General features: G+C 66.4%; 224 protein-coding genes, 6 tRNA genes and 2 pseudogenes (2 of these 232 cut by a window edge). 97 read left to right on the forward strand and 135 right to left on the reverse strand.

Annotation, left to right across the window (positions count from 1 at the left end):
- On the forward strand, positions 1–834 hold the 3' portion of the coding sequence (gene panC / locus NWE53_RS07410; RefSeq protein WP_265053706.1) for a pantoate--beta-alanine ligase. Its footprint begins 15 nt before the window's first position; 834 of the gene's 849 nt are visible here — the last part of the coding sequence; its start codon lies beyond the left edge, outside the window; its stop codon occupies positions 832–834.
- A gap of 102 nt (positions 835–936) precedes the next feature.
- Here the strand turns inward: panC and NWE53_RS07415 are convergent, their stop codons facing one another.
- Together NWE53_RS07415 and NWE53_RS07420 are read right to left on the reverse strand one after the other, a co-directional pair.
- Entirely contained in the window at positions 937–1,374 is a 438-nt protein-coding gene (locus NWE53_RS07415) for a DUF1489 family protein (RefSeq protein WP_265053707.1), read from the reverse strand.
- 66 nt (positions 1,375–1,440) lie between these two features.
- The gene (locus tag NWE53_RS07420) at positions 1,441–1,797 is read right to left on the reverse strand and encodes a VOC family protein (RefSeq protein WP_265053708.1); all 357 of its coding nucleotides are present in this window, start codon (positions 1,795–1,797) and stop codon (positions 1,441–1,443) included.
- 33 nt (positions 1,798–1,830) lie between these two features.
- Here NWE53_RS07420 and NWE53_RS07425 point away from each other — a divergent pair, with 33 nt between their 5' ends.
- Complete coding sequence (locus tag NWE53_RS07425; protein WP_265053709.1) at positions 1,831–2,598, forward strand: SDR family NAD(P)-dependent oxidoreductase; 768 nt, start codon at positions 1,831–1,833, stop codon at positions 2,596–2,598.
- Positions 2,595–3,434 carry an aminoglycoside phosphotransferase family protein gene (locus NWE53_RS07430; RefSeq protein WP_265053710.1) on the forward strand — a complete coding sequence of 280 codons (840 nt, stop codon included), beginning with the start codon at positions 2,595–2,597 and terminating at the stop codon, positions 3,432–3,434. The genes NWE53_RS07425 and NWE53_RS07430 overlap by 4 nt, the downstream gene beginning before the upstream one ends.
- A 233-nt stretch (positions 3,435–3,667) precedes the next feature.
- Here the strand turns inward: NWE53_RS07430 and NWE53_RS07435 are convergent, their stop codons facing one another.
- From NWE53_RS07435 to NWE53_RS07445, 3 genes are all read right to left on the reverse strand, one after another.
- Complete coding sequence (locus tag NWE53_RS07435) at positions 3,668–5,653, reverse strand: acetyl/propionyl/methylcrotonyl-CoA carboxylase subunit alpha (protein ID WP_265053711.1); 1,986 nt, start codon at positions 5,651–5,653, stop codon at positions 3,668–3,670.
- Positions 5,654–5,684: 31 nt separating this feature from the next.
- Complete coding sequence (locus tag NWE53_RS07440) at positions 5,685–6,356, reverse strand: cation efflux transmembrane domain-containing protein (RefSeq protein WP_265053712.1); 672 nt, start codon at positions 6,354–6,356, stop codon at positions 5,685–5,687.
- 161 nt (positions 6,357–6,517) lie between these two features.
- On the reverse strand, positions 6,518–7,279 hold the full coding sequence (locus NWE53_RS07445) for an SDR family oxidoreductase (RefSeq protein WP_265053713.1): 762 nt from the start codon (positions 7,277–7,279) through the stop codon (positions 6,518–6,520).
- A gap of 153 nt (positions 7,280–7,432) precedes the next feature.
- Here NWE53_RS07445 and NWE53_RS07450 point away from each other — a divergent pair, with 153 nt between their 5' ends.
- On the forward strand, positions 7,433–8,518 hold the full coding sequence (locus NWE53_RS07450) for a Kelch repeat-containing protein (protein WP_265053714.1): 1,086 nt from the start codon (positions 7,433–7,435) through the stop codon (positions 8,516–8,518).
- 27 nt (positions 8,519–8,545) lie between these two features.
- Here the strand turns inward: NWE53_RS07450 and NWE53_RS07455 are convergent, their stop codons facing one another.
- Both NWE53_RS07455 and NWE53_RS07460 read right to left on the reverse strand, forming a co-directional pair.
- Positions 8,546–9,445 (reverse strand): dihydrodipicolinate synthase family protein, encoded by a 900-nt coding sequence (locus tag NWE53_RS07455; RefSeq protein ID WP_265053715.1) that lies wholly within the window; start codon positions 9,443–9,445, stop codon positions 8,546–8,548.
- A gap of 68 nt (positions 9,446–9,513) precedes the next feature.
- The gene (locus NWE53_RS07460) at positions 9,514–10,140 is read right to left on the reverse strand and encodes a LysE/ArgO family amino acid transporter (protein ID WP_265053716.1); all 627 of its coding nucleotides are present in this window, start codon (positions 10,138–10,140) and stop codon (positions 9,514–9,516) included.
- 68 nt (positions 10,141–10,208) lie between these two features.
- On the opposite strand from NWE53_RS07460, the gene NWE53_RS07465 reads away from it, so the two are divergent.
- The gene (locus NWE53_RS07465; RefSeq protein WP_265053717.1) at positions 10,209–11,114 is read left to right on the forward strand and encodes a LysR family transcriptional regulator ArgP; all 906 of its coding nucleotides are present in this window, start codon (positions 10,209–10,211) and stop codon (positions 11,112–11,114) included.
- A gap of 120 nt (positions 11,115–11,234) precedes the next feature.
- On the forward strand, positions 11,235–11,699 hold the full coding sequence (locus tag NWE53_RS07470) for a hypothetical protein (RefSeq protein WP_265053718.1): 465 nt from the start codon (positions 11,235–11,237) through the stop codon (positions 11,697–11,699).
- Between the two features lie 56 nt (positions 11,700–11,755).
- Here NWE53_RS07470 and NWE53_RS07475 read toward each other — a convergent pair whose 3' ends face one another.
- The 3 genes from NWE53_RS07475 to lipB form a co-directional block, all read right to left on the reverse strand.
- Positions 11,756–13,363, reverse strand: a complete 1,608-nt coding sequence (locus NWE53_RS07475) for a carboxyl transferase domain-containing protein (protein ID WP_265053719.1) — start codon at positions 13,361–13,363, stop codon at positions 11,756–11,758.
- A gap of 112 nt (positions 13,364–13,475) precedes the next feature.
- Positions 13,476–13,676 carry a hypothetical protein gene (locus tag NWE53_RS07480; protein ID WP_265053720.1) on the reverse strand — a complete coding sequence of 67 codons (201 nt, stop codon included), beginning with the start codon at positions 13,674–13,676 and terminating at the stop codon, positions 13,476–13,478.
- A 68-nt stretch (positions 13,677–13,744) separates the two neighbouring features.
- Complete coding sequence (lipB, locus tag NWE53_RS07485) at positions 13,745–14,449, reverse strand: lipoyl(octanoyl) transferase LipB (protein ID WP_265053721.1); 705 nt, start codon at positions 14,447–14,449, stop codon at positions 13,745–13,747.
- A 136-nt stretch (positions 14,450–14,585) separates the two neighbouring features.
- Between lipB and NWE53_RS07490 the strand changes: the two genes are divergently transcribed.
- From NWE53_RS07490 to NWE53_RS07520, 6 genes and pseudogenes are all read left to right on the forward strand, one after another.
- Positions 14,586–14,855: a FliM/FliN family flagellar motor switch protein gene (locus tag NWE53_RS07490; protein WP_265053722.1), complete on the forward strand. Its 270-nt coding sequence runs from the start codon at positions 14,586–14,588 to the stop codon at positions 14,853–14,855.
- A gap of 124 nt (positions 14,856–14,979) precedes the next feature.
- A tRNA-Leu gene (locus NWE53_RS07495) sits at positions 14,980–15,064 on the forward strand.
- Between the two features lie 219 nt (positions 15,065–15,283).
- Positions 15,284–16,057: pseudogene (locus NWE53_RS07500) on the forward strand (glycoside hydrolase family 25 protein); the annotation flags it as partial.
- 333 nt (positions 16,058–16,390) lie between these two features.
- Positions 16,391–17,356, forward strand: a complete 966-nt coding sequence (locus tag NWE53_RS07505; protein WP_265053723.1) for a GH25 family lysozyme — start codon at positions 16,391–16,393, stop codon at positions 17,354–17,356.
- A gap of 92 nt (positions 17,357–17,448) precedes the next feature.
- A pseudogene (locus tag NWE53_RS29990) lies at positions 17,449–18,099 on the forward strand (CorA family divalent cation transporter); the annotation flags it as partial.
- 67 nt (positions 18,100–18,166) lie between these two features.
- Entirely contained in the window at positions 18,167–18,442 is a 276-nt protein-coding gene (locus tag NWE53_RS07520; protein WP_265053726.1) for a CorA family divalent cation transporter, read from the forward strand.
- Between the two features lie 10 nt (positions 18,443–18,452).
- On the opposite strand, the gene dmeF is transcribed toward NWE53_RS07520, so the two are convergent.
- Positions 18,453–19,445 (reverse strand): CDF family Co(II)/Ni(II) efflux transporter DmeF, encoded by a 993-nt coding sequence (dmeF, locus tag NWE53_RS07525; RefSeq protein ID WP_265053727.1) that lies wholly within the window; start codon positions 19,443–19,445, stop codon positions 18,453–18,455.
- Between the two features lie 19 nt (positions 19,446–19,464).
- Complete coding sequence (locus NWE53_RS07530; protein WP_265053728.1) at positions 19,465–19,731, reverse strand: metal-sensing transcriptional repressor; 267 nt, start codon at positions 19,729–19,731, stop codon at positions 19,465–19,467.
- A 205-nt stretch (positions 19,732–19,936) separates the two neighbouring features.
- Here NWE53_RS07530 and NWE53_RS07535 point away from each other — a divergent pair, with 205 nt between their 5' ends.
- From NWE53_RS07535 to dhaK, 14 genes are all read left to right on the forward strand, one after another.
- Positions 19,937–21,109, forward strand: a complete 1,173-nt coding sequence (locus NWE53_RS07535; RefSeq protein WP_265053729.1) for an isovaleryl-CoA dehydrogenase — start codon at positions 19,937–19,939, stop codon at positions 21,107–21,109.
- Between the two features lie 170 nt (positions 21,110–21,279).
- On the forward strand, positions 21,280–21,711 hold the full coding sequence (locus NWE53_RS07540) for a gamma-glutamylcyclotransferase family protein (RefSeq protein ID WP_265053730.1): 432 nt from the start codon (positions 21,280–21,282) through the stop codon (positions 21,709–21,711).
- A 690-nt stretch (positions 21,712–22,401) separates the two neighbouring features.
- On the forward strand, positions 22,402–23,709 hold the full coding sequence (locus tag NWE53_RS07545) for an ABC transporter substrate-binding protein (protein ID WP_442865020.1): 1,308 nt from the start codon (positions 22,402–22,404) through the stop codon (positions 23,707–23,709).
- 136 nt (positions 23,710–23,845) lie between these two features.
- Positions 23,846–24,766: a carbohydrate ABC transporter permease gene (locus NWE53_RS07550; RefSeq protein WP_265054839.1), complete on the forward strand. Its 921-nt coding sequence runs from the start codon at positions 23,846–23,848 to the stop codon at positions 24,764–24,766.
- The gene (locus tag NWE53_RS07555; RefSeq protein WP_113511717.1) at positions 24,763–25,731 is read left to right on the forward strand and encodes a carbohydrate ABC transporter permease; all 969 of its coding nucleotides are present in this window, start codon (positions 24,763–24,765) and stop codon (positions 25,729–25,731) included. The genes NWE53_RS07550 and NWE53_RS07555 overlap by 4 nt, the downstream gene beginning before the upstream one ends.
- Positions 25,728–25,952 (forward strand): hypothetical protein, encoded by a 225-nt coding sequence (locus tag NWE53_RS07560; protein WP_265053732.1) that lies wholly within the window; start codon positions 25,728–25,730, stop codon positions 25,950–25,952. The genes NWE53_RS07555 and NWE53_RS07560 overlap by 4 nt, the downstream gene beginning before the upstream one ends.
- A 3-nt stretch (positions 25,953–25,955) precedes the next feature.
- Complete coding sequence (locus NWE53_RS07565; RefSeq protein ID WP_265053733.1) at positions 25,956–27,077, forward strand: ABC transporter ATP-binding protein; 1,122 nt, start codon at positions 25,956–25,958, stop codon at positions 27,075–27,077.
- Complete coding sequence (locus NWE53_RS07570) at positions 27,070–28,083, forward strand: ABC transporter ATP-binding protein (protein WP_265053734.1); 1,014 nt, start codon at positions 27,070–27,072, stop codon at positions 28,081–28,083. The genes NWE53_RS07565 and NWE53_RS07570 overlap by 8 nt, the downstream gene beginning before the upstream one ends.
- Before the next feature lie 3 nt (positions 28,084–28,086).
- Positions 28,087–28,689, forward strand: coding sequence for a dihydroxyacetone kinase subunit DhaL (gene dhaL, locus NWE53_RS07575; RefSeq protein ID WP_265053735.1), 603 nt, complete (start codon positions 28,087–28,089; stop codon positions 28,687–28,689).
- Positions 28,690–28,692: 3 nt separating this feature from the next.
- Positions 28,693–29,091 (forward strand): dihydroxyacetone kinase phosphoryl donor subunit DhaM, encoded by a 399-nt coding sequence (dhaM, locus tag NWE53_RS07580; RefSeq protein WP_265053736.1) that lies wholly within the window; start codon positions 28,693–28,695, stop codon positions 29,089–29,091.
- Positions 29,092–29,129: 38 nt separating this feature from the next.
- Positions 29,130–29,408 (forward strand): HPr family phosphocarrier protein, encoded by a 279-nt coding sequence (locus NWE53_RS07585; RefSeq protein ID WP_265053737.1) that lies wholly within the window; start codon positions 29,130–29,132, stop codon positions 29,406–29,408.
- A gap of 6 nt (positions 29,409–29,414) precedes the next feature.
- A complete protein-coding gene (gene ptsP / locus NWE53_RS07590; RefSeq protein ID WP_265053738.1) occupies positions 29,415–31,019 on the forward strand; it encodes a phosphoenolpyruvate--protein phosphotransferase in 1,605 nt (534 codons plus the stop codon).
- A complete protein-coding gene (locus tag NWE53_RS07595; RefSeq protein WP_265053739.1) occupies positions 31,016–31,471 on the forward strand; it encodes a hypothetical protein in 456 nt (151 codons plus the stop codon). Before ptsP ends, NWE53_RS07595 begins: the two co-directional genes overlap by 4 nt.
- Complete coding sequence (gene dhaK, locus NWE53_RS07600; RefSeq protein ID WP_265053740.1) at positions 31,468–32,454, forward strand: dihydroxyacetone kinase subunit DhaK; 987 nt, start codon at positions 31,468–31,470, stop codon at positions 32,452–32,454. Before NWE53_RS07595 ends, dhaK begins: the two co-directional genes overlap by 4 nt.
- A gap of 218 nt (positions 32,455–32,672) precedes the next feature.
- Here dhaK and NWE53_RS07605 read toward each other — a convergent pair whose 3' ends face one another.
- The 6 genes from NWE53_RS07605 to NWE53_RS07630 all read right to left on the reverse strand — a co-directional run bounded on the left by NWE53_RS07605 (position 32,673) and on the right by NWE53_RS07630 (position 38,762).
- Positions 32,673–34,412 carry an ABC transporter substrate-binding protein gene (locus NWE53_RS07605; protein ID WP_265053741.1) on the reverse strand — a complete coding sequence of 580 codons (1,740 nt, stop codon included), beginning with the start codon at positions 34,410–34,412 and terminating at the stop codon, positions 32,673–32,675.
- Positions 34,413–34,503: 91 nt separating this feature from the next.
- The gene (locus tag NWE53_RS07610; protein WP_265053742.1) at positions 34,504–34,785 is read right to left on the reverse strand and encodes a DUF2160 domain-containing protein; all 282 of its coding nucleotides are present in this window, start codon (positions 34,783–34,785) and stop codon (positions 34,504–34,506) included.
- Complete coding sequence (locus tag NWE53_RS07615) at positions 34,785–35,660, reverse strand: carbohydrate ABC transporter permease (RefSeq protein WP_265053743.1); 876 nt, start codon at positions 35,658–35,660, stop codon at positions 34,785–34,787. Before NWE53_RS07615 ends, NWE53_RS07610 begins: the two co-directional genes overlap by 1 nt.
- On the reverse strand, positions 35,657–36,571 hold the full coding sequence (locus tag NWE53_RS07620; protein WP_265053744.1) for a carbohydrate ABC transporter permease: 915 nt from the start codon (positions 36,569–36,571) through the stop codon (positions 35,657–35,659). Before NWE53_RS07620 ends, NWE53_RS07615 begins: the two co-directional genes overlap by 4 nt.
- Positions 36,571–37,650, reverse strand: a complete 1,080-nt coding sequence (locus NWE53_RS07625; protein ID WP_265053745.1) for an ABC transporter ATP-binding protein — start codon at positions 37,648–37,650, stop codon at positions 36,571–36,573. Before NWE53_RS07625 ends, NWE53_RS07620 begins: the two co-directional genes overlap by 1 nt.
- 11 nt (positions 37,651–37,661) lie before the next feature.
- A complete protein-coding gene (locus NWE53_RS07630; protein ID WP_265053746.1) occupies positions 37,662–38,762 on the reverse strand; it encodes an ABC transporter ATP-binding protein in 1,101 nt (366 codons plus the stop codon).
- Positions 38,763–39,996: 1,234 nt separating this feature from the next.
- Between NWE53_RS07630 and NWE53_RS07635 the strand changes: the two genes are divergently transcribed.
- The 3 genes from NWE53_RS07635 (at position 39,997) to NWE53_RS07645 (ending at position 42,818) form a co-directional block, all read left to right on the forward strand.
- The gene (locus NWE53_RS07635) at positions 39,997–41,487 is read left to right on the forward strand and encodes an ABC transporter substrate-binding protein (RefSeq protein WP_265053747.1); all 1,491 of its coding nucleotides are present in this window, start codon (positions 39,997–39,999) and stop codon (positions 41,485–41,487) included.
- Positions 41,488–41,649: 162 nt separating this feature from the next.
- Positions 41,650–42,411, forward strand: a complete 762-nt coding sequence (locus tag NWE53_RS07640; RefSeq protein ID WP_265053748.1) for a class I SAM-dependent methyltransferase — start codon at positions 41,650–41,652, stop codon at positions 42,409–42,411.
- A gap of 227 nt (positions 42,412–42,638) precedes the next feature.
- On the forward strand, positions 42,639–42,818 hold the full coding sequence (locus tag NWE53_RS07645) for a Myb-like DNA-binding domain-containing protein (protein ID WP_038362276.1): 180 nt from the start codon (positions 42,639–42,641) through the stop codon (positions 42,816–42,818).
- 525 nt (positions 42,819–43,343) lie between these two features.
- Here NWE53_RS07645 and NWE53_RS07650 read toward each other — a convergent pair.
- The 3 genes from NWE53_RS07650 to NWE53_RS07660 all read right to left on the reverse strand — a co-directional run bounded on the left by NWE53_RS07650 (position 43,344) and on the right by NWE53_RS07660 (position 46,051).
- Entirely contained in the window at positions 43,344–45,137 is a 1,794-nt protein-coding gene (locus NWE53_RS07650; RefSeq protein WP_265054840.1) for an ABC transporter ATP-binding protein, read from the reverse strand.
- Positions 45,138–45,457: 320 nt separating this feature from the next.
- The gene (locus tag NWE53_RS07655) at positions 45,458–45,631 is read right to left on the reverse strand and encodes a hypothetical protein (protein ID WP_265053749.1); all 174 of its coding nucleotides are present in this window, start codon (positions 45,629–45,631) and stop codon (positions 45,458–45,460) included.
- Between the two features lie 9 nt (positions 45,632–45,640).
- Positions 45,641–46,051 (reverse strand): rhodanese-like domain-containing protein, encoded by a 411-nt coding sequence (locus NWE53_RS07660; RefSeq protein WP_265053750.1) that lies wholly within the window; start codon positions 46,049–46,051, stop codon positions 45,641–45,643.
- 131 nt (positions 46,052–46,182) lie between these two features.
- Here NWE53_RS07660 and NWE53_RS07665 point away from each other — a divergent pair, with 131 nt between their 5' ends.
- Positions 46,183–46,875, forward strand: coding sequence for a DUF599 domain-containing protein (locus NWE53_RS07665; RefSeq protein ID WP_265053751.1), 693 nt, complete (start codon positions 46,183–46,185; stop codon positions 46,873–46,875).
- A complete protein-coding gene (locus NWE53_RS07670) occupies positions 46,872–47,141 on the forward strand; it encodes a DUF3253 domain-containing protein (protein WP_265053752.1) in 270 nt (89 codons plus the stop codon). The genes NWE53_RS07665 and NWE53_RS07670 overlap by 4 nt, the downstream gene beginning before the upstream one ends.
- Positions 47,142–47,143: 2 nt before the next feature.
- On the opposite strand, the gene NWE53_RS07675 is transcribed toward NWE53_RS07670, so the two are convergent.
- From NWE53_RS07675 to crcB, 9 genes are all read right to left on the reverse strand, one after another.
- Positions 47,144–47,932 (reverse strand): YdcF family protein, encoded by a 789-nt coding sequence (locus tag NWE53_RS07675; RefSeq protein ID WP_265053753.1) that lies wholly within the window; start codon positions 47,930–47,932, stop codon positions 47,144–47,146.
- Positions 47,933–48,221: 289 nt separating this feature from the next.
- The gene (locus NWE53_RS07680) at positions 48,222–48,725 is read right to left on the reverse strand and encodes a lysozyme inhibitor LprI family protein (RefSeq protein WP_265053754.1); all 504 of its coding nucleotides are present in this window, start codon (positions 48,723–48,725) and stop codon (positions 48,222–48,224) included.
- Positions 48,726–48,775: 50 nt separating this feature from the next.
- The gene (locus tag NWE53_RS07685; RefSeq protein WP_265053755.1) at positions 48,776–49,396 is read right to left on the reverse strand and encodes a glutathione S-transferase family protein; all 621 of its coding nucleotides are present in this window, start codon (positions 49,394–49,396) and stop codon (positions 48,776–48,778) included.
- A gap of 19 nt (positions 49,397–49,415) precedes the next feature.
- Positions 49,416–51,416 carry an acetyl-CoA carboxylase biotin carboxylase subunit gene (locus NWE53_RS07690; RefSeq protein ID WP_265053756.1) on the reverse strand — a complete coding sequence of 667 codons (2,001 nt, stop codon included), beginning with the start codon at positions 51,414–51,416 and terminating at the stop codon, positions 49,416–49,418.
- Positions 51,417–51,672: 256 nt separating this feature from the next.
- The gene (locus tag NWE53_RS07695; protein WP_265053757.1) at positions 51,673–52,122 is read right to left on the reverse strand and encodes a hypothetical protein; all 450 of its coding nucleotides are present in this window, start codon (positions 52,120–52,122) and stop codon (positions 51,673–51,675) included.
- 529 nt (positions 52,123–52,651) lie between these two features.
- Entirely contained in the window at positions 52,652–53,329 is a 678-nt protein-coding gene (locus tag NWE53_RS07700) for an HAD-IA family hydrolase (protein WP_265053758.1), read from the reverse strand.
- A gap of 91 nt (positions 53,330–53,420) precedes the next feature.
- Positions 53,421–53,921, reverse strand: a complete 501-nt coding sequence (locus NWE53_RS07705) for a hypothetical protein (protein WP_265053759.1) — start codon at positions 53,919–53,921, stop codon at positions 53,421–53,423.
- 93 nt (positions 53,922–54,014) lie between these two features.
- Positions 54,015–55,283 (reverse strand): RluA family pseudouridine synthase, encoded by a 1,269-nt coding sequence (locus tag NWE53_RS07710; RefSeq protein ID WP_265053760.1) that lies wholly within the window; start codon positions 55,281–55,283, stop codon positions 54,015–54,017.
- On the reverse strand, positions 55,280–55,663 hold the full coding sequence (gene crcB, locus NWE53_RS07715; protein WP_265053761.1) for a fluoride efflux transporter CrcB: 384 nt from the start codon (positions 55,661–55,663) through the stop codon (positions 55,280–55,282). The genes NWE53_RS07710 and crcB overlap by 4 nt, the downstream gene beginning before the upstream one ends.
- A gap of 164 nt (positions 55,664–55,827) precedes the next feature.
- Here crcB and NWE53_RS07720 point away from each other — a divergent pair, with 164 nt between their 5' ends.
- Entirely contained in the window at positions 55,828–56,142 is a 315-nt protein-coding gene (locus NWE53_RS07720) for a hypothetical protein (RefSeq protein ID WP_265053762.1), read from the forward strand.
- 102 nt (positions 56,143–56,244) lie between these two features.
- Here the strand turns inward: NWE53_RS07720 and NWE53_RS07725 are convergent, their stop codons facing one another.
- Positions 56,245–57,555: a replication-associated recombination protein A gene (locus NWE53_RS07725; protein ID WP_265053763.1), complete on the reverse strand. Its 1,311-nt coding sequence runs from the start codon at positions 57,553–57,555 to the stop codon at positions 56,245–56,247.
- A 183-nt stretch (positions 57,556–57,738) separates the two neighbouring features.
- On the reverse strand, positions 57,739–59,175 hold the full coding sequence (locus NWE53_RS07730; RefSeq protein WP_265053764.1) for a DegQ family serine endoprotease: 1,437 nt from the start codon (positions 59,173–59,175) through the stop codon (positions 57,739–57,741).
- Positions 59,176–59,327: 152 nt separating this feature from the next.
- Here NWE53_RS07730 and NWE53_RS07735 point away from each other — a divergent pair, with 152 nt between their 5' ends.
- Positions 59,328–59,747 carry a BLUF domain-containing protein gene (locus tag NWE53_RS07735; protein WP_265053765.1) on the forward strand — a complete coding sequence of 140 codons (420 nt, stop codon included), beginning with the start codon at positions 59,328–59,330 and terminating at the stop codon, positions 59,745–59,747.
- Positions 59,748–59,834: 87 nt separating this feature from the next.
- Here NWE53_RS07735 and rplQ read toward each other — a convergent pair whose 3' ends face one another.
- From rplQ to NWE53_RS07985, 50 genes are all read right to left on the reverse strand, one after another.
- Complete coding sequence (gene rplQ / locus NWE53_RS07740; RefSeq protein ID WP_265053766.1) at positions 59,835–60,251, reverse strand: 50S ribosomal protein L17; 417 nt, start codon at positions 60,249–60,251, stop codon at positions 59,835–59,837.
- 114 nt (positions 60,252–60,365) lie between these two features.
- A complete protein-coding gene (locus NWE53_RS07745; protein WP_265053767.1) occupies positions 60,366–61,382 on the reverse strand; it encodes a DNA-directed RNA polymerase subunit alpha in 1,017 nt (338 codons plus the stop codon).
- A gap of 91 nt (positions 61,383–61,473) precedes the next feature.
- Positions 61,474–61,863, reverse strand: coding sequence for a 30S ribosomal protein S11 (gene rpsK, locus NWE53_RS07750; RefSeq protein ID WP_043237079.1), 390 nt, complete (start codon positions 61,861–61,863; stop codon positions 61,474–61,476).
- A 115-nt stretch (positions 61,864–61,978) separates the two neighbouring features.
- On the reverse strand, positions 61,979–62,347 hold the full coding sequence (gene rpsM / locus NWE53_RS07755) for a 30S ribosomal protein S13 (protein WP_265053768.1): 369 nt from the start codon (positions 62,345–62,347) through the stop codon (positions 61,979–61,981).
- Between the two features lie 414 nt (positions 62,348–62,761).
- Entirely contained in the window at positions 62,762–63,964 is a 1,203-nt protein-coding gene (locus NWE53_RS07760) for an ABC transporter substrate-binding protein (RefSeq protein ID WP_265053769.1), read from the reverse strand.
- A gap of 244 nt (positions 63,965–64,208) precedes the next feature.
- On the reverse strand, positions 64,209–64,802 hold the full coding sequence (locus tag NWE53_RS07765) for an adenylate kinase (RefSeq protein WP_265053770.1): 594 nt from the start codon (positions 64,800–64,802) through the stop codon (positions 64,209–64,211).
- Positions 64,803–66,140 carry a preprotein translocase subunit SecY gene (secY, locus tag NWE53_RS07770; protein WP_265053771.1) on the reverse strand — a complete coding sequence of 446 codons (1,338 nt, stop codon included), beginning with the start codon at positions 66,138–66,140 and terminating at the stop codon, positions 64,803–64,805. It abuts the gene before it with no gap.
- Between the two features lie 154 nt (positions 66,141–66,294).
- Positions 66,295–66,771 carry a 50S ribosomal protein L15 gene (rplO, locus tag NWE53_RS07775; RefSeq protein ID WP_265053772.1) on the reverse strand — a complete coding sequence of 159 codons (477 nt, stop codon included), beginning with the start codon at positions 66,769–66,771 and terminating at the stop codon, positions 66,295–66,297.
- Between the two features lie 12 nt (positions 66,772–66,783).
- Positions 66,784–66,978, reverse strand: coding sequence for a 50S ribosomal protein L30 (rpmD, locus tag NWE53_RS07780; RefSeq protein ID WP_265053773.1), 195 nt, complete (start codon positions 66,976–66,978; stop codon positions 66,784–66,786).
- Positions 66,979–66,988: 10 nt separating this feature from the next.
- The gene (rpsE, locus tag NWE53_RS07785; RefSeq protein WP_038365418.1) at positions 66,989–67,546 is read right to left on the reverse strand and encodes a 30S ribosomal protein S5; all 558 of its coding nucleotides are present in this window, start codon (positions 67,544–67,546) and stop codon (positions 66,989–66,991) included.
- 147 nt (positions 67,547–67,693) lie between these two features.
- On the reverse strand, positions 67,694–68,056 hold the full coding sequence (rplR, locus tag NWE53_RS07790; RefSeq protein WP_265053774.1) for a 50S ribosomal protein L18: 363 nt from the start codon (positions 68,054–68,056) through the stop codon (positions 67,694–67,696).
- An 11-nt stretch (positions 68,057–68,067) separates the two neighbouring features.
- On the reverse strand, positions 68,068–68,601 hold the full coding sequence (gene rplF / locus NWE53_RS07795) for a 50S ribosomal protein L6 (protein ID WP_265053775.1): 534 nt from the start codon (positions 68,599–68,601) through the stop codon (positions 68,068–68,070).
- A gap of 37 nt (positions 68,602–68,638) precedes the next feature.
- Positions 68,639–69,037 (reverse strand): 30S ribosomal protein S8, encoded by a 399-nt coding sequence (rpsH, locus tag NWE53_RS07800; RefSeq protein ID WP_047582049.1) that lies wholly within the window; start codon positions 69,035–69,037, stop codon positions 68,639–68,641.
- 13 nt (positions 69,038–69,050) lie between these two features.
- Entirely contained in the window at positions 69,051–69,356 is a 306-nt protein-coding gene (gene rpsN, locus NWE53_RS07805) for a 30S ribosomal protein S14 (RefSeq protein WP_199085556.1), read from the reverse strand.
- Positions 69,357–69,392: 36 nt separating this feature from the next.
- Positions 69,393–69,959, reverse strand: a complete 567-nt coding sequence (gene rplE, locus NWE53_RS07810; RefSeq protein ID WP_265053776.1) for a 50S ribosomal protein L5 — start codon at positions 69,957–69,959, stop codon at positions 69,393–69,395.
- Complete coding sequence (gene rplX, locus NWE53_RS07815; RefSeq protein WP_149128657.1) at positions 69,952–70,269, reverse strand: 50S ribosomal protein L24; 318 nt, start codon at positions 70,267–70,269, stop codon at positions 69,952–69,954. The genes rplE and rplX overlap by 8 nt, the downstream gene beginning before the upstream one ends.
- The gene (gene rplN, locus NWE53_RS07820) at positions 70,269–70,637 is read right to left on the reverse strand and encodes a 50S ribosomal protein L14 (protein ID WP_055730187.1); all 369 of its coding nucleotides are present in this window, start codon (positions 70,635–70,637) and stop codon (positions 70,269–70,271) included. Before rplN ends, rplX begins: the two co-directional genes overlap by 1 nt.
- Positions 70,638–70,847: 210 nt before the next feature.
- Positions 70,848–71,090, reverse strand: a complete 243-nt coding sequence (gene rpsQ, locus NWE53_RS07825; protein WP_265053777.1) for a 30S ribosomal protein S17 — start codon at positions 71,088–71,090, stop codon at positions 70,848–70,850.
- Between the two features lie 10 nt (positions 71,091–71,100).
- Positions 71,101–71,313 carry a 50S ribosomal protein L29 gene (gene rpmC / locus NWE53_RS07830; protein ID WP_265053778.1) on the reverse strand — a complete coding sequence of 71 codons (213 nt, stop codon included), beginning with the start codon at positions 71,311–71,313 and terminating at the stop codon, positions 71,101–71,103.
- Positions 71,314–71,324: 11 nt separating this feature from the next.
- Positions 71,325–71,738, reverse strand: coding sequence for a 50S ribosomal protein L16 (rplP, locus tag NWE53_RS07835; protein WP_089175048.1), 414 nt, complete (start codon positions 71,736–71,738; stop codon positions 71,325–71,327).
- A gap of 18 nt (positions 71,739–71,756) precedes the next feature.
- Entirely contained in the window at positions 71,757–72,488 is a 732-nt protein-coding gene (rpsC, locus tag NWE53_RS07840; RefSeq protein WP_265053779.1) for a 30S ribosomal protein S3, read from the reverse strand.
- A 10-nt stretch (positions 72,489–72,498) separates the two neighbouring features.
- Complete coding sequence (rplV, locus tag NWE53_RS07845; RefSeq protein ID WP_265053780.1) at positions 72,499–72,879, reverse strand: 50S ribosomal protein L22; 381 nt, start codon at positions 72,877–72,879, stop codon at positions 72,499–72,501.
- Positions 72,880–72,882: 3 nt separating this feature from the next.
- Entirely contained in the window at positions 72,883–73,161 is a 279-nt protein-coding gene (gene rpsS / locus NWE53_RS07850) for a 30S ribosomal protein S19 (RefSeq protein WP_055730182.1), read from the reverse strand.
- 8 nt (positions 73,162–73,169) lie between these two features.
- Positions 73,170–74,012 carry a 50S ribosomal protein L2 gene (gene rplB, locus NWE53_RS07855; protein ID WP_265053781.1) on the reverse strand — a complete coding sequence of 281 codons (843 nt, stop codon included), beginning with the start codon at positions 74,010–74,012 and terminating at the stop codon, positions 73,170–73,172.
- Between the two features lie 16 nt (positions 74,013–74,028).
- A complete protein-coding gene (locus tag NWE53_RS07860; RefSeq protein ID WP_265053782.1) occupies positions 74,029–74,337 on the reverse strand; it encodes a 50S ribosomal protein L23 in 309 nt (102 codons plus the stop codon).
- Positions 74,334–74,954, reverse strand: a complete 621-nt coding sequence (gene rplD / locus NWE53_RS07865) for a 50S ribosomal protein L4 (protein WP_265053783.1) — start codon at positions 74,952–74,954, stop codon at positions 74,334–74,336. Before rplD ends, NWE53_RS07860 begins: the two co-directional genes overlap by 4 nt.
- Entirely contained in the window at positions 74,954–75,682 is a 729-nt protein-coding gene (gene rplC, locus NWE53_RS07870) for a 50S ribosomal protein L3 (RefSeq protein ID WP_265053784.1), read from the reverse strand. Before rplC ends, rplD begins: the two co-directional genes overlap by 1 nt.
- 70 nt (positions 75,683–75,752) lie before the next feature.
- Positions 75,753–76,061, reverse strand: coding sequence for a 30S ribosomal protein S10 (gene rpsJ, locus NWE53_RS07875; protein ID WP_043237115.1), 309 nt, complete (start codon positions 76,059–76,061; stop codon positions 75,753–75,755).
- A 67-nt stretch (positions 76,062–76,128) separates the two neighbouring features.
- Positions 76,129–77,319 (reverse strand): elongation factor Tu, encoded by a 1,191-nt coding sequence (gene tuf, locus NWE53_RS07880; protein ID WP_265053785.1) that lies wholly within the window; start codon positions 77,317–77,319, stop codon positions 76,129–76,131.
- A gap of 50 nt (positions 77,320–77,369) precedes the next feature.
- Positions 77,370–79,445 (reverse strand): elongation factor G, encoded by a 2,076-nt coding sequence (gene fusA / locus NWE53_RS07885; RefSeq protein ID WP_265053786.1) that lies wholly within the window; start codon positions 79,443–79,445, stop codon positions 77,370–77,372.
- A gap of 33 nt (positions 79,446–79,478) precedes the next feature.
- Positions 79,479–79,949 (reverse strand): 30S ribosomal protein S7, encoded by a 471-nt coding sequence (gene rpsG, locus NWE53_RS07890; protein WP_061966717.1) that lies wholly within the window; start codon positions 79,947–79,949, stop codon positions 79,479–79,481.
- Between the two features lie 72 nt (positions 79,950–80,021).
- Positions 80,022–80,393: a 30S ribosomal protein S12 gene (gene rpsL / locus NWE53_RS07895; protein WP_038358286.1), complete on the reverse strand. Its 372-nt coding sequence runs from the start codon at positions 80,391–80,393 to the stop codon at positions 80,022–80,024.
- 434 nt (positions 80,394–80,827) lie between these two features.
- A complete protein-coding gene (rpoC, locus tag NWE53_RS07900) occupies positions 80,828–85,012 on the reverse strand; it encodes a DNA-directed RNA polymerase subunit beta' (RefSeq protein WP_265053787.1) in 4,185 nt (1,394 codons plus the stop codon).
- A gap of 108 nt (positions 85,013–85,120) precedes the next feature.
- Positions 85,121–89,242, reverse strand: coding sequence for a DNA-directed RNA polymerase subunit beta (gene rpoB, locus NWE53_RS07905; RefSeq protein ID WP_265053788.1), 4,122 nt, complete (start codon positions 89,240–89,242; stop codon positions 85,121–85,123).
- 253 nt (positions 89,243–89,495) lie between these two features.
- Positions 89,496–89,876, reverse strand: a complete 381-nt coding sequence (gene rplL / locus NWE53_RS07910) for a 50S ribosomal protein L7/L12 (protein ID WP_265053789.1) — start codon at positions 89,874–89,876, stop codon at positions 89,496–89,498.
- A 52-nt stretch (positions 89,877–89,928) separates the two neighbouring features.
- Complete coding sequence (gene rplJ, locus NWE53_RS07915; protein ID WP_265053790.1) at positions 89,929–90,444, reverse strand: 50S ribosomal protein L10; 516 nt, start codon at positions 90,442–90,444, stop codon at positions 89,929–89,931.
- Between the two features lie 515 nt (positions 90,445–90,959).
- A complete protein-coding gene (gene rplA, locus NWE53_RS07920) occupies positions 90,960–91,658 on the reverse strand; it encodes a 50S ribosomal protein L1 (protein WP_265053791.1) in 699 nt (232 codons plus the stop codon).
- Positions 91,659–91,668: 10 nt separating this feature from the next.
- Complete coding sequence (rplK, locus tag NWE53_RS07925) at positions 91,669–92,100, reverse strand: 50S ribosomal protein L11 (protein WP_265053792.1); 432 nt, start codon at positions 92,098–92,100, stop codon at positions 91,669–91,671.
- A 157-nt stretch (positions 92,101–92,257) separates the two neighbouring features.
- Positions 92,258–92,857 (reverse strand): cytochrome b/b6 domain-containing protein, encoded by a 600-nt coding sequence (locus NWE53_RS07930; protein ID WP_265053793.1) that lies wholly within the window; start codon positions 92,855–92,857, stop codon positions 92,258–92,260.
- Positions 92,854–94,467: a methyl-accepting chemotaxis protein gene (locus NWE53_RS07935; RefSeq protein WP_265053794.1), complete on the reverse strand. Its 1,614-nt coding sequence runs from the start codon at positions 94,465–94,467 to the stop codon at positions 92,854–92,856. The genes NWE53_RS07930 and NWE53_RS07935 overlap by 4 nt, the downstream gene beginning before the upstream one ends.
- A 106-nt stretch (positions 94,468–94,573) precedes the next feature.
- Positions 94,574–95,107 carry a transcription termination/antitermination protein NusG gene (nusG, locus tag NWE53_RS07940; RefSeq protein WP_047577926.1) on the reverse strand — a complete coding sequence of 178 codons (534 nt, stop codon included), beginning with the start codon at positions 95,105–95,107 and terminating at the stop codon, positions 94,574–94,576.
- Between the two features lie 14 nt (positions 95,108–95,121).
- Positions 95,122–95,316 carry a preprotein translocase subunit SecE gene (gene secE / locus NWE53_RS07945; RefSeq protein WP_265053795.1) on the reverse strand — a complete coding sequence of 65 codons (195 nt, stop codon included), beginning with the start codon at positions 95,314–95,316 and terminating at the stop codon, positions 95,122–95,124.
- A 163-nt stretch (positions 95,317–95,479) separates the two neighbouring features.
- Complete coding sequence (locus NWE53_RS07950) at positions 95,480–96,211, reverse strand: class I SAM-dependent methyltransferase (protein WP_265053796.1); 732 nt, start codon at positions 96,209–96,211, stop codon at positions 95,480–95,482.
- Positions 96,212–96,263: 52 nt separating this feature from the next.
- Positions 96,264–96,339 (reverse strand) — tRNA-Trp (locus NWE53_RS07955).
- Between the two features lie 61 nt (positions 96,340–96,400).
- Positions 96,401–97,300 (reverse strand): dihydrodipicolinate synthase family protein, encoded by a 900-nt coding sequence (locus NWE53_RS07960; protein ID WP_265053797.1) that lies wholly within the window; start codon positions 97,298–97,300, stop codon positions 96,401–96,403.
- Between the two features lie 188 nt (positions 97,301–97,488).
- The gene (gene tuf, locus NWE53_RS07965) at positions 97,489–98,679 is read right to left on the reverse strand and encodes an elongation factor Tu (RefSeq protein ID WP_265053785.1); all 1,191 of its coding nucleotides are present in this window, start codon (positions 98,677–98,679) and stop codon (positions 97,489–97,491) included.
- Between the two features lie 228 nt (positions 98,680–98,907).
- On the reverse strand, positions 98,908–99,579 hold the full coding sequence (locus NWE53_RS07970; RefSeq protein ID WP_265053798.1) for a hypothetical protein: 672 nt from the start codon (positions 99,577–99,579) through the stop codon (positions 98,908–98,910).
- A 316-nt stretch (positions 99,580–99,895) separates the two neighbouring features.
- Entirely contained in the window at positions 99,896–100,804 is a 909-nt protein-coding gene (locus NWE53_RS07975; RefSeq protein WP_265053799.1) for a DUF1444 domain-containing protein, read from the reverse strand.
- 75 nt (positions 100,805–100,879) lie between these two features.
- On the reverse strand, positions 100,880–102,154 hold the full coding sequence (gene pncB, locus NWE53_RS07980; RefSeq protein WP_265053800.1) for a nicotinate phosphoribosyltransferase: 1,275 nt from the start codon (positions 102,152–102,154) through the stop codon (positions 100,880–100,882).
- Between the two features lie 76 nt (positions 102,155–102,230).
- Positions 102,231–104,081, reverse strand: coding sequence for a TRAP transporter large permease (locus NWE53_RS07985; protein ID WP_265053801.1), 1,851 nt, complete (start codon positions 104,079–104,081; stop codon positions 102,231–102,233).
- A gap of 180 nt (positions 104,082–104,261) precedes the next feature.
- Here NWE53_RS07985 and glpD point away from each other — a divergent pair, with 180 nt between their 5' ends.
- Positions 104,262–105,812: a glycerol-3-phosphate dehydrogenase gene (gene glpD / locus NWE53_RS07990; protein WP_265053802.1), complete on the forward strand. Its 1,551-nt coding sequence runs from the start codon at positions 104,262–104,264 to the stop codon at positions 105,810–105,812.
- 307 nt (positions 105,813–106,119) lie between these two features.
- Here glpD and NWE53_RS07995 read toward each other — a convergent pair whose 3' ends face one another.
- From NWE53_RS07995 to NWE53_RS08040, 10 genes are all read right to left on the reverse strand, one after another.
- Entirely contained in the window at positions 106,120–106,893 is a 774-nt protein-coding gene (locus NWE53_RS07995) for a hypothetical protein (RefSeq protein ID WP_265053803.1), read from the reverse strand.
- A 47-nt stretch (positions 106,894–106,940) separates the two neighbouring features.
- A complete protein-coding gene (tssH, locus tag NWE53_RS08000; protein WP_265053804.1) occupies positions 106,941–109,673 on the reverse strand; it encodes a type VI secretion system ATPase TssH in 2,733 nt (910 codons plus the stop codon).
- A gap of 11 nt (positions 109,674–109,684) precedes the next feature.
- Positions 109,685–110,749: a type VI secretion system baseplate subunit TssG gene (tssG, locus tag NWE53_RS08005; RefSeq protein ID WP_442864990.1), complete on the reverse strand. Its 1,065-nt coding sequence runs from the start codon at positions 110,747–110,749 to the stop codon at positions 109,685–109,687.
- Positions 110,746–112,707, reverse strand: a complete 1,962-nt coding sequence (tssF, locus tag NWE53_RS08010; RefSeq protein ID WP_265053805.1) for a type VI secretion system baseplate subunit TssF — start codon at positions 112,705–112,707, stop codon at positions 110,746–110,748. The genes tssG and tssF overlap by 4 nt, the downstream gene beginning before the upstream one ends.
- Before the next feature lie 4 nt (positions 112,708–112,711).
- Positions 112,712–113,260, reverse strand: a complete 549-nt coding sequence (locus NWE53_RS08015) for a type VI secretion system baseplate subunit TssE (protein ID WP_265053806.1) — start codon at positions 113,258–113,260, stop codon at positions 112,712–112,714.
- A 58-nt stretch (positions 113,261–113,318) separates the two neighbouring features.
- Positions 113,319–113,801: an Hcp family type VI secretion system effector gene (locus NWE53_RS08020; protein WP_265053807.1), complete on the reverse strand. Its 483-nt coding sequence runs from the start codon at positions 113,799–113,801 to the stop codon at positions 113,319–113,321.
- Positions 113,802–113,937: 136 nt separating this feature from the next.
- The gene (tssC, locus tag NWE53_RS08025) at positions 113,938–115,443 is read right to left on the reverse strand and encodes a type VI secretion system contractile sheath large subunit (protein WP_265053808.1); all 1,506 of its coding nucleotides are present in this window, start codon (positions 115,441–115,443) and stop codon (positions 113,938–113,940) included.
- A 58-nt stretch (positions 115,444–115,501) separates the two neighbouring features.
- The gene (gene tssB, locus NWE53_RS08030; RefSeq protein ID WP_265053809.1) at positions 115,502–116,032 is read right to left on the reverse strand and encodes a type VI secretion system contractile sheath small subunit; all 531 of its coding nucleotides are present in this window, start codon (positions 116,030–116,032) and stop codon (positions 115,502–115,504) included.
- Positions 116,033–116,154: 122 nt separating this feature from the next.
- Positions 116,155–117,600 (reverse strand): type VI secretion system protein TssA, encoded by a 1,446-nt coding sequence (locus NWE53_RS08035; protein WP_265053810.1) that lies wholly within the window; start codon positions 117,598–117,600, stop codon positions 116,155–116,157.
- Between the two features lie 70 nt (positions 117,601–117,670).
- Positions 117,671–118,228: an OmpA family protein gene (locus NWE53_RS08040; RefSeq protein WP_265053811.1), complete on the reverse strand. Its 558-nt coding sequence runs from the start codon at positions 118,226–118,228 to the stop codon at positions 117,671–117,673.
- A 118-nt stretch (positions 118,229–118,346) separates the two neighbouring features.
- Between NWE53_RS08040 and NWE53_RS08045 the strand changes: the two genes are divergently transcribed.
- The 3 genes from NWE53_RS08045 to tagH all read left to right on the forward strand — a co-directional run bounded on the left by NWE53_RS08045 (position 118,347) and on the right by tagH (position 122,278).
- Positions 118,347–120,206: a type VI secretion system Vgr family protein gene (locus NWE53_RS08045; protein ID WP_265053812.1), complete on the forward strand. Its 1,860-nt coding sequence runs from the start codon at positions 118,347–118,349 to the stop codon at positions 120,204–120,206.
- A 17-nt stretch (positions 120,207–120,223) separates the two neighbouring features.
- Complete coding sequence (locus NWE53_RS08050; protein WP_265053813.1) at positions 120,224–120,772, forward strand: DUF6931 family protein; 549 nt, start codon at positions 120,224–120,226, stop codon at positions 120,770–120,772.
- Between the two features lie 117 nt (positions 120,773–120,889).
- The gene (gene tagH, locus NWE53_RS08055; RefSeq protein ID WP_265053814.1) at positions 120,890–122,278 is read left to right on the forward strand and encodes a type VI secretion system-associated FHA domain protein TagH; all 1,389 of its coding nucleotides are present in this window, start codon (positions 120,890–120,892) and stop codon (positions 122,276–122,278) included.
- Positions 122,279–122,300: 22 nt separating this feature from the next.
- On the opposite strand, the gene NWE53_RS08060 is transcribed toward tagH, so the two are convergent.
- The 4 genes from NWE53_RS08060 to NWE53_RS08075 all read right to left on the reverse strand — a co-directional run bounded on the left by NWE53_RS08060 (position 122,301) and on the right by NWE53_RS08075 (position 125,444).
- Complete coding sequence (locus NWE53_RS08060; RefSeq protein ID WP_265050007.1) at positions 122,301–123,251, reverse strand: IS110 family RNA-guided transposase; 951 nt, start codon at positions 123,249–123,251, stop codon at positions 122,301–122,303.
- 419 nt (positions 123,252–123,670) lie between these two features.
- The gene (locus NWE53_RS08065) at positions 123,671–124,024 is read right to left on the reverse strand and encodes a RidA family protein (RefSeq protein ID WP_265053815.1); all 354 of its coding nucleotides are present in this window, start codon (positions 124,022–124,024) and stop codon (positions 123,671–123,673) included.
- Between the two features lie 62 nt (positions 124,025–124,086).
- Complete coding sequence (locus NWE53_RS08070; RefSeq protein ID WP_265053816.1) at positions 124,087–124,875, reverse strand: hypothetical protein; 789 nt, start codon at positions 124,873–124,875, stop codon at positions 124,087–124,089.
- A gap of 68 nt (positions 124,876–124,943) precedes the next feature.
- Entirely contained in the window at positions 124,944–125,444 is a 501-nt protein-coding gene (locus NWE53_RS08075; protein ID WP_265053817.1) for a PAAR domain-containing protein, read from the reverse strand.
- 177 nt (positions 125,445–125,621) lie between these two features.
- On the opposite strand from NWE53_RS08075, the gene tssK reads away from it, so the two are divergent.
- From tssK to NWE53_RS08105, 6 genes are read left to right on the forward strand one after another with little or no spacing between them, the layout of a single operon-like run.
- On the forward strand, positions 125,622–126,959 hold the full coding sequence (tssK, locus tag NWE53_RS08080; RefSeq protein ID WP_265053818.1) for a type VI secretion system baseplate subunit TssK: 1,338 nt from the start codon (positions 125,622–125,624) through the stop codon (positions 126,957–126,959).
- Positions 126,956–128,395, forward strand: coding sequence for a type VI secretion system protein TssL, long form (gene tssL / locus NWE53_RS08085; RefSeq protein ID WP_265053819.1), 1,440 nt, complete (start codon positions 126,956–126,958; stop codon positions 128,393–128,395). The genes tssK and tssL overlap by 4 nt, the downstream gene beginning before the upstream one ends.
- 9 nt (positions 128,396–128,404) lie before the next feature.
- A complete protein-coding gene (tssM, locus tag NWE53_RS08090; protein ID WP_265053820.1) occupies positions 128,405–132,034 on the forward strand; it encodes a type VI secretion system membrane subunit TssM in 3,630 nt (1,209 codons plus the stop codon).
- 4 nt (positions 132,035–132,038) lie between these two features.
- Positions 132,039–132,743: a type VI secretion system-associated protein TagF gene (tagF, locus tag NWE53_RS08095; RefSeq protein ID WP_265053821.1), complete on the forward strand. Its 705-nt coding sequence runs from the start codon at positions 132,039–132,041 to the stop codon at positions 132,741–132,743.
- Entirely contained in the window at positions 132,712–133,551 is an 840-nt protein-coding gene (locus tag NWE53_RS08100) for a PP2C family protein-serine/threonine phosphatase (protein WP_265053822.1), read from the forward strand. The genes tagF and NWE53_RS08100 overlap by 32 nt, the downstream gene beginning before the upstream one ends.
- The gene (locus tag NWE53_RS08105; protein WP_265053823.1) at positions 133,548–135,599 is read left to right on the forward strand and encodes a serine/threonine protein kinase; all 2,052 of its coding nucleotides are present in this window, start codon (positions 133,548–133,550) and stop codon (positions 135,597–135,599) included. The genes NWE53_RS08100 and NWE53_RS08105 overlap by 4 nt, the downstream gene beginning before the upstream one ends.
- Positions 135,600–135,710: 111 nt before the next feature.
- On the opposite strand, the gene NWE53_RS08110 is transcribed toward NWE53_RS08105, so the two are convergent.
- The 3 genes from NWE53_RS08110 to NWE53_RS08120 all read right to left on the reverse strand — a co-directional run bounded on the left by NWE53_RS08110 (position 135,711) and on the right by NWE53_RS08120 (position 139,466).
- The gene (locus NWE53_RS08110; RefSeq protein WP_265053824.1) at positions 135,711–135,989 is read right to left on the reverse strand and encodes a hypothetical protein; all 279 of its coding nucleotides are present in this window, start codon (positions 135,987–135,989) and stop codon (positions 135,711–135,713) included.
- Between the two features lie 73 nt (positions 135,990–136,062).
- On the reverse strand, positions 136,063–137,847 hold the full coding sequence (locus NWE53_RS08115) for a transglycosylase SLT domain-containing protein (RefSeq protein ID WP_265053825.1): 1,785 nt from the start codon (positions 137,845–137,847) through the stop codon (positions 136,063–136,065).
- Between the two features lie 65 nt (positions 137,848–137,912).
- Positions 137,913–139,466 carry a methyltransferase domain-containing protein gene (locus NWE53_RS08120; RefSeq protein WP_265053826.1) on the reverse strand — a complete coding sequence of 518 codons (1,554 nt, stop codon included), beginning with the start codon at positions 139,464–139,466 and terminating at the stop codon, positions 137,913–137,915.
- A gap of 63 nt (positions 139,467–139,529) precedes the next feature.
- Here NWE53_RS08120 and NWE53_RS08125 point away from each other — a divergent pair, with 63 nt between their 5' ends.
- The 11 genes from NWE53_RS08125 to NWE53_RS08180 all read left to right on the forward strand — a co-directional run bounded on the left by NWE53_RS08125 (position 139,530) and on the right by NWE53_RS08180 (position 150,014).
- A complete protein-coding gene (locus tag NWE53_RS08125) occupies positions 139,530–139,691 on the forward strand; it encodes a hypothetical protein (RefSeq protein ID WP_265053827.1) in 162 nt (53 codons plus the stop codon).
- A gap of 54 nt (positions 139,692–139,745) precedes the next feature.
- Positions 139,746–140,774, forward strand: a complete 1,029-nt coding sequence (locus NWE53_RS08130; RefSeq protein ID WP_265053828.1) for a trans-3-hydroxy-L-proline dehydratase — start codon at positions 139,746–139,748, stop codon at positions 140,772–140,774.
- Between the two features lie 76 nt (positions 140,775–140,850).
- A tRNA-Gly gene (locus NWE53_RS08135) sits at positions 140,851–140,924 on the forward strand.
- Positions 140,925–141,422: 498 nt separating this feature from the next.
- Positions 141,423–142,190, forward strand: a complete 768-nt coding sequence (locus tag NWE53_RS08140) for a flavin reductase family protein (protein ID WP_265053829.1) — start codon at positions 141,423–141,425, stop codon at positions 142,188–142,190.
- Positions 142,191–142,212: 22 nt separating this feature from the next.
- Positions 142,213–143,217 carry an MsnO8 family LLM class oxidoreductase gene (locus NWE53_RS08145; RefSeq protein WP_265053830.1) on the forward strand — a complete coding sequence of 335 codons (1,005 nt, stop codon included), beginning with the start codon at positions 142,213–142,215 and terminating at the stop codon, positions 143,215–143,217.
- A 26-nt stretch (positions 143,218–143,243) separates the two neighbouring features.
- On the forward strand, positions 143,244–144,587 hold the full coding sequence (locus NWE53_RS08150; RefSeq protein WP_265053831.1) for an LLM class flavin-dependent oxidoreductase: 1,344 nt from the start codon (positions 143,244–143,246) through the stop codon (positions 144,585–144,587).
- A gap of 35 nt (positions 144,588–144,622) precedes the next feature.
- Positions 144,623–145,159 (forward strand): GNAT family N-acetyltransferase, encoded by a 537-nt coding sequence (locus NWE53_RS08155; protein ID WP_265053832.1) that lies wholly within the window; start codon positions 144,623–144,625, stop codon positions 145,157–145,159.
- 37 nt (positions 145,160–145,196) lie between these two features.
- Positions 145,197–146,996 (forward strand): amino acid ABC transporter permease/ATP-binding protein, encoded by a 1,800-nt coding sequence (locus NWE53_RS29835; RefSeq protein ID WP_320109557.1) that lies wholly within the window; start codon positions 145,197–145,199, stop codon positions 146,994–146,996.
- A 32-nt stretch (positions 146,997–147,028) separates the two neighbouring features.
- Positions 147,029–147,961: an ABC transporter substrate-binding protein gene (locus tag NWE53_RS08170; protein WP_265053833.1), complete on the forward strand. Its 933-nt coding sequence runs from the start codon at positions 147,029–147,031 to the stop codon at positions 147,959–147,961.
- Between the two features lie 44 nt (positions 147,962–148,005).
- Positions 148,006–148,941, forward strand: a complete 936-nt coding sequence (locus NWE53_RS08175) for an ABC transporter substrate-binding protein (protein ID WP_265053834.1) — start codon at positions 148,006–148,008, stop codon at positions 148,939–148,941.
- A gap of 35 nt (positions 148,942–148,976) precedes the next feature.
- A complete protein-coding gene (locus NWE53_RS08180; RefSeq protein ID WP_265053835.1) occupies positions 148,977–150,014 on the forward strand; it encodes an LLM class flavin-dependent oxidoreductase in 1,038 nt (345 codons plus the stop codon).
- A 161-nt stretch (positions 150,015–150,175) separates the two neighbouring features.
- Here the strand turns inward: NWE53_RS08180 and NWE53_RS08185 are convergent, their stop codons facing one another.
- Entirely contained in the window at positions 150,176–151,186 is a 1,011-nt protein-coding gene (locus NWE53_RS08185; RefSeq protein WP_265053836.1) for a DUF2891 domain-containing protein, read from the reverse strand.
- Entirely contained in the window at positions 151,183–152,109 is a 927-nt protein-coding gene (locus NWE53_RS08190; RefSeq protein ID WP_265053837.1) for a bile acid:sodium symporter family protein, read from the reverse strand. The genes NWE53_RS08185 and NWE53_RS08190 overlap by 4 nt, the downstream gene beginning before the upstream one ends.
- A 75-nt stretch (positions 152,110–152,184) precedes the next feature.
- On the opposite strand from NWE53_RS08190, the gene NWE53_RS08195 reads away from it, so the two are divergent.
- Entirely contained in the window at positions 152,185–153,114 is a 930-nt protein-coding gene (locus NWE53_RS08195; protein ID WP_265053838.1) for a LysR family transcriptional regulator, read from the forward strand.
- Between the two features lie 20 nt (positions 153,115–153,134).
- On the opposite strand, the gene NWE53_RS08200 is transcribed toward NWE53_RS08195, so the two are convergent.
- Positions 153,135–154,106: a Bug family tripartite tricarboxylate transporter substrate binding protein gene (locus NWE53_RS08200; RefSeq protein WP_265053839.1), complete on the reverse strand. Its 972-nt coding sequence runs from the start codon at positions 154,104–154,106 to the stop codon at positions 153,135–153,137.
- A 203-nt stretch (positions 154,107–154,309) separates the two neighbouring features.
- Between NWE53_RS08200 and NWE53_RS08205 the strand changes: the two genes are divergently transcribed.
- The 4 genes from NWE53_RS08205 to NWE53_RS08220 all read left to right on the forward strand — a co-directional run bounded on the left by NWE53_RS08205 (position 154,310) and on the right by NWE53_RS08220 (position 158,775).
- Positions 154,310–155,011 carry a GntR family transcriptional regulator gene (locus NWE53_RS08205; RefSeq protein ID WP_265053840.1) on the forward strand — a complete coding sequence of 234 codons (702 nt, stop codon included), beginning with the start codon at positions 154,310–154,312 and terminating at the stop codon, positions 155,009–155,011.
- Positions 155,001–155,918 carry a dihydrodipicolinate synthase family protein gene (locus NWE53_RS08210; protein ID WP_265053841.1) on the forward strand — a complete coding sequence of 306 codons (918 nt, stop codon included), beginning with the start codon at positions 155,001–155,003 and terminating at the stop codon, positions 155,916–155,918. Before NWE53_RS08205 ends, NWE53_RS08210 begins: the two co-directional genes overlap by 11 nt.
- 197 nt (positions 155,919–156,115) lie before the next feature.
- A complete protein-coding gene (araD, locus tag NWE53_RS08215; RefSeq protein WP_265053842.1) occupies positions 156,116–157,849 on the forward strand; it encodes an L-arabinonate dehydratase in 1,734 nt (577 codons plus the stop codon).
- 2 nt (positions 157,850–157,851) lie between these two features.
- Positions 157,852–158,775 carry a 3-hydroxyacyl-CoA dehydrogenase NAD-binding domain-containing protein gene (locus tag NWE53_RS08220; RefSeq protein WP_265053843.1) on the forward strand — a complete coding sequence of 308 codons (924 nt, stop codon included), beginning with the start codon at positions 157,852–157,854 and terminating at the stop codon, positions 158,773–158,775.
- Between the two features lie 3 nt (positions 158,776–158,778).
- Here NWE53_RS08220 and NWE53_RS08225 read toward each other — a convergent pair whose 3' ends face one another.
- Together NWE53_RS08225 and NWE53_RS08230 are read right to left on the reverse strand one after the other, a co-directional pair.
- A complete protein-coding gene (locus tag NWE53_RS08225) occupies positions 158,779–160,173 on the reverse strand; it encodes a DUF2793 domain-containing protein (protein WP_265053844.1) in 1,395 nt (464 codons plus the stop codon).
- A gap of 86 nt (positions 160,174–160,259) precedes the next feature.
- The gene (locus NWE53_RS08230; RefSeq protein ID WP_265053845.1) at positions 160,260–160,997 is read right to left on the reverse strand and encodes an aspartate/glutamate racemase family protein; all 738 of its coding nucleotides are present in this window, start codon (positions 160,995–160,997) and stop codon (positions 160,260–160,262) included.
- Between the two features lie 209 nt (positions 160,998–161,206).
- Between NWE53_RS08230 and NWE53_RS08235 the strand changes: the two genes are divergently transcribed.
- Together NWE53_RS08235 and NWE53_RS08240 are read left to right on the forward strand one after the other, a co-directional pair.
- Complete coding sequence (locus NWE53_RS08235; RefSeq protein WP_265053846.1) at positions 161,207–161,581, forward strand: VanZ family protein; 375 nt, start codon at positions 161,207–161,209, stop codon at positions 161,579–161,581.
- Between the two features lie 145 nt (positions 161,582–161,726).
- A complete protein-coding gene (locus tag NWE53_RS08240) occupies positions 161,727–163,169 on the forward strand; it encodes an undecaprenyl-phosphate glucose phosphotransferase (RefSeq protein WP_265053847.1) in 1,443 nt (480 codons plus the stop codon).
- A gap of 43 nt (positions 163,170–163,212) precedes the next feature.
- On the opposite strand, the gene NWE53_RS08245 is transcribed toward NWE53_RS08240, so the two are convergent.
- From NWE53_RS08245 to NWE53_RS08260, 4 genes are all read right to left on the reverse strand, one after another.
- The gene (locus NWE53_RS08245) at positions 163,213–163,434 is read right to left on the reverse strand and encodes a hypothetical protein (RefSeq protein ID WP_265053848.1); all 222 of its coding nucleotides are present in this window, start codon (positions 163,432–163,434) and stop codon (positions 163,213–163,215) included.
- Positions 163,435–163,611: 177 nt separating this feature from the next.
- Entirely contained in the window at positions 163,612–165,162 is a 1,551-nt protein-coding gene (locus tag NWE53_RS08250; RefSeq protein ID WP_265053849.1) for a DHA2 family efflux MFS transporter permease subunit, read from the reverse strand.
- A complete protein-coding gene (locus NWE53_RS08255; RefSeq protein ID WP_265053850.1) occupies positions 165,155–166,405 on the reverse strand; it encodes an HlyD family secretion protein in 1,251 nt (416 codons plus the stop codon). The genes NWE53_RS08250 and NWE53_RS08255 overlap by 8 nt, the downstream gene beginning before the upstream one ends.
- Positions 166,398–166,883, reverse strand: coding sequence for a MarR family winged helix-turn-helix transcriptional regulator (locus NWE53_RS08260; RefSeq protein WP_265053851.1), 486 nt, complete (start codon positions 166,881–166,883; stop codon positions 166,398–166,400). The genes NWE53_RS08255 and NWE53_RS08260 overlap by 8 nt, the downstream gene beginning before the upstream one ends.
- A 159-nt stretch (positions 166,884–167,042) precedes the next feature.
- Between NWE53_RS08260 and NWE53_RS08265 the strand changes: the two genes are divergently transcribed.
- The 4 genes from NWE53_RS08265 to NWE53_RS08280 all read left to right on the forward strand — a co-directional run bounded on the left by NWE53_RS08265 (position 167,043) and on the right by NWE53_RS08280 (position 171,200).
- On the forward strand, positions 167,043–168,746 hold the full coding sequence (locus NWE53_RS08265) for an alpha/beta hydrolase (protein ID WP_265053852.1): 1,704 nt from the start codon (positions 167,043–167,045) through the stop codon (positions 168,744–168,746).
- 303 nt (positions 168,747–169,049) lie between these two features.
- Positions 169,050–169,484 (forward strand): hypothetical protein, encoded by a 435-nt coding sequence (locus NWE53_RS08270; RefSeq protein WP_265053853.1) that lies wholly within the window; start codon positions 169,050–169,052, stop codon positions 169,482–169,484.
- A 16-nt stretch (positions 169,485–169,500) separates the two neighbouring features.
- Positions 169,501–170,127 carry a L,D-transpeptidase gene (locus NWE53_RS08275; RefSeq protein ID WP_265053854.1) on the forward strand — a complete coding sequence of 209 codons (627 nt, stop codon included), beginning with the start codon at positions 169,501–169,503 and terminating at the stop codon, positions 170,125–170,127.
- A gap of 41 nt (positions 170,128–170,168) precedes the next feature.
- Positions 170,169–171,200: an amino acid ABC transporter substrate-binding protein gene (locus NWE53_RS08280; RefSeq protein ID WP_265053855.1), complete on the forward strand. Its 1,032-nt coding sequence runs from the start codon at positions 170,169–170,171 to the stop codon at positions 171,198–171,200.
- 104 nt (positions 171,201–171,304) lie between these two features.
- Here the strand turns inward: NWE53_RS08280 and NWE53_RS08285 are convergent.
- Together NWE53_RS08285 and NWE53_RS08290 are read right to left on the reverse strand one after the other, a co-directional pair.
- A tRNA-Tyr gene (locus tag NWE53_RS08285) sits at positions 171,305–171,389 on the reverse strand.
- Between the two features lie 164 nt (positions 171,390–171,553).
- On the reverse strand, positions 171,554–172,108 hold the full coding sequence (locus tag NWE53_RS08290) for an AAA family ATPase (protein WP_265053856.1): 555 nt from the start codon (positions 172,106–172,108) through the stop codon (positions 171,554–171,556).
- 114 nt (positions 172,109–172,222) lie between these two features.
- Here NWE53_RS08290 and rlmB point away from each other — a divergent pair, with 114 nt between their 5' ends.
- A complete protein-coding gene (gene rlmB / locus NWE53_RS08295; protein ID WP_265053857.1) occupies positions 172,223–173,026 on the forward strand; it encodes a 23S rRNA (guanosine(2251)-2'-O)-methyltransferase RlmB in 804 nt (267 codons plus the stop codon).
- A gap of 6 nt (positions 173,027–173,032) precedes the next feature.
- Here the strand turns inward: rlmB and NWE53_RS08300 are convergent, their stop codons facing one another.
- On the reverse strand, positions 173,033–173,554 hold the full coding sequence (locus NWE53_RS08300; protein WP_265053858.1) for a hypothetical protein: 522 nt from the start codon (positions 173,552–173,554) through the stop codon (positions 173,033–173,035).
- Positions 173,555–173,871: 317 nt separating this feature from the next.
- Here NWE53_RS08300 and NWE53_RS08305 point away from each other — a divergent pair, with 317 nt between their 5' ends.
- The 9 genes from NWE53_RS08305 to NWE53_RS08345 all read left to right on the forward strand — a co-directional run bounded on the left by NWE53_RS08305 (position 173,872) and on the right by NWE53_RS08345 (position 180,692).
- The gene (locus NWE53_RS08305; RefSeq protein ID WP_265053859.1) at positions 173,872–175,530 is read left to right on the forward strand and encodes an MFS transporter; all 1,659 of its coding nucleotides are present in this window, start codon (positions 173,872–173,874) and stop codon (positions 175,528–175,530) included.
- Positions 175,531–175,718: 188 nt separating this feature from the next.
- Positions 175,719–175,793, forward strand: a tRNA-Thr gene (locus NWE53_RS08310).
- A gap of 44 nt (positions 175,794–175,837) precedes the next feature.
- Positions 175,838–176,119 carry a hypothetical protein gene (locus NWE53_RS08315; RefSeq protein ID WP_265053860.1) on the forward strand — a complete coding sequence of 94 codons (282 nt, stop codon included), beginning with the start codon at positions 175,838–175,840 and terminating at the stop codon, positions 176,117–176,119.
- A 392-nt stretch (positions 176,120–176,511) separates the two neighbouring features.
- On the forward strand, positions 176,512–176,907 hold the full coding sequence (locus NWE53_RS08320) for a hypothetical protein (RefSeq protein ID WP_265053861.1): 396 nt from the start codon (positions 176,512–176,514) through the stop codon (positions 176,905–176,907).
- 70 nt (positions 176,908–176,977) lie between these two features.
- Positions 176,978–177,265, forward strand: coding sequence for a hypothetical protein (locus tag NWE53_RS08325; protein WP_265053862.1), 288 nt, complete (start codon positions 176,978–176,980; stop codon positions 177,263–177,265).
- A gap of 80 nt (positions 177,266–177,345) precedes the next feature.
- Positions 177,346–177,900: a hypothetical protein gene (locus tag NWE53_RS08330; protein ID WP_265053863.1), complete on the forward strand. Its 555-nt coding sequence runs from the start codon at positions 177,346–177,348 to the stop codon at positions 177,898–177,900.
- A gap of 136 nt (positions 177,901–178,036) precedes the next feature.
- The gene (locus NWE53_RS08335) at positions 178,037–178,501 is read left to right on the forward strand and encodes a hypothetical protein (RefSeq protein WP_265053864.1); all 465 of its coding nucleotides are present in this window, start codon (positions 178,037–178,039) and stop codon (positions 178,499–178,501) included.
- 188 nt (positions 178,502–178,689) lie between these two features.
- Positions 178,690–179,559 (forward strand): MBL fold metallo-hydrolase, encoded by an 870-nt coding sequence (locus NWE53_RS08340; RefSeq protein WP_265053865.1) that lies wholly within the window; start codon positions 178,690–178,692, stop codon positions 179,557–179,559.
- Positions 179,560–179,918: 359 nt separating this feature from the next.
- Positions 179,919–180,692 (forward strand): NAD kinase, encoded by a 774-nt coding sequence (locus NWE53_RS08345; RefSeq protein ID WP_265053866.1) that lies wholly within the window; start codon positions 179,919–179,921, stop codon positions 180,690–180,692.
- Positions 180,693–180,704: 12 nt separating this feature from the next.
- Here NWE53_RS08345 and NWE53_RS08350 read toward each other — a convergent pair whose 3' ends face one another.
- Both NWE53_RS08350 and NWE53_RS08355 read right to left on the reverse strand, forming a co-directional pair.
- Positions 180,705–181,919, reverse strand: a complete 1,215-nt coding sequence (locus tag NWE53_RS08350) for a DUF2336 domain-containing protein (protein ID WP_265053867.1) — start codon at positions 181,917–181,919, stop codon at positions 180,705–180,707.
- Positions 181,916–183,013, reverse strand: coding sequence for a lytic transglycosylase domain-containing protein (locus NWE53_RS08355; protein WP_265053868.1), 1,098 nt, complete (start codon positions 183,011–183,013; stop codon positions 181,916–181,918). Before NWE53_RS08355 ends, NWE53_RS08350 begins: the two co-directional genes overlap by 4 nt.
- Positions 183,014–183,189: 176 nt before the next feature.
- Between NWE53_RS08355 and NWE53_RS08360 the strand changes: the two genes are divergently transcribed.
- Genes NWE53_RS08360 through NWE53_RS08370 form a run of 3 tightly spaced genes read left to right on the forward strand, consistent with a single transcriptional unit; the run spans position 183,190 to position 184,806 of the window.
- Positions 183,190–183,687: a MaoC family dehydratase gene (locus NWE53_RS08360; RefSeq protein ID WP_265053869.1), complete on the forward strand. Its 498-nt coding sequence runs from the start codon at positions 183,190–183,192 to the stop codon at positions 183,685–183,687.
- Between the two features lie 5 nt (positions 183,688–183,692).
- On the forward strand, positions 183,693–184,571 hold the full coding sequence (locus tag NWE53_RS08365) for an HpcH/HpaI aldolase/citrate lyase family protein (RefSeq protein WP_265053870.1): 879 nt from the start codon (positions 183,693–183,695) through the stop codon (positions 184,569–184,571).
- A gap of 19 nt (positions 184,572–184,590) precedes the next feature.
- Positions 184,591–184,806: a heavy-metal-associated domain-containing protein gene (locus NWE53_RS08370; RefSeq protein ID WP_265053871.1), complete on the forward strand. Its 216-nt coding sequence runs from the start codon at positions 184,591–184,593 to the stop codon at positions 184,804–184,806.
- A gap of 139 nt (positions 184,807–184,945) precedes the next feature.
- On the opposite strand, the gene NWE53_RS08375 is transcribed toward NWE53_RS08370, so the two are convergent.
- Both NWE53_RS08375 and NWE53_RS08380 read right to left on the reverse strand, forming a co-directional pair.
- Positions 184,946–185,554, reverse strand: a complete 609-nt coding sequence (locus tag NWE53_RS08375; protein WP_265053872.1) for a flavin reductase family protein — start codon at positions 185,552–185,554, stop codon at positions 184,946–184,948.
- Between the two features lies 1 nt (position 185,555).
- Positions 185,556–186,125 (reverse strand): nitroreductase family protein, encoded by a 570-nt coding sequence (locus NWE53_RS08380; protein ID WP_265053873.1) that lies wholly within the window; start codon positions 186,123–186,125, stop codon positions 185,556–185,558.
- Between the two features lie 103 nt (positions 186,126–186,228).
- Between NWE53_RS08380 and NWE53_RS08385 the strand changes: the two genes are divergently transcribed.
- Entirely contained in the window at positions 186,229–187,137 is a 909-nt protein-coding gene (locus NWE53_RS08385; RefSeq protein ID WP_265053874.1) for a hypothetical protein, read from the forward strand.
- A 107-nt stretch (positions 187,138–187,244) separates the two neighbouring features.
- Here NWE53_RS08385 and NWE53_RS08390 read toward each other — a convergent pair whose 3' ends face one another.
- From NWE53_RS08390 to yidD, 6 genes are all read right to left on the reverse strand, one after another.
- Positions 187,245–187,970 (reverse strand): SGNH/GDSL hydrolase family protein, encoded by a 726-nt coding sequence (locus NWE53_RS08390; RefSeq protein WP_265053875.1) that lies wholly within the window; start codon positions 187,968–187,970, stop codon positions 187,245–187,247.
- Between the two features lie 23 nt (positions 187,971–187,993).
- Complete coding sequence (locus NWE53_RS08395; protein WP_265053876.1) at positions 187,994–189,220, reverse strand: OpgC family protein; 1,227 nt, start codon at positions 189,218–189,220, stop codon at positions 187,994–187,996.
- A gap of 421 nt (positions 189,221–189,641) precedes the next feature.
- Positions 189,642–190,262, reverse strand: coding sequence for a GDYXXLXY domain-containing protein (locus tag NWE53_RS08400; RefSeq protein WP_265053877.1), 621 nt, complete (start codon positions 190,260–190,262; stop codon positions 189,642–189,644).
- The gene (locus NWE53_RS08405; RefSeq protein WP_265053878.1) at positions 190,259–191,551 is read right to left on the reverse strand and encodes a DUF2157 domain-containing protein; all 1,293 of its coding nucleotides are present in this window, start codon (positions 191,549–191,551) and stop codon (positions 190,259–190,261) included. Before NWE53_RS08405 ends, NWE53_RS08400 begins: the two co-directional genes overlap by 4 nt.
- Positions 191,552–191,780: 229 nt before the next feature.
- Complete coding sequence (thrS, locus tag NWE53_RS08410; RefSeq protein ID WP_265053879.1) at positions 191,781–193,778, reverse strand: threonine--tRNA ligase; 1,998 nt, start codon at positions 193,776–193,778, stop codon at positions 191,781–191,783.
- 52 nt (positions 193,779–193,830) lie between these two features.
- Positions 193,831–194,193: a membrane protein insertion efficiency factor YidD gene (gene yidD / locus NWE53_RS08415; protein ID WP_265054843.1), complete on the reverse strand. Its 363-nt coding sequence runs from the start codon at positions 194,191–194,193 to the stop codon at positions 193,831–193,833.
- Positions 194,194–194,298: 105 nt separating this feature from the next.
- Here yidD and NWE53_RS08420 point away from each other — a divergent pair, with 105 nt between their 5' ends.
- Positions 194,299–195,072: a phosphatase PAP2 family protein gene (locus tag NWE53_RS08420; protein ID WP_265053880.1), complete on the forward strand. Its 774-nt coding sequence runs from the start codon at positions 194,299–194,301 to the stop codon at positions 195,070–195,072.
- Here NWE53_RS08420 and NWE53_RS08425 read toward each other — a convergent pair whose 3' ends face one another.
- Positions 195,073–195,519, reverse strand: coding sequence for an iron-sulfur cluster assembly scaffold protein (locus tag NWE53_RS08425; RefSeq protein ID WP_265053881.1), 447 nt, complete (start codon positions 195,517–195,519; stop codon positions 195,073–195,075).
- Positions 195,520–195,813: 294 nt separating this feature from the next.
- On the opposite strand from NWE53_RS08425, the gene folE reads away from it, so the two are divergent.
- The 3 genes from folE (at position 195,814) to NWE53_RS08440 (ending at position 198,114) form a co-directional block, all read left to right on the forward strand.
- Entirely contained in the window at positions 195,814–196,458 is a 645-nt protein-coding gene (gene folE, locus NWE53_RS08430) for a GTP cyclohydrolase I FolE (protein ID WP_265053882.1), read from the forward strand.
- A gap of 76 nt (positions 196,459–196,534) precedes the next feature.
- A complete protein-coding gene (gene hisI, locus NWE53_RS08435) occupies positions 196,535–196,942 on the forward strand; it encodes a phosphoribosyl-AMP cyclohydrolase (protein WP_265054844.1) in 408 nt (135 codons plus the stop codon).
- 194 nt (positions 196,943–197,136) lie between these two features.
- Positions 197,137–198,114: a patatin-like phospholipase family protein gene (locus NWE53_RS08440; RefSeq protein ID WP_265053883.1), complete on the forward strand. Its 978-nt coding sequence runs from the start codon at positions 197,137–197,139 to the stop codon at positions 198,112–198,114.
- Positions 198,115–198,134: 20 nt separating this feature from the next.
- Here NWE53_RS08440 and NWE53_RS08445 read toward each other — a convergent pair whose 3' ends face one another.
- Both NWE53_RS08445 and NWE53_RS08450 read right to left on the reverse strand, forming a co-directional pair.
- Positions 198,135–198,566 (reverse strand): CBS domain-containing protein, encoded by a 432-nt coding sequence (locus NWE53_RS08445; protein ID WP_265053884.1) that lies wholly within the window; start codon positions 198,564–198,566, stop codon positions 198,135–198,137.
- A 197-nt stretch (positions 198,567–198,763) separates the two neighbouring features.
- Positions 198,764–199,576 carry a rhomboid family intramembrane serine protease gene (locus tag NWE53_RS08450; protein ID WP_265053885.1) on the reverse strand — a complete coding sequence of 271 codons (813 nt, stop codon included), beginning with the start codon at positions 199,574–199,576 and terminating at the stop codon, positions 198,764–198,766.
- Positions 199,577–199,980: 404 nt separating this feature from the next.
- On the opposite strand from NWE53_RS08450, the gene NWE53_RS08455 reads away from it, so the two are divergent.
- The 3 genes from NWE53_RS08455 to NWE53_RS08465 all read left to right on the forward strand — a co-directional run bounded on the left by NWE53_RS08455 (position 199,981) and on the right by NWE53_RS08465 (position 202,412).
- Positions 199,981–200,550: a PAS domain-containing protein gene (locus NWE53_RS08455; RefSeq protein WP_265053886.1), complete on the forward strand. Its 570-nt coding sequence runs from the start codon at positions 199,981–199,983 to the stop codon at positions 200,548–200,550.
- A 60-nt stretch (positions 200,551–200,610) separates the two neighbouring features.
- Entirely contained in the window at positions 200,611–201,225 is a 615-nt protein-coding gene (locus tag NWE53_RS08460) for a PilZ domain-containing protein (protein ID WP_265053887.1), read from the forward strand.
- A 551-nt stretch (positions 201,226–201,776) separates the two neighbouring features.
- Positions 201,777–202,412, forward strand: coding sequence for a transglutaminase-like cysteine peptidase (locus NWE53_RS08465; RefSeq protein WP_265053888.1), 636 nt, complete (start codon positions 201,777–201,779; stop codon positions 202,410–202,412).
- Positions 202,413–202,554: 142 nt separating this feature from the next.
- On the opposite strand, the gene NWE53_RS08470 is transcribed toward NWE53_RS08465, so the two are convergent.
- Both NWE53_RS08470 and NWE53_RS08475 read right to left on the reverse strand, forming a co-directional pair.
- Positions 202,555–203,085, reverse strand: coding sequence for a gamma carbonic anhydrase family protein (locus NWE53_RS08470; protein WP_265053889.1), 531 nt, complete (start codon positions 203,083–203,085; stop codon positions 202,555–202,557).
- 57 nt (positions 203,086–203,142) lie between these two features.
- Positions 203,143–203,469, reverse strand: a complete 327-nt coding sequence (locus NWE53_RS08475; protein WP_265053890.1) for a DUF6949 family protein — start codon at positions 203,467–203,469, stop codon at positions 203,143–203,145.
- 163 nt (positions 203,470–203,632) lie between these two features.
- On the opposite strand from NWE53_RS08475, the gene NWE53_RS08480 reads away from it, so the two are divergent.
- Entirely contained in the window at positions 203,633–204,352 is a 720-nt protein-coding gene (locus NWE53_RS08480; RefSeq protein WP_265053891.1) for a hypothetical protein, read from the forward strand.
- A gap of 162 nt (positions 204,353–204,514) precedes the next feature.
- Here NWE53_RS08480 and NWE53_RS08485 read toward each other — a convergent pair whose 3' ends face one another.
- Complete coding sequence (locus NWE53_RS08485) at positions 204,515–204,727, reverse strand: DUF3126 family protein (protein WP_265053892.1); 213 nt, start codon at positions 204,725–204,727, stop codon at positions 204,515–204,517.
- 164 nt (positions 204,728–204,891) lie between these two features.
- Between NWE53_RS08485 and NWE53_RS08490 the strand changes: the two genes are divergently transcribed.
- A complete protein-coding gene (locus tag NWE53_RS08490; protein ID WP_265053893.1) occupies positions 204,892–206,271 on the forward strand; it encodes a serine hydrolase domain-containing protein in 1,380 nt (459 codons plus the stop codon).
- Between the two features lie 86 nt (positions 206,272–206,357).
- Positions 206,358–206,699, forward strand: coding sequence for a hypothetical protein (locus NWE53_RS08495; protein WP_265053894.1), 342 nt, complete (start codon positions 206,358–206,360; stop codon positions 206,697–206,699).
- Positions 206,700–206,727: 28 nt separating this feature from the next.
- Here the strand turns inward: NWE53_RS08495 and NWE53_RS08500 are convergent, their stop codons facing one another.
- Entirely contained in the window at positions 206,728–208,050 is a 1,323-nt protein-coding gene (locus tag NWE53_RS08500; RefSeq protein WP_265053895.1) for a serine hydroxymethyltransferase, read from the reverse strand.
- A gap of 121 nt (positions 208,051–208,171) precedes the next feature.
- Here NWE53_RS08500 and NWE53_RS08505 point away from each other — a divergent pair, with 121 nt between their 5' ends.
- On the forward strand, positions 208,172–209,074 hold the full coding sequence (locus NWE53_RS08505; protein WP_265053896.1) for a LysR family transcriptional regulator: 903 nt from the start codon (positions 208,172–208,174) through the stop codon (positions 209,072–209,074).
- On the opposite strand, the gene cysE is transcribed toward NWE53_RS08505, so the two are convergent.
- Together cysE and NWE53_RS08515 are read right to left on the reverse strand one after the other, a co-directional pair.
- Positions 209,065–209,913 (reverse strand): serine O-acetyltransferase, encoded by an 849-nt coding sequence (gene cysE / locus NWE53_RS08510; protein ID WP_265053897.1) that lies wholly within the window; start codon positions 209,911–209,913, stop codon positions 209,065–209,067. The genes NWE53_RS08505 and cysE overlap by 10 nt on opposite strands.
- Before the next feature lie 187 nt (positions 209,914–210,100).
- Positions 210,101–210,868, reverse strand: coding sequence for an alpha/beta fold hydrolase (locus tag NWE53_RS08515; RefSeq protein ID WP_265054845.1), 768 nt, complete (start codon positions 210,866–210,868; stop codon positions 210,101–210,103).
- Between the two features lie 102 nt (positions 210,869–210,970).
- Here NWE53_RS08515 and NWE53_RS08520 point away from each other — a divergent pair, with 102 nt between their 5' ends.
- From NWE53_RS08520 to NWE53_RS08535, 4 genes are all read left to right on the forward strand, one after another.
- Entirely contained in the window at positions 210,971–211,951 is a 981-nt protein-coding gene (locus NWE53_RS08520; RefSeq protein WP_265053898.1) for a heparan-alpha-glucosaminide N-acetyltransferase, read from the forward strand.
- 78 nt (positions 211,952–212,029) lie between these two features.
- Complete coding sequence (locus NWE53_RS08525; protein ID WP_265053899.1) at positions 212,030–212,281, forward strand: zinc-finger domain-containing protein; 252 nt, start codon at positions 212,030–212,032, stop codon at positions 212,279–212,281.
- Between the two features lie 84 nt (positions 212,282–212,365).
- The gene (locus tag NWE53_RS08530) at positions 212,366–213,547 is read left to right on the forward strand and encodes an FAD-dependent monooxygenase (protein ID WP_265053900.1); all 1,182 of its coding nucleotides are present in this window, start codon (positions 212,366–212,368) and stop codon (positions 213,545–213,547) included.
- Between the two features lie 57 nt (positions 213,548–213,604).
- Complete coding sequence (locus tag NWE53_RS08535) at positions 213,605–213,919, forward strand: hypothetical protein (RefSeq protein WP_265053901.1); 315 nt, start codon at positions 213,605–213,607, stop codon at positions 213,917–213,919.
- A 3-nt stretch (positions 213,920–213,922) separates the two neighbouring features.
- Here NWE53_RS08535 and NWE53_RS08540 read toward each other — a convergent pair whose 3' ends face one another.
- Positions 213,923–215,188 carry a hemolysin family protein gene (locus NWE53_RS08540; protein WP_320109580.1) on the reverse strand — a complete coding sequence of 422 codons (1,266 nt, stop codon included), beginning with the start codon at positions 215,186–215,188 and terminating at the stop codon, positions 213,923–213,925.
- A gap of 126 nt (positions 215,189–215,314) precedes the next feature.
- Here NWE53_RS08540 and NWE53_RS08545 point away from each other — a divergent pair, with 126 nt between their 5' ends.
- Positions 215,315–215,962: a class I SAM-dependent methyltransferase gene (locus NWE53_RS08545; protein ID WP_265053902.1), complete on the forward strand. Its 648-nt coding sequence runs from the start codon at positions 215,315–215,317 to the stop codon at positions 215,960–215,962.
- A 115-nt stretch (positions 215,963–216,077) separates the two neighbouring features.
- Here the strand turns inward: NWE53_RS08545 and NWE53_RS08550 are convergent.
- The 4 genes from NWE53_RS08550 to NWE53_RS08565 form a co-directional block, all read right to left on the reverse strand.
- Positions 216,078–216,164, reverse strand: a tRNA-Leu gene (locus tag NWE53_RS08550).
- Between the two features lie 67 nt (positions 216,165–216,231).
- The gene (locus NWE53_RS08555) at positions 216,232–216,888 is read right to left on the reverse strand and encodes a DUF1190 domain-containing protein (protein ID WP_265053903.1); all 657 of its coding nucleotides are present in this window, start codon (positions 216,886–216,888) and stop codon (positions 216,232–216,234) included.
- Between the two features lie 28 nt (positions 216,889–216,916).
- Positions 216,917–218,482, reverse strand: coding sequence for an AMP-binding protein (locus NWE53_RS08560; RefSeq protein ID WP_265053904.1), 1,566 nt, complete (start codon positions 218,480–218,482; stop codon positions 216,917–216,919).
- Between the two features lie 140 nt (positions 218,483–218,622).
- Positions 218,623–221,436 (reverse strand): phosphoenolpyruvate carboxylase, encoded by a 2,814-nt coding sequence (locus NWE53_RS08565; protein WP_265053905.1) that lies wholly within the window; start codon positions 221,434–221,436, stop codon positions 218,623–218,625.
- A gap of 193 nt (positions 221,437–221,629) precedes the next feature.
- Here NWE53_RS08565 and NWE53_RS08570 point away from each other — a divergent pair, with 193 nt between their 5' ends.
- Both NWE53_RS08570 and NWE53_RS08575 read left to right on the forward strand, forming a co-directional pair.
- Positions 221,630–222,223, forward strand: a complete 594-nt coding sequence (locus tag NWE53_RS08570) for a DUF2239 family protein (RefSeq protein ID WP_265053906.1) — start codon at positions 221,630–221,632, stop codon at positions 222,221–222,223.
- A 130-nt stretch (positions 222,224–222,353) separates the two neighbouring features.
- Positions 222,354–222,841 carry the 5' portion of a DMT family transporter gene (locus NWE53_RS08575; protein ID WP_265053907.1) on the forward strand. 406 nt of this gene lie beyond the right edge of the window, so 488 of the gene's 894 nt are visible here — the first part of the coding sequence; it begins with the start codon at positions 222,354–222,356; the stop codon falls past the right edge of the window.

Genomic DNA, 222,841 nt, shown 5'->3' on the forward strand with positions numbered 1-222,841 from the left:
ATTTTCGAGACGGTCGCCGCAATGCGCGAAGCCGTCGCCGGCTGGCATGCAGCCGGCGAGAGGGTCGCACTGGTGCCGACCATGGGCGCGCTCCACGAGGGCCACATCGCCCTGGTCACTGAGGGCCAGCGCCATGCGCGGCGCGTCATCGTCTCGATCTTCGTCAACCCGACGCAGTTCGCGCCGCATGAGGACTTCAAGAAATATCCGCGCACCTTCGACGACGACTGCGCCAAGCTCGTCGCGGCCGGTGCGGATGCGGTGTTCTTCCCCTCGGTCGAGGAGATGTACCCGGCCGGCTTTGCCACCCGCGTGCTGCTGCTCGGCCCGGCTGCCGTCGGTTTGGAGGATCGCTTCCGCCCGACGCATTTCGAGGGCGTGGCGACGGTCTGCTGCAAGCTCTTCACGCAATCGCGCGCCGATTTCGCGATCTTCGGCGAGAAGGACTACCAGCAGCTCAAGGTCGTCACCCGCATGGCTGGTGATCTCGACCTCGGCATCACCGTCGTTCCGCTCGCAACGATCCGCGAGGCGGACGGTCTCGCCATGTCCTCGCGCAATCGCTACCTCTCGGCGGAACACCGGGCGCTGGCGCCTGCGCTTCACCGCGTGATGCAGGACCTCGCCGCGCGCATCCGCAACCGCGACAACCTGTTCAAGGCGGTCGCCGATGCACAAAACGCGATCATCACCGCCGGATTCGAGCTCGACTATCTGGAAGCGCGCCACGCCGAGACGCTGGCACCGCTCACCTCGCTGGCCGATGGCCCGGTGCGCCTGATCCTCGCGGCCCGCATCGGCAGCACACGGCTGATCGACAATATCGCGGTGTGAGCTGGCGTCATTCTCGGCGCAGCGAAGCGAAGACCCGAGAATCTCCCGACTAATAACGCTGGTTTCCGAAATGGTCGGGTCAATCCCGACCATGACCTGCAACTACAGCAGCCCGAGCCCCGCCAGCTCCCGCCTCAACGCCTCCGGCATCTCGCCGACATCGCCGCCATGCTCGGCCAGATCGCGCGGCGCGTCCTTCGCCTGCAGATAGCGCCAGCCCTGAAAGGGGCGGAACGGCCGCGGCTCGACCGGGATCACCACCGGCTCCATCACCAGATGGCAGCGGCCGATGCCGTCCGTATCGGTGAAGGGGCGGATATCGGTCAGGCGCTGGCGGGCCGAAACCTGCCCCTTGATCACCCAGTAAAGCGAGCCGCCATCGAGGATCTCCTCGATCCTCTTCGGCACCATGCGCGTGGTATGCGTCTGCTCTTGCGGCCGTCCAAGGCGACGCTCCAGCGCCATGCGCTCCTCGATCCATTCCTCGAGATCGACGATCGATTCCGCGCCGACGCAGAGCTTGAGAATATGAAGCGACATGGCGGGTAAAATAGGCTCGGCCAGACCAGTCGGCCAGCCTTTCGGAGGTTTCTCCACAGAGCTGGTTCAGGCGCGGTGCGCCAGCACGTTGACAAGCCGCCCGAACGGGTCGCGCAGGAAGAAGCGCCTGACGCCCCAGGGCTCGTCAACCGGCCCGTATTCGATCGCGAGGCCCGCCGCCTCGGCCTTGCGCAGCACGGCGTCGAGATCGTCGACCTCGATCGACAGATCGGGCACCGGCGCGCCCGAGCCGCCCTCGCTGGCGAAGCTGAGTTGCGGCCCGGCCCGCTCGCCATCCGCGGCGAGAGTTTGGATCCAGCCGTGGTCCATGACGGGGTGCATGTCAAAAATGCCGCCGTAGAATGCGCGTGCCAGCCCCGGTTCCCCGGTTGCCATGTTGGCCACGATGCGCTTCACAGTCATCCCGACCTCCCGATTGAGACACGGACGCTCCCCATGCGCGGACTAGCAGGCAAGGTCATTCTCGTCACCGGCTCCTCGACCGGCATCGGCCATGCGATGGCCGAGCGGCTGATCGCCGAGGGTGCGAAAGTGCTGATCCATGGTCGTGATCCCACGGAGGTCGATGCCGCCGTCGCCCGCCTCGGCTCCTCCACGAAGGGGACAACCGGCGATCTCGCCGATCCCGCGACGGCACAGGCCATCGTCGACGCCACGGTTTCCGCCTTCGGCCGCATCGACGGCCTCGTCAACAATGCCGGGATCTATCCGCGCGGCATCCTGGCTGAGACCACCGCCGCCTTCTTCGACCATATGTTCGCGATCAACACCCGCGCGCCGCTGCTCTGCGCCGAGGCCGCGATCCGCGCTTTCCGCGCCCAGAAATCGGGCGGCGCCATCGTCACCGTCGGCTCGATCAATGCCTATTGCGGGCTCTCCAACCTCACCGTCTATTCGATGTCGAAGGGCGCGCTGATGACGATGACGCGCAACCTCGCCAATACGTTGGGCCCCGAGCGCATCCGCGCCAACCAGCTCAATGTCGGCTGGACCTGGACCGCCAACGAAGACGCGACGCAGCAGCGCGAGGGCCAGCCGCCGGGCTGGCAGAACCATGTGCCGCTCCGCCACGCCCCGACCGGGCGCATCATGCAGCCGGAGGAGATCGCCGCCCACACGGCCTTCTGGCTCTCGGACGACAGCGCGCCCGTCTCCGGCCAGATCTACGAGGCCGAGCAGTTCCCCATCATCGGCCGCGGATGAGCGGTCTTTCCCGGGCCGACTTCGAGCCCTGGCTGTCGCGCTGGCATTTGGTTCCCGACGGCGAGACCATCAGGACGCATGCCAGCCGCTTGCTGCCAGTCAGGCAAGATGGCGCCCCCGCCATGCTGAAGCTGCCCGAGGTCGAGGACGAACGCCTCGGCTATCGGCTGCTGGAATATTGGAGCGGCGACGGCGCCGCGCGCCTGCTGGCGCAAGGCGACGAGGGCAGCGCGATGCTGATCGAGCGCGCCACGGGCCGCCGGTCGCTCGCCGCGATGGCCCGAAACGGCGCCGACGACGAGGCGACCGCGATTCTCTGCAACGCCATCGCCGCCTTGCAGAAGCCGCGCGGCCCGTCCCCGGCCGGGCTGATCCCGCTCGAGGCCTGGTTCAAGGATCTCTTCCCGATGGCGGCGGAGCACGGCGGATTGCTGGCGCGCTCGGCAGCGGTAGCCAGCGAATTGCTGGTGGCGCAGCGGGAGATCCTGCCGCTCCATGCCGATTGCCACCACGACAACGTGCTCGATTTCGAGGAGCGCGGCTGGCTCGCCATCGACCCGAAAGGCGTCATCGGCGATCGCGCCTTCGAATATACCATCCTGTTCTGCGACCCCGACCTCGCCGACCCCCAACCGCCCGTGGCGATCTTGCCGGGCACCTTCGAGCGCCGGCTGGAGATCGTGCTGACGAAATCGGGGCTGGAGCGCCGCCGCCTGCTGCGCTGGATCATCGCCTCGTGCGGCCTCTCGGCCGCCTGGTTCCTTGGCGACGACGACTCGCTGGCGGAGGTCAACCTGACGATTTTGGAGAAGGCGATCGCGGCGCTCGATGCCTGAATATTTCTGCGGAGAGGAGGTCGCTTTCATGCTCGCGACCACGCCCTCATCCCGGACAAGCGGCAAAGCCGCGCCGGTCCGGGATCCATCGTAAGACTCCGGAGTTCTACGATGGGTCCCGGAACTCCGCTTCGCTTCGTCCGGGATGACGGTGCGGTTCAGATGAGCTGCTTACTGCCCGAAGGTTGAATCCGAATCTCAATCATCGCCCGCAAGCAATTCCACCGATTCACCTATTCGCCGAGCACCACGACCTTCGCGCCTTCGGCGACCTGCGCTCCCGGCTCGCCCACGACCTCGCTCACCGTGCCGTCACGCGGGGCGGTCAGCACATGCTCCATCTTCATCGCCTCGACGATGGCGAGCCTCTGGCCCTTGAGCACCGTCTCGCCCGGCGCGACGAAGACCGCGACGAGCTTGCCGTGCATCGGCGCCTTGATCACCCCGCCGGAGCCCGCGGCCGCATCGAGATCGACCGAGAAGGGGTCGAACAGCGACACGGCCGTCTGCCGGCCGCGATGCAGCGCGAACCAGATGCCGCCCTCACCCTCGGCCAGAGCGATCTCATGCTCGCCCTCGCCGATCTCGTGGCCGGGCAGGCTGACGCGCGCATCCTCGCGATGCCATTCGATCCGCGCCTCCACGCGCTCGCCATCGACCGTGAGCGGCAGGCCGAGCGGCTGGCGCGGCATCAGCGAGAACGCGTCGGGATCGAGCCAAGGTGAGCGCGCTTCGCCTTCCGCCCGGCCCGCAGCCGCGATCATTCCGGCCGCCTGCCGCTCCTCTTCGAGCTGCAGGGCCGCCGCCGCCACGGCTGCTGCGTCGAGCGGCTGTGGCTCGGCGCCGAGCGCGCTGATGTTGCGATCGATGAAACCGGTGTCGAACGGCCCCTTTCGGAAGCCCTCCGCCTCGGTCAATTTCTTCAGGAAGGCAAGATTGGTGCGGGGGCCGGCGACGATGGTCTCGCCCAGCGCCGCGCCCAGCCGGTCGAGCGCCTCGTCGCGCGTCGCGCCATGGGCGATCACCTTGGCGATCATCGGGTCGTAGAACGGCGTCACCGTGTCGCCGGCCTCGACGCCGGTATCGATGCGGATGCCCTCGCCCTCCGGGAATTGCAGCGCCCAGAGCTTGCCGGTCGAAGGCAGGAAGCCCTTCTCCGGGTCCTCGGCATAGAGCCGCGCCTCGACCGCATGGCCGTTTGCCTTCACCTCGGCCTGCGTGAATCCGAGCGGCTCGCCGGCCGCGACCTGCAATTGCAATTCGACGAGATCGAGCCCGGTGATCGCCTCCGTCACCGGATGCTCGACCTGGAGCCGCGTATTCATCTCCATGAAGTAGAAGCGGTCGGCCCGCAGACCGTCGCGCCCATCGGCGATGAACTCGACCGTGCCGGCCCCGACATAGCCGACCGCCTTCGCGGCTTCGGTCGCAGCCTTGCCCATGGCGGCGCGGACTTCCGCGCTCATGCCCGGTGCCGGCGCCTCCTCGATAACCTTCTGGTGGCGCCGCTGCAGCGAGCAGTCGCGCTCGTAGAGATGGACGACATTGCCGTGGCTGTCGCCGAAGACCTGGATTTCGACATGGCGGGGCGAGAGCACGTATTTCTCGACGAGGACGCGGGCGTCACCGAAGGCATTCTGCCCCTCGCGCTGGGCGCTGGTCAGGGCGTCCGCGAACTCCTCGGGCCGCTCGACCTTCTTCATGCCCTTGCCGCCGCCGCCGGCGACCGCCTTGATCAGCACGGGATAGCCGATGCGCTCGGCCTCCCGGCTCAGGAAATCGACGCCCTGCTCGGCGCCGTGATAACCCGGCACCACCGGCACATCAGCCTTCTCGACCAGCGCCTTGGCGGCATCCTTCAAACCCATCGCCCGAATCGCCGAGGCGGGCGGGCCGACGAAGACGACCCCGGCCTTGGCGCAGGCATCGGCGAAGTCGGCATTCTCGGAGAGAAAGCCGTAGCCCGGATGGATGCAGGCGGCCCCCGCCTCCTTGGCGACGGCCAGGATCTTGCCGGCATCGAGATAGCTCTCGCGGGCCGGGGCGGGCCCGATATGGTAGGCATCGTCGGCCATCTGCACGAACAGCGCCTCCGCGTCGGCATCCGAATAGACCGCTATGGTGCGCAGCCCGAGCCGCTTGGCGGTACGGATCACGCGGCAGGCGATCTCGCCGCGATTGGCGATCAGGATGGAAGGCAGCTTGGCGGCGATCGTCATGGCGGCGGCGTCCTCGAAAGGGTTGCCGCCTTTATAGCCCGCCCGCCGCGTCTGTCTGCGCCTTGTTGCGCAAACCCGGCTGGGTCGCTTCCGAATCCGCGCCCTGCCGCAGCGAGCGCCAGATCGCCCATGTCGCCTGGAAGCAGATCCCGGCGACGATGAGGTCGAACAGGTATTCCGGCCAGCGCACCGGCGCGACACGCGCGGCGAGCCCGACCAGCGCGAAGCCGGTCGTCGAGATCGCGTCGTTGCGGCTCGACAGCCAGGTCGCCTTGATCACCGGATTGTCCTCGCGTCGGAAGCGCCAGAGCACGCCGATGACGATGAGCGCGATGACGATGGCGCTCGCGGCCGCGAAACCGAGCGTCCAGACCTCGATCGGCCGCGGCCGGACGATCTTGTCCCAGAGATCGTAGAGTGAATGCAGGCCGGCGACGGCCATCACCGCGCCGATCGCGACCGCCGCCAGCCGCTCGGCCCGCGCATCGCGGCCGAAGACGATGGCGGCGATGCCGTAGAGCGCGACGTCGTAGACCCAGTCCACGCCGTCCTTGAAGAGCTGGGCGTTGCCGATGGCGAGCGCCCAGACGACGGTCGCCGCCGCCTGGACGAGGATGCCGAGCGCGATGCCCCAGATCGTCAGCGTATAGGCGCGGGCGATGGAGGGGTAGGTCTTCACCTCGGTCTGGCTGGCCTCCGTCATCCCCGTCCTCGCCGCGTCATCCCGGACAAGCGGCTCAGCCGCGCCGATCCGGGATCCATGCCGGAGCGCAAACCGGCGCGGCTCAGGCATGGATCCCGGGTCTACGCTTCGCTCCGCCCGGGATGACAGGCAAGCGGGAACGTAAAGGGAGAGAAAAATCCCTACCCGCGCCCGACGAGCGGGGCCTTGGTCGCCATCACCGTGACGAAGAGGATGTTGGCCTCCAGCGGCAGCCCGGCCATGTGCAGCACCGTGCTCGCGACGTGGTCGACATCCATCACCGGCTCGACCTTCACCGAACCGTCCGCCTGCGGCACGCCGGTCGTCATCTTCTTGGCCATGTCGGTGAGCGCGTTGCCGATATCGACCTGGCCGACGGCGATGTCGTATTTGCGCCCGTCCAGCGAGGCGGTCTTGGTCAGGCCGGAGATGGCGTGCTTGGTCGCGGTGTAGGCGGCGGAGTTCGGCCGCGGCGCCTGCGCCGAGATCGAGCCGTTGTTGATGATGCGCCCGCCGCGCGGCTCCTGCGCCTTCATCGCCTTGAAGGCGGCCTGGGTGCAGAGGAACGGGCCGGTCAGGTTGGTGTCGACGACCTTCTGCCAGTCCTGCAGCGAGAGGTCCTCCAGCAGCACGCCGCCCGGTGCGTTGACGCCGGCATTGTTGAAGAGAACGTCGACCCGGCCGAAGGCTTCATTCGTCTTCGCGAACAGCGCCTCGACCGAGGCCTTGTCGGTGACATCCGTCGAGACCGCGAGAGCCCGACCCTTGTCGGCGCCGGAGAGAGCGATCGTCTCCTCCAGTGCATCGGCCCGGCGACCGGCCAGCACGGTGCGGTAGCCGTCCTTCAGGAAGGCGATGGCGACCGACCGGCCCACGCCCGAACCGGCACCGGTGATGATCGCGACCTTGTTATGCCCAGACATGCGTTTCCCCGTGTTTCCTGCAGCCTAAATCGTTTGAGATGGCAACCGACCATAGCGGGCGAGAACGCGCGGGGAAACAGCGCAACCATCGGCAATTCATGCGCTTGCCGCCCGGCGCCTCTGCCTTATCGTTGTAGTCGGGAGGACGACGCGATGACCAGCCTGAACCGCCGCCACCTGCTCGCTGCCGGCGCCGCCGCACTCGCCGGCCCGGCGCTCGCCCAGCAGCCGGGGCACGAGCATCACGGCCCGCAATATGAGCGGCTCACCCAGCCGGGGCGGATCGGCAAGCCCGAGCTGGCGGCTACGCAGAACGTCTTCGATTCGCCGGCGCCGAAGGCAGCCTCGCCCGGCCGCTGGAGCGCGAAGGCGCCCCTGCCGCTGCCGCGCTCGGAGATGGCCTGGGCGACGGCTTTCGAAGACAGGATGCATGTCGTCGGCGGCTATGGCGAGCAGCGCACCGACCGGGCCTATCACCATGTCTACGATCCCAAGGCCGACAAATGGGATGATGGCGCGCCGCTGCCCCAGGGCGCCAACCATGTCGGCGTCGCCTTCCTCGACGGCAGGCTCTTCGCCATCGGCGGCTTCCTCGAGCAGAACCGCAAGCCGCATCCGCGCTGCTTCGTCTATGATCCCAAGGCCGATCGCTGGGCCGAGATCGCCGCCCTGCCCCGCCCGGCCGGCTCGACCGCCGTGGTCGGGCTAGGGGGCGTGCTGCATGTCATCGGCGGCGCGATCGGCGAGACCACCGAGAGCAAGCGCTCGGTCGACTGGCATCTGGTCTACGACCCCAAGACCGATCGCTGGAGCGAACGCTCACCCCTCCCGACCGCGCGCGACCACACCGGCACGCTCGCTATCGGCCCGCTGATCCACGTCATCGGCGGCCGGGTCGATTCCTTCCACACCAACTCGAACCTGCACCATTCCTACGACCCGGCAGCGGACAAGTGGACGATGCGCGCGCCGGCTCCGACGGGCCGCTCCGGCCACGGCGCCGTGCTCTATCGCGGCAAGGTCTTCGTGATGGGCGGGGAAGGCACCAACCGCGTCTTCGGCCAGATGGAGGCCTACGACCCGGCGGCCGATGGCTGGGAGCAATATGCGCCGATGGTCACACCCCGCCACGGCCTCGGCGCCGCGCTCGTCGGTGACGCGATCCACGTCGCAGGTGGCGGTCCGATCATGGGCGGCGGCGTCCAGAGCGCGGTGCACGAGGCGTTCACGCTGGCGTAAGAACCCTCGGGGCTTCTGCAAGGGCGCTTACTGCCTGACGGCCTCCAGTGCTTCGGCGACGGCGTGTTCGACGGAGGCATCGAGCGGCTGGATGGGCAGCGGCGGCAAGCCCGGCCGTAGGCCAAGGCGCGTTGCGATCAGATACATCACGCGCAGGCTTCCATGCGCCCGGAACAGCGACCACAGAGGTTCCAAGGCGGCATCGGCAGCCAGCGCCGCGTCGCGATCGCCGGCCCTCGCCGCGCGCGTCAGGCGCAGTGCAGCCGCCGGCAACAGACCGGCGACGACGCTGTACCAGGCGTCGGCGCCCGCGAGAAGCGCCGCAGCCGCTCCCCAGTCGCCGCTATAGCCGACCGTGAATCCTTCACGGCAGGCCGGGCGCAATCGGCCGATCTCGCCTGCAAAGTCGCCGCTGCCGGGCAGCGGCATTTTGACGGCCGCGATGTTCCGGATCTGCGAGAGCCGAGCGATCAGTTCCGCCGAGAACGTAAAATGGGTCGTGCTGGGATTGTTGTAGATGCACAGCGGCAAGCCTGATGAGCTCGCGACGGCTTGGAAGTGCGCGAACACTTCTGCCTCGGTTAGCGGCGTGTATGAGACCGGTGCCAGAAGCAGCGCATCGGCCCCGGCCCGCTCGGCATCTCTGGCAAGCTCGGTCGACCACGAGGTCCTCAGGGACCCGACTCCCGCGATCAGCGGAACGCGACCGGCAATCGTTTCCACGGCGGCGCACAGCGCACGCGCCCGCTCGGTGCGTTCCAGATAGGCATAGGTGCCGGTGCTTCCGAGCACGGCGATGGAATCGACCCCGGCCGCGACGAGCCGATCGAGCATCACGGCAAAGGCTTCGGTATCGACCACTCCATCCGCATCGGCGGGGGTCAGCGGAAATGCGGACAACCCGCTGAAGATCGAACCAGCAGTCATGAAAATCTCCGTTCGCGATGGACGATCAAGCAGCCGATTCTTTTACGTCGCACCCTGAAGCGCGACGATCAATCGATCAGCGCGCCGTGGAGAAGGCTCACGGCAAGCGCCAGCATCATGAGGCCGATGCCGAGGTCGAGGATGCGCCAGGCCACCGGGCGCGTAAAAATCGGAGCAAGGAACCGAGCGCCAAAGCCGAGCGAGGCGAACCAGGCAAAGCTCGCGCTCGCCGCCCCCGCCATGAAGAGAGGCCGTTCCACAGGCGGAAGGCTCGCCCCGACCGCCCCCATGAGCATCACCGTGTCGATGTAGACGTGAGGGTTGAGGAAGGTGAAGGCGGCGGTTCCTGCCAGCGCGGCCCCGAGCGTCATGCTGGCCTGATGGTCCAAGATGAGCGCCGACGGATTGGCGGCCCGCCGCAAGGCGAGAGCGCCGTACCAGCTGAGGAAGGCCGCACCACCCAGGCCGAGAAGGAGCGACAGCCCCGGGACGAGAGCGAGCATGCCACCCAGGCCGCTGACCCCGGCAATGATGAGCGCCGCATCCGCCGCAGCGCAAAACAGGACGACTGGCCAGACATGCTCGCGTTTGAGGCCCTGCCGGAGGACGAACATATTCTGCGCGCCGATGGCGACGATGAGGCCGGCGGAAAGCGCAAAGCCCTTGGCGAAGGCAGGAAGAAGGGTGCTGGTCATGGGGCCTTGATGGCGGGCGCGATGAATGTAGTCTAACTAAACCTGCTTACCCTGAATTAGATTGGCTAATGCTCGACTATCTATCTTTGGCGGCCGTGGCCGCGGTCGCCCGCGGGGGCAGTTTCGAGAAGGCGGCGGCAAGCTTGGGCGTCACGCCCTCGGCCGTGTCCCAGCGCGTGAAGGGGCTCGAGGAACGGCTTGGCGCAATTCTGCTCACCAGAGGCGCACCCTGCCGGCCGACGGAGGTCGGCGCCAAGCTCTGTGCCCATGTCGAGCAGGTCCGCCTGCTCGAAAGCGAAGTCGTCGATAATCTGCCAGGCCTGGCGGGGCAGGAGCCCGGCTTATCCTCGCTCCGGATTGCCGTGAACGCCGATAGCGTCAGCACCTGGTTTCCACAGGCAGCGGCGCAATTCGCGGCCGAAACGGGCGCGATGCTCGATCTCGTCCTCGAAGACGAAGCCCACACCGCGCAGCGGCTTCGCAGCGGAGAGGTCCTCGCCGCCGTGACGGCTGATCCTGCCACGGTCGTCGGGTGCAGGATCTATCCCCTCGGAGCCATCGAGTATCTGGCCGTGGCCAATCCCGACTTCATGAGCCGCCGCTTTTACGCCGGCGTCGATGCGGCAAGCCTTCAAAGGGTGCCTATGCTGCGCTTCGACCGCCGCGACGAGCTTCAGGCGCGATGGGCTCAGGCCGCGTGGGGAACATCCATCTCGCCCCCAACCCATTGGACGCCGTCGACTCAAGGCATGCTGGACATGACCCTCGCCGGGCTGGGCTGGTCGATGGCGCCCCTGTCGCTCGCCGCGCCACATCTGGAGGCCGGCCGACTGGTCGAGCTGCCGCCGCACACGCGGATCGCCGTCACGCTCTTCTGGCAGCGCACCAGATTGGCCGCTCGGTTGCTCGACCGTCTGACCGAGGCCGTGCGAACGGCGGCTGCCGCGAAACTGTCCTCTGCCCCATCCGCCTAGGCCGAAAACAGACAACTTCGGAGCCCGGTCAGGTCTCAGGCCCCCGCGCTTTGAACCGCCCTGCTTCAAACCGGGCAGACGAAGCAGGCGCATCATCCAAGCCACCGGAGAAACGGCGACATGCTATCGTCGGACATCCAACGGAGATCATCGCCTTGCTGCCTGCGCGCGCAGGAGCACGCGATCGAGATCGTCGGTATCGGAGCCAATACGATCCGGCTCTCGTCGCAATCCCTGTCGAGCCTGCCCGTCGCCGAGCGCGACGTGACCTTCGAGACCTCGAAGGGGCCGGCAACGCGCCACTACAAGGGTGTCCTGTTCTGGGATGTCCTGCAGGCGCACAAGGCCCTCGACGGCCTCAAGCCCGGTGACCAGCTCAGGAAGACGTTCATCGCGAGCGCGAAGGACGGCTATCAGATCGCCTTCTCGATCGGAGAAATCCATCCCGACTTCGGCAACATGCCCCTCATCCTCGTCGCCGAAGTCGATGGCAAGCCGCTGGATGGCGGCTGGCGCCTTGTCGCGCCCGGCGACAAGCGCGGCGCGCGCGCCGTCTACGAAGTCACGAGAATCGAGCTGCGGTAGGACTTGCCGTCATGATCGAGCTTGACCCGAGCATGACGGAGGCTGCGCCCCGCTCCTCACATCCGGAACACGCCGAACTTCGTCTCGGGAATCTCCGCGTTGAGCGTGGCGGAGAAGGCCAGCGCCAGCACGCGGCGGGTCTCGGAGGGCAGGATGATGCCGTCGTCCCAGAGCCGTGCCGTGGCGAAATAGGGCGAGCCTTCTTCCTCGTACCGGCTGCGGATCGGCGCCTTGAAGGCCTCCTCGTCGGCCGCCGGCCAGCTCTTGCCCTCGGCCTCGATGTTGTCGCGGCGCACGGTGGCGAGCACGCTCGCCGCCTGCTCGCCGCCCATCACCGATATCCGCGAGTTCGGCCAGGTGAACAGGAAGCGGGGGCCGTAGGCTCGCCCGCACATGCCGTAATTTCCGGCGCCGAAGGAGCCGCCGACGAGCACCGTGATCTTCGGCACCCGCGCCGAGGCGACGGCGGTGACGAGCTTGGCGCCGTCCTTGGCGATGCCGCGCGTCTCGAAATCGCGGCCGACCATGAAGCCGGTGATATTCTGCAGGAAGAGCAGCGGAATGCGCCGCTGGCAGCACAGTTCGATGAAATGCGCGCCCTTGAGCGCGCTTTCCGAGAACAGGATGCCGTTATTGGCGATGATGCCGACCGGGATGCCGTGGATGCGGGCGAAGCCGGTCACCAGCGTGGTGCCATAGAGCTTCTTGAACTCGTCGAACTCCGAGCCGTCGACCAGCCGCGCAATCACCTCGCGGATGTCGTACTGCTTCTTGAGGTCCGTCGGCACCACGGCTTCGAGCTCGGCCGGGTCGTAGAGCGGCTCGACCGGCTCGGCGATGTCGATATCCGGGCGCTTGACCCTGTTGAGATTGCCCGCAATGCGCCGGGCGATGGCGAGCGCATGCGTGTCGTCGCCGGCATAGTGATCCGCGACGCCCGAGAGCCGCGCATGGACGTCGGCGCCGCCCAGGTCCTCGGCCGAGACGACCTCGCCGGTCGCGGCCTTCACCAGCGGCGGGCCGCCCAGGAAGATGGTGCCCTGTTTCCTGACGATGATCGTCTCGTCCGACATCGCGGGCACATAGGCGCCACCGGCGGTGCAGGAGCCCATCACCACCGCGACCTGCGGAATGCCCTCGGCCGAGAGCGTCGCCTGATTGTAGAAGATGCGGCCGAAATGCTCGCGGTCGGGGAAGACCTCGGTCTGGTGCGGCAGGTTCGCGCCACCTGAATCGACGAGGTAGATGCAAGGCAGACGGTTCTCGCGGGCGATCTCCTGCGCACGCAGATGCTTCTTCACCGTCATCGGGTAGTAGGTGCCGCCTTTGATCGTCGCATCGTTGCAAACGATCATGCACTCGCGGCCGGCGACGCGGCCGATGCCGGCGATCATGCCGGCGCCATGGACATCGCCCTCATACATGCCGAAGGCGGCGAGAGAGCCGATTTCGAGGAAGGCCGAGCCCGGATCGAGCAGGCGCAGAACGCGCTCCCGAGGCAGCAGCTTGCCGCGAGCCGTATGGCGTTCGCGGGATTTGGCGTTGCCGCCGAGCGCGGCGGTCGCGCGTTGCTGCTGAAGTTCGTCGCGCAAGCCGGCCCAGGCGTCGGCATTGGCGCGCGTCTCGGCCGAATTCAGATCGACCTTGCTTTCGATGACCGGCACGGCGCGCTCCCTCGGCGGAATCCTCGGCCGAGGTTATGGCGCGCCGTATCGAAAACGCCAACCGGCACGGACGCACGGATGCGGCCGGGCAAATCCGCGCCGGCGGAAGATGCTACTCGCGCGCTTTGTTGATCGACCCGGTCACGGACGGCGCCGCGACGGCCCCGATCGCACCGCCAGCAACCGCGCCGATCGGTCCGCCGACGAGGGCGCCCGCCCCCGCTCCGGCGGCTGCGCCGGCAATGCGCTGGTCGGTGGTGTTGCAGGCGGCCAGCAGCACAGCGAGGCCGCCGGCGAGAAGAAAAGCGCGCATCTGTCATTCCCATGTCTGGCTCGAAACAGGCCGAAAGCATGGGTGCGGCATGACTAACGAAAGGTAAATCAGGCTGGGACGGTTGGGCCGAACACCCGCTCGAAAGCCTCGCGCAGCACCGAATCGACTTCCGGCATCGTCACCGGCAGGCCGAGATCGACGAGCGAAGTCACGCCATGCTGGCTGACGCCGCAAGGCACGATACCGTCGAAATGCGAGAGTTCCGGCTCGACATTCAGCGAGACGCCGTGGAACGAGACCCAGCGGCGCACCCGGATGCCGATCGCGGCGATCTTGTCCTCGACATCCGCCCCCTTGTCGGGCCGGCGGACCCAGACGCCGACGCGGTCCTCGCGCCGCTCGCCGCGGATGTTGAAATCGTCGAGCGCGCCGATCAGCCAGCCTTCGAGCGCCGCGACGAAGCGGCGCAGATCCGGCTGGCGCCGCTTCAGGTCGAGCATGACATAGGCCACGCGCTGGCCGGGGCCGTGATAGGTGAACTGCCCGCCCCGCCCCGAGCGGAAGACCGGGAATCGCTCGGGCGCGATCAGGTCCTCGTCCCGCGCCGAGGTGCCGGCGGTGTAGAGCGGCGGGTGCTCGACCAGCCAGACGCGCTCGCGCGCCTCTCCGTCGGCGATCAGCCCGGCGCGCATCTCCATCTCGGCGACGGCCTCGTCATAGCCGATCAGCCCCTCGGCCACGACCCATTCGACCGGCTCGCCGACCGCTTCCGAAAGGAAGGACACGGCGAGTTCCTCACGCATCTTCACCATGGCTTAACCATGTTCCGTCCAAGCTTTCCGTACCGGAGACATCCGGCGCGACCACGGCCAAGCCTCTTGCGCCCAAAACCGGCGGGCAGGCAAGTTTCGCTGGTCCAATTCTGAAGTAGGGTTCCGGAGGCAGGACTTGAAGGCCGATCTCGATCTCGTTCCTGTCGAACTCACCGTTGTGCTCGGCCAGACCGAGATGCCGATCTACAAGCTGCTGCGCCTCGGCCGCGGCGCGATCATCGAGCTCAACACCAGCGAGACCGACGAAGTCCAGATTCTCGCGAACAACCACCCCTTCGCCAAGGGAATCGTCGTGGTCAGCGGCGCCAAGATTTCCGTCGAGATCACCCAGATGCTGAAGCGCCCGACGATCTACACATTGCAGAGCGTGGCCGAGGCCGCCTGAGCAGCCAATCTGGGGAAAACCCGGGATCGCTCGTTTTTCCGTGCGGATGCACTTGTGGCAACGGATTCGATTTGCTAGATCGGCGCCGCTCACCGGATGCACCGCCTGCAACCGGAACCGAGCTGCGGTCGTGGCGGAACTGGTAGACGCACTACCTTGAGGTGGTAGCGGGGAGACCCGTGGAGGTTCGAGTCCTCTCGACCGCACCAAATTCGGACGGTAAGTCCAGCGAAAGGCGACCTTCGGGTCGCCTTTCGCGTTTCTGGCTTGTTTGGAAGGCTTTGACGCGAAAGCCTCACCCTTTGCGCGAAAGCGAATCGGTACTGAGGAACAGGAAAGTCGAGCCAGCGCCTCAGATTCGGCTGACAGGCGGCAGAACTTTGGTAACGTAAACCCGCCGTCAAGCATTCTCCGCAATTCTCGGCGAGATGAACGCCCGCCGCATGTCACGTTTCCGCTTCCCGCCCTTTCTGGCTGCTGCCGCTTTCGCGGCCCTCGGCGGCTGCGTGGCGCTCGACAACTATCCGTCGAAGGGCGACGCCCGCCCCCACCCCGGCGTCGCGGCGGCTCACAACTATCCGATCCACGGCATCGACATCTCGCGCTGGCAGGGCGAGATCGACTGGGCCTCGGTCAAGGCCGCCGGCACGCGCTTCGTCTACATGAAGGCGACCGAGGGCGGCGACCATGTCGACCCTGCCTTCCAGCGCAACTGGGAAGGCGCGCGCCGCGCCGGCATTCCGCGCGGCGCCTACCATTTCGTCTACTGGTGCCGCCCGGCACATGAGCAGGCGGTCTGGTTCAAGCAGCAGATTCCGAACGACCCCGATGCGCTGCCGCCGGTGCTGGACGTCGAATGGAACGGCCACTCCCGCACCTGCCCGCAGAAGATCGCGCCGGACCTCGCCCGCGAGAAGATCCAGCTCATGCTGAACGAGCTTGAGCTCCTCACCGGCAAGAAGCCGGTGATCTACACGGACATAACCTTCCACCGCGAGGTGCTCGAAGGCCAGTTCAACAGCTACCCCTATTGGATCCGCTCGACCGCTGCCCTGCCCGAGGTGCGCTACAACAATCGTACCTGGGCCTTCTGGCAGTTCACCACCACCGGCCGCGTGCCCGGCATCAAGGGCGATGTCGACCGCAACGCTTTCTTCGGCACCGAAGCGCAATACGCCGGCTGGGTGCGCGGCGAATTCGACATCGGCACGCGTCGCTGGGACAAGGCCGACAAGGTTCCGCCGCAGCCTGATCCGGGGCCCGAGCGTCCGGCGATGCCGGGGCCGGCACCGACGCCGGCGCCGATCCCGGAGAACATGCCTGTCGCACGTATCCCCGGCGCCGCTCCCCCCGTCGCCTCGGCGTTCCAGCCGAGCCGCGTGGCAGCGACAGCCGTGCAGGACACGGACCTCGACGACTGAGCGGCCCGGCCCCGCGGTTAACCAAGGCTGAAACTCTTGGTTAGACAGCGCGGCAATTCTAACCGCCGCTTAACCACGCTCCCGCCATCTGGACCTGTGATGCGGGAGAGACACATGCCAGCGGGCAAGCTGACCAGCGGACGGACCGGCCTTGGAGCCTTTGCTTTCGCGGCGATTCTGATCAGTTTTCTGGAGCCGGCACAGGCGTTCTATCCCAAGAAGGGCGACAGCGCCCCGCATCACGGCGTCCGCGATGCGCGGCGCAAGGTCATTCAGGGCATCGACATCTCGCGCTGGCAGGGCGAGATCGACTGGGCCAAGGTCAAGGATGCCGGCACCCGCTTCGCCTTCATCAAGGCGACGGAAGGCGGCGACCATCTCGACCCCAATTTCAAGCGGAACTGGGCCGAGGCGAAGAAGCACGGGATTCCACGCGGCGCCTATCACTTCGTCTGGTGGTGCCGCTCGGCCAAGGATCAGGTGCGCTGGATCAAGAAGCATATTCCGCGCGATGCGGATGCGCTGCCGCCCGTCCTCGACGTCGAATGGCAGAACGACTCGCAGTGCACCCGCAAGATCTCGCGGGAGCTGGCCCTCGCCAAGATCAACGAGATGCTGAAGGGCCTGCGCGAGCACACCGGCAAGAAGCCCGTCATCTACACCGACATCAACTTCCACGAGGACGTGCTGGAGGGCGAACTCAACGATCATCCCTTCTGGCTGCGCTCGACCGCCGCGCCGCTGGCCAAGCGCTATGCCCGCGACCGCTGGGAGTTCTGGCAGTTCACCACCACGGGCCGCGTGCCCGGCATCGTCGGCGACGTCGATCGCAACGCTTTCTTCGGCAGCGAGCGTGAGTTCGACGGCTGGCGCCAGGGTCGTTTCGACATCGGCGCACGCAAATGGCAGGGCGGTGAGCCCAAATTCGCCCTGCGCGCGCCTCCGCCGACGCCGGCCGGCCTGCGCGCCCCGGCAGCGGCCGGCGGCACGAAGTTGAAGTTCGCACCGCCCGGCCGCATCCCCGCGCGCACGGCGAACAGCGGCGACGCGGACATGACCGGCACCGTCCGCCGCAACTGAACAGCCGGGCCCGACCGTCACGCCATTGTCACATCCACGGAGCCCTTAGCACCGCGCCGCCGACCAGCCTGCGGCGGCAGCGGAAGCGGACCATGCCCGGCGACCTACAATCCCAGTCCGGTATCATCTGGGCCTATCGCTTCGACGAGGACGGGCGGCCAAGCCGCGTCCCGCGCGAAACCGTGCCCGACCTCTCCCCCACCAAGGGCTTCGTCTGGCTGCATCTCGACCTCGTCCATACGCGGGCGCAGAGCTGGAGCGCAGAGCAGGCCCTGCCGGACACGACGCAGGAAGCCTTCCTGTCGCATGAGCCGCACCAGCGGCTCGATCATTCCGCCAATCTCGCCTGGGGCGTGTCGCACGACCTGATCCGCGACATCGCCGACAAATCCGAGGATGTCGGCGCGCTACGCTGGATCATCGGCGACGACTTCCTGCTGACCGGCCGACGCGAAGCGCTGCACTCGATCCGCATGACCGCCGAAGCGCTCGATCGCGGCGAGCCGGCCTCCAGCCCGGCAGGCCTGTTCGAGCAGATCATCGAATACATCATCGACGACATCACCGACGCCGTCGTGCGCCTCGTCGAAGAAACCGACAGCGTCGAGGATCACATCCTGCTCGACCGCCTGCATGACGGGCCGCAGCGCGTCGGCGCGATCCGCCGCACGGCCGTGCGGCTGCACCGCCAGCTCAGCGGGCTGCACGTCCTGTTCCGCCGGTTCGCCGAGACGCATTCCGGCCGCAGCGCCCCGGACGCGGTAAAGGCTGCGGCCATGCGCCTGCTCCAGCGCATCGACGGCCTCCACCATGACGTCCCAGTCGGTGCAGGATCGGGCGCGGCTGCTGCAGGACGAGATCGCCGCCCGCTCGGCCAGCCGCACCAACCGCCAGCTCTATGTGCTCTCCTTGTTGACGGCGCTCTTCCTGCCCGCGACCTTCATCACCGGTCTGTTCGGCATCAATGTGAAGGGCCTGCCCTGGGTCGAATCGGATCTCGGCGCCGTGTTCGTGGCCATATCCTGCGTCGCCGCCGCGCTGTTCACGCTGATCCTGCTGCGGAAACGCGGCGTGATCGGCGATTGACCGGAGTCATCTAGGCAACGGCCGGGCGGGCGTTCACCTCGACCGTGACATGTGACAGTGTCGGCAGATCGGCCAGCAGCTGCTTGTAGACCGCCGGGGCTTTCGGCTCGCGGGTGACGATCGAGACGATCGCGCTGCGATGCCCCGGCCCGACCTGCCAGAGGTGTAGATCGGCGATCTCGGCGCCCTCGGCGGCGATCCGTTCGCCGATGCGCTTCGCAAGGGTCTCGTCCGGCACGGTGTCGAGCAGGATCGCTCCCGAGCTGCGCAGTAGGCCGACCGACCAGTGGGCGATCACGCAGGCGCCGACGATGCCCATTACCGGGTCGAGCCAGACCCAGCCGTAGAATCGGCCGCCGAGCAGCGCCGCGATCGCCAGGATCGAGGTGAAGGCGTCGGCGACGACATGCGTATAGGCCGCGCGCAGGTTGGTGTCCGCGCCGTGCCCGCCGCCATGGGCATGATGGTGGTGGTCGTGATGGTCAGGGCCGTGATCGTGCGGGCGATGCCCCGAGCCGCCATGGCTGTGGCCGTGATGGTGGTCATGCCCATCCTTCAGCAGCCAGGCGCTCGCCAGATTGACGATGAGACCGAGCACGGCGATCACCGTGGCCTGGGTGAAATCGATTGCGACCGGCGCGCTCAACCGCATCGCTGATTCCCAGCCCACGGCGAGGGCGACAAGCATCAGCAGCAGCGCGCTGGCGAAGGCCGCGAGATCGCCGAGCTTGCCCGTTCCGAAGCTGAAACGGCTGTCACGCGCATGCTGCCGGGCGAAGCGATAGGCGAAGGCAGCGATGCCGAGCGCTGCGGCATGGGTCGACATGTGCCAGCCATCGGCGACGAGCGCCATCGAGCCGAACGCCGTGCCCGCCACGATCTCGGCGACCATGGTGACCGCCGTCAGGCCGACGACGAGCCAGGTGCGCCGCTCGTGGCGATCATGTGCGCTGCCTAGGAAGACGTGCTCGTGGCGGGCTGGAAAGCTGTTCAGGTTCGACATGGCGCTCGCTCCGCGGCCGTCACAGATATTTGGTGAGAGCCTTCAGCTCCTCGATCGACCTGCGGGCCTCGGGCGTCGGTGCCTGGGCGTGGTCGAACAGATGGTGCTCGATATGGTCGAAGATCAGCAGCGACTTGACCTTCTCCAGAGCCTTCTCGACAGCCTGGAGCTGCTGCACGACCTCGGGAACCGCCCGCCCCGCCTCGACCATCCCGACGACGGTGCCGAGGTGCCCCTGTGCGCGGCGCAGGCGATTGATGATGTCGGGGTCCATGGCGTGGCTCATGTCGATATCCTATCCTCCAGGAGGGGATAAACAAGAGTTGGATTGCCCCTGTGCGGACAGGCTTTGGCCTGCCGCCACGGAACGCTGGCCACCGCATCGACGCCCAACCGCGCCGGGCGCGTCTGCACACTGACGCGCCGGCGGGCTCCGGCTATAACGGCGGCAAGGGAGGCTCGCTCCCAATGATCAACCGGGAGGTTCCGCCATGCTCGCCAACGCGCCGCGCCCGTTCAATTTCGACCTCGGCGAGACCGCCGACGCCATCCGCGACACCGTCCACGCCTTCGCGCAGGAGAAGATCGCGCCGCGCGCAGAAGAGATCGACCGCAGCAACCAGTTCCCGCGCGATCTCTGGCCGGAGATGGGCGCGCTCGGCCTGCACGGAATCACGGTGGAGGAGGAGTATGGCGGCACCGGGCTCGGCTATCTCGAGCATTGCATCGCGGTCGAGGAAGTCTCCCGTGCCTCGGCCTCGGTCGGCCTCTCCTACGGCGCCCATTCCAATCTCTGCGTCAACCAGATCCGCCGCAACGGCAGCGAGGCGCAGAAGCGCAAATACCTGCCGGGTCTCATCTCCGGCGAGCATGTCGGCGCGCTCGCCATGTCCGAACCCGGCTCGGGCTCCGACGTGGTCTCGATGCGCACCCGCGCCGACAAGAAGGGCGACCGCTACGTCCTCAACGGCAACAAGATGTGGATCACCAACGGCCCGATCGCCGAGACGCTGGTGGTCTACGCCAAGACCGATCCGGAGGCCGGCTCGCGCGGCATCAGCGCCTTCCTGATCGAGAAGGGCATGAAGGGCTTCTCGACCCACCAGAAGCTCGACAAGCTCGGCATGCGCGGCTCCGATACCTGCGAGCTCGTCTTCCAGGATTGCGAGGTGCCGGAGGAGAACGTGCTGGGTACGGTCGGGCGCGGCGTCAACGTGCTGATGTCGGGCCTCGACTATGAGCGCGTCGTGTTGGCCGCCGGCCCCCTCGGCATCATGCAGGCGGCGCTCGACGTGGTCATGCCCTATGTCCATGAGCGCAAGCAGTTCGGCCAGTCGATCGGCGAATTCCAGCTCGTCCAGGGCAAGGTCGCCGACATGTATGTCGCGATGAACTCCTGCCGCGCTTACGTCTATTCCGTCGCCAAGGCCTGCGACCGTGGCGAGACGACTCGCGAGGACGCAGCCGGCGCGATCCTGATCGCGGCCGAGAAGGCGACGCAGGTCGCGCTCGACGCCATCCAGCTCTTGGGCGGCAACGGCTACATCAACGACTATCCGACAGGCCGCCTGCTGCGCGACGCCAAGCTCTACGAGATCGGCGCCGGGACGAGTGAGATCAGGCGCATGCTGATCGGGCGCGAGCTGTTCAACAAGACGAAGTAGGACGAGAGCAACAACCGCGCCGTCATCCCGGACAAGCGGCGAAGCCGCGCTGATCCGGGATCCATCGGAGGCTACTATGCCCTACGATGGATTCCGGATCTCCGCTTCGCTATGTCCGGAATGACAGCGCGCCCTGACAATGGGACCCCGCAAAAAGGCCGAGCCGGACCATGCCCCTCTACTTCGCCTACGGCCTTAACATGGACCCGGTCGGCATGGCACAGCGCTGCCCGAACTCGCACGCGCTCGGCCCCGCCCGCCTGCCGCGCCATCGTTTCATCGTCACGCGCGACGGCTATGCCTCCGCCATCCGCGATGCGCGCGACGAGGTCCATGGCGTGCTCTGGGACTGCTCGCTCAGTGATATTCGCACGCTCGACAAGTTCGAGGACATCGGCAGCGGGCTCTACGTCAAGATCAACCAGCCGGTGATCGTGCCGGGCGGCGCCAAGCGCGCGCTGATCTATATCGGCCGTTCAGGCGATGCCGGAAAGCCGAAGCCCGGCTATATGGAAACGGTCATCGCCGGAGCGAAACATTGGGCTCTGCCAGAGGCTTACATCGCCGGCTTGAATCGGTTTGACCTGAAACGCGAGGCATAGTGTTGCCGCGATTGTAGGAAAAATTCCGCAATCCGATAAGCGCCGCCCGGCCACCAAGCCGGGCGGCGCTTCGTTTCCAGCAAATCAAGAAGCGTGCCCCTGGAACGGCGGGCTCTCCCTTATTCCTCGGAAAGGCGCCGCGTCAGCGATCTTCCACTTCGGCTTGGAAGCAGTTCAATGCGTCTCGGTCCGCTCATTGACTCGTACCCCGCGAGACCGAGCGGTCATGGCGCGTTGGCGGGGACCGGTCCGGCTCACCTGCCAGCCCGACCGACAGCGTGTTAAGTGCCCCTTGGCCCGTCGCTCTTGAGTTCCCGACGCTCGATCTACCGCTTCGTGGACCTGTCGGGCAAGCCTGCTTGCTTCGCGAAGCAGATGATGGGCCAGGCTGCCCCAACCCACCGATACTCAGGAATTCACTAAACTTGTGCATCGCGGCGCAAAACGCTGCATTGCGGTATGTTATCGGCCGTCTTCATCGCTTGACATGTTTAGCGATTGACTGTTCACTAAACAAATCGCTGAACTTGGACGGTTAGTTCCGGGGCGGCGTGAGGAAACGTCCCGCGTCGGCCGTGCCTTTTCTTCCGGTTGTGCCCGTCGCGGTCACGCAGGTTCACCCGTCACCCCAATGACGGCTGGTGACGGCACGCCAAGGGAGGGAAAACCATGAAAACAATCAGGACATGGATGCTTGCCGCGACCATCGCCGGGAGCGCCGCGCTGGCTGCCACCGCGGCACAGGCGCAGGGCAAGTCTCTGACGCTCTGCTGGGCGGCCTGGGATCCGGCCAATGCGCTAGTCGAGCTCTCCAAGGACTTCACCGCCAAGACCAATATCGCGATGAAGTTCGAGTTCGTGCCTTGGCCGAACTTCGCCGATCGCATGCTCAACGAGCTCAATTCCAAGGGCAAGCTCTGCGACCTGATCATCGGTGACTCGCAGTGGATCGGCGGCTCCGCCGAGAACAAGCATTACGTGAAGCTGAACGATTTCTTCGCCAAGGAAGGAATCAAGATCGACGACTTCATGCCGGCGACCGTCACCGGCTATGCCGAATGGCCGAAAAATACGCCGAACTACTGGGCGCTGCCGGCCATGGGGGACGCGCTCGGCTGGACCTACCGCAAGGACTGGTTCTCCAGACCTGAGCTGCAGGCCGAATTCAAGGCCAAGTACAACCGCGAGCTCGCCGCGCCGAAGTCGCAAACCGAGCTGAAGCAGATCGCCGAGTTCTTCCAGGGCCGCGATATCGACGGCAAGAAGGTCTATGGCGCGGCGATCTTCACCGAGCGTGGCTCGGAAGGCATCACGATGGGCGTCGCCAACGCACTCTATCCTTTCGGCTTCAAATATGAGGACCCGAAGAAGCCCTACGCCATGGCTGGTTTCGTCAACTCCGACGATGCCGTGAAGGGCCTGGAGTTCTACAAGTCCCTGTACAAGTGCTGCACCCCGCCGGGCTACTCCAACGCCTATATGCAAGAGGGCCTGGACGCTTTCAAATCCGGACAGGCGGCCCTGCAGATGAACTGGTTCGCCTTCTTTCCCGGCCTGTACAAGGATCCCAATGTTGGCGGCGACAGGATCGGCTTCTTCGTCAATCCGCCCGAGAAGCAGAAGGGCTCGCAGCTCGGCGGACAGGGCCTCTCGGTCGTCGCCTATTCGCCGAACCAGGCCGAGGCGCTGTCCTACGTCAAATGGTTCGCCTCGCTCGACGTGCAGAAGAAGTGGTGGGAACTCGGCGGCTATACTTGCCACAAGGGCGTGCTGAACGATCCCGGTTTCGCCAAATCCGCGCCCTTCGCGGCCGACTTCCTCGTCGCCATGGGCCAGGTCGTCGATTTCTGGGCCGAGCCGTCCTACGCGCAGCTGATGCAGGCGGAGCAGGCGCGCATCCACGACTATGTCGTGGCGGAGAAGGGCACCGCCAAACAGGCGCTCGACCTGCTGATCCAGGATTGGACCAAGGTCTTCAAGGAAGACGGCAAGTTCTGACGCAAGCGGGCCTTCGCCCCAGCCGAACCGGGGCTGCGCCTCATCGCAGGTGGCGCAGCCAGTCCCCGACCTTGCCTTTGAACGGTGCTGAGTCATGAATGCGAGCGACGTCACCGGCATCAGGAGCGCGGCAGCGATGCGCGCAGCCTATCCCCCAATCGCCCAGCGGGTCCGGGGTCTCAGCGACAAAGCCATCGCCTGGATCTTCATCGCGCCGACGATGATCCTCCTGCTCGCGATCAACCTGTTCCCGCTGATCTGGACGATCCAGCTTTCCTTCACCAATTACCGCGCCAATCGCCCCAATGCACCGCTGCGCAATGTCGGGCTCGATCACTACCAGACGATCCTGTCGGATCCGGAAATCTGGCAGCGCATGCAGGCGACGGCGCATTTCGTGTTCTGGACGATCCTGCTGCAGACCGTCATCGGCTTTGCGCTGGCCTACCTGATCGACCGCAAATTCCGCGGCCATGGCTTCTGGACCACGCTGATCCTGATCCCGATGATGCTGTCGCCGGCCGTGGTCGGCAATTTCTGGACGTTCCTCTACCAGCCGCAGATCGGCCTGTTCAATTACGTCGTCTCGTTCTTCACGGGGCTTGCGCCGTCCTCCTTCCAGATGCTGGGCGACGTCACCTTGAGCCCCTGGGCGATCATCATCGTCGATACCTGGATGTGGACGCCCTATGTGATGCTGATCTGCCTGGCCGGCCTGCGCTCGATCCCGGACTACATCTACGAGGCAGCCGAGGTCGACCGCGCGAGCAACTGGCGGCAATTCATCTCGATCACGCTGCCGATGTGCCTGCCCTTCATCATGCTGGCCGTGCTCTTCCGCGGCATCGAGAACTTCAAGATGTTCGACATGGTCAACCTCCTGACCTCGGGCGGGCCGGGCTCGACGACCGAACTCGCCTCGATCACGCTGAAGCGCGCCGCCTTCGAGGCCTGGCGCACCGGCTATTCCTCCGCCTTCGCGATCATCCTGTTCGTCGCCGTGTTTGGGCTGGCGAACATCTATGTGAAGGCGCTGAACAAGGTGAAGGCACGATGAGCGGCGCGCTCTCCACGGCCCACTCCGTCGTCGCGCCGAGCGGACGCGTCAAGCTGCTGGCCGGTACCATCGTCGTTCTCTACGCGCTGGTGGCCATCGTGCCGCTGCTCTGGATCGGCCTGACCAGCATCAAGACGCCGCCGGACTCGATCTCCTACCCGCCCAAGGTCGTGCCCTTCCTGCATTTCGAGCCTTCGATCGAAGGCTATTGCAACCTGTTCAACACCCGATCGCGCCAGACGGCGGATTATCTCGCCTCGCTCCCGCCTGCGAATTCCGCCTGCGAAGAGATCACGCGCTCGCGCAGCATGGTGGTCGTCGGCCCGTCGAATTATGTGCCGCGCTTCGTCAATTCGCTGATCATCGCATTCGGCTCGACGCTGCTCTCGGTGGGGCTGGGCACCTGCGCGGCCTATGCCTTCTCGCGCTTCAAGGTGCCGCTGAAGGACGACCTGCTGTTCTTCATCCTGTCGACACGGATGATGCCGCCGATCGCCGTCGCGATCCCGATCTTCCTGATGTATCGCGAGCTCGGCCTCTCCGACACGCGGCTCGGCATGATCCTGCTCTACACCTCGGTCAACGTCTCGCTGGCTGTCTGGCTGCTCAAGGGCTTCATCGACGAGATCCCACGCGAATACGAGGAGGCGGCGATGATCGACGGCTACACACGGCTGCAGGCCTTCCGCAAGGTCGTGCTGCCGCAGGCCACGACCGGAATCGTCGCGACCGCGATCTTCTGCCTTATCTTCGCCTGGAACGAATATGCCTTCGCCGTGCTGCTCACCTCGGGCACGGCGCAGACCGCGCCGCCCTTCATCCCGATCATCATCGGCGAGGGCGGGCAGGATTGGCCGGCGGTTGCGGCCGGAACGACGCTGTTCCTGATCCCGATCCTGGTTTTCACCGTGCTGCTGCGCAAGCACCTCCTGCGCGGTATCACCTTCGGGGCGGTGCGCAAATGAACCTGCATGCCAGCCATTCCCGGCAACCGGGCGGCACGCCTCGATCGCGCTGGCCCAGGGCGCTGCGGCGCGGACCGATGGAGATGCTGGCGACGGTGCTGATCGCGGCCGGCGTGCTCATGCTGCTGCAGCCCTTCTCGCTGACGCTCTACGGCTATTCCTTCGTAACGACGCTGATCGGCGTCATCATGTTCACCTTCGTCACCAAATTCCCGGAGTGAGCCATGGCCGAGATCCGGGTCGATAATCTGGTGAAACGGTTCGGCGCCTTCATGGCGGTGCGCGATACCAGTTTCACGGTCGAGGACGGCGATTTCTTCTGCCTGCTGGGCCCCTCCGGCTGCGGCAAGACGACGACATTGCGGATGGTTGCGGGGCTGGAGCTGCCATCCTCCGGCAGTATCCAGCTCGATGGTGAGGACGTCACCTTCAAGCGGGCGCGCGAACGCGACATCGCCATGGTGTTCCAGCTCTTTGCGCTCTACCCGCATATGAACGTGCGCAAGAACATCAGCTTTCCCTTGGTCTCGATGGGGGTGCCCAGGGACGAGACGAGACGGCGCGTCGAGGAAGCGGCACGCGTGCTGCGCATCGAGCATCTGCTCGACAAATCGATCTCCGGTCTTTCCGGCGGCGACCGGCAGCGGGTCGCACTCGGACGCGCCATCGTGCGCGAACCGAAGGCCTTCATGATGGACGAGCCGCTGGGCGCGCTTGACGCCGAGTTCCGCCATCTGATGTGCGGCGAGCTGCGCGCGCTGCACGATCGGCTGAAGGCGACGACGGTCTATGTCACCCATGACCAGCTCGAAGCGATGTCGATGGCCGACAAGATCGCGGTGATGAATGACGGCGTGATCGAGCAACTCGGCTCGCCGCAGGAGATCTATGACCGCCCGAATTCGATGTTCGTCGGGGATTTCATCGGTTCGCCCGCGATGAATTTCATCCGTTTCGACGGCACGGCCATTGCGGGCTCGACCTCGGTCAGCATCGATGCCGCCTGCGTGACCCTGCCGGAACTGCGCGAGAGCCACGCACCCGGACCGCTGGCGCTTGGGGTGCGGCCCGAGCAGATCGTCATCGGCGATCCCGGCCGGCAGGGCAGCGCCCTTCCGGGCGAGATTTTTGGCACCGAATATCTCGGCACGACCCAGATCGTGACGGTCGCCACCCCGCGCGGCAAGCTCAAGGCGCGCTTGCCTGCCCATCTGCCGGTGGCGGCCGGCGACCGCGTCAGTCTGTCGTTCAGGCCTGAGCGGCTATCGCTGTTCGATGCGGCGACGGGAAAGGCGATCCGCTCCGCCTTGCATGAGGCCAGCACGACGAGGCGCACCCATGGCTGAGGTCACGCTGACGCAAGTCTCGAAGCGGTTCGGTGCGGTGCAGGCCGCGAGCGATCTGTCGCTCACCATCGCCGATGGCGAGTTCGTCGTGCTGCTGGGGCCGACGGGCGCGGGCAAGACAACAGCCTTGCGCCTCATTGCCGGGCTGGAGACCCCGGATGAAGGCCGCATCTTCATCGGCGGCGTCGATGTCACGGCGCTGCCGCCGGCGGCGCGCGACGTCGCCTTCGTGTTCCAGCAATACTCGCTCTATCCGCATCTGAGCGTATTCGACAATCTCGCCTTCCCCTTGCGGTCGCCGACACGGCGTACGCCCGAGGACGAGATCCGGCGCGCGGTCGGCCATGTCGCAAAGCTCCTCAAGATCGAGGACAAGCTGCAGAACCGCGCGACGCAGCTCTCCGGCGGCCAGATGCAGCGCGTCGCGATCGGCCGTGCCTTGGTGCGCAGCCCGTCGATCTACCTGATGGATGAGCCGCTCTCCTCGCTCGATGCCAAGCTGCGCGCGGAACTGCGCATCGAGCTGAAGCATATCCAGCAGGATCTGGGCGCGACCGTCCTCTACGTCACACATGACCAGACCGAAGCGATGACGCTGGCCTCTCGCATCGGCGTGATCAACCAGGGCCGCCTCGTGCAGATCGGAACGCCGCGCAGCATCTATGAGGACCCGACCGACATCTATGTCGCCACCCGCCTCGGCAGCCCCGGCATCAACCTGCTGCCGCGCGCCCTCTTCCCCGGTCTGGGGGCGCCGGCCAGCACGACCACGATCGGCGTGCGCACCGAGCATCTCGCCATCGCCAAGGCGGGGAATGGCGCGGTGACGGGCAAGGTCAACTGGATCGAGCGGCTCGGCGATCAGAACCACCTGCATATCGCAGTGAACCAGCATCAGATCGTCAGCCTGGTCGATCCGGATGAAGGCCTGGATGTCAGCGACGAGGTGAGCGTGAGCCTGCTCAAGCCGCTGTTCTTCGACGCCGACGGCCAGCGGGTGAGGTGAACCATGGACGGCGCGTTGAAGAAGAAGCTGATCCAAGCCATGGCCGCGGCAATCTTGACCCATGCCGGTGAATTGACGGCGCTCGACCAGGCCATTGGCGACGGCGATCACGGCCTGAACATGAAGCGCGGGTTCGAGGCCGTGCTGGCGGACATGGATCCGATCACGGCAAAGCCCTTGCCCGACGCCCTGAAGGCAATCGGCACGACATTGGTGATGAAAGTCGGCGGCGCCTCAGGGCCGCTCTACGGCACGCTATTCATGACGCTGGGTAAGGAACTGCCGCCGGAGCCGACGATTACGGAGATGGCGCAGGCACTGGCCGCGGCGATCGAGGCCGTGAAGGCGCGAGGCAAGTCCGATCTCGGCCAGAAGACCATGCTCGACGTGCTGGCGCCGCTCCAGGCCGCACTCGCTCATGGCGGCGCCGACCTCACGAAGCGCCTTCCCGAGGTCGCCAGGATCGCGGCTGAGGCAACGGTGCCGCTCAAGGCCATTCGCGGACGCGCCTCGTTTCTGGGAGAGCGTTCGATCGGCCATATGGATCCCGGGGCACGCTCATCGGCGCTGCTCGCCACCGCAATCTGCCACGCCATCGGAGCCTGAAGCATGCCAGCCAGCAAGAATGTCGGCATCGTCATCGTGTCGCACTCGGCCAAGGTCGCCGAGGGCGCCGTCGACATGGTTCGCCAGATGGTCGGCGACAATGTCCCACTTGCCGCGGCCGGGGGCAATGCCGAAGGCGGCCTGGGCACCGATGTCGCCGCCATCATGGCGGCGATCGACAAGGCGTGGTCGGAAGCGGGCGTCGCCATCCTGGTCGATCTCGGCGGGGCCGAGACCAATAGCGAGATGGCGGTGGAAATGATGCCGGAGGAGCGGCGCGGGCGCATCGTCATCTGTAATGCACCGATTGTGGAAGGCGCCGTGATGGCCGCCACCGAAGCGTCCGGCGGCTCGCCGCTGGCCGTCGTGCAGGCGACCGCCGAGGAACTCATGTCGGCATGAATGACATGTCGGCAAAAGGTAGCGAGAGGAATGCAAGGATGCAGGAGGTGACGGCCAGCGCCCTGCTCACCAACAAGATCGGGCTTCATGCCCGGCCCTCGGTGAAGCTTACCCAGACCGCCAAGCGCTTCGGCTCCCGTATAGAGGTCGCGACCAGCGCGGCCGGCCCGTGGACCGATGCCAAGAGCCCGGTGAAGATCATGCGCGTCAAGGCGGCCCAGGGCGAAGTGCTGCATTTCAAGGCCAGCGGCGAAGATGCTTCCGCCGCGCTCGCTGCGCTCGTCGATATCGTCGCACGCAAGTTCGATGAGGAGTGAGGCGTGATGGAACGCCGCCTTTCCGGCCTCGCCGCATCGACCGGGCTCGCCTTCGGCCCGGTGGTGGCATTTCGCGCAGTCGGCGAGATGCGGCGCGTGAAGGGCCCGGTTGCAAGTGAGCGACAGGCTCTGGCGGACGCCGTTGCCGCTTCCCTCCAGGCCGTCACGGCATTGGCGGCCAGTCTTCACGGCGAGGCTGCCGATATCGTGGGCTTTCAGGTGGCGCTGCTCGAAGACGACGCCTTGACCGAGGGCGCCTATGCAGCAATCGAGCGCGGCGTGCCTGCCGACACGGCCTGGCGACAGGCGCTGGCGGAGGAGATCGCGGGATATGAGGCGTCCGACGACGCCTATTTCCGCGCCCGCGCCACAGATTTGTCTGATATCCGGGACCGGGTTCTGCGCCAGCTTTTCGGCTTGCCCGAATTGACGAATGCGCCGCCCGGCGCCGTCATCGTGGCGCAGGATCTGCCGCCCTCCGCCTTCCTTGGCATCGATTGGTCGCAAGGCGGCGGCATCGTGCTCGGGGCCGGCAGCCCGACCAGCCATGTCGCCATGCTGGCGCGCGGGCGTGGCGTGCCGATGGTGGTCGGCATCGGCTCCGATTGGGAGGCGGTCTCCGGCACGGTCGTCGTCGATGGCATGGCAGGCCTCGTCCTGACCGGCCCGTCGCGCGCGAGCATCGACGAGGCGCGACGGCGGGCAGACGAACTCGGCCACGGGCGGAGCGAGGCGGAAACCCGCAAGCGCGAGCCTGCGCTGACCCGCGACGGGACCCCGATTGCCGTGATGGTCAATATCGCGGGGAGCGCCGATGTCGCCGGCTTCCCGGCCGAGGCCTGCGACGGCATCGGCCTGACCCGCACGGAGTTCCTCGTCGAGCAGGCCTTGCAGGATGAGGCGCGCCAGTTCGAGGCCTATGCCGCGTTGCTGCACTGGGCTGGCGGTCGGCCGGTAACGATCCGCACGCTCGATGCCGGCGGAGACAAGCCCATCGCCGGCTACACGATCGATGGCGAGACCAATCCCTTTCTTGGCCTGCGTGGCATCAGGCTGTCCCTGCGCCATGCCGACGTCTTCCGCGTCCAATTGCGGGCGTTGGCCCGGGCGGCGAGCCTGGGCCCGCTCAAGGTCATGCTGCCTATGGTCACCGCAGCGCAGGAACTGGAACAAACGAGAGTGCTGCTGGACGGCGTTCTGGCGGAACTCGCGGCGGAAGGATTGCCGCATGCAGCGCCTGCGCTCGGCATCATGGTCGAGGTTCCGGCCGCCGCCATGGCGGTCGCGAGCTTCGACGCCGCCTTTTTCTCGATCGGCTCCAACGATCTGACGCAATACGCGACCGCCGCCGCGCGCGATGGATCGGAGGTCGCGGCCTATGCCGACGTCCTGCATCCCGGCGTGCTCGCCATGATAGCCCATGTCGCGCGCCATGGCGCCGACCTTGGTCGAGAAGTCAGTCTCTGCGGCGATGCGGGAGGCGATCCGCGCGCCATCGCCGCATTGCTGCGGGCCGGCGTCCGGGCCGTGTCGGTCTCTCCCGGGCTGTTGGCGATGGCGAAGGAAGCGATCCGGGCGGTCGATCTCTCGCAGCCAGTGACGGACGCATGACCAGCCCCGAAACCCTCCCGACCGACCCTTCGCCATTGGCCGCGTACAAGGCGATCCTGCGCGCGATCATCGAGAACCGCCCCTCCGGCACCCGGCAGCGGCTGGCGGAAGCCATCGGCAAGAACCGCAGCTTCATTTCGCAGATCATCAGCCCCGCCTATGCCACGCCAGTGCCGGTGCAGCATCTGGAGACGATCTTCCATGTCTGCCATTTCGCGCCGCGGGAGCGGCAGGCCTTCCTGAACGCCTATCGCGCCGCGCATCCGGGGCGCCTGGAGGTGGTCGATGCCGGGCGGCCGATGCGCCGGCTGGTGGTCGAGTTGCCGGATTTCGGCAGCGCCGACCTGAATGCCCGGGTCGACCATATCGTGCTGGGGGTCGCGCGCGGCCTGGTGTCCCTGATCCCGGCCGCCGCCGACGAAGAAGCCGATGCGCAGGGGGAGAGCCTATGAAGAAACTGATCAACGCGGTCGACAGCATTCTGTCGGAGAGCCTCCAGGGACTCGCCGCCATTCATGGCGATATCCTCATGCTCGGCGAAGAGGAAAAGTTCGTTCGACGCAAGGTGCTGAAGCCCGGCAAGGTCGCGCTGATCTCGGGTGGGGGCTCTGGCCATGAACCCTTGCATGCCGGCTTCGTCGGCACCGGCATGCTCGATGCCGCCTGTCCGGGGCAGGTCTTCACCTCGCCGACGCCGGACCAGATGCTGGCGGCGGTGAACGCCGTCGGCACGGCGGCGGGCTCGCTCTTCATCGTCAAGAACTATGAAGGCGACGTGATGAATTTCGAGATGGCGGCCGAGATGGCCGAGAGCCCAGTCGCGACCGTCATCACCGACGACGACGTCGCGGTCCCGGCCTCGACCTGGTCCACCGGCCGGCGTGGCGTCGCAGGCACGCTGATCGTCGAGAAGATGGTCGGCGCCGCCGCCGAGCAGGGCCGCGAGCTCGATGCGCTGAAGTCCCTCGGCGAGGAGGTCAACCGGCGCACCCGCTCGATGGGCGTGGCCCTCACTTCCTGCACCGTGCCCGCAGCCGGCAAGCCGACCTTCACCCTCAGTGAGGACGAGATAGAGATGGGCGTCGGCATCCACGGGGAACCGGGCCGGCGGCGCGTGAAGCTGACAACTGCGGACGCTATCGCCGACGAGATGATGGGCGCGATCCTCGACGATCTTTCCCTGAAGAGCGGCGCGCCCTGCCTGCTGCTCGTCAACGGCTTCGGCGGGACGCCCGCCATGGAGCTCTATCTGATGGCCAATGCTGCAAGGCGCGTCCTGGCGGGACGCGGTCTCGCCATCGCACGTGGGCTGGTTGGGTCTTACGTCACCTCTCTGGACATGGCTGGTTGTTCGCTAACCGTGACGGCGCTGGACGACAGCATGATCCAACTCTGGGACGCGCCGGTCCATACGGCTGCGCTACGTTGGGGGTAAGCACCGCAAGCGTTGGGGCGGATCTTGCCTGGAATTTGCCTTCGCCGTTGAGCCGGCGATGCCGCGCTCACCACTGTGTGGGGGCAACGATCCCTCGGGCTGCGCATGAGATAAAGCCAATAAAGGCCGCTGCTCGTGGTAGGCGCGCCGTTCCTTGCGACTGCCGAATGGGGTGCGGGCGGCTCGCACTGCCCGCCCGCACCCCCGGAGCGTTTGTCTCAGTTCTTCTTGGGCGGAGTCGCCGGCCAGGACTTGATCAGCGTGTCGTAGTCGATCGTCTCGCCCTTCGGCTTCTCATTGGCGAGCTTGGGCTGTGGCGCGATGTTGCCGTCCGCCTTGGACTTGGCGAACCAGGCATCCGCCGTCTGCTTCGGGTTCAGCTTCGGGCCGCAATCGCCCTGGACGCCGGAGCGTTCGAGCCGCTCCAACACCGAGTCCTGCGCCGCCGCGAGTGAATCCATCGCCGCCTGCGCGGTCTTGGCGCCCGAGGAGGCATCGCCGATGTTCTGCCACCAGAGCTGTGCGAGACGCGGGTAGTCGGGAACGTTGTTGCCGGTCGGCGTCCACTGCACGCGCGCCGGCGAGCGGTAGAACTCGATCAGCCCGCCGAGCTTCGGCGCCCGCTCGGTGAAGCTCTTGTCCCAGATGTCGCTCTCGCGGATGAAAGTCAGGCCGACATGGCTCTTCTTCAGGCTGACCGATTTGGAGACGATGAACTGGAGGTAGAGCCAGGCCGCCTTGCGCTTCTCCAGCGGGGTCGATTCAAGCAGGGTCAATGAGCCCGCATCCTGGTAGCCAAGCTTCATGCCTTCCTTCCAGTAGGAGCCCTTGGGCGAGGGGGCCATGCGCCATTTCGGAGTGCCGTCGGCATTCACTACCGGCAGGCCGGGCTTGACCATGTCGGCCGTGAAGGCGGTGTACCAAAAGATCTGCTGGGCGATGGTGCCCTGTGCCGGCACCGGCCCGGACTCGGAGAAGGTCATGCCACGCGCCTGAGGCGGCGCGTATTTGTTGAGCCAGTCGACATATTTCTGGACGGCATAGACCGAAGCCGGGCCGTTGGTGTCGCCGCCGCGATCCACCGAGGAGCCGACCGGGCGGCAGCCCTCCATGCGGATGCCCCATTCGTCGACCGGCTTGCCGTTCGGGATGCCCTTGTCGCCATTGCCGGCCATCGAGAGCCAGGCATCGGTGAAGCGCCAGCCGAGCGAGGGGTCCTTCTTGCCGTAGTCCATATGGCCAAAGACCCGGACGCCGTCGACCTCCTTGATGTCGTTCGAGAAGAACTCGGCAATGTCTTCATAGGCCGACCAGTTGACGGGTACGCCGAGCTCGTAGCCGTACTTGGTCTTGAATTTCTCCTTGAAGTCCGGGCGGGTGAACCAGTCGTAGCGGAACCAGTAAAGGTTCGCGAATTGCTGGTCGGGCAGTTGGTAGAGCTTTCCGTCGGGTGCGGTGCCGAAGGATTTACCGATGAAGTCGTCGACGTCGAGCATCGGGTTGGTGACGTCCTTGCCCGGCCCCGCCATCCAGTCCGTCAGGTTCGTGGTCTGCTTGTAGCGAAAATGCGTGCCGATCAGGTCGGAGTCGTTGATCCAGCCGTCATAGACGTTCCGGCCGGACTGCATCTGTGTCTGCAGCTTCTCGACCACGTCGCCTTCCTGGATCAGGTCGTGCTTCAGCTTGATGCCGGTGATCTCGCTGAAGGCCCTGGCCAGCGTACGGGCTTCGTATTCATGGGTGGTGATGGTCTCGGAGACGATATTGACCTCCATGCCGGCGAAGGGTTTCGCGGCATTGACGAACCACTCCATTTCCTTGAGCTGCGCATCCTTGGCCAGTGTGGAAGGCTGGAATTCGCTGTCGACCCAGCGTCGCGCCGCATCCATGTCGGCGAGGGCGGGCACGGCGCTGAGCAAGGAGCTGAGCGCGGTAGCGGCTAGCATCTGCTTTCTCATCGTTTCCTCCACTAGTTGATTGTTCTTGCGAGCCTTGTTGGCTCCCTTTGCGCAGGCAATGTTCGTGCGAGAGCAGCCTCCGTGGTTAGGGTTAGACGAAGCGAAAAACCGTGGTGGCGTAGAGAAACGAAAGGCCGGTCGCCCACCAGAGATCGGCGGCGGTGAGGCCGAGCCAGGCGAGGTGGATGAAGGCCGATCCAAGCAGGCTCAGGAAGAGTCGGTCGCCGCGTGTCGTCGGGATGCCGAGCACGCCGACGCGCTCGAGTTCGGGCCGCCAGATCGCCAGCGCCGTCATCACGCCGAGCAGGCCGAAGAGACCGGCAAAGAACAGCCCGGTCTGCGGTGTCCACGCCATCCATGCCAGATCGGGCATCAGACCCTCCCCAGGGCAAAGCCCTTGGCGATGTAGTTTCGGACGAACCAGATCACGAGCGCACCGGGGATCAACGTCAGCACGCCGGCGGCCGCGAGCAGTCCCCAGTCCATGCCTGCGGCCGAGACCGTGCGCGTCATCGTGGCGGCGATCGGCTTGGCGTTGACCGTCGTCAGGGTCCGCGCCAGCAAGAGCTCGACCCAGGAGAACATGAAACAGAAGAAGGCGGTGACGCCGATGCCGTTGGCGATGATCGGGGTGAAGATCTTCACGAAGAAGCGCGGGAAGGAATAGCCGTCGAGATAGGCTGTCTCGTCGATTTCGCGCGGCACGCCGGACATGAAGCCTTCGAGGATCCAGACCGCGAGCGGCACATTGAACAGGCAATGAGCCAGCGCCACCGCGAGCGGCGTGTCGAAGAGCCCGATCGCCGAATAGAGGTTGAAGAAGGGCAGTGCGAAGATCGCGGGGGGCGCCATCCGGTTCGAGAGGAGCCAGAAGAACAGGTGCTTGTCGCCGAGGAAGCGGTAGCGCGAGAAGGCATAGGCGGCTGGAAGCGCCAGCGTGATCGAGATCACCGTATTCATGACCACATAGGTCAGCGAGTTGATGTAGCCGGAGTACCAGGACGGGTCGGTGAAGATCGTCCGGTAGTTCTCGAATGTGATCTCGCGCGGCCAGAGCGTCATGCCGGAATTGATCTCGGCATTGGTCTTCAGGCTCATCACGACGAGCCAGTAGATCGGCAGGATCAGGAAAATCAGATAGAGGCCGAGCGTCAGCGCGCTGCCGTTGAAGCGAAGGGCGGAGCGCGCCTTCGGTGCCGCTTCGGCTGCGGAAAGTGCCGCGGTCGAGCTGAGGCTGCCCGTCGTCATCGGCCGCCCTCAGCATCCGCCGGCGGGCGCCGACGCTCGACATCGAGATTGGTCATCACCGTGTAGAAGACCCAGCACACGGCGAGGATGATCAGGTTGTAGACGATCGACATCGCCGCGGCCTTGCCGAGATCGAACTGGCCGAGCGCGAGCTTCACCAGCTCGATCGAGAGGAAGGTCGTCGAATTGCCTGGTCCGCCGCCGGTGACGACGAAGGGCTCGGTATAGATCATGAACGAATCCATGAAGCGCAGCAGAACGGCTATGATCAGCACGCGCCGCATCTTCGGCAGCTGGATGAAACGGAACACCGCCCAGCGGCTGGCGCCGTCGATACGTGCGGCCTGGTAAAAGGCGTCCGGGATCGATTTCAAGCCGGCATAGCAGAGCAGCGCCACCAGCGAGGTCCAGTGCCAGACATCCATCACGATGATGGTGATCCAGGCCGCAAGCGGGTCGGCGACGTAGTTGTAGTCGATGCCGAGCCGGTTGACCGTGTAGCCGAGCAGCCCGATATCGCCGCGCGCGAAGACCTGCCAGATCGTGCCGACTACGTTCCAAGGCACTAGCAGCGGCATCGCCATCAGCACCAGCGTCGCCGCCACCTTCCAGCCCTCGCGCGGCATGGCGAGCGCGACCGCGATGCCGAGCGGCACCTGGATCGTCAGGATGATCGCGGAGAACAGGAGGTTGCGCCAAAACGAGTCGCGCACGCGGCCGCCCAGGTCGCTCGACGGGTCGAGCAGTTCCTTGAACCAGCCGGTGCCGTTCCAGAAGAACTGGTTGTTGCCGAACGTATCCTGCACCGAATAGTTCACCACCGTCATCAGCGGGATCACCGCCGAGAAGGCAACGATGGCGAGGACCGGCAGAACAAGGAACCAGGCGCGGTTGTCATAGGGCTTGTCCATCACGCTCTGCCCTCCAGCCGTTCGCCGTCGGCATAGACATGGATGTGATCGGGCTGAAGGATGAGCCCCGCGCTCTCGCCGATGCCGCTGAGCCCGTCGGGCACACCGGCGGCAACCGCGTGTTCTCGCAGGCGCAGGCGCGCAAGCCGGGAGCGGCCGAGATCGTCGATGCGCTCGACCGTGACGGGCACCCCCTCGCCGGGGCGGGCAAGCGTCGCGAATTCGGGCCTGATCCCGATCTCGATCCGTTTGCCGTACGGAATGTCGTAGCTCCGTGGCAACTCGATCGTCGCTCCCGCGACATGGGCGCAGTTGCCCGCGACAGAGGCCGGAATCACGTTCATGCCCGGGGAGCCGATAAAATAGCCGACGAAGGTATGGGCCGGCTTCTCGAACAATTCGTCCGGCCGCCCGGCCTGCACGACCCTACCGTCGTGCATCACGACCACGGTGTCGGCGAAGGTCAGCGCCTCGGTCTGGTCATGCGTCACATAGATCATGGTGACATCGAGCGCTCTGTGAAGCGCCTTGAGCTTGGAGCGCAACTCCCACTTCAGTTGTGGGTCGATGACGGTCAATGGCTCGTCGAAGAGGATGGCTGCAACATCAGGGCGGACGAGGCCGCGACCGAGCGAGATTTTCTGCTTGGCGTCGGCCGTGAGTCCTCTCGCCTTGCGGTTGAGCTCGCCGGTCAGTTCCAGAAGCGTCGCGATCTCGCGCACACGGCCATCGACGGCTCTGGCCTCCATGCCGCGATTGCGCAGCGGGAAGGCGAGATTCTCGTAGACGGTCATCGTGTCGTAGACGACCGGGAATTGAAACACCTGGGCGATGTTGCGCTCTTCCGTCGGTAGGTGCGCGACATCTCGACCGTCGAACAGCACGCGGCCATGTGATGGGATGACAAGACCCGAGATGATGTTGAGCAACGTCGTCTTGCCGCAGCCGGAGGGGCCGAGCAAGGCGTAGGCGCCTCCCTGGCGCCAGGTCAGCGTCATCGGCTTCAGAGCGAAATCGCCCGGTGCCGAAGCGCCTCGCTTATAGGAATGCGCGAGATCGGAAAGCTCGATGCGCGCCATTGAGCGTCTCCTCAAGCAGCCGAGAGGAAGGCTGGCGCGTGAGCGAGCCGCCCGTTGGAATCAAAGACAAAGACAGTCGTCGGGTCGACATGCACCGAGATGGTGGCGCCGGGCTCCAAATCGTGCACGCCCGGCGCAAGCGCCACCCAGCGCACACCCGCGCATTCGACATGGACGAAACTTTCGGAACCGGCGATCTCAGCCACGATCACCCTGCCGTCGAAGCGCAGGCTAGGCCCGGCGGGAACTCGTAAATGAAGATGATGCGCCCGGAATCCGACCTGATAATCCCCGTCGGCTAGCCCGGTGAGCGCTCCAGTCGCGGGAGCGCTCACACCGTCGGGGAGGACGATTTCCGCGCCATTTTTGGTAACAGGCAAAATGTTGAGCGGCGGATCGGAGAAAATGCGTGCCGTGATCAGATCCTGCGGCCGGCGATAGACCGCCGCGCTCGGCCCATGTTGGGTCACCCGGCCCTGCCAGAGCGTGGCGGTGTGGTCGCCCAGCAGCAGCGCTTCCTGCGGTTCGGTCGTGGCGTAGACGACCGTCGCATTCGACATGCGAACGATCTTGGGAAGTTCCTCGCGCAGTTCCTCGCGCAACTTGTAATCAAGGTTGGCCAATGGCTCGTCGAGCAGGACGAGATCGGCGCCCTTGATCAGCGCGCGAGCCATGGCGGTACGCTGCTGCTGCCCGCCGGAGAGGTTGAGCGGCATCCGCTCAAGGAAGGGGTCGAGTTGCATCAGGCGAGCCATTGCTCGCACCTTGCTCTCGATTTCCGCCTTGGGCAGCCCTTTGACCCTGAGGGGCGAGGCGATGTTCTCGAAGACGTTGAGGTTGGGGTAGTTGATGAATTGCTGGTAGACCATCGCGACCGAGCGCTCGCGTACGGCTAGGCCGGTTACATCCCTCTCTCGGCCGCCCTCATCGACCAGGATGCGCCCCGATGTCGGCCTGTCGAGGCCGGCCATCAGCCGCATCAGCGAGGTCTTTCCCGCCAGCGTCGCGCCGAGCAACACGGTCATCGTTCCCGGTGGAAGCCGCAGCGTCGTCTCGTGAATGTGCGTCAGCGCTCCGACGTCGCGACGCACCTTGTCGAGAACAAGACCCACTCCAGCCTCCTTCAAGCCCTCCGGGTTACCGGAGTGTGAACGATCTCATTCATCGGTGCGTCGAGCATTTCCCGCGGTTCGTCCGACCGGCCCATATCCGAATTCGTCCAGCGCTCGTGGTCCACCCGCTGCCCCATTTGCCGGGAGGTGCCTAGCTCGGGTGCACGGAGCCGGTGCCGAACGCTGGCCCGGATTCGATTTTCTCTCGACACCAGCCAGCATGTCAGGAGCCCTCGTATCACAGGTGCGCAGTAGTCAGATGGCGGTTGCGCAAGCCAAGAATAGCGCCAATTGGTCCTGTTCACGAGGGCTTCGAGGTCGGTTGCCGCAAAAACATCCTGACATAATTCCGATCGAGGGAGCGAAGGGCGCGTCGAGGTCCGTTATGCCGACCCTTCAGGATCGTATCCCCCTGCGTCCGACCTGATCGGTGCTGATCGGTGCTGATCAGTGGAAGACGCTAGCGAGTGAGGCCGTTCACAACTGAAATGTGTCAGTTCAGCCTCGGCAGAAGGGTCCGCCCGCAGCCTCTTGTACTCTGAGGGCGATCCCCCCTTCCGCAGGAAATGATGCAGAACCACTACAGCCGCTTCCTTCCGCAGGATAAGGCGCCGCTGGCAGCGAAGATCCTGATCAGGTTTGGGAAGCGGCGGGAGATCGGGCCATCCGGTTGGCATGATAAAAAGCCGAGTCCGCTTACGGGGCATCCACGGAATGTCCGGAAGTGGCGCGACGCGGCCTCAAGTCTCACTTCCCCGAACACGGGGGTCGTTGATCGCCGGCTGCGTCGTCTTCCGAAAGGCAGACCACGCCTCATTACCAAGTCACTCACGCCGCCGGAAGTGGCCCATTCTCGCTCCAGTCGGATACGCCGCGAGCGAGTTAGGGGTTTCACCTTGATCGCTGTGCCGAGCGCTATTCCGCCTGCGATTGTCCCGATTGTCTATAACACCAGCAACCTGCTGGTCGGCAGCATCGGGGAGCGCCTGGCACCGTTGAATATTCAAGGTGGACCGCTCATCGAACGACCGATCACAGGGCTTGGCCTGGAAGACGAATTCTCTCTTCTGAGATTTCAAAAGAGAATTGAGAGATGTCAGGTATGGCCTAACATGCGGCCATGTTTAACTGGATGCTTTGGCGGCAGGGATCTGCGAGCGCGACGCTGGCTCTGCTGAGCGGCTGGCGCCAAGACTAATGGCGCCTTTCCCGGCCGCGGAATGAGAGAAACGTGATGCACAAGTCGTTCGCCTGGTTCGTCGCCGCCACTCTCGCCCTGGCGACGCCCGCCATTGCCGGCGCAGACCGTTTCGTCGTCGATCTCGCGGCCGAGCCCTCAACGCTCGACCCCCAGCTCCAATGGAATCCCGACAGCTATTACGTTTACCGCAACATCTTCGACAATCTCGTCACGCGCGACGACAAAGGCGAGATTGCTCCGCAGATCGCCACGGCGTGGCGCAACGTGTCCGACACCGAGGTCATCTTCACGCTCCGGCCGGACGTGACGTTCCATGACGGCTCGAGGCTCACGGCCGAGGATGTAGCCTTCAGCATCGAGCGAGTCACCGACAAGAGCTTCGCCAGCCCTCAGCGTGGTCAATTCAACAAGATCGTGCAGGCGGCGCCGCTTTCCCCGACAGAAATCAAGCTCGTCACAGACGGGCCCTATCCCGCGCTGCTTGCTCAGCTCGTCAAGCTCTCCATCGTGCCCAAGAAGGTCGTCGGGGCGATGGGCAAGGATGCCTTCAACCTGAAGCCAGTCGGGAGCGGGCCGTATAAGTTCGAAGCTTGGCAGCGCGGGGTCGCCGTGACCCTGAGCCGCAATGATGCTTATTGGGGAACGAAAGGGCCGTTTCCGGTCGCGCTTTTCCGTGCGGTTCCGGATAGTGCCACGCGTCTCGCCAACCTGCAGGCCGGTGCCTCCGATCTTGTGGTCGGACTCGACAGTGACCAGCTCGCCCAGCTCAAGGGCTCACAGCGCGCCAAGCCTTTGACCACTCTGACGGAGCGCCTCGCCTATCTACGTCTGAATCCTAATCGCCCGCCTTTCGACGATCCCAAGATCCGTGAGGCGATTGCGCGAGCCGTCGACAAGCAGGGGATCATCGACGGCATTCTGGGCGGACAGGAGAAGCCGATCGCACAGATGCTCACGCCCGCACATTTCGGCTGGGCAGATGGCATCGGGGGGCTGGCCTACGATCCCGCCCGCGCGAAGGCCCTGGTTGCCGAGGCGGGTGCGGCCGGAAAAATTCCGATTCCGCTCACGACCGCGCCATTCTTCGACCAGCGCGTCGTTCAGGCGATCCAACAGCAACTGCGCGATGCCGGGCTCGACGTGTCGATCGAGCTGATCGATACGCCCAGCTTCCTGCAGCGCACCCAGCGCGGCCCCGTCGAAGCGCCCGTGCTGGCCATCAGCCGTTCGTCCTGCGCCTGTCAGGATGCGGACGGTGCGCTGTACGAGCTCTTCCACGCCGGCAGCGGTTGGACGATCGTCGAGAATAAGGAGGTCGACGGTCTTCTCGATCGCGCTCGCTCTGCCCTCGACCCGGCCGCGCGGCTGGCCGACTATCGCAAAGTTCACGAGATCATCGCTGCCTCGCTTCCAGTCGTCCCGCTCTACCAAACAGTCGCCGGATATGGCGCAGCCAAGCCTGTGCAGTTCACGCCGACACCGAACGAGAGCTTGTTCCTGAACCGGATCCGCTGGACTGACTGAACGCGTCGCGATGCAAACCCGGCGTAGCCAGCAGTCGGCTGAGTCATCGGCCGAGCAAGGTGTGAAACGGCCCGCCGTCGCTATAGAGCCACGAATGTCCGCTTCCGCGTATAGGCTCAATGTCTGGTTGTGGCGCCGAATGGTATGCGGATGAGGATTTCGATGACCGCCGATCCTAGTCCGGCCCATCCCGCCGTCTCGGCTTATCTCGAGGACGGATACGACCGAGTTCCCGGCATGTCCTCGCGCTTCGCCGCTGCGATATGTGCCCGGCTGCTGCGGCTTCAGACCGAACAGGGCGTGAGCGGACCGATCGCAGAGATCGGCGCCTTCGAGGGCCGCTTCCTGATCGCGCTCGCTCATGCGCTGGAACCAGGCGAGGTCGCACTGGCGGTCGATCTTTTCGAGTGGCCGGATGCCGGCGTGCAAGAGCGATTTGAGGCGAACGCGGCCCGCCATGGTATCGGACCCGAGCGCCGCGTCAGCGTGAAAGCCGACAGCGGCACGATGACGCCGGCGGATCTCATCGCGCACGCGCGGGGCGAGCGCCTGCGGCTCATCCATATCGATGGCGAACACTCGCGCGCTGCCCTGGCGAAGGATCTCGCGCTCGCCACCGCCTGCCTGGTCGAGGGCGGACTGATCGTGCTCGACGACATGCTGCACCCTGGCTACCCGACACTCATGGTCGCCGTGCAGCATTTTCTCGACGCCCATCCCGACATCGTGCCGCTATGCCTCATCGATCGCGAAAGCGTCGTGGCCGCGACCAAGTTCGTGCTGTGCCAGCGCCAATGGTTCGAGCGCTACCAGGCGCCGATGCTGACGATCTTCGAAAGCTGGATCTGGCCGATGGGCGCCAATTTCGAGCCGCACTGGTGCCTGGTGCTATCGCAGGACACCCGGCTCGCAGAGATCCGGTGACGCCCGCAACGGAGCCTGAACGCCCGCTCTACGGCACGCCGCTCGATCCAGGGCGTCCCTTCGCCTAGGTTGAAGAGTGTCCGCTGTCGGGCAAAGCGTCAACTTCCGCTTATGGCGCGAGCAGCGGATGGACTCGGCACGCATCCATACGTGTGGCCAAATTCGGCGCGGGGACTGCTATAGATGGCGCGATTGCCGGACATGTCCCGGCAGAGCAGGAGTAGATTGTGACCGAGCGATTTGAACGGCATCGCCAACCCTGGACACATGAGGAACTCGAGAAGCTAAAGTTGCTCGCCAAGAAGGGCATGGCACTGAAGGCGATTTCGAAAGCGATGACCCGCAGCGAAGAATCCATCAAAGATCGCGCGAAACTCGATGGTATCGGGATCGCCAAGCTCCGTTAGGCCGTGCTCAGACTGCGGCTTGCGACGCAAAGCGACGTCCGCTGCGGGACGATGGCGCAACGTCCTTTCTTGGCGATTCTCATGCGTTGTCGAGTTGGAGTACAAATCCGTTCCTCACCTCGGCCAGCACGCCTAAGAAGTCGCGGACAAGCTGCGGTCGCGGGCGCCCTGGCGGAAAGACAAGGTGTTTGCGAAAATGCAAGGCCGGCTCGAAGCGCAACACCTTGAACCCTGACCGGTCGAGCCCGGTGATTGCTGTCGGATTGACCAAGCCGACGCTGGATCTGAAGCCATTGAATCAGGATGCGAGCGAGCCGCTTCCGCCCGGCCCGTGAAGGGCGTGCGACCTCGGTCGCTGGCACCGAAGTGAGCCTTTCCTTCTCCCATCGGGGGAGAAGGTGGCACGGCGGAGCCGTGACGGATGAGGGCAGAACCTCGTTCCAAACAAGAAAAGGGCCGCCTAAGCGGCCCTTCCCTCATCCGTCTGCTCCGCGGACACCTTCTCCCCCAGAGGGAAGAAGGTGACTACGCCGCCAACCCCTTTGCCATTTCGCTGACCTGCTTCTCGAACAGCGCGCGATAGGCGCCGCCCTCGCGGGTCAGCAGGGCGTCGTGCGGGCCTTCCTCGACCACGCTGCCGCGATCGAAGACCAGGATGCGGTCCATGGCCCGCACCGTGGAGAGACGATGCGCGATCACGACCGTGGTGCGCCCCTCCATCAGGCGCTCGATCGCCTGCTGGATCAGCGCCTCCGATTCCGAATCGAGGCTGGAGGTCGCCTCGTCCAGGATCAGGATCGGCGCATCGGCCAGGAAGCCGCGGGCCAGCGCGACGCGCTGGCGCTCGCCGCCAGAGAGCTTGATGCCGCGCTCGCCGACGAGCGTGCCGTAGCCCTTGGGCAGGCGCATGATGAACTCATGCGCGTTGGCGAACTTCGCCGCCTGCTCGATCTGCGCCTGGCTGGCACCCGGCCGGCCATAGGCGATGTTCTCGGCCAGCGAGCGGTGGAACAGCACCGGCTCCTGCTGCACGATCGCGATCTGCCGGCGCAGGCTCTCCTGCGTGACATCGGCGATATCCTGCCCGTCGATCGCGATCCGGCCCGAGGTGACGTCGTAGAGCCGCTGCACCAGCTTGACGAAGGTCGTCTTGCCGGAGCCGGAGCGGCCGACGAGGCCGACCTTCTCGCCGCCACGGATGGTCAGCGAGAAGTCGCGGTAGAGCGGGTCGACATGGCCGCCGTAATGGAAGGTCACGTCCTCGAAGGCGATCTCGCCCGCCGTCACGCCCATCTCCACGGCGCCCTTCCGGTCCGGCACGCCATAGGGAAGATCGTGCATCCAGACGAGCTCCTCCATGTCGTTGACCGAGCGCTGCAGGTTGTGGACGTGCTGGCCGACATCGCGCAGATAGCCATGCACCACCGCATAGGCCGTCAGCACGAAGGCGACATCGCCCGCGCTCGCCCGTCCTTTCAGCCAGAGCCAGATGACGAGGCCGATCACCGCGGCGCGCAGCAGCAGCAGCACCATCAGCTGGCCGGTGCCCGACCAGGTGCCACGCAGCCAGGCGCGCCGCGTCCTGAGGCTCCACTTCGCCATCACGGTCGCGAGGCGCAGATCCTCGCGCGCCTCCGCGCCATAGGCCTTCACCACGGGGTTGCAGGTGATGGCGTCCGCCAGCGAGCCGCCGAGGCGGGTATCCCAGGCATTGCCCAGCCGCGCCGCCGGCGCGACGAAGCGCAGCGAAAGCACAAGCGTCAGCCCGATATAGGCCAGTGCTCCCACCGCCACCACGAGCCCCATCACCGGCCAGTGCCAGGCGAGCAGCGCCGTCATGCCCAGCAGGATGACGAGCGAGGGCAGCAGCGCGATCAGGATCGTGTCGGTCAGCAGGTCGAGCGCCCACATGCCGCGCGTAATCTTGCGCACCGTCGAGCCGGCGAAGTTGTTGGCGTGCCAGTCGGTCGAGAAGCGTTGCAGGCGCGCGAACGCCTCCTGCGCCACATCGCTCATCGTGCGCAGCGTCATGGTCGTCAGCCCGATGAAGGCGAAGTGCCGCCCCAGCACGGTGACGACGGCGAGCGCCATCATTCCACTGAGCGCCCACAGCGCCGCATCGGCACCGCCGACCCCGGTCGCGACCGCATCGACGAGGCGGCCGGCATAGACCGGCGTGAACAGCTCGGCCAGGGTCGCGACGGCAGTGACGCCGGCAACCCAGGCGACCTGCCTGGGCTGGCGCGCCCAGTGTCTGAAAGTAAAGCCGAGGACGGCTCGAAACGGCTCGCGCCGCCCGGTTTGAGTATCGAGAGACAGAGCGTCATTCGGCGCCGAAACGGCAGCCGACTCCGGATCAGGCGGAGGCGACGACACAGCGCCGACTCCAGCAATGGACAATAATCGTTTGGAAAAGGCTCAGGAGACCGCCGGCAGGCGGGCCTCGTGCGAGACCGACCTAGTGCCGGTGTGGTCGCATGGGAGTGACAGCGGTGGTGACGATTACCATTCAGCCCTCCCTTTCTTGAGTTGGAGCCAGATTGCGGAAGATGCCTGATTGTTAGGCAGAGCGCAACCCTGCCCGCCATGCGACCGCTGCACGGGGCGCCTTCGCTGGTTTCAGGACGAAGCCGGCAGGATCACCAGAACAGCGCGACGAGCCGGGCCGCGATCACCAGCGCGAAAGCGGCGATGATCGTGGCCAGAACCTGTTGGCGCTTGGCGCGGTTGGGGAATTGCCTGGACAGCAGCTTGCCCAGAGGCTTGCGGAAGATGAAGGCCGCGACAAGGAGAACGATGACGATATGAGACAAGGCTCGGCCTCAGCCCTTCTTGTCTGTGGCAGCGGGCTCGACCGGCGCGCCGGCCTTCTTCCAGGCGCCGAAGCCGCCGGCGACATGGGCGACGGGTTTCAGCCCCATCTCCTGCGCCGTCTGCGCCGCGAGCGCGAGCGCCAGCCGCCACCGCAGAAGAACACGAAGCGCTTGTCCTCGGCGAAAACCGGCTTGGTAGGGGCTTTCCGGGTCGATCCAGAATTCGAGCATCCCGCGCGGGCAATGGAAGGCGCCGGGCATGCGCCCTTCCCGCTCCAGCTCGCGCGGATCGCGCAGGTCGACGAAGACGACGTCGTCGCGGCCATGGAGCGCCCGCGCTTCCTCGACCGACAGCGTCTCGATCCGGCTCTCGGCTTCCGCGACCAGGGCCTTGTAGCCCTTCGTGATGGTTTGCGGCACGGTCGCCCTCCCGAATCCGCGCGCACCGTGGCGGCTCGCCGCCGCAGCGTCAATGCCATGGCGCTTGCCGCTGGCGCGGCCTCGGCACAAGCTGCTTGCTTCTCCGGCGGGTGAAGTGGCACAGCGACGGCATGCTCGGTTTCAGTAATCTGGACGTGATCGCCCTGGCGTTCTTCGCCGCCTCCTGGATCGGCTATCACTATGCCGTCGAACTCGGCCCTCATGCGGCCAAGACGCTCAACATGCGGATGAACCTGCGCCGCGCCAGCTGGATCAACGAATCGATGAAGCGGGAGAACCGCATCGTCGACACCCAGGTGATGAACGGCCTGCAGAACGGCACCGCCTTCTTTGCTTCGACCTCGCTGATCGCCATCGGCGGCACGCTCGCCCTGCTGCAATCGACCGACCGCGTCGTCGCCATCTTCTCCGACCTGCCCTTCGTCCCGGTGACGCAGCGCGCGGTCTGGGAAATGAAGGTGATCGGCCTCGCCGGTGTCTTCGGCTATGCCTTCTTCAAATTCGCCTGGAGTTACCGCCTGTTCAATTATTGCGTCATCCTGCTCGGCGCCCTGCCGCCTGCATCGGGGCGCAACGAGATCGCGGCGGCCCATGCCGTGCATGAGACGATCGAGATGAACATCGCCGCCGGCCGCCACTTCAATCGTGGCCAGCGCGCCTTCTTCTTCGCGCTCGCCTATCTCGGCTGGTTCCTCGGGCCGGTCACCTTCCTGGCCTTCACCGGCGCGGTGCTGGTCGCGATGTATCGGCGCCAGTTCGCCTCAGACGCCGCACGCGTCTTCAACTATCCGGGCCAGTCATGAGCATCGACCCCGAAGCGATCGAGAGCACGATCCTCGCACTGCTGGAGCAACAGGGTCCGGGCCGCACTGTGGCGCCGATGGATGTCGCCCGCACGCTCGGCAGCGATCATCCCGACGACTGGGGCCCGCTGATGCAGCCGGTTCGTCGCGCGGCGGTGAAGCTGATGAAGGAAGGCCGGCTGCAGATCACCCGCAAGGGCCGGCCGGTCGATCCCGACGATTTTCGCGGCGTCTACAGGCTGTCCCTGCCTGCTGACGCCGCCTGACGTCACGGCCCCGGGAAGAGCTCGTCACTATAGCCCGCCAAACGATAGGCGAGCAGCCCGACCCATTCCTTGAAGCCGTTATCGGCGATCTCGAGCGCCCTGTGCGCCCGGCTATAGGGCCGAATGAAATCGTCGGGCTCGCCTTTGGACCAGTAGTCGACGGGAAAGGCCTCGACCGGAAACCCCGCCTTCCGGAACACGCCGATCGAGCGCGGCATATGCCAGGCCGAAGTCACCAGAAGCCAGCGCTCGCCCGGCTTCGGATCGACGAGGCGGCGGGTGAAGGTCGCGTTCTCGCGCGTGTTGCGTGACTTGTCTTCGAGAACCAGCCGCTTGGGATCGAGCCCGAGCCCTTCGAACAGCAGCTTGGCGCCGTCGGCCTCGGTCTCCGTCGCCTCCGAGATCAGATTGGCGGCTCCGCCCGTGAAGACCAGCTTCGCTTCGGGATGCAGCCGCGCGAGCTCCACCGCCTTGGTCATGCGCGATGCCGCTGAGTTCAGCACGACATCGCCTCGCGCGACGCCGACCGCTCCGCCCAGCACGACAATACCCGTGACCGGCCCCTTCGCCGCATCCTGCTGCGGGAAGCGATCCTCCAGCGGCCGGATGACCGCGCGTGGCAGCGGGCTGAACGCCATCAACCCGAGCGCAAGCACCGACAGCAGGCCGAGCCAGCGCGCGGCACGGGCAAAGCGCGTGAAGGCAAGCAGCGCGGACAGCCCCGCGAGGAGGATGACGAAGTTGACCGGCGAGAACACGAACCAGACTAGCTTGGACAGGACGAAGAACATCAGGGGCTCGCAGGACCGGGGATTGACGGGCCATCACCGCCCTCGCCCGTATAGCCGCAGGCTGAAGCGGCGCTCCAGCATTTTCCGAGCCAGGCCATCGGCCCCGCGCTCACGAAAGCGCCAGGCGCATCCCTCGATCGCTGCGGTTTCGTGGAAAAGGCGTGTCATCCCGGACGGAGCAAAGCGCAGATCCGGGACCCATGCCGGACGTTCCCTCGGACCCCGCTCTGGCATGGATCCCGGGTCACGCCCGGGATGACGGCGTGGTTCCGTGCAGAATCGGCACGCCCTAACGGATGATTTGCGGTGGCGATTGCGGCCGGCGCGCCGTCTGAGGGAGCGCTTTGGCGAGCTCGATGGCGCGCTCGGCGGCCTCGCGAAGCTCGCAGCCGGCCTGGCGTCCAGCCTGCAGGGTTGCGCTCTGCGTAGCACCGTAGAAGGCGCATTTCTGCGCGACATAGCTTTCCCAGGCCAGTTGCACGGCAGCCAGCCGGCTACGCTGGCTGGCATCGAGCGAGCGTCCAGTCGCCTGCAGGGCAAGCGTGAGACGCTCACGCCAGGCGGCCTCCTCGCGCCGGGCGCAGCCCGCCTCCGCGCCGCGCGGATCGCTGCTGGCCGCACGGACACAGGAGACGGCCACCGTGCCGATACAGGCAGAAGGCGAGGCGCCATTGTCGCGCAGGCAACCCGCGAGCGAAGACAAGTCGGTGCGCAGGGTCGGCGCGTCCTGGGCCGCCACGGAAGTGGCGGCAGCGAGAGAGCACAGGAGCAGGACCGCGCGGAAAGCGTTCATGCACTCATCATGACAGCGTAACGGCACGGATCAAGCGCCGCGGCGAGACCTCACGTGATCGGCAACGGCAGCGCGGCCTGCGCTGCCGGACGGGCAAACAGCGTTTGGTACCAACGCTGTACCGCCGGCCGCTCGATTCGCTCGACCGGCATGTTGAGCCAGCGATGCGCACCGCAGCCGACCGTGATGTCGGCAACGCCGAAACGCTCGCCGGACAGGAACGGCCGGTCGGCCAGTTGCGCCTCGAGGATTGCCATCAACTCCTCGGCCCGCTCTACGCCCTTCGCGATCACGTCGGGATCGGTATGGCCCGGCACCTTGCGCACCACGCCCCAAAGCACGGGCGCCAGGGCCGGCTGAAGCTCGGACAGCATCCAGTCCATCCAGCGCTCGGCCTCGGCTCGCCGCGCTGGATCTTCCTCCGCGATCGTCGCGGCGCCGTGGCGGGCCGCCAGATAGCGCACGATGGTGTTCGACTCCCACAGCTTGAACGCGCCGTCCTCGATCACCGGAATCTGCCCATTGGGATTCATCGCGCGGAATTCCGGCGTGTCGAGCCCGCCGAACGGCCCGCCGACATCGATGCGCTCGAACGCCTGCCCGACCTCGCCAGCCGCCCATACGACCTTCTGGACATTGACGGAGCTCAGCCGCCCCCAGATTTTCAGCATGACCAGATCCTGCCTTCGCTCACGCGAATTCCATGATGACGGCATCGACGGCGAGCGAATCGCCTTCCTTCGCCAGGATCTTGGCGATGGTGACGTCCTTCTCGGCGCGCAGGACGTTCTCCATCTTCATCGCCTCGACCATGGCCAGCGGCTCGCCCACCTTGACCTCCTGCCCGAGCGTGACCGCGATCGACTTGACCAGCCCCGGCATCGGGCAGAGCAGGAACTTGCCGGTATCGGCCGCGACCTTCTCCGGCATCAACGCCGCCAGCTCGGCCTCGCGCTGCGTGTAGACATTGGCGTTGGCATAGGCGCCGGCATGGCCGAGCGCGACGCCGTTGAGGATCGAGCGCACCTGCGCCGCGACCTTCACCCCGTCGAGCGTGCCGTGCCAGACCGGCTCGCCGGGCACCCAGCCGCTGACGACGCTGACGCTGCGGCCCGGGAAGGCGATGACGACCGCCCCGCCCTGCTCCGTCACCTCGCCCTCGAAGCTTTCAGCCCCGAGCTGGACGATGCGCAGCCGGTCGAAGGAAACCCGGCGCCAGCCCTCCATCTGCTCGGAAACGTTGCGCTTGCGCTGGTTCATACGGTGGTCGCAGGCGATCGCGATCGCCGCCATGCGCAGAGCCGTCTCGGCCCTCGGCGCCGGCAGGGAGAACCCCTCCGGGAACTCCTCGGCGATGAAGCCGGTCGAGAGATTGCCCGCGATCCAGCGCGGGTGCTGCATCAGGGCCGAGACGAAGGGGATGTTGTGGCGGATGCCCTCGATGGCGAAGGCGTCGAGCGCGCGGCCCTGCGCCTTGATCGCCGCCTCGCGCGTCGGCGCATGCGTCACCAGCTTGGCGATCATCGGGTCGTAGTAGATCGAGATCTCGCCGCCCTCGAAGACGCCGGTGTCGTTGCGCACCGTCGCCTCGCCATCCGGCCCCTCCGCCGGCGGCCGATAGGTGACCAGCCGTCCTGTCGAGGGCAGGAAATTGCGCGTCGGATCCTCCGCATAGACGCGGGATTCGACCGCCCAGCCATCGAGCTTCACATCCGCCTGCGAGATCGCGAGCTTCTCGCCATAGGCGACGCGGATCATCTGCTCGACGAGATCGATGCCGGTGACCATCTCCGTCACCGGATGCTCGACCTGCAGCCGCGTGTTCATCTCGAGAAAATAAAAGGACTTGTCCTGCCCGGCGACGAACTCCACCGTGCCGGCGGAGTCGTAGTTCACGGCCTTGGCCAGCGCGACCGCCTGCTCTCCCATCTTGCGGCGCGTCGCCTCGTCGAGCAGCGGCGACGGCGCCTCCTCGACGACCTTCTGGTTGCGGCGCTGGATCGAGCACTCGCGCTCGCCGAGATAGATGACGTTGCCGTGCTTGTCGCCCAGCACCTGGATCTCGATATGGCGGGGGTCGACGATGAACTTCTCGACGAAGACGCGGTCGTCGCCGAAGGAGGATGCGGCTTCGGACTTGGCGCGGGCGAAGCCCTCAGCCACCTCGGCCGAGGAATGGGCGATGCGCATGCCCTTGCCGCCACCGCCGGCCGAGGCCTTGATCATCACGGGATAGCCGATCTCGTCTGCGATCGTGACCGCATGCTCGGGGTTCTCGATGATGCCGAGGAAGCCCGGAACGGTGGAGACATTGGCCGCGGCCGCCGCCTTCTTCGATTCGATCTTGTCGCCCATCGCGGCGATGGCGCCGGGATTGGGGCCGATGAAGACGATGCCGTTATCCTTGAGCGCCCTAGCGAAGGCCTCGCGCTCGGAGAGGAAGCCATAACCCGGATGCACCGCCTCGGCGCCGGTCTGCTTGCAGGCCGCGACGATCTTGTCGATCTGGAGATAGGATTGGGCGGCAGGCGCCTCGCCGATATGGACGGCTTCATCGGCCATCTCGACATGCAGCGCATCGCGATCGGCATCCGAATAGACCGCCACGGTCTTGATGCCCATGCGTCGCGCCGTCTTGATGACCCGGCAGGCGATCTCGCCACGGTTCGCGATCAGAATCTTCGAGAACATCCGCGGCATCTCCCGGCTTCAGACGAACTGCAATAGCCGGGGTCTATGGGATGCCGCAACTGCCGTCCACCAATGCGAAAGTCGGCTACAGGCCAAGCCGTTGTGCAAGGATGCACAGGCCAGGGCGCCGGGCCCTATCAGAGGGAGTGCCTACCCGGCACCGTCATGCCCGGGCCTGACCCGGGCATCTCGCGCAGGAAGGGCCTCCCTCTTCCGGCCGGAGATTCTCGGGGCAAGCCCGAGAATGACGCCCGGCTCAGCTCGCGAGCAGGACCCGCTGCGCGCCGCCGCTGGCGGCCCGCGCCACATCCTTCGCCGCCCCCTTGGCGAAGGCGAAGGCGAGCAGCGCTTCGTCGCAATGCTCGGCTTCACGGGCGATCTCGAAGGCGATGCGTTGCGCCGTCGCGGTCGGCCCTTCGCCGGCCGAGAGCGTCGTCACCAGCCAATGCGCCTTGTCGCGGTCGATCACGCCGGTCGGGCGGTTCTCCCAGACGGCGAAATCGACGACCAGCGCCACCAGGTAATCGGCGTAAGCCTTGCAGCTTTGCGGCACGGCACGATCGAGTGCGATGAGCACATCGATAATGTCCCGTGTGGTGACGATGTCGATCAAGATGTCACGCTGAAGCATCTTGACGTCTTCTTCGTCGATGACGCGACGATCCATCACGCGATCGACGAATTCACGAAGCTCATGATCCATCATGTTCGAACCCCTGTCCGGCGTTGTTTTATGCCGGTACGTTCCTGCTGTGGGAACACCATGCACCTCGCCTCGGCAGCAGGTGGTTAACGCGCAAATCTGAACGGATATTCAGGTTAAACAGAGCTGAGTCGTCTTGGTTGCGAGTATCTTACACACGCCTCGGTGCCACCTCGAAAGCGGGTGCGCATCGCGCGAAACTCGCCTCGCATCGACGCGCGTTTCGTCAGGTCCAAAAGCCATCGTGAAAGTCGCATACGATGCCGCTACGACGCCCTTGAGCATCGCCCCGAGAAGCGGGGAATGCGGTTTTCGGAAAGCCGGCGCTAGATCAAAGCCCTACGGCATCAGCCGCATACGGCATTCGGTTCCCTGCTGCAGAGTCTGCTTGTTTTCGCGGAAATGCGAGCCATCCCCGACCGAGCGAAGCGCGGATCCGAAACCATGCCCGAACCTTGAGCGGATGCGCTCCGCCATGGCTCCCGGGTCAAGCCCGGGATGACGCCATGGTTCCGTGCAAAATCAGCGTGCCCTAGGCCGGCACAGGCTCGGCCAATCCCAGCACGCCCGGCAATTCGCCGAACTCCCGCAGCGCATGGCGGGCGCCGAGTGCGACGAGGCTGTCGACCGGCTGGAAGCCCCAGGACACGGCGACGGGCACCACGCCGGCCGCAACTGCCATCTCGATGTCGAAGGAGCTGTCGCCGACCATCGCCGTGCGCTCCGGCGCAGCCCCCGTCTCGGCCATGGCGCGCTGGATCATACCGGGATGCGGCTTGGACGGCGCATCGTCAGCGGACTGCACGGTGTCGAAAAGATCCTGCCAGCCATGCCGCTCGACGATGAACTCCGCGCCCTTGCGCGACTTGCCGGTGGCGATGCCGAGCTTCAGCCCGCTGTGCCGCTTTAATTGCGCCAAGGTCTCGGCGACGCCGGGAAACAGCGGCTCGTCGAGCGAGGCATCGGTTTGGGCCTGCAGGCGCATCGCGCCGAAGACCTGCCGGTAGGTGTCGGTCAGCAGATCGTCGGGCTCTTCGAGCCCGGCCAGCCGCGCCATCGCGATGTCCAGCGTCAGCCCGACGATGCCGAGCCCGGCCTCGCGCCCCGGATGCGGCCGGCCGCAACGCTTGAAGGTTTCGTACTGCGCGCCGAGGATGATCGCCTCGGAATTGATCAGCGTGCCGTCGAGATCGAAGATGATGAGATCCATGACGGCGCTTTAGCGCAGATAGCCCGCCCAAGCCATTGCAGCCCCGTCATGGCATCGTCCCATCGCCGCGAGGCAGTCCGTCGCCCGGCCGTCAGCCTTTGACCTCGCGGGCGCAAGCGTCCACGGCCTTGCGCAGATCGGCGCCGTCCAGCCCCTTGGCGCGCGCATCCTTGCGACATTCGGAGCGCTGAGCGAGATCGGGGCGCTTGGCGTTGAAGCAGGCCGTCAGGGCCGCAACCCGCTCCGGTCCCTCCAGCTTGCGCGCATCGACTTCATCCTTGCAGGCGGTCCGCGCCGCCACCGCCGTCGGCTTGCCGTCGCGCGTGACGCCGTCCTGCGCATAAAGCCGCACGCCCGGAAACTTCGCCTGCATGCACAGGCGCATGGCGGCGCGCAGATCGTCGCCCGACAGCGCGACATTCTCGGACACGCAATCCTGCCGCGCCTTCGCGCGCTCGGTCCGCGGTATTGGCTCGTCCGAAGTCGCCGCAACGGCCGTGGCCGAGGTGGGTTTCGCCGGCGCGGCGGTCTGCGCCTGTGCGGTCGCGGCAAAACCGAGAAGGAAAGCGGAAACGATCAACACCGAACGCATGGTCAGCCCCCTGAGATGACGAGAACATAGTTAGAACAGAAAGCGTTTTGTTCCGCAACTGTTCTCTTACGTTTCGTCAGCTCGGTCCGCGGATCATTCGTCCGGGGCGTTCACGATCGGGTCGTAATGCTCGTCCTCGAAGCCGAGCAGGTTCCAGCTCTGGCGCATATGCGGCGGCAGCGGCGCGCTGACGTCGATCGTGCCCTTGCCGCGCGGATGCGGCAGCACGATCCGCCGCGCCAGCAGGTGCAGCTTGTTCTGGATGCCGCCGGGCAGTTCCCAGTTCTGGATGTTGAAGTATTTGGGGTCGCCGACGATCGGGTGGCCGATATGGGTGGTGTGCGCGCGCAGCTGGTGCGTGCGCCCCGTCACCGGCTTCAGCGACAGCCAGGCGAGTTTCTGCGCCGCAGTCTCGACCACGGCGTAGTAGGTCACGGCATGCATAGCGCCGTCCTCGCCATGCTGGGCGACGGCCATGCGCTGGTCGCCGTCATAGGCCTCCTCGCGCGCGAGATAGGTCGAGATTCGGCCCTGCTTCACGCGCGGCACGCCGACGACCAGCGCCCAGTAGACCTTGCGGGCCGAGCGCGAGCGGAAGGTCTTGGCGAGCGTCGCCGCCGCGAAGCGCGACTTGGCGATGACGAGGCAGCCGGCCGTGTCCTTGTCGAGCCGGTGGACGAGGCGCGGCTTCTGCCCGTCCTTAGCCGTCAGCGCTTCGAGCATCTGATCGACATGGCGCGTCGTGCCCGAGCCGCCCTGCACAGCGAGCCCGGCCGGCTTGTTGAGGACCATAACGTCGTCGTCTTCATAGAGCGTGATCGAGCGCAGGAAGCCGATCGTATCGGCGTCGCCCTTGGCCGAGCGCGGGCGCTCCGACTGCTGCTCCAGCTTCAGCGGCGGGATGCGGATGGTCTGCCCCTCGCTGAGCCGGTCCTTGCTGTCGGCGCGCTTGCCGTCGACGCGCAGCTCGCCCTTCCGGACGATACGCTGGATATGGCTGAACGAAAGCTGCGGGAAGCGCGACTCGAGGAAGCGGTCGATCCGCATCTCGTTCTCGTCCGCCGTCACCACCAGCTGCTGCACGCCGGTGGAGAGCACCTGCGCCGTTTCGGCCTTGACCTGCGCCCGTGTCGGCTTGGGGGGCTCCTCCGTGCGCCGCACGCTTGGTGCCCGCTGCGCACGCTCCTCGCCCGCCGCCGGTCGTGCCGCCGCCCGCCGCCGCGCATCATGGCTCGGCCGCTTGCCGCGGGGCGCGCCCGCGGATGGCGGCTTGCCCCCGCGCGCGGAGCCTCCGGTGCCCTTGCTGCCCGGGCCTTTGCCGCCCGGGCCTTTGCCGCCCGTGCCTTTGCCGCCAGCCCTCATGACAGCCCCCGCACGACAGCCAACCCGCCGGCCAGCGCCGCTAGCGACACCACGACCGAACCGATCACATAGATGGCCGCCAGCATCGCGTCGCCGCGCTCCCAGAGCAGCACGGCATCGAGCGAGAACGCCGAGAAGGTTGTGAAGCCGCCCAGGATGCCGGTGGCGAGGAACAGGCGCAGATCCTGCGGCGCGCCCTCCCCGGCCCTGAAGGCGAACCAGCCGGCGACCAGCCCCATCAGGCCGGAGCCGAGGATGTTGATGGCCATGGTGCCATAGGGAAAGCCCATGCCGAGCCAGCGCGGTGTAAAGACGTTGACGCCGTGGCGCAGCACGCCGCCGATGCCGGCGCCCAGAAAAACGAGTGAAGTGGAAATCATCCTTGTGGAATAGAGCGGGCTGCCGCCACGCACAAACGAAATCCGCCGCAATTGGCTGCACTTCTCCGCCGGCCTTGCATCGATACGGCGGGGCGGCAGAGGCGGCGGATATGGATGTACGGAGTTTTGCGATCACCGGCGCGTCCCGGCGGCTTCTGCGAGGGATGGCTCTTCTGGCCTTCTGCGTCTCCGGCAGCGCAGTCGCGATAGCCCAACAGGGTAGCGCCTCGGACTGGCCGACCGAGAAATGCAACCGCTACAAAAAGGCTTACGAGCAGTCCTTGAATCGGCAAGGCAAGCAGGGCCTGAGCCCCGACTTCCTGGCCAGCCACGAGGCCTTCCTCGCCTCGAACTGCCAGGCCCGCGCCGAGGTCTGCGCCCGCAGCAAGGAAGAACTCGACCTCGCCAACAGGCTCGTGCTGATGGCGATGAACAGCGGCATGTCCGGCACCTTCCTGCCGTTCAACTGCCGGAAGTGAGGTCCAGGCGGCGTCAACGCCGCCGTTCCCGGTCGAAGCTCGGCGGAGAAACGGGAATCCCGGAATGAGGAATGGTCGGAACAGGCCCGGCCATGACGAGCGTTACCCCTCGCCACGCTCCTGGCGCAGCCGCTCCCAATATTCCAGCCGCTTGCGGATCTCGCGCTCGTAGCCGCGCTCCGGCGGATCGTAGAAGCGCTGCCGGCCCAGCGCGTCCGGCCAGTAGTTCTGCCCGGAAAAGGCGTCCGGCTGGTCGTGGTCATAAGCGTAGTCGGCCCCATAGCCCTCCTCGCGCATCAGCTTCGTCGGCGCGTTGAGGATGGTCTTGGGCGGCATGAGCGAACCGCGGTCCTTCGCGATCCGCACTGCCGCCTTGTAGGCGGAATAAGCAGCGTTCGATTTCGGCGCCGTCGCCAGATAGATCACGCAATTGGCCAAAGCGAGCTCGCCCTCCGGCGTGCCGAGCTGCTCATAGGTCTGTGCGGCCGCCCGCGCATGCATCAGGGCCTGGGGATCGGCGAGCCCGATATCCTCCACCGCCATCCGGACCAGCCGCCGCGCCAGGAAACGCGGGTCTTCGCCGGCATCGAGCATGCGCGCGAAATAATAGAGCGCGGCATCGGGATCGGAGCCGCGGATCGTCTTGTGCAGGGCCGAGATCAGATTGTAGTGGCCGTCCTGCGCCTTGTCGTAGATCGGCGCCCGGCGCTGTATAACCTCCGACAAGCCGGCTTCGTCGAGGATCTCGCCGGGCTTGGCCGCACGCCAGATCTCCTCTGCCAGCGTCAGCACCGCGCGCCCGTCGCCATCGGCGAAGCGCGCGAGCGCCAGCCGCGCTTCCGGCGTCAGCGGCAGCTCCCTGTTCTCCAGCACCTCCGCGCGGCCGAGCAGAAAGAGCAGCGAGCCCTCGTCCAGCGATTTGAAGGTCAGGACGCGCGCCCGCGACAGCAGCGCCGCATTGAGCGCGAAGGACGGGTTCTCAGTCGTCGCGCCAATCAGCGTGATCGTGCCGTCCTCCATGACGGGCAGGAAGGCGTCGAGCTGAGCCCGGTTGAAGCGATGGATCTCGTCGACGAAGAGCAGCGTGCCCTTGCCGCCCAGCCGGCGCCCACGCGCCGCTTCGAACACCCGCTTGAGATCGGCGACGCCGGAGAAGATCGCGCTGATCTGCTCGAAGCCGAGATCGACGAGGCCGGCGAGAAGTCGCGCCACCGTGGTCTTGCCGGTGCCGGGCGGGCCCCAGAAGATCAGGCTGCCGACAGAGCCGGAGGCGACGAGCCGCGTCAGCGCGCCGTCCGGCCCGGTCAGATGCTCCTGCCCGGCGACCTCGGCGAGCGTCGTTGGCCGTAGGCGGTCGGCAAGCGGGCGGGGACCCGACTTGTCGAGCCCCGAGGCGGAGAAGAGATCGCTCATGGCTGGGAACCACAACCGTCATTCCGGGGCGCTGCGGAGCAGCGAGCCCGGAACCCATGAACACGGCTCTTGTTCATCGAAGTCCCCACCGTCCCGCCATTTCCACAATCGTCCGGTGTTCATGGATTCCGGGCTCCTCGCTCCGCGAGGCCCCGGAATGACGGCATGGATCAACCGCGAATCTCACCCCGGGAAGACCGAGGTGATGGTCTGGCCGTTGCGGGAGATGGTCACCTCCCAGGCTCGCTTGCGATCCTTCAGGGCGGTCTCGACCTCGCGCGAATTGGCCATCCGCTCGCCGTTGAGCGCCATGATCAGGTCCCCCTTCTGGAAGCCTATATTGGCGCCGGTGCTGCCGTCCTCGATCTCGCTGACGACGACACCTTCATTGCCGGTGTCGATCGAAAGCTCCTCGGCCAGCGCCGGCGAGAGATTCGCCACCGTCAGGCCCGCGAGCGGGGAACGGCTGGTCAGTTTCACCGCGTCGCGCGGCCGCGTCTCGGGCGCGGCGACGAGCTTGATCGCAATGTCGATCTTCTTGCCGCCGCGCAGCACGGTGAGCGCGGTCGTGCCGCCGATCGGCCTTGTGGCGAAGCGATAGCCGAAAGCTTCCGGATCATCGACCGCGGCGCCGTCGACCGAAAGGACCACGTCGGACCGGCGCAGGCCTGCCTGATCGGCCGGCCCCTTCTCGACGACGCTGGCGACGACCGATCCGGCCGGCCGGTCGAGCCCGAGTCCGTCCGCGACATCGGCGGTCAGGCTCTGCAGACGCGCGCCGAGCCACGGCCGCCGCACGGTCTTGACGCCGGCCTTGGCGCTGTCGACGACAAGACGCACCATCGCCGAGGGAATCGCGAAGCCGATGCCTACGCTGCCGCCCGAGCGCGAATAGATTGCGGTGTTGATGCCGACGACACGCCCCTTCATGTCGACCAGCGCGCCGCCCGAATTGCCGGGATTGATCGCCGCATCGGTCTGGATGAAGGACTGCGCATCGCCCACGCCGATCTGCGTGCGGGCGAGCGCCGATACGATGCCCTGCGTCACCGTCTGGCCGACGCCGAAGGGATTGCCCATGGCGAGCACGATGTCGCCGACCTGGAGTTCGTCGGTATCGGCGAGCTCGATCGCGGACAGGTTCTTGGTGTCGGCGAGCTTCAGCACGGCGAGATCGGTGCGCGGGTCGCGCAGCAGGATCGTGGCCTCGACCTCGCGCTTGTCGGCGAAGGCGACCTTCACCTCGCTCATGTTCTCGATGACGTGGTTGTTGGTCACCACGAGGCCCGCGCCCGCGTCGACCACCACGCCGGAGCCCAGCGAGCGCTGCACCCGCTCGCGCGGCACGCCGAAGCCGCCATCTCCGAAGAAGCGCCGGAAGAAGGGATCGTCCATGAACGGGTTCTGCGGCCGCTTCTCGACGCGCGCCCCGTAGACGTTCACCACCGAGGAAGCCGTGCGCTTCACCAGCGGCGCGAAGGACAGCGTCACCTGCTCGCGCGTCTCGGGGACCTGCCGGGCCTGACCGAGCGCCGGCCAGGGGGCGACTGCCGCCCCCAGCGCGCATGCGAACGCGGCGGCGGCCAGCTTCCTGCGGTTTCCTGCGAAGCGTTCGGTCATGCTGTCCTCATCGTGAAACAAAAAGCCGCCGGCACACGTTGGAAATGAACCGACGTGCAGCGTCCTTCATATACCCATCTCGACGCGCCGCGGTTCCGAACCGACATGTCGTGCAACTCCGCGGGCTTCGCAAGCCGCCAGGGACATATCTCATGAGCCTGACCCGGCTTGTCTACGCCAGCCACAGCCTCCTCGACGACTCCGGCCGACGCGCGGAACTCGACAGAATGCTGGCGAGCGCCCGTCGCTCCAACCAGGAAAACCGGGTCACCGGGTTCCTGCTCGTCACGCGAAATGCGTTTGCGCAGGTGCTGGAGGGCGAGATTTCCCATGTGCGGGAAACCTACGGCCGCATCATGGCGGATCCGCGCCATACCGATCTGCGCATATTGGAAGAAAGGCCGATTGTGGAGCGGCTCTTCTCGGGCTGGGCGATGGGCGTCGCCGAGCATGACGAGACCACGCATTTCATCTTCGGGCTCTACGGCGTGACACCCGACAACGACCTTCCGACGCAGCCCGTCGATGCGCTCCTCGACCTCGCCGGAGAACTCGCCCGCCGGCCTGCCTGAGAGATTTCACGCCGACGCGCCACACAGCCAAAAAGAAAGGGCGGCCCGAAGACCGCCCTTTCCGAAATCGAACCGAACAGAGGCCGATCAGGCCGCTTCGTCTTCCGCCGTGAACACCGGACCGGAGTCCTTGCCCTTGGCGTCGACGTCGCGGTCGACGAACTCGATGATCGCCATCGGAGCGTTGTCGCCGAAGCGGAAGCCCGCCTTCATGATGCGGAGATAGCCGCCGTTGCGCTCCTTGTAGCGCGGCCCGAGCACGGCGAAGAGCTTGGCGACGAGGGCGACATCCTTGATCTGCGAGATCGCCTGGCGGCGGGCGTGCAGGTCGCCGCGCTTGCCGAGCGTGATGAGCTTCTCGACGACCGGACGCAGGTCCTTCGCCTTCGGCAGCGTGGTGGTGATCTGCTCGTGCTTGATCAGGGCCTGGGCCATGTTCGCGAACATCGCCTGGCGATGCTCGGCCGTGCGGTTGAAACGGCGGCCGCGGAATCCGTGACGCATTGTTTGGCTCCTTCGTTGCTTACGGCCGCCGTGCCACGGAACGGCCGTTCCTTATGCTCCGGCTCGCATGAGCCGGGCGGGATGGCGCGGGATGCCTCCCGCGCCGGTTGAGGCTCAGTAGTGCTCCTCGAAGCGCTTGGCGAGCTCTTCGATGTTCTCCGGCGGCCAGCCCTGGACGTCCATGCCCAGATGCAGGCCCATGGTCGCCAGCACTTCCTTGATCTCGTTCAGCGACTTGCGGCCGAAGTTCGGGGTGCGCAGCATCTCGCCCTCGGACTTCTGGATGAGGTCGCCGATATAGACGATGTTGTCGTTCTTCAGGCAGTTCGCCGAACGCACAGAGAGCTCGAGTTCGTCGACCTTCTTGAGCAGCGCCGGGTTGAAAGGCAGCTGCGGCGCGGTCGAGACGGCCTCTTCCTTGCGCGGCTCCTCGAAGGTGATGAAGACGGCGAGCTGGTCCTGCAGGATGCGGGCGGCGAGCGCCAGCGCGTCCTCGGGGGTGACCGAGCCGTTGGTCTCGATCTGGAGGGTCAACGAATCCTTGTCGAGGTTCTGGCCCTCGCGGGTGTTCTCGACGCGGTAGGAAACCTTCTTGACCGGCGAGTACAGGCTGTCGACCGGGATCAGGCCGATCGGCGCGTCCTCGGGACGGTTCTGCTCGGCCGGGACGTAGCCCTTGCCGGTGTTGACCGTAAACTCCATCCGGATCTCGGCCCCATCGTCCAGCGTGCAGAGCACGAGGTCGGGGTTGAGGATCGAGACGTCGCCGATGGTGTTGATGTCGCCGGCGGTGACGGTGCCCGGGCCCGACTTGCGCAGGGTCATGCGCTTCGGTCCCTCGCCCTGCATCTTGACCGCGACGGCCTTGATGTTGAGGACGATGTCGGTGACGTCCTCGCGGACACCCGGAATCGAGGAGAACTCGTGCAGCACGCCGTCGATCTGGACGGCGGTGACGGCCGCGCCCTGGAGCGAGGACAGCAGCACGCGACGGAGCGCATTGCCGAGCGTCATGCCGAAGCCGCGCTCGAGCGGACGCGCGATCACGGTGGCCTGACGTTTCGGGTCGTCTCCGACCTTGACTTCGAGCTTGTTCGGCTTGGAAAGATCCTGCCAGTTCTTGCTGATCACGACCGCACTCCTGGTGCTGAATTCATCTGGCGGCCACCGCCGCCCCGGACAGGCGCCCGCCCCTGCGGGCGCCTCGTGCAATGGTCAGACGTCAGACGCGACGGCGCTTGCGCGGACGGCAACCATTGTGCGGGATCGGCGTGACGTCGCGGATCGAGGTCACGGTGAAACCCGCGGCCTGCAGTGCGCGCAGCGCCGATTCGCGGCCCGAACCCGGACCCGTCACCTCGACCTCGAGGGTGCGCATGCCGTGCTCGGCAGCCTTGCGGGCGGCGTCTTCGGCGGCGACCTGCGCGGCATAAGGGGTCGACTTGCGCGAACCCTTGAAGCCCATCGTGCCGGCCGAGGACCACGAGATCGTGTTGCCCTGCGCGTCGGTGATGGTGATCATGGTGTTGTTGAACGAGGCGTTCACATGCGCGACGCCGGAGACGATGTTCTTGCGTTCGCGACGACGGACGCGCTGGGCTTCCTTAGCCATATCTCTTCTTCCATCCTTCAGGCGCGCCCGTCATGCCAGGCGCTGGGGATGCCGGCCGCCCGATACGGGTCAGCCGGCGTAAATACAGCGGGCCGGTTAGCCGGCCCGCCGAAACTCACTTCTTCTTGCCGGCGATCGGCTTCGCCTTACCCTTGCGGGTGCGGGCGTTGGTGTGCGTGCGCTGGCCGCGGACCGGCAGCGAGCGGCGATGGCGCAGGCCGCGATAGCAGCCAAGGTCCATCAGGCGCTTGATGTTCATCGAGACTTCACGGCGCAGATCGCCCTCGACGAGATAGTCGCGGTCGATCGCCTCACGGATCTGAAGCACTTCGGCGTCGGTCAGCTGGTTGACGCGGCGCTCGGCGGCGATGCCGACCTTCTCGCAGATCTCCTGAGCCTTGGCCGAACCAATGCCGTGGATGTACTGAAGGCCGATGACGACGCGCTTGCCGGTCGGAATGTTAACGCCCGCGATACGAGCCATGGTCTCATCTCCATGTCGGCCGGCATGCCCGATGGCACTCCGGCGGTGGGAAAAAATCCTGCGTCCGGTGGAGGCCGGCTCATGCAGGACGTTGAACGGCTCCACGCAGTAACGCGACGTCGCCCCCTCTCGCGAGGGTAACGGCATCGCTCCCATTGGAACCGGATGGCGGGTCGTTAACCGGTCGGGCGACACGAGTCAACCCTCGCACCCAAGAAACATGCCAAGGCCGGCAAAGCGGCCGAAGCACTGTCAGGTCAAGGCCGTAGCCAACGCTGCCATACGGGGCTCCGTCATTCCGGACAAGCGGCGAAGCCGCGCCGATCCGGAATCCATCGAAGAGTACCGTGCTTTACGATGGATTCCGGGTCTCCGCTTTGCTCCGCCCGGAATGACGCGCCTGAGTGCGACCGCTTACTTCTTCACCAAGCTGCACTTGCTCTCCGAAAGCGGCGCGATGATCTCGGATGCCGGGATCCTGCGGACGACCTTGAAGTAGTCCCATGGAGCCTTCGAGGCCGCCGGCGCCTTAACCTCGACCAGCAGCATGTCGTTCATCAGCCGCCCGTCTTCGCGGACCTTGGCACCGGGCGCATAGAAATCCTCGACCGGCATCTCCCGCATCTTTGCGGCAACCGCAGGACCCGCGGCAGTGCCCGCCGCCTTCACCGCCTTGAGATAGTGCAGCACCGAGGAATAGACGCTGGCCTGGATCATGCCCGGCATCTTCTTCGTTCGCGCCATATAGCGGTCCGCCCAGTCGCGGCTCGGCTTGTCGGCATCGTGATAATAAGCGGTGGTGGTGATCAGCCCCTTGGCCTTGTCGAGGCCGAGGCCGTGCACGTCGCTCAGCACCACGACCATCGCGGCGAGCTTCTGCCCGCCATCGACGAGGCCGAACTCGCCGGCTTGCTTGACCGAGTTGATCGTGTCTGTGCCGGCATTGGCGAAGGCGACGATCTTCGCCTTCGAGGCCTGCGCCTGCAGCAGGAAGGAGGAGAAGTCCGGCGTGGAGAGCGGCGCCCGCACCGTGCCGAGCGTCTTGCCGCCATTGGCCGCGACGATGGCCTCGATATCCGCGGTAAGCTGATGGCCGAAGGCATAGTCGGCGGCAATGATGTACCAGCTGTCGCCGCCCTCGCGCAGCACCGACAGCGCCGTGCCCTTGGCCGAGGTCGCGGTGTCGAAGGTCCACATGAAGCCGGTCGCCGAGCAATCCTCGTTGAACAGCCGGGTCGTCGCCGGCCCATTGTAGAGCGCGACCTTCTGGCGTTCCTTGGCGATCCCGCCTACGGCCAGCGCGACCGCCGAGTTCGTTAGGTCGGCGATGGCGGTGACGCCGTCGACATCGTACCAGCGCCGCGCCAGTCCGGCGGCGACGTCGGGCTTGTTCTGGTGGTCGGCCGCGACGATCTCGATTGGCTTGCCAAGCACCGAACCGCCGAAATCCTCGATCGCCAGCTTCGCCGCCTCGACCGAGCCAAGCCCGCCGAATTCGGCATAGTTGCCCGACTGGTCGTTGAGGATGCCGATCTTGACCGCATCCTGCGCCCGCGCCGCAGCCGGCATCAGCGCCAGCGTGCTGGCGACCAGCAATGCACCCCATCTCGTCGTCATGCGCCTGCTCCCTGTCCTGCGCCGGACCGGAAAACCGCTTCGCTCCCGGTCGACGGGCGCTTCACACCGCTTTTCGCGGCTTGCAGTCAGCACATCCGGCGGGCCTGTGCCTGTCAACGCACGGGCAGGCCGAGAAAAGACAAAGGCCGGCACGCAAAAGCGCACCGCCGAACGAAAAAACCCGGAGAGGCCGTTCGGCCTGTCCGGGTTCGGTATCTGCTTCGAGTTTGTGGCCGCCGGCGGATCAGCCCTGCGCCGCCACGGACAATGCGTTCGCGATCACTTCGGAGACGCTGTCGATCGGCTGCATGCCGTCGATCGGGGTCAGCTGACCGCGCTTCTCATAATAGGGCGCAACCACCGCCGTATCGCGGTTATAGGCCTCGAGCCGGGTCTTGAAGACTTCCGGATCATCATCCTTGCGCACCGGCTGGCCGGCGGCTTTCGCCTCTTCGGCGCGGCGGACGATACGGTCGACGAGCTTGCTCTGGTCGACCTTGAGTTCCAGCACGGCGTCGAGCTTCACGCCCTTGCTCTCCAGCATCCGGTCGAGCGCCTCGGCCTGCGCCAGCGTCCGCGGGAAGCCGTCGAGGATGAAGCCCTTCTTGGCATCCGCCTCTTCGATGCGGTCGGCGACGATGCCGATGACGATCTCGTCGGAGACGAGCCCGCCCGCATCCATCACGGCCTTGGCCTTCTGGCCGATCGGCGTGCCGGCGCTGACAGCCGCGCGCAGCATGTCACCGGTCGAGAGTTGCGGAATGCCATGCTTCGCGACGATGCGCGCCGCCTGAGTGCCTTTGCCCGCCCCCGGCGGCCCCAGGAAAATCAACCGCATTTAGCGCCTCGCTCCTCGCAATTTGGCCTTCTTGACCAGCCCTTCGTACTGATGGGCCAGCAGATGTCCGTGAACTTGAGCCACGGTGTCCATCGTCGTCGTCACCACGATGAGCAGCGAAGTGCCGCCCAGCAGGATGATCGGGATCTGAGCATAGGTGATCATGAACTCGGGGATAAGGCAGACGATCGTCAGATAGCCGGCGCCGAGCACGGTGATGCGGGTGAGGATACGGTCGATATGCTCGGCCGTGCGCTCGCCGGGGCGGATGCCCGGCATGAAGCCGCCATGCTTCTTGAGGTTGTCCGCCGTCTCGACCGGGTTGAACACGATCGCGGTGTAGAAGAAGCAGAAGAAGATGATCAGCGCCGCGTAGAGGATCATGAACAGCGGCCGGCCATGCGCGAGATAGGTCGCGATGATGGAGAGGAAGCCCGTCCCGCCCGAAGCCTGCGAGAAGCTCGCGATCGTCGTCGGCAGGAGCAGCAGCGACGAGGCGAAGATCGGCGGGATGACGCCGGAGGTGTTGAGCTTCAGCGGCAGGAACGAGGTCTGGCCCTCATACATGCGGTTGCCGACCTGGCGCTTCGGGTAGTTGATCAGCAGGCGGCGCTGAGCACGCTCCATGAACACGCAGAAGGCGATGACGCAGACCGCCATGACCAGCACGCCGAGCAGCAGCCCGGTCGAGATCGCGCCCTGCCGGCCGAGTTCGAGGGTCTGGGCGAGCTGCGACGGGAATTCGGCGATGATGCCCGCGAAGATGATCATCGAGGTGCCGTTGCCGATGCCGCGGCTGGTGATCTGTTCGCCGAGCCAGAGCAGGAACATCGTGCCGCCGACGAGCGTGAGCGTCGTCGAGAGCAGGAAGAACGGCCCCGGCTCCAGCACCAGATTGCCCGAGCCCTGCAGGCCGACGCCGATCGCATAGGCCTGGAATACGGCCAGCACCAGCGTCAGGTAGCGCGTGTACTGGTTGAGGGTCTTGCGGCCCTGCTCGCCTTCCTTCTTCAGCGCCTCGAAGGTCGGGATGACGCTGGACAGCAGCTGGACGATGATCGAGGCCGAGATGTACGGCATGATAGCCAGCGCGAAGATGGCGAGACGGCCGACGGCGCCGCCCGAGAACATGTTGAACATGCCGAGCACGCCGCTCTGCGACTGGCGGAACAGGTCCGCCACCGCGTCGGGGTTCATGCCGGGCAGCGGTATATAGGTGCCGAGCCGGTAGACGACGAGCGCCCCCAGCGTGAACCAGATCCGCTTCTTCAGTTCGTCCGCCTTGGCGAAGGCCCCGAAGTTGAGGTTTGCCGCAAGCTGTTCAGCCGCCGATGCCATGCGTCCGGTCCTTGGGTCTCAAGTCAGTCATTGAAGCACATCCCCCGCCGCGCTCGCGGTGCGTTTTCGGGTCGCGTGCCTTGCGTCAAACAGTCGAACGGCGGCCTGGGCGCTGGCCCGGCCGCCGTTCGCAAACGTCATGTAGGCGTTAGGATCACGCCTGTGAAGCGGCAGCCAGAATCTTGACCGTGCCGCCCGCCTTCTCGATCGCCGCGACGGCCGACTTGGACGCGCCGGCCACCTCGAAAGCGAGCTTGGTCTTGAGCTCGCCGACGCCGAGGATCTTGACGCCATCCTTGGCCTGACGGGTGATGACACCGGCGGCGACGAGCGCCTCGATGGTGACAGCACCCTTGGCATCGAGCTTACCGGCTTCGACGGCCTGCTGGATGCGGCCGAGGTTCACCTCGTTCAGATCCTTGCTGAACAGGTTGTTGAAGCCGCGCTTGGGCAGGCGACGATACAGCGGCATCTGGCCGCCTTCGAAGCCCTTGATGGCGACACCGGCGCGCGAGGTCTGACCCTTCACGCCGCGGCCACCGGTCTTGCCCTTGCCCGAGCCGATACCACGGCCGACGCGGATGCGCTCCTTGAGAGCGCCTTCGTTGTCACGAATCTCGTTGAGTTTCATGTGTCGCCCTCCTCAATTCGCGTCGACGACGCGCACGAGGTGCTTGACCTTCTCGACCATGCCACGCACCGCGGGGGTGTCCTGGAGGGTCGAGCGGCGGCGGATCTTGTTCAGGCCGAGACCGATCAGGGTCTGGCGCTGGGTGGCGTCGCGGCGGATCGGGGAGCCGATCTGCTCGACGGTCAGGGTCTTCTCAGCCTTTGCCATGAATCCCTCCTCACGCTTCCGCAGCCGCATCCGTGCCGGCATCGCGGCGACGGGTCTGCAGGGCCGAAACCTTGAGCGAGCGACGGGCCGCGACGGAGCGCGGGCTGTCCTCGTTCTTCAGCGCGTCGAAAGTGGCGCGCACGAGGTTGTAGGGGTTCGAGGAGCCGAGCGACTTGGACACGACGTCCTGCATGCCGACCGCCTCGAAGACGGCGCGCATCGGGCCGCCGGCGATGATGCCGGTACCGGCCGGAGCCGCGCGCAGCACGACCTTGCCGGCGCCATGGCGGCCCTGCACGTCGTGATGGAGGGTGCGGCCCTCGCGCAGCGGGATGCGGACGAGGCCGCGCTTGGCGGCTTCCGTCGCCTTGCGGATCGCCTCGGGAACTTCACGGGCCTTGCCGTGGCCGAAGCCGACGCGGCCCTTCTGGTCGCCGACGACGACGAGCGCGGCGAAGCCGAAGCGACGACCACCCTTCACCACCTTGGCGACACGGTTGATGTGGACGAGCTTATCCACGAATTCGGAATCTTCGCTATCCCGACGCTCACGCGGCTCTCTAGCCATCTCTGTCCTCTTACTTGCGCGACGAGAGCCTGAGGCTCCGCCGCTCGCTCGAGCAAATCCCCTTCGGCCTCATTGCCTGGGGGAAGCCTGAAAACGGATGCCGCCCGGCCGGCGCGCGAACGCCGGGCCGGGCGAAACCCGGTAGCCTCAGAAGCTCAGGCCGCCCTCGCGGGCTGCCTCGGCCAGCGCCTTGACGCGGCCGTGGTACATGTACGGGCCACGGTCGAAGACCACGTCCGTCACGCCGGCCTTGACCGCGCGCTCGGCGACGATCTTGCCGATGATGGCGGCCGACTCGACGTTGGCGCCGGACTTGATATCGCCGCGCAGATCCTTGTCGAGCGACGAGGCCGAGGCCAGGGTGACCCCCTTCACGTCGTCGATGACCTGCGCATAGATCTGCTTGCCGGTGCGGTGCACCGAAAGGCGCGGGCGGCCGTTGGCAACCGCCTTGATCGCGCGGCGGACGCGGGCCTTGCGGCGCGCAGTCACATCGTTCTGCTTGCTCATGGCTGGCGTCCTTACTTCTTCTTGCCTTCCTTGCGGAAGATGAACTCGCCGGCGTACTTGACGCCCTTGCCCTTGTAGGGCTCGGGGCCACGATAGTCGCGGATCTCCGCGGCGGTCTGGCCGACGACCTGCTTGTCGATGCCGACGACGACGATCTCCGTCGGCTTCGGCGTCGTGATCGCGACACCGGCCGGGATCTCATAGTCGATATCGTGGCTGTAGCCGAGCGACAGCTTCAGCACCTTGCCAGCGACGGCGGCCTTGTAGCCGACGCCGTTGATCTCGAGGCGCTTCTCGAAGCCGGCGGTGGTGCCGACAACGAGGTTGTTGATGCGGGCACGCGAGGTGCCCCAGAGCGCACGGGCGCGCTTCGACTGCGAACGCGGCTGAACCGCGATCGCACCGTCCTCCATGGCGACCGAGACGTCCTCGGGCACCTCGAAGGAGAGCTCGCCCTTCGAGCCCTTGACCTTGACCAGCTGGCCGGTGACCGTGGCGGTGACGCCTGCGGGAACCGAGACCGGCTTCTTACCGATACGAGACATTGGATCTCTCCTGAAGATGAGCGGGGCGCCTGAAAGGTCAGAAGACCTTGCAGAGCACTTCGCCGCCCACGTTCTGCTCGCGGGCCACATGATCGGCCATAACGCCACGCGGGGTCGAGACGATCGTCACGCCGAGGCCATCGGCCACGCGCGGCATTGTCTCGACCGACGAGTAAACGCGACGGCCGGGCTTCGAAACACGCGAGATCGACCGGATGACCGGCTGGCCCTCGTGATACTTCAGCTCGATGTCGAACTCCGTCCGGCCGTTGCCGAACTCGGTCTGGCTGTAGCCGCGGATATAGCCCTCGGACTGCAGCACGTCGAGCACGCGGGCGCGCAGCTTCGAGCCAGGGGTGGAAACGCGGGACTTGCGACGCATCTGCGCATTGCGGATGCGGGTCAGCATATCGCCGAGCGGATCAATGATTGCCATTGTCCAGTACTCCTCACCAGCTCGATTTCACGAGGCCGGGAACCAGCCCCTTGTTACCGAGCTCACGCAGCGCGACACGCGACATCTTGAGCTTGCGATAAAAAGCGCGCGGACGACCCGTCACCTCGCAACGATTGCGGATGCGGATCTTGGCCGAGTTGCGCGGCAGTTCAGCCAGCTTGAGGCGAGCGAGGAAGCGCTCGTCCATGGGCTGGTTGTCGTCATTGGCAATTGCGAGCAAACGGGCCCGGCGGCCGGCGAATTTCTTCACCAGCTTCCTGCGGCGCTCGTTGTTCTCGACGGAGCTTTTCTTAGCCATCGATCTCTCCTGGTTTCCGCGTATGAACGCTTAGGTTCACTGCCGGAACGGGAAGTTGAAGTGCTTGAGCAAGGCGCGCGCCTCGTCGTCCGACTTCGCAGTCGTGCAGACGATCACGTCCATGCCCCAGACCTGGTCGACCTTGTCGTAGTTGATCTCCGGAAACACGATGTGCTCCTTGATCCCGAGCGCGAAGTTGCCGCGCCCGTCGAACGACTTCGGGTTCAGGCCCCGGAAGTCGCGCACGCGCGGCAAGGCGATGGTGACGAGCCGGTCGACGAACTCGAACATCTTGGTCTTGCGCAGCGTGACCTTGCAGCCCACCGCCATGTTCTCGCGCAGCTTGAAGCCGGCGATGGCGAGGCGGGACTTCGTGATGACCGGCCTCTGGCCGGCAATCATGGCGAGATCGCCGGCGGCGTTGTCGACCTTCTTGCGGTCGGCCGTCGCTTCGCCAACGCCCATGTTGATGACGATCTTCTCGATCGTCGGCACTTCCATGACGTTCTTGTAGCCGAATTCGGCGATCATCGCGGGACGAACGACGTCCTCGTAATGCTTCTTCATGCGCGGCGAGAGAGCCGCCTGCTGAGCCTCAGCCATCGATCAGATCCCCCGAACGCTTGGCGAAACGAACCTTGCGGCCGTCATCGAGCACCTTGAAACCAACGCGGGTCGGCTTGCCGTCCTTCGGATCGGCCACGGCGATGTTCGACAGGTCGATGGTGGCCTCTTTCGAGATGATGCCACCCTCGGACGTCTGCGACTGCTTGGTGTGGCGCTTGACGAGGTTGACACCACGCACGACGGCGCGGGCATCCTTCGGCAGGACCTGCAGCACTTCGCCCGACTTGCCCTTGTCGCGGCCTGCGAGCACGACGACCTTGTCGCCCTTCTTGATCTTCGCAGCCATCACAGCACCTCCGGCGCCAGCGAGATGATCTTCATGTGGTTCTTGGCGCGCAGCTCGCGCGGAACCGGTCCGAAGATACGCGTGCCGACCGGCTCCTTCTGGTTGTTGATCAGCACCGCCGCATTGCGGTCGAAGCGGATCACCGAACCGTCTGCGCGCTTGACGTCCTTGGCGGTGCGAACGACGACCGCCTTCATGACGTCGCCCTTCTTCACGCGACCGCGCGGAATGGCTTCCTTGATCGAAACGACGATGATGTCGCCGACACCGGCGTACTTGCGCTTCGATCCGCCCAGAACCTTGATGCACATCACACGACGCGCGCCGGAATTGTCGGCGACGTCGAGATTCGTCTGCACCTGGATCATGGCCTTGATCCTTCCAATCTGTGTATCAGGCGGTTTCCCGGACCGCCTCAGCGCTGCCCGGGACTACGACTGACGGGGGTCGATCGCCCCCTGGCCTCAAAACAAAACGTGATCCGCAAAAGTGGTTTCCACCTTTGCGGAGAAACATGTCCGGCTTCCTACGGGCGCCCTGCCCGCCCCTGATTCGGGGCCGGGCAAAGCGGTCTCGCCTCACGCCTTGGGGGCGCTGTCGAGCACAACCCAGCTTTTCAGCTTGGAAATCGGCTTGGACTCCTCGATCCACACCGTGTCGCCGATCTTGAACGAACCCGCCTCGTTGTGGGCGTGATAGTTCTTCGTGCGGCGAACCGTCTTCTTGAGGAGCGGGTGCGTATAACGCCGCTCGACCTTCACGACAACAGTTTTGTTCTGCTTGTCGCTGACGACGACGCCCTGCAGTACGCGCTTAGGCATTATTCTCTCCTCACGCGCTGGCCGCAACGGCCTTCGACCGTTGCAGCGTCTTGATGCGGGCGATGTCCTTGCGCAGCTCGGTGACGCGCGCGGAGTTCTCGAGCTGGCCCGTAGCCTTCTGGAAGCGCAGGTTGAACTGCTCCTTCTTCAGCTTGAGCAGCTCGTCATGGAGCTGATCCGTGCTCATCGACTTCAGGTCGGAAAGACGCTGTGTGCTTTTCATGTCGCCCTCCCTTACTCGGCGATGCGCTGGATGAAGCGGGTCTTGATCGGCAGCTTGGCGGCGCCGAGACGGAGCGCCTCGCGGGCGATCTCCTCGGACACGCCGTCGAGCTCGAACATGATCCGGCCCGGCTTGACCTTGGCCGCCCAGAACTCGGGCGAACCCTTGCCCTTACCCATGCGGACTTCGGTCGGCTTCTTGGAAACCGGCACGTCCGGGAAGACGCGGATCCAGACACGGCCGACGCGCTTCATGGCACGGGTGATCGCGCGGCGGGCCGCCTCGATCTGCCGGGCGGTGACGCGCTCGGGCTCCTGGGCCTTCAGGCCGAACTGGCCGAAGTTGAGGTCCGTGCCGCCCTTGGCGACGCCGTGGATGCGTCCCTTGAACTGCTTGCGGAACTTGGTGCGTTTTGGTTGCAGCATGGCTCTTCTCGATCAGCCTTACGCAGCCTGCTCGCGACGATCGCGATCGCGGTGATCGCGGTCACGGCCGCCGGAACGGCCGCCCTCGTCGGAGAGGCGCTTGTCCTGGGCCATCGGGTCGTGTTCCAGGATCTCGCCCTTGAAGATCCAGACCTTGATGCCGCACGTCCCGTAGGTCGTGAAAGCGGTGGCGACGCCGTAGTCGACGTCGGCGCGCAGCGTATGCAGCGGCACGCGGCCCTCACGGTACCATTCGAGGCGGGCGATCTCGGCGCCGCCGAGACGGCCCGAGCAGTTGATGCGGATGCCCTCGGCGCCCAGACGCATCGCCGACTGCACGGCGCGCTTCATGGCGCGACGGAAGGCGACGCGGCGCTCGAGCTGCTGCGCGATCGAGTCGGCAACCAGCGTGGCGTCGATCTCGGGCTTGCGCACCTCGACGATGTTGATCGTGACATCGGCCTTGGTGAGCTTCGAGACTTCCTTGCGGAGCTTCTCGATGTCTGCACCCTTCTTGCCGATCACCACGCCCGGACGCGCCGAGTGGATGGTGACGCGGCACTTCTTGTGCGGACGCTCGATGATGATCTTCGAGACGGCGGCCTGCTTCAGCAGCTTCATGAGGGCGGCGCGGATGGCCATGTCCTCATGCAGCAGCTTGCCGTACTCGCCCTTGCTCGCGAACCAGCGCGAATCCCAGGTGCGATTGATGCCGAGGCGAAGGCCGATCGGATTGATTTTCTGACCCATCGTTCTCTCCTCAGGCCTGCGCAGCCTGCTCGCGCACCACGATCGTGATGTTCGAGAACGGCTTCATGATACGGGCGCCACGGCCGCGGGCGCGGGCGTGGAAGCGCTTCATCACGAGCGCCTTGCCGACGAAGGCCTGGGCAACGACGAGATCGTCGACGTCGAGATCATGATTGTTCTCGGCGTTGGCGATCGCGCTCTGCAGGCACTTGCGAACGTCGTTCGCGATGCGCTTGCGCGAGAACTCGAGATCGGCGAGAGCCGTCGCGACCTTCTTGCCACGGATCAGCTGAGCGACGAGGTTCAGCTTCTGCGGCGAGACGCGAAGGTTGCGGGCAATCGCAATCGCTTCGTTGTCCGGCAGCGCACGGGGGGCTGATGCTTTACCCATGGCTTACTTCCTCTTCGCCTTCTTGTCGGCAGCGTGGCCGTGGAAGGTGCGCGTCGGCGAGAACTCGCCGAACTTGTGGCCCACCATCTCCTCGGACACGGACACCGGCACATGCTTCTGGCCGTTGTAAACGCCGAACGTCAGACCGACGAACTGCGGCAGGATCGTGGAGCGTCGGCTCCAGATCTTGATAACTTCATTGCGGCCCGAGGTCCTGGCGACCTCGGCCTTCTTCAGGAGGTATCCGTCGACAAACGGACCTTTCCAAAGCGAACGCGCCATGACGGACCTCAGTTCTTCTTCTTGCGGGCGTGACGGCTCGACACGATGAACGTATCGGTCCGCTTGTTCGAGCGGGTCTTCTTGCCCTTGGTCGGCAGACCCCAGGGCGTAACCGGGTGACGGCCGCCCGAGGTCCGGCCTTCACCACCGCCGTGCGGATGGTCGACCGGGTTCATCGAGACGCCGCGGTTATGCGGACGGCGGCCGAGCCAGCGAGAGCGACCGGCCTTGCCGTCGTTCCGGTTCATGTGATCCGGGTTCGAGACGGCGCCGACCGTGGCGTAGCACTGGCCCGAGATCAGGCGCTGCTCGCCGGAGTTCAGGCGAACGATGACGTAGCCCTGGTCGCGACCGACGATCTGAGCGTAGTTGCCGGCCGAACGGGCCAAAGCGCCGCCCTTGCCGATCTTGAGCTCGACGTTGTGGACGATCGTGCCGATCGGCAGCGAGCCCATCGGAGCCGCGTTGCCGGGCTTCACGTCGACCGACTCACCCGAGATGACCGTGTCGCCGACAGCCAGGCGCTGCGGCGCCAGGATGTAGGCCTGTTCGCCGTCCTGATACTTGATCAGGGCGATGAAGGCCGTGCGGTTCGGATCGTACTCGAGCCGCTCGACGGTCGCCGGGATGCCGTCCTTGCCGCGACGCTTGAAGTCGACGAGGCGAAGCGTGCGCTTGTGGCCACCGCCGCGGAAGCGGACGGTGATGCGGCCGAGGTTGTTACGGCCGCCCGAGGAGCTCTTGCCCTCGGTCAGCACCTTGACCGGCTTGCCCTTGTAGAGCTCGCTGCGGTCGACGATCACGAGCTGGCGAAGGCTCGGCGTGATCGGCTTGAAGTGTTTCAAAGCCATGATGGCGATCCTTCCCTCAGAGGCCCGTGGTCACGTCGATCGAGTGGCCCTCTTCGAGGGTCACAACGGCCTTCTTGACGTCCGAGCGCTGGCCGAGGCGGCCACGGAAGACCTTGACCTTGCCTTCGGTGACGATCGTGTTGACGCTCTTGACCTTGACGTCGAAGAGCTTCTCGATCGCCGCCTTGATCTGCGGCTTGGTCGCGGTGCGCGCAACCTTGAAGACGACCTTGTTGTGCTCGGAGAGCATCGTCGCCTTCTCGGTGATGACCGGCGCCACGATCACATCGTAGTGGCGCGGGTCCAGATTCTTGGACTGGCTCATTTGAAGCGCGCCTCCAGCGCATCGACAGCCGCGCGCGTCAGGACGAGCTTGTCGCGACGCAGGATGTCATAGACGTTGATGCCCTGGACCGGCAGCACGTCGACATTCGGGATCGAGCGGGCAGCCAGGCCGAAGTTGGTATCGATCTCGGCGCCGCCGACGATCAGCGCGCTCGACAGGTCGAGCTTGCCGAAATGGCCGAGTAGCACCTTGGTCTTCGGCTCGTCGAGCTTCACGTCGTCGATGACGATGATGCCGGCGTCCTTGGCCTTGGCCGAGAGCGCATGGCGCAGGGCGAGCGCACGGACCTTCTTGGGAAGATCGTGAGTGTGGTCGCGCAGCACGGGGCCGAAGGCCTTGCCGCCGCCGCGGAACTGCGGAGCCGAAGCCGCGCCGTGGCGAGCGCCGCCGGTGCCCTTCTGCTTGTAGATCTTCTTGCGGGTGCGATCGACTTCCGAGCGGCCCTTGGACTTGTGAGTCCCGGCGCGGCGCTTGGCAAGCTGATAGCGGACCATGCGGGCGAGCAGATCGGCGCGCGGCTCGAGGCCGAACACCTCATCCGACAGCTCGACCGAACCGGCCGACTTGCCCTCGAGAGTGGTGATATCGAACTTCATCACGCGTTCTCCTCAGCCTGGGCCGCAGGAGCCTCGTCCGCCTTGGCCTCGCCGGAAACCTTGAACTTGCCCGGCAGCGGCGCATCCTTCGGCAGGGCGCGCTTGATGGCGTCGCGGACATGGATCCAGCCGCCGGCAACGCCGGGAACGGCGCCCTCGACGAGGATCAGACCACGCTCGGCATCCGTCTGGACGACGCGCAGGTTCTGCGTGGTGACGCGCTCGGCGCCGAGATGGCCCGGCATCTTCTTGTTCTTGAAGGTCTTGCCCGGATCTTGGCGGCCGCCGGTCGAACCGATCGAACGGTGCGAGACCGAGACGCCGTGCGTGGCGCGCAGACCGCCGAAGTTCCAGCGCTTCATACCGCCGGCGAAACCCTTGCCGGTGGTGGTGCCGGAGACGTCGACGAACTGGCCGACGACGAAGTGGTCCGCGGTCAGCTCGGCGCCGACGGGGATCAGGGCGTCATCGCTGACGCGGAACTCGACCACCTTGCGCTTCGGCTCGACCGTGGCGACCGCGAAATGACCGCGCTCCGCCTTCGAGACATTCTTCACCTTCGCCGTGCCGGAGCCCAGCTGCACGGCCACGTAGCCGTTCTTCTCTTTCGTGCGATGCGCGACAACCTGGCAGCTGTCGAGCTTCAGCACGGTGACCGGGATATGTTCGCCGGCATCGGTGAAGATGCGGGTCATCCCGACTTTCTGTGCAATCACACCGGAACGCATCGGTGCATACCTTCCCTTGGGGTCATGTCCATCCGGCGGAACCGGAAACAGAGGACCCGTTCAAATCGGATCAGAGCTTGATTTCGACGTCGACGCCGGCGGCGAGATCGAGCTTCATGAGGGCGTCGACCGTCTGCGGGGTCGGGTCGACGATGTCGAGAACCCGCTTGTGGGTCCGCATCTCAAACTGCTCGCGCGACTTCTTGTCGATGTGCGGCGAGCGGTTGACGGTGAACTTCTCGATGAGCGTGGGCAGCGGAATCGGCCCGCGGACCTGAGCGCCCGTCCGCTTCGCGGTCGACACGATCTCGCGCGTGGACGCGTCGAGGATGCGGTGGTCGAACGCCTTGAGGCGGATCCGAATGTTCTGACCGTTCATGGTCTTATTTCTCCGTGACGTGAAAAGGCGAAAGCCCCTGCAGGGCCTTCGCCCTCACGCAAACGCGTTACGCGATGATGCTGGCGACGACGCCGGCGCCGACGGTACGTCCGCCTTCGCGGATGGCGAAGCGCAGCTTCTCTTCCATCGCGATCGGGGCGATCAGGGTCACCTCCATCGAGATGTTGTCGCCCGGCATCACCATCTCCGTGCCCTCGGGCAGCGTCACCACGCCGGTCACGTCCGTCGTGCGGAAGTAGAACTGCGGGCGGTAGTTGGTGAAGAACGGCGTGTGACGGCCACCCTCTTCCTTCGTCAGGATGTAGGCCTCGGCCTTGAACTTCGTGTGCGGCTTCACCGAGCCCGGCTTGCACAGCACCTGGCCGCGCTCGACGTCCTCGCGCTTCGTGCCGCGCAGCAGCGCGCCGATGTTGTCGCCAGCCTGGCCCTGGTCCAGCAGCTTGCGGAACATCTCGACGCCCGTCACCGTCGTCTTGACCGTGTCCTTCAGACCGACGATCTCGATTTCCTCGCCGACCTTGACGATGCCGCGCTCGACGCGGCCGGTCACCACCGTGCCGCGGCCCGAGATCGAGAACACGTCCTCGACCGGCATCAGGAACGGCTGGTCGATCGGACGCTCAGGCTGCGGGATGTAGTCGTCGACCGTCTTCATCAGCGCCAGCACCGCGTCATGGCCGATCTCCGGCGTGACGTTGTCCAGAGCCGCCTTGGCCGAGCCCTTGGTGATCGGGATGTCGTCGCCCGGGAAGTCGTACTTCGACAGGAGCTCGCGGATCTCCATCTCCACCAGCTCGAGCAGTTCGGCGTCGTCGACCAGGTCGACCTTGTTCATGAACACCACCAGCGCGGGAACGCCGACCTGGCGCGCCAGCAGGATGTGCTCGCGGGTCTGCGGCATCGGGCCGTCGGCCGCCGACACGACCAGGATCGCGCCGTCCATCTGCGCCGCGCCCGTGATCATGTTCTTCACATAGTCGGCGTGGCCGGGGCAGTCGACATGCGCATAGTGGCGAGCCGGGGTCTCGTACTCGACGTGCGCCGTCGAGATCGTGATGCCGCGGGCCTTCTCCTCAGGCGCCTTGTCGATCTGGTCATACGCCGTGAACGACGCACCGCCGGTCTCGGCCAGCACCTTCGTGATCGCAGCCGTCAAAGACGTCTTGCCATGGTCGACGTGACCAATCGTGCCAATGTTGCAGTGCGGCTTCGTACGAGCGAATTTCTCTTTGGCCATCGTAGCCTCCGTCAGATCTTGTTCAAACGTTCAGTCGGTTCGGTGCGGGTTCAGGCGTACTTGGCCTGGACCTCGGCGGCGACTGCCGACGGCACCTGCTCATAATGGTCGAACTGCATCGTGTAGTTCGCGCGACCTTGCGAGAACGAACGCAGCTGGTTGACGTAGCCGAACATGTTCGCCAGCGGCACCATCGCGTTGATCACGACGGCGTTGCCGCGCATGTCCTGGCCCTGGATCTGGCCACGACGCGAGTTCAGGTCGCCGATGACCGAGCCGGTATAGTCTTCCGGGGTCACGACTTCGACCTTCATGATCGGCTCGAGCAGCACGGAGCCGCCCTTCTGCAGACCTTCGCGCAGCGCCGCACGGGATGCGATTTCGAAGGCGAGAGCCGACGAGTCGACCTCGTGGAAGGCGCCGTCGATCAGCGTGACCTTGACGTCCACCACCGGGAAGCCGGCAAGAACGCCCGAGCCGATGACCGAGTTCAGGCCCTTCTCGACGCCGGGGATATACTCCTTCGGCACCGAGCCGCCGACGACCTTCGACTCGAACTCGAAGCCCTTGCCGGTCTCGTTCGGCTCGATGACGAGCTTGACGCGGGCGAACTGGCCCGTGCCGCCGGTCTGCTTCTTGTGGGTGTAGTCGATCTCGGCCTTCTTGGTCAGCGTCTCGCGATAGGCAACCTGCGGCGCGCCGATGTTGGCATCGACCTTGTAGGTGCGCTTCAGGATGTCGACCTTGATGTCGAGATGGAGCTCGCCCATGCCCTTCAGGATGGTCTGGCCGCTCTCCTGGTCGGTCGACACGCGGAAGGACGGATCCTCGTTCGCGAGCTTCGACAGGGCGAGGCCCAGCTTCTCCTGGTCGGCCTTGGACTTCGGCTCGATCGCGATCGTGATGACCGGCTCGGGGAACTCCATGCGCTCCAGGATGACCGCGTGGGCGGGATCGCAGAGCGTGTCGCCGGTGCGGACGTCCTTGAGGCCGGCCAGGGCGACGATGTCGCCGGCATAAGCCTCCTTGATGTCCTCACGGTTGTTCGCATGCATCAGGAGCATGCGACCGACGCGCTCCTTCTTGTCGCGGGTCGAGTTGATGACGCCCTGGCCGGCTTCGACCTTGCCCGAATAGATACGGCAGAAGGTGATCGTGCCGACGAAGGGGTCGTCCATGATCTTGAAGGCGAGCATCGCGAACGGATCTTCGTCCGTCGGATTGCGGGTGGTCGGCTCTTCGGTCTTGAAGTCGATGCCTTCGACCGCGCCGCGATCGACCGGCGACGGCAGGAAGTCGACGACGGCATCGAGCAGGGGCTGCACGCCCTTGTTCTTGAAGGCCGAGCCACAGAGGACAGGGTGGAACGCGCGGCGCTGGACGGCCGTACGCACCAGGCGGCGCAGGGTATCGGCGTCCGGCTCGGTGCCGTCGAGGTAAGCTTCCATCGCGGCGTCGTCCATGTCGACGGCGGCCTCGATGAGCTTGCCACGATACTCAGTGGCCTTGTCGAGCAGATCGGCAGGGATATCCTTCTCTTCGAAGGACGCACCCAGCGCCTCGCCGTTCCAGACGATCGCCTTCATCTTGATGAGGTCGATGACGCCGGCGAAGTTCGACTCCGAACCGATCGGAATCTGCAGGCAGACGGGCTTTCCGGCGACGCGGTCGATGATGTCCTGGACGCAGCGATAGAAATCGGCGCCGATCTTGTCCATCTTGTTGACGAACACGACGCGCGGCACGTCGTACTTGTCGGCCTGACGCCAGACGGTCTCGGTCTGGGGCTCGACGCCCTGGTTGCCGTCGAGAACGCAGACGGCGCCGTCGAGCACACGCAGCGAACGCTCGACTTCGATCGTGAAATCGACGTGGCCGGGGGTGTCGATGATGTTCAGGCGATGGTCGCGCCACAGGCAGGTCGTCGCAGCGGAGGTGATCGTGATGCCACGCTCCTGCTCCTGCGTCATCCAGTCCATGGTCGCAGCGCCGTCATGGACTTCGCCGATCTTATGCGACTTGCCGGTGTAGAAAAGGATACGCTCGGTCGTCGTCGTCTTGCCCGCATCAATGTGGGCCATGATGCCGAAGTTGCGATAACGGTCGATGGGATGGGAACGGGCCATGATCGTGCTCTGTCTCTCAGGAAACCGCGCCGCTTACCAGCGGTAGTGCGAGAAGGCGCGGTTGGCTTCCGCCATCCGGTGCGTGTCTTCGCGCTTCTTGACGGCATTGCCGCGGTTGTTGGCGGCGTCCATCAGCTCGGCCGACAGGCGCTCCACCATGGTCTTATCGTTACGGCCGCGAGCAGCCGTGATCAGCCAGCGGATCGCCAGCGCCTGACGGCGCTCGGTGCGAACCTCGACCGGAACCTGATAGGTCGCGCCGCCGACGCGGCGGGAACGGACCTCGATCGCCGGAGCGACGTTCTCAAGCGCCGACTTGAAGACACCGAGCGGCTCGCTCTTGGTCTTGGCCTCGATGATGTCGAAGGCACCGTAGACGATCCGCTCGGCGGTCGACTTCTTACCTTCGTACATCACGGAGTTCATGAACTTCGTGACGACGATATCACCGAACTTCGGGTCCGGGATAACTTCGCGCTTTTCGGCACTGTGGCGGCGGGACATCGTCTAGTCTCCGGTCAAATCTTCAACGCGGCGGATCGGCCTGGGCTCGTCGCCCGGCCGATCGGGCCGAAATTACTTGGGACGCTTGGCGCCGTACTTCGAACGGCGCTGCTTGCGGTTCTTGACGCCCTGCGTGTCGAGCACGCCGCGCAGGATGTGATAGCGCACGCCGGGAAGGTCCTTCACGCGGCCGCCACGGATCATGACGACAGAGTGCTCCTGAAGGTTGTGGCCTTCACCCGGAATGTAGCCGATCACCTCGAAGCCGTTGGTCAGGCGAACCTTGGCGACCTTGCGGAGCGCCGAGTTCGGCTTCTTCGGGGTCGTCGTATAGACGCGCGTGCAGACGCCGCGCTTCTGCGGGCAAGACTCGAGCGCCGGAGCGGTGTTACGCGCCTTCACGGGCGACCGCGGCTTGCGGATGAGCTGGCTGATTGTCGGCATTCTGGCCTCTCGCCCCACTGAGCGTTTGGAAATTCGATTTTCCCAGACTGAACAAAGCCACGGCATAAACGAAGCCGCGCCATCGGCGCCCTTCTCGGGGCCTCAGGCGCGTTCGCCAGCAGAGGAACACAGGACGGATCCCGCATTCATGCATCTTGCCATGTCGTCATTCGACGCTGGAATTCCGACGGAGTTTCGGTCGCGAAACTCGCTTGCGAACTTCAGCGCAAGCGACAAACGTGTCCGACAGCCGTCGACAGTGGCGCGCTTATGACTCAAGGAAAGATTCGCGTCAACCCCGAAACGGCCGAAAAGGCCGGGCTTTCGTGGGGTTCGGACCAGTTCGGCCCTTGCCTGCCCTTCCACGAAACAAAAAGGCCGCCCGGGAGGGGCGGCCTTTCCGATGATTACCGACGTTCGGTAGCGGCCGGGGCTTACTCTGCCGCCGGAAGCACCGCTGCAGCCTGGGCAGCGGCCTTCGCCGCCGCATCGGCCTTCTGGCCGACGATGAGATCGTCGCGACGCGTGGCCACCTGCTTGATGCGGGCGACCTGGGCGCCGGTGCCGGCCGGGATGAGCGAGCCGACGATGACGTTCTCCTTGAGACCTTCGAGCATGTCGGACTTGCCGTTGACCGCCGCCTCGGTGAGGACGCGGGTGGTCTCCTGGAACGACGCAGCCGAGATGAACGAGCGGGTCTGCAGCGAGGCCTTGGTGATGCCGAGCAGGACCGGCACGCCGGAAGCCGGCTTCTTGCCCTCCTCGCGCAGCTTCGTGTTGACCTCTTCCAGCTCGATACGGTCGATCTGGTCGCCGGTCAGGATATCGCTGTCTCCGGACTCCGTGATCTCGACCTTCTGCAGCATCTGCCGGACGATGACCTCGATGTGCTTGTCGTTGATGCCGACGCCCTGGAGGCGATAGACCTCCTGGATCTCGTTCACCAGATAAGCCGCCAGCTCCTCGACGCCCTTGATCGCCAGGATGTCGTGCGGGGCCGGGTTGCCGTCGAGGATGTAGTCGCCGACCTCCACGACGTCACCGTCCTGGAGATGGATGTGCTTGCCCTTCGGGATCAGGTACTCGACCCCGTCGGAACCGTCATGCGGCGTCAGCGTCACGCGACGCTTGTTCTTGTAGTCCTTGCCGAAGCCGATGACGCCCGACTTCTCCGCGATGATCGCCGCATCCTTCGGACGACGCGCCTCGAAGAGTTCCGCGACGCGCGGCAGACCGCCGGTGATGTCGCGGGTTTTGGCCGAGTCGGTCGAGACACGCGCCAGCACGTCGCCGGCCTTGATCGAGTGGCCCGGCTCCACCGAGATGATGCCGTCGACGGGCAGGATGTAGCGGGCATCGCCACCACGGGCGAGCTTCGCGATCTTGCCGTCCGTGCCCGTGATCGTCATCGCGGGCTTGAGGTCGGCCGTACGGGCCGAGCCGCGCCAGTCGATCACGACGCGCTTCGAGATGCCGGTCGCCTCGTCGGTTGTCTCGGTCATCGACATGCCGTCCACGAGATCCTCGTAGCCGACCTTGCCGTCCACCTCGGCCAGGATCGGGCGGGAATAGGGATCCCACTCGATCAGACGCTGGCCGCGCTTGACCTTGTCGCCCTCGTCGACTCGCAGCTTCGAGCCGAACTGGACGCGGTGCACGGCGCGCTCGGCGCCGTCCGGGCCGACGATCACGATGGCGATGTTGCGCGCCATGGCGATGAGGTCGCCGTCCGAGTTCCGCGCGACGTTGCGGTTGCGCATCTTGACCGTGCCTTCGAAATTCGACTCGACGAAGGACTGGTCTGCGATGGTGGCTGCGCCGCCGATGTGGAAGGTGCGCATGGTGAGCTGCGTACCCGGCTCGCCGATCGACTGCGCCGCGATGACGCCGACGGCCTCGCCCATGTTGACGGGCGTGCCACGGGCCAGATCGCGCCCATAGCAGGTGGCGCAGACGCCGTTCTTGGTCGCGCAGGTGAGAACCGAGCGGATCTTCACCTCCTGGACGCCGGCGGCGTTGATCTTCTCGATATGGCTCTCCTCGATCATCGTGCCCTTCGGCACGAGAACGTTGCCATCGATGTCGGTCACGTCCTCAGCCGCGGAGCGGCCCAGGATGCGCACGCCGAGCGAGGCGACGACCTGGCCGGCATCGACGATGGCGCGCATCTTGATGCCGTTTTCGGAGCCGCAATCGACCTCCGAGATGATCGCGTCCTGCGCCACGTCGACGAGACGGCGGGTCAGATAGCCGGAGTTGGCCGTCTTGAGCGCCGTATCGGCGAGGCCCTTGCGGGCGCCGTGGGTCGAGTTGAAGTACTCGAGAACGTCGAGGCCTTCCTTGAAGTTCGAGATGATCGGCGACTCGATGATCTCGCCCGACGGCTTGGCCATCAGGCCGCGCATGGCGGCGAGCTGGCGCATCTGCGCCGGCGAACCACGGGCGCCCGAGTGCGACATCATGTAGATCGAGTTGATCTGCTTGTCGCGGCCGGTCTCGTCCTTCTGGACGGTCGAGATGCGGGCCATCATCTCCTGGGCGAGCTTGTCGGAGCACTTCGCCCAGGCGTCGACGACCTTGTTGTACTTCTCGCCCTGCGTGATCAGGCCGTCCTGGTACTGCTGCTCGTAGTCCTTGGCGAGCGCGCGGGTCGTGTCGACGATCTGCCACTTGTTCTCCGGCACGACCATGTCGTCCTTGCCGAAGGAGATGCCGGCCTTGAAGGCGTGCTTGAAGCCGAGCCCCATGACGCGGTCGCAGAAGATCACCGATTCCTTCTGACCGCAGCCGCGATAGACGGCGTCGATCATTCCGGAGATCTCCTTCTTCGTCATCAGCTTGTTGACGACGTCGAAGGACACGGCCGGATGATCCGGCAGCGCGGTCGAGAGGATCACGCGGCCCGGCGTGGTCTCGTAGATCTTGGTATACGGCTTGCCGTCCTGGCCGGTGCCGGTCCAGCGGTATCTGATCTTCGAATGCAGCGTCACGACCTTCTCGTGCAGCGCATGCTCGAGCTCGCCCAGATCACCGAAGACCTTGCCCTGGCCGGGCTCGCCGTCCGAGACGATCGAGAGGTAGTAGAGGCCGAGCACGATGTCCTGCGACGGCACGATGATCGGCTGGCCGTTCGCCGGGTGCAGGATGTTGTTGGTCGACATCATCAGCACGCGCGCTTCGAGCTGCGCCTCGAGCGACAGCGGGACGTGCACGGCCATCTGGTCGCCATCGAAGTCCGCGTTGAAGGCGGCGCAGACCAGCGGATGCAGCTGGATCGCCTTGCCCTCGATCAGCACGGGCTCGAAGGCCTGGATGCCCAGGCGGTGCAGTGTCGGCGCGCGGTTCAGCATCACCGGATGCTCGCGGATGACCTCGTCCAGGATATCCCAGACCTCCGGCTTCTCCTTCTCGACGAGCTTCTTGGCCTGCTTGACCGTGGTCGAGTAGCCCTTGGCGTCGAGGCGCGCATAGATGAACGGCTTGAACAGCTCGAGCGCCATCTTCTTCGGCAGGCCGCACTGGTGGAGCTTCATCTCCGGGCCGACGACGATGACCGAGCGGCCGGAATAGTCGACGCGCTTGCCGAGCAGATTCTGGCGGAAGCGGCCCTGCTTGCCCTTCAGCATGTCGGCGAGCGACTTCAGCGGGCGCTTGTTGGCACCCGTGATGACGCGGCCGCGGCGGCCGTTGTCGAACAGGGCGTCGACCGACTCCTGCAGCATCCGCTTCTCGTTGCGGATGATGATGTCCGGCGCGCGCAGCTCGATCAGCCGCTTCAGGCGGTTGTTGCGGTTGATGACGCGGCGATAGAGGTCGTTCAGGTCCGAGGTCGCGAAGCGTCCGCCGTCGAGCGGCACAAGCGGACGCAGATCCGGCGGGATGACCGGAATCACGGTCATCACCATCCATTCCGGCTTGTTGCCCGACTCCTGGAAGGCCTCGATGATCTTGAGGCGCTTCATCAGCTTCTTGGGCTTCAGCTCCGACGTCGTCGTCGCGATCTCATGCTTGAGATCGGCGTTGATCTGGTCGAGGTCGAGCGCGCGCAGCATCTCGCGGATGGCTTCCGCGCCGATCATGGCGGTGAAGGTGTCCGCGCCGTACTCCTCCTGGCAGCGGACGTACTCCTCCTCCGACAGAAGCTGACGGTCCTTGAGCGGGGTCAGGCCCGGCTCGATGACGACGTAGCTTTCGAAGTAGAGGATGCGCTCCAGATCCTTGAGCGGCATATCCATCAGCAGGCCGATGCGCGAGGGCAGCGACTTCAGGAACCAGATATGCGCGACCGGGGCGGCCAGCTCGATATGGCCCATGCGCTCGCGCCGGACGCGGGCGAGCGTGACTTCGACGCCGCACTTCTCGCAGATGACGCCCTTGAACTTCATGCGCTTGTACTTGCCGCACAGGCACTCATAGTCCTTGATCGGCCCGAAGATGCGCGCGCAGAACAGGCCGTCACGCTCAGGCTTGAACGTGCGGTAGTTGATGGTCTCCGGCTTTTTGATCTCGCCATAGGACCAGGACAGGATCTTCTCCGGGCTCGCGATCGAGATCTTGATCGCGTCGAAGGCCTGCTGCACCGGCTGCTGGCCGAAAAGGTTCATGACCTCTTGCTTCATCGCCTGTCTCCTTCCGCCGGCGGGGGCTAAGGCCGCCCTGCCCGGCTGGTAAATTCCGAAGGCCGGCGGCGTGAGTGCCGCCGGCAATGTTCAAGGCTCGGTCGCGGCTTATTCGGCCGCTTCGGCGGGCGGCAACTCGCCCGGCTTCACCTTGTTGTTGATCAGCTCGACGTTGAGGCCGAGCGAACGCATCTCCTTGACGAGCACGTTGAAGCTCTCGGGGATGCCCGCTTCGAAGTTGTCCTCGCCGCGCACGATCGACTCGTAGACCTTGGTGCGGCCCGCGACGTCGTCCGACTTCACCGTCAGCATCTCCTGCAACGTGTAGGCGGCGCCATAGGCCTCGAGCGCCCAGACCTCCATCTCGCCGAAGCGCTGGCCGCCGAACTGCGCCTTGCCGCCCAGCGGCTGCTGGGTGACGAGCGAGTACGGACCGATCGAACGCGCGTGGATCTTGTCGTCCACGAGGTGGTGCAACTTCAGCATGTAGATGTAGCCCATGGTGACCTTGCGGTCGAAGGGCTCACCGGTGCGGCCGTCATAGAGCGTCGACTGCCCCGACGAGTGCAGGCCGGCCTGCTCCAGAAGCCGCTCGATATCGGCTTCCTTCGCACCGTTGAAGACCGGTGTCGCCACCGGCACGCCGCGGCGCAGGTTCTGACCCATCTCGACGAGTTCGTTCTCGTCCATCGAGGCGATGATCTCGTTGTCCTCGTAGACGGCATCGAACGAAGCCTTCAGCGCCTTGAAGTCGTTCGACTTCTTGTAGGCGTCGAGCGCCTTGCCGATCTGCTTGCCGAGGCCGGCAGCGGCCCAGCCCAGATGCGTCTCCAGGATCTGGCCGACGTTCATGCGCGAGGGCACGCCGAGCGGGTTCAGCACGATGTCGGCATGGGTGCCGTCCTCGAGGAACGGCATGTCCTCCACCGGCACGATGCGCGAGACCACGCCCTTGTTGCCGTGACGGCCGGCCATCTTGTCGCCCGGCTGGATCTTGCGCTTCACCGCGACGAAGACCTTGACCATCTTCATCACGCCCGGAGGCAGCTCGTCGCCGCGCTGCAGCTTCTCGACCTTGTCGAGGAAGCGCTGCTCAAGGCGCTTCTTCGACTCGTCGTACTGCTTCCGCATCGCCTCGATCTCGGTCATCAGCGAGTCTTCGGCGGTGGCGAACAGCCACCACTGCGAACGCGGGAACTCGCTCATCACCTCGCGGGTGATGACCGTGTCCTTCTTGAAGCCCTTCGGGCCGGCAAGGCCGGTCTTCCCGGTCAGGATCTCCGCCAGACGCGCGAAGGTGTTGCGGTCCAGGATCGCCTGCTCGTCGTCGCGGTCCTTGGCGAGACGCTCGATTTCCTCGCGCTCGATCGCCTGGGCGCGCTCGTCCTTGTCGACGCCGTGGCGGTTGAACACGCGGACCTCGACGATCGTGCCCTGCACGCCGGGCGGAACCCGCAGCGAGGTGTCGCGGACGTCCGAGGCCTTCTCGCCGAAGATCGCGCGCAGCAGCTTCTCTTCCGGCGTCATCGGGCTCTCGCCCTTGGGCGTGATCTTGCCGACGAGGATGTCGCCAGCCGCCACTTCGGCGCCGATATAGACGATGCCGGCTTCGTCGAGGTTCTTCAGCGCCTCTTCCGAAACGTTCGGAATGTCGCGCGTGATCTCCTCCGGGCCGAGCTTGGTGTCGCGGGCCATGACCTCGAACTCCTCGATATGGATCGAGGTGAAGACGTCCTGGGACACGATGTTCTCGGAGAGAAGGATTGAATCCTCGAAGTTGTAGCCATTCCACGGCATGAACGCGACGAGCACGTTGCGGCCGAGCGCGAGCTCGCCGAACTCGGTCGACGGGCCGTCCGCGACGATGTCACCCTTCTTGATGATGTCGCCGACGCGCACCAGCGGGCGCTGCGTGATGCAGGTCGACTGGTTGGAGCGCTGGAACTTCTGCAGACGGTAGATGTCGACGCCCGGCTTGGTCGGGTCCATCTCGTCGGAAGCGCGGATGACGATACGGGTCGCGTCGACCTGGTCGACGATGCCGCCGCGGCGGGCCGCGATGGCAGCGCCAGAGTCGCGGGCGACGACCGCTTCCATGCCGGTGCCGACGAAGGGCGCGTCGGCGCGAACCAGCGGCACCGCCTGGCGCTGCATGTTCGAGCCCATCAGCGCACGGTTGGCGTCGTCGTTCTCGAGGAACGGGATCAGCGCCGCGGCGACCGAGACAAGCTGCTTCGGCGACACGTCCTGGAAGTCGACCTTGTCGACCGGCGTGACGATGACTTCGCCTGCGCGGCGGCAGACGATCAGGTCGTCGGTCAGGCGGCCTTCAGCGTCGACGGCAGCATTCGCCTGGGCGACGTTGTACTTCGCCTCTTCCATCGCCGAGAGATAGATCACCTCGTCCGTGACCTTGCCGTCGCGGATGCGGCGATACGGGCTCTCGATGAAGCCGTACTTGTTCACCCGCGCGAAGGTGGCGAGCGAGTTGATCAGGCCGATGTTCGGGCCTTCCGGCGTCTCGATCGGGCAGATGCGGCCGTAATGCGTCGGGTGCACGTCGCGCACCTCGAAGCCGGCGCGCTCGCGGGTCAGACCACCCGGGCCAAGCGCCGAAAGGCGACGCTTGTGAGTGACTTCCGAGAGCGGGTTCGTCTGGTCCATGAACTGCGAGAGCTGCGAGGAACCGAAGAACTCGCGCACGGCGGCAGCCGCCGGCTTGGCGTTGATCAGGTCCTGCGGCATCACGGTGTCGATGTCGACCGACGACATGCGCTCCTTGATGGCGCGCTCCATGCGCAGCAGGCCCAGACGGTACTGGTTCTCCATCAGCTCGCCGACCGAGCGGACGCGGCGGTTGCCGAGATGGTCGATGTCGTCGATCTCGCCCTTGCCGTCGCGCAGGTCGACCAGCGCCTTCACGACCGCGAAGATGTCTTCCTTGCGCAGGATGCGCACGGTGTCCTCGGCGTCGAGGTCGAGGCGCATGTTCATCTTCACGCGGCCGACGGCCGAGAGGTCGTAGCGCTCCGGATCGAAGAACAGCGACTGGAACATGTTCTCAGCCGTCTCGAGCGTCGGCGGCTCGCCCGGACGCATCACGCGGTAGATGTCGAACAGGGCTTCCTCGCGGCGCGAGTTCTTGTCGACGTTCAGCGTGTTGCGGATGTAGGGGCCGACCGTGATGTGGTCGATGTCGAGCACCGGGATCTCGTCGAAGCCGTCATCGGTCAGCTGCTTCAGCAGCTTCTCGGTGATCTCCTCGCCGGCCTCGGCATAGACTTCGCCCGACGCCGGATTGACCAGGTCCTCGGCGATGTACTGCGTATAGAGATCCTCGTCCTGCGCGCGCAGGAACTTCAGGCCCTTCTCGGCGAGCTGGCGGGCGGTGCGGGCGACGAGCTTCTTGCCGGCCTCGACCACGACCTCGCCGGTTTCGGCGTCGATCAGGTCCTCATTGGCCTTAAAGCCCTTCATGCGCTCCGCGTCGTAGGGAACGCGCCAGCCCTTGGGGTCCTTGGTGTAGGTGATGTGGTTGTAGAAGCGGTTGAGGATCTCCTCGCCGTCCATGCCGAGCGCGAACAGCAGCGAGGTGACCGGGATCTTACGCTTCCGGTCGATGCGGGCGTAGACGATGTCCTTGGCGTCGAACTCGATGTCGAGCCAGGAACCGCGATACGGGATGATGCGCGCGGCGAAGAGCAGCTTGCCCGAGGAGTGGGTCTTGCCCTTGTCGTGATCAAAGAACACGCCCGGCGAACGATGCATCTGCGAGACGATGACGCGCTCGGTGCCGTTGACGATGAAGGTGCCGTTATCCGTCATGAGCGGCATGTCGCCCATGTAGACATCCTGCTCCTTGATGTCCTTGACGGACTTCGCCTGGGTGTCGGGATCGATATCGAACACGATCAGGCGCAGCGTCACCTTGAGCGGCGCCGAGAAGGTCATGCCGCGCTGGCGGCACTCGTCGACGTCGTATTTCGGCGGCTCGAAGGTGTACTTCACGAACTCCAGCAGCGAAGCGCCGGAAAAATCGCCGATCGGGAAGACCGACTTGAAGACGGACTGCAATCCCTCGTCGGCCCGGCCGCCCTTGGGTTCGTCGACCATCAGGAACTGGTCATAGGACGCCTTCTGAACCTCGATGAGGTTCGGCATCTGCGCCACTTCCTTGAGTTTGCCGAAGAACTTGCGGACGCGCCTGCGACCCTGGAGCGAATTGACCATGTTGTTCCTCGCAATCTCTTCGGACGGCTCACCCGGTGGTCCGTGGCGACAGCCCCAAGGCCGCCGGGTGAGCCGTTCGGCGCTGCATCGCGCCGACCTGCATTTCCATCGGAGCTACGTCGCAAGGTTGCGACAGGCTCCAACAACAACTCCCGCGCACTAGCGCGGAAACGACGCAACAGCCCCGGAGGCGTAGCCCGCCCCGGGACTGTCGATAGTGACTACGGTCGGACCGGCATCAGCCGGCCCTAGCTCACTTGAGCTCGACCTTGGCGCCGACGGCCTCGAGCTGCTTCTTGAGCTTCTCGGCCTCGTCCTTGCCGACCGACTCCTTGACCGGCTTCGGGGCGCCTTCGACCAGATCCTTGGCTTCCTTGAGGCCCAGGCCGGTGATGGCGCGGACTTCCTTGATCACCTCGATCTTCTTGTCGCCGGCCGCGGCCAGGACAACGGTGAACTCGGTCTGCTCTTCGACAGCGGCGGCGGCAGCGCCACCAGCGGCCGGGCCAGCGGCAACCGCGACGGCGGCGGCAGCGGAAACGCCCCACTTCTCTTCGAGGAGCTTCGCGAGCTCGGCGGCCTCGAGAACGGTGAGCGACGACAGCTCGTCGACGAGCTTGGTAAGATCAGCCATTTTGGGTTCCTACGTGTAAGAGGTTCGAACGATATCGGGATCAGCAGGCCGTTCAGGCCGCATCCTTGTCGGCATATGCCTGGAACACCCGCGCGAGCTTCGCAGCCGGCGCAGTCGAGAGCTGCGCAAGCTTCGTGGCCGGGGCCTGGATGAGGCCGACCAACTTGGCGCGCAATTCGTCGAGCGAGGGCATCGTGGCCAGAGCCTTGACACCATCGGGGTTCAGGGCGGTCGTGCCCATCGCGCCGCCCAGGATGACGAGCTTGTCGTTCTCCTTGGCGAAAGCGGTGGCGACCTTCGGCGCCGCGACCGGATCGTTTGAATAAGCGATCAGGGTGGGACCCGTCAGCAGATTGCTAATGGACGCGACGTCGGTGCCTTCAAGAGCGATCTTGGCCAGCCGGTTCTTTGCGACCTTAACAGTGGCGCCATTCGCCTTCATCTCGCGACGAAGCTTCTGGAACTGGGCCACGGTCAAGCCCGCATAGTGGGCCACGACGACGACCGACGTGTTCGCAAACACATCGTTCAGCGACGCGACGGCATCTTTTTTTGCCGTTTTATCCACTGGGCTCTCTCCGGTAGGCGGCAGGCTTTCGAGGGCTTGCCGCCGGTTGCACGTGTCGCTTCCTGGAACCCCGGTTGACACCGGCGTCCCGCGAAGCGACGCTTGGTGCCCTGTCCCCGCTCCCGAACCCGAAAGGGCCGCGATCGGGCGAGATGGTTCGAACCGTCTTCTCCGGATCCTGCGATCCGGGATTAAGCTCTTGCACCGTCTATGCAGGCCTCTTGGCGAAATTATGCCCGGGGCCGAAGCTCCGGAGCACCTGCAGTCTCAGACAGGACTGGGTGATTCCCGCTCGAAAAATCGCTCTTCCGAACCTGAAGCACCCATTTCTTCAGCGGAAAACCGCCGAAAAACGCGAAACGGACCCCTTCGTGCCAAGCACGCCGGAGCCTCGTCACTCATGGAAACAGGCAGCGTCATAGCGCCTTCGCCTGCTTCTGCCAAGTAGGCTCTTGACTTCACGAAATCAAGAGCGGGTGAGCGGCCGGCGATCTGGCCGCTCTTCCCTGCATCGATCAGCCGCCGACGACAGTGTTCGGCTCGACCTTGACGCCCGGGCCCATGGTCGAGGAGATCGCGACGCGCTGGATATAGGTGCCCTTGGCGCCGGCGGGCTTCGCCTTGGCGACCGAGTCGACGAAAGCCTTGATGTTCTCCGAGAGCTTCTCGGCCGAGAACGAGGCCTTGCCGACGGCGGCGTGGATGATGCCGGCCTTCTCGACGCGGAACTCGACCGAACCACCCTTCGAGGCGGCGACGGCGGCGGTGACGTCCATCGTCACGGTGCCGACGCGCGGGTTCGGCATCAGGCCGCGCGGGCCGAGCACCTTGCCGAGACGGCCGACGAGACCCATCATGTCCGGGGTCGCGATGCAGCGATCGAAGTTGATCTCGCCCTTCTGGACGGACTCGACCAGCTCCTCGGCGCCGACGATGTCGGCACCCGCGGCCTTGGCCTCGTCAGCCTTGGCGCCACGAGCGAAGACGGCGACGCGCAGCGTGCGGCCCGAGCCGTTCGGCAGATTGCAGACGCCGCGGACCATCTGGTCGGCGTGACGCGGATCGACGCCGAGATTCATCGCGATCTCGACGGTCTCGTCGAACTTGGCGTTGGCCCGGTCCTTAATGAACGAGACAGCCTGATCGAGCGGGTAGAGCTTGGTGCGGTCAATGCCTTCACGGCCCTTGACGACGCGCTTTCCGGTATGTGCCATGTCAGCCCCCTCAGCCCACGACTTCCAGGCCCATCGAGCGGGCCGAGCCACGGATCATGGCCGAAGCCGATTCGACGGTGTCGCAGTTGAGATCCGCCATCTTCTTCTCGGCGATCTCGCCGATCTGAGCAGCGGTCACCTTGCCGACGTTGCCGCCACGGCCCGGAGTCTTCGAGCCGGAGGTGAGGCCAGCGGCCTTCTTCAGCCAGTAGGACACCGGCGGCTGCTTCATTTCGAAGGTGAAGGAGCGATCCTGATACGCGGTGATGATCACCGGGATCGGCATGCCCTTTTCCATCTGCGCGGTCTTCGCGTTGAAGGCCTTGCAGAATTCCATGATGTTGAGGCCGCGCTGACCCAGCGCCGGACCGATCGGCGGCGACGGATTGGCCGCGCCCGCCGGAACCTGAAGCTTCACGTAGCCCGTGATCTTCTTTGCCATGATGGCTGCTCCTGCCGCCTGCCCGGATGCCTATCCGGAACGACGACGACCCCGCCTGCCGATGCTCTTCATCGGGGCCGGGGTGGTTGCAGTGCGTGGTGCGGCGCCTTTGATCCGGCTGGCGACCGGCACGCCTTCCACGCGGTTGAGGCCGGGCCTATCGCATATCCGGCTGCGGAATGGAAGGGGGCTTCGCGGCCTGAGCCCCCGGCATGTCGGCTTTCGGGACATGCTGGATATAATCGTCGAGGGCAAGGCATATATGAACGGCGACCAGCCCGACGAGTACGAAGGCCAGGATCGCGTGGCCGCGGAACAGCATGTCCGCATGCCCGGCACCCTCAGGCCAGATCGCCGGCAGGGAAACCCCGCCATAGATCTCCCGCGCACCAAAATCCGACACGCCCGCCAGCCCGAGCAGCGGAATCGCGATCAGCAGGCCATAGAGAACCCGGTGCACCGTCCGCCCGCCGGCCGTGCGGGACCAGCGCCCGCGCAGCCGCGCGAAGATGCGGTAGGCCAGCCGAGCCGCCACCAGGGCGAGCAGCAGGAACCCGGCCGTCTTGTGAAAGGTCATAAGTCCGTCCGCCCAGGCGCCGCCTCCGATCTCCTTCATCAGGATCCCGATGCAGAACAGCATCAGGACGAGCGCTGCCGTGCTCCAGTGCAGCACCTTGGCCAGGAGCGGAAACTCATGGGCGCCGATACGCTGCCGGCGGACCGTGGCGGCATTCCGGGAATCGGTGAGCATCGTCATGCGTGCTGCACGCCTTGCCTATCAGTCATGAAGCTGTCGACCGCCTGCCTCAGGGCAGCGGCCTGACCGTCGATGTCGGCGGAAGCCTTGGCCATCCGCTCCGTCATCCGGCGCCAATCCTCGATCATGCCGGCGACCTGCTCGACCTGTTCGGCCATGCCCCGCACGTCGCCCGCGGTTTGCGCAGTGCCGATGTTGATCGAGCGCGAGGTGTCGTCCTGCTTGCGCGCCAGCTCGGCGATCGAATCTGCGGCGGTCTCGACGGCATTGACCGAAGCGACGAGGGAGCCGATGCGCCCGATGATCCGCTCGGCGGCCGTGCCGATGGAATCGAGTCCGTGCCGCACCTGCCCGGTCGCCTCCGCGGTCCGATTGGCGAGCTGCTTCACCTCGGCGGCCACCACCGCGAAACCGCGCCCGCTTTCCCCGGCCCTTGCCGCCTCGATGGTCGCATTGAGCGCAAGGAGATTGGTCTGGTTGGCGACGGTGCTGATCAGCGTCACCACGGCGGAGATCGAGCCCACCGCCTCGCGCAGCAGCACGCTGTCGTCTGTCGCTTCCTCGACCAGGGATTTCGCCGCGTTCGCGATCCCCGAGGTCCGGCGGGCCTCGCCGGCCGTCGTCGCGAGAAGCTCGGCGATTTCATTCAGCGACGAGGACATCTGGCCGACATGGATGGCGGCACGCTGGCTCGACTGCGCCGCCGCACCAGCGTGCTGATCGACGAAGCCGGAGAGCTGCGAGAGTTCGTTCGACGCGTCGGTCATGCTCGCGGCATGGGTTTCGAGCGCCGTGGCGATGCCGGCGATGTTGTCCTGAAAGGCCTGACCGCTGACCCGCAACGCCTGTTGCCGCTCGACCTCTCCGGCCAGCGAGGCGAGCCGCTCCTTTGCCGCCTCCTGCCTTAGCTTCTCATCCGAGAGATGGGCCTGCAGCGCCCGGCCGAGCATGCCGATCTCGTCGCCGCGGCGTGCGAGCTTGCGCACCCAGCCGGCATCCTCTCCCGGCGCACCCAGAGCCGTGGCCATTGTCGAGATCGGACGCACCAGCCAGCGATGTTCGAAGGAAATGATCAGGGCGGCCAGGAAGAGACCGAGCGCCGCCAGCAGCACCGTGTTCTGCCGCGAGCTTTCGACCTGGGCGCCGAGTGCCTCGCTGACACCCACCATCGCCGCGTTCAGCAGCACGCGCAGCTCGTTGCGCTGCCCGGCAACCTTACGTAGCGCCTCGCGCGCGACCGCGGCATCGGCCCCGAGCTTCGACGAAAGCTCCTGCAGCCCCTGGACAGCATCGGCCGCCCGTGCGGCGATCTCGCCCTCGCTGCGTTCGGCCACGGCCTTCGCCGCCGCCGTCATGAGCTCGATGTCATCTGAAAGGCCGCGGCGATCGCCCCCGGAGACGATCGCGACGACGACGTGGCTATAGGCGGCGTCCGTTTCCGAGAGCATCGCCGCAGCGCCGGTATGGGCGGCGATCGCCCTGGCGAAGCCGGCGAGCTTGATGGAGCCGATGGTCTCGGCGGCGCCGAACACGCAAGCGAGGACGCCGAGGATCAACGCCCAGAGCGTGAGCCGCTGGCGAACCGTGGCCTTGAAGAAACTGGGAAACATCGTGCCCTGCGTCGGATTACCGACGCAAAGCGTTGGCGCAGTTGTGTTAAAGGCCGCTTAACCTAACGGAACCGATTGCAGATCCGGCCCAGGAATATCAGCCGGCTCAGAGCTTCTCGACCTGGCTGTATTCCAGCTCGACCGGCGTGGCGCGGCCGAAGATCGAGACCGCGACCTTGAGGCGGGCGCGGGCATGGTCGACATCCTCGACGACGCCGTTGAACGAGGCGAAGGGGCCATCCGCCACCTTGACCTGCTCGCCGACCTCGAAAACGATCGTCGGCTTCGGCCGCTCGATGCCCTCGGCGACCTGTCCCTTGATCCGCATCGCTTCATGCTCGGGGATCGGCATGGGCTTGGCCTTGTCGGCACCGAGGAAGCCGGTGACCTTCGGCGTGTTCTTGATGAGGTGGTAGACCTCGTCGGTCATCTCGCACTTCACCAGCACGTAGCCGGGGAAGAACTTGCGCTCGGTGTCGACCTTGCGGCCGCGACGGACCTCGACGACCTTCTCGGTCGGCACCAGCACCTCGTCGAACTTGTCGGCGAGGTTGCGCTGCGCCGCCTGGTCACGGATCGACTGGGCGACCTTGTTCTCGAAGTTCGAATAGGCGTGGACGATGTACCAGCGGGTGCTCACGTTCGTAATTCCGTTCAACGGGCGCCGAGGATGATGCCGAGCACCCAGCGGATGACGGTGTCGGTGAAGAGGAAGAACAGGCTGGAGGCGACCACCATCGCGAGCACGAGGCCCGTGGTGATCAGCGTCTCCCGGCGCGAAGGCCAGGTGACCTTGGACGCCTCGGAGCGCACGTCCTGCAGGAACTGGAAGGGATTGGATTTCGCCATGAACCACCTCGGGTTCCGAAGCTGCGCCCGGCCTTGCCGCGACGCCGAATCGGCCGTCCTGAAACATTCGCGGCGCGGGACCCGGAGGGGTCGCGCGCCGTCATCGCAAGCCTCTTACATCGCTTGGAGCCGTTAGCCAAGAGCCTTTCGGGCCACGGCATCCTCAGTTCCGGCTTGCAGCCATCAGCAGGAAGAACGGCCGCTCGCGCTCCTTCGCCCAGCCCGGCTCGGCGGCGACTTGTTCCGGGCTCGGAGCCCATTCGACCAGCTTCGTCAGCGAGAAGCCTGCGGCCAGCAGCAGATCGACATAGGTCGCGATGGTGCGGTGGCGCTTGACCACGCCCTCCGCCAGCCAGTTGCTGACCCGCTCGCCCTCGTCGAGGTAGCCATTGACCGGCCAGGTCGCGCGACCATCGGCGTCCGCGAGCCATTCCTGCCGGGCCGGTGCGGTCAGGAGCGGATGCTCGACCGAACAGACCAGGCTTCCGCCGGGCTTCAGCGCCGCATGCACGCGGCCGAACAGCCCGGCGAGATCGGCGAGATAGTGAAAGGCGAGAGAGCTGTAGATGAGATCGAAGGCGGCAGGCTGCGGCACGAAGCTTTCGAGATCGGCGCGTTCGTAGACGACGCCGGCCTCGCGCGTCTCGCGCCGCGCCCGCTCCAGCATCTTCTCGGAGAGGTCGATTCCGAGCACGCTCCGGGCGCCCTCACCTGCAGCGAAGCGGCAGAACCAGCCGAAGCCGCAGCCGAGATCGAGCACGTCCTTGCCGGCGAGTTCCGGCAGCATCGAACGCAGGACCGGCCATTCCGGCGCCCCGTCCAATCCATGGACGGAACGCGGCAATTGGCTATAGCCCGCGAAAAAAGTCTCGTCGTCGTAGATATTCTGGGTCATGGCGCTCAAAAAACCGCGTTGCGGTCCGCGCATCGGTCGCCCGGAGAGCGACTGGCAGGGGCGGTAGGGCTCGAACCTACGACAACCGGTTTTGGAGACCGGTACTCTACCAACTGAGCTACACCCCTGCAGGTGCGCGTCATGTGCCCCAAGGCGCGGCACATTTCAAGTCGAAATCTCGCGGCATCCTCATTTGCGATAGGGGCCGAGTTCCCGGGCATAGCGCTCGACCAGCTTCAAACCGAACTCGGTCGGCCTCAGCGCCGGACCGCGATCATGGATCGGAATGCCGGCGCGTGCGCCGAAGATGCGCTTGCCATAACAGAGCAGCGTCTCGATCGACTGCATGATGAAGGTGATCGCCGGCAGCACCTCGCGATAGGCGGCATCCGCCCCCGCCTCGTCCCCGGCCCTGTAGAGATTGTAGGCCCGCAGCGCGTAGTCGATCGTATCGGGCGCCAGGATCATGCCGATGCAGCCCGCCCGGAAATTGTCGACGAGCTCGAGCCCGCCGCGCCCGTTCAAGATCGGCAGCCGCCCTTCGGTCACAGCGATCAGGCGCTCGATCTCGACGACCGAGCCCTCGCCTTTGATCAGGCTGATGTTCGGATGCCGGCGTGTGAGTTCGCGGATATCCTCCGCCGAAAGACCACGCCCCATATAGGCCGGCGCATTCTGAATCGCGACCGGCAGAGAGGTCGTATCGGCGATGCGACCGAAGAAGCTGATATACTCGGCCGCGCCGAAGCTGCCGACCATCGGCGGCTGCAGAATCACCCAGTCGGCGCCGTTCTTCTCGGCGACCTTCACCAGCTCGGCCTGCTCCGCCACCGAGGAGCCGAAGATGGTGAAGGCGAGCGGCTTCCTGCCCGCCACATCCTCCGCCATCCATTCCATCACGGTGCAGCGCTCGGCGAAGCTCAGCTTCGAGACCTCGGTGGCGAGCCCCAGCGCCGCCATGCCCTGCACGTCGAGATCAACGCTGATCTCAGCCTGCCGGCGCATCGCCGCTCGATCGAGCCGTTCGTTCTCGTCGAACAGGGCGAAGACGATCGAATGGATACCGGGAAACGGCGGCTTGAATGGCATGGGCAGGCTCCTCCGCGACGTGAGCGGCTGATCCGCTCTCTCAAAACGATTGAGAGCATGGAACAGGTCATCCGCACAGAGCACGGGACGAGACTAGCCTTGCATTCAAGGCATGCGCGCAGAGCTGTCGCGTCAAAGAAAAAGGGCGGTGTCGCCACCGCCCTTTCCCAAATCGCTATGCGTGTCGATCAGGCAATGATCGAAGCAACAACACCTGCTCCAACCGTACGTCCGCCTTCGCGGATGGCGAAGCGCAGCTTCTCTTCCATCGCGATCGGGGCGATCAGGGTCACCTCCATCGAGATGTTGTCGCCCGGCATCACCATCTCCGTGCCCTCGGGCAGCGTCACCACGCCGGTCACGTCCGTCGTGCGGAAGTAGAACTGCGGGCGGTAGTTGGTGAAGAACGGCGTGTGACGGCCACCCTCTTCCTTCGTCAGGATGTAGGCCTCGGCCTTGAACTTCGTGTGCGGCTTCACCGAGCCCGGCTTGCACAGCACCTGGCCGCGCTCGACGTCCTCGCGCTTCGTGCCGCGCAGCAGCGCGCCGATGTTGTCGCCAGCCTGGCCCTGGTCCAGCAGCTTGCGGAACATCTCGACGCCCGTCACCGTCGTCTTGACCGTGTCCTTCAGACCGACGATCTCGATTTCCTCGCCGACCTTGACGATGCCGCGCTCGACGCGGCCGGTCACCACCGTGCCGCGGCCCGAGATCGAGAACACGTCCTCGACCGGCATCAGGAACGGCTGGTCGATCGGACGCTCAGGCTGCGGGATGTAGTCGTCGACCGTCTTCATCAGCGCCAGCACCGCGTCATGGCCGATCTCCGGCGTGACGTTGTCCAGAGCCGCCTTGGCCGAGCCCTTGGTGATCGGGATGTCGTCGCCCGGGAAGTCGTACTTCGACAGGAGCTCGCGGATCTCCATCTCCACCAGCTCGAGCAGTTCGGCGTCGTCGACCAGGTCGACCTTGTTCATGAACACCACCAGCGCGGGAACGCCGACCTGGCGCGCCAGCAGGATGTGCTCGCGGGTCTGCGGCATCGGGCCGTCGGCCGCCGACACGACCAGGATCGCGCCGTCCATCTGCGCCGCGCCCGTGATCATGTTCTTCACATAGTCGGCGTGGCCGGGGCAGTCGACATGCGCATAGTGGCGAGCCGGGGTCTCGTACTCGACGTGCGCCGTCGAGATCGTGATGCCGCGGGCCTTCTCCTCAGGCGCCTTGTCGATCTGGTCATACGCCGTGAACGACGCACCGCCGGTCTCGGCCAGCACCTTCGTGATCGCAGCCGTCAAAGACGTCTTGCCATGGTCGACGTGACCAATCGTGCCAATGTTGCAGTGCGGCTTCGTACGAGCGAATTTCTCTTTGGCCATGACACCCTTGTCCTCGAAGGCGGCCCTTCGGGCCTTGAAACGCGGGTCCGATTAGGAGGTTTTGGCGCAGGATGCAAGGTTGCTCGCGGCGCACCTCGCATCAGACAACTCTCATGCCTGCATCCACCACGATGCGATTGGGCAAAGGTCGATATCGCGAGCAGTCGTCGCATTGGTAGGCCGAGAGCCGACCACCCTCGGCGCTCCACAAATCCGGACTTGAGCTCCCTATCGATCTCGCTTGAAAAGCCAGCTCGAAAACTGCGGTTGCAGAGATGCGAGCATGCGGGTCATCGGGTCGGGATCGAAAGCTCCCGGCTTCCCGCCGCCAAAATCGACGATGAACTCGCCACCCGTGCCAGAGTGATGGATGGGCGGAGAAGTCAGCAGGACCTTACCGCTCTTGGCATCGACGATCGTGAAGGTCACGGTGATGCTGTTGCTGTTGCCGGCCTGCCCAGCCGCCAACGTCCTGAAGAAGCGGCTGACTGCCGGCGCGATCTGGACCTGAAGCAAACTTACAACGACACGCACAGGCCGATGGCCGCGCAGTTCTTCGGCCAGCGGCTCGGCAAATACGCGCTTCACGCGCGGTGAGAACTGCGCGGAAAGAAAAGCGCGCAGTTCGACGGGCGACGGCTCCGCTCGCGGCTGCGCCTGTTCTGGCGGAATGGGCTCGTTCCCCTCCGGCGGCAACAGCCCTTTCGACTTCAGGAAGTCGTTCCGCATGTTGAGCCATTCACCGGAGAGCGTTGGAGCCGCCTCGCCCTCCACAGATACGAACTTGAAGCTTTTAACGTCCTCAATGGACAATTCGTGTTTGTTGGCCGACAGGCACCCGGTCAGCACGGTCACGAGAACAATGACGGGGAAGAAGCGGCATAGTGACGGCATAGGCATCTCCGGTCGCGAATCTCCTCGCATTCCGCTCGGAGTCGGCATGGCGTCTATGTCGCGTCGCCCTAAGGCTGCAATCAGCCGTTGGTATCAGCCGGCCCTAACACGCGCCGATAGCGCTGCACCGTCTTCGCTTCGCCAGAGACCTTCTCCGGATCGCCGGAGTTTCACCGCAGAACGCCCGTTCCTTCGCGACCTTGCAGATCGGCGATATCGGGGCGAGCACGCGCGTGTCACCGGACGCACCGCCCACGAGGTTGTTGGCGGGGTCTGCACCGCGGTCGACCGCGAAACGGCGCCAAAATCCGCTCCGTGAACGTCACGGGATCACGACCAGTCCCTGCGGGCCCAGCTTGTAGAGTTGCTTGCTGACGGGAAAGCCTCCGTCGGGCGCTTTCGTCAGCGCCCGCAACGCGGCGACCACCTCGGCGTCGTCGGCGTCTCCAAATGCGAGGAGGTCGCGAGACGGCATGGCGATGGCGACATTGAGCGGCAGATCTGGAATGTACTTCCAGGGATTCTCCAGGAGCAGGATCGAGGCGTTGTAGTCGCCCTCGCCGAAATGGAACTTCCGCAGCTTTCCGAAATCATGGATCTCAAATTTGTCGACGCGCCGGACCCAGTTGTCCAGAGCCGCGCGCAACACGTCCTTGTCGCTCATCCCGTAGAGACCACCTTCTCCAACGGAGACAAAGCGCGTGATTTTCGGAAGATCCAGTCCCGCTGCGACGATGATGTCGCCCTCCAGCGGAACATATAGCAACCGCGCGTTGGGATCGCCCTTTTTGCGAGCCATGGCGGCGAACTGCTCGACATAGGATCGGTGCTTCATGACAGGGATCAGAGCCCCGATGAACCGTGCGCGCTCCGCTTCGGTCTTGACCGATAACTGGCCGGCGACAGCCTCAGTGATGCGCTGCGTGAGCTTGTCGTAGGCAGCCTGCCGGCTCTTTGCGTCCGGCAAGGCGTTGAACTGCGCGCCGAGCGGGGCCAGCCCCATCCTTATATCGCGGCCGCCTGCCCTGAAAACCACATCGCCAGCTTCGACGCGCAGGGCGCTCACGCCCGGGCGCCCCTTGATCATGGTCGTCAGCAGCCCCGCCATCTCGGTCTCGCTGAGAGGCCGAGCTTCGTTCAGCCGCTCACGTCCTATTGTACCGGCAATCGAAGCCGTCGTAGCGGCAATGACGGCGACAGCCGCGAACAGCACAACCAGAAAGCGCAACATATCGAGTCCCCCAACCCACGAGCAGCATCGCGCATTGAGAACATAATGGCAACATATTTTTCTTACGTTGCGTCATCAAACCCCGAACACCCGCCGATAGCGCGCCACCATCTCTGGTTCGCCCGAGACCTTCTCGGGATTGTCGGAGAGCTTCACGGCCGGCCGGCCATTCGCTTTCGTGACCTTGCAGACCAGCGACATCGGATCGAGCGCACGCGAGCCGTCCGGCGAGCAGCCGACGAGGTCGTTGGTGAGGTCGGTGCCCCAGCCGAACGCCATGCGCACCTTGCCGTCGAAATGATGGTAGACGCGCTCGATCGCATCGACATCGAGCCCGTCGGAAAAGACCAGCAGCTTCTCGCGCGGATCGCGCCCATGCTGGCGCCACCATTCCATGATTGTCTCGCCTGCCGGGATCGGCGGCGCGCTGTCCGGCCGGAAGCCGGTCCAGTCCGCCACCCAGTCCGGCGCATGGCGCAGGAAGCTCTGCGTCCCGAAGGCGTCCGGCAACGCGATCAGCAGGTTGCCGCCATAGACCTGCCGCCATTCGTCGAGCACGCGATAAGGTGCGCGCAGCAGCTCCTCGTCGGTATCGGCCAGCGCCGCCAGCACCATCGGCAGCTCATGGGCGTTGGTGCCGATCGCCTCGAGATCGGTGTCCATCGCGAGCAGCACGTTCGAGGTGCCGGTGAAGGCCTTGCCCAGCCCCTCCTTCAGCGCCAGGACGCACCAGCGCTGCCAGAGATGGCCGTGGCGCCGGCGCGTGCCGAAATCGGAGAGTCTGAGATTCGGCAGCTTCTGCAGCCGCTCCACCTTGTTCCACATCTTCGCCTTGGCGCGCGCATAGAGCACGTCGAGCGAGAAGCGCCTCTGGCCGAGCATGACCCGGCGCGCCCTGAGCTCGTTGATGATGGCGAGAGCCGGCACCTCCCACATGGTGCTGTGGGTCCAGGGACCTTCGAAATGCAGCTCGTACTGGCCGTCGACCTTGCGCAGATCGTATTCGGGCAGCTGGAATTCGGCGAGCCAGGCCATGAAGTCCGGCGAGAACATCTGCGTCTTGCCGTAGAAGCTGTTGCCGGTCAGCCAGATCAGCTCCTTCTTGGTGAAGCGCAGCGAGCGCGCATGGTCGAGCTGCGCGCGCAATTCGCCCTCGTCGACGATGTCGGCAAGGCGGATATGCCGCGAGCGGTTGATCAGCGAGAAGGTGACGCGAACCTCCGGGTGGAAAGCCCGGATCATCTGCAGCATCAGCAGCTTGTAGAAATCGGTATCGAGGAGGCTGCGGATGATAGGGTCGAGCCGCCAGCCGTGATTATACGTCCGCGTTGCGATGTCAGTGTAGATCATATCGGCATCAGATCCGGGAGAGCTCGGCGGCGGGACTGCACAGGGCGGCGCGCGGGCGCCGGGCAAACGGGCCTCATCAGAACAGCGCCTTGAGCGCCGGCGCAAGCGTCGGCCACGCAGCCATGCCCAGCGAGAGGACCATGAGCGCCGCCAGCAGGACGCCCAGCAGCGGCAGCACGGCCCGGAAGACGGCGCCCGCCGGCACCCGCATGATGCCGCTGACGACATAGACGAGGATGCCGAGCGGCGGCGTCAGCCCATGGATCATCAGGTTGACCACGAGCACGACGCCGAACTGGATGGGGTCGAGCCCCGCCGCCACGGCCACGGGCAGCAGCAGCGGCGCCAGCAGCAGGATCGCGGCGCCGATGTCGAGAAAGAGGCCGGCGATCAGCAGCACGACATTGGCGAGCAGCATCACTGCATAGGGTCCGGCACCGAAGGCGGTGACGAACCCCGCCATCTGCTCGGAGATGCGATCGACCGCCAGCAGGAAGGCGAAAGGCGCCGAGGCGCCGATCAACAGCCCGATCGCGGCGGCCTCGGCCGCGGATTTGCGCAGCGCCGCCAGCACGCCGCGCCCGTTCAGGCTGCGCAGTATAAGGCAGGCGATGGCGGCATAGGCGACGGCCAGCGCTGAGGCTTCCGTCACGGTCACCACGCCGAAGCGGATGCCGACCACGACGACGATGCCGAGCCCGATCGCGGGAATGGCGCCGATCAGCGCCCTGCCCCGCTCGGCCGCGCTGGCCTTCGGCGCCGCTTCGACGACGCCGCGGACGCTGAGATGGATGCCGATGGCGAGCGCCAGTGCCAGCACGCCGCCCGCGACGAAGCCGCCGACCAGCAGCGAGCCGACCGAGAGATTGGTCGCGCTGGCCAGGATCAGGAAGGCGATCGAAGGCGGGATGATGTTGTCGAGCATCGAGACGCCGGCGACGATCGCCGCCGCATTGGCGGGCGGATACCCCCGTGCCACCAGCGTCGGCGCCATCACCTTGGCGCCGAAGGCAGCATTTGCCACGGAGGAGCCGGACGCACCGGAGAACAACACGCTGGCGACCAGCGCCGTCTGCGCCAACCCCGCGCGCCAATGGCCGACCAGCGTCGCGGCAAAGCGGATCAGCCGCTCGGCCAGTCCGCCCTCGGTCAGGAGTTCGCCAGCCAGCAGGAAGAAGGGGATGGCCAGCAGCAGGAACTTGCCCACGCCACCCACGGTGGTCTGCACGATCGCCGGCTCCGGCAGCAATCCGCCGAAGGGACCCGTCAGGGAGACGCCGGCCAGCAAGGCGAAGGGCAAGGGCGCGCCGAGCAGCAGCCCGGCTCCCGCAACCAGCGCCGCGACGAGGCTCGGGGTCGGGAAGAGATCGAAGGAAAGCTGCGCAAGGCCGTAGAAGCCGAGGCCGAGCGCCAGCGACGCAGCAGCCCCCGCCCAGCCCCGGATGAGTCCGGCGCGCAGAAACAGCGCCAGTATCGTCAGCCCGCCGCCACAGGCGAAGACGGCGAAGCGCAGCGCTTCCGGCAGGCCGAGCACGGTGGACTGCCCGCCGACGAGCATCGCGACGCTCGCCCCTCCCATGGCAAGCACCAAAGCACCGTGAAACGCGATCGCATCGGCGAAGATGTCAGCGAGCCGGCGAAGCGGCGCAGGCAGCAACCGAGCGAGCGCATCGAGCCGCATCGCCAGCGTACCGGTCACCGCAAGCGGTGCGCCGATGGCGATCAGCACCAGATGCAGCCAGATCGCGAGTTCGTCGGACCAGACGAAGCCGCCGCCGAACGCATAGCGCCGCAGCACCGCCGCCATCACGACGAGGAACAGCACAGCCAGCACAGCGGCACCGGCGTGCTCCAGCACCGAGCGGAGAGCCGCCTCGACCCGCGCCGCCAGCCTGTTCCCGTCGCGATCTCGCTCTGTCTCGATCATCCCAGCCGCAGCACTGCGCCCTTCCCCGGCCCCAGTTCCGGCCTCGTGGGCCTCGCGTCAAGCGATCCGAATTGACATCGCCCATGATTTCGCGACAGGAGCGGACTTGTGGCGCCGGCTTGGCCGGGCTTGGATGGCGCCATTGCTGAACCGAGTGCCCAGGCCTTCCAGAAGACGAGCATGGCTTCCGAAACGACTTCGCCCACCGCCGGCTTCGGCACGAACCCCGCCACGGCATACGACCTCGCCGTCATCGGCGGCGGCATCAATGGCTGCGGCATCGCCCGCGATGCGGCCGGGCGCGGCGCGTCGGTGGTGCTGTTCGAGAAGGACGATCTCGCCAGCGCCACCTCGTCGCGCTCGACCAAGCTGATCCATGGCGGCCTGCGCTATCTCGAACATTACGAGTTCCGTCTGGTGCGCGAGGCGCTGATGGAGCGCGAGCGGCTCTGGGCCATCGCGCCGCACATCATCCGCCCGCTGCGCTTCGTGCTGCCGCATCACAAGGGCCTGCGCCCGGCCTGGCTGCTGCGGCTCGGCCTGTTCCTCTACGACCATATCGGCGGCCGCAAGCTCCTGCCGGCGACGCGCACGCTCGACCTCGCGCACGACCCCGCAGGCCAGCCGCTGAAGGACGACAAGGCCAAGGCCTTCGAATATTCCGATTGCTGGGTCGAGGATGCCCGCCTCGTCGTGCTCAACGCGATGGACGCCGCCGTGCGCGGCACGGCGGTTCACACGCACACGAGGGTGGCCTCGGCAAGGCGCGAGGATGGCCTCTGGCAGATCGAGACGGAAGGCGCGGACGGCAGGCAGACGATCTGGGCGAAGGCGCTCGTCAATGCCGCCGGCCCCTGGGTCGGCGACGTGCTGAACGGCGTCGTCCACAGCAACGCCAGGGCCGGCGTCCGCATGGTCCAGGGCAGCCATATCGTCGTGCCCCGGCTCTACGAGCACGACCGCTGCTATATCTTCCAGAACGCGGACGGGCGCATCATCTTCGCGATCCCCTACGAGCAGGATTTCACCCTGATCGGTACCACCGACCGCGACTACAAGGGCGACCCGGCCGAAGTCGCCGCGACGCCCGAGGAGATCGCCTATCTCTGCGCCGCCGCGAGCGAGTATTTCCGCCAGCCGGTGAAGCCCGAATCCGTGGTCTGGACCTATTCCGGCGTGCGCCCGCTCTATGACGACGGTGCCTCGAAGGCACAGGAGGCGACCCGCGACTACGTGCTGACGCTAGACGCTCGGCAGGGTGAGGCGCCTCTGCTCTCCGTCTTCGGTGGCAAGATCACGACCTATCGTCGGCTTGCGGAGGCCGCCATCGCCAAGCTGGCGCCGCATGCGCCCTGGGCGGCCCGCGCCGAATGGACGATGACGGGCGCCCTGCCCGGCGGCGATTTCGCGGTCGGCACCTTCGAGGAGCTAGCCGGCGAGATCGCGGCCGCGCATCCCTGGCTGGAGCGGAGGACGGCGTCGCGCCTCGCCCGCGCCTATGGCACCCGCGCGCGCGACATCCTCGACGGCGCCAAAAGCCTCGCCGATCTCGGCCGCCATTTCGGCGCCGATCTCTACGAGCGCGAGGTCCGCTACCTGATGAAGGCGGAATGGGCGCGCCGCGCCCAGGATGTGCTCTGGCGGCGCAGCAAGCTCGGCCTGCGGCTCTCCGCCGACGAAGCCGGGGCACTTGACGAATTCATGCAGGAAGCCGCACCAAGGACGGCCTAAGGCGGTCCGGACATCTGCAGGGCCGTGCCCGGACAGAGCGACCATTGTCATTCCGGGGCTTCGCGCATCGAAGAACCCGGAACCCACGACTTGAGCCTGCTGGGTTTTTGGTGGAACCACGCCGTCATTCCGGGGCGCTGCGCAGCGGCGAACCCGGAACCCAGAACCGATGCCGTCGAAGGTTTGCCCGAGCCGGCCCAAACAGTCCTCTCGGAAACCGCATCGGTTCTGGGTTCCGGGCTCTTCGCTGACGCGAAGCCCCGGAATGACGGCGTGGTTTCGTCCTAAATCGGCCGGTTCCAGACGCTCACGGAATCCAGGCCGGCGGGCGCACGATGATGACCTTGCCGGTGCTGTCCACCTGGATGTACTTGCCGTTGGCCCCGGTCTTGACCTCATCCCAGCCGAGCCGGCCATGCTTCGGGCCGAAATGGCCGGAGCCGTCATTGGCGCCGTTGGAATGCGCGATCAGCAGCGCGTCCGGAACCACGTTGTTGTAGGACACCAGCGCGATATGGCCGGGCTTGCGCGTCTCGAGAAGCTGGTCTGTCATCCAGACCACCATGTCGCCGGTCCGCACCTCGTCGAAATCCCAGATCAGCGCGCTGGCGAGGCCGGGCGGCTTGCCCTTCTTGGCCGCACCGACGAGGAACGGGCAGCTCGCGCCACCCGAATATTTGTCGAGGCTGATCCGCTCCAGCTCGCTGTAATAGGCGACGACGAAGCCTGTGCAGTCGACGCCGAGGCTCTGGTCTGCCCAGGCCTGGATCGTGTCCTCCGTCGCCTTTCCGGTCTCCCGCGCAAGGTTCAGGATATGCTCGCAATCGTCGGGGCTGACCTTGCCCATGCTGGCGCGGTTGAAGGCCTTCTTGTCGACGTAGAGCTTTTTCCTGGTCGCTTCCTGCATCACGAGGCCGCGCTTTGTCGCGCCCGCATCGGCATTGTGAATCCCGATCATGTACTTGTTGATCGAGACCGTCGTATCGCCGGCCGGCACGTTCCAGTAGCGGTCGACCCAGGCGCCCGGCGAAGGCGAGGCGTTGGCGATATCCGTCGGGTTGCCGGAATCCGGAACAGCCATGGCAAATCTCCTCGGTGGAGTTGAAACCGGGTGCTAACTCGCCTTGCTCACGCCACCTGATAGGCGAAGCTGCCGTTCTCGACGGAGACCTTAGCTTCGGTCAGCGGCTTCTTCTCGAGCTGCAGATTGAGGATCGCCCGCGAGAGCGCCGGCAGCATCGAGTTGGTGATGATGTTGTCGATCATGCGCCCGCCCGAATCCGGGTCGTTGCACTGCGCGACGATGTGCTCGACCACCGCGTCGTCATAGCCGAAGCTCGCCTTGTGGTTCTCCGCCAGCCGCTTGCCGATGCGCCCGAGCTGGAGCCGGACGATGCCGCCCAGCATCTCCGGCGAGAGCGGATAATAGGGGATGGTGACGAGGCGCCCGATCAGCGCCGGCGGAAAGACCTTGAGCAGCGCCGGCCTGAGCGAGACCGCCAGTTCCTCGGGGTCGGGCTTGGCCGCGCCATTCCCGGCCTGGCTCATGATCTCGTCGGTGCCGACATTCGAGGTCAGGATGATCAGCGTATTCTTGAAGTCGATGCGCCGGCCGGTGCCGTCCTCCATCTGGCCCTTGTCGAAGACCTGGAAGAACAGCTCGTGCACGTCGGGATGCGCCTTCTCGACCTCGTCGAGCAGCACCACCGAATAGGGCTTGCGCCGCACCGCCTCGGTCAGCCGCCCGCCCTCGCCATAGCCGACATAGCCAGGAGGCGCGCCTTTCAGCGTCGAGACGGTATGCGCCTCCTGGAACTCGCTCATATTGATGGTGATGACGTTCTGCTCGCCGCCATAGAGCGCTTCGGCCAGGGCCAGCGCCGTCTCGGTCTTGCCGACGCCCGAAGGGCCGCAGAGCATGAAGACGCCGATCGGCTTGTTGGGGTTGTCGAGCTTGGCGCGGTTCGTCTCGATCCGCTTGGCGATCATGCCGATGCCATGGCCCTGGCCGACGACGCGCCGGTTCAGCGTCTCGGCGAGGTTGAGCACCGTCTCGATCTCGTCCTTGACCATCCGCCCGACCCGGATGCCGGTCCAGTCCGACACGACGGAGGCGACCGACTGCTCGTCGACATGGGCATAGATCATCCGGTTGGCCGGATCGATCGCGCCGAGCGAGCTGAACTTCTCCTTCAGGCTGGCGCGCGTCGCCTCGGGATCGACTGGCGCTTCAACCGGCGCCGGCCCGGACTGCGTGTCGTCATTGGCGGCAGCGGCCTCGCCGCCGGCCGGCGGGGTCATGCGACCATCCCCCTTGTCGCTGGTCTCCCCGAGCTTGCCGCGCAGCAGGGTGATCTCCTCGACCAGCGCCAGCTCCGAGGCCCAGTCGGCCTCCAGGGCTTCGAGCTTGGTCTTCAGCTCGGCGCTTTCGTCGTCGATCTTGCCGAGCCGCTCGTCGGTGGCGTCGCCGAGATCCTTGTCGGCGACCAGCGCCGCCCTCTCGTTCTCAAGCGCCGAGATCGCAACGCGCGCATCCTCGATCGCAGCCGGCGTCGCAGTCTGGCTGATGGCGACGCGGGCGCAGGCGGTGTCGAGCAGGCTCACGGCCTTGTCGGGAAGCTGGCGTGCCGGGATGTAGCGCGAGGAAAGCGTCACCGCCGCGACGATCGCAGCGTCGGAGATGCGCACCTTGTGGTGCTTCTCCATCGGCCCGATCAGCCCGCGCAGCATGGTGCAGCAGCGCAGCACGTCCGGCTCGTCGACCTGCACCGGCTGGAAGCGCCGGGTCAGCGCCGGGTCTTTCTCGAAATACTGCCGGTATTCCGACCATGTCGTCGCGGCGATCGTCCTGAGCGTGCCGCGCGCCAAAGCGGGCTTCAGCAGGTTCGCGGCATCGCCCGTGCCGGCCTGCCCGCCGGCGCCGATCAGCGTATGTGCCTCGTCGATGAACAGGATCACGGGGGTCGGCGAGGACTGCACCTCGTCGATCACCGAGCGTAGACGCTGCTCGAACTCGCCCTTCATCGAGGCGCCGGCCTGCATCAGCCCGATATCGAGCGCACAGACCTTCACGCCCCTCAGTGGCGGCGGCACGTCGCCCGAGGCGACGCGCTGGGCGAAGCCCTCGGCGATCGCCGTCTTGCCGACGCCGGCCTCGCCGGTGAGGATCGGGTTGTTCTGGCGCCGGCGCATCAGCACGTCGATGACCTGCCGGATCTCGTCGTCGCGGCCGAGGATCGGGTCCATCGTGCCGGAGCGAGCCTTGACGGTGAGGTCCTGCGAGAAGCGGTCGAGCGCCGTGGTGCCCTTCGGTCCGTCGGCAGCCTCGGCACCGGGCGTCCCGGCGGCGCGCAGGCCGGAGCCGTCCATCGGCCGGAGATTCTCCTCGCCCGAGCTTTCCCAGATCTTGCCGTAGCCCGCCGCAAGCTCCTCGACCGGGATCTTGGCGAACTCCTTGGAGAGGCCGGAGAGCGCCCGGCGCAGATCGTTCGACTTCAACGCCGCCACCAGAAGATGGCCTGTCCTGATCTGCGTCTCGCCGAAGAACAGGGTCGCATAGTGCCAGCCACGGTCGAGGATATCGACGATGTGGTTGGCGATGCCCGGCATCTCCGTCTCATTCTTGCGGAAGCCCTCGACGACACCGCCCAGATCCATCAGCAGCCGGGCGCGATCGAGCTTGTAGTGGTCCGCCGTCAGGGTGAGGTCGTTCGCGCTGCCCTGCAGGATCTGGACGAGCCAATGCGCCAGCTCGACATTGCGGTTGCCCGCTCCCTTGGCCTGCCTGAGAGCCTGAAGGAAGCTGTCGTAGCCGACGCGGTTGAGCTTGCCCGTGACGGATTCGAGGCTGATATCGGCCATGGTCGTCCCCTTCAGTGTCCGGCGGTCGCAGTGCGGCTTCGTTTCAGGCGCAGGCTTTCGGCGGGATGGAAGCGGGCGTCGCGGCGCAACGCGCCGGGCTCGACATCCCAGTTCGGCGCCATCCAGCTCGTCCAGCCGAGATGGCCGGATCGCCCGAGCCGCACCGGTTTCACCTCGCCGACCGGCAAGGCGAGCTCGACATCCCATTCGAACTGCTCGCCGAGATGGAAGAACACCGCATCGGCCAGCGGCTCGCAGCGGTCGCCGTTGGGCAGGAAGCGCTCGAACTGCGCGAGGTCGCCAGCCACGATCTTCACGCGGAACTTGTCCTCGACGCTATAGACGCTGGCCCCAAGCAGCGCGTCGCCTCCCAGCGTGCAATGTGCGCCGCCGAGCCGTGTCCGGTCGGCGGGATCGAAGACGAGCCGCATGCCGACGAACTGTTCGATCTCGACATCCGCCTTGAACAACCCCGCCAGGAAACGCCTGAGCCGCGAGGCCGATTTCGCCTGCGCGCCGATCAGCCCTGCATGGGCGAGCTTCTCGGCATCGGGAACGCTGTCCCGGCCGGCATAGGGCTTCGAGCCCAGCCCGACCGTGCTGCCGATGTAGGCGGCGAAGCGGTCGAGATCGGGCCGGTCATGCTGCGCGATCGGCCGCGAATCCGCCCAGGCTCGATAGAACAGCTGCAGGAAGCGGTGGTTGAAGATGTCGAGGAATCGCGGGAAGGCGTCGTCCCGCGCGATCTGCCAGTGGTAGGTCTCCTCGGTCGTCGCCAGCGGCAGCGCGCCCTGTGGCCCGAGCAGGCCGAGGAACTTGACCAGCAGCCGCAGACGCCCCTGCCCGTCGCGATCGGCCTCGGCGATGCTGGAGGCCGGAAAGTCGAGATAGGCCGGCTCGCCCAGCGCGACATATTCGTCCCGCCGCGCCGCGACGTCGCCGATCTTGCCCCGCTCCGGAAAGCTGCGCTCCAGCCGGCGCATCACCGCATAGAAATCGAAGCGCCAGGGCTCGGCCTCCAGCCGCGCCTGGTAGCTCGGCGCCTTCTCCAGCGGGTTGGCCGGTTCCTCGCTCACAGGATGCGCCTCGAACCGGCCCGCGGCGGAAAGCGCATGACTTCGCCGCGCTCCACCGTACGGATCACCGTCTGGGTGAAATGGTTCATCGCTGCGTATTCGGCGAAGAAGCGGTCGAGCGCCGCGCCCAGCAGGAAGACGCCCGAGCCTTCGAAGGCCTTCTCGTCGAGCAGCACGGTGATCTCGAGCCCGCGCGCCGCGCCCGTCCCCGCCCGCTGCGGAAAGCGCCGCACGACGGCCCGGCTGTCGACGCTCTTGATGCCGCGGATGCGCCGCTCGGTCGCGCTGTCGGCGAGGTCGGCGAAAAGCGAGAGCAGCTCCCGCAACGCCTCGCCGTTCTGGCCCGCACCGCGCTGGACGAGGCCGAGCTGGTTGAGGCTGAGCAGGTTGATCAACCGCCAAGTGACGACACCCGTGCTCGCCGTCTCCGCCCGCAGCTTGAGCTGGGAGACGATCGGCTCGCGCGGCGGCGTCGGCCCGGCAAGGCAGGAGACATCCAGCGAGACATTGTCGATCAGCCGGAAATCGGCCCCGCCGATGCCGGTCGGCAGATGCTCGGTCAGGTGCCGGTTCGAGCAGAGCGCGCGCACGCTGAGCTCGGCGACCGATGCGGTTTCCGAAAGGCTCGCCGGCTCGACCAGCGAGATGAACATCTCCGTACCCGTATAGTCGGAGGCGCGGCCCTGCCGACGCTCGGCGGAGGAGCGCCGGCGCGGCAGCCGGCGCTGCGTGTAGTGCAGGCCATGCACCGGCGAAGCGCCTTCCGGCGATGAATAGAGCGGATGGACCGGCTGCTTCTCGCGCCCGCCGATATAGTGGGCGTGGACCGAGAGAACGCTGTGCGGCTCGTAGTCGAGCGCCCGGCTGCGATCCGGCACGACATGGAACTCGTGCTGGTTCGTCTTCACCGGGATGCGGTCGGCCGTCTTCTCGAAGAGGTTGATCGCGGGCGCTGCGTAAAGCGCGAACATCTCCTTGCGCACGGCGCCCGGCAGCCGCGTATTGACCTCGTCGAAGACGAAGATCAGCTCGACCGTCTTCGCGGTGAGCTTCGGCAGGACCCTGTTCAGCCCCTCCAGCCGGAAGCCGAGGAACTTGCGCGGGAACCAGAAGAGTTCGCGCAGCAGCTCGAAGCCGCGGAAGACTCGCGTATCGGCCGGCAGCAGCGCCTCGTCTTCGTCGAAGCCGATCTGCTCGAGCCGGCAATCCTCGCCCGGCGTCACCACCGGATCGCCGAAGGCGTCGAGATGGCGGAAATGCAAGCCGATGCAGTTCGCGAAGAGCTGCTCGTAGAGCGCGACCGCGTCGCCCTCCCCGCCGAGGAGATGGAAGCTCAATTCGCGGGCGCGGCAGCCGGCAAACCAGCTCGCCGGATTCTTGAGCGCGTCCGCCGCGGAGGGCTCCTGCTCGCGATCGGCCATGACGCGATGGGTCAGCGTCAGGCGCAGGCCCGCCAGAGCGCGCGGACCGACCTTGAGACCGAGCGCCTGCAATGAGCCGGGTGCCGGGATGTACTCCGCCGCCGTAACCTCGAAGGGCCAGAGCATGATATCGGAGCCGAGGCGGTAGCGGCAGGCGACGCGGCGCTCGCGCTCGAGATAGGTCGCATCGACATAGGAGCCGCGCGGAATGCGGACACCCTCGCGAAGGCCGGGATCGGAATAGGGCGGCTCGATGCCCGCCAGCAGCGCCGAAGGCGTCGGTGCCAGGTAGTTCGGCAGCAGCTGCTCAAGCAGGTTGTTGGTGAACTCGGGAAACTCGTGCTTCAGCTTGAGCTGCACGCGGGCGGCGAGGAAGGCCGCGCCCTCCAGCAGGCCCCCGACCATCGGGTCCATGCGCTCGCCGGCGAGCCCGCCGAGCCGCTCGGCAATGCCGGGATACTCCTCGGCGAACTCCTTGCTGTGCTCCATGAAGAGCCGGAGTTCCTGGTTGTAGAGGTCGAGAAACTCCTGGTTCATCGCGTCAGCGTCCCTTGATCGCGATCTTGCCGGTGTCGAGCTCGAGATCGGCGACGAACTGCACGGGCACGTTGAGCGGCTCGCAGTTGAGGTCGGCCCGGACCAGGAAGCGCACCTTGAGTTCCGCCGGATCCACCGTCTGGTCGCGCTCCACGGCGATCGACTTGCGGATCAGGCGCGGCTCGTAGCCGATCAGCACATCCGCCAGATCCTCGCGGATCGCATCGACGCGGTGCTCGTCGATCGACAGCCGCGTCATGTCGGGGAAGCCGTGGTTGAGCACGGACCGGCGGACATGCTCCAGCCCCGAGAGATCGAGCGCGGAAGCCAGGTTGATCGTGTTCACCAGCGCGTCCAGATCGATGCTGATCTCGCGCCTGAGCTTCTGCTCGGTGATCGCCGCGCGCGGCGCGGCGCGGCGGTTCGCGATCACGCGTTCGCCGCCCTCGTCCCGCAGGTCGAGCGCGGTCCTCGCATCCTTTTCCAGATGCGCCTCCCGGAATGCGAACATCAAAGGCGGCCGCAGCCGCTTCTTCGAGATCGGATCGGCCATCATGTCCTGTCCGGCAGTAGTGCGCCGGTTCCGGAGACCCGGAACCGGCGCACTATCCTCACTTCGCGTTGGCCTTGATGTCCCAGGTCATCGTTATCGGCGCATCGAGCGCGCCGTCCTGCTTTTGCGGCTTATATTCGTATTTGATCTTCGCGTAGTTCAGCGAGAACTGGTCGGTCGGGATGCTGGTCCCGCCGGCCGCGTCGCCGGACTGGTAGCTCGACACCAGCAGGTCCTCCAGCGTCACGACATAGTAGTCCTGCTGCGTCTCGCCCTGCTTGCGGACATAGAGCACGGCCTTCTTGATGTGCTTGCCGCTGGCGCAGGACAGCGCCAGGTTCGCCGACGCCTTGCCGACCGACGAGGTGAAGTGAATGTCCTGGAAGCTCGCCTTGCCGGCGCCACCGCCGGCGTTGGATGCATGCGAGCCGGCATTGCTGACGCCCCAGGAGAAGGAATCGACCTCGATCGTGTCCTTGTGGTTCTTGTCCTTGCTTTCGCCCTTGATGCCATCGATCTCGAGCAGGAAGTCGCTAGCCATGTTTACCTCCAAGGTGGAATGTTGTGACGCTCGCTGGTGCGAACGGGTTTGGGGACGCACTTCTCCTGTCGCGCCGCCTCGACCGGCCGGCGCGCCGAAGATTCTCGTTGGCCATCACCTGCTGATCAGGTGAAGGTCACTGCTTGGGAGCTGGCAGTCGCGAGACCAGGCTCAGGCCGATATCCATGCCTTCGAGCTGGAAGTGCGGCCGCAGATAGAACTTGGCCGAGTAGTAGCCAGGGTTCTCCTCGTCCTCGAAGACGTCGATGCGCGCATCGGAGAGCGGGCGCCGCGCCTTCGTCTCTTCGCTGGAATTGACCGGATCGCCGTCGACATAGTCGGTGATCCACTCCTGCAGCCAGCGGCGCAGCGGCTCCTTTTCCTTGTAGGAACCGATCTTGTCGCGAACCATGCACTTCAGGTAGTGCGCGAAGCGCGAGACCGCGAACATGTAGGGCAAGCGCGCCGACAGGTTGTCGGAGGCTGTCGCCGCCACCCCGTCCGGCCCCGAGAAGGCCTTGGGCTTGTAGAGCGACTGCGCACCGATGAAGGCCGCCTTGTCGGTGTTCTTGCGATGGATCAGCGGGATCAGGCCGGATTTGGCCAGCTCCGCCTCGCGCCGGTCGCTGATCGCGATCTCGGTCGGGCATTTCAGGTCGATGCCGCCATCGTCGGTCGGGAATGTGTGGGTCGGCAGGTTGAGCACCTCGCCGCCCGACTGGACGCCGCGGATGCGGGTGCACCAGCCATATTCCTTAAAGGCGCGGTTGATGTTGACGGCCATGGCATAGGCCGCGTTCATCCAGGCGTAATTCTCGCCCTTGTGGCCGTCGGTGTCTTCCTCGAAGGCGAACTCCTCGACCGGCTCGGACTTGGCGCCGTAAGGCACCCGCGAGAGCACCCGCGGCAGGCACAGCCCGACATAGCGGGAGTCGGCCGCGTCGCGCAGGCCCTTCCAGGCCGCGTAGTCCGGCGTGTCGAAGACCTTGCCGAGATCGCGCGGGTTGGAGAGTTCCGTCCAGCTGTCCATGCCCATCAGGGTCGGCTCGGCGCCGGCGAAGAAAGGAGCATGCGCCGCCGCGGCCACCTTCGACAGATCGCGCAGGAGCTGCACGTCGGTCGGTACATGGCTGAAGTGGTAGTCGCCGACCAGGCAGCCGAAGGGCTGGCCGCCGAGCTGACCGAACTCCTGCTCGTAGACCTGCTTGAACAGCGGGCTCTGGTCCCAGCGCGCGCCGGGATAGGTCTTGAGATTGCGCGCCAGCTCGTTCTTCGAGACGTTCATCACCTTGATCTTCAACTGCGCGTCCGTCTCGGAGTTGAAGACGAGGTAGTTGAGGCCGCGCCAGGCGCTCTCGATCTTCTGGTATTCCGGTGCGTGCAGCACCGCGTTCATCTGCTCGGTCAACTTGGCGTCGAGCCGGGCGATCATCTCCTCGATCGTGTCGATGACGTCGCCCTTGATCAGGGTCTGATCCGCCAGCGCCTGGTTGACCAGCGTCGCGACCGCGTTCTCGACCTCGGTCGCCGCCCTTTCGGTCTTCGGTTTGAAACTCTGCTTCAGGACTGCCGAGAAATCATCGATCTCGCGGGTCTCTACAGCCGCGCCACCGGGCTGCTGGGTTTGTGCTTCCGCTGCCATTGCCGCCTCGCTTGCTTAACCGCCTGGCAGACCCGCAGCGGCGGGCCCGCACCCATGATCAATTCTGCTTCTTGTCCTCGGCAGGCTCGCTCTTGCCGAGCCTGTCCTTGAGGGTGGCCATCAGCTGCGGGTCGGCGAGCAGCGCCTTGATCTGGTCGCTCGCGGCCATCTTGCCGTCCATGTAGCGCAGCAGATTGGCGAGTTGCTCGCGCGCCTCCAGCAGCTTCGCCGTCGCCGGGATCTGGCGGGCGACCGCAGCCGGGTTGAAATCCTCGAACTTCGAGAACTTCAGCGCCACCGACAACTTCTCGTTGCTGTCGTCGCCGAGCTTGTTGGCGACGTTGAAGGACACGGCAGGCTCGATCGCGGCCATGCGCTGATCGAAATTGTCCATGTCGAAATCGAGGAACTTGCGCTGGGAGATTTCCGGCTTCTCGATCGCCGAGGCGTTGCCGGAGAGATCGGCCAGCACGCCCATCACGAAGGGCAGCTCGATCTTCTGCTCGGCGTTGTACGGATCCTCATAGGTGATGTGCACCCGAGGCGGCCTGTTGCGGCGGATGAACTTCTGTCCTGAATCCCCGGCCATGTGACGTGCCCCTCTGCATCCGTGCCACGCCGACGTAACGTGACATCCTATCCGTTTTCGTCCGTCATCGATATAGTCGCGCCATCGCGACGGAAGGTTCAAAGCAAAGGCAAAAAACTGACCTAGCTGTCGGTCTCCGGAACCTGAGCGACGTCTGGCAGGATATTGCCCAGAAGAGACATGAAATCATGCTGCGCCAGAGCGCAGGCCTTGTCCATCAAGAGCGGCGTCGGATGCGAGGGCTCGACCCGCCGATAGAAGGCGGCGACCGCCCTCATCGCGTCCACGGCCTCGCTGCGGCTGCCGATCGCGATAGCGGATGCTGCGACAGGCGGCGCGGGAGCGACCTCGATCGCCGCAGGCTCGCCGGCTTCGGCGTCGTCCTCCACCGCTTGTTCGTCATCGCCATCGTTTCCGTAGCCGCTATCCTCGGCCTCGTCGGCCGCTTCGGCGTAGCCCTGATCGGCTTCGCTCTCCGCCTCGTAGCCATTCGGCACCGGCAAGCGTTCGAGCGGCAGCCGAAACCGGCGCAATTCGCCGATCTCGATGACAGCCTTGTCGACATGCTCGGGAAACATGATCTGGATGACCTCGATCAGCGACTTTCCGATCAACTGCTGGGCTTGTCCGATCAGCAGGACCGCCGGGCTGGAAGGCTCGGTTTTGCGAAAGTAGCCGAGGCAGGCCGAGAGCGTATCCTTCACTTGGAGGATGTTCGAAACGCTGCCGGGACCGAAGCTTGCGGCGCTCGCTGCCGGCACCGGCGCGCCGCTCGCCACTGGCGCTGCACCGGCCGATTGATGGCCCGGAACGCGCCGCGCGACTGCAGCGTCCAGAAAGGCAGCGATCTGTTCCAGAAGCGCCGCCAGGCGCGGAAAGCCGAGCGGATGATCGACACCGACCTTCTCGAGCCAGACCATGCGCATGCGGGCGAGCGCATCGCGCGCCGCGCTGACATGGCCGAGAATCGCCGTCAGATCCTCCGGCTCGACATCGCCCAGCGCGGCCTGGATGGCTCCGGCATCGGGATGCTGCTCGCCCTCGACGAGACGGGTCTCGCCGCTGGCGACGAGCTGGCTGCGGAAGGCGAAAGGGCCGATCCGGCGGCTGACGAAGAGCGGCGCATGCTGCAGCGGCAACACCACGGTCGCCAGTTCGTCGAGCCCCTGGAGCGCGACTTCGCGCATGACGAAATCGCCGTCCATTGCCCGCGGATGCACTTCCTCCCAGTAATCGCCGAGGAGGCCCGCCATGGTTGAGAGGCTGGCCGCGAAACCCGGGACGTCGCGGTTGAGGATCGTCAGCTTCGCGCCGAGCACGAGCACGCGCAGGTCGCGCGAGCGCTCCAGCAGCTTGCCGAGATCGGCGAAGGCAGCCGGAAACTCGATGCCGCTGCGATCGAAAGCGACCTGCCGCCCATCATCGTCGCGGCGGAAATACGACGCCGGCAGCGCGACCTCGAGCCGCGCCGTGACATTCATGAAGTCGGTATCGTCCTCGAGATCCGGCCCGCAGGGTTCGTCGGCCGAAACCGGCTTCGTCAGTTCGGCAAAATTCAAGGCCGCCATCGCTCTCCCCGCTTGCAGGATCGGCGGCCCGGGCTGGCCCCGCGCCGCCTCGGCTGTCTGGCCTGGCTGGTTATTCGGTGCGCAGACGGGTCTCGACGCGGCGATTGTCGCCGGACAGCGGATCGGGCGCGATCGGCCGGCTCTGGCCGTATCCCCTGGCGACGAGCTTGGTGGGGCTCACGCCGCGATCCCCGAGATAGCGGACCACGGCCTGCGCGCGGCGCTGCGACAGGCTGAGATTATAGCCGGGCGTGCCGGCCGCATCGGTATGCCCCTCGACCATGAAGCTCTGGGCGGAGAGTTGCGGGGTCTTCAGCGCCTTGGCGAACTCATCGAGATTAAGCTTCGCCTCGGGCTCGAGCACGTCGGAATTGTATTTGAACTTGACGACGAGATCGAAGGCGCTCGGCGGCTTGGCCACCTCGACGACATGGCCAGCCTTGGCGCATTCGGCCTCGGTGCCGACGCACAGGCCGCGCGTCACCGCGGGCTTGGGCACAGCCGCCGGCCCGAAATGCTTGACGATGTCGTCGGCCTTGTAGGTCTGCGCTCCAGCCGTTGCGGCCATGGTGAGAACCCCGAGGCCGGTCAGAGCGACCAATGTGATGAAGCCGGACTGCTTGCGCATGGGAACCCTCCCGATAAGTTGCGCCATTCGGCGTATGAAGACTTTAGGAGTCGACGATGACTCTCCATGTTAGTTACGTCAAGGCAAAAATAGGTTCAATCGGCGAGAGGTTTTGTTGATGACTGCCAATCTAGGGCAAGGTCAAAGAACCGCGTCATTCACGACGCCGTCTGGCCAAGATAAATTTACACTTATCAAGTTCGAAGCCAGCGAAGCTTTGAGCGAGTTATTTACATACAACATCGAAGCGGCGAGCAAGACGGACAACGCCGACCTGCAAAGCATGATGAGCGAGAAATGCTCGATCAAGTTCACGCTGAAGAACAAGAGCGAGCGCGTGCTGAACGGCACGCTGGTCGACGCGCAGTGGCTCGGCCAACAGGACGATCTCTACATCTATCGCTTCACGCTCAGACCCTGGCTCTGGTTGCTCTCGCAGCGGGCCGACTGCCGGATCTTCAAGAACAAGAGCGCGATCGACATCATCAAGGAGATCTTCGGCAAGGAAGGCTCGGCGAGCTTCGATGACCGCACGAGCGAGACGCTGCAGCCGATCGACTACTGCGTGCAGTATCGCGAAACCGATCTGGATTTCGTGCTGCGGCTGATGGAGCAGTACGGCATCTATTATTATTTCAAGCACAGCGACGGCGACCACAAGCTCGTGCTCTGCGATTCCCGCTCCGCTCACGATCAGGTCACGGCCGCAGCCGAGCCGAGCTTCCAGGGCGATGCCTCGGCCTATTCGCTCGTCAAGCAGGGCAACCGCTTCCCGCACTCCCAGGTCGAGCACCTCACCCACTGGTCGACGATGCGCCGCCTGCGCACCGGCAAGTTCGAGCTCAAGGACTACGACTTCGAGAAATCGGAATCGGACCTGACCGCCCGTGCCGAAGAGGGCTTTCCCAAGGCCAAATCCTATGAAGCCTATGACTATCCCGCCGCCTACACCAAGCGCGACCAGGGCGAGCATTTCGCCCGCGTCATGGCCGAGGCCGAGCAGGCCAGGGACGACAGGCGCCATGCCGGTGGCGACGCCGCAAGCCTCTATCCCGGCGCCCTGATGAAGCTCGCGGACCATCCGGCCGGCACCGAGAATGTCGAGTACCTCGTTGTCCGGGCAACCCATGCCTTCGGCATCCAGAGCTATCGTTCCTCCTCCAGGCAGGACGAGGCGCTCTATCACGGCTCCTACGAACTCCAGAAATGCGAGCGGCGCTTCCGCGCGCCCATCGTCACGCCGCGCCCCACCGTCTACGGGCCGCACACCGCCAAGGTGGTCGGTGAGCGTAACCAGGGCGAGGAAGGCGACATCGACGTCGACGAATACGGCCGGATCTGGCTGCGCTTTCATTGGGATCGCGAGGACGGCTCGACCTCCTGCCGCACCCGTGTCGCGCAGATGTGGGCCGGCAAGGGCTGGGGCGGCCAGATCATCCCGCGAATCGGCCAGGAGGTGATCGTCGAGTACCTCGAGGGCAACCCCGACCTGCCGCTCGTAGTCGGCGCGGTCGTCAACGACCAGCACAAGCCGCCCTATGAACTGCCGGCGAACAAGACCCAATCGGGCCTGAAATCGGAATCGACCGATGGAGCCGGCTTCCCCGACACCTACAACGAGATCAAGTTCGAGGACCGCAAGGACCACGAGGTCTTCGAGATGCATGCAGAGAAGGACCACAAGGTGGTGGTCAACAACATCGAGACGCGCGAGATCGGCGAACGCTACCAGGACGGCGGCTATTCGCGAAAGACGACGCTCAAGAAGGGCGACGACAGGCTCGACGTCGAAAACGGCAAGATCGATGTCGAGGCGCTGACCGAGATCAACCTCAAGGTCGGCGAGAGCAAGATCAAGATGACGCCCGGCAGCATCGAGATCACCTCGCCGAGCATCAGGATCAAGAGCGTCGGCATGACCGAGGTGGGCAGCGATGGCACCGTCGTGATCAAGGCCCCCATGATAACGATCAACTGAGAATGGCCGGGGCCTCCATGTCACGCCTGCGCTTCAGCACCGCCCGCGAGGTGTTCGAGACCTTTCCCTCGGCGCACGAGGCCGTCACGATGCCGCCGACCACGGAGCCGCCGCTTGCCTTCCTTGCCCGGCTGATCAGGGGCCCGGCGCCGTCGGAGGCGGTCGGCTTCTGCGCCTTCCTGCTTCCGCGGCGCGAAACCGTCTGGTGGGCGCTGCAGGCCGTGCGTGCGATGCAGCCGCCCGGCACGCAGGATCCCGGCCTCGCCGCCGCCGAAACCTGGGTGCGCGAGCCCGGAGACCGCACCCGCTTCGACGCGCTGAAGCTCGCCCAAACGGGCGACCGCGCCCGGCCGGGCACCTGGGTCGCCTGGGCGGCCGGGTATTCCGGCGGCAGCATGATCGAAAGCCACGGCGTGCCCTGCCCGCCCGACCTCACCGCCAAGATGGCGCGCATCGCCGTGCTCAACGCGATCAATCGCCTGCCCTCACGCGACCGCGAGGGCGCATTGCATCGCTGCGTCGAAGCATGCATTCGTTTGGCTGAAGACGATGCCGGCAAGCGCTAGAGCATCGGCCCGAAAAGTGGGGCCCGGTTTTCGGAGAAAGCCGATGCAAAATCAAAGAGCTACAGCATCGGTCCGAGTACGATATTCGGTTCGATGCTGTAGAAGCGGTTCGCTACCATGGCGCTGACACTGACGATCGAGAACGAGACCTCCCTGCCGGATGGCGGCCCGCTGAGCGTGACCGCCAGCGGCGGGCGCGGCCTCGACATCGGCCGCGACCAGCATCTCGACTGGGCTCTGCCAGATCCCACCCGCGCCATCTCCGGCCGCCACTGCGAAATCCGCTTCCGCGACGGCGCCTGGTGGCTGCGCGACATTTCGACCAATGGCACTTTCGTCAATGGCGGCGATCATCGCGTGCAGTCGCCCTATCGGCTCCAGAACGGCGACCGGCTCGAAATCGGCCACTACGTCATCGCCGTCGTGATCGACGACGATGCCGGTCAGGCTCCGGCCCAATCCCTCGCCCCGCCGCCCTATGTGGCCCAGCCGGAATCGCTCTGGGCGGCGAGCGAGGAAGCTGCGCCGCCGATTTCGCGCCGGGAGCTGATGCCGCCCAGCCACGCTAAACCGGTCCATGCCAGCTTCATCGACTGGGCTACGGACATCCCTGTGCCCGATGCAGGGCCTCCTCCGCCACCGGCCACTCCGGGCTGGCCCGCGCCGGCCGCGCAAGGGGACGACTTTGCCTGGGCGCCGATGCAGCCGTCGCCGGTCGCCCCCGTCGAACCCATCGCGCCGATCCCGACGCCACGCCGCCCGGCCCCGAGCAGCGCGCCTGCCGCAAACCCCTGGGACGAGCCGGGCATCGACCCGGTCCCGGCCGATGCGGCAACCGAACCACAGCTGGCTCCTCCCCGGGCTTTCGCGCCCGAACCTCCCTTCGCAGCCGAAAGCGCCGCGCAGCCCGCAGCCGCAGCGCCGATCTCGATGGGCGAGTTCATGCAGCGCTTCGCCAAGGGCGCCGGCGTCTCGCCGCAGTCGCTGTCGTCGCAGGACCCCGGCGCCTTCGCCGAGCAGCTCGGCGGGCTGATGCGGCTGATCGCGGAGGAGCTCAAGGGCCTGCTCGCCGCCCGCGCCGAGAGCAAGCGCATCGCCCGCAGCACCAACCAGACGATGATCCAGGCGCAGGACAACAACCCGCTGAAGTTCTCGCCGACCGTCGACGATGCCCTGCAATTGATCTTCGGCCAGCCGCGCAGCGGCTATCTCGACGCCAGGCGCGCCTTCGACGAGAGCTTCCGCGACCTCAAGGCCCACCAGATCAAGACCTATTCGGCCATGCAGCATGCGCTGAAGATGCTGGTCGAGGACCTCGACCCCCAGGCGGTCGCCGAGAGCACCGCGCAGGACGGCGGCATCGGCGGCCTGATCGGCTCGCGCAAGCCGAAGATGTGGGACGCCTATGTCGCCCGTTGGGAGGCCAAGACAGCCCCTTACGAAAACGGGCTGGTCGACGCCTTCATGATCTATTTCGCCGAGTGCTACGACCGCGGCGGGAAATGACGGCCGGGTTATGCGGCCGTCATCAACTCAGTTTGTTTTGGTCTCTGACGCGGGCATTTGCGATGACGATGATGCGTCGCATGATTGCGGTGAGAGCGACGATTGGCTTTTTTCCGTTTGCGATGAGGCGTGTGTAGGCGTCGCGCATGGCGGGGTCGTGCCTTGCGGCGGCCATTGCGGGCATGAACAGGGCGGCCTTGATTTCGGCCCTGCCGCCTCTGGTTGGGCGGTAGGCGTCTCGACTGCCGCTCTGGTTTGGATGAGGAGCCAGGCCTGCGAGTGCGGCGGCCTGGCGCCGGCTGATGCGTCCGAGCTCGGGCATGAGTGCGATGAGGGTGGCGGCGGTGGTCGTTCCGATGCCGCGGATGGAGCGCAAGGCCTGCTCGCTTCTGTCGGTGCGGGCGATGGTGCGCAGGGTCTCGGCGATGGTTTGCGCCAGGGCGGCGATCTGGGCTTTGAGGCAGTCGTGCAGGGCCTGGAGCGGGGCTTTGACCGGTTCGATGCCGGGAGCGTTGAGCCGGTTGGTGCAGGCCGTTCTCTGGGCGACGAGATCGGCTCTGGTCCGCACCAGGACCTGGAGGCGCTCGCGTGCCGGGGCGGGCGCCTGCCAGCGGATCAGCCGAGCGTGGCGCTCGGCGCCGTAGCGGGCAAGCGCCCTGGCATCGAGCGCATCGCTCTTCCCGAGCGTCCCATAGGAGCGGATGAAGGCCTTGACCTTGCGGGCATCGGCGCGATGGGCCGGGCAGCCGGCTGAGACGAGCGCCGCCAGCAGGGCGTCCTCATAGCCGCCCGTCGCCTCGCAGACGACGAGGCAGTCCGGGCCGAGCCCGGCTGCGAAGGCTGCCAGGGCCGAAGCCTCGTTAGGGAGACTGCCGAGGGTGTCGCCGCGGCTGTCGAAGACGACGATCCCGGCCTTGCCGACATCACAGCCGAGGAAACGGGAGGGTTCAGGGACCGTGGTGCAAACCGGCATCGGGAGCTATCCTCGAAGGGCTTGTGATTGTCTGCGGGCGTTCGGCTCATGCGAAGAGGCCCTGGCAACTCACCAAGCGTGACAAGGAAGCGACCCGCAACCTCGATGACGACGGGCGAAAGCCCTGGCTCGGGACGGTCGACGAGTCGCGTCTGGTCCGGCCGGCCAGCCGGACCAGACATCCCGCTCACGCGGAACAAAACCTCAATACCCCATCACAAACAGACAATGCTCGGGCTTGACCCCAATCACCTCCACACCGTCATTCCGGGGCGGGCCGCAGGCCTGAGCCCGGAATCCAGAACCGATGCCGCCCATCGGAAGGGCGGCGGCATCCGGTCACTTCCTTGCCGAAGCGCATCGGTTCTGGGTTCCGGGCCCATTGCTTCGCAATGTCCCGGAATGACGAGAGGTATCCGTCAGCGCTTCGCCGCCACCGCTGTAATCTCGATGCCGTAACCGGGCGAGGCGAGCTTCGCCTCGACGGTCGCACGCGCCGGCGCATGGCCTGCCGCCACCCACTTGTCCCAGACAGCGTTCATCTCGCCGATCTTGCCGATATCGGTGAGGAAGATCTGGACGCTGAGGATGCGCTCCTTGCTGCTGCCGGCCTGCGCCAGCGTGTCCTCCAGCAGCGCCAGCACCTCTTCCGTCTGCTCGGTCAGGGAAGCGCCCTCGGTCTTCTCCGGCACATGGCCGGCGAGGAAGACGATGCCGTTGAAGATGGCGGCGTCGCAGTAGCGGGCGGCCAATCCGATGCGTTCGATGGTCATGGGCTTGCGTCCTGTCGCGCGAGAAAATGGAAGCGCCCGCTTGGCCCGCCCGTCCGCGTCGGTCAAGCCGTTGGCAGCGCCAGGATCTCGCGGATCGCCCGGAGCTGAAGCTGGCGCGGCTCCTCGTCCATAGCCGCCTTGTAGTAGCCGAGGATGCTGAGCTGCTCGTAGGTCGCCCAGATCGACTCGTCCTCGAAAGCGGCCACCCGCTCCTCCAGGTTGAGGATCATGCCGTATTCGACGCCGCCGGGCTCGCCATAGACGATCGGCGGCGGCGTCGGCTTGCTGCGCTTCTGGGCTTCTGCCGCGGCGAAGGCCGCGAGCGCACCGGGATGCCAGAACTGCTCGTAAGCGGCGACGATGTCTGTCGCCGCGTCGCCCCTCGTCGCCAGCACGCGCCGGCAGGCCGCTGCGAAGGCGTCGGTCAGGCCGTTCGCCTCGGCGGCCGAATCGGCCTTGTTGTAGTCGGCCCGCAGCGGCTCGACATAGCCGAAGAGGTTTTCGAGCTGCCGCGCCGCCGGCCCCGACAGGAACAGCCAGGGAAAGGCACCATCGATCGAGATCTGCCCCGGCAGCAGATGGGCGGCCTGCTCGCCGTCATCAGCCCGGAAGAACTGGCGCACGGCCGCCGTGCAGCTGACGTTCGGCACCGGCAGCATCGGCCGCTTGCGCCGGGCGGGATCGCGGATCAAGGCCATGAAGCACAAAGTCTCGGCGATGCGGCCGTTGCGGGCCGTGCCGTGGTTCAGCGCCCGACGCTGATCGGAGGAGAGCCGCTGCACGATCTTGTGGCGGAAGCGCTCGCTCTTGGCCTCCTGGCGATCGGGAACGGTCCGGTTATTCTTGCCCATCGCACCCACTGAAGAAGAAAATGCTTGAGGATCAGCCGCTTGCGCCGTTTTCCTGAATCAATTCGCGATCATCCGCCGATGATGACAGTCGGCAACCCTATGACGATCTTGTTGGGCGGGCCGAGCGCCTCGGTGATCGTGTCGCCCACCCGGCAAGCCGGCAGGTTGTTGATCAGCACGGTCTGCGAACCGTCGATGACGACGCCGGGCCCATGCGGCTGCGGCGGCATCAGGGTCAGGCAGTTATGGATGTCGGCGCCGCCCGAAGCGCCGGTGATGGTCGAGCTCATCGCCGAGAGCGCAGCCGTCTTGGCTGCCTCCTCCGCCGCCTTGGCGGCGGGCGCACCCGGTGTTCCGGCCGCCGCCAGCGTCGCGGCGGCAGCAACCTGAAGTGTCGTATCGGACGCCGCCTTGGCGGACTGGATGGCGGCTGCCGCGGCCGCCGGCACGCCGCGCCAGGCCGGCAGGCTGCCGATCAATACGTTGGGGCTGCCCGGCCCCGGCTGCAGGATGCCCGGCAGCGGGTGGATCACGGGGTCGAGGATGCGGGCGGCCGGTCCCTTGGGCATGCGTCGCTGGCTCCCGGGCGGATTCGTTGCTGTCAGCACTGCCGCGAAATTCTCGGCGCCGCATCCTTCAAGTCAATGACGGCGGCCCGCGCGCGAGGGGAATAGGATTCCCTTGGTGACGCTGGGTTACGTCCTCGATAAGCTCACCATGCCTGCCTTCGAGTGAGCGAGACCGGAATGTCGTGGTACAGCAAGGTCGTCTGGTCGGAAGGGCTTTTCCTCAGGCCGCATCACTTCCAGCAGAACGACCGCTATCTCGAAAATTTGCTGGAAAGCCGCGTCAGGACCATCTCGCCCTATCCATGGGGCTTCTCGGTGCTAGAGATCGACCGCGACCTCGCCCAGCAGAGCCGCATCGGCCTGCGCCGCGCCGTCGGCGTGATGCCGGACGGCACCCCCTTCGCGCTGCCCGACAACAGCCCCCTGCCGGCCGCGATCGAGGTGCCGGAGAATGCTGCCGGCCAGATCGTCTGGCTCTCGCTGCCGCTGGCCGCCGCCAATACCCGCGAGGTCGAGGACGCGCTGAACGGCTCGGCCAGCCGCTACGTCCCCGCAAACGAGATGCTGATCGATTCGACCGCCTCCCTGCGCACCGAGGAGGAGATCGACGTCGCCCATCCGCGCCTGACGCTGGAGCTGCGCAAGACCTCGAAGGCCGGCTATGTCGGCCTCGCGCTCGGCCGCATCCTCGAGGTGCGCGACCGCGCCATCCTCTTCGACGAGAAATTCGCCCCGCCGGTGCTGGTCTGCTCGGCCTATCCGGTGATCGAGGGCTGGCTCGACCGGGTCATCGGCTGGATCGACAACAAGCTGGAGGAGCTCGCCCGCTACGCCGCCGATCCGACGGCGGGCGGCGGCCTGCAGAGCGCGGACTACTTCGTGCTTCAGCTTCTCAACCGCAACATCCCCGTGCTGAAGCACATGCGCCGGTCGCGCTTCATCCATCCCGAGCGGCTGTTCACGGTCTTCCTTGCGCTCGCCGGTGAGCTCGCGACCTTCACCACGGCCGAGCGCCGCGCCCGCGACTATCCGGCCTATGACCACGACGATCTGGAGAACTGCTTCGCGCCCGTCGTGCGCGACATCCAGGATTTCCTCTCGGCCAATCTCGGCCGCCGCGCCATACGGCTGGAAATCATCGAACGCGCGCCCAACGCCTTCATGTCGACGATCCGGGATCGCAGCCTCGTCCGCAACGCGACGCTGGTGCTGGAAGTCGCGGCGCGCCGGCCGCTGACCGAGATCCAGGCGCAGTTCCCACAGCTCTTCAAGATCGGCCCCAACACCAAGATGAACGAGATCGTCCATGCCCATCTGCCGGGCATCAGCCTCGTCCATCTGCCGACGCCGCCGCCGCAGATCCGCGCGCTCACGGATCATGTATACTTCTACCTCGACCGCACCTCGCCGCTCTGGCCCGAGTTCAGCACGGCGAGTTCGATCGGCATGCATTTTTCCGGTGACTGGCCCGATCTCGAACTCGAGCTCTGGGCCGTTCTGGAGGGCAGGCGATGAGCGACGACGGTTCGTCCGACCCGTTCGGCCGTTCCGAACGGACCATCATCCGGCCGAACCCCGGCGGGCGCCGCGCGCCCCTGCCACAAGCTCCCGCACCGCCTTCACCCGCCGCGCCGCAAGCGCAGCCCTACGCCCCCCCACAGGTGCCCTCGCCCGGCGTGCCCGGCGGCGGCGACGAATGGATGTCGAACCCGGCGCCGATCCCGCAGCGCCCGCAGGTTCCCCCGCCTCCGGGAGGAGGCCACTCGCTGCCGCGCCGCGACCAGTTGTTGACGCCGAACGCGAACCCGCTGCTGCGCGCCGCCGGTCCGCTCCTGCTGCTGCTCGGGCGGATGCGCGCCAATCTCTCCAACGCGCCCTTCGCCCAGTTGCTGGGCCAGGTCGGCGAAACGATCGAGGCCTTCGATCATGAGGTCCGCGCCGCCGGCGTCTCCGCCGAGACCGCCCGCACCGCGAAATACGTCCTCGCCGCCACCGCCGACGACATCGTCCAGAACACTCCCGGTGACGACCGCCATGTCTGGACGCAGTACAGCATGCTCTCGCGCTTTTTCGGCGAGCGCACCGGCGGCGTGCGCTTCTTCGAGGAGCTGGACAAGGCCAAGGCCGACCCCTCGGTCAATTACGACCTGCTGGAACTGATGCATGCCTGCCTGGCGCTGGGCTTCCAGGGCATCCATCGCACCTCCTCCGGGGGGGCCAACAACCTGCAGATGATCCAGCGCAACCTCTTCGAGACGCTGCGGCGGGTGAAGCAGCCCGACCCCGAACTCTCGCCGCGCTGGCGCGGGCAGGCCATCGCGGCAACGGTCGCAGGCTTCAAGCTGCCGGTCTGGTCGGTGGCGGCGATCGCTGCGGTCGCCCTGCTCGGCATCTATTTCGTGTTCCGCGCCCTGCTCTCGGGCAATGCCGAGGCGGCCTCGACTGCCCTGCTCTCCGTCCACCCCAAGGGCGAGATCGGCATCATGCGCAAGGTCTTCGCGGCCCCGCCGCCGCCTCCCCCGCCTCCGCCTCAGCCGCCCAAGGTCTGCGCCGCCGTGCAGCCGCCGATCGTTTGCCTTGTCACGCCCAACGTCATCATCGTCCGCCTCGTCGGCATCACGCTGTTCGAGCCGGGCCAGGCGGCCGTGCGCGCCGAGTTCCAGCCGCTGATCGAGCGCATCGCCGCCGTGCTGGAGCAGGAGGGCGGCGCGATCAAGGTCATCGGCCATACCGACAACGTGCCGATCCGCACCGCCCGCTTCCCCTCGAACGTCGAGCTCTCGCAGGCGCGCGCCAAGGCGGTCGGCGACGTGCTGAAGACCAAGCTCAGCAAGGCGGATCGCATCAGCTTCGAGGGCAAGGGCGCGGACACGCCGATCGCGCCCAATACCGCCGCCGACGGCCGCGCCCAGAACCGGCGCGTCGAAATCCTGATCCAGCGTCAGGGCTAGGAGGCGCGCATGAACCTCGCCACCTGGCTCCGCATCCTCGCAATCCTCATCGGCGCGCTCGCGCTCGCGGCGCTGGTCTGGTTCGGCGGCCCCTTCCTCGCCTTCGGCGACGTCCGGCCCTTCGAATCCTTCTGGGTGCGCCTGCCCGTCGTCGTGCTGCTGCTGGTCGGGGCGCTCGGCTGGATCGCCTTCGTCGTCATCCGACGCCGCAAGGCGACCGCTGCGCTCTCCGAAGCGCTGGAGAAGGAGGAGACGACTGGCGACGGCGCCGCGATCTCCAATGCGATGCGCGACGCGCTGGCGACGCTCAAGACCGCGCGCGGCAAGGGCGGCGGCGACTATCTCTACGACCTGCCCTGGTACGTCATTATCGGCCCGCCCGGCGCCGGCAAGACGACCGCGCTGGTCAATTCCGGGCTGAAATTCCCGCTCGCGCGCGGCGCAACGCCGGCCGCCGTCGCGGGCTCCGGCGGCACGCGCTATTGCGACTGGTGGTTCGCCGAGGATGCGGTACTGATCGACACCGCCGGCCGCTACACCACGCAGGACACGGACACCAGGGCCGAGAAGACGAGCTGGTTCGCTTTCCTGGACCTGCTCAAGACCAACCGCCCGCGCCAGCCGATCAACGGCGTGCTCGTCGCGATCAGCGTCGAGGATCTGCTGACCTCGACGCCGGAGGAGATCGCCGCCCATGCCGACGCGATCCGCTCGCGCCTGCTCGAATTGCACGAGCGGCTGAAGGTCGATTTCCCGGTCTATGCCGTCTTCACCAAGGCGGACCTCATCGCCGGCTTCAACGAGTATTTCGGCGCGCTGACCGAGCCGCAGCGGCGCATGGTCTGGGGCCACACCTTCCAGACCGCCGACAAGACGCGCAACATGATCGGCGACGTGCCGCCGGAATATGACGCGCTGATCGAGCGGCTGAACGAACGTCTCTCAGACCGGCTGCAGGACGAGCACAACCCGACATCCCGCGCCCAGATCTTCGGCTTCCCGAGCCAGATGGCCACGCTGAAGCGTTCGATCGTCGATTTCCTCACCCGCGTCTTCGAGCCGACGCGCTACCACGCCAACGCCACCCTGCGCGGCTTCTATTTCACCTCGGGCACGCAAGAGGGAACGCCGATCGACCAGCTCATCGGCGCGCTCTCCCGCAATTTCGGCTCGGATCATGCCGGCGCCGCCGCCTTCTCCGGCAAGGGCAAGAGCTATTTCCTCACCGACCTCATCCAGAAGGTGGTGATCGGCGAATCCGGCTGGGTCTCGACCGATCTCGGCGCCGCGCGCCGCTCGACCATGCTGCGCATCGCCGGCTTCGCGACGGTCGCGATCTTGTCGCTCGCCGCGCTCGGCCTGTGGTGGACGAGCTTCTCGCGCAACAGCGACCTCATCACCGCGACCAATTACGGCCTGTCCGACTATCGCAGCGCCGCAGCCCCGGTCCTTCAGGAGACCACCGTCTCCGACCGCAATTTCAGCCGCATCCTGCCGCTGCTGCACAAGCTCCGGAACATGCCGGCGGGCTACGCCACCCAGAACGAGCCGACGCCGACGCTCGCCACCCTGGGCTTGAGCCAGCGCGACCGCCTGCAGAACGCGACCGAGATCACCTATCAGCAGGCGCTGGAGCGGATGCTGCGCCCGCGCATCATCTTCCGGCTGGAGGAGCAGCTCGAGGCCAACGCCAACAATCCCGGCTTCGTCTACGAGGCGTTGAAGGTCTACATGATGATCGGAGGCCAGGCGAAGATGGACCGCGACCTCGTCACCTCCTGGATGCGCCTTGACTGGGCCGAGAACCTCTTCCCCGGCCCCGCCAACGCCAAGGGCCGCGAGGCGCTGGAGGAGCATCTGGCCGCGATGCTCGACCTCGACGAGGGCTCGGCCGAGCCGATGGTCAAGCTCAACCAGTCGCTGATCGAGCAGAGCCAGCGCACCTTGCGCCGCCTCAGCATCGCCGAGCGCGCCTATGAGCTGCTGCGGACGCAGGCGCGCGGCGAGAGCCAGAAGGATTGGGTCGCCTCCCAGCGCGGCGGGTCCGATGTCCGCCTCGTCTTCGAAGGCAGCGGCGGAGAGGACCTCGACCAGATCCGCGTGCCGTATTTCTACACCTATGACGGCTTCCAGACCGCCTTCATCGGCCGGCTCGGCGACATCGGCGACCGAATAGAGAAGGAGCGCTGGGTGCTGGGCGAGAATGTCGACCAGCAGGCGATCACCGCCCAGTACGCGACGCTCTTCCAGGACCTGATGAAGCTCTACGCCCGTGACTATGTCGCCGGCTGGCAGCGCGCGCTGAAGCGGCTGAAGCTGCGCCCGCTCAACGCCGACAAGCCGCGCTATGTCGCGCTCAGCGCGATCTCGGCGCCGACCTCGCCGTTCAAGCAGGTGTTAGAATCCCTGCGCGACGAGACGCAGCTCACCAAGGAGCGCCCGAACGCGAAGAAGGCCGTGGCGCAGGCCGCCGCCGCTGCCGCGGCACAGACGCTTGACCAGCGCGCGAGCCAGGCGCTCGGCCGCCTCGGCAGCAATCTCCCGCTTGCCGCGCCGGGGGTCGATCGCGTGCTTGCCGGCGGCAGGGACCCGGCGCTGGGGGCCGACATCGAGGGCCAGTTCAAGCCCTTCCACGTGCTGGTCGACGGCGATCTCGGCCGCCGGCCGGTCGACCAGCTCCTGCAGACCTTCTCCGAGATCAACCAGAATCTCGCCACCGCCGCGACCAATCCGGCGCAGTCGGCGGCGGCGAATGCCGCGCTCGTGCCGCTGATCGCGACCTTGCGCGCCAACTCCTCGCGCTACCCTGCCCCCTTCGACGGCATGATCATCCAGGCGGTCAACGACTTCGAGGGCGATGCCACCGGCGCGACCGTCGCCCTGCTCCGGCAGGCGCTGGCCGAACAGGTCACGCGCATCTGCACCGAGGTGATGAACAACCGCTACCCCTTCACCAAGGCCAGCACCCGCGACGTGCCGCTCGCCGATTTCGCCCGGCTCTTCGCCCCCGGCCAGATCATGGACAAGTTCTACAAGGACCGGCTGGAGCCCTTCGTCGACACCTCCAAGCCGCAATGGAGCTGGCGCGTCGACAGCCGCGTGGCGCGCGCGCTGTCTCCCACGACCTTGCGTGAATTCCAGCGCGCCAGCGAGATCAAGGACGCCTTCTTCCCGACCGGCGGCAACCTGCCCTCCTTCCAGATGGTGGTGACGCCGACCGCGCTCTCGGCCGATGCCGCCAACGCCAAGCTCGAGATCAACGGCTTTACGGTGACGAGCCAGCAGGGCGTCAACACGCCGACGCCGGTGATGTGGCCGGGCGGGGGCGTCGGCAAGACGGCGATCACGCTGACGCTCGGCGGCGGCAGCGGCAATTCCGGCGGCATGTTCGGTGGCGGCTTCTTCTCCTCGGGCTCGCAGAATGCCGCGCAGGGCGAGGCCAAGCTCTTCGAGAAGGACGGCACCTGGTCCTTCTTCCGCCTGCTCGATGCCGGCTCGGTGCTGAAGCAGGGCGACAATGTCGGCTTCACGCTGAACGGCGGCGGCCGGCAGGTCGGCTATTCCTTCGGCGTCGGCTCGCTCAAGAACCCGCTGATCCTGCCGGCGTTGCGGGAAATCCGCTGCCCCGCGGGGATCTGACGCGGTGCCCTGCGGCCTCTTCGGCAAGCTCCCCGCCAAGCGCGACTTCATCGCGCTCAACGCCCCCGCAGGCTTCCTGGCCGTCTACGAGAAATGGCTGCAGGGCGGGCTGACCGCGAGCCGGCTCGAACTCGGAAGCCGCTGGCAGGAGGCCTATCTCAACGCACCGATCTGGCGCTTCTGGCTGGGCGCCGGCCATGGCGGGCAGACGGTGGCCGGCGCCTTTATGCCCTCGGTCGACGGCATCGGCCGCTATTTCCCGCTGACCGTCTTCGCCGTGGCCGCGCCGGGCGCGGCGATCCCCCCGCCGGAACTCGATCCGCAGGATGGATGGTTCGCGGCGATCGAGGATTTCCTGCTGCAGGCGCTGGAACCCGATGCGAGCTACGAGGCCGTCGCACAGCGCCTCGCCGCGTTGCCCGTGCCCAACGACCATCACCTTGCCGCCCCGCCGCAGGATATGGTGCGGCTCTCGGACGGGACCATCGTCAGCGCGGCCATTGCGTCCGGCTTTCCGGAGCGGCTGGTGGCGCTGCGCGTCGAGGATCATTCGCGGGCCTATGCCCATGCCTCATATCTCTGGACCGTCGGCGGGCCGAATTTCGAGGCGCTGGCGCTGACCGGCCAGGCCCTGCCCGATCCCTATCTCTTCACCGGCCTGCTGACGGGACGCTTCGATGCCCATCTCGCAGCCGAACGCGCCGGATAATGAGGGCGATGCCATGAACGATGCTCCGCGCGCGGCCTCCGATTTCGAGACCGGCTGCATCAGCCATACCGGCAAGGTCCGCAAGGCGAACGAGGACAACTTCCTGCTGCGCCCCGAAGTCGGCCTCTGGGCCGTGGCGGACGGCATGGGCGGGCACGAGAACGGCGCGCTCGCCAGCGCCACCGTCGTTGCCGCGCTGGAAGGCGTCGGCGCGACGAACTCGGCCTCGGAGCTGCTCGCCATGCTGGAGGGCAGCGTGCTCGAAGCCAACCACACCCTGCGCGAGGAAATCCGCCAGCGCGGCGCGACGATGGGTGCGACCCTCGTCGTCCTGCTGATCCACCAGCGTCATTTCGCCTGCCTCTGGTCGGGCGACAGCCGGATCTATCTCGTCCGCGCCGGACGCATCACGCAGATATCACGCGACCATACCGAGGTGCAGGACATGGTAGATCGCGGCCTGCTGACGCCCGACGAAGCGAAGAACTCGCCACGCCGGCACGTCATCACCCACGCGATCGGCGTGCACGAAACGCCGGAACTCGACCTCGAGAACGGCGAGATCGCCGATGGCGACGCCTTCCTGCTCTGCTCGGACGGGCTGACGGAGCACGTCGCCGATGCCGAGATCCTGCAGGCCGTCGAGGCTGGCGGCGCGCAGGCCGCCTGCGACACCCTGCTGGCGCTGACGCTGGAGCGCGGCGCGCGCGACAACGTCACCGTCGTCATCGTCCGCTATCGACAGGGCGCGAGCGAGAGAACACGCTGGATGCCGAACCGGCGCGCACCAGGGAGCTCCACGCCATGAGCGACGACTCCGAGCGCACCGTCTTCGCCCCGCGCGCCAATGCCCGCATCGGCACCAGGCTCAACGGCATCTACGAGATCGAGAGCCTGATCGCGGTCGGCGGCATGGGCGAGGTCTACAAGGGCCGCGCCATCCAGACCGGCGACGCGGTCGCGATCAAGATGATCCGCCCCGACATGGCCCGCGACGAGGCCGTGATCGCGCTGTTCCGGCGCGAAGCGGCAGCGCTGCACAACCTCTATAACGAGGCCATCGTCCGCTACTACGTCTTCGCCATCGATCCGGCGAGCGAGTCGCCCTACCTCGCCATGGAGTTCGTCGACGGCCAGCCGCTCTCCGAGCGCATCAAGCAGCAGCCTTTGACGATCGAGGAAGCCGATGTGCTGCGCCAGCGGGTCGGGCCCGGGCTGCACGCCGCCCATCGCCTCGGCATCGTCCACCGCGACATCTCGCCGGACAACATCATCCTGCCCGGCGGCGATCCCTCCCGCGCCAAGATCATCGATTTCGGCATCGCCCGCTCCAGCCTGCTCGGCGAAGGCACGGTGATCGGCTCCGGCTTCGCCGGCAAATACAACTATGTCTCGCCCGAGCAACTCGGGCTCTATGGCGGCGAGGTCACCGGCCGCTCCGACATGTATTCCTTCGCGCTGGTGCTGGCCGAAGCCGTCGCCGGCCGCGCGCTCGATATGGGCGGCTCGCAGGTCCAGATCCTCGACAAGCGCCGCCGCCTGCCCGATCTCTCCGGCGTCGATGCCCGCCTGCGCCCGCTGCTCGCGCGCATGCTCGCGCCCGACCCCGCAAACCGCCCGGCCGACATGGCCGAGGTCGCCGCCTGGCAATCGCCTGCCGCCGGCAAGAAGGCGGCTGGCCCTGCCGGCCAGAAGAGGCAAGGAAGGTCGCCGATGGCGCTCGTCGCGGGCGTCGCGATCCTCGCGCTGCTGGCAGGAGGCGGCTTCTACGCCTGGAAGAGCCTTCAGCCCGAACAGACGAGCAAGAATGCCCGCCTCCCGAGCGCCGATCCCCCGCCTCTATCCGAGCAGCCTTCCGCAAGCGCCACCGCCAGCAACAACGCGCCAGCCCTGACCGAAGCTCCAGCAGAGAAGCCGGCGCAGGCAGCCGCGCCGAGCACCACAACGCAGACGTCTGCACCGCCGGTCGCTGCCCCGCAGCCCTCGCCGCCACCCTCGGTGCCGAACCCGGCACCTCCCCAGATCGCCACCAACGTCGAGACCGCACCACCGGCGCCGCCTGCGCGCCCGCCCGCAGCCGAGCCTGCCAAGCCTCCGCCGCCCCCCGAGTTAGGGCCTGTTGAGAAGCCGCCGGTCGCCATCGCAAAACCGCCATCCAGCCCGCCCGTGATCCAGCCCTCGACACAGGCGCCGCCGCCCCCGCAGACCGCCGCGCTCGCGCCGGAGCCTGAGCCGCGCACGCCGGCCGAACGGGTCGAGCGCTATGTTCGCGACTACGATGGCGGCTCTTGTTTCTTCCTGTGGCCCCTGGAAATCGGCGACCGCAAGGCGACGCTGGAAGGCTTCGGCAGCGCATCGGGCCCCTTCGTCACCTTCGACAATGCCTTCAAGGCCGCGCAGGGCTTCGAGGCGCAGATCAACCTGCGCCCCGTCACCAGCGCGCAGTGCCCGATGGTCGAGTTCCTGCGCCAGCCGGGCGTCGGCATCGATCGCTCTCCGCGGCTACAGATCGGCGCGTTCAACATGAAGAGCGGCGAAATCCTCAACGGCTCGGTGGAAGCCGGCGGCGGCCAGAGCCTCGATGTCGTGCTGATCGGCGACGACGGACTCGTCTACAACCTCGAAAGCTTCATGAAGCGCGAGGGCGGCAAGGTCACCTTCAACCTCAAGCTCGAATCGACCGGCGGCGCCGCCCGCCCGCAGACTGTGCTCGCCCTCGTCAGCCAGGAACCGTTGCCCGCGCTCGCGGGCCCCAACCCGGCTCCTGCCAGCGAGTTCTTCGCCAATCTCAAGCTCGACCTGGCGCGCCAGCCGGGCAAGCTCGGGCTCGGGATCAAATATTTCCGGATCGAGTGACGGACAGGCGTCGTTCTCGGGCCTGACCCGAGAATCTCAGGACCAGCGGGCTCTTGTTTCCGAGACGCTCGGATCAAGCCCGAGCATGACGGAGCATTCGGCTTCGGCCTCTCACTCCTCCCGGTACAGCACGCCCCATTCGTCCTGCCAGACGCCCGCCGCATCCTCGACGACGATCGGTGCCTGGATTTCGTTGGCGAGGCGGATGGCAGTGCGGAAGGCGTCCTTCGCCGCCAGCTCGTCGCTGACGAAATCATTGACGAGATGCCCGCCGGCCAGTTCGGCCGGGCAGAGCACCCGCCCGAAGGCCTCGCCGCTGCGTTCGCTCAGGCTGAGCGTGATCGCGTCGGGCTGCGGCTCGTCGACCTGCTCGAAACGGTTGGCCGGCATGAGCTTTCTCCTCATCGATGCCCGGGAACCGGGCGTGGCTGGCCGCAGGCGGGATCGCACGCGGCGGAAAACGTCATTTCTTCGGTTGCGGCCGGGCGAGGCCCGGCCCCATCGTCGGCCTGACCGCGCTGTAGCGATCGAGCCTGATCTTGATCATGTCGTTGAATTTCTTGTGGACCTCGGAGACTGACAGCACCTTCGTCTCGCCACCGGCATCGGCGTAGAAGATCGGCCGGTTGGCCTGGGCCGGCTTCGGCAGCAGCTCGGCCGCCTTGACGCCCGGCGTCTCCTCCATCGTCTCGATAAAGGTCTGCGCCGCATCCGGCCCGAGGAAATGGATGAGGTAGATCTCGCCGCCCGTGAGATGGCGCCCCAGCGCACGCTCCAGCCTCAGCGTGTCGCGCTTCAGCATCTCCGCCGCCAGCAGCGCCGAAACATAGGGTTCGCGCCGCATGTCGAGGATGCGCTGGCGCTCATCGCCATTGCCGATCGTGAACTGCCTGCCGGAACGGCCGATCAGCTTGGCGTCCGCGGCAAGTCCGTGCTTGGCGCCGAACTCGTAGATCACGCCGAGCCAGGTCTGCTCGATGAACTGGTAGAGGCCGGTCGCTGACGAGGTCTTCGCCTTCACCGCGGTGGAGAACGAGGATTCCTTGTCCGCCACCGCCATCAGAAGCGTCGGATCGGCGCCCACGACCTTGCTGGCGCGCACGATCGTATCGACCAGATGCCGGCGGATCTTGATCGGCCCGAAGGTCAGGATCTGGTCGGGATCGCCGCTGGAGATCTGCGGCGGCGGCTGCGGCGCTCCGCTGGGTGCGGTCGGCGCCGTCGGCACGCTCTGCATCTTCGGCGGCACCAGCAGGATGTTGGAGGGAAGCTGCAGCTGGTTGACCGGCACCTGCTGCGTCGGCGCATCCTCCTGCGGCTTGATCGCGGCCAGCGAGGGATCGTTGTCGAGGGCGAACTGGGCGGCCTGCCGCGCGCCCTCCAGATCCTGCTCCACCGAGGACAGGATCAGCGAGGGCCGGGCCGGGCCATCCTTCAGCGCGGGCGCCTCGACCGCCGCGACCTCGTCCTCACCAGCCGGCTTGGACCGCTCCGGCCGCTGCAGCCTTGCATAGGCGAGGCCGAGCACGGCCGCCGCCACACAGGCGACGCCCACTCCCACGGCTGCGATCGCCATGCGTCCGGAAAAGCCTTTCCGAGCCGGCGAAACCGGATCGGGCGCTTCGCCCACAGGCATTGCGGACGGCTTATGAGGATACTTCGGAGCGACGTCCAACGATGGCTGAGCGGCGCCCTGCCGAGATGCAGGCGCAGCAGGCGGGCGTCCGGTGTCGGGGGTCTTCGCGGCAGGCGCCGCCCCCGCCCTCTCAGCCGCCTTCGCCGGCTGCGCAGGTCGCTGAGTCTGACCGGAGGCACGCTCCGGCGCAGGAGAGGCGGCACTGTCCGAGACGAGGCGGCGCAGGCCCGCAAGCCAGGCTGCATCGTCGCGCTCGCCTAGCGTCGCAAGCTCGTCGACGAGCCGCTGCGCCGTCATCTGCGGCACGCCCGCGTCCCGCGCGATCATTGCGGCTGCACCCTTGGCGGGATGCTCCGTCACGGTCTTCAGGGCGAAGAACCAGAGCTGGAGCGGCGTGCGCCGGCTTTCCATCGGCGTGCCCGCCGCCGGATGAATCATGTAGTGGCAGTGGTTACAGGCGAAGCCGCGCAGCTTCGGGCGCATCTCGAACGAGGCGGCGCGTCCGCAGGCCGCGCAGGCCATGATCGTGCCGCCATGGCGCAGCCGCATCAGCTCGGCGAGGCAGGCTTCCTCGGGAAACAGCGCCTGGAATTGCCGGAAGCGCTCGCTCATTCTGACGGCCCGCGCCTCATCGCCCCTTCCGCAAGGTTACGCCCCGCTCCGCGGAGCGACAATCGTCATGCGCGCAGCAGGGCGAGACGGGCGACATCCCTGAGATGCATCGCCACCTCGGCTGCCGTCGCCCGCTCCGGTAGGTTCGGCACGGCGACGCCGGCAGCCCGCGTCTCGGCCAGGAAGGCGTTCATCTCGTCGAGCAGCATGCGCTGGTCGCGCGAGCCGTCGAGGAGGCTGACGAATTTCCGCACCACGATGCTGTCGAGCTGAACGGTGCGGTGGCGCAGATCGGTCACTTCGAGGGCGGTCGCGGCCTGCCAGCGTGCGATCTCGCTTGCGGCCGGCTTCTCGCTGATCTCCGTCGTCAGCACCGGCGGTTCCAGCCGGATGTCGAGCAGCCCGGCCTTGAAGATCGCGATCAGCGCCTCCTCCAGCCGCCCGATTTCGTGGGCGCTATCGGGCCCCAGCCCATCGCCGACTTCGTCGCAGCAACGCGCGACCAATTCGTCCCAGGCAATGCTGGCCGGCCAGATCGCGCTCATAATGCCGAGCGCCGCCTTGCACAGAGGCAGATCGACCGAAAGCCGAACCCCCTCGTCGAACTCGAAACGCTCGACGCCGGGCCGCGCCTCTTCCGTCACCTGCTGGGCCAGTCGCGCATTGGCGGCAAGGTAATAGGGCCTCAGCGCATCCGGGCGGATGCCCCTTTGCAGGGGCAGATCGGCCCGGCACAGCAATGTCTCGCGAAACGGACGGCCGATCAGCAGATCGAGCGTCTGCTCGCGCCGCGCCACCTCCTCCACCGGAATCTGCGCCAGCAACTGCTGCGCTGGCCCCTTGGCGGCGCCGTAGAGGTTCGGGAACGAGGCCTCCGCCAGGAATTGCAGCCCGTGACGCTCCGCCGTGGACAAGACCTCGTGCAGAGCGAAGGCGCGCGCTCCGGGGTTCAGGTCATCATGGTAGAAGACGTTGTCCGGAAGCTCGTCGATCTGCTTCAGGCGCTGGCGCAACGCCGCGCCATGGAAGCTGTCGGGATCGCTGGCTTCGGCGACATCCTTGAGCGCCGCACGCGCCACCCGCACCCGCTCGCGCGGCTCGTCGATATCGCGGACCGCATAGAGCATGACGTCCCGTGCCAGATCGCGCAGGCGACAGCCCGGCAGCGCGTTGTAGCTGACATAGGCGACGCCCTGCGGCGCCAGCAATTCGCCGAAGAGCGCGACGATGCGCTCCCTCACCGGATCCGGCACCCAGGAAAACACGCCGTGGACGATGATGTAGTCGAAGCGCCCGAGATCGGCCGTCAGTTCCAGAATATCGCGCTGCTCGAACGCGACATTCGCAAGGCCGAGTTCGCCCGCGCTGGCGTTCGCCTGCCGGATCGAATCCCCGCTGAGGTCGATGCCGAGGAACTGGCTCCGCGGGTATTGCGCGGCCATCGGGATCAGGTTTCCGCCTCGCCCGCAGCCGAGTTCGAGCACGCGCATGGTGGATGGCAGTGCCGGGCTCATCCCATGGAAATGCGCGATGGTCGCCAACCGCGATGGATGAGTCTGGGAGAATGAATGGCCGGGATAGGCCACGGCGTCATAGGGATTGATCGCTGAAGCGCTCATGGCCGCCTGTCCGCCTCGGTTCGGACCATACCATCCCAGCGACCTCTCCGGCGCCTCCTTCATTTGAAGGAGCGGACGCTGCGGCTGGACTACACCCACTACGATCTCGGCAACCAGAACCTGACCTTGCAGGACTATACCGGCCTGGCGCCGGGCCAATATGCGCTCATGCGGGCGCGCACCTCCGGCGATATCGTCAAGGCCGGCTTCAACTTCGGCTTCTGAAGCCGATGAGGACCGGGTAACACTGGTCCGGTCGCACCGAGCCGGGCCTCCCATATGCGCAGCAGCAGGATCATCCATGTCGTCGGCTGCCATGCGGCAGGCGAGGTCGGAGACGTCATCGTCGGTGGCGTGCAGCCGCCGCCGGGCGAGACGATCTGGGAACAGTCACGCTTCATCGCCAACGACGAGACCCTGCGCAACTTCGTCCTCAACGAGCCGCGCGGTGGCGTCTACCGCCACGTCAACCTGCTCGTCCCGCCCAAGGACCCACGTGCCCAGATGGGCTGGATCATCATGGAGCCGGCCGACACGCCGCCGATGTCCGGCTCCAATGCGATCTGCGTCGCGACGGTGCTGCTCGACACCGGCATCCTGCCGATGCAGGAGCCGCGCACCGACCTCGTGCTCGAAGCTCCGGCCGGGTTGATCGAGATCAGCGCCACCTGCCGAAACGGCAAGGCCGAGGCGATCAGCCTGCGCAACGTCCCCTCCTTTGCCGCACGGCTCGGCGCGACGATCGAGGTAGCCGGCCTCGGCACTTTGAGTGTCGACATCTCCTATGGCGGCGACAGCTTCGTCATCGTCGATGCCGCCCGCCTCGGCTTCGCGATCGCGCCCGACGAGGCGCGCGAGATCGCCGAGATCGGCATGAGCATCACCCGCGCCGCGAATGAACAGCTCGGCTTCGCCCATCCCGGCGACACCGCCTGGAACCACATCTCCTTCTGCCAGTTCGCCGCCCCGGTCGAGCGCATCGACGGCGTGCTGACCGGCCGCAATGCGGTGGCGATCCGCCCCGGCAAGATCGACCGCTCGCCGACCGGCACCGGCTGCTCGGCGCGGATGGCCGTGCTGCACGCGCGCGGACAGCTCGGCGTCGGCGAACGCTTCGTCGGCCTGTCGATCATCGGCTCGCGCTTCGACTGCGAGATCGAAAGCCTGACGCGGATCGGCGACACCCCGGCGGTCATCCCGCGAATCACCGGCAGCGCCTGGGTCACCGGCACCTCACAGCTCATGCTCGACCCCGACGACCCGTACCCAGCCGGCTATCGCCTCTCCGATACCTGGCCGAAACTGTGACGCACGGCGTTTCGGCTGTGGAACGGCGCGGCGGCCCTTGACACCTGCCGGTGCGATAGGGAATTTGGCCGCTGATGCGGGTGTAGCTCAATGGTAGAGCAGCAGCCTTCCAAGCTGAATACCCGGGTTCGATTCCCGGTACCCGCTCCAACTTCCTGCATCGTCGCCAATTTTCAGCCGTGAGTACGGTCTGACGGCACTCCGCAATCGATGCAGCGGCCCATCGAGCAGCTCATTTCGGATCAGGCTTTCTGACGCCGCTGCGGCGGACAAACGGAATTCTCCCGGCAGACGGCCCCGCCATGGCGCTTCCACCTACGGCCAGCCCGATCTTTGAAAAGCTGTTTCATTGACCGCAGCCCCCTTCACGGAAACAATCGAAGTATCGAGCGATATTCGTTTCGCTCCTTCGCGGGATTTGCTGGAGCAGCTTGCGCCGCGTCAACAACGCTAAAAGCACCACGATGAAATCGTGGGCTCCGAAGCACGGAGACACGCCGGCGATGCCGATGACATGCACGGTCAATTCTGTCGCGCCACTGCGCAGGCGATGTTCCTGACGGGGTGCCGGCGCCGCTAAGCGCCCGACCACTTCCTTTCCCGGTCTCGTTTTCCCTGCAACGCCGGCCTCCCGGCGAAGGAGGTCTCATGTCCCGAGCCGACACCACCGGCGGCCCCGGAACGCGCCACCCGCCCTCGACCGCCAACAGCGGCGGCCAGATCGTCCAGCTGCCAAGGCGCGGCAGCCATCCGCCGATCCACCGGGCGCCCGCGCCCGGCACCCCCGATCCGCAGTCCCCTTCAGAGGTTTCCATGGCGCTCGTCTCGCTCGCTTCCCAGGCCCCGCATGCTGTCGGCAGGTCGCCGGCGCGCGTCGAGCCGGCCCTCAACGACCTGGGAGGCGAGTTCCGTTCGGCGCTGCGTCATCTAGCGGGCGGCGTCTCCGTCATCACCACGGGGCGCGGGGAGGACCGGACCGGCCTGACCGTGACGTCGCTATCCTCGCTTTCGGCCGAGCCACCGACCGTGATGTTCGGGCTCAACCTGTCGTCCTCCACCTTCCCCGTGCTGAAGCGCCATCGCAGCTTCGGCGTGAACTTCCTGACCGCCGCGCAGAAGGAGGTCGCCGACCGCTTCGCCGGCCGCAACGGCGAGAAGGGCCCCGCCCGCTATGCCGAAGCGCGGTGGAACGAAGGCCGCACCGGAGCGCCGCTGCTCGAAGGCGCATTGGCCGCGCTCGATTGCGAGCTGGAAGAGCTGATCGAGCGGCACTCGCACGCCATCGTCATCGGACGGGTGCGCGAGGTCAGGTTCGGCCGCAACGACGCCGCCCTCCTCTACTGGCGCGGCGACTACGAGCGGCTCGGCTGGATGGCCGAGGAAGCCCGCACCGCGCTCGGCCTCCGCTCCCTCTGACACACTCCCACGGCACCCCGACATGACCTACAGCCTCAGCCTGCTCGACAAGAGCCCGATCCTCGAAGGCGAAACCGCCGTAGCGGCTCTCCAGCGCACCACGACCCTTGTCCAAACGGCCGAAAGGCTCGGCTATCGCCGCTTCTGGCTGGCCGAGCATCATGATTTCCCCGGCCTTGCCAGCTCGGCGCCCGAGGTGCTGGCCGCCTATCTGCTGGCGCGCACCCAGCGCATCCACATCGGCACCGGTGGCGTCCTGCTGCCGCATTACAGCCCGTACAAGGTCGCCGAGATCTTCAACCTGCTGGCTTCGCTGGCGCCGGGTCGCGTCGATCTCGGCATCGGCAAGGCGCCCGGCGGCCTGCCTCTGTCGACCAAGGCCCTTCGCGTCCTGCACGACCCGGCGCGCTCGCCGTCGTTCGAGGCCCTGCTGGATGAGCTCGACGCTTTCCTGGCCCCGCCATCCGAGACACCCGGCCCACAGGAGAAGGCCCGCGCCTTCCCGATGCCGCCCGCGACGCCGGAGCGCTTCCTGCTCGGCGCGAGCCCCGACAGCGGCCGCCAGGCCGGCGAGCGCGGCTGGCAGTTCGTCTTCGCCGGCCACCATAACGGCGACCCGAAGGCGATCGAAGCCAGCCTCGAAGCCTACACCAAGTCCGGCGGCTCATCCGCGCCTCTGCTTGCCGTTGCGGCCTTCGCCGCCCCGACTACCGAGGAGGCGCTGAGCCTCACGGAGAACCATCGCGTCGTCCGGCTCACGCTCGACAACGGCCAGAACCTCAATCTCGGCAGCGAGGAGCAGGCGGCGGAATATGCCCGCCAGGCCGGCGCGGCCTCCTACCGCACCGAGATCCGCACGCCGCACGTTCTCGCCGGCACGCCCGAGCAGGTGCGCCGCGAGCTGGATGCCCTGCACGCCCGCTTCGGCATCGCCGAGTTCATCATTGAAACGCCGGGCGCCCTCACCGCCAAGCGCCTCGCCTCCGTCACGCTGCTCGCCGGCGAGACGCCGGCGCTGGCGGCCTGATCCGCTCTTTTCGAAAGGACGCTCGCATGTCCCGCACCCGCCTCACCTTCGGCCTGATGCTCCAGGGCGCCGGCAGCCACATGAACGCCTGGCGCCACCCGAGCAACCCGCCGGACGCCAGCGTCAATCTCGACTTCTTCATCCGCAATGCCCGCAAGGCCGAGGAGAACGGCATCGCCTTCGCCTTCGTCGCCGACGGGCTCTACATCAACGAGAAGTCGATCCCGCATTTCCTCAACCGCTTCGAGCCGCTGACGATCCTCTCGGCGCTGGCCACGAGCACCAGCAAGCTTGGCCTCGTCGGCACGGTTTCGACCTCCTACAGCGACCCCTTCACGATCGCCCGGCAATTCGCCTCGCTCGACCTGCTCAGCGGTGGGCGCGCAGGCTGGAATGCGGTGACCTCGCCGCTGGAGGGCTCCGGCCGCAACTACAGCCGCCCGCATCCAGAGCACGCGCTACGCTACGAGATCGCACATGAATATCTCGACATCGCCAAGGGTCTCTGGGATTCCTGGGATGACGACGCCTTCCTCCGCGACCGCGAGAGCGGCCGCTTCTTCGACCGCGAGAAGCTGCACGCGCTCAACTACAAGGGCCGCTTCTTCCAGGTCGAAGGGCCGCTCAACATCCAGCGCTCGCCGCAGGGCCAGCCGGTGATCTTCCAGGCCGGCGCCTCCGATGCCGGTATCGGCCTCGCCGGCCGCCATGCCGACGCCGTCTTCGCCAACCACGTCCCGCTCGAGGAGGCGCAGAGCTTCTACCGCAGCATCAAGACGAGCGCGGTCGCCCATGGCCGCTTGGCTGAGGACGTCAAAGTTTTCCCGAGCGCAGGGCCTATCGTCGGGCGCACGCAGGCCGAGGCGGAGGAGAAGTACCGGGCGATCCGCGACCTGATCTCGATCGAGGATGCACTCGCCTATCTCGGCCGCTTCTTCGACCATCACGACTTCAGCGCCTATCCGCTCGACGCGCCCTTCCCGGAGCTCGGCGAGATCGGCAAGAACAGCTTCCGCTCAACCACCGACCGCATCAAGCGCAACGCCGCCCTGAAGGGCCAGACGCTGCGCGAGGCCGCGCTGGAAGCCGCGACGCCGCGAACGGACTTCATCGGCTCGGCCGAGGATGTCGCCGACAGGTTGATCCAGCGTGTCGAGACGCAAGCCGCCGATGGCTTCATCCTCGGCTTCCCGGTGATCGCCCAGGGTCTCGACGATTTCGTCGAGCTTGTCATCCCGGTGCTGGAAGCGCGCGGCGTCTACGACCGCACCTTGCCGGGCGCGACCCTGCGCGACCATCTCGGCTTAGGCCGTCGCGAGAGCCGCTACGCGGTCCCGTCGGATGCGCCCTTCACTCGCCGCGCCGGCTGAGCCGCCCCGCAACGATCTCACGGAAAGGCTCAGCCATGGCCGACGCATTCCTCTACACCACCCCGCTCGATCCGCTCGCCCAGCCGCTGGTCGAGCAGCTCACCTGGGAATACGCCAGCCGCTACGGCGACTATTTCGGCGAGGCGCCCGGTGCCGAGATGAGCCGCTATCCGGCCGAGCTCTTCGCCCCGCCGGACGGCAACTTCGTCCTGCTGCTGCGCGACGGCCGGGCCATCGCCGGCGGCGCCTTCAAGCGCTACGACGAGCGCACCGCCGAAATGAAGCGCATCTGGACCCATAGCGATTTTCGCCGCCAGGGCCTCGCACGTCGCATCGTCATCGAGCTGGAATTGCAGGCCGTGCGGCAGGGCTACGGCAGGATCTTCCTGACCACCGGCTTCCGCCAGCCGGAGGCCAAGGGGCTCTATCTGGAAACGGGCTACACCCCGCTCTTCGACGTCTCGGTCGATCCGGAGACTTACGGCAAGCTGCCTTTTGAGAAGGAGCTCTCCGTCGCGCCGGCTGCGCTGTCGCGACCGCCGGATACTCGCTCGTCGCTCAGCGCTGCCTGACGGCCCGCTCCCTCTCTCACAATAACAAGAGCCAGCCATGACCCTCGCCAGCGACTTCGCGGGCCTGCCCGCGCACGCCCAGACCCCGGCGCCGAACCGCGACTTCAGCCGCTACCGCATCGTTCCGGCTCGTTATCCGGCGCGCATCATCGGCACCATCTTCGCAGGCGTCGTGCTCTTCGCCGTCCTGAACTCGGTGCTTGCGAACCCGCGCTGGGGCTGGGACGTCTTCGCCGAATGGTTCTTCGCCGAGCCGGTGCTGGCCGGGCTCGGCCGCACGCTGCTGCTCACCCTGCTCGGCACGGTCTTCGGCTTCCTGCTGGGCACCGGGCTAGCGCTGGCGCGGGTCTCCGGCTCGCCGCTGCTCGCCTCGCTGTCCTGGGGTTATGTCTGGCTCTTCCGCTCGATCCCCCTGATCGTGCTGCTGCTGATCCTGAACAATCTCGGCTATCTCTACAGCACGGTCTGGCTCGGCATCCCCTTCACCGAGATCACCTTCGCCTCCTGGTCGACGACGCAGCTGATCACGCCCTTCCTCGCCGCCGTGCTGGGGCTGACGCTCAACGCTGCCGCCTTCTCCTCCGAGATCGTCCGCGGCGGCATCCTCTCGGTCGACCAGGGGCAGCTGGAAGCCGCTGCCGCGCTCGGCCTGCCGCGCCGCCGCCAGGTCTCGCGCATCGTGCTGCCGCAGGCGATGCGGTCGATCCTGCCGACCGCCTTCAACGAGGTCATCACCCTCGCGAAAGGCACCAGCCAAGTCTACATCCTCGCGCTGCCGGAGCTGTTCTACACGATCCAGGTCATCTACCGGCGCAATCTGGAGGTGATCCCGCTGCTGATGGTGGCGACGGTCTGGTATCTCGTCATCCTCAGCGTCCTCTCCTTCGTCCAGCATCATATCGAGCGCTATTATTCGCGTGGCGCCCTGCGCAACCCGCCCCCTTCGGTGATCGACAGGGCGCTGCGCTGGCTCGGCCGCAGCCGCGTCCCGGCAGCAGCAGGCAACGGTTTTGCCTCCCCGGCACAGGCGCCGGCCGCGAACGGGGCAACTTCGCTCTCCACGCTCTCCCGGCGCAGCGGCGGCGAGATCCGCATCAGCCACGTCTCGAAGAGCTTCGGATCGCTCAAGGTGCTCGACGATGTCAACCTCGCGCTGCGTCCCGGCAGCGTCACCGCGATCATCGGCCAGTCCGGCTCCGGCAAATCGACCCTGCTGCGCTCGATCAACCATCTGGAGCGGGTGGACGAAGGCTTCATCGCCATCGACGGCGAGCTGATCGGCTACCGGCAGGACGGCGAGACGCTGTACGAGTTGAAAGAGAAGGACATCCTGACCCGGCGCGTCGACGTCGGCATGGTCTTCCAGAACTTCAATCTCTTCCCGCACCTGACCGCGATCGAGAACATCGTCGAGGCGCCGGTGACGGTGCGCGGGCTCTCCCGCGAGCAGGCCCTGGCCGAGGCCCGCGAGCTCCTCGCCCGTGTCGGCCTGGCCGAGAAGGCCGATGCCTATCCGCGCCAGCTCTCCGGCGGCCAGCAGCAACGCGTCGCCATCGCCCGCGCCCTCGCCTTGCGGCCGAAGGTCCTGCTCTTCGACGAGCCAACCTCGGCGCTCGATCCGGAGCTGGTCGGCGAAGTGCTCGACGTCATCAAGGAGCTCGCCCGCTCCGGCACGACCCTCGTCATCGTCACCCACGAGATCGGCTTCGCCCGTGAGGTCGCCGACCAGGTCGTCTTCATGGAAGCCGGGCGCATCCTCGAAACCGGCACTCCCGCCCAGGTCTTCGGCAATCCCCATCACCTCCGCACCCGCGAATTCCTCGCCAAGGTGCTCTGACCTTCCGCCCACGCCAGACAAGGAATCCGACCATGATCACGCGACGCGATTCACTGAGCCTCCTCGCCGGCGCCGCCTCGGCTGCCATCCTCCCCGCCCGCACTTTTGCCCAGCAGGCGATCGACCTCTCGCCCGAGCAGGCGGGACGTCCGCGCGCACAGATCGACGAGGCCGCGATCAAGCTCATCGCCAAGGACGCCAAGTTCGTGAAGGACGGCGTCTTCACGATCGCGAACACCGCGGGGCGCCTGCCCTTCGGCAGCTACGCCAACGACACCCGGACGATCATCGGCTCCGAGCCCGATATCGGCCAGCTCATCGCCGATGCGCTCGGCCGCAAGCTCGAGGTCCTGCCGACCGCCTGGGCCGACTGGCCGCTCGGCGTCACCTCCGGCAAATACGACGCCGTCATCTCCAACGTCACCGTCACCGAGCAGCGCAAGGAGAAGTTCGACTTCTCGACCTATCGCAAGGATTTGCTCGGCTTCTACGTGAAGAAGGACAACGAGATCGTCATCCGCGAGCCGCGCGACGTCGCCGGCCTCAAGATCATCGTCTCGGCCGGCACCAATCAGGAGCAGATCCTGCTGCGCTGGAACGAGGCCAATATCAAGGCGGGGCTCAAGCCGGTCGAGCCGCAGTATTACGACGACGACGTCGTGCTCTATCTCGCGCTCGAATCCGGCCGCGCCGACGCCTATCTCGGCCCCAACGCATTGTTGAGCTTCAAGGCGGCGCAGGAGGGCAAGACCCGGCTCGCCGGCAATTTCTCGGGCGGCTGGCCGGTTCTCGCGGAGATCGCGGTGACGACCCGCAAGGGCGCCGGCCTCGCCGACGCGATTACCCACGCGCTCAACGGCCAGATCAAGAACGGCAACTACGCCAAGGCGCTCGCCCGCTGGAACCTCTCGGCCGAGGCGATCGAGGAATCGCGCGCCAACCCGCCCGGCCTGCCGAAAGCCTGATCGCCCGCGACCGGCCGCACTTTTTTCAAGAACTGGAGATCACCATGGTTCCGCGACGGACTCTCCTTTCGCTTCTCGTCGGTGCGCTCGGCGTGGCGGGTCTCTCGCCCGCCTTCGCCCAGCAGGCGCCTTTCGACCTCGGCCCCGAACAGACCGGCCGCATCCGCGCCGAGAAGGACCCGGCAGTCGTCGCCGCGGTCCCTAAGGGCTTCAAATTCGTCGAGCCCGGCATCTTCACGGTCGGCATCAGCCCGGGCGGGCCGCCGCTTGCGACCTATGCCACGGACGCGAGGACCGTGGTCGGAGCCGACCCGGACTTCGCCCAGCTCATTGCCGACAGCCTCGGCCTGAAGCTCAACCTCGTGCCGCTCGCCTGGGCCGACTGGCCGCTCGGCCTGACCTCCGGCAAATACGACGCCGTCATCTCCAATGTCGGCGTCACCGAACAGCGCAAGGAGAAGTTCGACTTCTCGACCTATCGCCAGGGCTTGCACGGCTTTTTCGTCAGGGCCGACAGCAAGGTCGCCAGCATCAAGGAGCCGAAGGATGCAGCCGGCCTGAGCTTCAGCGTCGGCGGCGGCACCAATCAGGAGCGCATCCTGGTCGAATGGAGCAAGAGCAACGTCGCCGCCGGCCTGAAACCGCTGGAACTGCAGCTCTTCGACGATGAAGCCGCACGCCTCGTCGCGCTGCGCGGCGGCCGGGTCGATGTCATCGTCCAGCCCCATGCCCAGCTCGTCTTCGTCGCCGCCCGCGACAAGGACATCAAGCGCGTCGGGACGCTCAGCGCCGGCTGGCCGCTGAAATCAGACGTCGCGATCACCACGCGCAAGGGCAGCGGCCTCGTCGATGCACTGACGCTCGCCACCAACAACCTCATCGCCAACGGCAAATATCGCCAGCTGCTCGCACGCTGGAGCCTCGAAGAGGAAGCTCTCGAACGCTCCGAGACCAATCCACCCGGCCTGCCCAAGTACTGAGCCTGCGCAAATACTGACATGACGAAACGACTGACATGACGAAACTCTCGATCAGGCAGATCGCCTTCCTGACTCCCGGCAACTACGACGATGTCGATCCGCGCGCCGGGCTCGAAGACACGCTCAGGCTCTTCGAGCACGGCGAGGCGCTCGGCTTCGACAGTGCCTGGGTGCGCCAGCGCCATCTCGAACCTGGCTTGTCCTCGGCGGCGACCTTTCTCGCCGCCGCGACACAGCGCACCAGCCGGATCGGGCTCGGCACCGCCGTCATCCAGATGGGCTACGAGAATCCGTTCCGGCTGGCGGAGGATCTCTCGCTGGTCGATGTCCTCTCCGGCGGCCGGCTGAACGTCGGGCTCAGCGCCGGGCCGCCACCCTTCGGCAAGCTGCTGGGCGATCGCTTCTTCGACGGTGATCCGGCGGCGATCGACTTCTCGCATGCGCGCGTCGCCAGGCTCGCGGCCAATATCGCCGGCGAGTGGCTCGGCGATCCCGAGACGCGCATCACCTCGGCCGCCGGCGAGCATCGGCCCCGGCTGCGACCGCATGCCCCCGGACTGCGCCAGCGGCTCTGGTATGGCGGCGGCTCGCTGCGCTCGGCGCGCTGGGCCGCCGAGACCGGTTTCCAGCTGCGCGTCGGCAACATCAACACCGGCGAGGAAACGAATGACTTCTTCGAGACGCAAAGGCGCCATATCGAAACGTTCCGCGAGCTTTGGCGCGGCGAAGGAACACCGCGCATCGCCGTCGGCCGGGTCATCGTCCCGCTCGACGGTGCCGATGCGTCAACCCGGCAGCGCTATCGCGACTACGCCGCCAGCCGCCATGCCCGCACCCTCGCCCCGCAGGGCGGGCGGCGGACGCTGTTCGCGCCGGATCTGGTCGGCACCGCGGCCGAGCTGATCGAAAAGCTCGCGGCTGACCCGATCCTGCCGCTCGTCGACACGCTGCGGCTGGAGCTGCCGTATAATTTCCGCATCGAGGATTACCGCCAGATCATCGGCGATTTCGCTAGGCTGATCGCTCCGGCGCTCGGCTGGCGCGGAGGAGCGGAGCTGAAGGGCGCCGCCTGACCGGTCTGGAGCGTCCTGACTATTCTCGGAACCGCGGCGTCATCCCGGGCTTGCCCCGGGAGCCGTCGGAGGGCTCCGAAGCCCCACGATGGATCCCGGATCGGCGCTGCTCTGCAGCTCGTCCGGGATGACGCCCGGTTTCCATCAGAACTCGCCCTGCCCTAGCGCTCCTCGATCGCGAGCACGGCGAAGGTGGCAAGCCAGTGCTCGACCATATAATCGCCCGCGATATGAGGCAGCCCCGCATCGAGGTGACGCCGCGCGGCGTCCTTGGTGATGGGGCGTCGCGCATCGTCCGGCGGCAGGGCCGCGGCGAGCGCGCCCCAGCACCAGGCGCGGCTGAGATTGAGGCCGTCGAGATGCGCGATCTTGCCGTCGGTGCGGTCGGTCACGGTCGCCGGCTTGAACAGGATCGCAGGCTCGCTCCGTGCAAGGTGCGGCAGGAAACGCTCGAACCACGGCAGGAACGCTTCCGGCAGCATCAGGCGGCGCATGCACTCCGCCTCGATCAGGGCGGATGACTGGAAGTCGTCGCCGCTCGGCTCGCCCCAGGCCGGGCAATCGACATCCGCCCCATACCAGCGCAGCGCCGTCTCGCGCAGCAGCGTCAGGAACGCGCCGTCATCGGTCGCCGCCGCATAGTCGGCAGCCATGCGCAGGCCGAAGGCCGTGTTGAAATGCGTGCCGACACGCACCGGATAGGTCGCGATCGGCAGGAAGTCACGGAAGCGCTGGGCGAAGACTTCAGCGAGCGGCGCCAGCGCCCTGCCCCAGCGGCCGTCGTCGAGCCCTTTCAGCTCCGCGGCGAGCTTTAGCAGCCAGCCCCAGCCATAGGGCCGCTTGAAGCCGCGCGCGGTCGGCGCGGCGAGATAGGCGCATTCGATCGCCACCTTGTCCACAACGAGCTGCGCGTCGAACAGCGCCCTGATCTCGGCGGCTGCTTCCATCTTAGGATAGCGCCGCAGCAGGCGGGCCAGCATCCAGTAGCTGTGCACGCAGGAGTGCCAGTCATAGCTCCCGTAGAAGACTGGATGGAGCTCGCTCGGCGTGCGCGCATCCTGCGGCCCGGCCAGCGTATGGTCCGGCTTGTTCGGATATTCCCGGCGGACATGGCCGAGCGCGATCCGGGCGAAGCGGACGGCAATCTCTTCGGTCAAGGCGGAAGCGGTCATGGCTTGGCTGTCTCCGGTTCGGCCCGGCGCATCAGGAAGGCGATCAGGCGTGGGGTCATGTAGATCGGAAACTGCGTCGCCGCGAAGAAAAGCGCCATCGTCGGCGAGGTCGCTGCTCCCATCGCGGACCAGACCAGCCCGACATTGCGGTTGCCGAGGGTCAGCCCGACGGTGAGGCGTTCGCCGAGGCTTCCGGGCGTCAGGACAACGCCTAGCGCCTGCAGCGCGAGGTTGCAGGCGAAGGCCAGCGCGACGCAGGACAATGCCAGCGCCGGGTCCGCCTCGATCTGGGCGCGCACCCCGGCCATCGTCGCGACTGCGAAGACCAGCAAGGCTCCGAAAACGGCTGCATCGACCGCCGCGCCGGTCCGGGCCAGCGCCCGCCTGGCGTAGTGGCGCAGCAGCCCTGCGACCGCTGCGGCTCCGGCGGTCAGGATGAATAGGCGCAGCGCCAGCTCATAGGGATCGAAACCGATTCCGCCGAGCCACTGACCGAGAAGCGGAACCGTCAGCGGCGCAAGCGCCATCGACAGCAAGGTCACGGCCAACGGCAGCGTTGGATCGAAGCCGAGCAGGCGCGCCACCGCCGCGGTTCCCCCGGATGGCGGCGCGCAGACGGAAAGCACCATCGCCAGTGCTAGGTCGGGGCTAAGTCCAGCGCCCCTCGCCGCCGACGTCACCAGCAACGGGCAGACCAGCATCACCATCGCCGGCAGGAAGAGCGAAAGGCGCGGCTGCCGCAGCGTGCGCAGAAAGGCGCTGCCGTCGACCCTGAGCAAGGTGCCGAGAACGATCACGAAGATCGCGACAGCCATGGCCGGACGCGCGGTCTCGGCCAGGGCCGGAAGCGCGATGCCGGTGAACACACCGAAGATCAGCAATGTCGGTCCGCGTGGGATGTAACGCGCAAACGGGAAGGACATCGCACCTGCCGGCAGACCGAGAAGCTCGGGGCAGATCTAGAGGCGAATAGAACATCGTTGAAATCGATTGTTTATATGACCATCATTGGCAGCATGAATTTAGCGGCGGTAGATCTCAACCTGCTCGTGGCGTTCGAGGCGCTGATCGAGGAGCGGCACGTCACGCGCGCAGCCAGCCGCATCGGGCTGGCGCAACCCTCGATGAGCAGCGCCTTGCGGCGCTTGCGCGAGCTGTTCGACGACGAGCTGTTCCTGCGCACCGCGACCGGCATGCATCCGACCGAGAAGGCCCTGGCATTGGCACGGCCGATCGGTGCCGCGCTCGAGCATATCCGGGGAGCGCTCGCGCCGCGGCAGGGTTTCGACCCCGCCACGTCGAAGCGGCGTTTCGTCATCGCCGTGACGGACTATGGCGATCTCGTCGTCGTGCCCGCTTTGGTCAAACGGCTGCGGCGGGAAGCTCCGGGCATCGATCTGGCCGTGCGGCCGATCACCGATGCGCGCGATGCCGTGGCAAGGCTGGAGCGGGGAGAGCTCGATGCGCTGGTCGGCGGCCACCTACCGGATTCGGCGACGGGCATGCGCCGGCGCCTGATCGAGGAGCGCTTCGTCTGCATCCGCGACGCTGCCCATGCCGCAGGATCGGCGGCGCTGAGCCTGAGCGACTACGCCGCCCTGCCGCATGCCTTGTTCTCGGCAGTAGGTGGCGACGGCCTACCGAGCGCGATCGATTCCGCGCTCGATGCGGCCGGGCTGAAGCGCCGCGTCGCCATCACCCTGCCCCATGTGGTGGCGGTGCCCTTCGCGGTGGCCGGGACCGATCTGGTGGCGACGATGGCCGAGCGGGTCGCGCGCCGTTTCGCGGCCGGCGCGGGCGTCGCGGTGTCGCCGCTTCCCTGCAAGGTCCCCGCTTTCGACATCGACCTGCTGCACGCGCGGCGCGCGCTATCGGACCCGGCCCTGCGCTGGTTCACGGATGCGATCGCCGCAGCCGCCGCCCCATAGGCGCAGCATCGCGACCAAGCTCACTCGATCTTCACATTCGCCTTCTGCGCCACCTCGGCCCAGCGCTTCGTCTCGGAGGCGATATGCGCGGTAAACTGCTCCTGGCTCGATCCGACCGGGTCGACGCCGAGCTTCCTGAGCTGCTCGATCACCGCCGGCTCCTTCATGATCGCCTGCGTCTCGATCGAGAGCTTGGTGACGATCTCCTTCGGCACGCCCGAGGGCGCGAAGAAGCCGTGCCAGGAGCTGGCGTCGTAGCCCGGAATGAACTCGGCCAGGGCCGGCAGGTCCTTGGCGACCTCCAGTCGCTTCGGCGTCGCCGTCGCGAGCGCCCTGATCTTGCCGTCCTGCACATGCGGCCAGGCGATGGTGATGTTGTCGAAGGTGATCTGGATCTGGCCGGAGAGCAGGTCCTGCGTCACCTGCCCGCTCGAACGGTAGGGCACATGGGCCATGTCGGTGCCGGTCGCGACCTTGAATAGCTCGGCCGCCATATGGGTCGAGGTGCCCGCTCCGGACGAGCCGAAGGAATACTTGCCCGGATTCTTCTTCAGAAGGTCGATCAGCTCCGGCACCGTCTTGGCCGGCAGGTCGATATTGACCATGAGGATGTTCGGCACGCTCGCCACCTGCGAGATCGGCGCGAAATCCTTGATGTGGTCGAAGGGCAGCTTGGCGTAGACGGCCGGGTTGATCGCATGGGTCGAGACCGTGCCCATGGTCAGCGTGTAGCCGTCCGCCGGGGCGCGGGCCACGGCGGCGACGCCGGTGTTGCCGCCTGCTCCGGCGCGGTTCTCGACGATGAATTTGCCGCCGAGGCGCGCGCCGAGCCGGTCGGCCAGGATGCGCCCGAGCAGGTCGGTCGTGCCGCCCGCGGCGAATGGCACGACGATGGTCACGACCTGGCCGCCGGGATAGCCACCCTGCGCGAAGGCAGGGCCTACCGCGGCCAGGCCAGCGGCAACCATCATCGTTCTGCGTGTGATACTCATTGGTTTCGTTCCTCCCGGAGGCGGAAAATGCCGCCTTGCGCCTCATGAGCGGGCGCTTGTCCCGATGGATAGCACAGGATCGCCGGATTGAAATCTGAAATTTCAGATTGCCGTCGAAACCTGATTGTGCTGTTTGATTGCCGACGTTGCTGCGTGGAAGCCGGATCGCGCGGATTTCCGGCCTCGCCATCCTGGAAGGACGAATGCTGCAGGCCGCCATCGAACCCGTCGCGCCCGACCTGCTGCGCTCCCTGCGCGAGCATGTGCATGAGCGCCTTCGCCGCGCCATCGTCGCCGGGCGCTTCCGCGACGGGGAGCGCCTCAACGAGCGCCATCTCGCCGAGATGCTCGGCGTCAGCACCACCCCGGTGAAGGACGCGATCCGCAAGCTCGAGAGCGAAGGGCTGGTCCGAACCGAGGCGCGCAGGGGCGTCTTCGTCGAGTTCTCGGCCCGGCAGGCAATGGAGATGGCGCTCTGCCGCGCCGCACTGGAAAGCGTCATGGCGCATATCGCCGCGAACCGCCTGTCCCAGGGTGGCGAAGCCGAGCTCGCCAGGCTCGTCGCCAAGATGGAGCAGGCGACGGAGCACGGCGCGCTCGAGGATCTGGTCGCGCTCAACGAGGCCTTTCATCGCGCGATCCATCGCATCTCGGGCTGCCCCTATCTGGAGGGCCGCCTCGACGGCCAGCGCATGTATGACCATGCCCAGCGCATCGCGCTGCATTCGCAACCGGCCGAACGCCGCCGGGGCTTCGAGGAACACCGCGCCATCTATGTGGCGCTCGCGGCGCGCGATCCTTCGCGGGCCGAACTCACGATGCGCCGTCACATCGTCCGCTCGGCGAAGGCCCATGTTCGGCTGGTCTTCGGCGCGTATGCGGAAGGACTGGACTATGACGAATGACAAGTTGCGGGCCGCGCTGCGCGGCATTTCCGGCGTTCATGTCACCGCCTGGAAGGCCGATGGGGAGGCCGACTGGGCGCTGACGGGCAGGATCGTCCGGCGCATCGCCGAAGCCGGCATCCACAACATCGTCTCGGCCGGCAATACCGGCGAATTCTACCCGATGACGACGGCCGAGGTGGAGCGCTCACACGCCGTTGCAGCCGAGGCCTCCGCCGGCAAGGCGCTGGTCACGGCGGGCATCGGCCGCTCCCTGCGCGAGGCGGTCGCGACGGGCAGGCTCGCGGCCAGGGCCGGCTGCGACGCGGCGATGGTGCACCATCCGCTCGACCCCTTCGCCGCCCCGCAATCCCAGGCCGATTACATCCTTGCCATCGCCGAGGCGCTGCCGCTCCCGCTCGTCGCCTATATCCGCTCCGACGCGATCGGCGTGAAGGACCTGATCCGCATCGCCACCCATCCGAACGTCGCGGGCGTGAAGTTCGCCTCGACCAACATGATGCTGCTCGCCGACTGCGTGCGCGAGACCGAGGGCACCTCGGCCAACTGGATCTGCGGCCTCGCCGAGGGCTGGGCCGCCCCCTTCTATGCGCTGGGCGCGCGCGGCTTCACCTCGGGATTGATCAATGTCGTGCCCGAACGCTCGCTCGCCGTCTGGCGTGCGCTCGAGGCCGGCGACTACGAGACGGCCCGACGCGAGGTCGATGCCATCGCCGGCTTCGAAAAGCTGCGCACGAAATACGGCAACGGCGCCAATGTGACGGTGGTGAAGGAAGCGCTCGGCCTGCTCGGCACCGATGTCGGCCCGGTCCGCCTGCCGGGCCTGCCGGAGCTCAACGAGGCCGAGCGCGCGGAGCTGCGCGGCATCGTCTCGGGCTGGGGTGCCCGACGCGTCGCAGCTGAGTAGGCTCTCCATCTTTCCGGGGCTTCGCGTAGCGAAGAGCCCGGAACCCATGAACACTGGCGGCGCAGGATTTGCGCTGCCATCGCCGCGCCCGTCCTCATGGCTCCGTGTTCATGGGTTCCGGGCTCGGCCCTGCGGGCCGCCCCGGAATGACCGAGAGGTTCGCGCGCCAACAACACCGAGAATTCGAGGAAACGCCCATGCCGACCCGCCCCCGCAAGACGCCCGAGACCCTGCGCAGCTGGCGCTGGTTCGGGGCGAGCGACCTGCGCTCCTTCGGGCATCGCTCGCGCGCGCTGCAGATGGGGTTCGGCCATGAGGAGTTCGTGGGCAAGCCGGTCATCGGCATCATCAACACCTGGTCGGAGATCAACCCCTGCCACACTCATCTGCGTGACCGCGCCGAGGCGGTGAAGCGCGCGGTCTGGGCCGCCGGCGGTTTCCCGATCGAGATTCCGGTGATGTCCGTTTCCGAGCAATATCAAAAACCTACGACGATGCTCTACCGCAACTTCCTGGCGATGGAGACCGAGGAATCGATCCGCTCGCACCCGCTCGACGGCGCGGTGCTGCTCGGCGGCTGTGACAAGTCCACGCCCGCCCTGATCATGGGCGCCTGCAGCGCCGGCCTGCCCTTCATCTTCGTCCCGGCCGGGCCGATGCTGCGCGGCAACTGGGCCGGCAAGGTGCTCGGCTCCGGCGCCGATGTCTGGAAATACTGGGCCGAGAAGGAGGCCGGCAACATCACCGGCGACCAGTGGAAGGACATGGAGAGCGGCATCGCCCGCTCATACGGCACCTGCATGGTGATGGGCACGGCCGCGACCATGATGAGCCATGCCGAGGTGCTCGGCCTCACCCTGCCCGGCGCCTCCGCCATTCCCGCCGCCGACGCCGCCCATCCGCGCATGGCGGCAGCCGCCGGCAAGCGCATCGTCGAGATGGTCTGGGAAGACCTGACGCCCGACCAGATCCTGACCCGCAAGAGCTTCGAGAACGCGCTGACCGTCCACATGGCCGTCGCCGGCTCCACCAACGCGATCATCCATCTCGTCGCCATGGCCGGCCGTGCCGGCGTGCCGCTGACGCCGGACGATTTCGACGCCTTCTCCCGCACCGTTCCGGTCATCGCGAACCTGCGCCCCTCCGGCGATTTCCTGATGGAGGATTTCTTCTATGCCGGCGGCTTGCCCGCCCTGTTGAAACAGCTGGAGAGCAAGCTCCACACCGATGCGATGACCGTCACCGGCAAGCCGCTGGCCGAGACGATCGCGCTCGCCAATGTCTATGACGACAATGTCATCCGCCCGCTCGACAGACCCGTATCGACCGCCAACGGCCTCGCCGTATTGAAGGGAAACCTCGCCCCCGATGGCTGCGTCATCAAGCCCTCGGCCGCCGAGCCCCGCCTGCTCAAGCATTCCGGCCCGGCGCTCGTCTTCGAGGATTATGACGCGATGATGCGGGCCGTGAACGACGAGAGCCTCGACGTCACCGCCGACCACATCATGGTGCTGAAGAACTGCGGCCCGGTCGGCGGTCCCGGCATGCCGGAATGGGGTATGCTGCCGATCCCGAAGAAGCTGCTGAAGCAGGGCGTGCGCGACATGCTGCGCATTTCCGACGCCCGCATGTCCGGCACCAGCTACGGCGCCTGCATCCTGCATGTCGCGCCGGAAGCCTATATCAAGGGGCCGCTCGCCGCGGTGCGGACGGGTGACATCATCAGCGTCGACGTCGAGGCCCGCAGCATCTCGGTCGCGCTGACGGATGCTGAGATCGCCGCCCGCCTAGCGAACTGGTCTCCGCCCGATCGCGATTATCCGCGCGGTTGGGGCAAGATGTCGGCCGCCCATATCCGCCAGGCCGACAAGGGCTGCGATTTCGACTATCTGGAAGGCACCGCCAAGGTGCCGGAGCCAGAGATCCATTGACGATGCAGGATATTCGCGACATCGGGCGCGTCGCCATCATCGGCGCCGGCCTGATCGGCAGCAGCTGGGCCGCACTCGCCATGGCGCACGGGCTGAACGTTTCCGCCTACGACCCCGCTCCCGGGGCTGGCGAGAAGTTTCGTCAGGCGGTCGAGCGCGCCCGGCTCCAGCTCGCCGAACTCGGCCTTGCCAACACCGGCCAGTACAGCTTCACCCACGATCTCGACGAAGCCCTGCACGAAGCCGATTTCGTCCAGGAGAACGGCCCCGAGAACGAGACGATGAAGCGGGAGCTTCTGGTGCGTCTCGACGCCGCGCTTCCAGCGGGCATCATCATCGCCAGCAGCACCTCGGCGCTGCTGCGCAGCACCATCGTCGCCGACTGTCGTGACAAGCGCCGCGTCATCGTCGCGCATCCGTTCAATCCGCCGCATCTCGTCCCGCTGGTCGAGATCGTCGGCGAGGATGAGGCGGTCGTTGCGCGAGCCGTCGCGTTCTACCGCAGCCTTGACCGGCGCCCGGTCGTTCTCCAGCGCGAGATGCCCGGCCACGTCGCCAATCGCCTGGCCTCGGCGCTCTATCGCGAGGCGGTCTATCTGGTCGAGCAAGGGGTGGCGAGCGTCGCTGAGATCGACGCCGCGCTCTGCAACGGCCCCGGCCTGCGCTGGGCGCTGATGGGGCCGCACATGACTTATCATCTTGGCGGCGGCGAAGGCGGCATCGCCGGCTACCTCGCCCATCTCGGCCCGAGCCAGGAGCGCCGCTGGCAATCTCTCGGGAACCCCTCGCTCGGCCAGGAGGTTCAGCGCCGGATCGTCGACGGCGTCGCCGAGGAAACAGCGGGGCGTTCGATCGCGGAGCTGGAGGAGCGCCGCGACGAAGGGCTGCTCGCCCTGCTGCGCTCCCGCAAGCTCGTCAGCGAGTGAGCGTCACAGCTCGGCGTCGAAGGCGATGGCGTCGAAAGCCGCCCGCACCCGGCCGAGCGCCTGCGCCGTGACATAGGCATAAGCGCGCTCCGGCGATTGCACGAGGACGCCGCGATCGGCGCCCTGCACATTGATCTCCTGCGAGACGGAAAAGCCGACGCTCGGCGTCGTCCGCATCGACACCGGCAATCCGATGCTCTGGCGCGACGCAGCGGCGCCAGCCTGATAGGCATCGATCAGCACCTGCCCGTCGGGGCGCCAATGATAGCGCCGGCACAGCATCTGCTCGACGGTGAGCGGGCGCGCCACCCAACCCGTGGCGATCCGGCCGCGTTCGAGCTTGATCCGCGCGAAGCTGACGGCGCCGGCGCTCGGAGATAGCCGGATCTGGAGCGCTCCCGTATCGCCCACGGCCGGCGTCAGCGTCAGCGACCGGCGGCCGGTATCCGCAGCGATGGTGCCGGTCTGGCTGCCGATCGCGACGGAGAGACTGCCACCGGCCAACTCCTCGACTGACAGCGACAACGGCAGGCCGGCGAAGGACGACAGGCCCCACAACGCCGGCTCGACCGGCTGGACGATGGCTCCGGAGCTCAAGGTGACGGTGAAGCCGCTGAGCGAGAGATTGGCGCCGCCTGTCGCGGCCTTCCAGCGATCGAAGCCATAAGCGCCCGCCGCCAGCACCCCACCGGCGAAGCCACGCTGGTTGATCGCCATGTCGCCATTGACCAGCAGGTTCTGCCCGCCGGCCCAGGGCGAGCCCGGCAATGCGACGCCGCCGGTCGCGCGGTCGATGGCCAGCGCATCGTGCCAGGCCGACCCATCCGCACTGACCTTGACCCGGAAATCGTCGTCGCCGGCAAGGCCGAACTCGGCCCGCCCCGACCAGTCGCTCTGAAACAGCAAGCTGGCCGTATTGCCCGCGCCGGCCTTGTTCAGCTTCAGCCGGTGGTCGCTGCCCGCATGGTTGAACAGGCTCGCGTCAGCGGACACCGCGAGACGATTGGTCGTATCCGCGGTCGCGTTCACGCCCCAGCGCTCGGCGCCGAGACCGCTGAGCGGGCTGGCGCGGCGCCATTCCGTGCCGGCCCAGAGATTGTGCTCTTCCTCGTCGGCCACCCAGGCCTGCCAGCCGCTGCGCGGCGTCAGGAAGGTCCAGCCGCCATCCTCGAAGAGCGCGACCTGATCGGCCCGCCCCGCAAAGGCACCGGTACCGCCGGGCGGCACGATATAGGCGGACAGCTCGGTCGGTGAAGCCGGCGGCGCGGCTTGCGTCCGGCTGTCGACGACGAGATGGATCAGCGCGTCCAGGCGCATCAGCGCGTCGTTATGGGTGACATGCTTCTGCGCCTGGCCGGCGGCGAGCAGCGGCAGCGAAAGTCTGGGCGTGTCGGTCATGGGGCCTCGCGGGAGGGGCGCAGCGCTATGCTGCGGCGAGGCCGGATTATCGGGCGATACGGATCACCGGGGATAAGTCGGCTGCTTCAGCCGAAGCGGCGCGGCCGCAGGCCGGCATGGAACCAGTTGATCAGCGAGTAGATGTCGTAGACCGGCAGCCCCGTCGCCGCCTGCACATCAGCGGCATAGGGCGGCATGTTCGTGCATTCGAGCACGATCGCGCCCACCTCGGGATGCCCCGCCACGAGATCGAGCGCCGCCTGCACCACATCCTGCCGGGCGAGCTCGATATCCATGTCGTCCTTCTCGGCCTTGATCAGCACGCGGAAGAACTCGCGCCCGTTCTCGGTCCCCGCAATCGGCGTGTCGAGCGGCACCGCGGCCGCCTCGAGATGCGCCGGCGTCAGGCTCGCAGCCGAGACGGTGACGACCCCGACGCGCTTGCCCGGCGGCAGCGTCGCCTGCACCCAGGGCACCTGCATCAGCGACGAGGTCGCGACCGGTACGCCGACCGCTGCGGCAAGCTCGCGCTGGAACAGCGAGAGGAAGCCGCAATTGGTGGTGATCGCCTCGGCGCCGAGCCGGACCAGATCGCGCGCGGCCTCGACGAAATCGGGCAATAGCCCAGCCGCTCCCTTCAGCACGACCTTCTCGGGACTGGCCCCGCCGACGACGCGATAAAGCACCGGGAAGGGCCAGGTGGTGCCATTGCCCATATCGCCGGGAATGCGCGGAAACCGCGCCTCCAGCATCAGTATGCCCAGCGGCACGCCGTAGATCGCCTTGCCGCCCCGCGCGATCCGCGCCGCCGAATCACCCACCATGAAACCTCCCCCGCTCCGGCCGGCATGTTATCCTCGCGCCGGCGCGCCAGCCATCAACTCCCGGGCGAAGGCGCCGCCGATCTCGCCTGTGCCATTGCTTCGCCGTTTTCACCCCGCCATAAGGGCGCAGCCGGGCCTCGGCGCGGCACGATTCTTCGAGTGCTGGCCCACATCTTGCTGAACGTCGCGCCAGCCTTCGGAGCTCCGGTTTGAACGCCTCCCTCGACAAGCTACGCCGTTGCGCCATCATCACGGGCTGGATCGCTCTGCTCGTGATCATCGGCTCGACGCTCTCGCCGATCGACGCCCGGCCCCATCTCTCGGAGCTGGGACCGGACGCCGAACGCTTCCTTGCCTATCTTGCCGCCGGTGCCTTGCTGACCTTCGCCTATCCGCGCCAGCGCTGGCTCGTGCTGCCCGGCCTGGTCGCTCTGGCGGCGGGTCTGGAGTGGCTGCAGACCCTGGAAATGTCCCGTCACGGTATGCCCCATGACGCGCTGGTGAAGATCGCGGGCGCTCTTGTCGGCTCGGCAATGGCAAGTTCTTTTGAATATATGGTTCGGCGCTTCCGCAGCGTCGCCTAAGCTTTGACCGCCCCGATGCCCCGATCCGGTTCAAACGCCGGCGGCATACGCTTTGCCACTTAGCCTTCAATACGGATCCGGCGCGATGCCATGTTCCAAAGCGGGACATGCATCGGCCGCGCGGATCGGATCAGAAGGTTGGGATATGAGCGTCAACAATCTGGACGGTGCGCTGCTGGCGACGCCCCAAAACCACCCCCGACTCTGGCGGTATTGGCTCGGCCCCTCCACCGCGGCGAGCGACGCGCTCATCGTCGGCACTCTCGTCTATGCGGCGTCGGTCGTCTATCATCTCGCAGTCCAGAACGAATTCGGAATCGATGGCGCGACGCCGGAACTGGCGGCCATGCTGACGACGATCTTCGTCTTCATCAATCTGATGCAGGGGCGCTACCAGCTCGGCAACTACCTCTCGCCGCGTGGGCAGATCGCATCGGCCTTCGTCGTCTGGAACATCACGATGGTCGCGTTCCTGGCGCTGATCTTCCTCGCCAAGATCGCCGATCACTATTCGCGCACCGTGATCCTCGCGACCTATCTCGCCGGCATTCCCGTCATCGCGCTGTCGCGCTCGCTTCTTGTCCAATGGGTCGCTGCGGGCAGCAAGGCCGGCCGGATCACGGCCGAGCGCGTCTTCCTGATCGGGCGTGAAGAGAACGTCATGTCCTTCGTCGCCCGGCACAAGCCCTGGCATGTCGGCTTCGCGATCGTCGATGTCGCGTTCCTGAGATCGAGCCAGGATGGCAATCCGGCGGACATGGCGGCCGATCTGGCCGCCGCCGCGGCGAATTGCCGGGCCAGGCAGCCCGATGCCGTCTTCATCGTCCTGCCCTGGTCCGAGCAGAAGACGATCGAGGCCTGCGTCGGCGCCTTCACCAATCTCCCGGTCGCCATCCATCTTGCGCCCGAGCCGATCATGGAGCGTTTTGAAACGCCGCATATCGTTCGCACCGGCTCGTTTTCGAGCCTGCGCCTGACACGCCGGCCGCTATCGGGGGCAGAAATCACCGCCAAGCGCGCCTTCGACGTCGTCGCGGCCTCCCTGGGCCTCGTCCTGACCCTGCCGCTCCTCATCATGATCGCAGCCCTGATCCGGCTCGACTCGCCCGGCCCCGTCCTCTTCCGCCAGCGGCGCTATGGCTTCAACCAGCAGGCATTCCGCATCTTCAAGTTCCGGACGATGACCACCACCGACGACGGCCAGGTCGTGGTCCAGGCCAAGCGCAACGATGTCCGCATCACCCGGGTCGGCCATGTGCTGCGGCGCTACAATCTCGACGAGCTGCCGCAACTCCTGAACGTCATTGCCGGCAACATGTCTTTGGTCGGTCCGCGCCCGCACGCGCTTGCCCATGACGTCGAGTTCCAGCGCCGGATCGCCAATTACGCACGCCGCCACAACGTAAAGCCGGGCATCACCGGCTGGGCCCAGGTGAACGGCTTCAGGGGCGAAACCGATACGGACGAGAAGATGGCCAAGCGCGTGGCCTACGATCATTGGTACATTGACAACTGGTCGTTCTGGCTCGACGTCGCGATCCTCTTCCGGACCGTCTTCAGCCGGAAAGCCTTCGCCAACGCGCGCTGAGGCCTTCCGAGCGTCCCGCCCGCTCCTCGAAGAGTCGCTTCTCTCAGGCGAAGAGACGCCAGATCGTGCGCCCGAGCCATGCGACCCAGCCGAGCGTGAGCGCCAGCACCGCGACGATGGTGCCGACGATCAGAGACCGCCCGACGATGAGGCTCGCGATGCTTTCATGAATCTCGGCGCCGTTGTCGTTCGCCGCCTGCGGCGCCCGATCCGGGCCGGAGACCCGAAATGGGACCGGAATTGGCTGCACGCGCTCTGGTCGCATGACACTGGCTCGTAGCGTTAAAATTGCGTTAACTCGATATGGTCGAAGATGACTGAAATCGATCCGCAAAAAAAGCTCAAGGTAAATTTCCGGTCAAGTTTATCGCAACGCGGTTAACGCTGCGGCATGCCGCGCCGGCACGCAAGCGCCGCGCCCAAGACCGCCACGGGCAAAAGCTTACTCCATGACGATTGCATGATCGTCGGCCGGCGCCGCCTGCTGGCGCGGCGTGCGCAGCAGCGCCAGGAATGGCAGCGCGGCAAGGCACAGGATCATCAGCAGCTTGAAGTCGTCGATATAGGAGATGATCGTCGCCTGGCGTGTGACCACCTCGTCGAGCGCGGCGCGGCCGGCGAGCTTGAGCGGGTCCCAGGCCTCCCTGATTGCCGGCATGTCGAAGATGCGGTTGAACGGGGTGACGTAGTTCGCGATTTCCGCGTGGTTCACCTGCACGTTGCGGGTGAGCAGATAGGCCACGAGCGAGATGCCGACGCTGGAGCCGATATTGCGCGACAGGTTGTAGAGGCCGGTGCCGTCGCCACGATATTCCGCCGGCAGCGTTGCGAAGGTGATCGTCGTGAGCGGCACGAACAAAAGCCCGAGCCCCGCCCCCTGCAGGAAGCCGGTCAGCATGATCGTCTGCTGCGAAACGTCCGGCGTCCAGCCGGACATGTCGTACATCGCCCAGGCGCTGACCAGCAGGCCGGAGCCGAGCAGGATGCGCGTATCGACCTTGCCGATCAGCTTCCCCACCAGGAACATGCAGGCCATGGTGCCCAGCCCGCGCGGCCCCATGACGATGCCGGCGGTCACCACCGGATAACCCATCAGCGTCTGCAGATAGGGCGTCATCAGCGCCAGCGACGCCAGATAGCAGATGCCGACGATGAAGATGAAGATCAGCCCGACGCAGAAATTGCGGTCGAGGAAGAGCCGCGGCTTGATGAAGGAATTTTCTGCCGTGAAGGTGTGCACCACCAGGATGTAGAGCGCCGCGACGCAGACCGTCGCCTCGACGATGATCTCGAACGAGTCGAACCAGTCGAGCTGGGCGCCGCGATCGAGGAAGAGCTGCAGCGAACCGATCGCGATGCTGAGCGCGCCGAAGCCGATCCAGTCCAGCTTCGCCGCCGCGCTCGACTTGGTTTCCGAGACGAAGATCGAGACGCCCGCCAGCGCCAGGATGCCGAGCGGCAGGTTGATGTAGAAGACCCAGCGCCAGGAGATGTTCTCGGTCAGCCAGCCGCCGATCACCGGCCCCAGCACCGGCCCGACCATCACCGAGACGCCGAACAGCGCCATCGCCGAGCCGCGCTCCTCGGGCGTGTAGATGTCGAGCAGGATGCTCTGCGACAGCGGCACCAGCGCCGCGCCGAAGAAGCCCTGCATCAAACGGAAACCGACGATCTGCGGCAGCGACTGCGCGGCGCCGCACAGGATCGAGGCGACGACGAAGCCGATGATCGCCACGGACAGCACGCGCTTGCGCCCGAAGCGGGAGGCCAGGAAACCCGAAGGCGGCGTCATGATCGCCGCGGCGACGATGTAGGAGGTCAGGACCCAGTTGATCTGGTCCGCGCTGGCCGAGACGCTGCCCTGGATATAGGGCAACGCGACATTGGCGATCGTCGTGTCCAGCGCCTGCATGATCACCGCGAGGATGACGCAGGCGGTGATGGCGCCGCGGTTGGCGACCGGGGTCACCGCCGCGGCGACGGCGCTAGCCATGGTTGTTCTCGGTCTTCTTGCTCATGCCGAAAGCCGAGCCGATGAAATCCGGCAGGCCGCGCGCATGGCCGGTATCGATGTCGAGCGTCACGCTCATGCCTGCGCGCAGTTGCGGCCGCTCTGGCGGCGTCTCGATCTTCACGCGCATGGCGATGCGCTGGACGACCTTGACCCAGTTGCCGCTGGTGTTCTGCGCCGGCAACAGGGAGAAGCTCGCGGCCGAAGCCGGGCTGATGCTGTCGACCGTGCCGCTCCAGCTCGCGCCCGGATAGCTGTCGACATAGATCTCGGCCTTCTGGCCCGGGCGGACCCAGGTCAGCTCGGTCTCCTTGGGATTCGCCTGGATCCAGACATGGTCGGTGGAAACCAGACTGAAGGCGTTGGTCGCCTCCGCCAGATATTGCCCCTTCTGCAGCGAGGGCACGTTGGTGACGATGCCGTCCATCGGCGCGCGCACCACCGTGTGGTCGAGCTGGCGGGCGGCTTCCGCGCGGGCGGCGACGGAATCTCGGTAGCGCGGGTGTTCCTCTACCTGCGCATCGGGCTTGCCGTTCAAATTGGCGGCGATGCCGGCGAGCTGGTTTTGCAACTGCACCAGCTTCTGCTGCGCGCCGTCGAGGTCGTGCTTGGCCTGGTCGTAGGTCGCCTGCGACGCGACGGACTTCGTGGCGAGGTCCTGCTGGCGCTTGAACGCGGTCTGGTAGAAGGCGATGTCGCTCTCGGCCTGGGCAATCTGGCTCTGCATGCCCTTGTAGCTCGTCTTCAACGCTTCGAGGTCGTTGCGGACCACGCCGATCTGCGCATCCGCCCGTTCGAGTGCGAAGCGGAACGGCTTGTCGTCAAGCCGGAAGAGCGTGTCGCCGGCCTTCACCGGCTGATTGTCACGGACATCGACCTCGCTGACGATCCCGGCGACATCGGTGGAGAGGCCGACGATATCGGCCTGCACATAGGCGTTGTCGGTCGACATCACCTGGCCGCCGCTCACATAGTAATATCCGCCCGCGATCAGTGCGATCGGCAGCAGCGCGAACAGGACCTGGCGCTTGCGATTGCGCGCGGGACGCGCTGCCGTAGGCGCGGACGCGATGACCGGCGCGGCCTCGGACGCCTTCGCGACGGGCGCGGATTGCTGCGCCCCCTTCGCGTCCGCCGCGCGGCGGATCTCGGTCACATTGTCGCGTGGCTCAGGCTCGGGCACGGTTTCCATGCCTGCTTCGGTCTTCCTGACGGCGTCATCCATTGCGGGCCTGCCCTTCGGCCGCCGGCGACTGGCAGGCGGCTGCGAGATTCGTCTTCATGGTTTCGAGGAGGTCGAGAAGCCGCGCCCGCTCCGCTTCCGGAATGGCGCCGAAGGCCTCGGCCCGGGTGATCTCGCCGAGGCCCCGCATCTCGTCGAGCTTCGGCCCCGCCTTTTCCGTCAGATAGAGCTGCCAGACCCGCCGGTCGGTCGGATGGGCCTTTCGCTCGACAAGCCCGCAGCCCTCCAGCTTGTCGACGATCCGGCCGACCGTGATCGGCTCGACATCGATGAGCTCGGCGAGCGCCCCCTGCTGGATGCCGGCATTCCGGTCGAGATAGGCAAGCACCTGCCATTGCGAGCGCGTTAGCCCGGTGTCTCGGGCGTTCTGCTCGAAGCGCTTGCGCAGCAGCCGCGCGACGTCGTGCAGGAGGAAGCCCACGGTCGGCGGCGGCTTGGTAGGCATGCTTGTCATAAGCATGTATATAATATTTTGGTACAGCTACGTGCAACCGCCTAGACCGCAACCCTCCGTCGCTTCACTTGCATTGCCAGCGCAGACATGCGGCGACTACGCTTTGCCGATCGGAACATTGGCGGCGAAGCGCCCGGAATGATCCGAGCGAGGGGATAAGCAGTCGTGACGCGTTGGATTCGCAGGCAGTTGTCGTCGTTGTCGGGCGTAGGATTGGTTCTGGGAACGCTGCTTTTCGCAGCTGCTCTGACGCCGACCCTCGTGCCGCGCAGCTATCTCACGCAGGGCGCGCTCGCCGGCATCTGCTTTGCGATCGGTTATGGCCTCGGCGTGCTGTCGCGACAGCTCTGGCGCTATCTCGAACTGCCCAAGCCGTCCGACCGACTGCGGCGGCCAACCAATGCGGTGGCCCTTCTGCTGTCCCTGCTGATCGCACTGCTCTTCCTGTGGAAGGCGGCGGAATGGCAGAACTCCGTCCGCGCCGTCTTCGACCTGCCTCATCTGCCGAGCTCGCACCCGACCAAGCTCTGCTTCGTGGCATTCGCGACCTTCGCGCTCGCGCTGGTCATCGCGCGCCTGTTCAAGCGGCTGGCCGGCTGGCTGGTTGGCATCATCAGGCGTTTCATACCACCTCGGCTCGCCACAGCGATCGGCATCGGCCTGGCAGCGCTGCTGTTCTGGTCGCTGGCGAGCAACGTGCTGGCGAGCGCGGTCTTCCGCGTGCTGGATTCGTCCTATCGCGAATTGGATGCCCGGCTCGAACCCGAGCGTGCGCAGCCGACCGATCCCAAGAAGACCGGCAGCCCGGCCTCCCTCGTCAGCTGGCGAGAACTCGGCCGCGCCGGCCGCGAGTTCATCGCCGCCGGGCCGAGCGCCGAACGAATCGGAACGCAGACCGGGCATCCTGCCCAGGAACCGATCCGGGTCTATGTCGGATTGCAGGGCGCCGAGACGCCGGAGGCGCGCGCGAAGCTGGCGCTGGAGGAGCTCAAGCGCGTCGGCGGCTTCGCGCGTTCGACGCTCATCGTCGTCACGCCGACCGGCACGGGCTGGGTCGACCCCTCGGCGATGAACGCGCTCGAATATCTTCGCGATGGCGACGTCGCCAGCGTCGCGGTGCAGTACTCCTATCTCAGCAGCCCCCTATCCTTGCTGACCCAGCCCGAATACGGCGCCGAGACCGCCCGCGCGCTCTTCCGCGAGATCTACCGCCACTGGACGGCGCTGCCACACGATGCACGTCCGAAGCTCTACCTGCACGGCCTCAGCCTCGGGGCGATGAACTCCGAGAAATCCGCCGAGCTGTTCGAGATGATCGGGGACCCGATCGACGGCGCGCTCTGGAGCGGCCCACCTTTCGAAACCCCGGGCTGGCGCTCGATCACCGAGGCCCGCAACCCCGGGACGCCGCAATGGCTCCCGGAATTCCGCGACGGGCGCGTGGTCCGCTTCATGAACCAGAACGGCCCGACCGTACCGGCGGATCGCCCGTGGGGGCCGATGCGGCTGGTCTATCTCCAGTATGCGAGCGATCCGATCGTCTTCTTCGACTACCGGGATGCCTATCGGCAGCCGGCCTGGATGCAGTCGCCGCGTGGCCCCGACGTTTCGTCCGAGCTGCGCTGGTACCCGGTCGTCACCATGCTGCAGCTGGCGCTCGACATGGCCGTCGCGACAAGCACCCCCATGGGCTACGGGCATGTCTATGCACCGGAGCACTATGTCGAAGGCTGGACGGCCGTCCTCGGCACCGGGCGCTGGTCGGCGGAGAAACTGGCGGCCCTGAAGCAGCATCTGGCGGCGCAGGCCAGAGCTCCGGCCGGCACGGATGCATCCAAGGACAACGCCTATGACAACAGGGGCGGATAGGGTTGCAGACGAGCACAAGCATAATTGGGGCTTGATCCCGATCGCGTTTGCGGCTGTGCTGTCGAAATCGCTACCGTATCTCTGGCCAGGGGGCCGCCAGGACGCCGATGAACGCCGAGCGATCAGCCGCTGCAAGATCGATCGCCCGGCAATGCTCCTTTAGCCATCGCGCAGCCGCTCGCCTGACACCACGACGCATCGCTTCGACTTTGACTGCACCGTGATGGAGGACCGATGAGACAGATTGGGTTTAGGGCCGGCGGTGCTGGTTTCGGGGTCGCGTCTCTCGGAGGGAGCGTTCTGGTGGCGCTGCTGCTGGCGGGCTGCGGCGGTGGCGAGGGGCTCTCGCCCCTGGCGAGCGCGACGCAAAGCGCCCCTGCGCCGACCAATGTCACCCGTGACGCCCTGATAGGGCGCTGGGGGATCGCCTCCTTCCACACGGAGAAGGACCGCAAGCGCACCGAGTCGGAAGCGCGGGCGCAGTGCAACCAGCCCTACACGATCGCCAAGGGTGCCGGCGACGGGGTGATGATGCATGTCGCCGATGACCCCAAGCCCTATGAGCTCAGGCTCAAGGCCGGGGCTGGCGGCAGGACCTTCCTCGGCTTCGAGGCGCCGGCAGGCGACCCGCAGGACCGCGAGCTGCTCTCGGTCAAGCCGAACGAACTGGTGATGCGCTTCGTCGATCCCGATGCGCACCGGCGTTACGGCACCTTCATCTTCATCCGCTGCCGCTGACCGGAGCTGACGAGACATGATCCTCTCCCGCAAGACCCTTCCCGGTTTCGTCGCGGCCGGATTCGTTGTGACGGCCCTGCTTGGCGGCGCCCTGGCGCAGCCGCGCCCGCCTGGCGCGATGAAGGAGACGATGGAGATCGGCGACGAACCCGGCCGCGTCTCCACCGAGGAGGTCAGCATCACCGATGGGCCCTATGCCCGCCAGATGGTGCTGTTCCGCTCCAGCGAACCGGCGGGCACGGTCGTGATCCATTCGGGCGAGCGCTTCCTCTACATCGTCCAGGGCAATAACCGCGCCCTGCGCTACGGCATCGGCGTCGGCCGCGAGGGCTTCACCTGGTCCGGACAGGTCCAGGTCAGCCGCAAGGCCGAGTGGCCGGACTGGCGCCCGCCGCCGGAGATGCTGCAGCGTCAGCCCTATCTGCCACGTTTCATGGCCGGCGGCCCCGGCAATCCGATGGGCGCGCGCGCCCTCTATCTCGGCTCGACGGTGTTCCGCATCCACGGCACCAACCAGCCCGAGACCATCGGCGAGGCGATCTCGTCCGGCTGCTTCCGGCTCGCCAACGGCGACATCGTCGATCTCTACGAGCGCGTCCCGCTCGGGACCAAAGTAATCATCCGCCACAAGGCCACGCTGTGACAGGCGCCATCGGCAGCCACATCCTAAGGGGGAAGAATGCGATGTCGAAGGCCTCATGGTTTCGCCTGCCCGGCCTTGCTGCCGGCGCTGCGCTCGCAGCCATCCTCGTCGCGCCGGCGATGGCCGGCACGCTCGATACGGTGAAGCAGCGCGGCACGCTTCAATGCGGCGTCAGCGAGGGTGTGCTCGGCTTCTCCGCCAAGGACGCGCAAGGCAACTGGAGCGGCTTCGACGTCGACTTCTGCCGCGCGGTCGCAGCCGCGATCCTCGGTGATCCCGGCAAGGTCGCCTTCACGCCGCTCTCCGCCAGCGAGCGCTTCGACGCGCTGAAGGCCAGCAAGGTCGATCTGCTCGCGCGCAACTCGACCTGGACGCTCGGCCGCGAAGCCGAATTGGGCCTCGCCTTCGCCGGTATCACCTACCATGACGGCCAGGGCTTCCTGGCGAAGCGCTCTTTGAAGGTCGACAGCGCACTATCCCTCGACAAGGCGAAGATCTGCGTCGAGGCCGGGACGACGACGCAGCTCAACCTCGCCGACTTCTTCAAGGCCAATTCCATGACCTATGAGGAGAGGGTGTTTCCGAGCGCAGCAGAGGCCTTTTCAGCCTTCGAGGGCGGCCAATGCGATGTGCTGACCCGCGACCAATCGGCCCTGCACGGCGAGCGCGTCCGGCTGGCAAAGCCCGCCGAGGCGATCGTGCTGCCGGACGTGATCTCGAAGGAGCCGCTCGGACCTGTCGTGCGCTCGGACGACTTCCCCTGGTTCAACGTGGTGAAATGGGTGAACTTCGCCCTGGTCAACGCGGAGGAACTCGGCATCGCCACCGCCAATGTCGACGAGGCCCTGAAGTCGCAGAAGCCCGATGTGCGTCGCTTCACCGGCGCCGAAGGCGGCTTCGGCAAGGCGATGGGGCTTGATGCCGACTGGGCGGTCCGCGCCGTCAAGGCGACCGGCAACTACGCCGAGATCTACGAGCGCAACCTCGGCACCGGCTCGAAGCTCGCCATCCCGCGCGGCCTTAACCAGCTCTGGAGCATGGGCGGCGTGCTCTACGCTCCGCCGCTCCGGTAAACGCCGGGCGTCTCGGATAGCTCGATCGGGCGTCGCCGAATCTGGCGGCGCCGTTCCGGCGCGGGGTCCGAAAGCCTATCGATATCAGATCTTTAGGAGAGAGGTGGTGGGGGAAGCAGGACTCGAACCTGCGAAGGCATAGCCAGCGGATTTACAGTCCGCCCCCTTTGCCGCTCGGGACATTCCCCCGCCTGCGCCCTCGATCGGCTCAGCGAGCCGAGGGCCACCGATATGTCACTTTCGCGACGACCGGCAGGCGCGGCCGGACTTATGGTGACCGGGCCGCGCCCTGTCAACGGCAAAACGACCGGAGGCGCGAATTCGTTGTGAGGCGCCCATGAGCCGGAATTCGCTCAGGCCGCGGCGCCGAGGCGCTTCAGCATGAAATCGATGCGGGCTTCGACGCTGTCACAGGGCAATTCGACGAGATCGTAGCCATAACGCGGATAGGTCCGAGCCATGGCCTCGCAGGTCCGCTCGGCCTCCGTGAAATCCTGCTTCCGCTCCGCATCCTGTCTGAAGATGTCGCGCCAGGGCGGAGCGATGAAGACCGTGCTGCGATAACGGAAGCGCTGCGCCGCCTCCTCGATAGGCTCAGGCACCGGCAGGCCACACAATGCGAGATAGCCCGCGATATCGGGCAGGCCCCGGTCGAAGAACACCAGCCCGCTTTGCCGGCGCGCTTCGTCATGACTGCGCAGATCCGCCGCGAGCATCAGCTCGGCGAATGCAGCACGGTCTTTCCAGGGCAATCCCTCGCCGCCGATCGCCTGCTGCTCGCGGATGATCGCCCGGCCGGCCTCCGGCCGTGTGGCGTGTCCCAGCCCTGCCAGCGCCTCGATCAGCGTCGTCTTTCCCGATCCGGGCCCTCCAGTGATCACGATCAGCCGGTCGGTCTCGCTTGTCATGATCTGTCCTTTCCTCTGCGATCCATCTTGGGAGATCCGCCTTGGCCGGGCGCTTCGCACTGGCCAAGCGCGCCGCGCCATGGCACGGCAATCCGGTGAATTCTGGAGAATGCGATGGCCCCGCCATTTCGCCCGAAACAAGCCCGGCCTGCGGGCGGCAGACCCGGCAACGCCCGCCGCACCGGAGCCCCGCCGCCGCATCGCCCCGGCGACATCGACGAGGCCGTGCTCTATGGCGTCCATCCCGTCGTCGAGGCCCTGCGCAACCCGCAACGCCATCACCGGCGCCTGCTCGCGACCGAGAACGGGCTGCGGCGCCTGGAGGAGCAGGTCGGCACGCTGCCGCTCGAGCCGGAGATCGTGCGCCCCTCCGAGATAGACCGCCTGCTGACGCCCGATTCGGTGCATCAGGGCCTCTATCTCGTCTGCGATCCCCTGCCCTCGCCCGAGCTCGACAGCCTGTCGGACGATGCGGTCGTGCTGGCGCTCGACCAGATCACCGATCCGCATAATGTCGGCGCCATCCTGCGTTCGGCCGCGGCATTCGGCGCGGCAGCCGTCATCGTCACCATCCGCCATTCGCCGGCCGCGACCGGCGTTCTCGCGAAATCGGCCTCCGGAGCCTTGGAGCATGTGCCGCTCATCGCCGTGCGCAATCTCGGCGATGCGCTGGACACACTGGGCGCCCGCGGCTTCCTGCGCATTGGCTTCGATTCGGATGGCGAAGTCGCGTTCGACGATGTCGCGCTGCGGCGGCCCCTCGTCATGGTGATGGGCGCCGAGGGCAAGGGCCTGAGACAGCGCACGCGCGAGCTTTGCGACCATGTCGCGCGGCTCGAAGTGCCCGGCGCGATCACCAGCCTCAACGTCTCCAACGCCACGGCGATCGCGCTCTATGTCGCGAGTCGCCAGCCCTGACAGCCGTCAGCGGCGCGGCACCGTCAGCAGGAGCGCGCCCGTCTCGGCATGCGCGAAACGGCTGCGTGCACCGTCTCGCGCATCGTCGGCACCGGCGATCCGGATGACGCGAGCGGTTGGACGCGAGCGCGGGCCCTCGAGACGATAGATCGTCGGCTCCGGCGTGGGCGAGGGCCGGATGCCGGCTCGCGGCATCAGGTTCTCGAAGGCGTATGGATCGATCGGCTTCGGTGCCTCGGCCTGCCGTTCGATGACGGTGACGCCGCCGGACGCCGTGTCGAAACCGGGCCAGGCCCAGGGATAGTCGAAGCCGCCCCAGCCCAGCTGGCGATGATGCCGGCCATAGGCCCTGCGATCCGCACCACGCCAGGGCCGGACGCCCGGGTGAGGATGGGCGAGGCCCGGCCGCCCGTGGCCAATGCCGACCGGCGCTGCGGGCCCGAAGCTGCGCCCGGCCGCGAACACGCTCGTCGACAGCGTGGCCGCGACGAAAAAACTGCAGGATAGGGTGATGGCAAGCCGCGGCATCGCGCGTCTCCTCGACCGCATCTCGTCAGGCCTCCCGAAGCCGAGTATAGTGGGTTTGCGCGTGCAGGAAAGCCACTGCTTTTCCACAGCTAACCGCCTCTCCCCGCCCCGCCGATAGTCTTAAGACGAACGGTGCAAGACCAAGTGCTTGATTGCCCTGCGACAATCAGGCGCGCAAACCTTCGGTCCAGGCTGGCATGGCAGGATTCGTCCTCCGGCCGGCAGCGCGCTCATCGCCACGTCAGAAACGCGAGACGCGCGGAACGAAGCGGCCGGGACATCCCGGCTTGGAAATTTCACCAGGGGAGACAAGCGCCATGAGCATGGCATCGCAGACATCGGGGTCGGCCGCAGCGCCGCGCCCGATGACCAAGGAAGAAAGGAAGGTCATCATCGCCTCGTCGGCCGGAACGGTCTTCGAGTGGTATGACTTCTACCTGGCAGGCTCGCTCGCCGCCAACATCGCCCAGACCTTCGTGCCCGGCGACAACGACACGGCGAAGTTCATCTTCGTGCTGTTCGGTTTCGCCGCCGGCTTCGCGGTCCGCCCGTTCGGCGCGCTGTTCTTCGGCCGCCTCGGCGACATGATCGGCCGCAAATACACCTTCCTCGTGACGATGACCGTCATGGGCCTCGCGACCTTCGTCGTCGGCCTGCTCCCGAGCTTCGCGACGATCGGCTATCTCGCGCCCACGGCCTTCATCATCTGCCGCCTGCTGCAGGGCCTCGCGCTCGGTGGCGAATACGGCGGTGCCGCGACCTATGTCGCAGAGCACGCCCCGATGGGCCGCCGTGGCTTCTACACCTCCTGGATTCAGACGACCGCGACGGTCGGCCTGTTCCTGTCGCTGATCGTCATCCTCGGCCTGCGCCTCAGCATGTCGCCGGAGGCTTTCGCCGCCTGGGGCTGGCGCATTCCGTTCCTGCTCTCGATCATCCTGCTCGGCTTCTCGATCTGGATCCGTCTCCAGCTCGCCGAATCGCCGGCCTTCGTGAAGATGAAGGAAGAAGGCACGCATTCGAAGGCGCCGCTCCGCGAGGCCTTCGGCAACTGGGAGAATGCCAAGATCGGCCTCATCGCCCTGTTCGGCGGCACCGCCGGCCAGGCCGTCGTCTGGTACACCGGCCAGTTCTACGCGCTGTTCTTCCTGACGCAGACGCTGAAGATCGACGGCACCACCGCCAACCTGCTGATCGCGCTCTCGCTGCTCGCCGGCACGCCGTTCTTCATCCTCTTCGGCTGGCTTTCGGACAAGATCGGCCGCAAGCCCATCCTGCTCGCCGGCTGCCTGATCGCGGCGCTGACCTACTTCCCGCTGTTCACGATGCTCGCGAACACGGCTAACCCGAAGCTGATCGCGGCCACCGACAACGTGAAGCTGGTCCTCACCTCCGATCCGGCGCAGTGCGGCACGCTCTTCGACCCCGTCGGCGTGCGGACCTTCACCAAGCCCTGCGACATCGTCCGCCGCACCCTGGCCACCAACTCGATCCACTACGATCTGGTGCCCGGACCGGCCGGCTCGCCGCTCAAGGCGACCATCAACGGTGCGGACGCGCCGACCGGCGCTGCCGAGCTCGTCGCCGCCGCCCAGACCGCCGGCTATCCGAAGGCGGGTGACGCTACGATCCTGAAGACGCCCTCCATCGGCCAGGTGCTGACCGACGGCCGCGCCATGAAGGCAGTGGGCATCCTCTTCGTGCTCGTCCTCTTCGTGACGATGGTCTACGGCCCGATCGCGGCCCTGCTGGTCGAACTCTTCCCGACCCGCATCCGCTACTCCGGCATGTCGCTGCCCTACCACATCGGCAACGGCTGGTTCGGCGGCTTCCTGCCCCCGACGGCCTTCGCCATCGTGGCGGCCAGCGGCAACATCTTCTCCGGCCTGTGGTATCCGATCATCGTGGCGCTCGGCACCTTCGTGATCGGCCTGCTGTTCCTGCCGGAAACCAAGAACCGCGACATCCTGAAGTGATCATCGCCTGACGGCGATCCTGGCCCCGCCTCGGTTGAGGCGGGGCTTTTTCGTTTTAAGTACCCGGAAAGTCGGGGGGAGGCCGAGCATCGCGCTTGCCCTCGGGGCCATCCGCTGATAACCGCTGCAACGATTGCGAGCGGCATCCGCGAGCGATCCGGTCCAGCCCCGAAACTGGACGCCACGGCGCCGGCGTAGCACAGCGGTAGTGCAGCGGTTTTGTAAACCGAAGGTCGGGAGTTCGATCCTCTCCGCCGGCACCAGCCATTCTTCGGGTAACCGGCAAGCATCGCGTCGAGGAAGCGAAATGGCAAAGCGAACGAAATCCAAAGCGCTCGACACCGAGTTCACCATGTTCGACGTCGTCTATGAGGATGGCTCCCGGACCTCCAACCGGCGGGTGCCAACCGCATTGCTTGGCGGCCTGGATGGGGACGAGCCTGCGCGCGCGACGATCATGGAACAGGACGAGGCGATCTCGGAGAAATCCGGCAAGCCGCCCTTGGCGATCGCGACCATCATGAGGTCGGGCAAGGCGGTGGTCGAGCAGGATAACCGCAAGGACGAGCGCAAGAAGCGCTCGGCGTAAATGCAGGCTCCCTGTCGAGGCGCGATGCGACCAGACAGGTTGGATCATCTGCAGCCTCGGCATCGGGAACCCCGGTTGACCGCCAGTCGGTACGGCCTCTTCCTGGCCAAGCATCAGCTTCCGCGTCACCCGAAGATGGCCTCGCAGCTCTCGCTGTGCGGGCCGTTCGGTCTCGACCAGCTTCCTCGCATAGCCCGACAGGCGCCCACAGGCCCCTGGAAGCGCGTTAGCCAAGTTGCACCTTCGAGAACTCGTCGCGCGTTTTCTCGCGGCCGCGCGAAGATTAGAGCGCATCTCTCCCTTTAAATCGCGCGCGATGATCTGCTCAACGACAGAGCGCCCTTGGTCGGGTCCTGCCCGCCTCGATCGCCCGCCCCCTCACCCCTGCCGAGATGGGTGTCTATCGCGCGCCCTTCCCGACCCGCGAAAGCCGGCTGCCCGTCTGGCGCCTGCCGAATGAACTGCCGATCGAGCGCAAGCCCGCCGATGTCTGGGATCGGCTGAGCAAGGCCCATCGCGCGCTCGCGGCCTCGGCCTATCGCAAGGTGCTTTTCGCGGGCGAGCCCGGAGCGCTGGTTTCGCCGGCTTTCGGTGCCGCCTTCGCCGCAGGCCTGACGAACTGCAAGTTCGTTCTGCTCGGGGCTGGGCGTCACTATCTTCAGGAGGATCACCCCAAGGCCATCGCCGACAAGGTCGCCAGCGAGATCAGGTCGATTACCGCGATCACCGGGCCGCTTGCCGGCGTCGCAGCTCGAGCTGACCGTGTGGGGCACTGCTGGCAGGATTGACATCCATCCTTCTCTGGGAACGTTTTGGCGGGCGGAAGGGTTATCCGCCTCGCCAGGCCCGGAGGCTTCGATGAAGGTCATCGCTCTCACGCTCGTTCTCGTGCTGAATGCGGGGATCGCGACCGCCCAGTCACGCCCCTCGACCGTCTCGCGCCCCTGCGCCGCGAGCCAGAGGGACGTCCAGACCCAAGGCGCCATCGTCCTCGGCACGGGCGGCTTCACCTATGACCGCTTCGTTCGCGACCGCAGCTTCTGCCAGTTCGACGAGGGCCTCGACCCAGCCTGGGTGCCGAGCCGCGACCGCGACGCCTGCTTTGTCGGCTATCGCTGCAAATCGCAGTCGCGCTGGTTCGATTGATCGCTGCGCCGCCGGCGGAACCTGAGCCACCAATCAACGTTCAGTGTTTGGGGTGACTGCTTTTTCGGGGGGAGGTTCGCATGCGCCGTTCTCTGCTCGTCGCCGCTTCCATCGCACCATTGCTGCTCGCCAGCGCCACGGAGACCTTGTCGCAACCTCGTTACGGAGGCGGCGGTTTTCGTGCCGGCGGATTTCATGGTGGCGGGTTTCATGGCGGCGGATTTCGCACCCATGGAATCGGAATGAGAGCCTATGGGGTGCGCCCCGGCTTCCAGGGCTACGGCTCCGGATGGCGCGGCGGATGGGGAGCGCGAGGCGGCTGGTACGGCGCCGGCTTTTATCCGCGCCGCGCTTGGGGCGGGTATTACCCCTACCGGCGCTATTGGGGCGGCGGCTATTATCCTTATTGGGGCGTGGCGTCAGGTCTCGCCACCGCAGCGGTGATCGGGGCCGCGGCCTCCTATCCGGCCTATGGGTATCCTGCCTACCCGGCTTACGAGGTTCTCCCCGCGGCAAGTGGTGGCCAGTGCAGCACGCCGGTGAAGATCTGCACGCTCTATGAGCCTGCTCCGCTCGGCACAGGCTGCTCCTGCAGGGTTCCCGGAGGCCGCGCTCGCGGCAGTGTCGAGCCCTGACCGGTCGGCTCGAACCCGCCTGCAACGCCGGCTGGAACAGATGGCTGGCCGGCACACATCATCCTGGGGTAGATGTCGGGTCGACAGAGCCGCCATCCCGCGGCCTCATCGCTGCTCGATCCCTATGCGAACCGGAATGGACGACCGGACTCATCTCCTGACATTGGCCGCGCGCTGCGAGACCTCCAGCAAGCCCACAAGGGAGCTGGATGCCGATATCTATGAGGCGCTCGGCTACATCGTGCGGCGCAAGCCGACGCGGCTTGCCACGCGCCGCACGCCGGCCGGCGGCATCTATCAGCATGGCTCCTTCTGGAAGACGCTCGGCGCCGTCAGCGCCGATATCGACGTGGCCGTTTCCCTGCTGCGGCAGAAGGCCCCCAGCTGGAGCTGGAGCCTGCAATGCCTCGCCGGCGATGATCCCATGGCTTTCCAGGCGCTGGTCGCCGATTGCTCGGGCCATGGCGTCATGGGTTCTCTCGCTCTGTGTGCGGCCATGCTGCGCGCCCTCGCCCGTCGCGAACCCGTTGCGCGGGCAGAAACGGAAACCGACCAGCTAGCGGCAGCGCCCGCATCGGCTTCCCGCCTCACGGAAACTTGACCCATGGGCAGATCATGGCAGTTGAACAGTGACTTCCCCTCGTTAGTTTGCCTGTGACTTGAGGGGAGAAAACCATGCATGACGTCACTATTTCACGCCGCGCCGCCATCGTCGGCGCGGGCGCTCTCGTTGCCGCTACGACCCTGGACCTTCCCGGGGTTGATCTGGCCCAAGCCCAAGGAGTTCCCGTGAACCAAGCTCCCGGATTCTACCGCTACAAGATCGGCGACATCACGCTGACCGCGATCAATGACGGCTTCGGCAAGCGCCCGCTCGAAGGCTTCGTTCGCAATGCCGAGCTGGCCGACGTCAAGAAGGCCATGGAGCAGGCCTTCCTGCCGCAGGATGCGCTGAACATCACTTTCACAACCCTCGCGATCCAGAGCGGCGGCAAGCTCGCGCTGATCGACACCGGCAACGGCGATTCCGGCGCGCCGACATCCGGCAGCTGGATGACGAACTTCAAGGCCGCCGGCTTCGATCCGAAGGACGTCTCGACCGTCGTGTTCAGCCATTTCCACGGCGACCACATCAACGGCTTCCGGCTGAAGGACGGCAGCGCCGTCTTCCCGAACGCGGAAGTCATGGTGCCGGCCGCCGAATGGGCCTTCTGGATGGACGACGCCAAGATGAGCGCCGCCCCGGAGGCCATGAAGGGCGCCTTCGCCGGCGTACGGCGCGTCTTCGGCCCCGTCACGAAGGATGTGAAGCAGTTCGAGCCGGGCAAGGAAATCCTGCCGGGCCTGACCCCGATCGCGGCGCCCGGCCATACGCCCGGCCACACCGTCTTCGCGCTCACCTCCGGCAACGGCAAGCTGATGATCATGTCGGACACGACCAATCATCCCGCGCTCTTCGTGCGCAATCCCGATTGGTCGGCGGTTTTCGACATGGACGGCCCCCAGGCCGCCGCCACCCGCCGCAAGCTGCTCGACATGGTCTCGGCCGACCGGATGCAGGTCGCCTTCTACCATGCGCCCTTCCCGGCCGTCGGCCATATCGCCAAGGACGGCAAGGGCTTCGAAATGGTGCCGGTGCAGTGGAGCCCCGCGATCTGACGGGCTTCGCCTCAGTCCATTCGGTCGAGGCCGGGCACCCAGCCCGGCCTTGATCGTCCGAGGCTGCCGTCTTGAGACGGAACCACTCCGTCATTCCGGGGCGGTCTGAAAGACCGAGCCCGGAACCCAGAACCGATGCTGCCTATCGCAAGCATGACCATCGCCGCGCCTTCATCACCGAGGACACCGGTTCTGGGTTCCGGGCTCATCGCTGGCGCGATGCCCCGGAACGACGGCGCGGTTCCGTCCATAAACGGCAGGCTCCGGCGGGTTTTATCGTCGGCGGAGTCTCGCGGCCTGCGGCCCGGTCGTGTTAAGCCTGCGCCCATGCCGCAAGGCCTGCCGCTTCAGGACACGCTATGACCGAACGTTTCGGCGCGATCTCCTTCGTCGCCAGCGATACCCCTGAGGCGCGGGCAGCGCTCGACAAGCTGGTCGAGCGCTATGGCAATGCCGCTCCGGCCGAGGCCGACGTCGTCGTCGCGCTCGGCGGCGACGGGCTGATGCTGCAGACGCTCCACCGCTTTCTCGGAACGGGCAAGCCGATCTACGGGATCAATCGCGGCTCCGTCGGCTTCCTGATGAACGAATTCAAGGAGCGCGGGCTGCGCAAGCGGCTTGAAATGGCCGAGCGCAGTGTCGTCCACCCGCTCTCGATGGAAGCGGTCGACCGCAACGGCGTGACGGTGCAGTCCAAGGCGATCAACGAGGTCTCGCTGCTGCGCCGCTCCTACCAGGCCGCAAAACTGCGCATCTCGGTCGACGGGCAGGTGCGGCTTTCGGAGCTGATAGCAGACGGGCTTCTGCTGGCGACACCGGCCGGCTCCACCGCCTACAATCTCTCGGCCAACGGACCGATTCTGCCGCTGGATGCGCCCCTTCTCGCGCTCACGCCGATCTCGGCATTTCGGCCCCGCCGCTGGCGCGGCGCGCTGCTGCCTGACCATGCCAAGGTCTTAATAGAGGTGTTGGAAGCCGACAAGCGACCGGTCAGCGCTGTCGCCGACCACACCCAGATCGACGAGGTCAGCTCCGTCTCGATCGAAATCGACCGCGATGTCGATCTCGTCATGCTGCACGACCCCGGCCACAGCCTGGACGAGCGCATCCTGCGCGAACAATTCGGTTACTGACGCGCTCGCCTCTCAGGCTGCGTCGCGCAGATCGCCCGCTTCGAGCTCGATCAGAAAGGATGGATCGGCCTCGATCAGCAGGGCGAGCGCCGCGTCGTCGGCAAGCGAATCCGCCATGGCCTTCGCCTCCTCGCGGGCAGCCTCCGCATCCATGCGCCGCAGCAGCGCCATCAGCGCATCGGCTTCCGGCCCCGTCATACCCTCGCAAGCGATCAGGACGTCGCGCAGCAATACGCGGTCGATGCCGTGCCGCGTGCTGCCGGCATCGAAGCCACGCGCGTTGAGGGCGAGGATCGCGGCGATGAAAGCCAGTTCGAGCGCAGCCGGCAGCCCGGCCTTGCGGCAGAGCGCCTTGAGCCCGGCGCCACGCCGGTCGCGCAGCAGCGTCGCGACCCGGCCGGCCGGCAGGTCCGACAGCGAAACGAAGGCGGCCTCGGCCAGCGCCGGCTCCCCACTGAGCAGCGAACGCAGCATCAGGCCGGGCGTCAGCCGGCCAGTGGTCCGCAGGACCTCGACGATCGCCGGCGCGTCGGTCGCCTCGCCGCCGGCGGCAAGCGCCACCGCGACTCGCTCGGTCGATTCCCGCGCCAGCCTTGCGCTGCGCTCAGGCGTCAGCCAGCCGCATCCCGCGACGAAGCTCGCCAGCGTCTCGGAAACCCTGGCCGCGATCGCCTGGCGCAAGCCGGCGGGAAGATCGGCCCGCTCCAGCAAGGCCTCGCGCAGGCCGCCGCTGTCGCCGAAGCGTTCGACGATGCGTTCGAAGGAGAAATCCGGGATTTCGGCCGTGCGATTGCCGGCCAGCGTGACCAGAGCCTCCTCGCAGCCGACCTCGGCCAGCGCCGCACAGACGCTCACCGGCAGGCAACGGCGCATCGCGATGGCGCGTTGCGCCAGCGTGTCGCCGACGGCGGCGGCATCCACGAGGTCGGCCTCGGTGAGCACCGGCGAGTGTGCCAGCACCAGCGCCGCGACATCGCCCTGATCGGCGATGAGGCCGAGCGCGAGGTTGCGCGGCGTGCGCATCGACGGCGCCATTTCCTCGGCGATCGCCCGGCGCACCAGCGGCGAAGGATCGTCGATCAAGGCGATCAGCGCGGTTTCGGCTTCGCGGCGATCCTCATCTGACATGCCGGACCGCAGATAGGCTCCAGCCAGCGCGGCGGCGCCCGCAGCGCGCGGCTCGGCTGGGGCCGTGCGAGCCCAGAGCAGGAAACGGCGAACGATCATGCTCCGCCTCGCCGGGTCATGAAGGAGGAGAGATCGAGCGGCGCGCGGCGGGCCTTGCCCACGGGCTGTGGCGCGGCGGTAACCGTGGATGGCGACAGCTCGCTCGGCCGCGAAGGCGGCAGCGGCGCACTGACGACCTTGCCGGCAGCGACGGGCATCGCGCTGGCGGCTGAGGCTGATGCACTCGCATCCGACGCCGCGTTCGCATCGCTCTGACCAGGGCGCGGGAAATAGCGCTCGCCGCCCGCGAGCGACGCCATGCGCGTGCCGCCCTGGATCGGCGTGGTCCAGAGATTGGCGACGGCTTTCGAGACCGGATCGCGCGAACCGCCCGTCGAGAACAGGCCGACGAGCCCCTTTGCCCGGCCCGGCCGCAGCGCGGCAGCGATCTCGACCTCGGGAGTATCGCCCTGCCCCGATTGGGCGCCTTGTGTGGTGGCGGCGGCGACCTGCGTGCTGGCATGGCTTGCGGCCAGCACCCCGTAGACCTCCTGGACGCTGCGCGCCCGGCCCGCCTTGTCGTAGAAGATCGAGCGGTTGGCGGCGGCGGCCTCGGGAAAATCCCTTGCCGCGACCCGGCTCGGATCGCTGGCGGCCGTCCGGATCAGGTCGGAGGCGCCGCGCGCACCCAGCACATGCGCCATATAGAGCTCGCCGCCCTGCGGCGAGCGCCCGAGCGCGCCGGCCAGCTGGTCACGATTCTTTTGCGTCAGGGCCCCGGCCATGACGGCGGCGACCTGGGGATCATTGCGCAGCTGCAGGATCTTCTCCCGCGCCGCCGGATCGGAAACGGTAAGCCGCCCGCCGCTCTCGGAGATGGCGTCGGCATATTGCGAGAGCCCCTGCTTCGGGCCTTCCTGCTTGACCATGGAAAGCCAGGTCTGCTCGATGAATTGGAAGAGCCCCGTGGCGCTCGATGTCTTCGCCTTGGCGTCCGGCTCCAGCGAGGATTCGCGCTGCGCCGTCTTGAGCAGATAGTCGAAGCCCGCACCCGTCTTTTCGGCGCCCTGGCGAATGGCGCTGACGACCGGATTGGCGGGCTGCGCGTCGCGGCTCTGCGGCGTGGTGAAGAGGAACATCGAGACCTTCGGCATGCAGCCGCCGCGCAGCGCGGAAGCGCAGTCCGAAGACTGCTCCATTATGGTAAGCGAACCGTTAAGATGCCCTGCAGGAGCTTAACGCCACGCTTTCCGCTTCCCTCCCGGCGGGCGGCATTCTACGACTTCTCGCGCCGGCTCAGCGGCCGGCCTTTGCGAAGGCGGAGGCGTCTATGGCGGATGTGGTGCGTCACAAGCGTGGCGGGATCTATTTCGAGGATTTCCAGGTCGGCGCGGTCATCGAGCACGGCCTGACGCGCACCGTCACGCAGATGGACAACATGTTGTTCTCCAACATGACCCTCAATCCGCAACCCCTTCATATCGATGCGCATTTCTGCGCGACCGAGACCGAATGGGGCAAGCCGCTGATGAACTCGCTGTTCACGCTTGGGCTGATGATCGGCATATCCGTCAACGACACCACCGTCGGCACCACCATCGGCAATCTCGGCATGACCGATGTCGGCTTCCCCGCCCCGCTGTTCGAGGGCGACACGATCAACTGCACCACCGAGATCGTCGCCAAGCGCGAGTCGCGCTCGCGGCCCGATGCCGGCATCGTCGATTTCCTGCACAAGGCCTACAAGCAGGACGGCACGCTCGTCGCGCAGTGCCGCCGCCAGGCCTTCATGCGCAAGCGGCCGGCACCCGCCACGGTCGCGGTCTGACCCGGATGCGCTCGCTCCTGTTCGTGCCGGGCGACAGCCCCAAGAAGCAGCAGAAGGGCCTGGACAGCGGCGCCGACGCCCTGATCCTCGATCTCGAGGATTCCGTCGCGCTCGACGGCAAGCCGCAGGCGCGCGAGATCACCCGCGCCTTTCTCGATTCGGCACGCGCGCTGCCGAAGCGCCCGCTGCTGATCGTGCGCATCAACGGCCTGACCACCGGAATGAGCGAGGCCGATCTCGACGCCGTCATGCCCGGCGCACCGGACGCGATCATGCTGCCGAAATCGGAAGGCGGGATCGATGTCGGCCATCTCGCCGCCAAGATCGCCGTGCGCGAGGCGGAGTCCGACCTCCCCGACGGCGCGACGCGGATCCTTCCCATCGCGACCGAAAGCGGCAAGGGCATCTTCGGCCTCGGCAGCTACGCCCGCTCCTCGCATCGGCTGATGGCGCTGACCTGGGGAGCCGAGGACCTCTCGGCCGATCTCGGCGCCGAAACCAACCGGCTCGAGGACGGCTCCTATACCGACCCCTACCGCCTTGCCCGCGCGCTCACGCTGTTCGGCGCGAGCGCCGCGCAGGTCGACGCGATCGATACCGTCTTCACCAACTTCCGCGACGATGCTGCCTTCCGGGCCGAATGCCTCGCCTCGCGGCGGGACGGCTTCACCGGCAAGATGGCGATCCATCCGGCGCAAGTCGCGCCCATCAACGAGATCTTCTCGCCCTCGCCCGCTGCGCTCGCCAAGGCCGAGCAGATCATCGCGCTGTTCGAAGCCAATCCCGGCGCCGGCGTGATCGGCCTCGATGGCGAAATGCTGGATCGTCCCCATCTGATCAGGGCGCAGCGGCTCGTCGCGCGCGCTCGGAAACTGGCTGAATAAACAGCCGGAGGCGATTCGAATGACTCAGGTTTTTGAAGTTTCAGGCATGCATTGCGGCGGCTGCGCCTCGCGCGTCCAGCGCGCCGCCACGGCGCTGGCACCGGGCGCGACGGTAACGCTAGACCCGCCGCGCCTGACCCTGCCCGAAGGGACAGCCCTCAACGCAGAAACGATCAACAAGGCGCTGGCGGAACTCGGCGACTATCGCGCCAAGGGTCCGCTGGCGCAGGGCTGAAGCCAGTCGACACAGAGCGTCATGCTCGGGCTTGACCCGAGCATCTCACGCGGAAGGAGGCTCCGGTGCTCTCGCATCCCGAGATTCTCGGGTCTGCGCTTCGCTCCGCCCGAGAATGAACGCCCGCGCGACGGCTGCCCTAGCCGCCCGCCGGCCGCTGGATCGAGAACAGGCTGGTCACCTCGGCATAATCGGCATAGCCGCAGCGCGCGATCGGGTTGGCACCGGCCGTGTCGAAGCGCCCGTCCTTGACGAAGGCGTCGTCGACGAAGGTACCCACGACCTGCCCCAGCACCATCCAGCGCGGCACGGCATTGCCGTCGAGATCCTGCAACTGCTGGATCGAGAGCAGCTTGCATTCGAGCGCAGCCGGCGTGCCGGCGACGCGCGGCGGCTTGACGAAGCGTGACGGCGCCATCTCCAGCCCGGCATGAGGATACTCGCTCTCGCCCCGCGGCAGCGGCGCCGAGGTCAGGTTCATCGGCTGCGCCAACGCCCTGGTCACCAGCGAGCAGGTGAACTCGCCGGTTTCCTCGATGAAGGCGACGGCGTCCTTCTTGTTCTCCGATGAGAACATCACGATGTTCGGCCGCGACGAGATCGCGTTGAAGAAGCTGTAGGGCGAGAGATTGACCTCGCCCTTCGCGCTCAGCGCCGTGATCCAGCCGATCGGCCGCGGCGCCACGATGGCCTTGAACGGGTCGTGGGCGAAGCCGAGATCGTCTTTCGTCGCCGAGTAATAGGTCATGTCAGGCCCCGTAATAGCTGACGATGTCCGACATCACGGGCCGGTCGCGATCGGTGATCGGCGCCGTCGGCGTGCCGATATGGATGAAGCCGGCCATCCGCTCGTCCTCGGCCAGCCCGAACTCGGTCAAAACCACCCGGTCGAACGAGAACCAGTTCGTCAGCCAGGAGCCGGCATAGCCCATCGCATAGGCGGCGACGAGCATGTTCATGCAGACCGCGCCGGCCGAGAGCTCCTGCTCCCAAAGCGGGATCTTGACGTGCTGGCGCGCCCGCGAGACCACGGCGACGATGACGGGCGCGTGCAGCAGGCGTTTGCGCTCGAATTCGACCTGATCGTCATTCGCCTGCGGATTGCGCTCGCGGAAGACGCGGGCGACCACCTCGGCCGCCTCTTCCCGGGCAGCGCCCGTGAAGATGACGAAGCGCCAGGGCGCGAGCTTGCCGTGATCGGGCACGCGGGCGGCGATCGCGAGTAGCTCGTCGAGTTGCGCCCCTTGCGGCCCCGGAGCGGACAGGAACTGCGGCGGCACGGAGCGACGCAGCTTGAGCAGAGAGAGCGTATCGGTCATGAAACATCCTGACGATGGCGATGGAATTGACCTATTCCTTCGCCATGATGAGGACAAGCGAACCTGCTCCACCATCGCCGCAGGGCCGCCGAGGACGAAAAGCATGCTTGAATTGGATGGTTTTGAAGCTGGTCGCCGCTTGGCCGGCGTCGTCTTCGCCGTGGCCGTCCTGTTCTCGCCGGCTTCGGCCCAGACACCGACGCCCGATACCGGTCCGGGTGCCGACGCCCCGGCACCAGCCGCGCCCGGCTCCGCGACCGCCCAGTCACGGCTCGCCGTCACGGCCCAGTTCGCCAGCGATCGCAAGCCGATCCGGTCCGGCTTGAACTGGCGTATCCTCAGCGAGACCGTCGACGGTTCGTCACCCCGGATCGTTGCGCGCTCCACGGAACCCGAACCGAACTTCGCGCTTCCGCCGGGCAACTACATCGTTCACGCCGCCTACGGCTTTGCCAGCGGCACCAAGCGCGTCAGTCTCGGGCCGCAAGGATTGCGCGACCAGGTGCAGATCAGCGCCGGCGCGCTGTCCCTGGCAGGGTCGATCGGCGACGCGCCGATATCCGCCGGGCAGCTCTCCTTCTCCGTTTTCGTGCCGTTGCAGGGCAATTCGGAAGGCCGGCTCGTCACCAGCGGGGCCAAGGCCGGCGAGGTCATCCGCCTGCCCGAGGGCACCTATCACGTCGTCTCCACCTACGGCGATTCTAACGCCATCCAGCGCGCCGACGTGAAGGTGGAGACCGGCAAGGTCACAGAGGCGACGCTCCATCACCGCGCCGCCAAGGTCACCTTGAAGCTCGTCGCCGCCGCTGGCGGCGAAGCCTTCGCCGGCACAGCCTTCAGCGTGCTGACCCCCGGCGGCGACGTCATCCGCGAGGCGATCGGCGCCTTTCCGCAGGTGATCCTGGCCGAGGGCGATTACGTCCTGATCGCCCGGCAGGAGGGGCAGGTCTATTCGCGCGACTTCAAGGTCGAATCCGGCAGCGACCGCGATATCGAGGTGCTTGCGAAATAACCCCCCGTCATGCTCGGGCCTGACCCGAGCATCTCGGAAACCAGCGCCTTCTCCGCGGGAGATTCTCGGATCTGCGTTTGGCTCCGCCCGAGACTGACGCGCCCGGCTCAGTTGGTCGGTTTCACGCCCGGCGCGACCGTCTCGATCCGGACATTGCCGATGCCCGAGACGATGCCGTCGGCGAGGCGCAGGCCCAGGCAGCGATAGCCGGCATCGACCAGATGCAGCCCATCCATGCCGAGGAGCTCCTCCGGCGTGAACTGGCGCGAATTCGACCAGCCCTTCATCAGCGCATAGCGTGGGAAAACCGAGACGCCCTGCTCCTGCGCCGTCTTTGTCAGCACGGCGCGATACTCGTCGTAATGCGGGTAGCGACCCTCGCGCGGCAGCCACGGCAGATCCATCAGGATCATGTCAACCCCCGCCGCGCGCGCCTTGCCGATGCCCTTGCTCAGGATCTTGGCGAGCTTCTCCTCGCCGATGTCGCGGATCGCGTCGTTGATCACGGTCTGCCAGATCACGATGGCCGGCTTCTCGTCGATGACGTCCACCTGCATCCGTAACAGCATGTCGTAAGCCGACTGGCCACCCACACCCTTATTGACGACCTTGACCTCGGCTCCGGGCAGGCGGCGCCGCAGTTCTGCCTGCAGCACGGCCGGATAGCTCTTGTCCTCGGCGCTGGCGCCGGAACCGGCCGTCGCGGAGGAACCGAGCGCCACGACCGTCAGCCGGCCGGTTTCCTGCAGCGCCTTGCGCGCAGCCGGCAGGCTCGGCTGGAAAGCCGGCTTGGCCGCATCGATCCGGCAGCGGGCATCGGCCGGTGCCGGCATCGGCACGCCGGCGGCGAGGGAATTCAGCGCGAGGAGAAGGAAGGCCGCGGCGCCTGCGCGCCACGTGCCGGGGTAGGCTCGGCGCTTGCGCCGCGTTTCGTGATCGAACGGTACCACGACAGGAAAATCCCTAAGCCTGTCAGCACTGTAACGCCGGCGGTGCAGATCAGCAACTGAACGTCCAGAGCGAAGGACGTCTCCGCCAGCACGATCTGGCCGATGATCGACAGCACGATCCCGACACAGAAGACATGGAGGGAGTTCTGCCCGGCGCAAGCCAACGCACGCCCAAGCGCCGATTTCGCCATCGCGCCACCGGCCGGCAGCCAGCGGATCGCGAGCCAGCTCAGCGCCCCGACATGCATCAGCCGGGTCCAGGCGAGGTTCGTCTTGTCCGAGCCGAGCTGGACGGAATCGACCCAGTCGCTCAGCGCGCCGATTCCGGTCGGATTGCCGGCCGACGTCTTCACCACCCAGGCGAAGAGAATGAACGCGACTGCCACGACATCGAGCCAGACCAGCCGGGGCAGGCCGACACCGAGCTGCGCCGCGCGGCCGATGATGATTCCCAGCGTGAAGACGACCTGCCAGGCGAATGGGTTGAAGAACCAGATCCCGGCATTGCCATTCGGCAGGTTGAGCTCGAAGGCGAGCGCCGCCTGCCAGATCGCCAGCGAGACGGCGAGCGTCAGCAGCGGGCTGATCCGCACGGCGTAATAGATCGCCGGAAACAGCGCGAGGAGCACGATATAGAGCGGCAGGATATCGAGATAGGACGGCTGATAGGTCAGCGTCAGCGCGCCGATCAGCGCCTCGACCGTGTCGCGGAAGAAGGGCTGGATGTTGATCGCCTCGATATAGAGCGGGTTCTGCGTCTGCGTCACGGCCGTGGCGACGACGCCGCAGACGATGATGAACACCGCGATATGGGCGATGTAGAGCGTCCAGAGGCGCCCGCCGAGCTTCAGCGCCGCGACCGGGAAGCCGCGCTGCTCGATCAGCCCGCCATAGGCCAGGGTGGCCGAAACGCCGGCCAGCAGCACGAAGATATCGGCCGCGTCCGAGAAGCCGAAATTATGCGGCATATAGGCCGATACGACGTTCCCGGGCATGTGGTTTATGAAGATGATCAGCAGCGCCAGCCCGCGCACCACGTCGATGCGCGCATCGCGGCTGCCCCTCGAACGCGCCGTGCTTTCGGCCGGCTGGCCGAGGAGCAGGAAGCGCCTGAAGGAGGAAATGGACGACACGGACGGCTGTCCTTCAGCAGGCTAGGACGGGCTAGTGCGGAACGCGGCGGCCGATCGCGGGTTCCCCGCCGGCGGCCCCTCAAGATGAACGTTCCCTGTCGAGATCGTTCATCTGCCGTTCATATAACCGAAGGGGAGTCGCGTCACGCGGCGCATTGTCACAAGCGCGTGTGGCGGACCATCAGCGCGCTTTGCGGCAGGGTTGGGACGAAGCGTCGACGACACGGCAATGTGATGCCGGGCCTCAGTCGAAGCCCGTGACGCTCGAAGACAAAATCCCGGGCTTGACCCGGGATCGATGCCGGAGCACGGCCGGCAAAGGTTCAGGAATGGATCCCGGATTTCCGCTTCGCGGCGTCCGGGATGACCCTCGCTTTTACTTGAATGCAGCGCGCTCTGGACGCTGTCGGCCGGCGCGGTCTCAGTATGGCGGCTCGGCGTAGACCGGCTTGCCATCGATCAGCAGGCGCTTGATCGCCGCCTCGCCGGATGCGGAGACGCCAGCGACGACCTCTATACGGGCCTTCTCCGTCGTCTCGATTGCCTTGCCTTCGCCCTGGGGCACGAAATAGCTCTCGAGCCCATAGGCGATACGGAGTCGGTTGCGGTTACCGCTGCAGTCGAAGGCGCCGTCGGCATTGGTGGCGCAACCGCCTGTCGCGGTCACGCGCCCTGCGATCACGACCGCATCGTTGCTGTTCTTCGGCCAGTCGCGCGAAACCCCGGTCGCCCGGGCGAAGCCCTGCTCGTCGCGCCCCAGCGTCACGAAAACGGTCTCCCCGCGCCGATAGGGCTGCGTGCCGTCCTGCCCCGCCTCGACCGTGCTGATCGGGTAGGCGAGCACGACATAGTCGCCGCGGAAGAGATCGCGCGGATCGACCGGAACAGTCTTGAGACGCACCTCCGCGCCGCCACGCAGGATGCGCGCCCGCTGCTCGACGAGCGCGAGCAATGCGAGCCCCAGCAGCAACACAGCCGCAATCGCGCGCCAGAGGAGCGGTATCCTCGTTACGATCGCGTCGGCCGAGAACAGGCGCATCATGCGGCCTCCTTCTCGGCGGGCGGATTCAACCGCGCGAACAGGCGCCGCGCGCCGGAGGCGACCGCAAGCAGAGCCGCGCCCGCGACGAGGAAGAACAGCGACTGGTCCAGCAGCGTGCCGATCGTCTGCCAGAGCAGGATCAGGATCGCGACGCCGAACAGGATCGAGCCCGCCATCACCAGCCGCCTGACGCCTCCGGCCGCACCCGCCACCATCAGCGCGGTCGCCGAAAGCAGGACGAGGCTCGCCACCGTGATCTTGCCGGCCATGCCGATGGCGCTGCCGCTCCAGAACACGGCGGGCACGAGCAGCGCCAGGACGAGCGCCGCCGTCAGCGGCCAGGTGAAGCGCCGGTCGCGCGCCGTCGCAGCTGCCAGGACCGTCAGCGGAACTGCAACGGCATAGGCGTAGAACACGAACAGGAAGGCACGCCCCGCCCGCGCCTCGTCATTGTCGAGAATGCGGACCAGCTCGAAACTCAGGCAGAGCACGAGCCCAAGCAGGCCCCATGGCAGGCAGGCTGTCAGCAGGCTGGGGCCGCCGCGATCGAGCGCGATCGCACCCAGCGCCACATAGAGCGCCGACACCGCCAGACCATAGGCGAGCAGGCCGTAATCGAAGCGATCGAACAGCTCATAACCAGGGACCATGCCGATCCAGAGCGCCCCGGCGAGTACGACGAGATGATGGATCAGCCGGTTGCTGCGCGAGAGGGCCAGCCAGAGCGCCGGCAAATAGAGGATGAAGAAGCCGAAATGGGCACCGCCGCGCGCCTCCTCCCAACGCCCGCCGCTCCAGGCGCAGATCGCCACGAGCGCAATCGCCAGCGCCCCGCTCGACCGCATCAGGAAGGAGGCAGCGAGCCCGCCAAGCGCGATCAGCACCGCGCCGCCCGGCCAATCTGTCGGCAGATGGTACATCTGGCCGACCAGCGCGAGCCCGGCGGCGAAGATCAGCACGCCACAGGTGACGGCCGCATCGCTGCCACGCGGCGAACCGCCCCGCTCAAGCCGGAAAGCAATGGCGAAGCACGCCAAGATGCCCGCCAGGATCGCGCCAAGTTTCGCCAGCCGTGGGATCGCCTCCCAGTTCGCCGCGACGAAAGCCGCTACGCTCGATGCGATCAGCAGGCCGCCGAGCAAGCCGAGCAGTGCCGGCAGGCGGAAGCCGCTGTGCTCGCTGGCGACGGAGCGGCGGATCGCTCCGGCGCTGTCGGCGTTGAGCAGGCCGCCATCGACCCAGCGGATGAGATCGGCCTCGAGCCGCTTGCGATAGGAACCCGTCAGCATCGCCGGCAATCTGGCATGGTCGGAGCGGAATTAGCTAGAGAGGGAATGTCGAGCGAGCGCGCATCACCGCATCCTTCTCCCCTTGCGGGAGAAGGTGCCGGCAGGCGGATGAGGGGTCTCGCGACGCCCGCCGCGAAACGAACACCGAACTTCCAGAACCTGTGCGACCCCTCATCCGGCCCTCCGGGCCACCCTCTCCCGCAAGGGGAGAAGGAAAGGCGCAGAAGCTTCACGCCGCCCTGACTGCCTGCCGGCGCGCCAGATCCGGCGCCAGCGCCTCCCGCGTCAGAGACGCAATCGCCTCGGACAGCGTCATCACGGTCTGCGCCTGGCTGCCGAGGCGGCGGATCGTGACCGTCTTTTCCTCGGCCTCGCGCTTGCCGACGGCCAGGATGACCGGGACCTTGGCGAGCGAGTGCTCGCGCACCTTGTAGCTGATCTTCTCGTTGCGAAGATCGGCGCGTGCGCGCATGCCGGCTCCGAGAAAGGCCATCGTCACCTCCTCGGCATAGGCGTCGGCGTCCGAGGTGATCGGCGCGACGACGACCTGCTCGGGCGCCAGCCAGAGCGGGAAATGCCCGGCATGGTGCTCGATCAGGATGCCGGTGAAGCGCTCCAGGGAACCGCAGATGGCGCGGTGGACCATCACCGGCTGCTTCTTCTCGCCATCGGCACCGATATAGAAGGCGCCGAAGCGTTCCGGCAGGTTGAAGTCGACCTGCGTCGTGCCGCACTGCCAGTCGCGGCCGATGGCGTCGCGCAGCACATATTCGAACTTCGGCCCGTAGAAGGCGCCCTCGCCCGGATTGATCTCGGTCTTGATCCGGTTGCCGGACTGGCGCGCGATCTGCTCCAGCACCTTGGTCATCACGTCCTCGGCATGGTCCCAGAGCGCGTCCGAGCCGACGCGCTTCTCGGGCCGTGTCGAGAGCTTGATGACGAGTTCCTCGGTGAAGCCGAAATCCTCGTAGACCGAGAGGATCAGGTCGTTGATCTTCAGGCACTCGGCGGCGAGTTGCTCCTCGGTGCAGAAGATATGCGCGTCGTCCTGCGTGAACCCGCGCACGCGCATCAGCCCGTGCAGCGCGCCTGATGGCTCGTAGCGATGGACATTGCCGAACTCGGCGAGCCGGATCGGCAAGTCGCGATAGCTCTTCAGCCCGTGCTTGAAGATCTGGACATGGCCCGGGCAGTTCATCGGCTTCAGCGCGAAGACGCGATGGTCGCGCTCGGCGTCCTGCGGATTCTCGAAGGCCGCGGCGGACTTCACCGCGAACATGTTGTCCTGGTACCAGCCCCAGTGTCCGGAGGTCTCCCAGAGCGACTTGTCGAGGATCTGCGGCGCGTTCACCTCCTCGTAGTCGGCGGCAAGGCGCCGGCGCATATAGGCGATGATCTCCTGGAACAGCCGCCAGCCCTTGGAGTGCCAGAACACGACGCCCGGCCCCTCCTCCTGGAAGTGGAACAGGTCCATCTCCCGGCCGAGCTTGCGGTGGTCGCGCTTCTCCGCCTCCTCGATCTGCCTGAGATAGGCGTCGAGGTCCTCCTGCTTCGCGAAGGCCGTGCCGTAGATGCGGGTCAGCATCGCGTTGTTGCTGTCGCCGCGCCAATAGGCACCGGCCGTCTTCATCAGCTTGAAGGCGTTGCCGACCTTGCCGACCGAGGTCATGTGCGGGCCGCGGCAGAGGTCGATCCAGTCGCCCTGCGCATACATCTTCAGCGTCTGGTCGGCCGGGATCGCATCGACCAGCTCGACCTTGTAGGCCTCACCCTTCCCGGCGAAGAAATCCTTGGCCTTGTCGCGGCTCCAGACCTCCTTGGTGAAGGGTTTGTCGCGCGCGATGATCTCGCGCATCTTCTTCTCGATCGCCGGGAAGTCCTCCGGGGTGAAGGGCTCGTTGCGGGCGAAATCGTAGAAGAAGCCGTTCTCGATGACGGGGCCGATCGTCACCTGCGTGCCCGGGAAGAGTTCCTGCACGGCTTCGGCGAGGACGTGGGCGGTGTCGTGCCGGATCAGTTCGAGCGAACGCGGGTCTTCCCGGTTCAGGAACTCGATCTTCGCGTCGGTGGTGATCGGATCGGCGAGATCGACGACCGTGCCGTCGAGCGCCATGGCGACGGTGCGCTTCAGGAGCGAAGGGGAAATGCCCTTGGCGAGTTCAGCCCCGGTGATGCCGGAGGGAAATTCGCGCTTGGCGCCATCGGGAAATGTCAGGGAGATCGTCATCGATCGGATATCCTGCTCACTCGGGGATACAAGCCCCGTAAGACAAGGCCGGCTACGGATGTGAAGGGTGCGTTCCGCCGCCCGTGGCCGGTTCGGCGGCGGAATCGAAAGCCGCCGGCACATTTGTCCTGCGCCAGCGGCCATAGGCCCACGGCCTATACCACCTCGCGCCCGGCGGCAATTCCTCGCAGACGATGTCGATACCGCTCGTGCCCCATGGGTTGCAGCGGCATATCCGCGCGCATCCCATCCACCCGCCCCGCCACAGCCCGAAGCGCAGGATCGCCTCGTCGGTATAGGCGGAACAGCTCGGCCAGTGCCGGCAATGGCGTCCAACCAGCATGGACAGGCTGAGTTGGTAACCACGGATCAGGATATGGGCGAGCCTGCGCGGTAAAAGTGCAAGCCGGCGCAGGCGCGAAAATCTTTGCTTAACAAAGAGACGCTGGAATAGATCATCTACGTCGTTTCGTTCAGCCGTCACCAGAACCGCTTCCCCTCGCCTGATTCCGGAAACATGATGCCCGCCGTTCGCTTTCGCCATGCCCTGCTCCGCCAGGCCCCCCTGCGCCAGGCTCCCCTGCGCAATGCCCTTGCGGGTCTCGGACTGGCGTTTAGCCTCGTGCTTTCCGTGCCGGCATCAGCCCAGCAACGGCCTTACCTCCTCTGGCTCGACGGTGCCAAGCTCGATGTCGCCCATCTCACCGGGCTGCCGCCGGCGCAGAACAGCCCGGAAGCCAAGGCCGAGTTCGAGCAGGTGCAGCAGCTTTCGCTGAACCGGACGCCCGAGCGCGAGAAGCAGGCGATCGCCGACCAGCGCCAGGGCCTGGTGAACTTCCTGAACGGCATGGAAACCAGCTATGTCGACAACACCCATCGCGAGGTGCGGCTGCTGTTCCGAGAGGCGCAGGTCGAGCTCAGCATCCTGCTGAAGAGCGTCCATCGCCTCACCAGCCGCCCGCGCCCCTTCCAGCTCTGGGCCAAGGTCCGCGTCAAGCCGTGCCCCGGCGCGCGTCCGGAAGGAACCTCCTTCCCTTCGGGCCATGCAGCGACGGCTGCTCTCTATGCGGAGCTGCTCAAGGCGGCCGTCCCCGACATGGCGGACAAGCTGGAGGAGCGGGTGAAGAGCTATGACGAAAGCCGCCTGATCTGTGGCTTCCACTATCCCAGCGACCTCGTCGCGGGTGACAAGGTCGGACGCGCCGTCGCCAAGGCCCTGCTGGCGGAGCGTGCCTTCAAGTCGCGCTTCGACGAGACGATCCCGGAGATCAAGGTCGCCTTCGGCATGAAATGATCAGGCGGCGGCCTCGCGCCGCCGCGTCTCGATCTGATCGATCGCATCGACCACCGCGTCGAAGGTCAGCATGGTCGAGGCATGCCGCGCCTTGAAGTCGCGCACCGGCACGAGCACGGCGAGATCAGCCCATTTGCCTTCGGGCGGATCGGCATTGTCCTTCAGGATCGCGCGAGCCTGTTCGCGCACCTGCCGCAGTTCCTCCGCCGTCGAGCCGATGACGTGGCCCGCCATGATCGAGGAGGAGGCCTGCCCGAGCGCGCAGGCTTTCACCTCATGGCCGAAGCCGATGACGACATCGCCCTCCATGGTGACATCGACTGTCACGGTCGAGCCGCATAGCTTCGAGTGAGCCCGCGCCGTGGCGTCCGGAAACGGCAGGCGCTGCAGCAGGGGGATGTTGGCGGCAAGCGAAAGGATGCGCTTGTTGTAGACGTCGTCCAGCATGGCTTGGTCCTAGAGCACGCGCCGATCGGCTTGTAGCGCAAGCTGATCGGACAACGCGTTCTCTATTATGGTTCAGAGACGGATTCACCGATCAGGTTGAACAACCTGATCGGATCCGGCTCTGGCGGCTCTGGAATGACCGGCTCGGAGATCCAATATAGGGTTGATCGCCGTAGAACGGGAGGGCATGGACATCCCTCCCGCCGCAAGGCGTGAAACTTGTCGCAACGGCCTCGTGGCCGCGGCCGCCCGGTCGCAGCGCGGGGCTCCTATCGTCCCAACGGGAGGCACCACATGATCCCTGTGGTTAAGTCCTTGTCCGTCGAGGGGGCCGTCAGCCCCTCCGCCGACAAGTTTCTGGTCCGCAAGCCCACGCAGGAAGAAGCAGAGGCCGCCGTCCGCACGCTCATCCGCTGGGCGGGTGAGGATCCGTCGCGCGAAGGCCTGTCCGATACGCCCCGCCGCGTCGCCAAGGCCTACAAGGAATTCTACAAGGGCTATGGCGAGAATCCGCATGACATCCTCGACCGCGTCTTCGAGGAGGTCGAGGGCTATCAGGACATGGTCCTGGTCCGTGACATCCCGTTCTATTCGCATTGCGAGCACCACATGGTGCCCTTCGTCGGCAAGGCGCATATCGGCTACTACCCCTCGAAGGGGGTAGTCGGCCTGTCCAAGCTCGCCCGCATCGTCGACGTCTATGCCCGCCGCCTGCAGACGCAGGAGACGATGACCGCCCAGATCGCCGACGTGATCGAGGAGGCGCTGGAGCCGCGTGGCATCGCCATCCTCGTCGAGGCCGAGCATATGTGCATGTCGATGCGCGGGGTGCAGAAGCAGGGCTCCTCGACCATGACCTCGCAATATCGCGGCCTCTTCCGCAACGATCCGGCCGAGCAGGTCCGCTTCTTCACCATGGTGAAGTCGCCGGGGCTGTGACCGCAGGTTTGGCCGGGCACCGCCCTTGCTCTACAAGGCGCGTCGCATGACGCGCCTTTTTCGTGATGGAACCGAGATGAGCCTGTTTCCCTCCGCAGCCGACAAGCATGCCCTCGAGGAGGGCACGGTGCTCAGCCCCCGCTTCGACGCGAACGGCCTGGTGACGGTCGTCGCTACCGAAGCGGACAGCGGCGCGGTGCTGATGGTCGCTCATATGAATGCCGAGGCGCTGAAGCGCTCGATCGAGACCGGCGAAGCCTGGTACTGGTCGCGCTCGCGCCAAGAACTCTGGCACAAGGGTGCGACCTCCGGCCAGATCCAGACCATCGTCGAGATGCGGATCGACTGCGACCAGGACGCGCTATGGCTCAAGGTGAAGGTCGGCGGCGACGGCGGTTGCTGCCATACCGGCCGCTGCTCCTGCTTCTATCGGGTTAAGCCGCTGCGGGAAGACGCGGAGAGGCCGCTCCTCATTTGCACCTGATACTTGTGCGCATCGGCAATGCTGCTGCTGCGCCTTCACGGTCCCGTCAAATCCAGGCGATAATGACCGCCGATTATGCCGTTCACCTTTCGCTCATCAGCTTCTGAGATTCTCTGTCCCTGTGGAGAGAACGGTCCATGCTGTGGAATGGCGTTGCACGGCGAGCCTTTGGCCTTGGCGGGGGTGGTGCCGTAATGAACGACATGCGCTCGATCAACCGGCAACCGGCGGCCGTCAGACCGAAGATCGGCCTGGCACTCGGCGGCGGCGCGGCGCGCGGCTGGGCTCATGTCGGTGCCATTGAGGTACTGGTCGAAGCCGGTTTCGCGCCCGATGTCATCGCGGGTACCTCGATCGGCGCCGTCGTCGGCGGCTGCTTCGCTGCGGGTAAGCTGCCCGCGCTGACAGAATTCGCCACCAGCCTGACCAAGCGCCGCATCGTCGGCCTGATGGATTTCCATATCGGCGGCGCCGGGCTGATCGCGGGTGGGCGGCTGAAGCGCCTGCTCGACCAGCATCTCGACGGCGTCCGCATCGAGGACCTATCGCATCGCTTCGTCGCGATCGCGACCGAGCTCGGCTCCGGCCACGAGATCTGGCTGACGCATGGCCCGCTGGTCGAGGCGCTCGGCGCCTCCTATGCCCTGCCCGGCGTCTTCGACCCGGTGAAGCTCGGCGGCCGCTGGCTGATGGACGGCGCGCTGGTCAACCCGGTGCCGGTCACGGCCGCGCGGGCGCTGGGCGCCGACATCGTGATCTGCGTCAACCTCAACAACGATCTGTCCGGCCGCGGCACGATCATCCAGAACCATGGCTCCGATCCCGACGAGCTCGTGCCCGAGCTGGAGGTGCGGCCCGAGCCGCGCTGGTATGACGGCATCAGCGGGGCGGCCAAACGCGTGCGCAACATCGTCGGGCGGCCGGCCGAGAATCGCCCCGGCCTCGCCGGTGTGATGATCGAGGCGTTCAACATCACGCAGGACCGGATCTCGCGCTCGCGCCTGGCCGGCGATCCGCCGGACGTGATGATCGGCCCTAAGCTCGGCCGCATCGGCCTGTTCGACTTCCATCGCGCCGACGAGACCATCGAGCTGGGGCGGCAGGCGGCGCAGCGTGCGCTCGACGATATCGCCGCCCTCGTCGCCGCCAGCCATATCGTGCCCCAGGGCTGAGCCGGGGGCGTTAAGGCACGTCAGGCCATCGCGATGTAGTCGCGCATCGCCTGGCTTTCGGCCTCGATCGCCGCGACGCGATACTTCACCACGTCGCCGATCGAGACGATGCCGGTGACGCGTCCGTTTTCGACGACAGGGACATGGCGGAAGCGCCCCGTCGTCATGATCTCCATCAGCTCATCGACGCTGGTTTGGGGCCGGCAAGTCACGACCTTGGAGGTCATCGAGCGCGAGACGGCGCTCTCCAAAGCCTCGCCACCCTGCTCGCCGAGAGCGCGGATGATGTCGCGCTCGGACAGGATACCGACGAGCGCACCGTCGCTCCCCATGACGACGACGGCGCCGATGCGCTTCTCGCTGAGCGTACGGATCGCTTCTGCCAGCGTCCGGTGCGGCTGCACCGAGATGACCTCGCGCCCCTTGCCGCTCAGCAGCTGCTCGACATTCATGGAAGGTCCTCCTCGCAGGCGCGCCGTTGCCGACGCGCGGTTCCGCTGGAACCCTGCGAGCTTACCGGCGGACTCACGACGCCGGATCGGCTCGAAGAGTGCTTCGCAATGCTGCGAGTGTGGGGGAAGAGACCGGTGCAGGCAAGGCTTGCCGGCGATCCGCCACAACTATCCCGCCCGGTTTTCGGCAGCGGCGCTCAGCGGCGCAAGGCACCCCGGTCGAACATCGGAAAAAGCAGAAGCCCGACCACGAATCCCCCGATATGGGCTTCCCAGGCGATGCTCGTCTCCTCGCCGAAGATCGGCACGAGACCGGCCCCGAACAGGATGTTCGTCGCGAACCAGATGCCGATGAACAGCAGCGCCCGGGAATTGCGCCAGAGCTGGCCCAGCGGCTCTGCCGGGATCGCACGGACGACCTCGTCGTTCCCGAGTTCGCCAAAACGCAGCCCCGGCGCGAAGACGAAGCGGATCGCCGCCGCCGTCGCACCGGAAACGCCGGCGGAAGCCCCGACCAGCGGCAGCACGTCGAGATCGCGCGAGAACCAGTGCAGCAGCGCGCCGCCGATCGTCGAGAGCGCCATCAGGTTGAGGAACCGATTCGGTCCGAGCCGTCTTGCGACCGGGCTGCCGAAGGCGGCGAGCCAGACCGCGTTCGAGACCAGATGCAGCCAGGAGCCATGCAGGAAGCCATAGGTGAGCAAGGTCCACAGCCGGACGCCGCCATCGGCCAGCAGCAGCCGCACGAGCTGCAGCCGCTCGACCACGTCCTGCCCCGCCGTCGATTGAGCCATCGCTCCGACGACGTCCTCGAGCCGTCCGGGCGAGAGCCACAGCGTCAGCCGCGCCGGCACGAAGGCCAGCCACGACATCAGCACGTAGTCGTCATAGTCGGAGAGCAGCGACCTGCCGGCCTGGACCAGCGCCAGGGCGGCGAGCAGCCAGACAACGACGGGAGGCAGGTTGAGGGCGGGCTCGCGCGCCGGCCGAGGGGGATCTTGGAACGCCATGGCGCGTCACACTTGCCGAAGCGCCCATGCGGCGCAAGCAAAGGCTGAGCGCCGTGCAACGAAAAAGGGGAGAGGCTCGCGCCCTCCCCTTTTCCGCCGGCTGTGACGCCGCCCGGTTATGCCGGCCGGCATGGTCACGCCCCCTCCACCTCGCTTGCGCACATGACTCGATGCCCGCGAATTCCGAGGCATTTGATACGCATTCTAGCGATCTTCCACAAAGGCAAGGTTTGATTAACCCTAACAATCCCCGTTGCCTCGCCCGACTCAGATGGCGGTGGCAAGACGGCATGGCGAATGCGTCCTCGATCTTCCGAGAGAACGATTCGTCCCTCTTTCGAACGGTTCTGCGCCATTCTCGGTCGCTGCACCGTTATCGGGGACAACCGGCAAATGGGCGCGGGATGAAAAACACGAGCACACGTCTGGTTTTCGAGTATTGGGACGCGCTGCGCGGCGAACGGGCCGCGCCGGAGCGCGGCGAGATCGAGCCCGGAGCGTTGCGTCATGCCCTGGCCGATACCTTCGTGCTGGAGAACGAGCCGATCGGCCCGGTCTTTCGGCTGGCGGGTACCCGCCTCTGTGCGCTGGTCGGGCACGAACTGCGCGGGCGCGCCTTCACTGCGCTCTGGCCGGACGTCGAATCGCAGGGCGACATGCGCCGCCTCGTCCAGACCGTGATGGACGAGAGCGCCGGCGCCGTCGCCGGTCTCTCCGGCGAATCCAGAAACGGCGCGCCGATCTATCTCGAGCTGCTGCTGCTGCCGCTGCGCTACCGCGGCCGGACCCATGCGCGCGTTCTCGGCGCTCTGTCGCCAGCGGTCTCGCCGGATTGGCTCGGCCTCGACACCGTCGAATCGATGCGGATGATCTCCTTGCGGATGCTCTGGCCTGCCGCGGCCTCGCGTCCGCCGCCGACACCGCGGCGGGCGGAGCCGCCCCGCCTCGTCGTTCTCCCGGGCGGCCGCGCCTGACCGGAACGATCCGTTAACCAGAACGCACCTAGGATCGGCCGAAATCCAGGTCGGTTCTTGATGTTGAGCGCGCTCCAAACGCCCCGAACGGCTGCCTTTCCTGCCGAACGCAGGCGGCATCACCGTATGAAGGTGGTGCTGCTGGGTCGCTATATGCTGCCCAACCGCATGGAATATCCCTGCCAGACACTCGACATCTCGCCGGGTGGCGTGCATCTCGCCGCCCCTGCCAAGGCGAAACCCGGCGATCGCGTTATCGCCTACCTCGAACATCTCGGTCGGATCGAAGGCACCTGCGTCCGTACGACGATGGAAGGCTTCGCGATGACCATCACCGCGACCAGCCGCAAGCGCGAGAAGTTCACGGCCCAGCTCACCTGGCTCGCCAATCGCGAAGAGCTCGGCCTTCCCGAAGACCGCCGTCACGAGCGCGTCGTGCCGCGCAACCCGCGCTCGGTGCTGACCATGGACGACGGCTCGGAGCATGTCGTCCGCATCGTCGACATCTCGCTGTCCGGCACTGCCTTTTCGAGCGATCTCGACCTGCCGACCAATACGCCTGTGCGGATCGGCTCGACGCCGGCGCGCATCGTCCGCCGGTTCGATGGCGGCTACGCGGCGGAGTTCCGCTTCCCGCTCTCCGCCGATCTGCTCGACGAGAACCTCGAGCTCTGAGGGTCGGCCCCGGCCCGACTCTTCCCCAGCGAATCCCCGACAGCTTCCAAAACTCAGTTGCCCTAGCTCGCGGCGTGCCGTGATCGCTGAAGCGTGCCGATTATGCGCGGAATCATGCCGTCATCCCGGGCTTGGCCCGGGATCCATGCCGGAGCGCGCCCGCACAAGGTTCAGGCATGGATCCCGGATCTCCGCTTCGCTCCGTCCGGGATGACCAGCCTTCTAAAGCCTGACGGTTGCCGGCAAGTCGGCCCCCTTGGCGCGCATCGCTGCCTGAGCGCTGCAAACGGGAGCGCGCAGCGCTTTCCGGCGAGCATCGCCCCCCTTAACCGATGCGTAGGTTAATCATCCCCTACAGACCAAGAAAGAATTAACGGTTAACATATCGTTCCACGATCGATACGAATCGTTACTTCCTCGTTTTGGCAAGATTGATGCTGATCTATTCTTCGCCGAGTGCGGGGCCGAATACATAAATTTGTACGTTTCCATTTCAACCGGAATCCATTTGCCAGCACGCATCGTCAGCCCCGGGACAGAAAGGGGACGACATGCTCTCTCGACATCGCAATCTGATTGGTACCGCGCTGACTGCTCTGGTCATCCTTGGCGGAGCAGCTTCCGCCAGCGCTCAAGGCTCCGCCGGCATCCCGGTCGCAAGCGCGCCGGCCGATGCTTCCGGCGACGCCCGTGCGCCCTACGCCTGGACGGATTTCTGCAAGCGCTCCCCGATGGAGTGCCGCACCGATACCCGGGAGCCCGAGCGGATCGAAATGACCGCAAAGCTCTGGAAGACGATCGTTGCCACCAACAACAGCGTCAATCGCGAGATCGAGGCCGTCACCGACGACGAGCATTGGGGTGTCGTCGATCGCTGGGACATCCCGACGGACGGCAAGGGCGACTGCGAGGACTATGCGCTGCTGAAGCGCAAGCGCCTTGCCGAAGCCGGGCTGCCGCGGCGCGCCATGCTGATGACGGTGGTCATCGACGAGGAGAATGCCGGCCATGCCGTGCTGATGATCCGCACCGATCGCGGCGACTTCGTCCTCGACAACAAGCGCAACGCGATCCTGCCGTGGAGCCAGACCGGCTACGTCTACGTCAAGCGCGAGTCGCAATACCGCACGGGCTGGACCTCGCTCGGCGGCGCGCAGACCCCGACGGTCGCCTCGGTGCAGCGTTGATGAAGGTTTCCGCGGCCACGGATCGGCTGCGGCGATAGGACGGCGAGGCTCGGTCACGTCCCCACCCACCCGTCCCCAAGGATCGGGTTTCGCCAGGGCCGGCTTTCCTCCCCGGAAGGCCGGCCCGCTTCTTTTTTAACCGTCAGTCCAGCCGTTCGAGCCCGGCTGCGAATTGCCGCCAGCGCTGGACATAGGCGTTTGCCGAAGCGGTGATGCCGGCCGCAGCCTTGTCGTCCAGCGTCCGCACGGCCCGCGCCGGCGAGCCGACGATCAGCGAATTATCCGGAAACTCCTTGCCCTCGGTCACCAGCGCATTCGCGCCGACGAGGCTGTTGCGGCCGATCTTCGCACCGTTCAGCACGGTCGCGCCCATGCCGACCAGGCTGTTCTCACCGATGGTGCAGCCATGCAGGATGGCGCGATGGCCGATCGTGCAGCGGGCGCCGACCGTGAGCGGGAAGCCCATATCGGTGTGCAGCACGCAGCCTTCCTGGATGTTGCTGCCCTCGCCGATGCTGATCCACTCATTGTCGCCGCGCAGCACGGCTCCGAACCAGATCCCGACATCCGCGGCGAGGCGCACACGTCCGATCAGATGCGCGTCGGGCGCCAGCCACCAGGCGCCGTCGCCGGGCACCTCCGGCCTTGTTCCATCGAGCGAATAGAGCGGCATGGCAGTAAACCTTGATGCGTCAGCTGCCCGAGGATTGCAGAGGATCGGCCCCCGCCGTCAAGCGCCGACCATATGCAGCAGGTCTAGCACCACCCGGCCGGACGCCATGCTCCAGACCGACGCCGTCATGCTGGCGAGCATCACGAACATGAAGGGGCGCCCTCCGACCTGCCGGCCCTGCACCGTGTTGCGCAAGATCAGGAAGGGCGCGCTGAAGACGACGACCGGCACGCTGGCCACGGCCGCGAACCCGCCCATCTCCAGCAGCTTGAAATCCGCCCGATGCGCAGTGAACAGCTCGAATGCGCTCGCCAGCAGACCCGCGAAGGCGAAGCCGATGAAGAGCGACTGGAGCGCCTCGAGCGCGGCGGGCTGAATGGTCAAGGCGCGGTCCCTCCCCGGAACGACGCGCGGAACCTGCCGCATGGTTTACGAAGAGTGAAGACAAGTCTTCACCAATGGTTAACGCTACCGGCCCGGTTATGGTTTACGCGGTGTTAAGCGGGCGGTGATTCAGTGGTGCAAAGCCGATCCGAGAGTACCCGGAATGACCGCGTCCCTGTCCCATCACCGGCCTGCCCAGCAGGCCGCCCATCTAACGTCGATGGTCCGCATGCGCCTGCAGCGACCGCCCGCGCCGCTGCCGCGGGCCGACGGGGCCCTGCTGAAGGCCGCGCTGACGATCCTGGTGGCCGGCGCGTTGGGGACGGCGCTGGCGATTTACCTCACCCATCGCCGCGTCGAGGAACCCGCAACGTTGCAGCCGGCCCGCATCGGCAATGTCGCGCTGATGATCCCGAAGGATTTGACCGGGGTTGATGAGGACGACGACACCAGCCGGCTCGTCGGCATGGCGCGACTGCGGCTAGATTGGCCGAGCCTCGGCCCGGCCCAGCCGCAGCATCGGAAGCGCCTGCTGATCACACTGAGCCCGCCCGACAAGGTCAACGAGCCGGCCCGCCAGCTCGCGACCTATGCCCGCTTCCTCACGCCCACCGTCTGGTCGAACCCCGGTGGCCTCGTCGTGCGCAGCTTCCGCAAGGGCTCGCCCTATGAAGGCGACGAATTCTATGTCTCGGTGCCGGACGGCAAGGGCTTCGCTGCCCGCTGCCCCACAGAGACGGCCGCCAATCTCGACGAGCCCTGCCGCATCACCTTCCAGCACCGCGGCATGGACGTGAATATCCGCTTCCCGCGCAGCATCATCGCAGACTGGGCGCTGATGCTCGGCGGCGTACGCCGGACGCTCGACGGGCTGATCCGCTGAATTCAACAGGTACGGGACTTCCTGGCATCCTGCGCAGCCCTCATCCTGAGGAGCCGCGCAGCGGCGTCTCGAAGGATGCTCCAGACGGTTCCGGAGCCTCCTGGAGCATCCTTCGAGACGCGCTCGCCGAGCGCTCCTCAGGATGAGGGCTGACAGGGAACGTCAGCCTTCGAGATCGACGTCGAGGATCGCCATGGTGAAGTTGAAGGAGCGGTCGCCGTCCTCGTCGTCGACATGGATGATGCCGATGAACTCTTCGCCCAGATAGACCTCTGCCGAGTCGGTCTTCTTCATGCGGGCGCGCACGCTGATCGCGTGGTTGTTGAAGGTGCGGCGCAGATAAGCCTCGAGTTTGGCGAGTTCTGTCTTGTCCACGGTAAGGTCCTTTCGATTGGCCGGGAGCGATGCCACGGCGGGCCGTGAAGGGCAAGCGAAAGCAGCCGCTACGGGCATGACGGCCCACCGCCCGCGCCGCTTGCCGGACGCCTGCGGAATCGTGCCATGTTCTCGCCCTGCCGCAACCCTGACGGACCCCGACGATGAAGCCGTGGCTAGCCCCCGCCCTCGCCTATGTCGCGAGCTGGCTCGAATTCCAGCGTCGCCACCACGATCAGCCCGGCTGCGCCGTCGCGATCGCGAGCGGCAGCGAGATCGTGCTCGAAGCCGCCTTCGGCAGTGCAAATATCGAAACCGGCGAGGCGCTGACCCCGCGCCATGGCTTCCGCATCGCGTCTCATTCCAAGAGCTTCACCTCGGCCGGCATCCTGCGACTGGTCGAGGACGGACGGCTGCGGCTCGACGACAAGGTCGGCCGCTTCATCGACGGGCTGCACCCCGAGATTACCGCCGCGACCGTCGGCCAGGTTCTTTCCAACAGCGCCGGCCTGACACGCGACGGGCGCGATAGCGGCCAGTTCTTCGACCGCAAGCCCTATTGCAGCAAGGCGGAACTGCTGGCCGACCTCTCGGTTGCCCCGGCTTATCCGGCTTCGCAGCGTTTCAAATACTCCAATCACGGTTTCGCCCTGCTCGGCCTCGTCATCGAGGCGGTGACGGGGCTGAGCTACAGCGAATGGATCACGGACGAGGTCGTCACGAAGGTCGGACTGCTCGAAACCAAGGCCGATATCGAGCTCTGGGGCCACAGGCCGATGGCGAAGGGCCATAGCGGCACGCAGCCTCTCGGCCGGCGCGTCGTCATCCCCGCCGATAATCCCGGCCACGCCATGACCTCGGCCGCCGGCTTCGTTGCCACAGTGGCGGATGTCGCGCGCTATTTCGCGCAGCTCTCGCCGAAGGCCGAAACCAGCATCCTGTCGCCCCTGAGCCGCCGCGAGATGACGCGCCGCCTCTGGCCGGACGACGAAGCCAGCCTCGGCCGGCATTACGGGCTCGGCACGATCTCCGGCGGCGAGGGCGATTGGCGCTGGTTCGGCCATTCCGGCGGCTTCCAGGGTTTCATCACCCGCACCGGCGTCTTCCCGGAGCAGGATCTCACCATCTCGGTCCTGACCAACGCCATCGACGGCCTCGCCCATCCCTGGCTCGACGGCGTCGCCCATATCCTGAAGACCTTCGCCGAACGTGGCGCCCCGCCGGCGGAGGCGCAGGACTGGTCCGGGCGCTGGTGGAGCATCTGGGGTGCCGGCGATCTCGTTCCGGTCGCCAAACATGTGCTGGTCGCCAACCCGGCCCTGTTCACACCCTTCCTCGATGCGGCCGAGATCATGCTCGAAGCCCCGGATCGCGGCCGCATCACCCGCGCCTCCGGCTTCAACAGCCCCGGCGAGCCGGCGGAGCTGCAACGCGATGGCGCTGGCGCCGTGCGCTCGGTCCAGCTCGGCGGAGCACATTTCGTCGACGAGCAGGCGATGCGCGCCGAGATGCTGGCGCGCTACGTCGGGAAGGCAACGGCCTAGCCGCACTCGCCGGCGATTGGAGCCGAGACCAACGCGCCACGCATTCGCCGCCTTCGCACCGCACCTTCAGGCGCGAGGGCTGGCTGATGCGCATGATCGCTCCACTCGCCCTGGCGGCTTTGCTGTCTGTGGGGGCGACACGCGCACTCTCCCATCAGTCTCCAAGCGGCTGGGAATACCCATTCTACTGCTGCTCCGGCGCGGATTGCGCGCCGATCGAGGCGGAATCCGTGCGAGAAAGTCGAACGGGTTTCATCGTGACTATCGCCCCCGGAGAGCATCCGATGTGGCCGAAGGAGCGGCGCGCTTCCTTGAAGCTCGAGATTCCCTACGACAAGGCTACGCCAGCCCCGGACGGCCACTGGCATCTCTGCATCAACGATGCCGGCGAGCTGCTGTGCTTCTTCGCACCGGCCGGAGGTTCGTGATCGTCACCGAGCCGTCAGGAGTCTTTGCCTAACGCATGAAATGCAGCTCGCGGAACCGGGCGCGGAATGCAGTCACGTCCTTCGCCACCGCTTCAGCCGGGCGCGAGCCGTTGAGTCCTTCGGCGATGTACCCGGCCAGTTCCGGCATGTCGGCCGCCGTCATGCCGAAGCGGACGATCTCCGGCGTGCCGAGCCTGAGCCCGTTCACGTCGCCATCGACCGCCGGCAGCGGCAGGCCGATACCGCAGGAGAGGATGTTGACCCCGCGCAGCCGCTTCGCCGCCGCCTGCCCGCCGCCATAGACGGCCGCCTCGATCGCGAACTGGTGCGAGGTCGTCATGCCGCGGTCGCGCGCGAAGATCGGCACCTGTCGCTCGGACAGCGCCTCGGCCAGCGCCTTCGCCGTCTTCGCCATCTCCCGCGCATAGGCGCGGCCATGCGCCTTCCAGTCGAGCAGCGAGACCGCAAGCGAGGCCGATTTCGCCGCGTCGAAATTGGCGGTGAGGCCGGGATAGGCGATGGCGTCGAGCTTCCGCGCGATCTCGGCATCATTGGTCACGATCAGGCCCGAAGGTGGCCCGCCGAGGCTCTTATAGGTGCTCATCGTCATCAGATGGGCGCCCTCCTCCAGCGGCTGCTGCCAGCCATGGCCGGCGATCATGCCCGACATATGCGCGGCATCGAACAGCACGAGCGCGCCGACCTCGTCGGCGATCGCCCGAATCTCGCGGATCGGATGCGGGAACAGGTTGAGGCTGCCGCCGATCGAGATCAGCTTCGGCCGGAGCCGGAGCGCATTGGCCCGCAGCCGCTCGATATCGACCGTATAGTTCACCGGATCGACCGGCGCCGGATGGGTGACGATGCCGTAGAGCCCGGCCGCGCCCGCGCCGTGATGGGTGACGTGTCCGCCGATCTCGCCCGGCGGCGCGATGATGCAGTCGCCGGCCTTCGCCGCGACCATGAAGGCATAGAGATTGGCGATCGCGCCCGAAGGCACGCGGATCTCGGCATATTTCGCACCAAAGACCTCGGCCGCAAGCTCGGCGGCGATGATCTCGATCTGCTCGATGGCCTCCAGCCCCATCTCGTATTTGTCGCCGGGATAGCCGAGCGAGGGCCGCGCGCCGATCCCGGCCGAGAGCAGCGCCTCGGCCTTTGGGTTCATCACGTTGGTGGCGGGGTTGAGGTTGATGCAGTCACGCTCATGGATGATGCGGTTCTCGGTTGCCAGCGCCTCGATCCGCGCCGCGATCGCATCGAGCGGCTGGCTCGCCGTCTCGCCCGCGACCTTCAGCACATAGTCCTCGCTCGCCTGCGGAACCCATTCGCGCCTGCCCAGTGCCGTCATCCCCGTCTCCCGAACATCTGCTGTTGCGTGCCGGCATAACAGCGGTTTGCAGACGCTTGCGCAAACGAGTATTGCTCGCTCGCAGGCTGAGAAAACCTCAACCTCGGTCCGAAAATCCGTCATGCCCGTCAAGCCGCCCCGCCCACGGCTGCCCTCACTCAACGCCTTGCGCGCCTTCGAGGCAGCGGCACGGCTGGAGAGCTTCACCAAGGCGGCGGATGAACTCAGCGTCACAGCCGGCGCCATCACCCAGCAAATCAAGCAGCTCGAAGCCGCTCTTGGTTTCCCGGTCTTCCGCCGGCTGGCTCAGGGCGTCGCGCTCACCGAAGCCGCGCGAGAAGCCTTGCCGCGGCTGACGCGTGGCTTCGACATGCTGGGCCAGGCCGTCCAGGCCCTGCGCGAGGCCGAGCCGAACCGGCCGCTCGCCATCGCGGCCCTGCCCTGCATCGCCCAGCTCTGGCTTTCGCCACGCCTCCCGGCGCTCCATCGCGCTTTTCCCGATCTGCAGATTTCGGTTGCCGCGATGGAAGAGCCGCCCGATCCGCGCCGGGAGCCCTATGATCTCTCGCTGTTCTACAGGGAAGCCGCCGAAGCCGGCGCCGTGCAGTCAGGCGTCGACGCCATCCTGCCGGTCTGCACGCCCGCCATCGCCGGCAGGCTCGCTTCGCCGGCCGATCTCGCCGGAGAGACGCTGCTGCACGATGCCGTCTGGCGCGGCGATTGGGCCCGCTGGCTCGCCTTCGCGGCACCGGACGCGAAGATCGATGCCGGGCGCGGCCCGGCCTTCTCGCTCTACAGCCTGGCGCTGGATGCCGCCTTATCGGGCTCGGGAATCCTGATGGGCCGGATGAGCCTCGTCGCGCCTCATCTTGCGGCGGGCCGGCTTGCCGCCCCGTTCCGGCAGGCGATGCCAATGCCCGACAGGCTGACGCTGGCACCCGCCATGGGCCCCGGCGCGCATGCGCACCGGCTGGAGATCATGGAATGGCTCGCCGGCTCGGAGGACAGCGGCGTTCAGATATAGGCGCCGCAATCGCCTTCGAGGATCTGGTCCATCGAGCGCGAAGGCTCGGCACAGCCGGCCTCCCCGACGACCTTGGCCGGCACGCCCGCCACCGTCTTGTTGCGCGGCACAGCCGCCAGCACCACCGAGCCCGCTGCGACACGGCTGCATTGGCCGACCTCGATATTGCCGAGGATCTTGGCGCCGGCACCGATCAGTACGCCCTTGCGGATCTTGGGATGGCGGTCGCCGCCCTGCTTGCCCGTGCCGCCCAGCGTGACCGCATGCAGCATCGAGACATCGTCCTCGATCACCGCCGTCTCGCCGACGACCAGGCCCGTCGCATGGTCGAGGAAGATACCCTTGCCGATCTTCGCCGCCGGGTTGATGTCGGTCTGGAAGACCTCCGAGGAGCGGGCCTGCAGATAAAGCGCGAAATCCCGGCGATCCCGCATCCAGAGCCAATGCGCCAGGCGATGGGCTTGCAGGGCATGGAAACCCTTGAAGAACAGCACCGGCTCGAGCACGCGGTAGCAGGCCGGGTCACGGTCGAGCACGGCCATCACGTCGGCGCGCATGCCGACTCCGATCTTCTCGTCGTCCGTCATGGCCTCGGTGAAGCCCTGCTCGATCAGGTCGGCCGTCACGGCCGGATGGCCGAGCCGGGCCGCGACGCGATGGGCGACGGCGCATTCGAAGCTCGGCTGGTTCAGCACGGAGGCGACGATCAGCGTGCCGAGCGCCGGCTCGGTGGCGACGGCGGCCTCGGCCTCGTCCCGCAGGCGCGACCAGACGGGGTCGAGCCGGTCGAGGCCAGTTGCAGGATCCCGTGCTTCCACGGCGGAGCGCCCTGACGGCATGATCATTCTCCGGAGATGGTCGTTCGGCGGAAGGACAGCCTAGCCCTAAGCTGGCACCCGCACCAAAGGTCAAGCCGAACGAAGTTGAATCGAAAAGCGAGGCGGCGGAATCAGTGTTTTAGGGAACGTCGACAACACATTGGCGTCGCCTGCTTTTCCAGAGCGCCTCTATTCGCCCGGGACGTTCTCACAAACGCGCGAGAAAGTCGAGAACGGCCTGCTTGTGGCTCTTGTCGCCGACGGCGAGATTGTGATCGCGCCCCTCGATCGCAAAGGATTCCGCGTCGGGAATGAGCTTTGCCAGCTCCGGACCGGAACCGGAAACATCGTCCTTCGTGCCGACGCTGATCAGGGTCGGCATGGCGATCTGCCCGACCTGCGCGGCGGTCAGCGTCTGGCGCGAGCCGCGAATGCAGGCCGCGAGTGCCCTGAGGTCGCTCTTCGTCTGCTCTGCGAAAGCCCGGAACATCCGCTGCATCGGGTCGGTCAGCTCGTCGAGCGACGGTGCCTCCATCGCATCGGCGATGCCAAGCGGCAGCCCCACGCCCTCGACCAGATGGATGCCGAGCCCGCCGAGCAGCAGCGCGTCGAGCCGGCGCGGATGCGCCAATGCCAGATGCGCCGAGATGCGCGCGCCCATCGAATAGCCCATCACCGCCGCGCGCGGGATGTCGAGATGATCCATCAGCCGGCGGACATCCTCCGCCATGATGTCGGACGAGTAGGCCGCGGGATCGTAGAGCTTCTCGCTCTCGCCATGGCCGCGATCGTCGAGCGCGACGACGCGATAGCCGGCATGTGTGAGCGTCTTCGTCCACTGGGTGTTCACCCAGTTGGTCATGTGCGAGGAAGCGAAGCCATGTACCAGTACGACGGTCCGATGCTGCGAGACGTCGCCTGTGGGCGCGAGGTCGATATAGGCGATCTTCACGCCGTCGGAGGAGAAGCTCTGCATGCGGATATCGAGGCCGGACGATCGGAAGGGGTCACTCATCCCTGCCATGGCGAAGCCGCTTTGGGTAGCCGCTGCCGCGCAGCTTGCTTATGAAACGTCGCCATGAGCCAGACCGCCTCCAGCGCAACAGTCGTCTCCCCCGCTGACACCCGATCGCCGCGCTTCGCCTTCGTCGACATCGCCCGCGGCGTCGCGCTACTGGCGATGTTCGTCTACCATTTCGCCTATGATCTCTCCTTCTTCGGGCTGATCGAGACCGATATCGTCGCCGAGCCCGGCTGGCGGCTGTTCGCGCGCTGCATCGCCGGCTCCTTCCTGACGATCGTCGGCTTCAGCCTCGTGCTCGCGACGCAAAAGGGCCTGAACCGCCGCGCCTATCTGAAGCGCCTCGCCATGGTCGCCGGCGCCGCCGCGCTGGTCACGCTCGGCACCTGGTTCGCCATGCCGGGCAACTTCATCTTCTTCGGCATCCTCCACCACATCGCGCTGGCGAGCCTGCTCGCCCTGCCATTCCTGCGGCTGCCTGTGGTCGTCGTGGCGCTGTCGGCAGTCCTGGCCTTCGCCCTGCCACGCTTCATCGCTCACCCGCTGCTCGACGCACCCTGGATGTCCTGGCTCGGCTTCTCGCGCGCGCCGTTCCAGACGGCCGATTTCGTGCCGGTCTTTCCGTGGTTCGGCTGCGTTCTGACGGGTATCGTGCTGGCGCGCCTGCTATTGCCGCGCCTTGCCGCTACGGCTTTCGCCCGCTGGCGACCGACCGCGCGACCGGTGCGAATCATCGCCTGGGGCGGGCGCCACAGCCTGCTCGTCTATCTCGTGCATCAGCCGCTCTTCATCGGTTTCCTGACGCTTGTGGTCCAGTTCGTGCCGCCGCCTTCGCCGGGCGAGCGCGCCTTCCGGGCCGAATGCCAGCGCGGCTGCGGTCCCGATGTCCCGGAGCGGCTCTGCCGCGCCGTTTGCGCTTGTACGATGGACGGGCTCAAGCGCGAGAAGCTCTGGCAGAAGGCGCTCGACGACCTGCTCTCGCCGGAGGAAGGCACACGCGTGGCCGAACTCGCCCAGAGCTGCCTGCGCGAGCGCTGATGCGAATCCCGCACTGGCGTCCGGCCGGCTGACGGGATAGGTTGCGCGCGAATTCCAGGCTTTCGAAGAGCGACGACCATGGCCGCGACAGGCATTCCGCATTTCCACAACGATCCCGGCGTCGCCGTCATCCATGTCGGCGCGCATGAGTTCATGTGCATCGGCGCCAAGCCGCCCTTCGACCATCCGCATGTCTTCCTCGACATGGGCGCCGATCACGAGATCATCTGCCCCTATTGCTCGACGCTGTTCAAATACGAACCGTCGCTCAAGGGCTCTCAGTGCAATCCCCCGGAATGCGCCTATCAGGACGCCGCCAAGGCGGCCTGACCCTCATGCCAATTCGTCGATGGCGCGGGTTCTGAGGGGCACCCGCACCTCTCCTTTCGACCGTTCATCAAAGGCATCGCCCCCGTGTCCGCTCCTCATTTCGTCATCGCCGGCGCCGGCATCGGCGGCCTGACCATGGCGCTGTCGCTGGCGCGCCGCGGCATCGCCTCCACCGTCGTCGAGAAGCGCACCGGCTTCGGCGAATCCGGTGCAGGCCTTCAGCTCACCTCGAATTCCGGGCGCGTGCTCGACGCGCTCGATCTCGCTTTGCCGCTGAAGCGCGTCAGCGTCTCCTCGCATGGGCTGATGATCCGGCGCTGGCGCAGCGGCTCGGAGCTGCTGGAAATGCCCTCCAGCCCGGAGCGCATGCCGACGCCGTTCCGGATGCTGAAGCGCAGCGATCTCCACACCGTCCTGCTCGACGCCGCCCGTGCCATGCCGAACATCCGCCTGATGGTCGGCCGCGGCGTGCAGGAGGTCAGCCAGAGCGAGAACGGCGTCTCGGTCACGCTCAGCGGCCAGAGCGGCACTGGCGAGACCATCCAGAGCCTCGGCCTGATCGGCGCCGACGGGTTGTGGTCACGCGTCCGCGATCTCACCGGCGATCCCTCGCCGCCAGTCTTCACCGGCTATGAAGCCTGGCGCGCAGTCGTTCCGGCGCGCGCAGTCGACAAGCCGCGGGTGACGCTTCACCTGGGGCCGGGTCGCCATGCCGTGCATTACCCCGTCGACGGCGGCAAGCAGATCAACATCGTCGTCGTCCGCCAGGCGAAGGAAGCTCGCGAGGGCTGGTCGCGCGACGGCGAGCGCCGGATCGTGACCGAGCATCTCGCAGGCGCCTCACCGGCGCTGCGCGAACTGGCCGGAGCTGCCGAAGGCTGGCAGGTCTGGTCGCTGTTCGACCGCAAGCCGGCGGCCATGGCCCAAGGCCGGATCGCGCTGATGGGCGACGCCGCCCACCCCATCCTGCCCTTCCTGGCGCAAGGCGCCTCCCTCGCCATCGAGGACGCCGCCGTGCTGGCGCGGCTGCTTGCCGAGAAGCTCGGCAGCGAAGGCGCAGCCGGCGTGCCGGCGGCGATCGCGAGCTATGCCGCCGCCCGCGCGAGGCGCGTCGCCCGCGTGCAGGAGGAAAGCCGCGGCAACGGCCGCAGCTACCATCTCGGCTGGCCGCTCAGCATCGCCCGGGATTTCGCGCTGAAGCGACTCGGACCCGAGGGGCTACGCAACCGTTACGGCTGGCTCTACGATTGGCGTGACGAGGGCTGATCTCGCCATCGCCGCATTTCATCCCTATCTCTCCCTGCGGGAAGGAATGAAAAAGACATGATCCGCGTCAACCTCTACGACCAGCTCAACGGCCGCACCCGCGCAATGCCGCGCTGGGCCGCATGGCTCGCCATGGCGGCGAGCTTCGTCGTCGGCATCACCCTGTTCCTGGTCGCCGCCAGCCTGGCGCTGATCCTGATCCCCATCGTCGCCATAGCCGGCGCGATCGCGGTCTGGCGTCTCAAGGCCAAGCTGAAGGCGGCGGGCTTCGACCGTGGCGGCCCCTTTGCAGGCAGGCCGCAGCCGGCGGAACGCATCGAGGTGATCGACGCCGAATACCGCATCATCGAGCCGGACGAGCCACGCCGCTGACGGCTACGCCTCGATCCGGCTGACCAGGATCTTGTCGATCCGGCGACCATCGAGATCGACGACCTCGAAGCGCCAATGCCCCTTGTCGAAGGTCTCGCCGACATTGGGGAGGTGGTTCATCTCGGCCAGAACGAAACCGGCGACCGTCTGGAAATCGGCATCGCGCGGCATCTGGATGCCGAGCTCGTGCGAGAATTCATCGACCTGCATCCAGCCTGCGACGAGGTAGGAGCCGTCCGCCCTCGTGACGATGGCCGGCTCGTCCTCCTCTTCCTCCTGGAAGGCGCCGATGATCGCCTCGAGCACGTCGCCCGGCGTGATGATGCCCTCGAAATGGCCGTACTCGTCGAAGACCAGCGCCATGTGCACGCGGCTGGAGCGGATCTCGCGCAGCACATGCAGCGAGTCGGCGGTGTCCATCACCACCGGTGCTTCCTGCACGTGCTGGCGTAGCTGCTCCGTATCGCCCACGGCGAGGAAGTCGATCAGGTCCTTCATCAGGACGACACCGATGATCGAGTCCGACTCGCCGTCCTGGACGGGCAGCCGGGACCGGCGGCTCGCCTTGAGCTGCTCGCGCAACTCTTCAGGAGGGTCCGACAGGTCGATGACCTCGACCTCGCGGCGGGGCGTCATCAGGGCGCGCGCCGAGCGGTCGGCGAGGCGCATCACGCCCGCGATCATCTCGCGCTCGTCCCGCTCCAGCACGCCGGCGGTCTCCGCCTCGGCGATGATGGTGCGCACCTCCTCCTCGGTGACTCTCTCCTCGGACTCGCCCTTCTGTCCGAGCAGGGCGAGCACGGCTTTGCCGGAGATATCGAGCAGGAAGACCAGCGGCGCGCCGACTTTCGACATCAGGGCCATCGCCGGCGCGACGCGCGCAGCCACCCGCTCGGGGTCGCGCAAGGCGACCTGCTTCGGCACGAGTTCGCCCAGGATCAGCGAGAGATAGGTGATCGCGACCACGACGAGGCCGACGCCGAGCGTGTCCGAGACGGAGGGCGAGAAGCCGTGGGTGCCCAGCCATTCGGAAAGGCGCGCGCCGAGCGTGGCGCCGGAGAAGGCGCCGGACAGAACGCCGACAAGCGTGATGCCGATCTGAACGGTGGAGAGGAAGCGGCCGGGATCCTCGGCCAGGCGCATCGCCGTCGTGGCGCCCTTGTTGCCCTGGTCGCTGAGGACCTTGAGGCGTGCCGTCCGCGACGAAACGACGGCGAGCTCCGACATGGCGAGCAGTCCATTGATGACCGTCAGCGCCACGACGACCAGGATTTCGGTTAACAAAACCAATCCGTTTGCTGCGAAGCTGCAACATTTGGCAGCTCGCTTCGAGCCCCCTTATAGCGGATCGTTGCCCCAACGCGATGGGCGCGACGAAAGATTTGTGAGCGAATGATGACCAGGCCCACCTTCTGGCAACCGACACAAGCGGATCAGGCGGGAGGCGATCGGCGCCTGCGAGCCCCTGCTACCCAGCGCAACCGCGACGCGATCCTTGCCGTATTGCGAGACATGCTGCCGCCTTCCGGGCTCGTATTGGAGGTCGCCAGCGGCTCGGGCGAACACATCGTTCATTTTGCCGAGACGCTGCCCGCCCTCTCGTTCCAGCCCAGCGATCCGATGGCCGATGCGCTGGCAAGCATCGCTGCCTGGGCGCGGGAGTCAGGGTTGGGCAACATTCTGCCGCCGCTGATGATCGACGCGAGCGCGCAGGAATGGCCGATCGGTTCAGCCGACGCGATCCTCTGCATCAACATGATCCATATCGCGCCCTGGACGGCGGCGGAGGGCCTGTTCCGCCAGGCGGGACGCCTGCTGAAGACCGGCAGCCCGCTCTATCTCTACGGCCCTTATCGCCGCTCCGACCGTCCCCTCGAGCCCAGCAATGCCGCCTTCGACGAAAGCCTTCGCAGCCGCGACCCTGAATGGGGCCTGCGAGAGCTCGGCGATGTGGCCGCTCTGGCTTCTGCAAATGGTTTCGGCTCGCCGGAGATCATCGAGATGCCGGCCAACAATCTCAGCCTCATTTTTCGGAAGGCCTGAGGCTCGCAGCCGCAAGCGCGGGTCAGCCTGACCCGTGCATGCACCTGCGCCGGCTCAATCTCGCATCCACGAACCGCCTAGACAGTGGCGCTTGTGAATCGTCGCAATGTCAGATTGGTGCGGACGGCGGGACTCGAACCCGCAAGCCTTTGAAGGCGCAAGATTTTAAGTCTCGTGCGTCTACCAGTTTCGCCACGTCCGCGAGCGCGACAGCGATAGCGGGCGGGCTCGATGCGCGCAAGCCTCTGCGAAGCGGTCGAGAACGATCCTCAGTGCGGGCGCGCCGGCTTGTACCACTCGACCCCGTCGGGATCGACATAGAGCCCGGGCTTGACGTCCGATCCGATGCTCTTCTCCTCCATCGGCACGCGCATCGTGTCGTCGCGGTCGCCGCGCTTGACATAGGTGCCGGAGGGCTGCCCGGCATGGCCATGGGAGCCACGGCCGACGCTGCTCGTCAGCCCGATCACGCCCTGCCGGCCGGAGACCTTGTCCAGCAGCTCCGTCACCGGCCGTCCGACGAAGGCGACCTTGGTGCCGCCCTCGACGACCGGCAGCGTCCGCCGCGCGGCGCCCTCGCCCGTCACCCTGACGCCGACGAAGCGCGGAACATAGGTCGCGCCGCCCTTGCCGAAGGATTCCCAGCCGCCGGCAGAGACGATTTGCGCCCCGCAGCGCTTGTGGCTGCGCTCGCATGCAGCGCGCGAGGCATAGCGCGGCGCGCGCTGCTCGAACTCGGCCCTGGCGTTGCGATAGGCAAACTCGCATTGCTCCGCCGTCAGCAGCCCAGCCGCGATGCACTCGTCGCGGCGCACATAGGTGTTTCCGGGGGCCTGAGCCGCGAGATCGGTAGGGTTCGCGAACGACAGGACGGGTGCAAGCGTGGCGACGCGCAGGGTGGCGAGAATCGAGGCAGGGATCATCATGCGATGCAACAACATTACGATTGTGGCTTTACAGTAGCGAGCGTCGCGAGGCCGCAAGCTCGCGCGTCGCGCCATAGTCGATCTTGCCGTTGCCGAGCACGGGGATGGCCTGAGTCACCAGGATCGCACGCGGCACCCATAGCTCCGGGAAGCCCTGCTCCTTCGCAGCCTCCTGCAGCGTCGCACGGTCCGCGTCGGGCTTCTCGGTGACGAGGATCAGCTGCTCGCCCTTGCGCGCGTCGGGCAGGCCAACGACGACATGGTTCTGGTCCGGCCAGAGCTTGGAGACCATGGTCTCCACAGCCGCCAGCGAGACCATCTCGCCGCCCAGCTTGGCGAAGCGCTTGGCCCGGCCCCGGATTGCGACGAATCCGTCATCGAGCACGACGATATCGCCGGTATCGTGCCAGCCCCCCTCGGGCGGGATGACGCGGCCGGGCTGTTCGGGGTCGAGATAACCGGCCATGATGTTCGGTCCGCGCACGGTGAGCCGCCCGCCTTCGTGGATGCCCTCCACCGGCTCCAGATTCGCCTCGATGCCAGGCAGCAGCTTGCCGACGGTGCCGTCGCGGATGGCGGCCGGCGTGTTGACGGCAATGACGGGCGAGCATTCGGTGCAGCCATAGCCTTCGAGGATGGTCGTGCCGTAAGGCTCCCACATCCGTCGCGTCTCGGCCTTGACCCGTTCGGCCCCGGCGACGACGTAACGCACGCTGCCGAGATCGTTCCGCTCTGCAGCGCGGGCATATCCCTGCAGGAACGTATCGGTCGCCAGCAGGAAGGTCGCCTTCGTCTCGCCGATCAGCTTCGGCATCTGCTTGTAGTGCAGCGGGCTCGGATAGAGCACGACCTTCATGCCGTGCAGCAGCGGCACCATAAGGCCGGCCGTTAGCCCGAAGGAATGGAAGGCCGGCAGCGGATTCATGAAAACGTCCCGCTCCGAGATCGCCCCGCTGGCATGGGCAAAGACCTGCCGCGCATTCGAGACGATATTGGCATGGCTCAGCACCACGCCTTTCGGCGTGCCCTCGGTGCCCGAGGTGAAGAGGATCACCGCCGCCTCGTCGGCTTGCGCTTCGTAGGAGCGGTGGGCGAGCCCCGGCACCAGGCTCTGCAGCGCGCCGAGCGCCTTGTCGAAGCTGGTGATCTGCTTGCGGACATCTTCGAGATAGATGACGCGGCGCCCTTCGCCCAGCACCGCGATCTCGTCGTCGAGCTTGCCCTGGTCGACGAAGCGGCGCGAGGTGACGATGATCTTGAGCTGCGCCAGTTCCGCCGCCGCGCGCAGGTTGCGGACACCGGCGGTGAAGTTGAGCAGCGCCGGCACACGACCATAGGCGATGAGCGAGAACAGCGTCACCGCCATGCCCTGCATGTTCGGCAGCAGCACGCCGACATGCTCGCGCGGCGACGTGAACGCCGCCAGCTTGCGCCCCAGCACCAGCGCGCCCAGCACCAGCCGGCCATAGGTGATCGGCTGGCGTTCGGGGTCCTCCAGTGCGATGCGGCTCTTGCCGTGCCGGGCCGTAGCCTCGAGCAACGCGCGAAAGATCGTGATCCGCGCGGCCGCGGCGTCGAAGCTGGTGGCGGCCATGTCTGGCTCGTCTCCCGGTCGGCGTTTCCCCTGCCGGCCAAACTAATGAGATCGGCTTGGGTTTCAATGTCCGGGACAGGCGTGATGCTCGGGCTTGACCCGAGCATCCCCAAAACCAGAGCTCTCTCGTCACACCGGTGCTACCCGAAAGCGCCGATCTCGTGCTGGATCGCGCCGGAAATCTCGCGGATCAGCTCGAACTGCGCCAGCATCGGTGCGAAGACGTCGCGATGCAGCGCCTCGTAGGTGCCGCCCTCGCGCGGGCCCGGCGGCTCGCCGAAATCGAGCCCGATGGTCGGGTCTGGATCGCGCGGGAAGATGGCGGCCATCTGCGCGAGGCAGGCGGGCACGTCGAGGCGCAGCAACCTTTCGACGAAGTCATCCCGCGTCAGCCCCGCATGCGGGCGGAAATCCGGAATATGGGCGAAGGCGAGCCAGATCCGGTGGATCGCCGCCAGCCTGAGCGCATGCAGCGCGATGAGCCGCGCTGGCATCTGGGGGACATCGTCCGCCGCGGCGCGGAGCTTCAGCGCATCGGCCGAAAGCCGCCAGAACAGGCGGCGCAGCGCCGGCGCCAGTTCCAGCCGCGACAGCGCATCGGCAACCGCCAGCAATTCGTCGCGCCGCCCTTCCCTCACCGTCCGGCGTGCCCGGTCGAACCAGCTGCCGGGGTCGAGCGAGTCGAGATAGGCGCGCAGCACGTCGAGGTCGCTATGCGCCATCGCATGGGCCGCGAGGCGGTAAGCCCGGTCGAAGCGGTCGGAGCGTTCGCGCATCGCGCGGAACAGGTCAGGCGAGCGCGAGGCGGCATGGCCGACGCCGTGCATGCTGTTCGCCATCCAGCCGAGCTGCTGGAGGATGGCGTTGTTGGGGATGGCGCGCAGCTCGCGCGGATGGCGGATTCGAGTCGGCCCACCGGCATCGCTCTGCCGGGCGGCCGGGCGCGAGCCGGTCTTGTCGAGGAGCGAGGGTCCGAAGGTCCCGATCAGTGCGGCATAGCCGGGGTCGTCGACCAGCGCGTTCATCTCTTCGCGCACGGTCTGGAAGAACTCGCTGGCGAAATCCGGCTCGTCATAGATCGGATCGTCGATGCTTTCGACAGGCGCGAAGACCGCCTCGGCGATACGCCCGACCGTTGCGCCCGCGAGCTGCGGCGTGCCGAACAGGAGATATCCGTCGCTGCCCTGGAAGCTCGTCTCGCGCACCGTCCTGATGCCGGCCTGCGCGAAGGCCTGCCGGGCGAAAGCGGGGTCGAGATAGGCCAGCCGGTCGGCCAGGCTGTCGGGATGGGCGCCCCGGCCGACCGACTCGCCATGCGTATCGAAGATCACCAGTTCGACATCGTCGAGCTTGTAGCGGGCGAGCAGCTCGCAGATGCGGATGCGGAGCCTTTCGACCCAAAAAGTCGAGGCCACCTGCCCGATATAGCGCCCGGAATCGGAATAGCCGAATTGGATGCACAGCCGCCCGTGGCGCTTGAGATAGTCCCGGAAATGCGGGCTGCGCAGCGCCTCGTCGATGATGCGCGGCCCCTGCTCCAGCGCGTCCGACGTCTCGAACAGCGGCGAGATCTCGACGAGATCGGCAATGCCGAAACGGCTGGCGAGCCAGAGCGCGCAAAGCAGCGTGTAGCCGGTCTCGGTTTCCGCAATGAGGAAACGCACCGGCTTCGAGCCGTCGAGATGCTTCACGATCTGCGCGATCGTCATCATCATGCGCGCCGCCGAGGCGCGCTCGGCCGCGAGCGCGCCGAAATCGACCGCGACCGGCTCGACCTTGCCGAGCGCGGTATTGGCGGCGGCGAGAAAGGCCCGCCTCTGCGCCGGCTCGCCCGGCTCCTCCTCCAGCGGGATCACGGAGCGCAGCGCGTTGTGGAGCTGCGAGGCGTTGAGCCGGAAATGCGGCAGCGCGATCGAGACGCCATGGGCAAGGCACCCGGCCCGGATCAGCGCCAGAGCGAGCCTGGTCTCTTCGTCGGACGCCTCGGCCAGCGCAGCGTCGAGCGCTTCGATCAAGCCTGAGGCCTCCGGCAAAGCGGTCTCGCGCTCATGCACGAGTGCAAGCGCAAAGGCCTGCAAGGCCTGGAGCGAGGGCTGCGTCCCGATCGGCGGCGCCAGCGCGAGCTGCCTTTCGACGGCCGCGAGCGCTTCGCCGACCAGCCTGCGCACGGCTTCCGTGGCGGGAGCCTGCGGCAGTTTTTCGAGAATGCGCGCGAACTGCCCGCTCTTCGATTCCAATCGGTAGCGCAGCGTGTCCCACCAGCCGATATCGGTGCGCCCATCCGTGTCGCAGCCGACCCAGGAGGCCAGCGTCACCGGCTTCGGCGCGAGCCTCGTCCAGTCCTCGGGCCAGCGTGCTCGCGCCACCGCGAAGAACGCGGCGTTCATGCGGTCGATCGCGTCGCGGGCCTGGCGCACCGCAAAACGCGCCTGCTCGAACTCGTCCTGCAGGGTGATGCGGCCATCGGGGCGGAAGCTGAGGCCGGGCTCGTCGACGACAGCGTCGCCCTGCGTCCCGCCGGAAGCGAGGTCGGCCAGCGCATGGCAGAGCGGGCGCGTCATGCCGAAGGTCGGATGCGCCGTGAACACCGCGGCGAAACGCGCCCGCTCCAACTGCTGCCGGAAATCCGCGAAGCTGGCGGCCTTGTTCGCCAGGCTCTCGGCCAATGCGGCGAAGACGGCCGCCTCGTCCTTGTCGAGCCCGACATAGCGCGAGACCCGCCCGGCGCGCTGCCGCAGCGCCTGCCGCCCGAGATGGCGCACGAGTTCGCCCGCTTCATCGACGCTCAATTCGCCCCGGTCCATCAGCCGGGTCAGCCAGAGCGTCACCCGCAGCACCGGATTGCCAAAGGGGTCGTCGCGGGAATCGCTGCGCGCCTGCTCGATGCGGGTCAGCAGCTCCGCGGCAAGCGTCTCGATGCCGGAGTCCGGCCGATTATCCGTCGCGATCGTCACGGCTATTTCCCCTCCCGCGCATCCCGTGCCTGCAACCACGAATTCGCATGCGCGGCCATCTCGTGTTGCATTGCATCATCGGACGACGGTCACCGCAAGCGGGAACAGAAGCCGCCCTTCGGATATTTTTACCCGGATCATATTGCGCAATGAAAAAGACCCGGGTAATAGGATGGCCGAGCAAGGAGCCCTCATGTCCAACAATCCTTCCAGTGCCTGCACCGCCTTTCGCGGCTCCAGCCGCCTCGCCAGCGGTTCGCTGCTCGATGTCGCGCTCGCCGTGAAGGCGGCACTGGCAGCCGATCCCACCGCATCCATCCTCACCTTCGACGACGCGACCGGGAAGGTCGTCGATCTCGACCTGCGCGGCAGCGATATCGAAATCGCTGCGCGCCTCGGTGGAAAGCTGCCGGAAGCCAGCTCTGAGGCGCCGCGCGGCCGCGGCAGGCCCAAGCTCGGCGTCGTCGCCCGCGAAGTCACTTTGCTGCCGCGCCATTGGGACTGGCTCAGCCAGCAGCCAGGCGGTGCCTCGCAGGTCTTGCGACGCCTCGTCGATGATGCCCGCCGCAACGATGGTGGACGCAGCCAGGCGCGGGCAGCGCAGGCCGCGGCCTACGCCTTCATGTCGGCCATGGCGGGCGATCGCGAAGGTTTCGAGGAAGCCTCGCGCGCCCTCTTCGCCGGCGACGGCCAGCGTTTCGCGGAGCACAGCCGGACATGGCCGGAGGATATCCGCACCCATGCGGAAAAGCTGATGACAGGCGCGACCGGCCAGCCGTTGGACTGAATGGGATGAGGGCGGCACGCCGGGGCGGGCTGCGCGCAGCGCCATTGCCGTGACCTCAGCCGAAAGGCATAGCGGCGCCACCGCGCTCGCCGCGCCCTCGCCTCTCAAGTCACGACAAGGCCTCCACGATATGAGCTCCCGCGCGCAATGGCTCGGCATCCTCTGCGGATTGCTGACCTCGGTGATCTGGGGCGTTCAGGCGGTCGTGTCGCGGCACGCCATGCTGATCGACCTGACGCCGGCCGACGTCACGATCCTGCGCTTCGCCTCGGCTGCCGCCGTGCTGCTGCCGTGGGCGCTCCGAAACATGCGCCCCTTTCCGGTCGGCTCGCTCGGCTGGCCGCGGGCTGGGGTCATGGCGCTTCTGATCGGCCCGCTCTACAGCCTGATCCTTGTCGGCGGCGCCTATTTCGCGCCGGCCCTGCACTCGTCGATCATCTCGCCCGGCCTGATCCCGGTCTTCACCGCGCTGCTGGTCTTCCTCGTCACTGGCGAACGCGCCGGGCGGATGCGGATGGTCGGCCTGGGCATCATCGTATTGGGCATCGGCATCTTCTCGCGGGATGCGCTGGCGGTGACGCCTGCACGGCCCGATGCCTGGATCGGCGACCTGCTCTT

The organism is Bosea sp. NBC_00550 (assembly GCF_026020075.1).
Classification (GTDB): domain Bacteria; phylum Pseudomonadota; class Alphaproteobacteria; order Rhizobiales; family Beijerinckiaceae; genus Allobosea.

Bases quoted from the DNA above. Each gene is read 5' to 3' on its own strand.
- NWE53_RS07415 (WP_265053707.1), bottom strand. From the start codon at position 1,374: ATGTCGCTTCATATTCTCAAGCTCTGCGTCGGCGCGGAATCGATCGTC.
- NWE53_RS07420 (WP_265053708.1), bottom strand. From the start codon at position 1,797: ATGACTGTGAAGCGCATCGTGGCCAACATGGCAACCGGGGAACCGGGG.
- NWE53_RS07425 (WP_265053709.1), top strand. From the start codon at position 1,831: ATGCGCGGACTAGCAGGCAAGGTCATTCTCGTCACCGGCTCCTCGACC.
- NWE53_RS07430 (WP_265053710.1), top strand. From the start codon at position 2,595: ATGAGCGGTCTTTCCCGGGCCGACTTCGAGCCCTGGCTGTCGCGCTGG.
- NWE53_RS07435 (WP_265053711.1), bottom strand. From the start codon at position 5,653: ATGACGATCGCCGCCAAGCTGCCTTCCATCCTGATCGCCAATCGCGGC.
- NWE53_RS07440 (WP_265053712.1), bottom strand. From the start codon at position 6,356: ATGACGGAGGCCAGCCAGACCGAGGTGAAGACCTACCCCTCCATCGCC.
- NWE53_RS07445 (WP_265053713.1), bottom strand. From the start codon at position 7,279: ATGTCTGGGCATAACAAGGTCGCGATCATCACCGGTGCCGGTTCGGGC.
- NWE53_RS07450 (WP_265053714.1), top strand. From the start codon at position 7,433: ATGACCAGCCTGAACCGCCGCCACCTGCTCGCTGCCGGCGCCGCCGCA.
- NWE53_RS07455 (WP_265053715.1), bottom strand. From the start codon at position 9,445: ATGACTGCTGGTTCGATCTTCAGCGGGTTGTCCGCATTTCCGCTGACC.
- NWE53_RS07460 (WP_265053716.1), bottom strand. From the start codon at position 10,140: ATGACCAGCACCCTTCTTCCTGCCTTCGCCAAGGGCTTTGCGCTTTCC.
- NWE53_RS07465 (WP_265053717.1), top strand. From the start codon at position 10,209: ATGCTCGACTATCTATCTTTGGCGGCCGTGGCCGCGGTCGCCCGCGGG.
- NWE53_RS07470 (WP_265053718.1), top strand. From the start codon at position 11,235: ATGCTATCGTCGGACATCCAACGGAGATCATCGCCTTGCTGCCTGCGC.
- NWE53_RS07480 (WP_265053720.1), bottom strand. From the start codon at position 13,676: ATGCGCGCTTTTCTTCTCGCCGGCGGCCTCGCTGTGCTGCTGGCCGCC.
- lipB (WP_265053721.1), bottom strand. From the start codon at position 14,449: ATGGTGAAGATGCGTGAGGAACTCGCCGTGTCCTTCCTTTCGGAAGCG.
- NWE53_RS07505 (WP_265053723.1), top strand. From the start codon at position 16,391: ATGCCAGCGGGCAAGCTGACCAGCGGACGGACCGGCCTTGGAGCCTTT.
- NWE53_RS07520 (WP_265053726.1), top strand. From the start codon at position 18,167: ATGACGTCCCAGTCGGTGCAGGATCGGGCGCGGCTGCTGCAGGACGAG.
- dmeF (WP_265053727.1), bottom strand. From the start codon at position 19,445: ATGTCGAACCTGAACAGCTTTCCAGCCCGCCACGAGCACGTCTTCCTA.
- NWE53_RS07530 (WP_265053728.1), bottom strand. From the start codon at position 19,731: ATGAGCCACGCCATGGACCCCGACATCATCAATCGCCTGCGCCGCGCA.
- NWE53_RS07535 (WP_265053729.1), top strand. From the start codon at position 19,937: ATGCTCGCCAACGCGCCGCGCCCGTTCAATTTCGACCTCGGCGAGACC.
- NWE53_RS07540 (WP_265053730.1), top strand. From the start codon at position 21,280: ATGCCCCTCTACTTCGCCTACGGCCTTAACATGGACCCGGTCGGCATG.
- NWE53_RS07545 (WP_442865020.1), top strand. From the start codon at position 22,402: ATGCTTGCCGCGACCATCGCCGGGAGCGCCGCGCTGGCTGCCACCGCG.
- NWE53_RS07550 (WP_265054839.1), top strand. From the start codon at position 23,846: ATGCGCGCAGCCTATCCCCCAATCGCCCAGCGGGTCCGGGGTCTCAGC.
- NWE53_RS07555 (WP_113511717.1), top strand. From the start codon at position 24,763: ATGAGCGGCGCGCTCTCCACGGCCCACTCCGTCGTCGCGCCGAGCGGA.
- NWE53_RS07560 (WP_265053732.1), top strand. From the start codon at position 25,728: ATGAACCTGCATGCCAGCCATTCCCGGCAACCGGGCGGCACGCCTCGA.
- NWE53_RS07565 (WP_265053733.1), top strand. From the start codon at position 25,956: ATGGCCGAGATCCGGGTCGATAATCTGGTGAAACGGTTCGGCGCCTTC.
- NWE53_RS07570 (WP_265053734.1), top strand. From the start codon at position 27,070: ATGGCTGAGGTCACGCTGACGCAAGTCTCGAAGCGGTTCGGTGCGGTG.
- dhaL (WP_265053735.1), top strand. From the start codon at position 28,087: ATGGACGGCGCGTTGAAGAAGAAGCTGATCCAAGCCATGGCCGCGGCA.
- dhaM (WP_265053736.1), top strand. From the start codon at position 28,693: ATGCCAGCCAGCAAGAATGTCGGCATCGTCATCGTGTCGCACTCGGCC.
- NWE53_RS07585 (WP_265053737.1), top strand. From the start codon at position 29,130: ATGCAGGAGGTGACGGCCAGCGCCCTGCTCACCAACAAGATCGGGCTT.
- ptsP (WP_265053738.1), top strand. From the start codon at position 29,415: ATGGAACGCCGCCTTTCCGGCCTCGCCGCATCGACCGGGCTCGCCTTC.
- NWE53_RS07595 (WP_265053739.1), top strand. From the start codon at position 31,016: ATGACCAGCCCCGAAACCCTCCCGACCGACCCTTCGCCATTGGCCGCG.
- dhaK (WP_265053740.1), top strand. From the start codon at position 31,468: ATGAAGAAACTGATCAACGCGGTCGACAGCATTCTGTCGGAGAGCCTC.
- NWE53_RS07605 (WP_265053741.1), bottom strand. From the start codon at position 34,412: ATGAGAAAGCAGATGCTAGCCGCTACCGCGCTCAGCTCCTTGCTCAGC.
- NWE53_RS07610 (WP_265053742.1), bottom strand. From the start codon at position 34,785: ATGCCCGATCTGGCATGGATGGCGTGGACACCGCAGACCGGGCTGTTC.
- NWE53_RS07615 (WP_265053743.1), bottom strand. From the start codon at position 35,660: ATGACGACGGGCAGCCTCAGCTCGACCGCGGCACTTTCCGCAGCCGAA.
- NWE53_RS07620 (WP_265053744.1), bottom strand. From the start codon at position 36,571: ATGGACAAGCCCTATGACAACCGCGCCTGGTTCCTTGTTCTGCCGGTC.
- NWE53_RS07625 (WP_265053745.1), bottom strand. From the start codon at position 37,650: ATGGCGCGCATCGAGCTTTCCGATCTCGCGCATTCCTATAAGCGAGGC.
- NWE53_RS07635 (WP_265053747.1), top strand. From the start codon at position 39,997: ATGCACAAGTCGTTCGCCTGGTTCGTCGCCGCCACTCTCGCCCTGGCG.
- NWE53_RS07640 (WP_265053748.1), top strand. From the start codon at position 41,650: ATGACCGCCGATCCTAGTCCGGCCCATCCCGCCGTCTCGGCTTATCTC.
- NWE53_RS07665 (WP_265053751.1), top strand. From the start codon at position 46,183: ATGCTCGGTTTCAGTAATCTGGACGTGATCGCCCTGGCGTTCTTCGCC.
- NWE53_RS07670 (WP_265053752.1), top strand. From the start codon at position 46,872: ATGAGCATCGACCCCGAAGCGATCGAGAGCACGATCCTCGCACTGCTG.
- NWE53_RS07675 (WP_265053753.1), bottom strand. From the start codon at position 47,932: ATGTTCTTCGTCCTGTCCAAGCTAGTCTGGTTCGTGTTCTCGCCGGTC.
- NWE53_RS07680 (WP_265053754.1), bottom strand. From the start codon at position 48,725: ATGAACGCTTTCCGCGCGGTCCTGCTCCTGTGCTCTCTCGCTGCCGCC.
- NWE53_RS07685 (WP_265053755.1), bottom strand. From the start codon at position 49,396: ATGCTGAAAATCTGGGGGCGGCTGAGCTCCGTCAATGTCCAGAAGGTC.
- NWE53_RS07690 (WP_265053756.1), bottom strand. From the start codon at position 51,416: ATGTTCTCGAAGATTCTGATCGCGAACCGTGGCGAGATCGCCTGCCGG.
- NWE53_RS07695 (WP_265053757.1), bottom strand. From the start codon at position 52,122: ATGATGGATCATGAGCTTCGTGAATTCGTCGATCGCGTGATGGATCGT.
- NWE53_RS07700 (WP_265053758.1), bottom strand. From the start codon at position 53,329: ATGGATCTCATCATCTTCGATCTCGACGGCACGCTGATCAATTCCGAG.
- NWE53_RS07705 (WP_265053759.1), bottom strand. From the start codon at position 53,921: ATGCGTTCGGTGTTGATCGTTTCCGCTTTCCTTCTCGGTTTTGCCGCG.
- NWE53_RS07710 (WP_265053760.1), bottom strand. From the start codon at position 55,283: ATGAGGGCTGGCGGCAAAGGCACGGGCGGCAAAGGCCCGGGCGGCAAA.
- crcB (WP_265053761.1), bottom strand. From the start codon at position 55,663: ATGATTTCCACTTCACTCGTTTTTCTGGGCGCCGGCATCGGCGGCGTG.
- NWE53_RS07720 (WP_265053762.1), top strand. From the start codon at position 55,828: ATGGCTCTTCTGGCCTTCTGCGTCTCCGGCAGCGCAGTCGCGATAGCC.
- NWE53_RS07725 (WP_265053763.1), bottom strand. From the start codon at position 57,555: ATGAGCGATCTCTTCTCCGCCTCGGGGCTCGACAAGTCGGGTCCCCGC.
- NWE53_RS07730 (WP_265053764.1), bottom strand. From the start codon at position 59,175: ATGACCGAACGCTTCGCAGGAAACCGCAGGAAGCTGGCCGCCGCCGCG.
- NWE53_RS07735 (WP_265053765.1), top strand. From the start codon at position 59,328: ATGAGCCTGACCCGGCTTGTCTACGCCAGCCACAGCCTCCTCGACGAC.
- rplQ (WP_265053766.1), bottom strand. From the start codon at position 60,251: ATGCGTCACGGATTCCGCGGCCGCCGTTTCAACCGCACGGCCGAGCAT.
- rpsK (WP_043237079.1), bottom strand. From the start codon at position 61,863: ATGGCTAAGGAAGCCCAGCGCGTCCGTCGTCGCGAACGCAAGAACATC.
- rpsM (WP_265053768.1), bottom strand. From the start codon at position 62,347: ATGGCTCGTATCGCGGGCGTTAACATTCCGACCGGCAAGCGCGTCGTC.
- NWE53_RS07760 (WP_265053769.1), bottom strand. From the start codon at position 63,964: ATGACGACGAGATGGGGTGCATTGCTGGTCGCCAGCACGCTGGCGCTG.
- NWE53_RS07765 (WP_265053770.1), bottom strand. From the start codon at position 64,802: ATGCGGTTGATTTTCCTGGGGCCGCCGGGGGCGGGCAAAGGCACTCAG.
- secY (WP_265053771.1), bottom strand. From the start codon at position 66,140: ATGGCATCGGCGGCTGAACAGCTTGCGGCAAACCTCAACTTCGGGGCC.
- rplO (WP_265053772.1), bottom strand. From the start codon at position 66,771: ATGAAACTCAACGAGATTCGTGACAACGAAGGCGCTCTCAAGGAGCGC.
- rpmD (WP_265053773.1), bottom strand. From the start codon at position 66,978: ATGGCAAAGGCTGAGAAGACCCTGACCGTCGAGCAGATCGGCTCCCCG.
- rpsE (WP_038365418.1), bottom strand. From the start codon at position 67,546: ATGGCTAGAGAGCCGCGTGAGCGTCGGGATAGCGAAGATTCCGAATTC.
- rplR (WP_265053774.1), bottom strand. From the start codon at position 68,056: ATGAGCAAGCAGAACGATGTGACTGCGCGCCGCAAGGCCCGCGTCCGC.
- rplF (WP_265053775.1), bottom strand. From the start codon at position 68,601: ATGTCTCGTATCGGTAAGAAGCCGGTCTCGGTTCCCGCAGGCGTCACC.
- rpsH (WP_047582049.1), bottom strand. From the start codon at position 69,037: ATGGCAATCATTGATCCGCTCGGCGATATGCTGACCCGCATCCGCAAT.
- rpsN (WP_199085556.1), bottom strand. From the start codon at position 69,356: ATGGCTAAGAAAAGCTCCGTCGAGAACAACGAGCGCCGCAGGAAGCTG.
- rplE (WP_265053776.1), bottom strand. From the start codon at position 69,959: ATGGCTGAGGCTCAGCAGGCGGCTCTCTCGCCGCGCATGAAGAAGCAT.
- rplX (WP_149128657.1), bottom strand. From the start codon at position 70,269: ATGGCTGCGAAGATCAAGAAGGGCGACAAGGTCGTCGTGCTCGCAGGC.
- rplN (WP_055730187.1), bottom strand. From the start codon at position 70,637: ATGATCCAGGTGCAGACGAATCTCGACGTCGCCGACAATTCCGGCGCG.
- rpsQ (WP_265053777.1), bottom strand. From the start codon at position 71,090: ATGCCTAAGCGCGTACTGCAGGGCGTCGTCGTCAGCGACAAGCAGAAC.
- rpmC (WP_265053778.1), bottom strand. From the start codon at position 71,313: ATGAAAAGCACACAGCGTCTTTCCGACCTGAAGTCGATGAGCACGGAT.
- rplP (WP_089175048.1), bottom strand. From the start codon at position 71,738: ATGCTGCAACCAAAACGCACCAAGTTCCGCAAGCAGTTCAAGGGACGC.
- rpsC (WP_265053779.1), bottom strand. From the start codon at position 72,488: ATGGGTCAGAAAATCAATCCGATCGGCCTTCGCCTCGGCATCAATCGC.
- rplV (WP_265053780.1), bottom strand. From the start codon at position 72,879: ATGGGTAAAGCATCAGCCCCCCGTGCGCTGCCGGACAACGAAGCGATT.
- rpsS (WP_055730182.1), bottom strand. From the start codon at position 73,161: ATGGCGCGTTCGCTTTGGAAAGGTCCGTTTGTCGACGGATACCTCCTG.
- rplB (WP_265053781.1), bottom strand. From the start codon at position 74,012: ATGGCTTTGAAACACTTCAAGCCGATCACGCCGAGCCTTCGCCAGCTC.
- NWE53_RS07860 (WP_265053782.1), bottom strand. From the start codon at position 74,337: ATGAGCCAGTCCAAGAATCTGGACCCGCGCCACTACGATGTGATCGTG.
- rplD (WP_265053783.1), bottom strand. From the start codon at position 74,954: ATGAAGTTCGATATCACCACTCTCGAGGGCAAGTCGGCCGGTTCGGTC.
- rplC (WP_265053784.1), bottom strand. From the start codon at position 75,682: ATGCGTTCCGGTGTGATTGCACAGAAAGTCGGGATGACCCGCATCTTC.
- rpsJ (WP_043237115.1), bottom strand. From the start codon at position 76,061: ATGAACGGTCAGAACATTCGGATCCGCCTCAAGGCGTTCGACCACCGC.
- tuf (WP_265053785.1), bottom strand. From the start codon at position 77,319: ATGGCCAAAGAGAAATTCGCTCGTACGAAGCCGCACTGCAACATTGGC.
- fusA (WP_265053786.1), bottom strand. From the start codon at position 79,445: ATGGCCCGTTCCCATCCCATCGACCGTTATCGCAACTTCGGCATCATG.
- rpsG (WP_061966717.1), bottom strand. From the start codon at position 79,949: ATGTCCCGCCGCCACAGTGCCGAAAAGCGCGAAGTTATCCCGGACCCG.
- rpsL (WP_038358286.1), bottom strand. From the start codon at position 80,393: ATGCCGACAATCAGCCAGCTCATCCGCAAGCCGCGGTCGCCCGTGAAG.
- rpoC (WP_265053787.1), bottom strand. From the start codon at position 85,012: ATGAAGCAAGAGGTCATGAACCTTTTCGGCCAGCAGCCGGTGCAGCAG.
- rpoB (WP_265053788.1), bottom strand. From the start codon at position 89,242: ATGGTCAATTCGCTCCAGGGTCGCAGGCGCGTCCGCAAGTTCTTCGGC.
- rplL (WP_265053789.1), bottom strand. From the start codon at position 89,876: ATGGCTGATCTTACCAAGCTCGTCGACGAGCTGTCGTCGCTCACCGTT.
- rplA (WP_265053791.1), bottom strand. From the start codon at position 91,658: ATGGCACATACCGGAAAGCGCGTCGTCAAGGGCCGTGAAGGCATTGAC.
- rplK (WP_265053792.1), bottom strand. From the start codon at position 92,100: ATGGCAAAGAAGATCACGGGCTACGTGAAGCTTCAGGTTCCGGCGGGC.
- NWE53_RS07930 (WP_265053793.1), bottom strand. From the start codon at position 92,857: ATGACGATGCTCACCGATTCCCGGAATGCCGCCACGGTCCGCCGGCAG.
- NWE53_RS07935 (WP_265053794.1), bottom strand. From the start codon at position 94,467: ATGTTTCCCAGTTTCTTCAAGGCCACGGTTCGCCAGCGGCTCACGCTC.
- secE (WP_265053795.1), bottom strand. From the start codon at position 95,316: ATGGCGAAATCCAATCCCTTCCAGTTCCTGCAGGACGTGCGCTCCGAG.
- NWE53_RS07950 (WP_265053796.1), bottom strand. From the start codon at position 96,211: ATGACCCAGAATATCTACGACGACGAGACTTTTTTCGCGGGCTATAGC.
- NWE53_RS07960 (WP_265053797.1), bottom strand. From the start codon at position 97,300: ATGCCATTCAAGCCGCCGTTTCCCGGTATCCATTCGATCGTCTTCGCC.
- tuf (WP_265053785.1), bottom strand. From the start codon at position 98,679: ATGGCCAAAGAGAAATTCGCTCGTACGAAGCCGCACTGCAACATTGGC.
- NWE53_RS07970 (WP_265053798.1), bottom strand. From the start codon at position 99,579: ATGCCTATGCCGTCACTATGCCGCTTCTTCCCCGTCATTGTTCTCGTG.
- NWE53_RS07975 (WP_265053799.1), bottom strand. From the start codon at position 100,804: ATGTTGCGCTTTCTGGTTGTGCTGTTCGCGGCTGTCGCCGTCATTGCC.
- pncB (WP_265053800.1), bottom strand. From the start codon at position 102,154: ATGATCTACACTGACATCGCAACGCGGACGTATAATCACGGCTGGCGG.
- NWE53_RS07985 (WP_265053801.1), bottom strand. From the start codon at position 104,081: ATGATCGAGACAGAGCGAGATCGCGACGGGAACAGGCTGGCGGCGCGG.
- glpD (WP_265053802.1), top strand. From the start codon at position 104,262: ATGGCTTCCGAAACGACTTCGCCCACCGCCGGCTTCGGCACGAACCCC.
- NWE53_RS07995 (WP_265053803.1), bottom strand. From the start codon at position 106,893: ATGGCTGTTCCGGATTCCGGCAACCCGACGGATATCGCCAACGCCTCG.
- tssH (WP_265053804.1), bottom strand. From the start codon at position 109,673: ATGGCCGATATCAGCCTCGAATCCGTCACGGGCAAGCTCAACCGCGTC.
- tssF (WP_265053805.1), bottom strand. From the start codon at position 112,707: ATGAACCAGGAGTTTCTCGACCTCTACAACCAGGAACTCCGGCTCTTC.
- NWE53_RS08015 (WP_265053806.1), bottom strand. From the start codon at position 113,260: ATGGCCGATCCGATCTCGAAGAAGCGGCTGCGGCCGCCTTTGATGTTC.
- NWE53_RS08020 (WP_265053807.1), bottom strand. From the start codon at position 113,801: ATGGCTAGCGACTTCCTGCTCGAGATCGATGGCATCAAGGGCGAAAGC.
- tssC (WP_265053808.1), bottom strand. From the start codon at position 115,443: ATGGCAGCGGAAGCACAAACCCAGCAGCCCGGTGGCGCGGCTGTAGAG.
- tssB (WP_265053809.1), bottom strand. From the start codon at position 116,032: ATGGCCGGGGATTCAGGACAGAAGTTCATCCGCCGCAACAGGCCGCCT.
- NWE53_RS08035 (WP_265053810.1), bottom strand. From the start codon at position 117,600: ATGGCGGCCTTGAATTTTGCCGAACTGACGAAGCCGGTTTCGGCCGAC.
- NWE53_RS08040 (WP_265053811.1), bottom strand. From the start codon at position 118,228: ATGCGCAAGCAGTCCGGCTTCATCACATTGGTCGCTCTGACCGGCCTC.
- NWE53_RS08045 (WP_265053812.1), top strand. From the start codon at position 118,347: ATGACTGCCAATCTAGGGCAAGGTCAAAGAACCGCGTCATTCACGACG.
- NWE53_RS08050 (WP_265053813.1), top strand. From the start codon at position 120,224: ATGTCACGCCTGCGCTTCAGCACCGCCCGCGAGGTGTTCGAGACCTTT.
- tagH (WP_265053814.1), top strand. From the start codon at position 120,890: ATGGCGCTGACACTGACGATCGAGAACGAGACCTCCCTGCCGGATGGC.
- NWE53_RS08060 (WP_265050007.1), bottom strand. From the start codon at position 123,251: ATGCCGGTTTGCACCACGGTCCCTGAACCCTCCCGTTTCCTCGGCTGT.
- NWE53_RS08065 (WP_265053815.1), bottom strand. From the start codon at position 124,024: ATGACCATCGAACGCATCGGATTGGCCGCCCGCTACTGCGACGCCGCC.
- NWE53_RS08070 (WP_265053816.1), bottom strand. From the start codon at position 124,875: ATGGGCAAGAATAACCGGACCGTTCCCGATCGCCAGGAGGCCAAGAGC.
- NWE53_RS08075 (WP_265053817.1), bottom strand. From the start codon at position 125,444: ATGCCCAAGGGACCGGCCGCCCGCATCCTCGACCCCGTGATCCACCCG.
- tssK (WP_265053818.1), top strand. From the start codon at position 125,622: ATGTCGTGGTACAGCAAGGTCGTCTGGTCGGAAGGGCTTTTCCTCAGG.
- tssL (WP_265053819.1), top strand. From the start codon at position 126,956: ATGAGCGACGACGGTTCGTCCGACCCGTTCGGCCGTTCCGAACGGACC.
- tssM (WP_265053820.1), top strand. From the start codon at position 128,405: ATGAACCTCGCCACCTGGCTCCGCATCCTCGCAATCCTCATCGGCGCG.
- NWE53_RS08100 (WP_265053822.1), top strand. From the start codon at position 132,712: ATGCCCATCTCGCAGCCGAACGCGCCGGATAATGAGGGCGATGCCATG.
- NWE53_RS08105 (WP_265053823.1), top strand. From the start codon at position 133,548: ATGAGCGACGACTCCGAGCGCACCGTCTTCGCCCCGCGCGCCAATGCC.
- NWE53_RS08110 (WP_265053824.1), bottom strand. From the start codon at position 135,989: ATGCCGGCCAACCGTTTCGAGCAGGTCGACGAGCCGCAGCCCGACGCG.
- NWE53_RS08115 (WP_265053825.1), bottom strand. From the start codon at position 137,847: ATGAGCGAGCGCTTCCGGCAATTCCAGGCGCTGTTTCCCGAGGAAGCC.
- NWE53_RS08120 (WP_265053826.1), bottom strand. From the start codon at position 139,466: ATGAGCGCTTCAGCGATCAATCCCTATGACGCCGTGGCCTATCCCGGC.
- NWE53_RS08130 (WP_265053828.1), top strand. From the start codon at position 139,746: ATGCGCAGCAGCAGGATCATCCATGTCGTCGGCTGCCATGCGGCAGGC.
- NWE53_RS08140 (WP_265053829.1), top strand. From the start codon at position 141,423: ATGTCCCGAGCCGACACCACCGGCGGCCCCGGAACGCGCCACCCGCCC.
- NWE53_RS08145 (WP_265053830.1), top strand. From the start codon at position 142,213: ATGACCTACAGCCTCAGCCTGCTCGACAAGAGCCCGATCCTCGAAGGC.
- NWE53_RS08150 (WP_265053831.1), top strand. From the start codon at position 143,244: ATGTCCCGCACCCGCCTCACCTTCGGCCTGATGCTCCAGGGCGCCGGC.
- NWE53_RS08155 (WP_265053832.1), top strand. From the start codon at position 144,623: ATGGCCGACGCATTCCTCTACACCACCCCGCTCGATCCGCTCGCCCAG.
- NWE53_RS29835 (WP_320109557.1), top strand. From the start codon at position 145,197: ATGACCCTCGCCAGCGACTTCGCGGGCCTGCCCGCGCACGCCCAGACC.
- NWE53_RS08170 (WP_265053833.1), top strand. From the start codon at position 147,029: ATGATCACGCGACGCGATTCACTGAGCCTCCTCGCCGGCGCCGCCTCG.
- NWE53_RS08175 (WP_265053834.1), top strand. From the start codon at position 148,006: ATGGTTCCGCGACGGACTCTCCTTTCGCTTCTCGTCGGTGCGCTCGGC.
- NWE53_RS08180 (WP_265053835.1), top strand. From the start codon at position 148,977: ATGACGAAACTCTCGATCAGGCAGATCGCCTTCCTGACTCCCGGCAAC.
- NWE53_RS08185 (WP_265053836.1), bottom strand. From the start codon at position 151,186: ATGACCGCTTCCGCCTTGACCGAAGAGATTGCCGTCCGCTTCGCCCGG.
- NWE53_RS08190 (WP_265053837.1), bottom strand. From the start codon at position 152,109: ATGTCCTTCCCGTTTGCGCGTTACATCCCACGCGGACCGACATTGCTG.
- NWE53_RS08195 (WP_265053838.1), top strand. From the start codon at position 152,185: ATGACCATCATTGGCAGCATGAATTTAGCGGCGGTAGATCTCAACCTG.
- NWE53_RS08200 (WP_265053839.1), bottom strand. From the start codon at position 154,106: ATGAGTATCACACGCAGAACGATGATGGTTGCCGCTGGCCTGGCCGCG.
- NWE53_RS08205 (WP_265053840.1), top strand. From the start codon at position 154,310: ATGCTGCAGGCCGCCATCGAACCCGTCGCGCCCGACCTGCTGCGCTCC.
- NWE53_RS08210 (WP_265053841.1), top strand. From the start codon at position 155,001: ATGACGAATGACAAGTTGCGGGCCGCGCTGCGCGGCATTTCCGGCGTT.
- araD (WP_265053842.1), top strand. From the start codon at position 156,116: ATGCCGACCCGCCCCCGCAAGACGCCCGAGACCCTGCGCAGCTGGCGC.
- NWE53_RS08220 (WP_265053843.1), top strand. From the start codon at position 157,852: ATGCAGGATATTCGCGACATCGGGCGCGTCGCCATCATCGGCGCCGGC.
- NWE53_RS08225 (WP_265053844.1), bottom strand. From the start codon at position 160,173: ATGACCGACACGCCCAGACTTTCGCTGCCGCTGCTCGCCGCCGGCCAG.
- NWE53_RS08230 (WP_265053845.1), bottom strand. From the start codon at position 160,997: ATGGTGGGTGATTCGGCGGCGCGGATCGCGCGGGGCGGCAAGGCGATC.
- NWE53_RS08240 (WP_265053847.1), top strand. From the start codon at position 161,727: ATGAGCGTCAACAATCTGGACGGTGCGCTGCTGGCGACGCCCCAAAAC.
- NWE53_RS08245 (WP_265053848.1), bottom strand. From the start codon at position 163,434: ATGCGACCAGAGCGCGTGCAGCCAATTCCGGTCCCATTTCGGGTCTCC.
- NWE53_RS08250 (WP_265053849.1), bottom strand. From the start codon at position 165,162: ATGGCTAGCGCCGTCGCCGCGGCGGTGACCCCGGTCGCCAACCGCGGC.
- NWE53_RS08255 (WP_265053850.1), bottom strand. From the start codon at position 166,405: ATGGATGACGCCGTCAGGAAGACCGAAGCAGGCATGGAAACCGTGCCC.
- NWE53_RS08260 (WP_265053851.1), bottom strand. From the start codon at position 166,883: ATGCTTATGACAAGCATGCCTACCAAGCCGCCGCCGACCGTGGGCTTC.
- NWE53_RS08275 (WP_265053854.1), top strand. From the start codon at position 169,501: ATGATCCTCTCCCGCAAGACCCTTCCCGGTTTCGTCGCGGCCGGATTC.
- NWE53_RS08280 (WP_265053855.1), top strand. From the start codon at position 170,169: ATGTCGAAGGCCTCATGGTTTCGCCTGCCCGGCCTTGCTGCCGGCGCT.
- NWE53_RS08290 (WP_265053856.1), bottom strand. From the start codon at position 172,108: ATGACAAGCGAGACCGACCGGCTGATCGTGATCACTGGAGGGCCCGGA.
- rlmB (WP_265053857.1), top strand. From the start codon at position 172,223: ATGGCCCCGCCATTTCGCCCGAAACAAGCCCGGCCTGCGGGCGGCAGA.
- NWE53_RS08300 (WP_265053858.1), bottom strand. From the start codon at position 173,554: ATGCCGCGGCTTGCCATCACCCTATCCTGCAGTTTTTTCGTCGCGGCC.
- NWE53_RS08305 (WP_265053859.1), top strand. From the start codon at position 173,872: ATGAGCATGGCATCGCAGACATCGGGGTCGGCCGCAGCGCCGCGCCCG.
- NWE53_RS08315 (WP_265053860.1), top strand. From the start codon at position 175,838: ATGGCAAAGCGAACGAAATCCAAAGCGCTCGACACCGAGTTCACCATG.
- NWE53_RS08320 (WP_265053861.1), top strand. From the start codon at position 176,512: ATGGGTGTCTATCGCGCGCCCTTCCCGACCCGCGAAAGCCGGCTGCCC.
- NWE53_RS08325 (WP_265053862.1), top strand. From the start codon at position 176,978: ATGAAGGTCATCGCTCTCACGCTCGTTCTCGTGCTGAATGCGGGGATC.
- NWE53_RS08330 (WP_265053863.1), top strand. From the start codon at position 177,346: ATGCGCCGTTCTCTGCTCGTCGCCGCTTCCATCGCACCATTGCTGCTC.
- NWE53_RS08335 (WP_265053864.1), top strand. From the start codon at position 178,037: ATGGACGACCGGACTCATCTCCTGACATTGGCCGCGCGCTGCGAGACC.
- NWE53_RS08345 (WP_265053866.1), top strand. From the start codon at position 179,919: ATGACCGAACGTTTCGGCGCGATCTCCTTCGTCGCCAGCGATACCCCT.
- NWE53_RS08350 (WP_265053867.1), bottom strand. From the start codon at position 181,919: ATGATCGTTCGCCGTTTCCTGCTCTGGGCTCGCACGGCCCCAGCCGAG.
- NWE53_RS08355 (WP_265053868.1), bottom strand. From the start codon at position 183,013: ATGCCGAAGGTCTCGATGTTCCTCTTCACCACGCCGCAGAGCCGCGAC.
- NWE53_RS08360 (WP_265053869.1), top strand. From the start codon at position 183,190: ATGGCGGATGTGGTGCGTCACAAGCGTGGCGGGATCTATTTCGAGGAT.
- NWE53_RS08365 (WP_265053870.1), top strand. From the start codon at position 183,693: ATGCGCTCGCTCCTGTTCGTGCCGGGCGACAGCCCCAAGAAGCAGCAG.
- NWE53_RS08370 (WP_265053871.1), top strand. From the start codon at position 184,591: ATGACTCAGGTTTTTGAAGTTTCAGGCATGCATTGCGGCGGCTGCGCC.
- NWE53_RS08375 (WP_265053872.1), bottom strand. From the start codon at position 185,554: ATGACCTATTACTCGGCGACGAAAGACGATCTCGGCTTCGCCCACGAC.
- NWE53_RS08380 (WP_265053873.1), bottom strand. From the start codon at position 186,125: ATGACCGATACGCTCTCTCTGCTCAAGCTGCGTCGCTCCGTGCCGCCG.
- NWE53_RS08385 (WP_265053874.1), top strand. From the start codon at position 186,229: ATGCTTGAATTGGATGGTTTTGAAGCTGGTCGCCGCTTGGCCGGCGTC.
- NWE53_RS08390 (WP_265053875.1), bottom strand. From the start codon at position 187,970: ATGCCGGCACCGGCCGATGCCCGCTGCCGGATCGATGCGGCCAAGCCG.
- NWE53_RS08400 (WP_265053877.1), bottom strand. From the start codon at position 190,262: ATGATGCGCCTGTTCTCGGCCGACGCGATCGTAACGAGGATACCGCTC.
- NWE53_RS08405 (WP_265053878.1), bottom strand. From the start codon at position 191,551: ATGCTGACGGGTTCCTATCGCAAGCGGCTCGAGGCCGATCTCATCCGC.
- thrS (WP_265053879.1), bottom strand. From the start codon at position 193,778: ATGACGATCTCCCTGACATTTCCCGATGGCGCCAAGCGCGAATTTCCC.
- NWE53_RS08420 (WP_265053880.1), top strand. From the start codon at position 194,299: ATGCCCGCCGTTCGCTTTCGCCATGCCCTGCTCCGCCAGGCCCCCCTG.
- NWE53_RS08425 (WP_265053881.1), bottom strand. From the start codon at position 195,519: ATGCTGGACGACGTCTACAACAAGCGCATCCTTTCGCTTGCCGCCAAC.
- folE (WP_265053882.1), top strand. From the start codon at position 195,814: ATGATCCCTGTGGTTAAGTCCTTGTCCGTCGAGGGGGCCGTCAGCCCC.
- hisI (WP_265054844.1), top strand. From the start codon at position 196,535: ATGAGCCTGTTTCCCTCCGCAGCCGACAAGCATGCCCTCGAGGAGGGC.
- NWE53_RS08440 (WP_265053883.1), top strand. From the start codon at position 197,137: ATGAACGACATGCGCTCGATCAACCGGCAACCGGCGGCCGTCAGACCG.
- NWE53_RS08445 (WP_265053884.1), bottom strand. From the start codon at position 198,566: ATGAATGTCGAGCAGCTGCTGAGCGGCAAGGGGCGCGAGGTCATCTCG.
- NWE53_RS08450 (WP_265053885.1), bottom strand. From the start codon at position 199,576: ATGGCGTTCCAAGATCCCCCTCGGCCGGCGCGCGAGCCCGCCCTCAAC.
- NWE53_RS08455 (WP_265053886.1), top strand. From the start codon at position 199,981: ATGAAAAACACGAGCACACGTCTGGTTTTCGAGTATTGGGACGCGCTG.
- NWE53_RS08460 (WP_265053887.1), top strand. From the start codon at position 200,611: ATGTTGAGCGCGCTCCAAACGCCCCGAACGGCTGCCTTTCCTGCCGAA.
- NWE53_RS08465 (WP_265053888.1), top strand. From the start codon at position 201,777: ATGCTCTCTCGACATCGCAATCTGATTGGTACCGCGCTGACTGCTCTG.
- NWE53_RS08470 (WP_265053889.1), bottom strand. From the start codon at position 203,085: ATGCCGCTCTATTCGCTCGATGGAACAAGGCCGGAGGTGCCCGGCGAC.
- NWE53_RS08480 (WP_265053891.1), top strand. From the start codon at position 203,633: ATGACCGCGTCCCTGTCCCATCACCGGCCTGCCCAGCAGGCCGCCCAT.
- NWE53_RS08490 (WP_265053893.1), top strand. From the start codon at position 204,892: ATGAAGCCGTGGCTAGCCCCCGCCCTCGCCTATGTCGCGAGCTGGCTC.
- NWE53_RS08495 (WP_265053894.1), top strand. From the start codon at position 206,358: ATGCGCATGATCGCTCCACTCGCCCTGGCGGCTTTGCTGTCTGTGGGG.
- NWE53_RS08500 (WP_265053895.1), bottom strand. From the start codon at position 208,050: ATGACGGCACTGGGCAGGCGCGAATGGGTTCCGCAGGCGAGCGAGGAC.
- NWE53_RS08505 (WP_265053896.1), top strand. From the start codon at position 208,172: ATGCCCGTCAAGCCGCCCCGCCCACGGCTGCCCTCACTCAACGCCTTG.
- cysE (WP_265053897.1), bottom strand. From the start codon at position 209,913: ATGCCGTCAGGGCGCTCCGCCGTGGAAGCACGGGATCCTGCAACTGGC.
- NWE53_RS08515 (WP_265054845.1), bottom strand. From the start codon at position 210,868: ATGCAGAGCTTCTCCTCCGACGGCGTGAAGATCGCCTATATCGACCTC.
- NWE53_RS08520 (WP_265053898.1), top strand. From the start codon at position 210,971: ATGAGCCAGACCGCCTCCAGCGCAACAGTCGTCTCCCCCGCTGACACC.
- NWE53_RS08525 (WP_265053899.1), top strand. From the start codon at position 212,030: ATGGCCGCGACAGGCATTCCGCATTTCCACAACGATCCCGGCGTCGCC.
- NWE53_RS08535 (WP_265053901.1), top strand. From the start codon at position 213,605: ATGATCCGCGTCAACCTCTACGACCAGCTCAACGGCCGCACCCGCGCA.
- NWE53_RS08545 (WP_265053902.1), top strand. From the start codon at position 215,315: ATGACCAGGCCCACCTTCTGGCAACCGACACAAGCGGATCAGGCGGGA.
- NWE53_RS08555 (WP_265053903.1), bottom strand. From the start codon at position 216,888: ATGATGATCCCTGCCTCGATTCTCGCCACCCTGCGCGTCGCCACGCTT.
- NWE53_RS08560 (WP_265053904.1), bottom strand. From the start codon at position 218,482: ATGGCCGCCACCAGCTTCGACGCCGCGGCCGCGCGGATCACGATCTTT.
- NWE53_RS08570 (WP_265053906.1), top strand. From the start codon at position 221,630: ATGTCCAACAATCCTTCCAGTGCCTGCACCGCCTTTCGCGGCTCCAGC.